General features: G+C 63.0%; 216 protein-coding genes, 3 tRNA genes, 2 pseudogenes and 1 riboswitch (1 of these 222 running past the window's edge). Of the genes and pseudogenes, 100 read left to right on the top strand and 121 right to left on the bottom strand.

Annotated elements, in window-relative coordinates:
• Nucleotides 1-26: 26 nt before the first annotated feature.
• Nucleotides 27-1,997 (top strand): M23 family metallopeptidase, encoded by a 1,971-nt coding sequence (locus NLY43_RS22650; protein WP_023686664.1) that lies wholly within the window; start codon nt 27-29, stop codon nt 1,995-1,997.
• Nucleotides 1,998-2,170: 173 nt separating this feature from the next.
• On the opposite strand, the gene NLY43_RS22645 is transcribed toward NLY43_RS22650, so the two are convergent.
• The 9 genes from NLY43_RS22645 to NLY43_RS22605 all read right to left on the bottom strand — a co-directional run bounded on the left by NLY43_RS22645 (nt 2,171) and on the right by NLY43_RS22605 (nt 15,735).
• A complete protein-coding gene (locus NLY43_RS22645) occupies nt 2,171-3,730 on the bottom strand; it encodes an MFS transporter (RefSeq protein WP_023712838.1) in 1,560 nt (519 codons plus the stop codon).
• Between the two features lie 100 nt (nt 3,731-3,830).
• On the bottom strand, nt 3,831-5,348 hold the full coding sequence (locus NLY43_RS22640; RefSeq protein WP_023712839.1) for a L,D-transpeptidase family protein: 1,518 nt from the start codon (nt 5,346-5,348) through the stop codon (nt 3,831-3,833).
• Nucleotides 5,349-5,640: 292 nt separating this feature from the next.
• Complete coding sequence (locus NLY43_RS22635; protein ID WP_023685771.1) at nt 5,641-5,997, bottom strand: MmcQ/YjbR family DNA-binding protein; 357 nt, start codon at nt 5,995-5,997, stop codon at nt 5,641-5,643.
• A gap of 71 nt (nt 5,998-6,068) precedes the next feature.
• Nucleotides 6,069-8,675 (bottom strand): ATP-dependent chaperone ClpB, encoded by a 2,607-nt coding sequence (gene clpB, locus NLY43_RS22630; RefSeq protein ID WP_023712840.1) that lies wholly within the window; start codon nt 8,673-8,675, stop codon nt 6,069-6,071.
• 208 nt (nt 8,676-8,883) lie between these two features.
• Nucleotides 8,884-9,864, bottom strand: a complete 981-nt coding sequence (locus NLY43_RS22625) for a DUF4167 domain-containing protein (protein ID WP_023698975.1) — start codon at nt 9,862-9,864, stop codon at nt 8,884-8,886.
• Nucleotides 9,865-10,168: 304 nt separating this feature from the next.
• A complete protein-coding gene (gene prmC / locus NLY43_RS22620) occupies nt 10,169-11,047 on the bottom strand; it encodes a peptide chain release factor N(5)-glutamine methyltransferase (protein ID WP_023712841.1) in 879 nt (292 codons plus the stop codon).
• Complete coding sequence (prfA, locus tag NLY43_RS22615; RefSeq protein WP_023712842.1) at nt 11,040-12,119, bottom strand: peptide chain release factor 1; 1,080 nt, start codon at nt 12,117-12,119, stop codon at nt 11,040-11,042. The genes prmC and prfA overlap by 8 nt, the downstream gene beginning before the upstream one ends.
• A gap of 8 nt (nt 12,120-12,127) precedes the next feature.
• Nucleotides 12,128-14,398: a phosphoenolpyruvate--protein phosphotransferase gene (ptsP, locus tag NLY43_RS22610; protein ID WP_023693992.1), complete on the bottom strand. Its 2,271-nt coding sequence runs from the start codon at nt 14,396-14,398 to the stop codon at nt 12,128-12,130.
• An 83-nt stretch (nt 14,399-14,481) separates the two neighbouring features.
• Nucleotides 14,482-15,735, bottom strand: a complete 1,254-nt coding sequence (locus tag NLY43_RS22605; RefSeq protein ID WP_023685777.1) for an aspartate kinase — start codon at nt 15,733-15,735, stop codon at nt 14,482-14,484.
• Nucleotides 15,736-15,980: 245 nt separating this feature from the next.
• Here NLY43_RS22605 and NLY43_RS22600 point away from each other — a divergent pair, with 245 nt between their 5' ends.
• From NLY43_RS22600 to NLY43_RS22585, 4 genes are all read left to right on the top strand, one after another.
• On the top strand, nt 15,981-17,822 hold the full coding sequence (locus tag NLY43_RS22600; protein WP_023712843.1) for a CHASE3 domain-containing protein: 1,842 nt from the start codon (nt 15,981-15,983) through the stop codon (nt 17,820-17,822).
• Entirely contained in the window at nt 17,819-18,118 is a 300-nt protein-coding gene (locus NLY43_RS22595) for an antibiotic biosynthesis monooxygenase (protein ID WP_023685779.1), read from the top strand. The genes NLY43_RS22600 and NLY43_RS22595 overlap by 4 nt, the downstream gene beginning before the upstream one ends.
• A gap of 84 nt (nt 18,119-18,202) precedes the next feature.
• Nucleotides 18,203-18,952: a bifunctional 2-polyprenyl-6-hydroxyphenol methylase/3-demethylubiquinol 3-O-methyltransferase UbiG gene (gene ubiG, locus NLY43_RS22590; protein ID WP_023672976.1), complete on the top strand. Its 750-nt coding sequence runs from the start codon at nt 18,203-18,205 to the stop codon at nt 18,950-18,952.
• Between the two features lie 25 nt (nt 18,953-18,977).
• Nucleotides 18,978-19,310, top strand: coding sequence for an MmcQ/YjbR family DNA-binding protein (locus NLY43_RS22585; protein ID WP_023712844.1), 333 nt, complete (start codon nt 18,978-18,980; stop codon nt 19,308-19,310).
• Nucleotides 19,311-19,397: 87 nt separating this feature from the next.
• On the opposite strand, the gene NLY43_RS22580 is transcribed toward NLY43_RS22585, so the two are convergent.
• Nucleotides 19,398-20,288, bottom strand: a complete 891-nt coding sequence (locus NLY43_RS22580; protein WP_023701432.1) for a DMT family transporter — start codon at nt 20,286-20,288, stop codon at nt 19,398-19,400.
• Between the two features lie 101 nt (nt 20,289-20,389).
• Between NLY43_RS22580 and NLY43_RS22575 the strand changes: the two genes are divergently transcribed.
• Nucleotides 20,390-20,875, top strand: a complete 486-nt coding sequence (locus NLY43_RS22575) for a MarR family winged helix-turn-helix transcriptional regulator (protein WP_023701431.1) — start codon at nt 20,390-20,392, stop codon at nt 20,873-20,875.
• 4 nt (nt 20,876-20,879) lie between these two features.
• Here the strand turns inward: NLY43_RS22575 and NLY43_RS22570 are convergent, their stop codons facing one another.
• The 4 genes from NLY43_RS22570 to NLY43_RS22555 form a co-directional block, all read right to left on the bottom strand.
• Nucleotides 20,880-21,305: a DUF1178 family protein gene (locus NLY43_RS22570; RefSeq protein WP_023672980.1), complete on the bottom strand. Its 426-nt coding sequence runs from the start codon at nt 21,303-21,305 to the stop codon at nt 20,880-20,882.
• Nucleotides 21,302-22,168 (bottom strand): carbon-nitrogen hydrolase family protein, encoded by an 867-nt coding sequence (locus NLY43_RS22565; protein WP_023698969.1) that lies wholly within the window; start codon nt 22,166-22,168, stop codon nt 21,302-21,304. The genes NLY43_RS22570 and NLY43_RS22565 overlap by 4 nt, the downstream gene beginning before the upstream one ends.
• An 86-nt stretch (nt 22,169-22,254) precedes the next feature.
• Nucleotides 22,255-22,536: a glutaredoxin 3 gene (grxC, locus tag NLY43_RS22560; RefSeq protein ID WP_023672982.1), complete on the bottom strand. Its 282-nt coding sequence runs from the start codon at nt 22,534-22,536 to the stop codon at nt 22,255-22,257.
• 22 nt (nt 22,537-22,558) lie between these two features.
• Nucleotides 22,559-23,344, bottom strand: coding sequence for a ComF family protein (locus NLY43_RS22555; RefSeq protein ID WP_198025494.1), 786 nt, complete (start codon nt 23,342-23,344; stop codon nt 22,559-22,561).
• Nucleotides 23,345-23,416: 72 nt separating this feature from the next.
• Between NLY43_RS22555 and NLY43_RS22550 the strand changes: the two genes are divergently transcribed.
• Nucleotides 23,417-24,289 (top strand): methyltransferase domain-containing protein, encoded by an 873-nt coding sequence (locus tag NLY43_RS22550; protein WP_023693999.1) that lies wholly within the window; start codon nt 23,417-23,419, stop codon nt 24,287-24,289.
• A gap of 12 nt (nt 24,290-24,301) precedes the next feature.
• On the opposite strand, the gene NLY43_RS22545 is transcribed toward NLY43_RS22550, so the two are convergent.
• The 5 genes from NLY43_RS22545 to argJ form a co-directional block, all read right to left on the bottom strand.
• Nucleotides 24,302-24,484 (bottom strand): Flp family type IVb pilin, encoded by a 183-nt coding sequence (locus NLY43_RS22545; protein WP_023672984.1) that lies wholly within the window; start codon nt 24,482-24,484, stop codon nt 24,302-24,304.
• Between the two features lie 127 nt (nt 24,485-24,611).
• Nucleotides 24,612-24,920: a hypothetical protein gene (locus tag NLY43_RS22540; protein WP_023694000.1), complete on the bottom strand. Its 309-nt coding sequence runs from the start codon at nt 24,918-24,920 to the stop codon at nt 24,612-24,614.
• Nucleotides 24,921-25,017: 97 nt separating this feature from the next.
• Nucleotides 25,018-25,434, bottom strand: coding sequence for an 8-oxo-dGTP diphosphatase MutT (mutT, locus tag NLY43_RS22535; RefSeq protein WP_023685791.1), 417 nt, complete (start codon nt 25,432-25,434; stop codon nt 25,018-25,020).
• Nucleotides 25,431-26,180 (bottom strand): GNAT family N-acetyltransferase, encoded by a 750-nt coding sequence (locus NLY43_RS22530; protein WP_023713717.1) that lies wholly within the window; start codon nt 26,178-26,180, stop codon nt 25,431-25,433. The genes mutT and NLY43_RS22530 overlap by 4 nt, the downstream gene beginning before the upstream one ends.
• A 28-nt stretch (nt 26,181-26,208) precedes the next feature.
• On the bottom strand, nt 26,209-27,450 hold the full coding sequence (gene argJ / locus NLY43_RS22525; protein WP_023672988.1) for a bifunctional glutamate N-acetyltransferase/amino-acid acetyltransferase ArgJ: 1,242 nt from the start codon (nt 27,448-27,450) through the stop codon (nt 26,209-26,211).
• A gap of 115 nt (nt 27,451-27,565) precedes the next feature.
• On the opposite strand from argJ, the gene NLY43_RS22520 reads away from it, so the two are divergent.
• Together NLY43_RS22520 and NLY43_RS22515 are read left to right on the top strand one after the other, a co-directional pair.
• Nucleotides 27,566-28,846, top strand: coding sequence for a caspase family protein (locus tag NLY43_RS22520; protein ID WP_245264077.1), 1,281 nt, complete (start codon nt 27,566-27,568; stop codon nt 28,844-28,846).
• A gap of 112 nt (nt 28,847-28,958) precedes the next feature.
• On the top strand, nt 28,959-29,546 hold the full coding sequence (locus NLY43_RS22515) for a TetR/AcrR family transcriptional regulator (RefSeq protein WP_023712847.1): 588 nt from the start codon (nt 28,959-28,961) through the stop codon (nt 29,544-29,546).
• Nucleotides 29,547-29,592: 46 nt separating this feature from the next.
• Here the strand turns inward: NLY43_RS22515 and NLY43_RS22510 are convergent, their stop codons facing one another.
• A complete protein-coding gene (locus tag NLY43_RS22510) occupies nt 29,593-30,513 on the bottom strand; it encodes a peptidylprolyl isomerase (RefSeq protein ID WP_023686683.1) in 921 nt (306 codons plus the stop codon).
• A gap of 244 nt (nt 30,514-30,757) precedes the next feature.
• Here NLY43_RS22510 and secA point away from each other — a divergent pair, with 244 nt between their 5' ends.
• Nucleotides 30,758-33,490, top strand: a complete 2,733-nt coding sequence (gene secA / locus NLY43_RS22505; RefSeq protein WP_023712848.1) for a preprotein translocase subunit SecA — start codon at nt 30,758-30,760, stop codon at nt 33,488-33,490.
• 223 nt (nt 33,491-33,713) lie between these two features.
• On the opposite strand, the gene NLY43_RS22500 is transcribed toward secA, so the two are convergent.
• A complete protein-coding gene (locus NLY43_RS22500) occupies nt 33,714-36,302 on the bottom strand; it encodes an ATP-binding protein (protein WP_031202152.1) in 2,589 nt (862 codons plus the stop codon).
• 244 nt (nt 36,303-36,546) lie between these two features.
• On the opposite strand from NLY43_RS22500, the gene NLY43_RS22495 reads away from it, so the two are divergent.
• The 6 genes from NLY43_RS22495 to NLY43_RS22470 all read left to right on the top strand — a co-directional run bounded on the left by NLY43_RS22495 (nt 36,547) and on the right by NLY43_RS22470 (nt 40,295).
• Nucleotides 36,547-36,819, top strand: coding sequence for a DUF4242 domain-containing protein (locus NLY43_RS22495; RefSeq protein WP_023673765.1), 273 nt, complete (start codon nt 36,547-36,549; stop codon nt 36,817-36,819).
• Nucleotides 36,797-37,102 (top strand): hypothetical protein, encoded by a 306-nt coding sequence (locus tag NLY43_RS22490; protein ID WP_084023795.1) that lies wholly within the window; start codon nt 36,797-36,799, stop codon nt 37,100-37,102. Before NLY43_RS22495 ends, NLY43_RS22490 begins: the two co-directional genes overlap by 23 nt.
• A gap of 158 nt (nt 37,103-37,260) precedes the next feature.
• Nucleotides 37,261-37,764, top strand: coding sequence for a hypothetical protein (locus tag NLY43_RS22485; protein ID WP_023711756.1), 504 nt, complete (start codon nt 37,261-37,263; stop codon nt 37,762-37,764).
• Between the two features lie 446 nt (nt 37,765-38,210).
• Nucleotides 38,211-39,161, top strand: a complete 951-nt coding sequence (locus tag NLY43_RS22480) for an IS1595 family transposase (RefSeq protein WP_023711755.1) — start codon at nt 38,211-38,213, stop codon at nt 39,159-39,161.
• Nucleotides 39,146-39,844, top strand: a complete 699-nt coding sequence (locus tag NLY43_RS22475; protein ID WP_023711754.1) for a DUF433 domain-containing protein — start codon at nt 39,146-39,148, stop codon at nt 39,842-39,844. The genes NLY43_RS22480 and NLY43_RS22475 overlap by 16 nt, the downstream gene beginning before the upstream one ends.
• Nucleotides 39,845-39,848: 4 nt before the next feature.
• Entirely contained in the window at nt 39,849-40,295 is a 447-nt protein-coding gene (locus tag NLY43_RS22470; protein ID WP_023711753.1) for a DUF5615 family PIN-like protein, read from the top strand.
• A gap of 359 nt (nt 40,296-40,654) precedes the next feature.
• Here the strand turns inward: NLY43_RS22470 and NLY43_RS22465 are convergent, their stop codons facing one another.
• On the bottom strand, nt 40,655-40,999 hold the full coding sequence (locus NLY43_RS22465; RefSeq protein ID WP_023711751.1) for a hypothetical protein: 345 nt from the start codon (nt 40,997-40,999) through the stop codon (nt 40,655-40,657).
• Nucleotides 41,000-41,523: 524 nt separating this feature from the next.
• Between NLY43_RS22465 and NLY43_RS22460 the strand changes: the two genes are divergently transcribed.
• Nucleotides 41,524-42,867, top strand: coding sequence for a lipopolysaccharide biosynthesis protein (locus NLY43_RS22460; protein WP_245263972.1), 1,344 nt, complete (start codon nt 41,524-41,526; stop codon nt 42,865-42,867).
• Entirely contained in the window at nt 42,867-44,147 is a 1,281-nt protein-coding gene (locus NLY43_RS22455; protein WP_023711749.1) for a GNAT family N-acetyltransferase, read from the top strand. The genes NLY43_RS22460 and NLY43_RS22455 overlap by 1 nt, the downstream gene beginning before the upstream one ends.
• Nucleotides 44,148-44,167: 20 nt before the next feature.
• Here NLY43_RS22455 and NLY43_RS22450 read toward each other — a convergent pair whose 3' ends face one another.
• Nucleotides 44,168-44,782, bottom strand: a complete 615-nt coding sequence (locus tag NLY43_RS22450) for a hypothetical protein (protein ID WP_050589749.1) — start codon at nt 44,780-44,782, stop codon at nt 44,168-44,170.
• A gap of 63 nt (nt 44,783-44,845) precedes the next feature.
• The gene (locus tag NLY43_RS22445) at nt 44,846-45,760 is read right to left on the bottom strand and encodes a hypothetical protein (protein ID WP_023711747.1); all 915 of its coding nucleotides are present in this window, start codon (nt 45,758-45,760) and stop codon (nt 44,846-44,848) included.
• Nucleotides 45,761-46,366: 606 nt separating this feature from the next.
• Here NLY43_RS22445 and NLY43_RS22440 point away from each other — a divergent pair.
• Together NLY43_RS22440 and NLY43_RS22435 are read left to right on the top strand one after the other, a co-directional pair.
• Entirely contained in the window at nt 46,367-47,518 is a 1,152-nt protein-coding gene (locus tag NLY43_RS22440) for a YncE family protein (protein WP_023694009.1), read from the top strand.
• A 139-nt stretch (nt 47,519-47,657) separates the two neighbouring features.
• Complete coding sequence (locus NLY43_RS22435; RefSeq protein WP_023704303.1) at nt 47,658-48,233, top strand: cation efflux transmembrane domain-containing protein; 576 nt, start codon at nt 47,658-47,660, stop codon at nt 48,231-48,233.
• Between the two features lie 516 nt (nt 48,234-48,749).
• Here the strand turns inward: NLY43_RS22435 and NLY43_RS22430 are convergent.
• The 4 genes from NLY43_RS22430 to NLY43_RS22415 form a co-directional block, all read right to left on the bottom strand.
• A complete protein-coding gene (locus NLY43_RS22430) occupies nt 48,750-49,511 on the bottom strand; it encodes a ParB N-terminal domain-containing protein (protein WP_023711746.1) in 762 nt (253 codons plus the stop codon).
• A 13-nt stretch (nt 49,512-49,524) separates the two neighbouring features.
• Entirely contained in the window at nt 49,525-50,157 is a 633-nt protein-coding gene (locus NLY43_RS22425; RefSeq protein ID WP_050589751.1) for a hypothetical protein, read from the bottom strand.
• A 191-nt stretch (nt 50,158-50,348) separates the two neighbouring features.
• Nucleotides 50,349-50,984 (bottom strand): recombinase family protein, encoded by a 636-nt coding sequence (locus NLY43_RS22420; RefSeq protein ID WP_023711744.1) that lies wholly within the window; start codon nt 50,982-50,984, stop codon nt 50,349-50,351.
• A 131-nt stretch (nt 50,985-51,115) separates the two neighbouring features.
• Nucleotides 51,116-51,754: a hypothetical protein gene (locus NLY43_RS22415; protein WP_156935530.1), complete on the bottom strand. Its 639-nt coding sequence runs from the start codon at nt 51,752-51,754 to the stop codon at nt 51,116-51,118.
• A gap of 322 nt (nt 51,755-52,076) precedes the next feature.
• Here NLY43_RS22415 and NLY43_RS22410 point away from each other — a divergent pair, with 322 nt between their 5' ends.
• A complete protein-coding gene (locus NLY43_RS22410) occupies nt 52,077-52,325 on the top strand; it encodes a DUF982 domain-containing protein (protein ID WP_023711742.1) in 249 nt (82 codons plus the stop codon).
• Nucleotides 52,326-52,350: 25 nt separating this feature from the next.
• On the opposite strand, the gene NLY43_RS22405 is transcribed toward NLY43_RS22410, so the two are convergent.
• The 4 genes from NLY43_RS22405 to NLY43_RS22390 form a co-directional block, all read right to left on the bottom strand.
• On the bottom strand, nt 52,351-53,061 hold the full coding sequence (locus NLY43_RS22405) for a HoxN/HupN/NixA family nickel/cobalt transporter (protein WP_023711741.1): 711 nt from the start codon (nt 53,059-53,061) through the stop codon (nt 52,351-52,353).
• A gap of 57 nt (nt 53,062-53,118) precedes the next feature.
• On the bottom strand, nt 53,119-54,402 hold the full coding sequence (locus tag NLY43_RS22400; RefSeq protein WP_023713284.1) for an MFS transporter: 1,284 nt from the start codon (nt 54,400-54,402) through the stop codon (nt 53,119-53,121).
• Nucleotides 54,403-54,510: 108 nt separating this feature from the next.
• The gene (locus NLY43_RS22395) at nt 54,511-55,584 is read right to left on the bottom strand and encodes a cation diffusion facilitator family transporter (protein WP_084561154.1); all 1,074 of its coding nucleotides are present in this window, start codon (nt 55,582-55,584) and stop codon (nt 54,511-54,513) included.
• Nucleotides 55,581-55,850: a metal-sensing transcriptional repressor gene (locus NLY43_RS22390; RefSeq protein ID WP_023711738.1), complete on the bottom strand. Its 270-nt coding sequence runs from the start codon at nt 55,848-55,850 to the stop codon at nt 55,581-55,583. Before NLY43_RS22390 ends, NLY43_RS22395 begins: the two co-directional genes overlap by 4 nt.
• A 101-nt stretch (nt 55,851-55,951) precedes the next feature.
• Between NLY43_RS22390 and NLY43_RS22385 the strand changes: the two genes are divergently transcribed.
• Nucleotides 55,952-57,067 (top strand): hypothetical protein, encoded by a 1,116-nt coding sequence (locus tag NLY43_RS22385; RefSeq protein ID WP_156935531.1) that lies wholly within the window; start codon nt 55,952-55,954, stop codon nt 57,065-57,067.
• A gap of 151 nt (nt 57,068-57,218) precedes the next feature.
• Here NLY43_RS22385 and NLY43_RS22380 read toward each other — a convergent pair whose 3' ends face one another.
• Both NLY43_RS22380 and NLY43_RS22375 read right to left on the bottom strand, forming a co-directional pair.
• Entirely contained in the window at nt 57,219-58,691 is a 1,473-nt protein-coding gene (locus NLY43_RS22380; protein WP_023711736.1) for a tyrosine-type recombinase/integrase, read from the bottom strand.
• A gap of 92 nt (nt 58,692-58,783) precedes the next feature.
• Nucleotides 58,784-58,868: transfer RNA gene (locus NLY43_RS22375), tRNA-Leu, on the bottom strand.
• A gap of 204 nt (nt 58,869-59,072) precedes the next feature.
• On the opposite strand from NLY43_RS22375, the gene NLY43_RS22370 reads away from it, so the two are divergent.
• Both NLY43_RS22370 and NLY43_RS22365 read left to right on the top strand, forming a co-directional pair.
• Nucleotides 59,073-59,657: a YqaA family protein gene (locus NLY43_RS22370; protein ID WP_023685316.1), complete on the top strand. Its 585-nt coding sequence runs from the start codon at nt 59,073-59,075 to the stop codon at nt 59,655-59,657.
• Between the two features lie 63 nt (nt 59,658-59,720).
• Nucleotides 59,721-60,239 carry a disulfide bond formation protein B gene (locus NLY43_RS22365; protein ID WP_023686688.1) on the top strand — a complete coding sequence of 173 codons (519 nt, stop codon included), beginning with the start codon at nt 59,721-59,723 and terminating at the stop codon, nt 60,237-60,239.
• Nucleotides 60,240-60,505: 266 nt separating this feature from the next.
• On the opposite strand, the gene NLY43_RS22360 is transcribed toward NLY43_RS22365, so the two are convergent.
• Together NLY43_RS22360 and NLY43_RS22355 are read right to left on the bottom strand one after the other, a co-directional pair.
• Nucleotides 60,506-61,063 (bottom strand): HNH endonuclease, encoded by a 558-nt coding sequence (locus NLY43_RS22360; protein WP_008874122.1) that lies wholly within the window; start codon nt 61,061-61,063, stop codon nt 60,506-60,508.
• 128 nt (nt 61,064-61,191) lie between these two features.
• A complete protein-coding gene (locus tag NLY43_RS22355; protein ID WP_023711735.1) occupies nt 61,192-61,833 on the bottom strand; it encodes a DNA-3-methyladenine glycosylase family protein in 642 nt (213 codons plus the stop codon).
• A gap of 74 nt (nt 61,834-61,907) precedes the next feature.
• Between NLY43_RS22355 and gluQRS the strand changes: the two genes are divergently transcribed.
• Nucleotides 61,908-62,783 (top strand): tRNA glutamyl-Q(34) synthetase GluQRS, encoded by an 876-nt coding sequence (gluQRS, locus tag NLY43_RS22350; protein WP_023711734.1) that lies wholly within the window; start codon nt 61,908-61,910, stop codon nt 62,781-62,783.
• On the opposite strand, the gene NLY43_RS22345 is transcribed toward gluQRS, so the two are convergent.
• Nucleotides 62,784-63,071, bottom strand: coding sequence for a hypothetical protein (locus NLY43_RS22345; protein WP_023671677.1), 288 nt, complete (start codon nt 63,069-63,071; stop codon nt 62,784-62,786).
• A 218-nt stretch (nt 63,072-63,289) separates the two neighbouring features.
• Between NLY43_RS22345 and NLY43_RS22340 the strand changes: the two genes are divergently transcribed.
• Nucleotides 63,290-64,165, top strand: coding sequence for a DMT family transporter (locus tag NLY43_RS22340; protein ID WP_031199403.1), 876 nt, complete (start codon nt 63,290-63,292; stop codon nt 64,163-64,165).
• On the opposite strand, the gene NLY43_RS22335 is transcribed toward NLY43_RS22340, so the two are convergent.
• Nucleotides 64,162-65,013: a YihY/virulence factor BrkB family protein gene (locus NLY43_RS22335; RefSeq protein ID WP_031199402.1), complete on the bottom strand. Its 852-nt coding sequence runs from the start codon at nt 65,011-65,013 to the stop codon at nt 64,162-64,164. The two genes, NLY43_RS22340 and NLY43_RS22335, sit on opposite strands and share 4 nt — an antisense overlap.
• Nucleotides 65,014-65,073: 60 nt before the next feature.
• Here NLY43_RS22335 and NLY43_RS22330 point away from each other — a divergent pair, with 60 nt between their 5' ends.
• The 7 genes from NLY43_RS22330 (at nt 65,074) to NLY43_RS22300 (ending at nt 70,503) form a co-directional block, all read left to right on the top strand.
• Nucleotides 65,074-65,940, top strand: coding sequence for an SDR family oxidoreductase (locus NLY43_RS22330; RefSeq protein ID WP_084561153.1), 867 nt, complete (start codon nt 65,074-65,076; stop codon nt 65,938-65,940).
• 24 nt (nt 65,941-65,964) lie between these two features.
• Nucleotides 65,965-66,156 carry a twin transmembrane helix small protein gene (locus NLY43_RS22325; RefSeq protein ID WP_023671673.1) on the top strand — a complete coding sequence of 64 codons (192 nt, stop codon included), beginning with the start codon at nt 65,965-65,967 and terminating at the stop codon, nt 66,154-66,156.
• A gap of 19 nt (nt 66,157-66,175) precedes the next feature.
• Nucleotides 66,176-66,757 (top strand): cob(I)yrinic acid a,c-diamide adenosyltransferase, encoded by a 582-nt coding sequence (locus tag NLY43_RS22320; RefSeq protein ID WP_023671672.1) that lies wholly within the window; start codon nt 66,176-66,178, stop codon nt 66,755-66,757.
• Between the two features lie 31 nt (nt 66,758-66,788).
• Nucleotides 66,789-67,589 (top strand): rhomboid family intramembrane serine protease, encoded by an 801-nt coding sequence (locus NLY43_RS22315; RefSeq protein ID WP_023698701.1) that lies wholly within the window; start codon nt 66,789-66,791, stop codon nt 67,587-67,589.
• 215 nt (nt 67,590-67,804) lie between these two features.
• Nucleotides 67,805-68,554, top strand: coding sequence for an electron transfer flavoprotein subunit beta/FixA family protein (locus NLY43_RS22310; RefSeq protein ID WP_023685322.1), 750 nt, complete (start codon nt 67,805-67,807; stop codon nt 68,552-68,554).
• Between the two features lie 20 nt (nt 68,555-68,574).
• Nucleotides 68,575-69,504, top strand: coding sequence for an electron transfer flavoprotein subunit alpha/FixB family protein (locus tag NLY43_RS22305; protein WP_023685323.1), 930 nt, complete (start codon nt 68,575-68,577; stop codon nt 69,502-69,504).
• Between the two features lie 120 nt (nt 69,505-69,624).
• Nucleotides 69,625-70,503, top strand: a complete 879-nt coding sequence (locus NLY43_RS22300) for a 3-hydroxybutyryl-CoA dehydrogenase (protein ID WP_023671668.1) — start codon at nt 69,625-69,627, stop codon at nt 70,501-70,503.
• Between the two features lie 27 nt (nt 70,504-70,530).
• Here NLY43_RS22300 and NLY43_RS22295 read toward each other — a convergent pair whose 3' ends face one another.
• The 3 genes from NLY43_RS22295 to NLY43_RS22285 form a co-directional block, all read right to left on the bottom strand.
• Nucleotides 70,531-72,465 (bottom strand): PAS domain S-box protein, encoded by a 1,935-nt coding sequence (locus NLY43_RS22295; protein WP_050589748.1) that lies wholly within the window; start codon nt 72,463-72,465, stop codon nt 70,531-70,533.
• A 202-nt stretch (nt 72,466-72,667) separates the two neighbouring features.
• Complete coding sequence (locus tag NLY43_RS22290; protein WP_023711731.1) at nt 72,668-73,306, bottom strand: NrsF family protein; 639 nt, start codon at nt 73,304-73,306, stop codon at nt 72,668-72,670.
• 1 nt (nt 73,307) lies between these two features.
• Nucleotides 73,308-73,859 (bottom strand): sigma-70 family RNA polymerase sigma factor, encoded by a 552-nt coding sequence (locus NLY43_RS22285; RefSeq protein ID WP_023671665.1) that lies wholly within the window; start codon nt 73,857-73,859, stop codon nt 73,308-73,310.
• A 204-nt stretch (nt 73,860-74,063) separates the two neighbouring features.
• Here NLY43_RS22285 and NLY43_RS22280 point away from each other — a divergent pair, with 204 nt between their 5' ends.
• The 3 genes from NLY43_RS22280 (at nt 74,064) to NLY43_RS22270 (ending at nt 77,876) form a co-directional block, all read left to right on the top strand.
• On the top strand, nt 74,064-75,071 hold the full coding sequence (locus NLY43_RS22280; RefSeq protein WP_023711730.1) for an iron ABC transporter substrate-binding protein: 1,008 nt from the start codon (nt 74,064-74,066) through the stop codon (nt 75,069-75,071).
• A 154-nt stretch (nt 75,072-75,225) separates the two neighbouring features.
• Complete coding sequence (locus tag NLY43_RS22275; protein WP_023711729.1) at nt 75,226-76,797, top strand: ABC transporter permease; 1,572 nt, start codon at nt 75,226-75,228, stop codon at nt 76,795-76,797.
• On the top strand, nt 76,794-77,876 hold the full coding sequence (locus NLY43_RS22270) for an ABC transporter ATP-binding protein (RefSeq protein ID WP_023701410.1): 1,083 nt from the start codon (nt 76,794-76,796) through the stop codon (nt 77,874-77,876). The genes NLY43_RS22275 and NLY43_RS22270 overlap by 4 nt, the downstream gene beginning before the upstream one ends.
• Nucleotides 77,877-77,911: 35 nt before the next feature.
• On the opposite strand, the gene NLY43_RS22265 is transcribed toward NLY43_RS22270, so the two are convergent.
• The 4 genes from NLY43_RS22265 to ugpB form a co-directional block, all read right to left on the bottom strand.
• Nucleotides 77,912-78,973, bottom strand: coding sequence for a sn-glycerol-3-phosphate import ATP-binding protein UgpC (locus NLY43_RS22265; RefSeq protein ID WP_023694017.1), 1,062 nt, complete (start codon nt 78,971-78,973; stop codon nt 77,912-77,914).
• A 7-nt stretch (nt 78,974-78,980) separates the two neighbouring features.
• On the bottom strand, nt 78,981-79,829 hold the full coding sequence (gene ugpE / locus NLY43_RS22260; RefSeq protein WP_023711728.1) for a sn-glycerol-3-phosphate ABC transporter permease UgpE: 849 nt from the start codon (nt 79,827-79,829) through the stop codon (nt 78,981-78,983).
• A gap of 9 nt (nt 79,830-79,838) precedes the next feature.
• A complete protein-coding gene (ugpA, locus tag NLY43_RS22255; RefSeq protein ID WP_023694019.1) occupies nt 79,839-80,723 on the bottom strand; it encodes a sn-glycerol-3-phosphate ABC transporter permease UgpA in 885 nt (294 codons plus the stop codon).
• A gap of 71 nt (nt 80,724-80,794) precedes the next feature.
• On the bottom strand, nt 80,795-82,105 hold the full coding sequence (ugpB, locus tag NLY43_RS22250) for a sn-glycerol-3-phosphate ABC transporter substrate-binding protein UgpB (protein ID WP_023711727.1): 1,311 nt from the start codon (nt 82,103-82,105) through the stop codon (nt 80,795-80,797).
• Nucleotides 82,106-82,579: 474 nt separating this feature from the next.
• On the opposite strand from ugpB, the gene NLY43_RS22245 reads away from it, so the two are divergent.
• The gene (locus tag NLY43_RS22245) at nt 82,580-85,027 is read left to right on the top strand and encodes a bifunctional diguanylate cyclase/phosphodiesterase (protein WP_023711726.1); all 2,448 of its coding nucleotides are present in this window, start codon (nt 82,580-82,582) and stop codon (nt 85,025-85,027) included.
• A 99-nt stretch (nt 85,028-85,126) separates the two neighbouring features.
• On the opposite strand, the gene tlpA is transcribed toward NLY43_RS22245, so the two are convergent.
• Nucleotides 85,127-85,819 carry a thiol:disulfide interchange protein TlpA gene (gene tlpA / locus NLY43_RS22240; protein ID WP_023711725.1) on the bottom strand — a complete coding sequence of 231 codons (693 nt, stop codon included), beginning with the start codon at nt 85,817-85,819 and terminating at the stop codon, nt 85,127-85,129.
• Between the two features lie 34 nt (nt 85,820-85,853).
• Between tlpA and argH the strand changes: the two genes are divergently transcribed.
• The 3 genes from argH to lysA all read left to right on the top strand — a co-directional run bounded on the left by argH (nt 85,854) and on the right by lysA (nt 88,862).
• Nucleotides 85,854-87,254 carry an argininosuccinate lyase gene (gene argH / locus NLY43_RS22235; protein ID WP_023711724.1) on the top strand — a complete coding sequence of 467 codons (1,401 nt, stop codon included), beginning with the start codon at nt 85,854-85,856 and terminating at the stop codon, nt 87,252-87,254.
• Between the two features lie 68 nt (nt 87,255-87,322).
• Nucleotides 87,323-87,529: a hypothetical protein gene (locus NLY43_RS22230; RefSeq protein WP_023673325.1), complete on the top strand. Its 207-nt coding sequence runs from the start codon at nt 87,323-87,325 to the stop codon at nt 87,527-87,529.
• Nucleotides 87,530-87,593: 64 nt separating this feature from the next.
• Nucleotides 87,594-88,862 (top strand): diaminopimelate decarboxylase, encoded by a 1,269-nt coding sequence (gene lysA / locus NLY43_RS22225; protein ID WP_023711723.1) that lies wholly within the window; start codon nt 87,594-87,596, stop codon nt 88,860-88,862.
• Nucleotides 88,863-88,882: 20 nt separating this feature from the next.
• On the opposite strand, the gene NLY43_RS22220 is transcribed toward lysA, so the two are convergent.
• The gene (locus NLY43_RS22220; RefSeq protein WP_023673323.1) at nt 88,883-89,185 is read right to left on the bottom strand and encodes an ArsR/SmtB family transcription factor; all 303 of its coding nucleotides are present in this window, start codon (nt 89,183-89,185) and stop codon (nt 88,883-88,885) included.
• A 50-nt stretch (nt 89,186-89,235) separates the two neighbouring features.
• Between NLY43_RS22220 and NLY43_RS22215 the strand changes: the two genes are divergently transcribed.
• From NLY43_RS22215 to NLY43_RS22205, 3 genes are all read left to right on the top strand, one after another.
• Nucleotides 89,236-90,177 carry a threonine/serine dehydratase gene (locus NLY43_RS22215; protein ID WP_023711722.1) on the top strand — a complete coding sequence of 314 codons (942 nt, stop codon included), beginning with the start codon at nt 89,236-89,238 and terminating at the stop codon, nt 90,175-90,177.
• Between the two features lie 136 nt (nt 90,178-90,313).
• Complete coding sequence (locus NLY43_RS22210) at nt 90,314-92,902, top strand: TIGR02302 family protein (RefSeq protein ID WP_023711721.1); 2,589 nt, start codon at nt 90,314-90,316, stop codon at nt 92,900-92,902.
• A 41-nt stretch (nt 92,903-92,943) separates the two neighbouring features.
• Complete coding sequence (locus NLY43_RS22205) at nt 92,944-93,315, top strand: glyoxalase superfamily protein (protein WP_023698712.1); 372 nt, start codon at nt 92,944-92,946, stop codon at nt 93,313-93,315.
• Here NLY43_RS22205 and NLY43_RS22200 read toward each other — a convergent pair.
• Nucleotides 93,312-94,175, bottom strand: a complete 864-nt coding sequence (locus NLY43_RS22200) for a LysR family transcriptional regulator (protein ID WP_023686706.1) — start codon at nt 94,173-94,175, stop codon at nt 93,312-93,314. The genes NLY43_RS22205 and NLY43_RS22200 overlap by 4 nt on opposite strands.
• A 226-nt stretch (nt 94,176-94,401) precedes the next feature.
• Here NLY43_RS22200 and NLY43_RS22195 point away from each other — a divergent pair, with 226 nt between their 5' ends.
• Nucleotides 94,402-95,352, top strand: a complete 951-nt coding sequence (locus tag NLY43_RS22195; protein ID WP_023694029.1) for a DMT family transporter — start codon at nt 94,402-94,404, stop codon at nt 95,350-95,352.
• Nucleotides 95,353-95,358: 6 nt separating this feature from the next.
• Here the strand turns inward: NLY43_RS22195 and NLY43_RS22190 are convergent, their stop codons facing one another.
• From NLY43_RS22190 to NLY43_RS22180, 3 genes are all read right to left on the bottom strand, one after another.
• Complete coding sequence (locus NLY43_RS22190; RefSeq protein ID WP_023673316.1) at nt 95,359-95,730, bottom strand: response regulator; 372 nt, start codon at nt 95,728-95,730, stop codon at nt 95,359-95,361.
• 64 nt (nt 95,731-95,794) lie between these two features.
• On the bottom strand, nt 95,795-96,337 hold the full coding sequence (gene hpt / locus NLY43_RS22185) for a hypoxanthine phosphoribosyltransferase (protein WP_023673315.1): 543 nt from the start codon (nt 96,335-96,337) through the stop codon (nt 95,795-95,797).
• 23 nt (nt 96,338-96,360) lie between these two features.
• Nucleotides 96,361-96,996, bottom strand: a complete 636-nt coding sequence (locus tag NLY43_RS22180; RefSeq protein ID WP_023711720.1) for a hypothetical protein — start codon at nt 96,994-96,996, stop codon at nt 96,361-96,363.
• Nucleotides 96,997-97,176: 180 nt separating this feature from the next.
• On the opposite strand from NLY43_RS22180, the gene ftsE reads away from it, so the two are divergent.
• The 3 genes from ftsE (at nt 97,177) to NLY43_RS22165 (ending at nt 99,671) form a co-directional block, all read left to right on the top strand.
• Nucleotides 97,177-97,836: a cell division ATP-binding protein FtsE gene (ftsE, locus tag NLY43_RS22175; RefSeq protein WP_023685344.1), complete on the top strand. Its 660-nt coding sequence runs from the start codon at nt 97,177-97,179 to the stop codon at nt 97,834-97,836.
• Complete coding sequence (locus NLY43_RS22170) at nt 97,829-98,818, top strand: cell division protein FtsX (RefSeq protein WP_023673312.1); 990 nt, start codon at nt 97,829-97,831, stop codon at nt 98,816-98,818. Before ftsE ends, NLY43_RS22170 begins: the two co-directional genes overlap by 8 nt.
• Nucleotides 98,819-98,951: 133 nt before the next feature.
• Nucleotides 98,952-99,671 (top strand): YdcF family protein, encoded by a 720-nt coding sequence (locus NLY43_RS22165; protein ID WP_023673311.1) that lies wholly within the window; start codon nt 98,952-98,954, stop codon nt 99,669-99,671.
• Between the two features lie 98 nt (nt 99,672-99,769).
• Here NLY43_RS22165 and NLY43_RS22160 read toward each other — a convergent pair whose 3' ends face one another.
• On the bottom strand, nt 99,770-100,402 hold the full coding sequence (locus tag NLY43_RS22160; RefSeq protein ID WP_023711719.1) for a pyridoxamine 5'-phosphate oxidase family protein: 633 nt from the start codon (nt 100,400-100,402) through the stop codon (nt 99,770-99,772).
• Nucleotides 100,403-100,516: 114 nt separating this feature from the next.
• Between NLY43_RS22160 and NLY43_RS22155 the strand changes: the two genes are divergently transcribed.
• Together NLY43_RS22155 and NLY43_RS22150 are read left to right on the top strand one after the other, a co-directional pair.
• A complete protein-coding gene (locus NLY43_RS22155) occupies nt 100,517-101,422 on the top strand; it encodes a LysR family transcriptional regulator (RefSeq protein WP_023711718.1) in 906 nt (301 codons plus the stop codon).
• Nucleotides 101,423-101,537: 115 nt separating this feature from the next.
• Nucleotides 101,538-102,347: a lysophospholipid acyltransferase family protein gene (locus NLY43_RS22150; RefSeq protein WP_023673308.1), complete on the top strand. Its 810-nt coding sequence runs from the start codon at nt 101,538-101,540 to the stop codon at nt 102,345-102,347.
• Nucleotides 102,348-102,416: 69 nt separating this feature from the next.
• Here the strand turns inward: NLY43_RS22150 and NLY43_RS22145 are convergent, their stop codons facing one another.
• The 3 genes from NLY43_RS22145 to NLY43_RS22135 all read right to left on the bottom strand — a co-directional run bounded on the left by NLY43_RS22145 (nt 102,417) and on the right by NLY43_RS22135 (nt 104,771).
• Nucleotides 102,417-103,043 carry a LysE family translocator gene (locus tag NLY43_RS22145; RefSeq protein WP_023698717.1) on the bottom strand — a complete coding sequence of 209 codons (627 nt, stop codon included), beginning with the start codon at nt 103,041-103,043 and terminating at the stop codon, nt 102,417-102,419.
• Nucleotides 103,044-103,125: 82 nt separating this feature from the next.
• Nucleotides 103,126-104,073: an aldo/keto reductase gene (locus NLY43_RS22140; protein WP_023711717.1), complete on the bottom strand. Its 948-nt coding sequence runs from the start codon at nt 104,071-104,073 to the stop codon at nt 103,126-103,128.
• 164 nt (nt 104,074-104,237) lie between these two features.
• On the bottom strand, nt 104,238-104,771 hold the full coding sequence (locus tag NLY43_RS22135) for a gamma-glutamylcyclotransferase (protein WP_023711716.1): 534 nt from the start codon (nt 104,769-104,771) through the stop codon (nt 104,238-104,240).
• Between the two features lie 124 nt (nt 104,772-104,895).
• On the opposite strand from NLY43_RS22135, the gene NLY43_RS22130 reads away from it, so the two are divergent.
• Both NLY43_RS22130 and NLY43_RS22125 read left to right on the top strand, forming a co-directional pair.
• Complete coding sequence (locus NLY43_RS22130) at nt 104,896-105,894, top strand: DUF2125 domain-containing protein (protein ID WP_023694036.1); 999 nt, start codon at nt 104,896-104,898, stop codon at nt 105,892-105,894.
• 124 nt (nt 105,895-106,018) lie between these two features.
• Entirely contained in the window at nt 106,019-106,942 is a 924-nt protein-coding gene (locus tag NLY43_RS22125) for a sugar kinase (protein ID WP_023711715.1), read from the top strand.
• A 7-nt stretch (nt 106,943-106,949) separates the two neighbouring features.
• Here the strand turns inward: NLY43_RS22125 and NLY43_RS22120 are convergent, their stop codons facing one another.
• Nucleotides 106,950-107,885 (bottom strand): prephenate/arogenate dehydrogenase family protein, encoded by a 936-nt coding sequence (locus NLY43_RS22120; RefSeq protein ID WP_023711714.1) that lies wholly within the window; start codon nt 107,883-107,885, stop codon nt 106,950-106,952.
• Nucleotides 107,886-107,889: 4 nt separating this feature from the next.
• A complete protein-coding gene (gene hisC, locus NLY43_RS22115; RefSeq protein WP_023704330.1) occupies nt 107,890-108,999 on the bottom strand; it encodes a histidinol-phosphate transaminase in 1,110 nt (369 codons plus the stop codon).
• A 126-nt stretch (nt 109,000-109,125) separates the two neighbouring features.
• Nucleotides 109,126-109,203, top strand: a riboswitch (SAM riboswitch).
• 60 nt (nt 109,204-109,263) lie between these two features.
• Between hisC and metX the strand changes: the two genes are divergently transcribed.
• Both metX and metW read left to right on the top strand, forming a co-directional pair.
• Nucleotides 109,264-110,433 carry a homoserine O-acetyltransferase MetX gene (metX, locus tag NLY43_RS22110; RefSeq protein ID WP_023685352.1) on the top strand — a complete coding sequence of 390 codons (1,170 nt, stop codon included), beginning with the start codon at nt 109,264-109,266 and terminating at the stop codon, nt 110,431-110,433.
• Nucleotides 110,430-111,044: a methionine biosynthesis protein MetW gene (gene metW, locus NLY43_RS22105; protein WP_023685353.1), complete on the top strand. Its 615-nt coding sequence runs from the start codon at nt 110,430-110,432 to the stop codon at nt 111,042-111,044. Before metX ends, metW begins: the two co-directional genes overlap by 4 nt.
• Nucleotides 111,045-111,051: 7 nt before the next feature.
• Here the strand turns inward: metW and NLY43_RS22100 are convergent.
• Nucleotides 111,052-111,371 (bottom strand): annotated as a pseudogene (locus NLY43_RS22100) (DUF1330 domain-containing protein).
• Nucleotides 111,372-111,619: 248 nt separating this feature from the next.
• Between NLY43_RS22100 and NLY43_RS22095 the strand changes: the two are divergent.
• Nucleotides 111,620-112,555, top strand: coding sequence for a glycosyltransferase family 2 protein (locus NLY43_RS22095; protein ID WP_023711712.1), 936 nt, complete (start codon nt 111,620-111,622; stop codon nt 112,553-112,555).
• Nucleotides 112,556-112,606: 51 nt separating this feature from the next.
• Here the strand turns inward: NLY43_RS22095 and NLY43_RS22090 are convergent, their stop codons facing one another.
• From NLY43_RS22090 to NLY43_RS22080, 3 genes are all read right to left on the bottom strand, one after another.
• Nucleotides 112,607-113,395 (bottom strand): DUF1194 domain-containing protein, encoded by a 789-nt coding sequence (locus NLY43_RS22090; protein ID WP_023711711.1) that lies wholly within the window; start codon nt 113,393-113,395, stop codon nt 112,607-112,609.
• A 64-nt stretch (nt 113,396-113,459) separates the two neighbouring features.
• Complete coding sequence (locus tag NLY43_RS22085) at nt 113,460-115,280, bottom strand: ABC transporter ATP-binding protein/permease (RefSeq protein ID WP_023711710.1); 1,821 nt, start codon at nt 115,278-115,280, stop codon at nt 113,460-113,462.
• Between the two features lie 136 nt (nt 115,281-115,416).
• Complete coding sequence (locus NLY43_RS22080; RefSeq protein ID WP_023670688.1) at nt 115,417-116,199, bottom strand: class I SAM-dependent methyltransferase; 783 nt, start codon at nt 116,197-116,199, stop codon at nt 115,417-115,419.
• Nucleotides 116,200-116,316: 117 nt separating this feature from the next.
• Here NLY43_RS22080 and gloB point away from each other — a divergent pair, with 117 nt between their 5' ends.
• Together gloB and NLY43_RS22070 are read left to right on the top strand one after the other, a co-directional pair.
• On the top strand, nt 116,317-117,084 hold the full coding sequence (gloB, locus tag NLY43_RS22075; protein WP_023706326.1) for a hydroxyacylglutathione hydrolase: 768 nt from the start codon (nt 116,317-116,319) through the stop codon (nt 117,082-117,084).
• Between the two features lie 20 nt (nt 117,085-117,104).
• Nucleotides 117,105-117,530: a cupin domain-containing protein gene (locus NLY43_RS22070; RefSeq protein ID WP_023706325.1), complete on the top strand. Its 426-nt coding sequence runs from the start codon at nt 117,105-117,107 to the stop codon at nt 117,528-117,530.
• On the opposite strand, the gene NLY43_RS22065 is transcribed toward NLY43_RS22070, so the two are convergent.
• Genes NLY43_RS22065 through NLY43_RS22055 form a run of 3 tightly spaced genes read right to left on the bottom strand, consistent with a single transcriptional unit; the run spans nt 117,527 to nt 119,931 of the window.
• The gene (locus NLY43_RS22065; protein WP_023711709.1) at nt 117,527-118,201 is read right to left on the bottom strand and encodes a lysoplasmalogenase family protein; all 675 of its coding nucleotides are present in this window, start codon (nt 118,199-118,201) and stop codon (nt 117,527-117,529) included. The two genes, NLY43_RS22070 and NLY43_RS22065, sit on opposite strands and share 4 nt — an antisense overlap.
• Nucleotides 118,198-119,085, bottom strand: a complete 888-nt coding sequence (gene yddG / locus NLY43_RS22060; protein ID WP_023670684.1) for an aromatic amino acid exporter YddG — start codon at nt 119,083-119,085, stop codon at nt 118,198-118,200. Before yddG ends, NLY43_RS22065 begins: the two co-directional genes overlap by 4 nt.
• A gap of 45 nt (nt 119,086-119,130) precedes the next feature.
• Nucleotides 119,131-119,931, bottom strand: a complete 801-nt coding sequence (locus NLY43_RS22055) for a DUF3108 domain-containing protein (protein WP_023711708.1) — start codon at nt 119,929-119,931, stop codon at nt 119,131-119,133.
• Nucleotides 119,932-120,190: 259 nt separating this feature from the next.
• Between NLY43_RS22055 and rpmB the strand changes: the two genes are divergently transcribed.
• The 3 genes from rpmB (at nt 120,191) to NLY43_RS22040 (ending at nt 122,005) form a co-directional block, all read left to right on the top strand.
• Complete coding sequence (rpmB, locus tag NLY43_RS22050; protein WP_023670682.1) at nt 120,191-120,487, top strand: 50S ribosomal protein L28; 297 nt, start codon at nt 120,191-120,193, stop codon at nt 120,485-120,487.
• Between the two features lie 162 nt (nt 120,488-120,649).
• Complete coding sequence (locus NLY43_RS22045; protein WP_023711707.1) at nt 120,650-121,330, top strand: queuosine precursor transporter; 681 nt, start codon at nt 120,650-120,652, stop codon at nt 121,328-121,330.
• A 3-nt stretch (nt 121,331-121,333) separates the two neighbouring features.
• Nucleotides 121,334-122,005, top strand: a complete 672-nt coding sequence (locus tag NLY43_RS22040) for a polyamine aminopropyltransferase (protein WP_023711706.1) — start codon at nt 121,334-121,336, stop codon at nt 122,003-122,005.
• A 5-nt stretch (nt 122,006-122,010) separates the two neighbouring features.
• Here NLY43_RS22040 and NLY43_RS22035 read toward each other — a convergent pair whose 3' ends face one another.
• The 4 genes from NLY43_RS22035 to NLY43_RS22020 all read right to left on the bottom strand — a co-directional run bounded on the left by NLY43_RS22035 (nt 122,011) and on the right by NLY43_RS22020 (nt 126,682).
• A complete protein-coding gene (locus NLY43_RS22035) occupies nt 122,011-123,036 on the bottom strand; it encodes an esterase-like activity of phytase family protein (RefSeq protein ID WP_023711705.1) in 1,026 nt (341 codons plus the stop codon).
• Nucleotides 123,033-124,931, bottom strand: coding sequence for a cobaltochelatase subunit CobT (gene cobT, locus NLY43_RS22030; RefSeq protein WP_023706318.1), 1,899 nt, complete (start codon nt 124,929-124,931; stop codon nt 123,033-123,035). Before cobT ends, NLY43_RS22035 begins: the two co-directional genes overlap by 4 nt.
• A gap of 11 nt (nt 124,932-124,942) precedes the next feature.
• Nucleotides 124,943-125,929, bottom strand: a complete 987-nt coding sequence (gene cobS / locus NLY43_RS22025) for a cobaltochelatase subunit CobS (RefSeq protein WP_023670677.1) — start codon at nt 125,927-125,929, stop codon at nt 124,943-124,945.
• Nucleotides 125,930-126,052: 123 nt separating this feature from the next.
• A complete protein-coding gene (locus NLY43_RS22020) occupies nt 126,053-126,682 on the bottom strand; it encodes a J domain-containing protein (protein ID WP_032887126.1) in 630 nt (209 codons plus the stop codon).
• Nucleotides 126,683-126,852: 170 nt separating this feature from the next.
• Between NLY43_RS22020 and NLY43_RS22015 the strand changes: the two genes are divergently transcribed.
• On the top strand, nt 126,853-127,155 hold the full coding sequence (locus NLY43_RS22015) for a BolA family protein (RefSeq protein WP_023711704.1): 303 nt from the start codon (nt 126,853-126,855) through the stop codon (nt 127,153-127,155).
• 11 nt (nt 127,156-127,166) lie between these two features.
• Here NLY43_RS22015 and NLY43_RS22010 read toward each other — a convergent pair whose 3' ends face one another.
• Together NLY43_RS22010 and NLY43_RS22005 are read right to left on the bottom strand one after the other, a co-directional pair.
• On the bottom strand, nt 127,167-128,720 hold the full coding sequence (locus NLY43_RS22010) for an acetolactate synthase large subunit (protein ID WP_023711703.1): 1,554 nt from the start codon (nt 128,718-128,720) through the stop codon (nt 127,167-127,169).
• Nucleotides 128,677-129,105 (bottom strand): hypothetical protein, encoded by a 429-nt coding sequence (locus NLY43_RS22005; RefSeq protein ID WP_245263971.1) that lies wholly within the window; start codon nt 129,103-129,105, stop codon nt 128,677-128,679. Before NLY43_RS22005 ends, NLY43_RS22010 begins: the two co-directional genes overlap by 44 nt.
• Before the next feature lie 133 nt (nt 129,106-129,238).
• On the opposite strand from NLY43_RS22005, the gene NLY43_RS22000 reads away from it, so the two are divergent.
• From NLY43_RS22000 to NLY43_RS21990, 3 genes are read left to right on the top strand one after another with little or no spacing between them, the layout of a single operon-like run.
• Entirely contained in the window at nt 129,239-131,188 is a 1,950-nt protein-coding gene (locus NLY43_RS22000) for a PrkA family serine protein kinase (RefSeq protein WP_023686732.1), read from the top strand.
• Nucleotides 131,189-131,205: 17 nt separating this feature from the next.
• Entirely contained in the window at nt 131,206-132,513 is a 1,308-nt protein-coding gene (locus tag NLY43_RS21995) for a YeaH/YhbH family protein (RefSeq protein ID WP_023686733.1), read from the top strand.
• A gap of 9 nt (nt 132,514-132,522) precedes the next feature.
• Nucleotides 132,523-134,073: a SpoVR family protein gene (locus NLY43_RS21990; protein WP_023711702.1), complete on the top strand. Its 1,551-nt coding sequence runs from the start codon at nt 132,523-132,525 to the stop codon at nt 134,071-134,073.
• Nucleotides 134,074-134,113: 40 nt separating this feature from the next.
• Here the strand turns inward: NLY43_RS21990 and NLY43_RS21985 are convergent, their stop codons facing one another.
• Genes NLY43_RS21985 through NLY43_RS21975 form a run of 3 tightly spaced genes read right to left on the bottom strand, consistent with a single transcriptional unit; the run spans nt 134,114 to nt 136,748 of the window.
• Nucleotides 134,114-135,010, bottom strand: a complete 897-nt coding sequence (locus tag NLY43_RS21985; RefSeq protein ID WP_023711701.1) for an HlyC/CorC family transporter — start codon at nt 135,008-135,010, stop codon at nt 134,114-134,116.
• Nucleotides 135,007-136,140 (bottom strand): 3-dehydroquinate synthase, encoded by a 1,134-nt coding sequence (aroB, locus tag NLY43_RS21980; protein ID WP_023711700.1) that lies wholly within the window; start codon nt 136,138-136,140, stop codon nt 135,007-135,009. The genes NLY43_RS21985 and aroB overlap by 4 nt, the downstream gene beginning before the upstream one ends.
• On the bottom strand, nt 136,137-136,748 hold the full coding sequence (locus NLY43_RS21975) for a shikimate kinase (RefSeq protein WP_023711699.1): 612 nt from the start codon (nt 136,746-136,748) through the stop codon (nt 136,137-136,139). Before NLY43_RS21975 ends, aroB begins: the two co-directional genes overlap by 4 nt.
• Nucleotides 136,749-136,920: 172 nt before the next feature.
• Here NLY43_RS21975 and NLY43_RS21970 point away from each other — a divergent pair, with 172 nt between their 5' ends.
• The 5 genes from NLY43_RS21970 to NLY43_RS21950 all read left to right on the top strand — a co-directional run bounded on the left by NLY43_RS21970 (nt 136,921) and on the right by NLY43_RS21950 (nt 140,882).
• A complete protein-coding gene (locus NLY43_RS21970) occupies nt 136,921-137,073 on the top strand; it encodes a hypothetical protein (RefSeq protein WP_023670666.1) in 153 nt (50 codons plus the stop codon).
• 21 nt (nt 137,074-137,094) lie between these two features.
• Nucleotides 137,095-138,006 carry a site-specific tyrosine recombinase XerD gene (locus NLY43_RS21965; RefSeq protein WP_286458628.1) on the top strand — a complete coding sequence of 304 codons (912 nt, stop codon included), beginning with the start codon at nt 137,095-137,097 and terminating at the stop codon, nt 138,004-138,006.
• 88 nt (nt 138,007-138,094) lie between these two features.
• Nucleotides 138,095-139,045 (top strand): acetyl-CoA carboxylase carboxyltransferase subunit alpha, encoded by a 951-nt coding sequence (locus NLY43_RS21960; RefSeq protein ID WP_023685389.1) that lies wholly within the window; start codon nt 138,095-138,097, stop codon nt 139,043-139,045.
• Between the two features lie 233 nt (nt 139,046-139,278).
• Nucleotides 139,279-140,574 (top strand): L,D-transpeptidase family protein, encoded by a 1,296-nt coding sequence (locus NLY43_RS21955; protein ID WP_023711697.1) that lies wholly within the window; start codon nt 139,279-139,281, stop codon nt 140,572-140,574.
• A gap of 59 nt (nt 140,575-140,633) precedes the next feature.
• Nucleotides 140,634-140,882 (top strand): sulfurtransferase TusA family protein, encoded by a 249-nt coding sequence (locus NLY43_RS21950; protein ID WP_027050749.1) that lies wholly within the window; start codon nt 140,634-140,636, stop codon nt 140,880-140,882.
• 12 nt (nt 140,883-140,894) lie between these two features.
• Here NLY43_RS21950 and NLY43_RS21945 read toward each other — a convergent pair whose 3' ends face one another.
• Nucleotides 140,895-141,998: a CobW family GTP-binding protein gene (locus NLY43_RS21945; RefSeq protein ID WP_023686739.1), complete on the bottom strand. Its 1,104-nt coding sequence runs from the start codon at nt 141,996-141,998 to the stop codon at nt 140,895-140,897.
• 3 nt (nt 141,999-142,001) lie between these two features.
• Nucleotides 142,002-143,180 (bottom strand): D-alanyl-D-alanine carboxypeptidase family protein, encoded by a 1,179-nt coding sequence (locus tag NLY43_RS21940; RefSeq protein ID WP_023711696.1) that lies wholly within the window; start codon nt 143,178-143,180, stop codon nt 142,002-142,004.
• Between the two features lie 233 nt (nt 143,181-143,413).
• Here NLY43_RS21940 and NLY43_RS21935 point away from each other — a divergent pair, with 233 nt between their 5' ends.
• Both NLY43_RS21935 and NLY43_RS21930 read left to right on the top strand, forming a co-directional pair.
• On the top strand, nt 143,414-144,577 hold the full coding sequence (locus NLY43_RS21935; protein WP_023699100.1) for a M20 aminoacylase family protein: 1,164 nt from the start codon (nt 143,414-143,416) through the stop codon (nt 144,575-144,577).
• A gap of 106 nt (nt 144,578-144,683) precedes the next feature.
• A tRNA-Arg gene (locus NLY43_RS21930) sits at nt 144,684-144,760 on the top strand.
• Between the two features lie 277 nt (nt 144,761-145,037).
• On the opposite strand, the gene NLY43_RS21925 is transcribed toward NLY43_RS21930, so the two are convergent.
• From NLY43_RS21925 to NLY43_RS21890, 8 genes are all read right to left on the bottom strand, one after another.
• A complete protein-coding gene (locus tag NLY43_RS21925) occupies nt 145,038-145,448 on the bottom strand; it encodes a TadE/TadG family type IV pilus assembly protein (RefSeq protein ID WP_023708223.1) in 411 nt (136 codons plus the stop codon).
• The gene (locus tag NLY43_RS21920) at nt 145,438-145,878 is read right to left on the bottom strand and encodes a TadE/TadG family type IV pilus assembly protein (protein WP_031199391.1); all 441 of its coding nucleotides are present in this window, start codon (nt 145,876-145,878) and stop codon (nt 145,438-145,440) included. The genes NLY43_RS21925 and NLY43_RS21920 overlap by 11 nt, the downstream gene beginning before the upstream one ends.
• 4 nt (nt 145,879-145,882) lie before the next feature.
• Entirely contained in the window at nt 145,883-147,088 is a 1,206-nt protein-coding gene (locus tag NLY43_RS21915; protein ID WP_502882146.1) for a pilus assembly protein TadG-related protein, read from the bottom strand.
• Between the two features lie 378 nt (nt 147,089-147,466).
• The gene (locus NLY43_RS21910) at nt 147,467-148,453 is read right to left on the bottom strand and encodes a methyltransferase (RefSeq protein ID WP_023711693.1); all 987 of its coding nucleotides are present in this window, start codon (nt 148,451-148,453) and stop codon (nt 147,467-147,469) included.
• Nucleotides 148,454-148,689: 236 nt separating this feature from the next.
• Entirely contained in the window at nt 148,690-150,081 is a 1,392-nt protein-coding gene (chrA, locus tag NLY43_RS21905; RefSeq protein ID WP_023711692.1) for a chromate efflux transporter, read from the bottom strand.
• On the bottom strand, nt 150,078-150,896 hold the full coding sequence (locus NLY43_RS21900; RefSeq protein WP_023670055.1) for a chromate resistance protein ChrB domain-containing protein: 819 nt from the start codon (nt 150,894-150,896) through the stop codon (nt 150,078-150,080). The genes chrA and NLY43_RS21900 overlap by 4 nt, the downstream gene beginning before the upstream one ends.
• Nucleotides 150,897-151,036: 140 nt before the next feature.
• Nucleotides 151,037-151,825, bottom strand: coding sequence for a 3-hydroxybutyrate dehydrogenase (locus NLY43_RS21895; RefSeq protein ID WP_023711691.1), 789 nt, complete (start codon nt 151,823-151,825; stop codon nt 151,037-151,039).
• Nucleotides 151,826-152,158: 333 nt separating this feature from the next.
• Entirely contained in the window at nt 152,159-152,695 is a 537-nt protein-coding gene (locus NLY43_RS21890; RefSeq protein WP_023693712.1) for a TetR/AcrR family transcriptional regulator, read from the bottom strand.
• 149 nt (nt 152,696-152,844) lie between these two features.
• Here NLY43_RS21890 and NLY43_RS21885 point away from each other — a divergent pair, with 149 nt between their 5' ends.
• Nucleotides 152,845-154,149, top strand: coding sequence for an efflux RND transporter periplasmic adaptor subunit (locus NLY43_RS21885; RefSeq protein ID WP_023711690.1), 1,305 nt, complete (start codon nt 152,845-152,847; stop codon nt 154,147-154,149).
• Entirely contained in the window at nt 154,146-157,229 is a 3,084-nt protein-coding gene (locus NLY43_RS21880; protein ID WP_023696405.1) for an efflux RND transporter permease subunit, read from the top strand. Before NLY43_RS21885 ends, NLY43_RS21880 begins: the two co-directional genes overlap by 4 nt.
• 164 nt (nt 157,230-157,393) lie before the next feature.
• Here the strand turns inward: NLY43_RS21880 and NLY43_RS21875 are convergent, their stop codons facing one another.
• Nucleotides 157,394-157,855 carry a L,D-transpeptidase gene (locus NLY43_RS21875; protein ID WP_023711689.1) on the bottom strand — a complete coding sequence of 154 codons (462 nt, stop codon included), beginning with the start codon at nt 157,853-157,855 and terminating at the stop codon, nt 157,394-157,396.
• Nucleotides 157,856-158,188: 333 nt separating this feature from the next.
• Here NLY43_RS21875 and NLY43_RS21870 point away from each other — a divergent pair, with 333 nt between their 5' ends.
• Entirely contained in the window at nt 158,189-158,521 is a 333-nt protein-coding gene (locus NLY43_RS21870; protein ID WP_023713277.1) for a hypothetical protein, read from the top strand.
• Between the two features lie 33 nt (nt 158,522-158,554).
• The gene (locus NLY43_RS21865) at nt 158,555-158,725 is read left to right on the top strand and encodes a hypothetical protein (RefSeq protein WP_023670062.1); all 171 of its coding nucleotides are present in this window, start codon (nt 158,555-158,557) and stop codon (nt 158,723-158,725) included.
• A gap of 71 nt (nt 158,726-158,796) precedes the next feature.
• Here the strand turns inward: NLY43_RS21865 and NLY43_RS21860 are convergent, their stop codons facing one another.
• Nucleotides 158,797-159,501 carry a response regulator transcription factor gene (locus NLY43_RS21860; RefSeq protein WP_023670063.1) on the bottom strand — a complete coding sequence of 235 codons (705 nt, stop codon included), beginning with the start codon at nt 159,499-159,501 and terminating at the stop codon, nt 158,797-158,799.
• Nucleotides 159,502-159,595: 94 nt separating this feature from the next.
• Here NLY43_RS21860 and NLY43_RS21855 point away from each other — a divergent pair, with 94 nt between their 5' ends.
• Both NLY43_RS21855 and NLY43_RS21850 read left to right on the top strand, forming a co-directional pair.
• A complete protein-coding gene (locus NLY43_RS21855; RefSeq protein ID WP_023711688.1) occupies nt 159,596-160,324 on the top strand; it encodes a response regulator in 729 nt (242 codons plus the stop codon).
• 225 nt (nt 160,325-160,549) lie between these two features.
• Nucleotides 160,550-162,640: a hybrid sensor histidine kinase/response regulator gene (locus tag NLY43_RS21850; protein ID WP_023711687.1), complete on the top strand. Its 2,091-nt coding sequence runs from the start codon at nt 160,550-160,552 to the stop codon at nt 162,638-162,640.
• Between the two features lie 234 nt (nt 162,641-162,874).
• Here the strand turns inward: NLY43_RS21850 and NLY43_RS21845 are convergent, their stop codons facing one another.
• A complete protein-coding gene (locus NLY43_RS21845; protein ID WP_023701367.1) occupies nt 162,875-163,255 on the bottom strand; it encodes a hypothetical protein in 381 nt (126 codons plus the stop codon).
• 504 nt (nt 163,256-163,759) lie between these two features.
• Between NLY43_RS21845 and NLY43_RS21840 the strand changes: the two genes are divergently transcribed.
• The gene (locus tag NLY43_RS21840) at nt 163,760-164,962 is read left to right on the top strand and encodes an aromatic ring-hydroxylating oxygenase subunit alpha (RefSeq protein ID WP_023711686.1); all 1,203 of its coding nucleotides are present in this window, start codon (nt 163,760-163,762) and stop codon (nt 164,960-164,962) included.
• A 15-nt stretch (nt 164,963-164,977) separates the two neighbouring features.
• Here the strand turns inward: NLY43_RS21840 and NLY43_RS21835 are convergent, their stop codons facing one another.
• The gene (locus NLY43_RS21835; RefSeq protein WP_023701365.1) at nt 164,978-166,390 is read right to left on the bottom strand and encodes an aminotransferase; all 1,413 of its coding nucleotides are present in this window, start codon (nt 166,388-166,390) and stop codon (nt 164,978-164,980) included.
• Nucleotides 166,391-166,537: 147 nt separating this feature from the next.
• On the opposite strand from NLY43_RS21835, the gene NLY43_RS21830 reads away from it, so the two are divergent.
• From NLY43_RS21830 to NLY43_RS21815, 4 genes are all read left to right on the top strand, one after another.
• Nucleotides 166,538-166,687: a hypothetical protein gene (locus tag NLY43_RS21830; RefSeq protein WP_023711685.1), complete on the top strand. Its 150-nt coding sequence runs from the start codon at nt 166,538-166,540 to the stop codon at nt 166,685-166,687.
• A complete protein-coding gene (locus tag NLY43_RS21825) occupies nt 166,684-167,601 on the top strand; it encodes an ABC transporter permease (protein WP_023701363.1) in 918 nt (305 codons plus the stop codon). Before NLY43_RS21830 ends, NLY43_RS21825 begins: the two co-directional genes overlap by 4 nt.
• Nucleotides 167,598-168,422 carry an ABC transporter permease gene (locus tag NLY43_RS21820; RefSeq protein ID WP_023711684.1) on the top strand — a complete coding sequence of 275 codons (825 nt, stop codon included), beginning with the start codon at nt 167,598-167,600 and terminating at the stop codon, nt 168,420-168,422. Before NLY43_RS21825 ends, NLY43_RS21820 begins: the two co-directional genes overlap by 4 nt.
• A 91-nt stretch (nt 168,423-168,513) precedes the next feature.
• On the top strand, nt 168,514-169,587 hold the full coding sequence (locus NLY43_RS21815) for an ABC transporter ATP-binding protein (RefSeq protein WP_023690124.1): 1,074 nt from the start codon (nt 168,514-168,516) through the stop codon (nt 169,585-169,587).
• 40 nt (nt 169,588-169,627) lie between these two features.
• Here the strand turns inward: NLY43_RS21815 and NLY43_RS21810 are convergent, their stop codons facing one another.
• The 5 genes from NLY43_RS21810 to NLY43_RS21790 all read right to left on the bottom strand — a co-directional run bounded on the left by NLY43_RS21810 (nt 169,628) and on the right by NLY43_RS21790 (nt 174,739).
• Complete coding sequence (locus NLY43_RS21810) at nt 169,628-170,923, bottom strand: flavin monoamine oxidase family protein (RefSeq protein ID WP_023711683.1); 1,296 nt, start codon at nt 170,921-170,923, stop codon at nt 169,628-169,630.
• Nucleotides 170,920-171,996 carry an extracellular solute-binding protein gene (locus tag NLY43_RS21805; RefSeq protein WP_023670074.1) on the bottom strand — a complete coding sequence of 359 codons (1,077 nt, stop codon included), beginning with the start codon at nt 171,994-171,996 and terminating at the stop codon, nt 170,920-170,922. Before NLY43_RS21805 ends, NLY43_RS21810 begins: the two co-directional genes overlap by 4 nt.
• Nucleotides 171,997-172,112: 116 nt before the next feature.
• Nucleotides 172,113-173,195, bottom strand: a complete 1,083-nt coding sequence (locus tag NLY43_RS21800) for an ABC transporter substrate-binding protein (RefSeq protein WP_023711682.1) — start codon at nt 173,193-173,195, stop codon at nt 172,113-172,115.
• A 53-nt stretch (nt 173,196-173,248) separates the two neighbouring features.
• Nucleotides 173,249-173,911 carry a transcriptional regulator BetI gene (gene betI, locus NLY43_RS21795; RefSeq protein ID WP_023711681.1) on the bottom strand — a complete coding sequence of 221 codons (663 nt, stop codon included), beginning with the start codon at nt 173,909-173,911 and terminating at the stop codon, nt 173,249-173,251.
• Between the two features lie 27 nt (nt 173,912-173,938).
• Nucleotides 173,939-174,739 carry a class I SAM-dependent methyltransferase gene (locus NLY43_RS21790; RefSeq protein ID WP_023711680.1) on the bottom strand — a complete coding sequence of 267 codons (801 nt, stop codon included), beginning with the start codon at nt 174,737-174,739 and terminating at the stop codon, nt 173,939-173,941.
• A 202-nt stretch (nt 174,740-174,941) separates the two neighbouring features.
• On the opposite strand from NLY43_RS21790, the gene NLY43_RS21785 reads away from it, so the two are divergent.
• The 4 genes and pseudogenes from NLY43_RS21785 (at nt 174,942) to NLY43_RS21765 (ending at nt 179,628) form a co-directional block, all read left to right on the top strand.
• Nucleotides 174,942-176,561 (top strand): phytoene desaturase family protein, encoded by a 1,620-nt coding sequence (locus NLY43_RS21785; RefSeq protein WP_023711679.1) that lies wholly within the window; start codon nt 174,942-174,944, stop codon nt 176,559-176,561.
• Nucleotides 176,548-178,102, top strand: a pseudogene (locus NLY43_RS32610) (phytoene desaturase family protein). Before NLY43_RS21785 ends, NLY43_RS32610 begins: the two are co-directional and overlap by 14 nt.
• A gap of 51 nt (nt 178,103-178,153) precedes the next feature.
• Nucleotides 178,154-179,380, top strand: coding sequence for an aminomethyl transferase family protein (locus NLY43_RS21770; protein WP_023711678.1), 1,227 nt, complete (start codon nt 178,154-178,156; stop codon nt 179,378-179,380).
• 2 nt (nt 179,381-179,382) lie between these two features.
• Complete coding sequence (locus NLY43_RS21765) at nt 179,383-179,628, top strand: hypothetical protein (RefSeq protein WP_023711677.1); 246 nt, start codon at nt 179,383-179,385, stop codon at nt 179,626-179,628.
• A 3-nt stretch (nt 179,629-179,631) separates the two neighbouring features.
• Here the strand turns inward: NLY43_RS21765 and NLY43_RS21760 are convergent, their stop codons facing one another.
• The 4 genes from NLY43_RS21760 to NLY43_RS21745 form a co-directional block, all read right to left on the bottom strand.
• A complete protein-coding gene (locus NLY43_RS21760) occupies nt 179,632-180,690 on the bottom strand; it encodes a dipeptidase (protein ID WP_023696417.1) in 1,059 nt (352 codons plus the stop codon).
• A gap of 249 nt (nt 180,691-180,939) precedes the next feature.
• Nucleotides 180,940-181,239, bottom strand: a complete 300-nt coding sequence (locus tag NLY43_RS21755) for a GNAT family N-acetyltransferase (protein WP_023696418.1) — start codon at nt 181,237-181,239, stop codon at nt 180,940-180,942.
• On the bottom strand, nt 181,232-181,864 hold the full coding sequence (locus NLY43_RS21750) for an alpha/beta hydrolase (protein ID WP_023696419.1): 633 nt from the start codon (nt 181,862-181,864) through the stop codon (nt 181,232-181,234). Before NLY43_RS21750 ends, NLY43_RS21755 begins: the two co-directional genes overlap by 8 nt.
• 4 nt (nt 181,865-181,868) lie before the next feature.
• Nucleotides 181,869-182,801: a VOC family protein gene (locus NLY43_RS21745; protein WP_023696420.1), complete on the bottom strand. Its 933-nt coding sequence runs from the start codon at nt 182,799-182,801 to the stop codon at nt 181,869-181,871.
• A 217-nt stretch (nt 182,802-183,018) separates the two neighbouring features.
• On the opposite strand from NLY43_RS21745, the gene NLY43_RS21740 reads away from it, so the two are divergent.
• Nucleotides 183,019-184,566 (top strand): alkaline phosphatase family protein, encoded by a 1,548-nt coding sequence (locus tag NLY43_RS21740; RefSeq protein ID WP_023696421.1) that lies wholly within the window; start codon nt 183,019-183,021, stop codon nt 184,564-184,566.
• A 92-nt stretch (nt 184,567-184,658) separates the two neighbouring features.
• On the opposite strand, the gene NLY43_RS21735 is transcribed toward NLY43_RS21740, so the two are convergent.
• Nucleotides 184,659-185,963 (bottom strand): PRC-barrel domain-containing protein, encoded by a 1,305-nt coding sequence (locus tag NLY43_RS21735; protein WP_023711676.1) that lies wholly within the window; start codon nt 185,961-185,963, stop codon nt 184,659-184,661.
• A gap of 259 nt (nt 185,964-186,222) precedes the next feature.
• Here NLY43_RS21735 and NLY43_RS21730 point away from each other — a divergent pair, with 259 nt between their 5' ends.
• Nucleotides 186,223-187,143, top strand: a complete 921-nt coding sequence (locus tag NLY43_RS21730; RefSeq protein ID WP_023711675.1) for a diacylglycerol/lipid kinase family protein — start codon at nt 186,223-186,225, stop codon at nt 187,141-187,143.
• Nucleotides 187,144-187,169: 26 nt separating this feature from the next.
• Here NLY43_RS21730 and NLY43_RS21725 read toward each other — a convergent pair whose 3' ends face one another.
• Nucleotides 187,170-187,397, bottom strand: a complete 228-nt coding sequence (locus NLY43_RS21725; RefSeq protein WP_023683960.1) for a hypothetical protein — start codon at nt 187,395-187,397, stop codon at nt 187,170-187,172.
• 166 nt (nt 187,398-187,563) lie between these two features.
• Between NLY43_RS21725 and NLY43_RS21720 the strand changes: the two genes are divergently transcribed.
• Nucleotides 187,564-189,084, top strand: coding sequence for a sensor histidine kinase (locus NLY43_RS21720; RefSeq protein ID WP_502882145.1), 1,521 nt, complete (start codon nt 187,564-187,566; stop codon nt 189,082-189,084).
• A gap of 163 nt (nt 189,085-189,247) precedes the next feature.
• Here the strand turns inward: NLY43_RS21720 and NLY43_RS21715 are convergent, their stop codons facing one another.
• The 3 genes from NLY43_RS21715 to NLY43_RS21705 all read right to left on the bottom strand — a co-directional run bounded on the left by NLY43_RS21715 (nt 189,248) and on the right by NLY43_RS21705 (nt 190,933).
• Nucleotides 189,248-189,709, bottom strand: a complete 462-nt coding sequence (locus tag NLY43_RS21715; RefSeq protein WP_023683962.1) for a hypothetical protein — start codon at nt 189,707-189,709, stop codon at nt 189,248-189,250.
• An 11-nt stretch (nt 189,710-189,720) separates the two neighbouring features.
• Nucleotides 189,721-190,047 (bottom strand): ElaB/YgaM/YqjD family protein, encoded by a 327-nt coding sequence (locus NLY43_RS21710; protein WP_023670092.1) that lies wholly within the window; start codon nt 190,045-190,047, stop codon nt 189,721-189,723.
• Between the two features lie 124 nt (nt 190,048-190,171).
• Nucleotides 190,172-190,933 (bottom strand): Crp/Fnr family transcriptional regulator, encoded by a 762-nt coding sequence (locus tag NLY43_RS21705; protein WP_023670093.1) that lies wholly within the window; start codon nt 190,931-190,933, stop codon nt 190,172-190,174.
• A gap of 339 nt (nt 190,934-191,272) precedes the next feature.
• Here NLY43_RS21705 and NLY43_RS21700 point away from each other — a divergent pair, with 339 nt between their 5' ends.
• A complete protein-coding gene (locus tag NLY43_RS21700) occupies nt 191,273-191,590 on the top strand; it encodes a response regulator (RefSeq protein WP_050485906.1) in 318 nt (105 codons plus the stop codon).
• A gap of 56 nt (nt 191,591-191,646) precedes the next feature.
• On the opposite strand, the gene NLY43_RS21695 is transcribed toward NLY43_RS21700, so the two are convergent.
• Together NLY43_RS21695 and NLY43_RS21690 are read right to left on the bottom strand one after the other, a co-directional pair.
• Nucleotides 191,647-192,198, bottom strand: coding sequence for a sigma-70 family RNA polymerase sigma factor (locus tag NLY43_RS21695; RefSeq protein ID WP_023670095.1), 552 nt, complete (start codon nt 192,196-192,198; stop codon nt 191,647-191,649).
• Between the two features lie 3 nt (nt 192,199-192,201).
• Nucleotides 192,202-192,405: a NepR family anti-sigma factor gene (locus NLY43_RS21690; protein ID WP_023670096.1), complete on the bottom strand. Its 204-nt coding sequence runs from the start codon at nt 192,403-192,405 to the stop codon at nt 192,202-192,204.
• A gap of 212 nt (nt 192,406-192,617) precedes the next feature.
• Between NLY43_RS21690 and NLY43_RS21685 the strand changes: the two genes are divergently transcribed.
• The 6 genes from NLY43_RS21685 to NLY43_RS21660 all read left to right on the top strand — a co-directional run bounded on the left by NLY43_RS21685 (nt 192,618) and on the right by NLY43_RS21660 (nt 196,096).
• Nucleotides 192,618-193,412, top strand: coding sequence for a response regulator (locus NLY43_RS21685; protein WP_023670097.1), 795 nt, complete (start codon nt 192,618-192,620; stop codon nt 193,410-193,412).
• Nucleotides 193,413-193,632: 220 nt separating this feature from the next.
• Complete coding sequence (locus tag NLY43_RS21680) at nt 193,633-193,800, top strand: DUF1328 domain-containing protein (protein ID WP_023670098.1); 168 nt, start codon at nt 193,633-193,635, stop codon at nt 193,798-193,800.
• Nucleotides 193,801-193,960: 160 nt separating this feature from the next.
• Nucleotides 193,961-194,995 carry a sensor histidine kinase gene (locus tag NLY43_RS21675; protein WP_023711673.1) on the top strand — a complete coding sequence of 345 codons (1,035 nt, stop codon included), beginning with the start codon at nt 193,961-193,963 and terminating at the stop codon, nt 194,993-194,995.
• Between the two features lie 129 nt (nt 194,996-195,124).
• The gene (locus NLY43_RS21670) at nt 195,125-195,301 is read left to right on the top strand and encodes a hypothetical protein (protein ID WP_023683964.1); all 177 of its coding nucleotides are present in this window, start codon (nt 195,125-195,127) and stop codon (nt 195,299-195,301) included.
• A gap of 142 nt (nt 195,302-195,443) precedes the next feature.
• Nucleotides 195,444-195,770, top strand: a complete 327-nt coding sequence (locus NLY43_RS21665) for a hypothetical protein (protein ID WP_023670101.1) — start codon at nt 195,444-195,446, stop codon at nt 195,768-195,770.
• A gap of 83 nt (nt 195,771-195,853) precedes the next feature.
• The gene (locus NLY43_RS21660; RefSeq protein ID WP_023670102.1) at nt 195,854-196,096 is read left to right on the top strand and encodes a YMGG-like glycine zipper-containing protein; all 243 of its coding nucleotides are present in this window, start codon (nt 195,854-195,856) and stop codon (nt 196,094-196,096) included.
• A gap of 39 nt (nt 196,097-196,135) precedes the next feature.
• Here NLY43_RS21660 and NLY43_RS21655 read toward each other — a convergent pair whose 3' ends face one another.
• From NLY43_RS21655 to xylF, 4 genes are all read right to left on the bottom strand, one after another.
• Nucleotides 196,136-197,782, bottom strand: a complete 1,647-nt coding sequence (locus NLY43_RS21655; RefSeq protein WP_023711672.1) for a CHASE domain-containing protein — start codon at nt 197,780-197,782, stop codon at nt 196,136-196,138.
• 155 nt (nt 197,783-197,937) lie between these two features.
• Nucleotides 197,938-198,735, bottom strand: coding sequence for an ATP-binding cassette domain-containing protein (locus NLY43_RS21650; protein ID WP_023683966.1), 798 nt, complete (start codon nt 198,733-198,735; stop codon nt 197,938-197,940).
• Nucleotides 198,736-198,747: 12 nt separating this feature from the next.
• A complete protein-coding gene (locus NLY43_RS21645) occupies nt 198,748-200,064 on the bottom strand; it encodes a sugar ABC transporter permease (protein ID WP_023711671.1) in 1,317 nt (438 codons plus the stop codon).
• Nucleotides 200,065-200,208: 144 nt separating this feature from the next.
• A complete protein-coding gene (gene xylF / locus NLY43_RS21640) occupies nt 200,209-201,249 on the bottom strand; it encodes a D-xylose ABC transporter substrate-binding protein (RefSeq protein WP_023683968.1) in 1,041 nt (346 codons plus the stop codon).
• Nucleotides 201,250-201,514: 265 nt separating this feature from the next.
• Here xylF and NLY43_RS21635 point away from each other — a divergent pair, with 265 nt between their 5' ends.
• On the top strand, nt 201,515-202,750 hold the full coding sequence (locus tag NLY43_RS21635; protein ID WP_023706295.1) for an ROK family protein: 1,236 nt from the start codon (nt 201,515-201,517) through the stop codon (nt 202,748-202,750).
• 30 nt (nt 202,751-202,780) lie between these two features.
• Here the strand turns inward: NLY43_RS21635 and phoB are convergent, their stop codons facing one another.
• The 7 genes from phoB to NLY43_RS21600 form a co-directional block, all read right to left on the bottom strand.
• On the bottom strand, nt 202,781-203,470 hold the full coding sequence (phoB, locus tag NLY43_RS21630; protein ID WP_023822590.1) for a phosphate regulon transcriptional regulator PhoB: 690 nt from the start codon (nt 203,468-203,470) through the stop codon (nt 202,781-202,783).
• 16 nt (nt 203,471-203,486) lie between these two features.
• Nucleotides 203,487-204,191 (bottom strand): phosphate signaling complex protein PhoU, encoded by a 705-nt coding sequence (gene phoU / locus NLY43_RS21625; RefSeq protein WP_023670109.1) that lies wholly within the window; start codon nt 204,189-204,191, stop codon nt 203,487-203,489.
• A gap of 40 nt (nt 204,192-204,231) precedes the next feature.
• Entirely contained in the window at nt 204,232-205,056 is an 825-nt protein-coding gene (pstB, locus tag NLY43_RS21620) for a phosphate ABC transporter ATP-binding protein PstB (protein ID WP_023670110.1), read from the bottom strand.
• Between the two features lie 17 nt (nt 205,057-205,073).
• Entirely contained in the window at nt 205,074-206,390 is a 1,317-nt protein-coding gene (gene pstA / locus NLY43_RS21615) for a phosphate ABC transporter permease PstA (RefSeq protein WP_023683971.1), read from the bottom strand.
• Nucleotides 206,387-207,847 carry a phosphate ABC transporter permease subunit PstC gene (pstC, locus tag NLY43_RS21610; protein WP_023701343.1) on the bottom strand — a complete coding sequence of 487 codons (1,461 nt, stop codon included), beginning with the start codon at nt 207,845-207,847 and terminating at the stop codon, nt 206,387-206,389. Before pstC ends, pstA begins: the two co-directional genes overlap by 4 nt.
• Before the next feature lie 96 nt (nt 207,848-207,943).
• Nucleotides 207,944-208,972 (bottom strand): substrate-binding domain-containing protein, encoded by a 1,029-nt coding sequence (locus tag NLY43_RS21605; protein ID WP_023670113.1) that lies wholly within the window; start codon nt 208,970-208,972, stop codon nt 207,944-207,946.
• A 497-nt stretch (nt 208,973-209,469) separates the two neighbouring features.
• On the bottom strand, nt 209,470-214,032 hold the full coding sequence (locus NLY43_RS21600; RefSeq protein WP_198025491.1) for a PAS domain-containing hybrid sensor histidine kinase/response regulator: 4,563 nt from the start codon (nt 214,030-214,032) through the stop codon (nt 209,470-209,472).
• A 188-nt stretch (nt 214,033-214,220) separates the two neighbouring features.
• On the opposite strand from NLY43_RS21600, the gene NLY43_RS21595 reads away from it, so the two are divergent.
• On the top strand, nt 214,221-214,577 hold the full coding sequence (locus NLY43_RS21595; protein ID WP_023696429.1) for a hypothetical protein: 357 nt from the start codon (nt 214,221-214,223) through the stop codon (nt 214,575-214,577).
• A 118-nt stretch (nt 214,578-214,695) separates the two neighbouring features.
• Here the strand turns inward: NLY43_RS21595 and NLY43_RS21590 are convergent, their stop codons facing one another.
• Nucleotides 214,696-215,607: a DUF2865 domain-containing protein gene (locus NLY43_RS21590; RefSeq protein WP_023711669.1), complete on the bottom strand. Its 912-nt coding sequence runs from the start codon at nt 215,605-215,607 to the stop codon at nt 214,696-214,698.
• A 291-nt stretch (nt 215,608-215,898) separates the two neighbouring features.
• On the opposite strand from NLY43_RS21590, the gene NLY43_RS21585 reads away from it, so the two are divergent.
• Complete coding sequence (locus NLY43_RS21585) at nt 215,899-216,114, top strand: hypothetical protein (RefSeq protein ID WP_023670117.1); 216 nt, start codon at nt 215,899-215,901, stop codon at nt 216,112-216,114.
• Between the two features lie 109 nt (nt 216,115-216,223).
• On the opposite strand, the gene tolA is transcribed toward NLY43_RS21585, so the two are convergent.
• The 6 genes from tolA to NLY43_RS21555 all read right to left on the bottom strand — a co-directional run bounded on the left by tolA (nt 216,224) and on the right by NLY43_RS21555 (nt 219,860).
• Nucleotides 216,224-216,592 (bottom strand): cell envelope integrity protein TolA, encoded by a 369-nt coding sequence (gene tolA, locus NLY43_RS21580; RefSeq protein WP_023711668.1) that lies wholly within the window; start codon nt 216,590-216,592, stop codon nt 216,224-216,226.
• Nucleotides 216,593-216,811: 219 nt separating this feature from the next.
• The gene (locus tag NLY43_RS21575) at nt 216,812-217,690 is read right to left on the bottom strand and encodes a glutathione S-transferase family protein (protein ID WP_023711667.1); all 879 of its coding nucleotides are present in this window, start codon (nt 217,688-217,690) and stop codon (nt 216,812-216,814) included.
• Between the two features lie 25 nt (nt 217,691-217,715).
• The gene (locus NLY43_RS21570; protein ID WP_023711666.1) at nt 217,716-218,297 is read right to left on the bottom strand and encodes a VOC family protein; all 582 of its coding nucleotides are present in this window, start codon (nt 218,295-218,297) and stop codon (nt 217,716-217,718) included.
• 595 nt (nt 218,298-218,892) lie between these two features.
• A tRNA-Glu gene (locus NLY43_RS21565) sits at nt 218,893-218,967 on the bottom strand.
• A gap of 91 nt (nt 218,968-219,058) precedes the next feature.
• Entirely contained in the window at nt 219,059-219,466 is a 408-nt protein-coding gene (locus tag NLY43_RS21560) for a VOC family protein (protein WP_023670121.1), read from the bottom strand.
• A gap of 13 nt (nt 219,467-219,479) precedes the next feature.
• Complete coding sequence (locus tag NLY43_RS21555; protein ID WP_023670122.1) at nt 219,480-219,860, bottom strand: hypothetical protein; 381 nt, start codon at nt 219,858-219,860, stop codon at nt 219,480-219,482.
• Between the two features lie 25 nt (nt 219,861-219,885).
• On the opposite strand from NLY43_RS21555, the gene NLY43_RS21550 reads away from it, so the two are divergent.
• Complete coding sequence (locus NLY43_RS21550; protein WP_023711665.1) at nt 219,886-220,944, top strand: RluA family pseudouridine synthase; 1,059 nt, start codon at nt 219,886-219,888, stop codon at nt 220,942-220,944.
• A 244-nt stretch (nt 220,945-221,188) separates the two neighbouring features.
• On the top strand, nt 221,189-221,738 hold the 5' portion of the coding sequence (rpoH, locus tag NLY43_RS21545; protein WP_023670124.1) for an RNA polymerase sigma factor RpoH. It continues 362 nt past the right edge of the window; only the first 550 of its 912 coding nucleotides appear in the window; it begins with the start codon at nt 221,189-221,191; its stop codon lies off the right edge, out of view.

The following is a 221,738-nucleotide window of genomic DNA, read 5'->3' as shown; positions in this document are numbered from 1 at the left end:
GCCCGGGGAAGAAGCAGCCTTTCTGGATGCCAGACACGGAAGATGTCATAGCCGAACTCGGCAATGAGCCGCCGCTGATCGCGGATGGCCGCAGCGGCCCGCCCGACCGGCGCGAGGTTTCGGCGCGCTGGCTGTCGGGCACCTTTCTTACCGGCGTGACCTCGAGTGTGCTGATGGGCGTGGCGTTGTTTGCCGCCCTTGACGGCCGCCAGCAGTTGGCAACCCCGCCCGAAATCGCCGAACTGGCCCAGCTCGAAAGCGGCGGCGATTCCGGCGAGGTCGCCAAGACCACCAGGCTGGTGGCGCCGCGCCAGATCGCCAAGGCCAAGGACCGCCGGCGCATGGAAGTGTCGATGGTGACCAAGGTCGGTGACCGCGACGTTATCCACACCATGCCGTTCGTGCAGATCAAGATGGCGCTGGCCGCCGGCCACACCACCAACCGCGCCTATCCGCCTTTCGACCCGATGCAGGTGTTCGGCGACGATGGCGACTCGACGCCGGCGCAGCCGGCGACGGCCTCCGCGGTTGGCGGCCAGATCTACGGCGCCAAGGTCGAAAGCGAGATGAGCCTCAAGACGGTCGATTTCCCGGTCGAGACGGCCTCCTTCGACGAAAAAAGCGACCTGTCCGCCGACGAGGTGGAAAAAGTGGTGCGCGAAGCCGGCACCGACCTCAGCGACGGCGCCGTGCAGGTCGCCTCGCTGCATTATGTCGACCCGCAGCGATTCGGCGATGCCTTCGCCGAATCGATGGCCGGCTCCTACGACGTCAAGATCGTGCCGGAAAACGTCTCGGTGGCGCCGCGCGTCGCGCTCGACGACCAGACCCCGGCTTTCGCCGAGGAAATCATTCCCTTCACCAGGGACCGCGACATTGCCGAGGCTTTCGCTGATTCGGGCTATACGGGCGATGACGCCACCGGCATGGCGGAGGCGATCGGTAAGCTGCTCAACGCACCGGCGCTGAAGGCCGGAACCGTGCTGCGGGTCGGGCTCGAGGTACATGGCGACGCCGCCAAGGTCGTTCGCACCAGCGTCTATGACAAGACAACGCACATCGTCACCATCGCGCTCGACGATCGAGGCCAGTACGTGCCGGCGCAGGAACCGGAGCCGAACCCCGAATTGCTGACGGCGTTCGACGATTCGTCGGCACCGGTGGTGGTGCGCGGCAATCTGCCGAACGTCTATGACGGCATCTACCGCGCCGCCTATTCCTATGGCATGTCGAAGAAGCTGACCCAGCAATTGGTCAAGCTCCTGGCCTCCGGCGTCGACTTCCAGTCCAGGCTCAATCCGTCGGACCGCATCGACGTCCTGTTCTCGCAGCCGGACGGCGACGACCAGGCCTCCGACGAATCGGAACTGCTCTATGTCTCGTCGACCTTCGGCGGCCAGACGCGCAATTTCTACCGATTCCAGATGCAGGACGGCTCGACCGACTATTTCGACGAGGACGGATCTAGCGCCGAGCAGTTCCTGTTGCGCAACCCCCTGCCCGCCGGGAAATTCCGCTCCGGCTTCGGCGCCCGCCGACATCCGATCCTCGGTTATGTCCGCATGCATACCGGCGTCGACTGGGCGGCGCCGATCGGAACGCCGATCATCGCCGCCGGCAACGGCACCATCGAAAAGGCCGGCTGGGCCGGCGGCTACGGCAAACAGATCATCATCCGCCATGCCAATGGCTACGAGACCTCCTACAATCACCAGAGCGCCTTTGCCAAAGGCATCGAACCCGGCGTTCATGTCCGCCAGGGCCAGACCATCGGCTTCCTCGGTCAGACCGGCCTCTCCACCGGTCCGCATCTTCACTACGAGCTGATCGTCAACGGCACCAAGGTCGACCCGATGCGCGTGCGCCTGCCGGTCGGCAAGGTGCTGAAGGGCGACGACCTGGTCGCTTTCAAGCGCGAGCGCGAGCGCATCGATGAACTGCTCAAGCAGGAAGACAGCAATCCGCTGAAGGTCGCGAGCGCCAAGATCGAAGGCTAGTGCATGTCGCCCAGAAGTGTGCCGCGGCTCTGGGACAAGGACATGTGTCAAAACAAAGACTTAAAGCGCGTCGTATGAATCCGTTTCAGCGCGACGCGCTTTAAGCCGTCACACTCGACGCCAGCGAATCATAATCGCCCCATCAGAGCATTCCGAATCGGGTCGGCTCCGAATCAGGTCGACTGCTCCTCTTCGGCTCGTGACCAAGGCAGCTTTTGCCCCGAAACGGTGGCCCAGGCGATAACAGCGGCAAGGAGGCAAAGCACGGCCGTCACTGTCGACACGGCCGCGAACGCCGCATCGCTGGCGGCGAGCCGTGTTGCATCAAGGTCTGGCGCCAGGCCGGCCAATGCCGGTTCGCCGAATCCCGGAATGCCCGGCCTGACGCTGGTATCGAGCATCGTCGAATAGACCCAGGCCGCGAGCGAGCCCATCGCCGCCACAGCAATCAGCCCGCCAATGCGCGAAACCGCATTGTTGATGCCGGAAGCGGCGCCGGTATCCTTGTCCTCGACCGCGGTCATGACCGCCGTCGACAGCGGCGACACCACCAGCGCCATGCCGAGCCCCATCACGGCCATCAGCGGAAAGATACCGGTCCAGAAATTGTGCATGCCGGCATGAGTGAGCAAAGCCAGCCCGGCAAAGGCGATGGCAACTACCAGGCAGCCGCTGGCGATCGGAAAACGCGGACCGATGCGATCCGACCACTGGCCGACGAGACCCGACAGCAGCGCGATCGACGCCGACAGCGGCAGGAAGATGAAACCGACCTCTTTGGTGCTCAGCCCCCATCCGGCGATCAACAGCATCGGCAGGTAGAACAGATTGGCCGACAGGGCGAAATACAGGAAGAAGGTGGCGAGGTTGGCGCCGGCAAAGGCGCCGATCCGAAACAGCTTGAGATCGATCATCGGCTCGCGCTGCCGAAGCTCGAAGACGATGAAGATGATAAGCAGCACGGCGCCTGCGGCGATGCTCGGCCCCGACATCAGCCCGCTGCCTTCGGCGCTCATCGAGGTCAGTCCGTAGGCAAGCGCCCCGAAGGCAAGCGTGGCGAGAGCGGCGCCGCCGAGATCGAGGCTTCGCTTCTCCGTCGGCGCGTCGGCGGGAATCTTGGCCAGCAGGAGATAGATCGAGATCAGCCCGAGCGGCAGGTTGACGGCGAAGATCGCCCGCCAGATACCGCCGCCAAAGGCCGACAGGACGAAGCCGCCGAGCACTGGACCGAGCGCCGTCGTCAGCGCCGAGGCGGCGGCCCAGATGCCGATCGCCCGGCCGCGCTCCTTCTTCGGATAGGCCTTGGCGATGATGGCGAGGCTGCCCGGCACCATGATCGCCGCACCAATGCCCTGAATGGCGCGAAAGGCGATGAGCACCAGCGCATTCGGCGCCACCGCGCAGGCCAGCGAAGCGACGATGAACAGCGCAATGCCGGCAACGAAGGCGCGCCTGAGGCCAAACCGGTCGCCGGCGGCGCCGCCGGCCAGAATCAGCGCCGACAGCGTCAGCGCATAGGCGTTGGAAATCCACTGGACCTCGGCCAGGCTGGCGCCTAGGTCGACGCGCATTGCCGGCATGGCAATGGCCAGGATCGACCCGTCGATGAAGCCGAGCGCTGACGCCAGGATCGCCGCTACCAGCACGAACTTGCGCTGCGACTGCGGGCAAAATGTACCGTTGGAAAGCGACCTGGTCAGGGGAACGGCTGCGGCTCCGCTCGGAGACTTCATGAGCGTCTGCTTAGACTTGTTGCGGGCCGGCAACAACCAGCCAGCACCCTGCGCTCATGAATCCAGCTTTGGATCGGCCTGCCTTGTGGGCAGGCCGATATCACTGCGCTGGAGCGCTCACTTGCTCCGCAACATCATCGGCCGAGGGACCGCCGACGAACTCGACGGTGACGCCCGGCGACACCAGCTTGGCCAGTTCACGCGCATCCCAATTTGTCAGGCGCACGCAGCCATGGCTTTCGGTCTTGCCGATCTTGGAGGGATCGGGCGTGCCGTGAATGCCATAGGTCGGCTTGTCCAGCGCGATCCACACCGAGCCGACCGGGCCGTTCGGACCCGGCGGGATGGTCAGGATCTTGTCGTTCTGGCCCTGCTTGAAATTGATGCTGGGGTTGTAGGTGTAGTTCGGATCGAGCGCGACGCGCGACACCGTATGGGTGCCGGTCGGCGAGGGCGTGTCGGCTGAACCGATGGTGGCCGGATAGGCCGCGACCAGCTTGCCACCGGCGTCATAGGCGAACACCTGCTTCTTGTCCTTGTCGGCGACGATGCGAGCGACCGGCGTCGCCACCAGCCTGCCGAAATTGGCGACCTTGATGATGGTGCCGGGACGGCTGAAGTCTGCCTCGGGATTGAGCCCCTTCAGGTAGTTCTCATCCATGTGGAAGCGTTCGGCCAAGGCTTCGGTGACGGAGGTGTAAGCCATGCGGTCGAGTTGCGCCTTCTGGCTGTAATCTTCCGGTATCGAGGCGACATAAGGCCCGGCCGCGTCTTCGGGCGTGATCGTATAATTGGCGAAAGCATCGCCACCGGTTTGCGCCAGCGCAGCCTGGATGCCGACCGCGTCGGTCGAGCGCAGATTGCTGCCGGTGATCTGGTTGTAGGCGGCAAGCGCCTTGTCGACATTGGAGCCGAAGCGCCCGTCGACGACGCCGGGTGAAGCGCCGGCGCGGTCGAGCAGCACCTGCAAGGCGGCTACATCCTGGCGTGCGCCGAGTGAAAGCGAGGGATCGACCACGGTCTTGCCACCGGCTTTCGGCGGCAGCGCGCCCTGGTCGGCGGGCGCCGCCGGTTCGGCGGGATCGATAGAGGCTTCGTTCAGCGGCTTGCGCTTGACGGGCCGCGGTTCAGCGGATTTCGGCGCTTCCGGATAGGTGTCGCTGTCATTGGCATCATCCTGCGGAGCGGCCCCCAGGAATCTGTCGCTTTCAGGATCGTATTCATCAACCGGCGGGCCGGGGATTCGTCCCTGATCGTCCAGTTGCCTGCGGCGGAAACGCGCCATGTCTTCGGGATCGTCGAGATAGTAGCGGTCGTCGTCTTCGACCGGTGCGCGTCCAAGCTCACGTGCCCGCATTTCCCGGCGCAGCGCGCGGCGGTCGAGCCTGGTCTGCGGCGGCTGGATGGCGATGACCTTGCCGGTCTCGGCATCGACGATGACGCGGTTGCCCCTGGCGTCGTAATAGATGTCGAGATTGCCGTCCTGGGCAAGCACAATGCCGCCGCTATCGGCGGCGCGGACGGCCGGCAGTGCGTTGTCCATAGTCGGCGATGCCATGGCGCTGGACGTGAGCAGCCCGGCGGCGAGCACCGAAAAGGCAAGGATCGTGCGGAACATGGTGGTCAAACTCTCCGGTACTTACAGCGCAGCGCGTCCGTTTGGACGCGCAAAGGACGCTGTAACACTTCATGTCTGCGCATGATCCTTTCCGAAAATCGAATTTCGATTTTCGGGGTCATGCGTAATTTCCGCCGCCCGGCAGTGTTCCCATCAGAACGTTCTCGCCACCGTTTGGATGCGCAAGGAACGCCCTGGTCGTCAAAAGCCTGCAGGCAAACCCCTTCGCCAGCAAACCACAACATAAGCTTTCCAACATGAACCGGGCATGAAGATGGCGGATTACTGGTTGCTACAGGCCCAATTCCTTGCGCGTCTGCTTCGTCAGCTTGAGGACGACGAGGCGGTGGCTTTCGCCGAGATAGTCCTTCAGCGCATCATCATCCATGCTCTGGCTTGTCTGACGCTGGATCCATTTCATGCCGCGCGAGGCGAGATAGGGCGCCGGCCGGCAGCCGGGCTGATCCTTCAGCACGTCATAAGCCATTTCAGAGCATTTGAAGGTGACGAAGACGCCACCCTCCCGGTCATGGCCGGCGATGGTGAAGACCTTGCCACCGACTTTCCAGACATCGGCCCCGCCCCACTGCACGACATGCGTCGTCTGCGGCAGCGAGGCGCAGAAGCTGTTGTAGTCGTCCAGCGTCATCTGCACCCCCGTCAAAGGATTGTTGTTTCATAAGAAAATGCCGCGCGTCCGGTCGGACGCGCGGCGTTGGATCAGGCTGCCGCGTCGGTCGGCACCACAGTGGGCCTGGACCGGAAATTCAACCGGTCGGAGCCGGCGGTGACCTTGACGGTCGAGCCGTCGAGGATCTCGCCAAGCAGGATTTTTTCCGCCAGCGGATCTTGCAGGTCCTTCTGCATCACCCGCTTCAGCGGCCGAGCGCCATAGGCCGGGTCGTAGCCCTTCGCCGCCAGCCAGTCGATCGATTCCTGGTCGAGCGACAGTGTGATCTTGCGGTCGACGAGCAGATTTTCCAGCCGCTTGAGCTGGATCTCGACGATGCGACCCATATCCTGCCGGCGCAGCCGGTGGAACAGGATCACCTCGTCGACGCGGTTGAGGAACTCCGGCCTGAACGAGGCTCTCACCACGCTCATAACCTCGTCGCGCACGGCATCGACATCCTGCTCTTCGCCGAGATTGACCAGATATTCGGCGCCGAGGTTCGACGTCATGACGATCAGCGTGTTGCGAAAGTCGACCGTGCGGCCCTGCCCGTCGGTCAGCCGCCCGTCGTCGAGCACCTGCAACAGGACGTTGAAGACATCCGGATGCGCCTTCTCGATCTCGTCGAACAGCACGACCTGATAGGGCCGGCGCCGCACCGCTTCGGTCAGCGCACCGCCTTCCTCATAGCCGACATAACCGGGAGGCGCTCCGATCAGCCGGGCGACCGAGTGCTTCTCCATGTATTCCGACATGTCGATGCGCACCATAGCGCTCTCGTCGTCGAACAGGAAATTGGCCAGCGCCTTAGTCAGTTCGGTCTTGCCGACGCCGGTCGGTCCGAGGAACATGAACGAGCCGATCGGCCGGTTCGGATCCTGCAGCCCGGCCCGGGCACGACGCACGGCCTTGGACACCGCCTGCACCGCTTCGCCCTGGCCGACGACTCGCTTGCCGATCTCGTCTTCCATGCGCAGCAGCTTGTCGCGCTCGCCCTGCAGCATCTTGTCGACCGGAATGCCGGTCCAGCGCGACACGATATGGGCGACGTGGTCGGGCGTGACCACCTCTTCGACCATGCCGGCCTTGCCGTCCTGGGCTTCGGCTTCCTTCAGCTTCTTTTCCAGTTCCGGGATCTTGCCATAGGCAAGCTCGCCGGCGCGCTGGAATTCACCCTTGCGCTGGGCAATGGCGAGGTCGTTGCGGGCCGCGTCGAGCTGCTTCTTGAGGTCAGCGGCGAGGCCAAGCTTCTGCTTCTCCGACTGCCATTTGGCGGTGATCTCGGTCGATTCCTCCTCGAGGCCGACGAGTTCCTTTTCGAGACGCGCGAGCCGGTCCTTTGACGCCTCGTCCTTCTCGACCTTCAGTGCCTCGCGCTCGATCTTGAGCTGCATGATGCGGCGATCGATTTCGTCCAGCGCCTCGGGCTTGGAATCGACCTGCATCCTCAGCCGCGACGCGGCTTCGTCGACAAGGTCGATCGCCTTGTCCGGCAGGAAACGGTCGGCGATGTAGCGGTTGGACAAGGTCGCCGCCGCGACCAGCGCCGAATCCGAGATGCGCACCTTGTGGTGCTGCTCGTACTTCTCCTTCAGGCCACGCAGGATCGACACGGTATCTTCCACCGACGGCTCGTTGACGAAGACCGGCTGGAACCGGCGGGCAAGGGCCGCGTCCTTCTCGACATGCTTCCTGTATTCATCGAGCGTGGTCGCGCCGACGCAGTGCAGTTCGCCGCGCGCCAGTGCCGGCTTCAACAGGTTCGAAGCGTCCATGGCGCCATCGGCCTTGCCGGCGCCGACCAGCGTGTGCATCTCGTCGATGAACAGGATGATGCCGCCGGCCGCCGAGGTGACTTCGTTGAGCACGGCCTTCAGCCGCTCCTCGAACTCGCCGCGATATTTGGCGCCGGCAATCAGCGCGCCCATGTCGAGCGCCATCAACTGCTTGTCCTTCAGCGATTCGGGCACGTCGCCATTGACGATGCGCAGCGCCAGACCTTCGGCGATCGCCGTTTTGCCGACGCCCGGCTCGCCGATCAGCACCGGGTTGTTCTTGGTACGCCGCGACAGCACCTGGATGGTGCGGCGGATCTCGTCGTCACGGCCAATCACAGGGTCGAGCTTGCCGGCGCGGGCATCGGCGGTGAGGTCGCGCGCGTATTTCTTCAGCGCGTCATAGCCCTGCTCGGCGCTCGCCGAATCGGCGGTACGGCCCTTGCGGACGTCGTTGATCACCTGGTTCAGCGCCTGCGCTGTGACGCCGGCCTTGGACAGGATATCAGCCGTCTTGGCCGACTTCTCCATCGCCAGCGCCTGCAGCAGCCGCTCGACCGTGACAAAACTGTCGCCGGTTTTCTTGGCCAATTCCTCGGCGGTCGAAAACACCTTGGCCAGCGGCTGCGCCAGATAAAGCTGGCCGTTGCCGCCTTCCACCTTGGGCATGGCCTCAAGGGCGGTCTCGACGCCAAGCTTGACGTCGCGCACGTTGCCGCCGGCGCGCTCTATCAGCGAGGCGGCCAGCCCCTCGTCGTCATCGACGAGGACCTTCAGCATATGTTCGGGAGTGAATTGCTGGTGATTGCGCGAGAGCGCCATGGTCTGGGCGGACTGAATGAATCCGCGGACGCGCTCGGAGTATTTCTCGAGGTTCATATCTGTCTCCTTCCATCACCGGCCCGCTTTGCGGCACCGGATCAGATTGCGGTGACGGACCCGCTCATCCGAGCCGGGTCCAGTTCACGCCAGATATGGGGCGCAAGCCATTGCCGCTCAAGACGTCCGGCTGATGATATTGCATGGCCGAGCAAACGAAAACGGCGGAGATTTCTCTCCGCCGTTTCATCGACTTATGTCTTGTGGGTCAGTTGTTGGCGTCGACGGCGAACGGGTCGCCGGCAGAGCTTTCGGCCGGCGCCGCATCAACCACGTCAACAGCGGCAGCGGTCTCGCCGGCGCCATCCACCACCTGGCCACCACCAGACTGTTCGTCACCGACCTGATCGGCATTGTTGCGCGGGCGGCGCGGACGCCGCGGGCGACGGGCAGCGCCGCTCTCGGCGGCTGCCTCATTGAGTTCGGCCCGGGCGGCAAGAGCCGCCGGCGACAGGTTTTCGTACAGCGGCGCCGGCTCGGAGAAACCACTCTCGGCTTCGGGCTCAACCGCGGAAACGGTTTCCGCCTGTGCCGGGGTTTCGGTGAAGCGCTGCTGGTCGCCGCGCTGGCCGTTCTGCTCGCCACGCTGGGCAAAGTCGCCACGCTGGTCGTTCTGGCCATAGCCGCCATTGGGGCGGCGGTCACGGTTGCGGCCATTGTTGTCGCGGCCGTTATTGTTGCGGCCATTATTGTCACGGCCACTGTTGTTCTCGCGGCCGTTTTCCTGGCCGTATGCGAGTTCGGCCGGCGTGCCCTCAATCGTCGGCTGCGGACCGTTGCCGTGGTTGGCCATCGGCGCTTGCGTCTCGCCGCCATTGCCGCTGCCGGCATTGTCAAAATCGTCGCGATCTTCATCGTCGTCGAATTCGTCGCGGTTCTGCGGGGCATTCTGGATCGGCATCTGCGCCTGTGCGGCGGCAATGATGCGGTTGTAGTGCTCGGCGTGCTGGAGGTAATTCTCCGCCATAACCCGGTCGCCGGAGCTTTGCGCGTCACGGGCCAGAGTGGCGTATTTTTCGGCGATCTGCTGAGCCGATCCACGGATTTTCACGTCCGGGCCGTTGCTCTCGTAGTTGCGCGTCAGGGGATTTGGGCCCTTGCGGTTGTTGTTATTGTTATTGTTGTTGCCACCGCCGCCGCCATTGTTGTTGCGACCGCGCATGCGCCTGTTCTGCTGTTGTGGCCTCATAAGACTCTCTTCATTTTGAAATTTTCGAAAAACGTTTCACGAACGGAGGCGCTCATGCAGCCAGCCGTTTCGTTTCTTCACCGGCGTTCGCCCGCATCAATTGCGTTGGCGCCACGTGTCATCCTGTTCCGGTTACATCACTTGCCGGACGATTCCCGCACGAAGCTTGGGCGTCGTTTGCGCAAGAAGGCAGCTATTTCCAAGGAAAACCGAATCGCTAAGAGCACTGCCTGCTTCGTCCCATCCGGTTAGGGCGGACCCTAGCCGCATTCCCCGGCATTGCCAAGCGCTTTTTTGCACTGCGTCAAGGCTTTCCCTGTTCAAACATAAGAACCCTGTCGTTTCCGCCAAGATCGACAAATGCCCCGGCCAGCCTGTAGCCGGCTGCCGCGAATATGTCTTTGACCTCATTGCGCTGCGTGTGGCCGATCTCGACCGCTATCTTGCCTTCTGCTTCCAGAAACTTTGCCGCCTCGGCGGCGATGATCCTGTAGGGGCCAAGACCGTCCACACCGCCATCAAGGGCTCTGTGCGGATCGAAATCGCGGACCTCGTCCTGCAGATTTCCAATGTCTCCAGACGATATATAGGGAGGGTTTGCGGCAATTACATGGTATCGGCCCGAAACTTTTTCGAACCAGTCGGACTGCAGCCCCACGAACCGGCCGGCGAGTCCGAGTTGCTCGGCATTGCGTATCGCGGTTGCTAGCGCGTCTTGTGAAATATCGACCCCGGTGGCGGTCGCGGCCGGAACCGCGCTGAGCAGCGCCAGCGCAATCGCGCCGGTACCGGTGCCGAGATCGAGGATACGGCATTCCCCCAGCCTTTTGGCCGTCGCGCCGGCAAAAGGCAGGATCGCCTCGACCAGCGTTTCGGTGTCCGGCCGCGGCTCCAGCGTTTCCGGCGACAGCGACAGCCGCAGGCCGTAAAACTCGCGAAACCCGAGGATGCGGTGCACCGGTTCGCCGGCCATGCGGCGCTGCAGAGCAGCGCCGATTGCGGCAACCGCACCCGCATCGACCGTCCGTTGCGGGTCGGCGATCGCCTGCGTACGGTCCGTGCCGGAAAAATGTTCGACGATCAGCCTGGCATCCAGCGCCGGGTCGGAAAGGCCGGCCGCGGCAAGCCGCTCCCGCGCCGCCCGCAACAACGGCCCGAGCGCGCCGGGCAACATGTCAGCCATCGAGGCCGATATCGGCGAGCAGCTTCGACTGATGGTCGGCGATCAGCGCATTGATGACCTCGTCGAGCTCGCCCATCATCACCCGGTCGAGCTTGTAGAGCGTCAGGTTGATACGATGGTCGGTAAGGCGGCCCTGCGGGAAATTGTAGGTGCGGATGCGCTCCGAACGGTCGCCCGAACCAACCTGCGATTTGCGTGACTCCGAGCGCTCCTCGTCTGCCTTGCTGCGCTCGAGGTCGTAAAGCCGCGCACGCAGGATCTGCATGGCTTTCGCCCGGTTCTGATGCTGCGACTTCTCCGCCTGCACCACCATGATACCGGTCGGCAAATGGGTGATGCGCACCGCAGAATCGGTGGTGTTGACGTGCTGGCCGCCCGAACCCGAGGCGCGCATCGTGTCGATCCGGATGTCTTCGGCGCGAATGTCGATGTCGACCTCTTCGGCCTCCGGCAGTACGGCCACCGTCGCCGCCGAAGTGTGGATGCGCCCGCTGGCCTCGGTCGCCGGCACGCGCTGCACGCGGTGCACGCCGGATTCGAATTTCAGATGCGCAAAGACGCCCCTGCCGGAAATGGTGGCGATGATTTCCTTGAAGCCGCCGGCATCGCCGTCGCTGGCCGACACCGTCTCGAAGCGCCAGCCGCGTTCGGCGGCATAGCGCTCATACATGCGAAAAAGGTCGCCGGCAAACAATGCCGCCTCGTCGCCGCCGGTGCCGGCGCGGATTTCAAGGATGGCGTTCTTGTCGTCGGCCGCATCCTTAGGCAACAGCAGGATCTGGATGTCCTTTTGCAGCTGTTCGATACGCGCTTCGACGCCCGGCAGATCTGCCTCCGCCAGGGCCCGCATCTCGGCATCGGTGCCCTTGTCGGCAAGCATCGCCTCGAGGTCGGCTTGCTCGCGCTCGACTGAGCGCAGTTCCCTGACCTTGGCCACCATGTCCTGCAGCTCGGCATATTCCGAGGCCATCTTCACATAGGCATCGGCCGCCGGGCCGGCCGACATCTGCGCTTCGAGCATCTCGAAACGCTTGACGACCTGATCCATACGCTCGCGGGGAAGATTGACCATGGCTAATGCTATAGCGGGATGGAGCGGTCGTCGGCGAAGGCCTGCAGCAGCGCCCGCATCGGCAGCCCTTGAGCTGGCGCCATCAGATTGTCGGCAAAGAAAGCCTCCAATTCCTCCAGTGGCAGTTCGGTCAACATCGCCTTGACCGGGCCGATCGAGGCTGGAGACATCGAGATCGAGCGGTAGCCGAGGCCGATCAGCGCCATGGCGGAAATGGGTTTTCCGGCAAGCTCGCCGCACAGCGTCACCGGCGTGTGGTTGCGAACCCCGGCGTCGGCGATCTGCTTCAGAACCCGCAGGAACGGCGTCGACAGCGTGTCGAAGCGGTCGGAGAGCTGCGTGTTCCCCCGATCGACCGCCATGACGAACTGGAACAGGTCGTTGGAGCCGACCGAGACGAAATCGACCGCCTTCATCAACTCGTCGAGCTGGAACAGCAGCGACGGCACTTCCAGCATGGCGCCCACCTTGAGGCTGGTCGGCAGATGGTGGGCAAAGCGGGAGAGATGCCGCACTTCGCGGTCGATGATCTCGCGCGCCTGGGCGATTTCGCCGAGTTCGGTAACCATCGGCAGCATCAGCTTCAGTTCGCGCCCGCCGCAGGCCTTCAGCAGAGCGCGGATCTGGGTCCTGAGCAGACCCGGCCGGTCGAGCGTCAGCCGGATCGCGCGCCAGCCGAGCGCAGGGTTTTCTTCCTGGATGGCGCCCTTGAAGTAGGGCAGCACCTTGTCGCCGCCGATGTCGATGGTGCGGAAGGTGACCGGCTTGCCGCGCGCCGCGTCCAGCACGTCGCGGTAGAGCCGCTCCTGCGCCTCGGCACGCGGGAATGTCGAGGCGACCATGAACTGCAATTCGGTGCGGAACAGGCCGATGCCGGCGGCACCCGCCTCGGCCAGCTGCGGCAGGTCGACGGCCAGGCCCGCATTCATCAGCAGGTCGACCTGGACGCCGTCCTTGGTCACCGACGGCTTCTTGCGCAGTTCCCGGTAGACTTCCTGCCGGCGCGCCCGGAAGCGCACTTTTTCGGCATAGGCAGCTTCGAGGTCGGGCTGCGGCCGCAGATGGATGGTGCCTTCCTCGCCGTCGACGATGATGGCATCGCCGTTTTCCGCCATGGAAACGGCGCCCTTCATCTGGCCGGCGACCGGAATGCCCATGGCGCGCGCTACGATGACGACATGGCTGGTGGCAGCGCCGTCTTCCAGCACCACGCCGCGCAGCTTGTCCCTGGGATAATCAAGCAGTTCGGCCGCGCCCATCGAGCGCGCGACCAGGATGGCATCCTTCGGCAGTGACGCCGCGACGTCGTCAGGCCCGCGCCCCATCAGCTGGCGCAGCAGCCGGTTGGCGAGATCGTCGAAGTCGCTCATCCTCTCGCGCAAATAAGGATCGGTCATGTGCAGCATGCGGGCGCGCATGTCGCTTTGGACCTTTTCCACCGCCGCTTCCGCTGTCAGGCCGTTGCGGATCGCCTCTTCCAGCCGGCGCACCCAGCCGCGGTCGTTGGCAAACATGCGATACGCTTCGAGCACCTCGCGATGTTCGCCCTCGAAGGCGACATCGCGCCGCTCCAGCATGTCGTCGATAGAAAGCCTGAGCGAACCGAGCGACGTCTCCAGCCGGCGCACCTCTTCCTCACTGTCCTCGTTGAACAGATTGGTGACGACGATGCGTGGCTCATGCAGCACGACATGGCCGAGGCCGACGCCCTCGTTGAAGGACAGGCCGGTAAAGCTGACGGGACGGCGCAGATCGAGTTCGAGGCCGGGCCGGGTCAGGCGAGCGAGATCGCCGGTGGCGATCATCTCGGCGATCACCATGGCGGTCGTTTCCAGCGCCTCGACCTCGTCGTCGCGGTAGTGGCGCATGGTCTTGTTCTGCACCACCAGCACGCCCAGCGTGCGCCCTGCCCTTAGTACCGGCACGCCGAGGAAGGAATTGTAGATCTCTTCGCCCGTCTCCGGCAGGTAGGCGAAGGCCGGATGTTCCTGTGCATTGGAGAGGTTGAGCGGCCGCGCGCTCGCGGCAATGGTGCCGACGAGGCCCTGCCCCAGCCGCAGTTGCGCCAAATGGACGGCGTTCGGGTTCAGACCTTCGGTGGCATAGAGTTCGAGCACCGAATCGGCGCGCAGCACATAGAGCGAGCAGACCTCGGCGACCATGTTGGAGGCGATGTCGCGCACGATCCGGTCGAGCCGCTCCTGCGGCTCCAGCGGCTCCTGCATGAGCTCGCGGAGCCGTTTCAGCAGAACGCGCGGGCCGCTGGCCGTATCACGCATCGCGGCTTCTTCTCCAATGGGCATTTTGCCCGCCGCAGTTTCCACTGCGACCGGCGCACACGCAACAACTCAAATCGCTCTCGCTACTGCTTATCCAGACCGTACACGGAATGCAAAGTACGAACCGCGAGTTCCGTGTAGGGACCGTCAATCAGTATCGAAATCTTGATCTCGGAGGTAGTGATGGCGCGGATGTTGATCGCCTTGTCGGCCAGCGCCTTGAAAGCGGTGGCGGCCACACCGGCATGGCTGCGCATGCCGATGCCGATGACCGAAACCTTCGACATGCCGGCTTCCGACTGCACCACGTCATAGCCGATCGAAGCCTTCAGACGCTCCAGCACGGCCAGCGCCTTGTCCACGTCGCCGGACGGCACGGTGAAGGTCATGTCGGTGAACTTGCCGTCCTCGGAGATGTTCTGGACGATCATGTCGACATTGATGTTGGCCTCGGCCAGCGGGCCGAAAATGCCGGCGGCAACGCCCGGGCGGTCGCCGACGCGGCGCAGAGAAATCTGCGCTTCGTCCTTGGCGTAGGCAATTCCGGTGACGACCTGCTGTTCCACGATCTCTTCCTCGTCGCAAATGAGCGTTCCCGGAGGATTGAGCAAATCCCCCATTCCGGGCGCATCGGGATCGTCGAAGGACGACCGCACGAACGTACGCACCCTGTGCACCATGGCAAGCTCGACCGAGCGCACCTGCAAGACCTTGGCGCCGAGCGAGGCCATTTCGAGCATTTCCTCGAACGAAATCTTGTTGAGCCGCCGCGCCTTCGGCTCGATGCGCGGATCGGTGGTGTAGACGCCGTCGACATCGGTGTAGATGTCGCAGCGATCGGCCTTGACCGCCGCGGCAATGGCCACCGCGCTTGTGTCGGAGCCGCCGCGGCCGAGCGTGGCGATGCGGTTGTCCGGGCCGATGCCCTGGAAGCCGGCGACGACAGCCACCTGGCCCTCGCCGAAGCGCTTGATCAGGAACGCGCCGTCAATGTCGAGGATGCGCGCCGCGCCATGCGCGTTGTCGGTCTTGATCGGGATCTGCCAGCCCTGCCATGAGCGGGCGTGCACGCCCATATTCTGCAGTGTGATCGCCAGCAGGCCGGCAGTCACCTGCTCGCCCGAGGCGACCACGGCGTCATACTCGCGCGCGTCGTGCATGGGCGAGGCTTCGCGCGTCCAGCCAACCAGTTCATTGGTCTTGCCCGCCATCGCCGAAACCACGACAGCGACCTCATGGCCGGCATCGACCTCGCGTTTGACGTGACGCGCCACATTGCGGATGCGGGCGATGTCGGCGACGGAGGTTCCGCCGAATTTCATCACGATGCGCGCCATGGAAGCGAAATGCCTTTGACTGAAGCCGGCCCAGGACCGAAAGGGGAAGTAAGCGCTCGACAGAAGCCGGCCGCTGAATGCGCGCCTCCTTAGCCAAATGATCACGGTTTCGCAAGGCTGGCGGCGGATGCCGGCTTCAGGATCGCGGCATATTGCGTTCGGCCCCGCCGCCGCTTACCAAATGCTGCCCGCGGGAAACTCCTTTTGGTCCGGCATATCGAATGATTGTTCGCCTTCGACGCGCCATGCGGTGGCAATCGCTGCCGCTGTTCATCGGCTTCGCCGTGCTGGCGTTGATCGTCGGCACACGCGCCGTGCTGGTCGAGACCCAGAGAGCCAATCGTGAGGCCGCGCGCGAGGCGGTCGAGTATCAGGAATTGCTTTCCGGTTTGCTTGCGATGGCTCAGGAGGCCGAGACCAGCCAGCGCGGCTATCTCCTGACCGGCGAGAAATCCTACCTCCAGCCTTATCGGCAGGCGGTCGACGCCATTCCGGGCCAGCTTGCCCGCATCGACGGCATGACCGCGCCGGACGACGAACTCGTGCAGCAGATCAACCACGTCAAGGACGCGCTTTCACAAAACCAGGCCGAATTGGCTGAGACGATTGCACTCTACGATCGCGGCGATGCGGCAAAAGCTCTGGAACTGGTCCGCAGCGGCCAGGGCAAGGCCGCCATGGACCAGATCCGGGCCAGCATGGACACGATCCGGCGCATTGGCGGCGCAGCCATCGCCGCGCGCGACGCTCATACCGACCGGGTCGAAAACTGGCTGCGAATCGGCTCGATAGCGGCGCTGCTGGCGATCTTCCTGCTTGGCGCCTACACGGTTCGCCTTTCGCGCCGCCGGTTCCGCGCAGTGGCCATCGCCCAGGAAGAGCTGATGCGCAAGAACATCGAGCTCGGCAACGAAATTCAGACGCGTGAAAAGGCCGAATCGCAGATCCGCCAGATGCAGAAGATGGAGGCTGTGGGCCAGCTGACCGGCGGTATCGCCCACGATTTCAACAACATGCTGGCGGTGATCATCAGCGCCATGAACCTCGCCCAGCGCAAGCTGGCGCGGGGCGAGCACGACATCATGAAATTCATCGAAGCGGCGACCGATGCGGCGACCCGGGCCGCAAACTTGACGTCACGGCTGCTTGCCTTCTCGCGCCAGCAGCCGCTCGCGCCTCAGGTTGTAGACGCCAATCGTCTGGTCGCCGGCATGTCGGACCTGCTTCGGCGGGCGCTCGGCGAAACCATCCGCATCGAAACCGTGCTGGCTGGCGGCCTGTGGAAGACCCATGCCGATCCGAGCCAGCTCGAAAATGCCATTCTCAATCTGGCGGTCAATGCGCGCGACGCCATGAGCGAGGACGGCAAGATGACCATCGAGACCGCCAACAGCCACCTCGACGAGAGCTACGCCGCCACCCATGCCGAGGTCAAAGACGGCCAGTATGTGATGATCGCGGTCAGCGACACCGGCGCCGGCATGCCGGCGGACGTCATGGAGCGGGCTTTCGAGCCATTTTTCACCACCAAGCCGGTCGACAAGGGCACCGGCCTCGGGCTGAGCCAAGTGTTCGGCTTCGTCAAACAGTCCGGCGGACACGTCAAGATCTACTCGGAACCCGGCCAAGGCACCACGATCAGGATCTACCTGCCGCGCTTCTTCGGCCCGGAAGAGGCCGCCATATCTTCGGAACGAGCCGGAAATCCTGCCGTGCCGGTCACCGAAACCATCCTTGTCGTGGAGGACGATCCACGCGTGCGGGCTTCCACCACCGATGCCATGCGCGAACTCGGCTACACCGTCATTCATGCCGCAAGCGGCCAGGAAGCGCTGGAAAAGCTGGGCGACAACCCTGGTGTGGCGCTCATGTTCACCGATATCGTCATGCCGGTGATGAATGGGCGCAAGCTCGCCGAGGAGGCGCTGGCGCGCATGCCGAAGCTGAAGGTGATCTTCACCACCGGCTTCACCAGGAACGCCGTCGTCCACAATGGCGTGCTCGACCATGACGTGCATTTCCTGGCCAAGCCCTTCACCATCGAGCAGCTGGCGGCGAAATTGCGCGACGTGCTGGACGCAAGATGACCGAGACCCTGGAAATCGTCACCTTTCGCCTCAAGCCTGGAGCGGAAGCGGCCTTTGCCGCCGCCAACAACCTGGTCGCCGACTGGCTGGCGCGGCAACCTGGTTTCGTAAACCGCTGCCTGGCGCGGCGGGACGATGGCGGATGGGTCGATGTGGTGCGCTGGCGAAGTCGCGAGCAGGCTCTCGCCGCCGCGGGCCGCATCATGGCCGAGATCGGCGATTGCGAAGCGATGCGGGCCATCGATCCCGCAAGTGTTGCGATGGAACATTCGGCAATTGTGATCTCGAGGCCATAGGTCGACTAGCCAGCAGTCGCAAAAACCGTCCTTGACTTTCTTGCCCCGGCACCCGACTTCCTAGCGTCCGAGGAGACCCGCCCCATGCCAGAGGCCCGACGATCGACAATCGATGCCGGAGAAGTGGAACGCTTTTCCGCGCTTGCCGCCGAATGGTGGAACCCGAACGGCAAATTCCGTCCGCTGCACAAATTCAACCCGGTCCGGCTTGCCTATATCCGGGACCAGGTGGCGGCGCGCTTCGGCCGCGATCCGCGGGCGGCGCGGCCGTTCGAAGGCCTGCGTTTCCTCGATATCGGCTGCGGCGGTGGGTTGTTGTGCGAGCCGATGGCAAGGCTTGGCGCCGAAGTGGTCGGCGCCGACGCCTCGGCAACCAACATCGAGGTGGCGAAGCTGCACGCGGCCGAAGGCGGCGTGACGGTGGATTATCGCGCTACGACCGCTGAGGATTTGGCCGATTCCGGCGAGAAATTCGACGTCGTCCTCAACATGGAAGTCGTCGAGCATGTTGCCGATGTCGACCTGTTCATCGGCAAGTGCGGCGAGATGGTCAAGCCCGGCGGCATCATGTTCGTGGCCACCATCAACCGCACGCTGAAGGCACTGGGCCTGGCCATCATCGGCGCCGAATATGTGCTGCGCTGGCTGCCGCGCGGCACCCACCAGTTCGGCAAGCTGGTGCGGCCCGAAGAGCTTGAAAAGGCGCTCGGCAGCGCCGCCATGACCATCATCGACCGCACCGGCGTGACCTACAATCCTCTCGCCGACCGCTGGGCACGCTCCAAGGACATGGACGTCAACTATATGGTGCTGGCGGAAAAACGATCGGTCTGAACGAAAGGGGGCGGCCGTGGACACTATGAGGGCCCGAGAGCTGGCGCTCGATCTTCCCGAAACGGTCGAGCAATCGCATTTCGGCAAGGCTGACTTCCGCGTCCGCAACCGTATCTTCGTCTCGCTGCCCGAAGCCGACCGTGCTGTCGTCAAGCTCGACCGCGACCAGCAAGAGATGATGGCCGCGGCTGAGCCATCGGTTTTCAGGCCCGTGACAGGCGGCTGGGGCCAAAAGGGATGGACGTCGATCATGCTCGAAGCCTGCGACGAACAGACATTCCGCAGCGTCGTTCGGACGGCCTGGCGAAACGTCGCCCCGCCGGCGCTACGGAAGCGCCTCGACGCGAGCCAAATTTAAGCTTGAGCAGTTCGAGCAAAGTGTGAAGCGGTTTTCCCGGGAAAAGCGCATAGCGCTTTGCCTAGGGAATTGCGTAAACCAAAGACCCTATGCCTTCTGGCTCTGCGCCTTGGTGGTGATGATCACGCCGATGGTGATGATCACCGCGCCGGCCCAGGTCAGCAACTGGTAGTGCTCGCCGAGGAAGATGGTTCCGGCAAACAGGCCGACGGCCGCCGCCACATAGCCGATCTGGCTGAGATAGACCGGACCGCCCACGGCCTGCAGCCGGAAGAAGAAGGCAAACATCGCCGAGGCCGAAGCGACCTGCGCCACGACAACCAGCGGCACGGCGCCAAGCGGGGCGAAGGCACTGAGGCCGAACAGCGCGAGAATGCCGATCAGCAGCAGCGTCGCCGAGGCCAGGTGGCTGCCGACGGCCAGTTCGATCGGACCGGTGCCTTCGGGCCAGTCGACGGTGCGATAGATATTGCCGGCGGCAAGGCTGACCGGGATCAAAAGTCCGGCCAGCACCCAGTAGACATCGGCCGGCTGGCCGGCCTCGCCGCGCGTCACCGCCACCATGACGGCGCCGATGAAGCCGACGGCGATACCGATACTGCCGAGCGTATTTGGCCGTCGAACGCCGAGCAGGATCGAAAACACCAGTGTGATGACCGGCGACAGCGTGAACATGATGCCGGTATAGCCGGCGCCGAGATGCGGGATAGCCGAAAACATCAGCAGATTGGGCACGGCGTAGGACACGGCGGCGGTGATGAAGAAATAGCGCAGTCTGTGCGAGGTGAGCCGCATGCGCTCGCCGTTCGCGAGCAACGCGCACAGCAGCACGCCCCCGGCGCCGAACGAGATGACGAAGGCCCAGACCATGGCCGGAACGCCGGCAGCCGTCGCCAGCTTGCCGAACGGCAGGGTCAGGCCGAGCAGGCCGCCGGTGACGACCAGCAGGCCAAGCGCCGATTCCCAGAGAAATTTCATCGGATGGTCCCGTCACTCACTTGCGGCACTGGGTCGAAACTGTATCTTGAGGTAGCATACCACAAATATTCTTAACGTCAAGATACTTAGCGGTGAGACAGATGGATCGCGCAGCAAAGGCGGTGGAGCAATGGAAGCGGGAACGGCCGGACCTGGAGGTGTCGCCAATGCTGGTGCTTGGGCGGCTGAACGAAGCCTCGTCGCTAATCGCCCGCGAGCGCCTCGCCCCGCTGTTTGCCCGTTTCGGACTGCAGGCCGGCGAATTCGATGTGCTGGCGACGCTGCGCCGCTCCGGCCAGCCTTACGCGCTGACACCGACCGCTCTCTACGAGGCGACGATGGTGACCTCCGGCGCCATGACCAACCGGCTCGACCGGCTTGAGAAGGCCGGACTGATCCTGCGCGGCCCGCACCCCAACGACCGGCGCGGCATTGTCGTGCAACTGACCGAAAAAGGTCTCGCCTTGATCGATGAGGCCGTGACCGCCCACGTCGCCAACGAGCATGAAATCCTCGCCGGGCTCACCGGCACGGAGCGGGGGGCACTGGCTCAGTTGCTTGGCAAATTGATCGATAGCGCCAGCTGATCGCTCAGTTGCGCTCCTCGGGAAAGCTCGGGATCGGCATGAAATCGATGCCATCCTCGGCCAAGCTCTTGGCTTCGTCCAACGTCGCCTCGCCATAGATGCCGCGCGCATCGCTCTCGCCGAAATGGATCTTGCGCGCTTCTTCGGCAAACTTGTCGCCGACATAGTCGGCATTCTCGCGCACCTTCTCGGCCATCGCCTTCAGCTGCGCCAAAGCCTGCTTCTGGGTTTCGCCCATGGCCAGCGCAATTGTTTCCTGCTTCCGCGCGGTGGAGACGGCTGGCGCCATCAGCGCCTTTTGCACCTTGTGCGAGCCGCAGCTCGGGCAATCGACGAAGCCGCGCTTCTTCTGCGTGTCGAAATCGTCATTGCTGCGAAACCAGCCCTCGAATTCGTGCTCGTGCTCGCAGATCAGGGCAAAGCGGATCACGAAGCCGCGCCCCTGAGCCGCGGCGCTTCCACTGCGCCGGCATTGACGGCAAAATCACGCGCGTTCTTGAGATTGGGGATTTTCTTACGCGCGGCCGACGACTGCGCCGTGTCGATCTCGGCGATGATCACCTCCGGATCGTCATGGTCGGCCTCGGCGAGAATTCGACCCCATGGGTCGACGATCAGCGAATGGCCATAGGTTTCGCGGCCATCCTCATGCAGGCCACCTTGTGCTGCAGCAACCACATAGGCGCCGTTCTCGATGGCACGGGCTCGCAGCAGCACATGCCAGTGCGCTTCGCCGGTCTGGCGAGTGAAGGCGGCAGGCACCGACAAGAGGTCGGCGCCGGCCATCGCCTCGGCGCGGAACAGCTGTGGAAAGCGTAGATCGTAGCAGACGGCAAAGCCCAGCCTGGCGCCGTCGATCTCGGTGACGACCGCTTCGGTGCCCGGCTCATAGGCGGCGGATTCGCGCCAGCTTTCGCCATTGTCGAGATCGACGTCGAACATGTGGATCTTGTCGTAGGTGGCGAGCGTCGCGCCGTCCGGCCCAAACAGCAGCGCCCGGTTGGCGAGCTTGCCGTCGGCGCGCAGGATGGCGGTAGAGCCAATATGCAAGAAGACGCCGAGTTCGCTGGCGAGCTTGCGCGCGGTCGCCACGACGATGTCCTTGTCTTCCGAGGTGAAGGAAGCAGCCCTGGCTTCCTTGTCGCGGATCAGCGCACCGGTCATTTCCGGGGTCTGGATGTAGGTTGCACCGAGGCCTGCCGCCTCGCGCACCAGCCGTTCGAGATCGATCGCGTTGCGCTCAGGGCTCTCGCCCGAACGCATCTGGATCGCCGCCGCCTTGAAAACACCCATCGTCACGTCCTCTTTGAGCAATTCCAGGAAAAGTGTGTAACGGTTTTCCGTCCGGAATTGCGTAAAAACAAAGACATAGAGCGGCGCTACGAACCGCTCTTTGTCGTCGAGCCGTTGGCAAGCAGCCTATCCAGCTGCCCCCGTGCCTCCAATTCGTGGAGGTCGTCGGAGCCGCCGACATGCGTGTCGCCGATGAAAATCTGCGGAAAGGTCGAGCGGCCATGCGCCCGCGAAATCATTTCCTGGCGCAATTCCGGCGAAAACGAAGCGTCATGCTCGGTGTAGGCGACGCCCTTGCGGTCGAGCAACCGCTTGGCCGCCGCGCAATAGCCGCACATCATACGGGTGTAAATCGTCACATCGAGCATCGGTCCGTGCCTTTCCTTGACCTTATATAGTCGCGGACTCGTCGGCCCGAAAGTCCCCCGGCAGGACACGCGCAAAGGTCAGCACATCGACCGCTCCGGCGCCGCCCTTCTTCAGCGCCTTGGCGACCGAGCGCACGGTAGCGCCGGTGGTGTAGACATCGTCGACCAGAAGCACGCGGCGCCCAGTGATCTCGATTTCGGCTTCCGCAGGCACACGGAAGGCGGCGCGCACATTGTCCTCTCGCTCCTGCCGCTCCAGCCCGACCTGCTGGCGCGTGAGCTTGACGCGCCGGACCGCCGAGGGCGAGAAAGGCAGCCCGCTAAGCTGCGAAACCGCCCTTGCCAACTCCGCCGACTGGTTGAACTGCCGTCGAAAGAAGCGCCGCCAGTGCAGCGGCACCGGCACGACGACATCGGCGTCTGCAACTAGCTCGGCCCCGGCGCGGAGCATCCAGCGCGCCATCCATGGCGCCAGATCGGTGCGGTCCTGGTATTTCAGCCCTTGCACCATCTGGCGGGCGACACCGGAATAGGCCACAGCCGCCCGCTCCCGCTCGAACGGCGGCGGATCGGCGATCGCCTCGGCCGACAGGAACCCCTCGCCCATATCGTGGGTGAATGGCGTGCCCATCACCGCGCACCATGGCCGCTCCAGCAGCCTCAGCTTCGGCCAGCAGGCACCGCACAAAACGCCGGGTTGCGAGACGTGCCTGCGACAGCCGGCACAGACCGGCGGGAACAGCATCCGCGCCGGCCAGTCCAACATGGCCAGTTTCAACATGATTTGAGCGAGGCTCTTGATCTCCATCACCGGATCGGCCACGTGGTTTTGTCGTCCGCGCCAGGATATCACTAGACAGACAAACAGGGATGTCTACCGTTGCAGCCGATCATCGATACTGAACTTTGGCTGGTGCGCAAGCGCAGGGCGCTGGCCCACCCCGTAGCCGGCGCGGATTTTCTGATGCGGCGGGCGGCGGAAGACCTTGCCGACCGGCTCGGCGCGGTCGAGCGGAAATTCGGCAAGGCCGCGGTGCTGTTTTGCCAGACGCCGGACGCAACGGACGTGGTCGCTGCAAGCGGCAAGGCAGCGGAGATCGTGCGCGTCGAGGCAGATCCAGCGTTTCTGGACGGCCGGCCAGGGCTGATAGCACCGCTGGAAACAGTGCCGTTCCAGCCGGAAAGCCTCGACCTCGTCGTTTCACTTCTGTCGTTGCAGGCGATGAACGACATTCCCGGCATGCTGGTGCAGATCCGCCGCGCTCTGCGGCCCGACGGGCTTTTCCTCGGCGCCTTTGCCGGCGCCGGCACGCTTTCCGAATTGCGCGAAAGCCTGCTCGCCGCCGAGACCGAACTCTATGGCGGCGCCAGCCCGCGTGTCATCCCCTTCACCGATGTTCGCGACGCCGGCGCACTGCTGCAGCGCGCCGGACTGGCGCTGCCGGTGGCCGACGTCGAAACGGTGACCGTCCGCTACGATACCCTCTTCGACCTCATTGCCGATCTCAGGGCGATGGGCGAAACCAGCGCGCTGACCGATCGCAGCCGGCGACCGGGAGCGCGAAAGCATTTTACCCGTGCCGCCGAAATCTATGCCGAACGCTTTTCGGACGCTGATGGCCGCATCAGGGCAAGCTTTTCCATCGTCTGGATGTCGGGCTGGGCGCCCGATGCCTCGCAGCAAAAGCCCTTGAAACCGGGTTCGGCGAAGGTCTCGCTGAAGACGATACTGGAAAACCCCGGCGGGCGGTGACGGCGCTCCGGATCAGTGCTCGGCGAAGGCGTTTGCGAGCCTGCTGTTGTTGTCGCTGAACAGAAACTGGATCGCATTGCTGGCCTTGCCGACACCCCCGACGATGGCAAGCGACAGCACCGCAACGATCAGGCCATATTCAATGGCCGTGGCGCCTGTTTCGTCCTGCAAAAATCGGCGCAGCAATGGCTTCATGATCGTCGATCCCTCTCATCCCCGACCATATCGCCGACCTGTTAAGAAAGGTTAACGGCACAAGCTTAACAGGCTGTGAAATGGGCCTGCGTTGAGGAAGTTCTCAAGCTGGTGTCGACCTTGTTGGTCAGCAGTCGCCGCTGCGTTGGCCGTCGGCGCGGATGATGCAGACTGAGCTCGGTGAGGGCTGCAGCACGCTTCTGCGCAGCGTATAGGTGGCCCGCGAGCCGATCGAACCCGTGCTCATCGGGTCGAGACCGCCTGCAAGAGCATCGCGGCTGGATGATCGCGTCTGGTTGTCCAGCACGGGGACCGCGATCAGCGCCAGCGCCACTGCGGCCGAGCCGAACAACAGCGTGACGCGCAATAAGCCGACGCCGGCGGCGCGAAAGCTGCGATCTGGCCGGATCGAGTCCCATTCCCTGTCGAGGCTCATGCAATCGCTCCCCGCGAACCCGCTTTGCCGCAATTTTTCACGACGAGATAAATCTTCCATTAACGCTGGCTAGATCAGACCGCGAAATGGCTTTGTATCACAACAGGTCGATGAGGAACTGGATTAGCGGCGCGTCGGCCGGCGGCATGGGATAGTCGCGCATCTGCTTTGGCCGCACCCATTTCAACGCCTGCCCTTCCCTGGGCTGCGCGATGCCGCGGAAGCGGCGGCAGACGAACAGGGGCATCAGGAGATGGAAATCATCATAGGAATGGCTGGCGAAGGTGAGCGGCGCCAGGCAAGGAATGTCAGTCTCGATGCCGATTTCTTCCTGCAGTTCGCGGATCAGGCATTGTTCCGGCGTCTCGCCTGGCTCTACCTTGCCGCCGGGAAATTCCCACAGGCCGGCAAGCTGTTTGCCCTCGGGCCGCTGCGCCAGAAGCACCCGCCCATCGGTATCGACCAGCGCGCACGCGGCGACCAGCAGCAGGCGTTTGCCGGTGATCTCGCTCATGCGCCCGGCGGCCGGCGATAGTGGTAGCGATAGACTTCGTCGAAGCCCAGTGAGCGATAGAGCGCCAGCGCCGGCGCATTGCCGGCCTCGACCTGCAGCCAGGCTTCGCGAGCGCCACGCAGCCTCGCCCACTTCAGCGCCGACAGGATCAGGTTGCGGCCATGGCCCTGATTGCGCGCCGACTTGGCGGTGGCGATCTCGAACAGACCGGCAAGATCGCCGTCATGGACGCAGATCAGCACCGCCAGAGGGTCGGCCCCTTCCTCCAGCGCAAACAGCCCGACTTCGGGTTGGATAGCGCCGATGATTTCCGAAAGACCGGGCCGCAGCGATGCATCCGAGCCGCTGACCTTGAGCGACGCGCCGAGAAAGCGGCTGATATCCTTCAGCGGAATCTGGTCCATGGCCGGCGCCAGTTGCGCGTCCGCCAGCGGCAGCCGCATCACCAGGGATTCGTCGAATGTGCTCCAGCCCTCATTGTCGAGATGCTTGGCTAGGTCCGGCCCCGACAGCGGCGAGATGCGGAAGGTCAGCGGCCTGCCATAGGCGTCGAAGCGCCGGCTGGCGCGGCCGATGCGCTCGGCAATGTGCTGGGTGTCGCCGGGATCGAGCGGGTTGACCGAGTTCAGCCGCTTGGCCGGATGGCCGGCTGTCAGCCGCACCACCCAGGTGCCGTCATAATGCACGGCCGCCGCCGGCCAGGCGCGAAAACCCGCCGCCTCGTAGCGGCGCACGATGGCCAGCATGCTTGCCGGATGCCTGGAAGCCAACCCATCAACTCCGGTAATCGCCATTGATGGCGACATATTCCTTGGTGAGGTCGCAGGTCCACACCGTCGCCTTGCCGCGGCCGATACCGATATCGGCGCGGATGCGAATGTCGTCGCGCTTCATATAGGCCGAGGTCGCTTCCTCGGAGTAGCCCGGGTCGCGTTCGCCCTCATGCGCCAGACGGTTGTCGCCGAACCAGATCGACAGCCGGTCGCGATCGGCCGGCTCGCCGGCCTTGCCGACGGCCATGACGACGCGGCCCCAATTGGCGTCCTCGCCGGCAACCGCCGTCTTGACCAGCGGCGAATTGGCGATGGACAGCGCGATGCGCTTGGCCGAGCGCGCCGATTTGGCGCCGGTAACGGTGACTTCGACCTGCTTGCGGGCGCCCTCGCCGTCGCGCACCACTTGCAGCGCCAGCGATTTGAGCACCTTGCCCAGCGCCCGGCGGAAGGCGCCGAGACGGGCATCCTTGGGATCGCTGATGGCGGGCGCGCCGCGCTTGGCAGCGGCTCCGGTGGCGAACAACAGCAGCGTGTCGCTGGTCGAGGTGTCGCTGTCGACGGTGACGGCGTTGAAGGTCTTGGCCGTGCCGCGCGACAACAAGTCCTGCAGCACGGGGGCGGCGATCGGCGCATCGGTGGCGATGAAGGACAGCATAGTCGCCATATCGGGCGCGATCATGCCGGCGCCCTTGGAGATGCCATTGATGATGACGTCGGTGTCGCCGAGCTTGACCGTCGCTGTCGCCACTTTCGGATAGGTGTCGGTGGTCATGATGGCCTTTGCCGCCTCGGTCCACAGATCCGGCTTGCCGTCCTTGACCAGTCCGGCGAGCAAATGGCTGAATTTGGTGGTGTCGAGCGGCTCGCCGATTACCCCGGTGGAAGCGAGGAACACTTCGCCTGGCGTGCAGCCTGCGGCCTTGGCCGCGGCCTCGCCGGTCAGTTGGGTGGAGGCGCGGCCCTTCTTGCCGGTGAACGCGTTGGCGTTGCCGGAATTGACGACCAGCACCCGCGCCTTGCCGGCGCCAAGGTTCTCGCGGCAGAAGTCGACCGGTGCCGAGGGGCATTTCGACTTCGTGAACACGCCGGCAACCGCTGTGCCGGCATCGAAGACCATGGCCAAGAGGTCGGTACGGTTCTTGTACTTGATCCCGGCCTCGGCGGTGGCGATGCGCACGCCCTCGATGGCAGGCATTTTGGGATATTTCTTCGGCGCGAGCGGCGAAATCGTTGCGGACATTGGAGACCTCTGGCGAGGGAAAAACGCTGGGCGAAGGCCGGTTTGCCCGATAGCACGGCCCGGCGCAAGGGCGTTTTCTTGGCCGCCGCTGTCGGCAAGCCACCAGGGATTAAGCTTGCATTTCAAATCCGTTGGCGTCACCGGGGCCTCTGGCGTTATGATATCGGCCATGGGCAGGCTGGTGATCTTGGCGGTGGCGTATATGGGGCTTTTGCTCCTAAGCGCCGATGCGCAGCCGGAACGGCGCGTGGCGCTGGTCATCGGCAATGGCACCTATGCCGAAGCCGGCACGCTCACCAATCCGGTCAACGATGCCCTCGATATTGCCGGCAAGCTGCGCTCGATCGGCTTCGACGTCATCGAGGGCAACGATCTCGGCAAGCGCGAACTCGAGCGCAAGATCGGCGAATTTTCCGACGCGCTGGAAGGTGCGGGCGTCGGGCTTTTCTATTACGCCGGCCACGGCCTGCAGGTGGAAGGGCGCAACTACATCGTGCCGGTCGACGCCCGGCTCGACATGCCGGTCAAGCTGCAGCTCGAAGCCGTGCCGATCGACGAAGTCCTCGATATCATGGAGCAGCAGACCAAGGTCAGCCTGGTCTTCCTCGACGCCTGCCGCAACAATCCCTTTGCCCGCAGCCTGAGTCGCACCGCCACCACGCGCTCGGCAACGGCGCTTGCCGGTCTGGCGCAGTTCGATTCGACGCGCGGCTCCTTCATCGCCTTCTCGACGGCGCCAGGCGCTGTCGCCATGGACGGCACCGGGCGCAATTCGCCGTTCGCCGCCGCCCTGCTGCGGCACATGGCCGAGCCCGGCCAGAGCATCAACGACATGATGATCGCGGTGCGCCGCGACGTGGTTTCCGAAACCCGTGAGGGCCAGCGCCCATGGGAACAGGGCTCGCTGCTCGAACGGTTTGAGTTTGTGCCTGACGGTGTGGCTGCAGCGCCGCCGCCGGCCGTTGCGCCGGCGCAGTCCAGCCAGGTGGCAGCGCTCGAACGTTCCGTTGGCGACGACAAAACCGCGATCGAGAAATTTCTGCGCGACGCCTATCTTGCGCCCGATGCCGCGGCGATCGGCGAGACCGTCAAACGGCTCTATGCGCCTTCCGCCACCATCTTCGGCACGCGCTATGACAGCGACGCCGTCGTCAAGCTCAAGACGGACTGGTTCGCGCAATTTGCATCCTGGTCGTTCAATCTCGAGCCCGGCAGCCTCGAGGTGACGCCGCAGGGCGAGAACCGCGCCGAAGCCGTGTTCGCGATGAGCTATGACTATATGTCGAAAGACAAATCGGCGGCGCGCATGACCGGCAAGGCACGCGTCACGCTTGGGCTTGTGAAGAGCGACGGCCAATGGCGGATCGCCTCGGAAACCTCGCAAGCGATGAACTGAAATCCCCGCCAAGGGCGAATGTGAGACCTGTTTCTACACCGCTGGAAACGGGCCGTTTCGTTTGACTGCCAGCTAACCTATATTGTCTACGAAATTGCTGGCGAGGACAAATATGGGCGAGGATCCGGCGCGCAGATCGATTGGGGCGCGGCGCAATCCGGACAGCGCCGAGGCCATTCTCGAGGCCGCGGAGGCACTACTGGTCGAGGCCGGCTATGCCGGCTTCTCCATAGAGGCCGTGGCGCGGCGGGCGCGCGCCGGCAAACCCACGATCTATCGCTGGTGGCCGAGCAAGGCGGCCCTGCTGCTGGAGGTCTACAAGCGGCAAAAGCGTGTCGACGTCCCCGATACCGGCAGTCTCGAAGATGACCTCGTCGGTTTCCTGAGGAACCTCTTCGCGCATTGGCGCGACACATCCTCGGGCAGCGTATTCCGCTCGCTGATCGCCGAGGCCCAGTCGGACGAAGCGGCGGCCGCGGCCCTGACTGGCTATGCCGATGGGCGCGTGTCCCACACCGCTCGGATCATCGAGCGCGCCAAGGCGCGCGGCGAGGTTGCGGCCGATGTCGACGCAGCGCTGGTCGCCGACCTCATCGCTTCCTATGCCTGGAAACACCTTTTGACCAACCGGCTGGACGAAGATGAGGCGACAATCCGTGCCACTGTCCGCTATGTGATGTCAGGCATCTCCCACAATTGAAAAGGGCGCCGAACGGCGCCCTTTGCATGTTTTTTCGGTGCCGGCCTTACTTGCCGGCTTCCATCGTGTCGACGGCCTTCTTCAGATTGGCGTCGGGGATTTCGACCTTGGCGGCGCCGCGCAGCTGCTTGACCAGTGCGAAATACTTGTCGCGGATCACCGCCTGCTTGGCCTGGTCCTTGACGTCGTCGAAGGCCGGCGGCTGTTTGGTGCGCTTGTCCTCGAGCTTGATGACATGCCAGCCGAATTGCGTTTGCACCGGCTCCTTGGTGTATTTGCCGATTTCGAGCGCAACTGCCGCCTTGTCGAATTCCGGCACCATCTGCCCCGGGCCGAACCAGCCGAGATCACCGCCATTGGTCTTGCCCGAGGGATCGCTGGTATGCTCGTTGGCGAGCTTCTGGAAGTCTGCACCGCCATCGAGCTGCTTGATGATCGCCTCGGCCTCTTCCTTCGTCTTCACGAGGATGTGACGGGCATGAATCTCATTGACCGGCGGCGTGCTGGCGATTTCCTGGTCGTAGCGGGCGCGCACCTCGGCATCGGTAACCTTGTCGACGACGCCCTTCTCGACCATCTCGCCATGCAGCGCGCGCTGCTGCAGGAACGCCATGCGGCGCTGGAATTCGGGATCCTTGTCGAGCCCGGTAGCGACCGCCTGGGCGGCCATGACGCGGATTTCGATGGCCGCCGAAAGGGCGGCGGCGCGGCGCTGCTCGGGTGGCAACTGCGAGAACTGCTGCGACAGCTCGCCCTCGGCAAGCCCAAGGTCCGCCTCGGTCAGCTTCTGGCCATTGACGGTAGCGATAACGGCGTTCGGATCGACGGGGGCTGCCGCCGGCGCTGCTGCGGCATCGGCCGGGGCGGGAGCGGCTTCCTGGGCCATCAGCGGAGACAGCGACAGGGCCGACAGGCCGAAGGCCAGGCCAAGGCTGGCGAGCGACGCACGGCGAAACAGTAAGGACATCAAGATTAACTCCAAGGGGGGATTGGTAGGGCTTGCAGATCAGCCGGATTGTGGCGGAATTTGGCGCTGCCCATAGGGCTAACGCGGCGTTGACATCAGTTGAGCCCCCTCTTATCTGTCCAACGACTTTGCGTCCAGAACCGTTTTCCGGGCGCTTTTTGTGTTTGTCCGCGTTTCACGCGGAATTGATGGGGCCGGCCGGCGCTCATCTCAAAATTGAGAATTCTATCGAAAGGACCATCGGATGGTCAGTCTCGGCGGTCTCGCCCGTAAGGTTTTCGGTTCCTCCAACGATCGTCGCGTAAAATCGACCCGGCCGCGTGTCGAGGCGATCAACGCCATGGAAAACGAGATGCGGGCGCTGTCCGACGCCGAGCTTCAGGCCCGCACGGAAAAATTCCGCCAGGATATCGCCAACGGCGCCACGCTCGATGACCTGCTGGTGCCGGCCTTCGCCACCGTCCGCGAGGCATCCCGCCGCGTGCTCGGCATGCGCCCGTTCGACGTGCAGCTGATCGGCGGCATGGTGCTGCACAATGGCGGCATCGCCGAAATGCGTACCGGCGAGGGCAAGACCCTGGTCGCCACCCTGCCCGTTTATCTCAACGCGCTTGCCGGCAAGGGCGTCCATGTCGTCACCGTCAACGACTATCTCGCCACCCGCGACTCCGAATGGATGGGCCGCGTCTACAAATTCCTCGGCCTCTCGGTTGGCGTCATCGTCCATGGCCTGTCCGACGAGGAACGCCGCGTCGCCTACGCGTCCGACGTTACCTATGCCACCAACAATGAGCTCGGCTTCGACTATTTGCGCGACAACATGAAGTATGAGCGCGCGCAGATGGTGCAGCGCGGCCACAATTACGCGATCGTCGACGAAGTCGATTCCATCCTGGTCGACGAGGCGCGCACGCCGCTGATCATTTCCGGTCCGCTCGAGGACCGTTCGGAAATGTACAACACCATCGATGCCTTCATGCTGCAGCTCGGCCCGGCCGACTACGAGATCGACGAGAAGCAGAAGACCTCGATCTTCACCGAGGAAGGCACCGAGAAGCTGGAAAACCTGCTGCGCGCGGCCGGCCTGCTCAAGGGCGAGTCGCTCTATGACGTCGAGAACGTCGCCATCGTCCACCACGTCAACAACGCGCTGAAGGCGCACCGGCTGTTCCAGAAGGACAAGGACTACATCGTCCGCAACGACGAGATCGTCATCATCGACGAATTCACCGGCCGCATGATGCCGGGCCGCCGCTATTCGGAAGGCCTGCACCAGGCGCTCGAAGCCAAGGAGCATGTGGCGATCCAGCCGGAAAACCAGACGCTGGCATCCGTCACCTTCCAGAACTATTTCCGCCTCTACAAGAAGCTGTCCGGCATGACCGGCACGGCGCTGACCGAGGCCGAGGAGTTCGGCAACATTTACGGCCTCGAAGTCACCGAGATCCCGACCAATCTGCCGGTCATCCGCAAGGACGAGGACGACGAGGTCTACCGGACGGTCGAGGAGAAGTACAAGGCGATCGTCAAGGAGATCAAGGAAGCGCGCGCCAAGGGCCAGCCGACGCTGGTCGGCACCACCTCCATTGAAAAATCCGAGCAGCTGGCCGAGCGCCTGCGCAAGGAAGGGTTCAAGGATTTCGAGGTGCTGAACGCCCGCCATCACGAGCGCGAAGCGGCCATCGTCGCCCAGGCCGGCAAACCCGGCGCCATCACCATCGCCACCAACATGGCGGGACGCGGCACCGACATCAAGCTCGGCGGCAACGCCGAGATGCGCATCGAGGACGAACTGGGCGACATGCCTGCTGGTCCCGAGCGCGAGGCGCGCGAAAAGGAAATCATTGCCGATGTCGAGCGCCTGAGGGAAAAGGCGCTGGCCGCCGGCGGCCTCTACGTGCTGGCCACCGAGCGCCATGAATCGCGCCGCATCGACAACCAGCTCCGCGGCCGCTCCGGCCGCCAGGGCGACCCCGGCCGTTCGAAATTCTTCCTGTCGCTGCAGGACGATCTGATGCGCATCTTCGGCTCCGAGCGCATGGACGGCATGCTGCAGAAGCTTGGCCTCAAGGAAGACGAGGCCATCATCCATCCGTGGATCAACAAGGCGCTGGAAAAGGCGCAGAAGAAGGTCGAAGCGCGCAACTTCGACATCCGCAAGAACCTGTTGAAATACGACGACGTCTCGAACGACCAGCGCAAGGTGGTGTTCGAGCAGCGCATCGAATTGATGGACGGCGAAGGCCTGTCCGAGACGATCGCCGAGATGCGCGAAGGCGTCATCGAGGAGATCGTCACCAAGAACATCCCCGAAAACGCCTATGCCGAGCAGTGGAACGTCGCCGGCCTCAAGGCCGAGGTCGCCGAATTCCTCAATCTCGACCTGCCGGTCGAGGACTGGGTCAAGGAAGAAGGCATTGCCGAGGACGACATCCGCGAGCGCCTGACCAAGGCCGCCGACGCCGCCGCCAAGGAGCGCGCCGAGCGCTTCGGCCCAGACGTGATGAGCTATGTCGAACGCTCGGTGGTGTTGCAGACGCTCGATCATCTGTGGCGCGAGCACATCGTCAACCTCGACCATCTGCGTTCGGTCGTCGGCTTCCGCGGCTACGCCCAGCGCGACCCGCTGCAGGAATACAAGAGCGAGGCGTTCGAGCTGTTCCAGGCGCTGCTCGGCAATCTGCGCCAGGCCGTCACCGCGCAATTGATGCGCGTCGAACTGGTCCGCCAGGCCGCCGAAGCGCCGCCGCCCGAAGCGCCTGAAATGTTCGGCAGCCACATTGACGGCACCACGGGCGAGGACGATTTCGAGGGTGGCGAGACCGCACTTCTGGTCCGCCAGGAGAGCAACGCCATCGTCGCTCCCGAAGACCGCGATCCGAACAACCAGGCGACCTGGGGCAAGATCGGCCGCAACGAAGCCTGCCCCTGCGGCTCCGGCAAGAAATACAAACACTGCCACGGCGCGTTTGCCTGATTTCGAAGGCTAGGTCGGCGGGACAGCACCCCCCTCTGGCCTGCCGGCCATCTCCCCCTCAAGGGGGGAGATCAGCAGCTTCGGCGCCGTAACTTCTTTCAATTTCGACAATTGGCGAAAGCCACAGTGACAGCCAATCTCCCCCTTGAGGGGGAGATGTCCGGCAGGACCGAGGGGGCGCGAAGGATCGCGACCTCTCAGTCGAAATTTTAAAACAAGCTTCTCACAACAACCCCGAATCGCGCGCCGCCGCCGTCGCCTCGCCGCGCGACACCGCATCCAGCTTGCCCAGCACCGCCGAGACATGGTGATCGACCGTCTTTGGCGAAATCGTCAATTGCTCGGCGATCCGCTTGTTGGACAGGCCGCGTTCGATCAGCTGCAGCACCTGCATCTGGCGCAAGGTGAGGCCGGCGAGGTTGGCGCGCGTCGAGCGGCGCGGGCCGCGGGCGATGCCGCCAACGCCGTTCTTGCGCATGATATCGCGCAGGCGCTGGGCTGCCGGCCTTGCCCCCAGGCCGTCGAAAATATCCAATGCCAGCCGCTGCCCCTCGTCGTCGCCGAGGATGAGCGCCAGTCCGCGCTCGTATGGCGCATTCAATTCGGACCAGAGTGCCGAAGCCGAACGCCAGTCGCCGGTCAGGAGCAGCCGGTATGGTGTCGCCATCTCGGCGGTGTCGCCGGCCGGCATATCGGGAGAGAGCAATGTTCGCCACAGAGCCAGCTCACCGACATGGGCACGCGAGCGCACCGGCGTTTCGGCGCGGGTGATCAGCGCCAGCGCCTCTTGCCTGTCGGCCAGGCCCAGCCATGCCTGCTCCGCCATCAGCGCCGCGTAAGAGCTCAGCATCTGCAGGTCGCCGCCGCTTCCGACCAGACGCGCCATTTCGGCGAACAGCGGCTCGGCCGAGGGATCGCCGCGCCTCAGGCGCAGTTTCGCCAGTGCCAGCAGCGCCGGAAACCGGCCCACGGTGGTTGTCCGCTCATTGTCGATGACATCGCTTGCCGTCGCGGCGGCCTCATCCCATTGGCCCTGACGCAGCTGCACATCGGCCAGCATGCCCCTGAGATAGTCGCGCCAGGTGCCGAGGTCGTTCTCGGTGCAATAGTGGATGCCGCTCTCGAGCACCGGACGTACCGCGTCGTAGCTCATCTGGGTGATCTCGAAACAGGCGCGGTTGGTGAAGGCGCGCGCGGCATGCTCCTGGAAATTGCCCTGGAGCGCAATTTCAAGGCTTTGGTCGAGGCGCAGGCGTCCCGCATCCGGATTGAGCCACTGCTCGACGCAGCCGACATTGTTGAGGGCATGCGAGGCGATGTCGGGACGGTTCATGCGCGCAGCCAGCGCCGCTGCCTTCTCGCCATAGAACAGCGTGTCTTCCACCCTCTCCGACAGCATCGCCAGATGTGAGAGGTTCGAATAGGCCATGGCGAGTTCGGGACCGGCGGGAGCCGCTTCCAGCATCGCCACAGCCTCGGCGCCGAAGGCGGCCGCCGCCTCGCGGTCATCGCCCATTTCGCTCAGCCGGGAGAGCCATCTCAGGCTGTCGCCCTCCTTCAGCCTGTTGCCGTCTGCCTGATGCAACCGGCGCGCCTGTCCCTGCGCTGCAAGCGCATCATCGATCTTGCCGATGAGATGGCACTCGAAGGCATGACTTTCGTAGAGCGCGGCGCGCTCGATCACCGGCAGGCTGTCGGCCTGCTGCAAGGCGATCTCGTAATAGCCGGCGGCATCGCGATGGGCGCCGACGCGCGACGCCTCGCGCGCGGCGATTGGCGCAAGTTCGCGCACCGCCGCCAGATTGTGCGCCTCGACCGCATGATGCACCAGGCGGCCTGTGGAGACGTCGCCATTTTCGAGCAGTGCCGCCAGCGCACGCTGGTTGAACTGCCGCCTGTGCGACGTCGTCAGCATCATTTCGATGGCGCGTCGCGCGATGTCGTGGCGGAAGGCGTAGCCGTCGCCCAGATCGTCAAGCAGGCCGTTGGCGACACACTCGGCCAACTGGCCGGCGCTGGCGACGCCGCACAGGCCTTGCAAGGCCCAGGCGTCGGCGCGGCGCGGAAACACCGACACCGCGTCGAGCATGGCCCGGGCGCCAGCCGACAGCCGCTCGGCCCGCGCCAGCACCGCGTCGCGCACGCTTGCCGGCAGCGCCATTTCGTTTTCGGCGCACAACAATTCGGTGACGAAGAAGGCATTGCCTGCGGTCGCCCGGTAGATGGCGTCGCCATCGCGGCCGGCCGCATCGGCGAGCGACAGCACGGCCGCCTGGCTGAGCAGCGGCACGTCGATGCGCGCCACGCTGCCGGCCGGGATTTCGCCCAGGGCGCGGCGCACCCGCATCTGTCCCTCGCTGCGGTCGGTGCGCGCCGTGAGCAACAGCAGGATGTGGGTGTTGGCGATACGCCGGCCGAGGAAGCGCACGAAATCGAGCGTCGCATCGTCGGCCCAGTGCAGGTCTTCGATCACCAGCAGGCTCGGTCCCTTGGCCGCAAAGGCGTCGAGCGCATCGGAAAACAGCGGCAGTCTCTGCCCATGCCGGGCGTCGATTGCGCGCGGCAGCGCCCATTGCGCCTCACGGGCCAGATCGTAAAGCGGCCCCAGCGGATCGGGGATCGACAGATCCTCGCAAGCGCTGCGCAACATTGCCGCGCTCTCTCCGACACGGGCCGCGAACGCCTCGACAATCGCCGTCTTGCCGGCGCCGGCCTCCCCCGCCAGCACCGCGACTCGGCCATGGCCGCCTATTGCATCGCCAAGCAGTGTCTCCAGTTGCTGCAGCTGCGTCTGCCGTTCCAGAAGCATCATTGTCATCGTCTCACAGGATCGGAGTTTTCCCACCATGGCGGGCCGCTCACGATTAGCCCGTGAAGAAAGCGCCGCAATGTGACTTTGCACACATTGCCGTGCCTCTTTCCACAAAGAACGACGCCAATATAGGGAATCGTCCCGTCCAATATGGGGAATCGTTCCGATGCGCGGGCCGGGCCGGCGTGGTCAACGTCCAGCCGCGCTCCGATCGAGCGTGAACCAATGGAAAAGGAAGTCTTCCATGCCTCGCTACCTGATTGAACGCACATTTCCGGACGGCCTCAACATACCGATGACCGATATCGGCGCCAGCGCGGTGGGCGGCGTCGTCATGCGCAATGCCGAAAAGGGCGTCACCTGGATCCAGTCCTTCGTCACGCCCGACAAGAAGCACAGCTTCTGCATCTACGACGCGCCGACGCCCGAAGCGATCCGCAGCACGGCTCAGAAAAACTCGCTGCCGGTCGACAAGATCACGGAGGTGCGGGTTCTTGACCCTTACTTTTACCTCTGATCCTGCGTTCGGTCGCCACGACGATGAGCATCAAACGGTCCTTCGCGGCCATGGCGAACTGCCTGATGGCCTGCCGCTCGGCGGAATCGGGCCTGTCCTGGGAAAGACCGGCCGGCCAACCTCCGTGCTCGGCCGTCTATGGCGGTTCGCGTCCAAGCTGCCTGCGTATCTGTCTGAAAGGCGGCGCTTGCCCCCGGAAGGCGACTATCTGAGGCGCGACATCGGGCTATCGGAGCGGGACGTCCCGCAGGAATATTGGCAATATTACTTTTGGGATCGTTGATTTTGCACGGTTTTTAAGGGCTGCGGCCAAAGCCCGGCAACGGAAGCCGCATCGCATGAACCGGGACGGACAAACCAAATCCTAAACCAACGCCGCAGCGTTTCGGGCAGCCTGATCGGCCGCCGTCGCCTCGAGCGTCAACAAACGGACGGAAGACCATGACCATAACTCTTTGGACGACACGCTTCGCGGCTTTCGCCGCCATCTCGATCGCGGCGGGTGCGGCCGCCCAGGCGCACGACGCCAATCCGCTGGTCGAAAAGGTGCGCGCAGCCAACAGCCGCTTCGAAAATGTGGCAGCCGCCACCGCCGAAGGCTATGCCCCCATCCCTTGCGCCAGCGGCATCACCGGCGGCGCCATGGGCATCCACTATGTCAACGGCGCCTATCTCAAGGACGATGCCGTCGATGTCGCCAAGCCCGAAGCGGTGATGTACGAGCCGACGGCCGACGGCGGCCTGAAGCTAATAGCGGTCGAATACATCACCTCGAAAGGCCCGGCTTCGCTCGAAGGCCAGCTGTTCAACTTCAACAGCGCCCCCAACCGCTACGGCCTTGGCCCGTTCTACGAACTGCATGTCTGGGCCTGGAAACAGAACCCGACCGGCGCCTTCGCCGACATGAACCCGAACGTGTCGTGCGACGCGATGAAGGGGATGTAACCCCTTCCCCATGTGACACCTCCGGCACCGGACACCCGGTGCCTGGCCTTCCCCCTTGGCGGGGGAGGGGCGAGCGCAACGCCGACCGGCTCCCCAGTCTTCCCCGGCGTTCGCTCGCCTTTCGTTTTGCCACCGATGTCGCCAAGCCCTAGGCGCCCGACCCGATGGCTGACGGAACGATAGGAATATTTTCTTGACACGGTGACGACAGGTATGCTACATTTTTGTCCATGGTGCTGATTTGCGCCGACGACCCGCCGCCGAGGCGGGTTTTGTTTTCCTGGGCGATTCACTGCTGTTGCTTCACGACGCCTCTTTGGCCCCAGGCTGGCGTAAACAGAATTCGTGTTCAACAGCAACCGCGCATTGACGCTACGGTTGGCGATTATGTACTTTACAAACACGGCGTGTCGGTGTTAGTGTGAAACCACACTAGAGGCACGGTAATGAGCATCCTTTCCGAACCCCGCTTCCACAACGAAGAAGCTGCTTTCGAGCGGCTGGAAGCGATTGTGTGGCCGGAAGATCCGGTTTGCCCGAAGTGCGGCAACTGCGAACAGACGCGCATTACCCGTGTCACTGGCGCGACCGCTCGCACCGGCCTTCGCCGCTGCTTGGAGTGCAAGAAGCAGTTCACCGTGAAGGTCGGAACAGTGTTCGAAAGCAGCCATGTTCCGCTGCATAAGTGGTGGCAGGCTGCGCACCTGCTCGCGTCCAGCAAGAAGGGCATCAGCGCTCATCAACTGCACCGCACGTTGCAGGTCCAGTACAAGACCGCGTGGTTCATGTTCCATCGCTTGCGCGAGGCGATGCGCGATGGCGGCTTTTCCCCAATGGGCGGTTCCGGCAAGATCGCGGAAGCGGATGAAACCTACATTGGTCGATTGCAGGGTGTTCCGAAGCAGCGCGGCGGCGGCCACAAGAACACGGTTCTTACGCTGGTAGAGCGCAGCGGCATTGCCCGCTCTTTCCATATCGACACCGCTACCGTCGCTCGCGTTATTCCAATCGTTCGGGCGAACATCGCTAAGGAAAGTGCGTTGATGACGGACGAAGGTCCGCACTACACGCGCGTTGGCAAAGAGTTCGCGATGCACGGCACTGTCAACCATAGGAATGACGAGTACGGCAGGACCGAACGTGACGCCGCAGGCGAGAAGATCTCCGTCAGCACCAACACGGTTGAAGGCTTCTACAGCATCTTCAAACGTGGCATCAAGGGTGTCTATCAGCACTGCGGCGAACACCACCTGCACCGCTATCTCGCCGAATTCGACTTCCGTTACAGCAACCGCATCGCGCTTGGCGTCGATGACAACAACAGGACGGTTAAGGCTATGGCGGGCATCGTAGGAAAGCGTTTGAAATACCGGGACTCATCATGGGCGCTCGCGTAACCAAGGGAACGGACCCGCTTCTTGCAGGGTTCTTCACCCTGAAGGATGCCGCGCGCCTACTGCAGATCGACAACACCAACCGAATACGGGCATGGCTGACCGGCTGGAATAACAGCGGGTCCGGGCCTGTTATTGAACGCGATTTCGAAGGTCGAACAGTCAGCTTTTTAGATCTGATGGAAATACGGTTCGTAGACCATTTCCGAAGGCAGAAAGTGCCTATGCCGACCATCCGAAGAGCGGCGCAGCAGCTTAGGAATGACTGGAAAACCAAGCACCCGCTCGCATATTCGAATTCCGATAAGTACCTGACCGACCGCCGCAAGATATTTGCCCAAGCGGCAGAATCTGAAGGCGACAAAGCGACTTGGGACTTGGCTACCAATCAATACGAGATGTGGGTAGCCATTGAATCTATCGTTGCGAAGAACGTGGCGTTCAACCCGGCGACAGAAATAGCGCAAACCTGGCACCCGCTAGGAAACGAGTTTCCAAACGTCATCGTTGACCCGCGCCTGGCTTTTGGTCAGCCGGTCATAGGGAAGAGACCCACGCCGACAGCCACGCTGCTTAGGCAATGGAAGGCCGAAGGCGGCAATGTTGAACGGGTCGCGAAGTGGTTTCGCGTCGAACCAAAAGACGTGAACGAAGCAGTAGAGTTCGAATTGTCTCTGGCGGCATAGCGGATTGAAGATAAGGGCTGATGAACACGTTTCACCCGAGATCGTTGACGCGGTCCGCCGCATAATTTTGACTCCGGCATTTGCCTTCGACCATGTCTATGATGCCGGCCAAAAAGGCATGTCAGACGAGCATTGGATTACCAAATTTGCAAAGGCTGGCGGGAACGCAATCCTGACCGCTGATACAGATTTTATCCATAAGCATCCGCAGGTTTTGGCGGTGTTCAATACGGGCATGAAGGTCATCCATATGCCCAAGAAATGGGGAATGGCGGGTGGCTACCTACAGGCGTCACATATCCTCGCTTGGTGGCCTCGAATAGAAGCGAAGCTCGGCGAGATGAAGCAGCGCGAATGCTTCCAGCCTGAGTGGAATGTTAGCGGCGAAACGGGTCTGTTCAAAAAGGTGGATATCGACTTTGCCAAAGCCCATAAAAAAGCCAAAGCCTGACCAGTCGCAGGCATTTATCGATATGGCTCGCGAACTTGGCGCGGATGGGAAAGACTCGTCCGCTGAATTGTTGATGGGCAAGCTGGCGCACATGCCGCCCGACCCCAAGACGACAATGCTAGTTCGCAAGAGGGCTAAAAAAAAGCCGGCCAAATAGAACCCTCCGAAAGAATTCGTTTACGGAACGGGTTCACCGTGCGGGCGTTGAGGGGATGCTATGGCAGAAATCATTCAGTTCGTGCGCAAACGCCGCCCCGACGAATATCCGACCTTCACAAAGGTAGTGGATGGGGAGACCTTCGAATGCGTTGACGTGGACGCTCTGAGCCCACGTCAACGCGAGAAGTTTTTCGAGGGTCTCAAGCGACCTTCGTGATGTGGTCGCTGTTCGTCGGCAGGGCGGTCGCGGAACCTGTGCTGAACAATTTATCGCAATGCGTCAGCATCGATTCGATGAAACGCCCGTGGTAGACGCCGTAACCCGCCGCGGACGTGTTGACCTTGTTGTTGCCGATGAAGTTCATCGTCAAGCGTCCGGTGTAGATCACCGGGCGCAACCACGCCAGATGCTTCCACTGGTCCGGCGTGTGGGTAAAATCGCCGTCCTTGTCGTAGGACCAAGTGACGACATGCTTTTCGTCAATGGCCTTCCTGAAGGCGGCGAGGAGCTTATGTGGGTCAGTAGTCTCGAAGTTAATAGCCATTGGCTCTTTCCTAAATGCAGGGCAGAGCCACGCCCGGTCGAATGAAGTTCGAATGCGTCTGCGACGGCTCACCGTTCTGGTCGCGGACGTCGCGGGAGCTGGTCGGTTAGGACCGCTCCCGCAACTGATTCAAATATATATCAAAACTGGCGCAGAGTCGAGATGCGGCACTAGATGCAGTGACGTTTCCAAAACGTTCCGCGGAAACCACTACATGTAGCGGCTACAGCATTTAACCGGATAATGCGCGTGTTCGCAAAGTACGTAATCGCCCTATGGTTGTAAGAACACGCCTTGTTTGTTCACGACGCAAATTTCAGAATGGCAGCGTCGCATCATCCGCCTGCCGGCACCTTCTCCCCGTATAGTGACGGGGAGAAGGGAGCCTGCCTGCCCACCCTTTCTTAATGTGTCTCCGCTACACCAAAACCCAGAAAATATCCGGAAAACGGAGAGACATCGGGGTGCGCTTTTCCGCGGCGACGACGGCCGGGCGGTTCTTGCCGCAGCGCTTGGCGTTGCGCATGAGGCCGTTGCTTGGCCGCATCGATGCGGTGCTGTTCACCGCCGACGAACGCGGCGAAGCCGGCCGCATGTCGCTGATCGCCTTTGCCATCCGCATCGTCAGCGCCGTCATCGCCTTCATCAGCCAGGTGCTGATGGCGCGCTGGATGGGCTCGTTCGAATACGGCATCTTCGTCCTCGTCTGGGTGACGATGGTCATCGTCGGCAACCTCGCCTGCCTCGGCTTCCACACCTCGGTCATCCGCTTCATCCCCGAATATCGCGAACGCAACATGCTGGCCGAGCTGCGCGGCATCGTGGTCGCCAGCCGCCTGTTCGTGCTGATTGCCTCAACCGCGATCGCCGGACTAGGCGCACTGGGCGTCTGGCTGTGCGCGAACTGGATCGAGAGCTACTATGTCATGCCCTTCATCCTCGGCCTGTTCTGCCTGCCGATGATCGCCATGGGCGATCTGCTGCAAGGCCAGTCACGCGCCAATTCCTGGGCGTTGTTTGCATTGTCGCCGACCTATCTGGTGCGGCCGGTGCTGATCCTGGCGCTGATGGCGCTGATGCTGGCAATGGGCTATGCGCCCGACGCCAGGACAGCCATCTTCGCTTCGATCGCCGCCACCTACGCCACCACGCTCGGCCAGCTCATCGGCGTGACCACGCGCATGGGCAGGAATATCCCGGCCGGGCCGATGAAGGTGCATTTCGCCGAGTGGTTCATCGTCTCGCTGCCGATCTTCCTGGTCGAGAGCTTCTTCTTCCTGCTCACCAACGCCGACGTGCTGATGGTCGGCGCCTATCTTCAGCCCAACGACGTCGCCGTCTATTTCGCCACCGTCAAGACGCTGGCGCTGGTGCATTTCGTCTATTTCTCCGTCAAGGCCGGCGTTGCCCAGCGCTATGCGCAGTTCACCCATGGCGAGCCGGAAAAGCTCGCCGCCTTCGCCCGCGAGACCGTGTCGTGGACGTTCTGGCCGTCGCTGCTGATGGCGCTGCTGGTGCTGGCGCTCGGCGAACCGATGCTGGTGCTGTTCGGCCCCGAATTCACCGCCGGCTATCCGCTGCTGTTCCTGCTGGTGTTCGGCGTCGTGGCGCGCGCCGCCGTCGGCCCGTGCGAAAGCCTGTTGACGATGAGCGGCAACCAGAACATCTGCGCCGCCGTCTATGCCATGACGCTGGCCTTCAACATCGGCCTCAACGTGGTGCTGATCCCGCTCTTCGGCCTGTGGGGGGCGGCGATCGCCACCAGCCTCGCCATGGTCTTCGAGGCCAGCGCCCTGTCCTTCACCGTCTGGCGCAAGCTCGGCATCGTCATGCTGATCTTCGTGCCCGCTGCCGAGGGAGCCGCCTGATGGCCGCCATCCCGCTGATCGAGGAAACCAGCGGCGGTCCGGCCGGCGCAATGGTGTCGGGCCTTGCCGGCCTAGCGCGCGACGCCGATCCGGCGCATCTCGAGATCCTCGCCAACAACCGGCCGCTGCGCAAGCTGGCGATCTATCCGGCTTCGGCCGGCTTCGAACTGGTCGAGGAACTCGACTATCTGTGCACCCGCACGATCGAGCCCAACGTCTTCTTCAACCCGCGCTTTCTGGCGCCGGCCATGCCCCGGCTGGAAGATCGCGAGGTCAAGCTGGCGGTGATCCGCGACGGCGACGAATACCGCAACCGGCTGCGCCTGCTGGTGCCGTTCTCGGTCGAAAGGCCGGCCGTGCCGCTCGGCGTTCCGGTGATGCGCACTTGGTCGAGCCCGTTCGGCCCGATCGGCACGCCGCTGGTCGACCATGACGACCCGATCGGCGTCGTCGAGGATTTCTTCGGCATGCTGTCGCGGCCGCATCTCAAGTTGCCGAAGGTCTTCGTGCTGCCCGACATGCGCCTCGACGGCCCGTTGGCCAGCGTGCTGGCCACCGTTGCCGAGACGCGCGGCCTGACAATGGTCACCACCGGCAAGGCGGACCGGCCGGTGCTCGAAAGTACGCTCGACGGCGAGGCGTATCTGAAAGCATCGCTGCGCGCGCACCACTACCGCGAATTCCGCCGCCTGAAACGGCGTCTGGGGGATCTCGGCAGGTTGGAGCATGTCGTGGCGCGGGGACCGGACGAAATCCGCCACGCCATCGAAAGTTTCCTGACGCTGGAGGCGGCCGGCTGGAAGGGCCGCGAGCGCACCGCCATGGCCGTCGACCGCTACCGCGCCGCCTTTGCCCGCGAGGCCGTGCACCGGCTGGCCGAGCACGACATGTGTCGCATCCATTCGCTGACGCTGGACGGCCGCACCATCGCCTGCCTGGTGGTCTTCGTCGAGGCCGGCGTCGCCTACACCTGGAAGACCGCCTATGACGAGACGCTGGCGACCTATTCGCCGGGCACGCTGCTGATGATCGAGGTGACCAGGCAGCATCTCGACGACCCCAACATCATGATGACGGATTCCTGCGCCGTGCCCGACCACCCGGTGATGAGCCGGCTGTGGAGCGAGCGCAAGCCGATGGGCTCGCTGGTGATCGGACTGACGCCGGATGCCGACCGCCTCGCCCGCCAGGCCGCCTCGCAGCTGCACCTCTACCGCGAAACCCGCAACATGGCCCGCCTGCTGCGCAATCGCGTGAAGAGTTTGCTGGGACGGCGATAGAGCCGATGGCCTGCGCGTTGTTATAGTGGCGGAGCGCGACCGGGCTTCTTGATCTGAGACTTTGTAGTAATCGCGGCAGCTGGCGGTTCCGGTTTTTGGACCGGCGGGAGGGGGGCTGGAATTGGGGGGCTATCGGGCGCCTTGGGAGCGCTGGTGCCGACTTTGACCAACATGGCAGAAATCTTCCACTGCCGGTCGATAGGAGCGAAAACAAGTTCGAAGTTTAGCTGCATCGCGGCAGAGGGAAAAAACCCTGCCATATGCAGCATGCCGTTGGATTCGATTTGCGGCATCAACGTCAATTGCGGCTCGAGCACGGCTACACCGCTGAGATCAAGCCCTTCGTTGCGCTGCTTCGCGAAAATCTCACCCAGCCGAGCAGGGTTGTTGGCTTGAAAGTCCGGGGCGCCAAGCTCACGCAGCACGGAATAATTTCCGGTCCTGTTTGCATGGTCGAGTGCCAGCAATGTGGACCTGACCAAGATCAGGACGCCATTGTGGTCGATGTCCGCCGGTTTTGGGGCGTCGGACACCTTGGACGCCGAACGACCATCCTTCTTAGCCTGTGCGTGGGCGGGAAGCACTTGCAGGCAGCAGACGGCCATGACCAAGGCCAGCCACGTCAATCGGCGCATTTTTCACACCCTCCGGCCAAGGCCGCCGGCTCTTGCTCCATCCTCGGCGCTTGCAGGCAGGCGCTAAAACTCGCCGGCTAGACCGAGGCGGAAACCATGGCTGGTTCCACCGCCATAGGCATAACCCGCGGTGAACGCGAAAGGTTCATCGAAGTCGAGGCGATGAGCGAGCGAGCCACCGAACGCCGTTTCACCCTTGAAATAACCGACATTGCCGGCCCAGCTCGTGCCGCCCGGAACGGACGGCATTGGGGCAGTTGTCATTGCTATTGCCGCTGCGATGCCCTGACGGGCCTCGGTGCGATTCTCGGAAATCTCCGTCCCTAGTTCAGAGAAGCCGCTCTCCAGCGCGCCGACTCGTCCGTCGAGCGATGCGATATCGCTGGTGTTTGTCGTCACACGCGTATCGAGCGACGCGAGCATGGTGTCGTGTCCGGCAAGCCGGCCGTCTTGCTCCGTATCCTTCGCTTCCGTCTGCGTGATCCGCGTCTCGTGATTGGCGAGGGTGGTGTCCTGCTGGACGTTTTTGGTCTCGACGCCGGTGAGCCGAGTATCTTGCTGCGTGTTCTTGGCTTCGACATCGTCTAGTCGGCCATCCTGCTCAATGTTCTTTGCTGAAGCGTCGCCGACGACGCCGTCAACATAATCCTTGTTGGCCGCATCCGTTCCTGCCGTCGGGGTGCCGACGTTCGTTACGATGTTGCCACCCATATCAACCGCTCCACCGAAGGTCGCCGCACCCGTCGCCGCGTCGAAATTAATTTGGCTGCCGTTGGGGCCAATAGTGATACCCGGTGCGGGCACAAAATAATCGTCGGAGTCCGAACAATCGTCGTTTATTGTGGTGCCGATCACGCCGGCAAAGCTGCAGATCGTGTTCTCTGGATCTCCCGCGTCACCACCGAAGACGACCTGTGCCGAAGCTGGCGCTACCGAAGAAAGCATGAGAATGAGAAAAAACACTGACAGCGAGGCCACTACGCAGCCAAATCGGCTCTCGTGAGAAGCTTTGCAAGTTGAGTCCATCACGCCCTCCACCACCATTCCCTGCGTAAAGGTGATCGGCGGCCCAAGGTTGAGTCAATCGTCAATAGCGGTTTTCCTCCCGAATCCAGGCCCAGCTCGGCGACATGGCGTTCTCGATGTTGCTCCTGAGCAACAACTTATGCGGTCATTAGCAGGCAGTGTGTCAACCTGTGTGCAAGGTGGACGAGGAGATCCGAGGACGTTCGCAACGTGAGGTAATGATGGAAGCCATGCAATATTGCGAGCGAAATTGAGCGCTTCGGCGGCAGTCCGGACGTGGGCAATCTCAGTGCAGACGGCAGACAGCTTTGACTGTCCGGCCGCTTCGATGGCGGCGCTGTAGCGCGGTCAAGGCATCCGACGCGCCAAAGCAGGCTGATATTGACCGAAACGGATTTTGATCTTGGTTGCTATCGAGCCGCTTGTGCTCGCGATACAGGTCACCAATGACTGCGCCAACCGCGCGGGGAGCCTGAGAAAAGCCACTGGATCAACGGCAAGACACCAGCTATGGGTCGGCGCGGCAATTTCGGCCGGCCTTCACGACAAGCCATCCTGATGATCAGAACCTTTTTGCGTCACGCCGGTCCCCGTGCGGCCTTTTTGCTGCTTGCGCTGCTGCCTGTCCGCGCCTGGGCCGATAGCTGTCCCGAGGATTGCAGCGAGCCCGCGCCGTCCATCAACATCTACAGCCACACCGCCGCCAGCCATCTCAGCCCGGCCACGCTGGGTGCACTGCCGCGCGTCTATGTGCCGAACCGCTCCTCCAACAGCGTCACGGTGATCGACACCATGACACTCAAGGAAGTCGACAGGTTCCCGGTCGGCAGCAAACCGCAGCACGTCGTGCCGTCCTGGGACCTGAAGACGCTCTGGGTCGCCAACAATGGCACCGGCAAGAACGGCAGCCTGACGCCGATCGACCCGATGACCGGCAAGCCCGGCCCGCAGATCGCCGTGGACGATCCCTACAATTTGTATTTCATGCCGGGCGCGGCCATCGTCGTCGACGAAGCCCTGGAGCGGCTCGATTTCCGCGATCCTCACACCATGGCGCTAATGTCGAGCCTGCCGACGCCCACTTGCCCCGGCATCAACCACGCCGAATTCTCGGTCGACGGGGCCTACGCGATCTTCACCTGCGAATACGGCAATGGCGGATTGGCAAAGATCGACCTGAAGAACCAGAAGGTGCTTGGCCATCTCGACTTCTCGAAAATGGGCATGCCGCAGGACATCCGCCTCTCGCCCGACGGCAAGGTTTTTTACGTCGCCGACATGATGAATGACGGCGTGTTCCTCGTCGATGGCGACAGTTTCAAGGAGATCGGCTTCATCCCGACCGGCATCGGCGCCCATGGATTCGTCGTCAGCCGCGACGGCAAGCGGCTCTATGTCTCGAACCGGGGCTCGCACAAGATGGAGCAGGGCCAGGCAAAGGGACCGGGCAGCGTGACCGTGATCGACTTCGCCACCCGCGCGGTCGTCACGCAATGGCCGATCCCCGGCGGCGGCAGCCCCGACATGGGCAATGTCAGCGCCGACGGCAAACAACTATGGCTGTCCGGCCGCTTCGACAGTGCCGCCTACATGATCGACACGACATCGGGCGCGGTGACCAAGTTTCGGGTTGGCTCAGAGCCGCACGGCCTGACGGTGTGGCCGCAACCGGGACGGTATTCCCAAGGCCATACGGGGAATATGCGCTAAGTCCGTGTTCGAGTCGCGGCTCGAACGCAAAAGGTCGCAAGGGCAACCGCCCATCGGCCGGGACCCGGAACGAGCAGGGGCTTTCCTTGGAAACCGCGAAGCTGTAGCTCCACACACTGGTTTCGGATACTGCCAGAAGATGAACCTTCGCCGCATCGTCCTCATCGTCGCGCTTCTCAATCTTGCCTATTTCGGGATCGAGTTCGCTGTGGCGCTCGCCATTGGATCAGTGTCCCTGTTCGCCGACAGCATCGACTTTCTTGAAGATGCTTCCGTGAACCTCCTTATCCTGCTCGCACTTGGGTGGTCTGTGCGCTCCCGTGCGCGGGTGGGGATGGCATTGGCGCTCATCCTTCTCATGCCGGGTCTGGCAACGCTCTGGACGGCTTGGGAGAAGTTCAACGTGCCGGTGCCGCCGCAGCCCATCGCCTTGACCTTGGCGGGACTTGGCGCCCTCGCCGTCAACCTGTCCTGTGCCTACATGCTGGCCGCGCACCGGCATCGTGGCGGCAGCCTCACAAAGGCGGCCTTCCTGTCGGCCCGCAACGACGCCTTGGCCAACATCGCCATTATTGCCGCAGGGTTCGTCACGGCCTTGCTCTGGCATTCCGCGTGGCCCGATTTGGCGGTGGGATTGGGGATCGCGGTCATGAACGCCGACGCGGCCCGCGAAGTGTGGGAAGCTGCCCGTGAAGAACACCGTGCGGCGGCCTGAGAGCACGTAGAGCGGGGGCTACCGGCCGCCGCTGATTGGCGCTATCGCTGTCATTCGCAGCAGCCGCCGCTGGGTCTTTGTCGAGGCACTGTTCGAACCCGGAGGGTTCGCAAGGGCGACCGCCCGTCGGCCGGTCAGGCCGCCCCATCGGAGCCCGTGAGCGAAGCGAACTGGCGTGAGATCAAAAATGGTGCCCCTAGCCGGGGTCTCCACGCTGGATCGAACTATCGCTCCAGACCGGAATTTAGCCTCTTAATTCAATATCTTACGGGTCGATCGCCCCCCGAGGCGCGAATGCGTTGATGTACCTCAATGGGTATCAAATGCTGTACCTCAGCGTCAAGGCCTGCTTGCCCTTGCCCAAGCCACTTTACCGAGACGCGGCCGAGGCTTCTCCTTGTTCCGAGGTAAGTTCCGATTTCCCTAAGAGAAACAAGGCAATAGGTGAGCAAGTGCGCCCCCAGCATTGCGAACTTTCGCACTATGCCGGTTATGTGGTTGATTTTGCTCTATTCCTTAGAAGTCCTCGGGGATCACTGCTGGCAGTTCGCGCCCGCCCGTTGCCACCTTCGCGACATCCTGAGCGGCCCTTGTGATCTCGACCAACAGGGCTTGTTGCTGTTCCTTCGACCGTATAGCCGAGAAAGAGGCTTTGAATTGCACCAAGGCTGTGGTCGCCAATTCGGCATGGATCACGTCCCTGTCTTTCTTTCCGAAGTCCGAACCGGGGTTCTCCTCCAAGCCGCCTGCGCGCATCGCCCGGTAGACCTTCGGGAAATCCTGCAGCATCCACACGGGAATGCGGCGGTCACTGACGATGCCCTGCAAGTCACGCGCCATCTCCCGAGCCGACTTCACCCGTCGACCACGGTTCTCCATTCGGTGCCTTCCCGCTTGCACATAAGCCCTGAAGACTTCCCGCTTGTCCGCGTTGGTCAGCCTTAGGCCATGGCTTCGGTTGTTCTCAGCGGCGATCCACCGGTATTCATTCGGCATGACACCAGCGGCCACTACAGCGTTGATCGTCTCCCCGCCAAGGGCCTGCACAGCGGTCACGCGATGCCATCCGTCGATCAGCACAAATCCCTTATCAGGGTCCTTCGGATCGACAGGGGCGACCGTGATGGGAGGAAAGACCACACCGGTCCGCATGGCATCCCGATACTGCCTCACGGTCGCGGCGTTGGTTTCCTGTCTGATTTGTGTCGCAGGGTCCATGACCAAGCCGTCAAGGCGGATAGTCACGCGGTCGTCGGTCTGGGGGTTCATTGCGTCCATCGCTATCGCATCTTCATGGTTGGGTTGCAGTTGGAAAGCCGGCCCTGTGATGGTCGACAAGGAGGGCGCACGCTTCCTCCAGAGCCTCACCAACGTGCCTTAGGACGCGGCCACGGGACCTTGGGTAGACGTGGAGTTCCTTGGCGTTCGCCCCCTCGCCCCACCTCTTGTGCGTCCCTGAGGCCATCTTGTGGATCAGCTTCGCCGCCTGCACCTGCTTGAACTCGGCCTTGCGCTCGGCCTGCGGATCATCGCGAATGATCATCTCGATTGCGAGCCATGCCGCCACCACCCGGCGAGGGTCCACTGCAGCCTTCCGCAGCCTCGCCCAGGCGGCCTTTGCTCGATCCTGGGGCGACAGCCCGCGAAGCCTGAACGCCTCCACATGCGGCCCTGAGGTCTGCAGCAAGGTGGCCACACGGTCGACCGCATTACCGACATAAGTGTCAGCCTCTCGCGCCTCCAGCCATGCCAGCGCAGCGTCCCTGTATGGGGCGACCTCTCGTGCCTTGTAGGAGGGGCTGTAGGCGCTCCCGTGGCGTGCGTAGTGATCAGCGTGGGATCGACAGAACCTAGTGTCCAGCCCGTCTCCCGTGCCCGCTCTGGCCGGCTTACTGCACGCGACCACGCGGCAGTTCCTGAACATTTGGCTAGGCTCCTGAGCCCGGCCCTTCACCTCGGCTTTGCGTTCGCGCCTCGCCGTCCAATTCGTCAATGCGATATTCCTCAAGATAGCCACCCCGCATCGCAGGGGAGACAGGCGTGTAACAGCAGGGGATGGCGAACGACAGCGCCGAAGCCTACCCCCTCGGTGACCCAAGGGTAGGTCCTGCGTCGTCAGGTGGGCTGAAGCTCGGCCGCTGGCGCGAGGCGCTTTGCCAGCTTCGCAAGGGTTGAGCGCGAGCAGTTGGTGGCCTTTACGATGGTGTTCCAGCTCTGCTTCTTGCGCAGCATGTCCATGATCGCCTCATTGCGTTCGGCGTCCTCAGGCCGGCCCTTCATGCGCCCCTCAGCCTTCGCCTTGGCGATGCCCTGAGCCTGCCTGCGGCGGCGGTCGTCATAGTCCTTGCGGGCGATAGCGGCGAGCATGTCGAGCAGCATCCCGTTGATGGCGTCGAACATGCGCCCGGTGAAGGCGTCCTCGGTCTTCATCATCATGTGCGAGGTCGGCAAGTCCAGCGCCACGACCTTGACCTCTCGGTCCTTGATCTCACGCTTGAGCTGGTCCCAGTCCTTGTCCGAAAGTCGGCTGAGGCGGTCGACCTGTTCGGTGAGCAGGATGTCGCCGGGCTTGCTATCCCTGAGCAGCCGGAACAGCTCTGGCCTGTGCAGCGAAGCCCCGCTCTCGTTCTCCTCGTAGGTGGCGGCGATGGTTAGGCCACGTTCCTTGCAAAACGCCTCAAGGTCCCCACGGGCACGCCCCGCGTCCTGTTCCTTGGTCGAGGCCCTGAGGTAGGCTCGGATAAATGGCATTGCGAGGCTCCAGTTCGGTTTGACTGGTTCGCTAATATTTGGTTCGGTTTGACTGGTCAAGGGGAATTTATCGAACCAGCCTTAGTCCGGTTCGGAAAGGGCACACCTTAGGAGACCGGGCGACTGGCGGCTTAGGTGGTGAAGGAATAGGGCGGGAGGAACGGTTGGCCGTACTGGCCGGGCCAGGAGCCCAAGAACTTGACGGAATAGCCTTGGAGGAACCCCGGTCGCCGTACGAGGTGATGAGGCGGGTTGCGGAGGTGGGCCATGCTTTGGGATACAAAGGCCATAATCGCGAACGACTGCCGGAACGTGGCCCAGTATCCCGTCACCCCAAGCTCTTCGCCTTTGACGAACCTGAATGTGAACTGATCCTCCACGTTCTTCCGGCCCTGCGTCATCGTGTAGTCGGCCCCGAGAATTTCCAAGAAATCTTGGGGAAGCCGGCCTTTGAACCGCTCATAGTTCGAGAACCATCGTGCAAACACGCCACCATTTGGGCCGACGATTTCTCCAGTGACCCAATGATGAAGAGCGAACCCCATGCGAGCGGCGAACGTCGTCATCACGGAAGACATGATGGGTCCGCTGGCCACCAGCACTCCCGCGCCTTCAACGTAACGGCTGTCCGACTTGGGCCTGCCCAGTTCGGCGATTAGGTTGGGGTAGTTTCGGAACACCGATTTGATAGATCGCTTGACCTCCTCGTGCTGTTCCTCAGTCGTGGGGTTGGGAAGGAAGCGACTTGCGAACGCCGCGACATCGTCCATCTGTCGCGTCCCCTCATGGCATTCCTTGCAGGTAGTCACTTCCCCGCCCTTCGGTCGCCACTTGCCATCGAACAGACCCCTCGGCGGCACGTGGTCGATGTCGACGCCCCGAGCCGATCCGGCACAGTAGATGCAGAATGGCTGTTGGCTTCGTAGCTTCTGGCTCAGGCTCACTGCGTGGCTCCAGCTCTAATGGCCAATGTTACGGCCTTGCCTAAAGGAAACGAAGGGGGGCACGGGGGAACCAAGCGTGTGCCAGCTATCCGATCCTCCCTCTCAGAAATCTCTACAAAATATTCCTGACCCCCATTAGGTTTCCCTAATGTCTCTCCATTGGTTCAACCCCCCAGTCCCTGTCAGCGGCGCCCGTGCCGGCATGACCTATAATGTCAGCAATGTTGAGGCGGCCTCCGACCATCTCCTACAGTGGACCAAGCGTGGCCCCAAATGGAACCTTGCGGTGCGCGTCTGCATGGCTGCTCTGGCCGACCAAGCGACAGCCCAGGAGGCTCGTAGGGCGTTCCGAGCCGCCGCCAAAGAGGAGGGTTCGTTGCGGCTCGAAGCGTCATAGTTGGCCTTAGACGGACAACCCACCCTCAGGCAGCGATTTGCCACACCGCTACGCCCGCGAGGAGCAGTCCAGCCAACCCCTCTACCCCGCGTGAGATCGCGTCGAAGACCCGAGGGCTCCTGTCGAAGAAGTGCAGCAGCCGCTGACGGAACAACACCGAAAGGATCGCGACACAGGATAGAGTTAGCGCGACCCCCAACATCATCGTTATGGCGAACAGAATGCCCGCTCCGGGAACGCCACGAGAGATGGCGAAGGTCATCACGAACAGGGTAAGCGGGCACGGGATCAGTCCGGCCATTACGCCCACAACCTCGCCTTCATGATGATGGTGACGGCCATGGCGAACCGCCCGCCATAGCATCCAGACGCCGATAAGGCCAAGCAGTCCCCGGCTGATGTCTTCGAGCAGCGGTGCACGGCCAACGCTCCCCAGCGCAATGGACACAAGGGGCAAGGAGAGAACCGCGATCAGAACCGCGATTGTGATGTGTGTGAACGACAGCGTGAGCGACACCAATAGGCCCCGAGACACCGTAGCGTCTGACCCGGCAAGGTAAGTGGCAAGGACCGCCTTGCTATGTCCCGGTGTCAATGCGTGAGCCGCCCCAAACACGATCCCCATGGGCAGGAAGGCCATAAATGCGAGCCAGTCGCCTCCCGTCTGGAGCAGCTTTATCTGATCAGCCAGGGCCAGATAAATCGTTCGCTGGAACTCTAAGAGCGTTTGGAACATGGATGGATCATTTCGCCTGCCGATGAGTGTCTGACAACGCTATTACGCCCGCTACTGCTAACCGTCCCGACGTTCCTCGGGCGGGCGAACCTTGCGGAACATCGTAAGAAGAAGGATGTCGTAGATGATCTTCAACGCGCCCGCGATAAGCAGCGGCCAACCGAAACCGGAAATGGCGAGTAGCGAGCCGGCAATGACCGGACTGGCGGCTGCAGCGAGGCTGCGCGGAACGGCGGTAACACTCGCGGCTGCTGCCCGCTCACCGGGCGTCACGACTGCCATGACGTAAGAGGTGCGGGTCGGGACATCCATCTGCGACAACGCACTCCTGATGAGCAGAAGTACGATGACCGGACCGAGCGTCGGCATGAACGGGATGAGAAGAAGGCAAAGGCTCGACGGCAGATGTGTAAACACCATGGTGTTAACGAGCCCGATGCGTTTTGAGATTTGCACAGCCACAAGATACGAGATGGCCGAAAGAACGCCCGTGCAGAAGAAGATCGCGCCAGTAGTGGCAAGAGACAGGCCAAACCGTTGGTAAAGCCACAGGGCCAACAACGACTGGACCACGAAGCCACCCGCGAAGGCGTCAACGCTGAAGAGCGCGGCGAGCGTTAGAACTATCGCTCGGGACTTGCGCAATGGCTCTGCCGGTGCCCCCCTCTCATCGAGCGGCTCGACTGGCAACCGCCAATAGATGAGCAGCGCTCCTAGTCCGAGAAAGGCATAGAGCAGGAAGGCAATCTGGAGGACCTGCTTGATCTCAAGGCCAAGTAGCTGTCGAAGGAGGTCGGGCGCGCCTGCGGCCAGAGCACCGACAGCCCCAACAAGTGAACCGACAAGGCTGTATCGGGCAAAGAGCGCTGTGCGGTCGCGATCCGTAACGCTGTGGGCCAGTTGCGCGTGTTCCAACGGGAGAAACACACTCACGTCGCCCGAGGATGGGTTCAACGTTCCGACGAGAGCGACCACGAGCAGCGGCCAGAAATCTGTGACCAGCGCAAAGGCAATCCCCGTTCCGACCATGAGGACCGAAGCTGCAATCAGTAGCGAGCGGCGGGAGAAATGGTGCGCCACGAGCCCGACGGACAGCGTGAGCGCCGCTGACCCCGCCAACGTTGCGGTGGCGACGCCTCCTATCTCAAGCGCGTTGAAGCCGAGCGTCGCTAAATAAGCGGGAAGCAGCAGGCTGACGAGCCCGTCGCCAAAAGCCCGCAACCCTCTTGAAGCCAGCAGATAGGCGGCCGCTGGACCGGCCCCGGACGGCAGGAGCGCAAATCTTGCCTTCCGATCAGACAAAGCATCTGTCGGTCTTTGAGCTGCGAAGGATGACGGCATGGCGTCCACCTCAAAACAGAGAGCTTGGACGCGAACATTGGGCTGACGCCTCACGGGGTCGTCGCGGTTAACCCCACGCACCGATGCTGGATCGATCCTTGGTGTCTGTCAAGAATTGCCCGGCTCCTCGTGAATGTGACCGCGCAGGTATCCGTGGCCATGGTCATGGGGATGTGGATGCGGATGCGGATGGTCGTGCTTTCCATGTTCGGTCGCGAACCGCACGTTTGCCACCGCTAAGGCCGGCATGTGCTCGAACAGTTCGTCTTCGAGCGCAGCCGTGATCCTGTTTGCGTCAGAGAGGGGTAGGGCCTCATCCACGGTAATGCTAATGTCGGCGTGGAGTTTATGGCCTATCCATCGCGCTTTCGCCTCCACGATCTCGGCTCCCGGAACGTGGGCGGCCGCATGATGGATTTCCTCGATTACGCTGGGCTCAATGCCGTCGAGCATCCGGGTGAGGACAGAGCGGGCCGACTGCCAAACAATTCCCAAGATTGCGACCGTGATCAACAGCCCGATGATCGGGTCGGCGAGCGGGAAGCCCAGCCACACACCAAGTGCGCCGGCCACAACGGCAAGGCTCGTCAGTCCGTCCGTACGCGCATGGTAGCCGTCTGCGATGAGTGCCGCGCTATTGATCTCGCGGCCCACCCTGATGCGGAACACCGCCACAATCTCGTTTCCAAGAAAGCCGACGATACCGGCTGCAGCCAGCCAACCAAGGTGCGTCACAGTTTGAGCATGGATTAGGCGGTCGATAGCCTGATACCCGGCGACAATCGCGCTGAAGAGTATGATCAGGACGATGATGATGCCCGCGAGGTCTTCGACCCGACCGAGGCCATAGGTGAACGTCTTGGTGGGCTTACGGCGTGCCAGCATGAACGCGATCCAGAGCGGTATCGCGGTCGTGGCATCGCCGACGTTGTGGATTGTATCTGCAAGCAGCGCCACGCTGCCCGACAGCACCACGACGCCGATCTGCAAAAGGGCGGTGACCGCAAGTATGACGAACGACCACTTGATCGCCCAAATGCCGCGATCAGTTGTGGCGATGGTTGCGTCAATGACGCCGTGGGTGTGGCCGTGCGAGGAATGGTCGTGCCCGTGCTCGTGGCCGCTGCGATCATGAGCACCAAAGCCAAACCAGTCGAGAATGCGTGCGCCGATGCCACTCATAGGTATTTGGCCAGTTGCTTGAGTTCGGCAAGGCTGTCGTGGGCACTGCCGGGTTCAGCCGTATCGTCCAGGCAATGTTCGATGTGGTCGTGGATCAGCTCACGCTTTGCACTGCTGATCGCGCTCTCGACGGCGTGCAACTGCTGGGCAAGGTCAACACAGGAACGCTGCGCCTCAAACATAGACAGCACTGCGGAGAGGTGCCCTTGGGCGCGCTTAAGGCGCTTCACGATGGCGGGGTGAGAGGTATGTAAGCTGTCAGACATGGCGCCACCCGTATCCCCCCTGGGAGGATATGGTCAAGGGATTTCTACACCGTGTCAGGCACCTCGCCAGAACCCCTCGGCACGGAAACGGCAGAGCACTCGTGCTGGGACATATCGAAATAGAGACGGTGCGTCGTGTGGTGGGTGGCGGGATGAGGATTGATGATCGTTTTGACCCCGACACCACAATGGTCGTAGATTTTGATGGGCAGGAGCGGCGTTGTGGAATGACCACCAGTTCGGATGGCGAGAATGCGAGAGACTTTCTCGATAGCTTACGACGGGGCGACCTGTCCGCGCTGCTGGTTCCTGCGCGCACGGACTACGGAATAGGCCCCAACAACCGCGCCGTCGTCGTTGTTCGCGCTCCTCATCCGTTCGCTGAGGCCTTGTCAGGTTTACCTGAGCAGGATCGCAAGCGCATTGCGGAGGCCATTCTGAGCAGGCGGCCTGATTTACCCGCGCCCGACGACATTATCGTTAAGCAGACCGGCGACCCTCTGCACGGCCCCATTACGCTGCTTCCGGACCTCCTAATCCACCGAGAAATGATGATCGCCGTGGCGACCGGGGCGAGGCCCATCCAAGAGGTAGAGGATTACTACGGAGCACGTCAGGCACGGCTCATCCAGGCATGCGCTGCAGCAGGGATACCGTACGAGAACCCGCATGAGGGGCTATGGGATTGGTACCGGTTCTGGAAGGACAGCAACTTGGCGACCTATGCCGAGCGCAGGGGTTACGTGCGGAAGCTCTTCGCAGGACCTATTGCGTCCGCTGCAGGCCGAGTGAACAATCCCGGTCCTGTTGTCGAGCGCGAGCCGACTGGTTGGGAAAGAGTAGACCGCTCGCTGGGCAGAGCCCGCACTGGCTTCTCTGGTGCCTCAGTCGAAGAGGACTGGCAAGCCGTTGGTCTGGTATGCCGCGAAGTGCTGATCTCACTCGGCCAAGCGGTCTACGTCGATGGCGTGCATGAGCCCGAGGACAAAGTGAAGCCGAGCCCTACCGACGCGAAACGTATGCTGGAGGCGTACGTGAGGCACACGCTGCCGGGGGATGGTTACAAAGAGGTCAGAACCCATGCTCGGGCAGCAGTTGACCTAGCCGTGCATCTACAACACCGCCGGACGGCTACGCGGCAGATGGCAGCGCTCTGCCTAGAGGCGACTTCGTCGGCTGTTGCAGTCGTGGCGATCATCGCGGGTCAGAAGGTCTAAGTCAGCGCCTTAGGCTGGCTGATCTTACGCCAACGGCCGTCCAGCTTCGATTGCAGTACGTCAGCAGACGGTCGGTTCGACGGTTCACTCTCGCTGGTGGCTCGTTACCGGAGTGGCTTGTGTCACCGACGCGAGGTCCGGATCGCCTCCCTCAAGGCACCTGCGTCCCATCATCGGAGCCCTCAGGCTTCCCTAAGATCGCCATTCGCATCGCCCGCGTTGCGTCCTCAAGCCTCGCCTCGGGTCCCCCATAGCTTTCCCCGTCGCCACCCAGGGTGTGACCGAGGATGAGGTTTTGCTTGTCCCGGTCGACATCGCCCCGGCGCAGCGTGTCCTTCATATTATGCCGCAGCGAGTGCACCACCTTCTTGCGGTCATCAGTTACGGTGCGTACATGCTTCATCAGAGCTGCCGAGGCGCTTGTGTTGCCGCCTGCCCGTCCGTAGCGGGGGAACAACATCGCCCCATCAGTCAGCTTCAGGGCCCCCTTGGCCGCACTTAACGCATCCCCTATGAGTGGCACCCGACGTCTTGAAGGTGTCGTCTTGATCCGCCTCTCATCGTGCCACTCGACCTCAACATACGGCATGGCCGTGTCCGCAACCACGTCGGCAACCCGAAGGCCGGTGACCTCAGCAAGACGGCAGCCAGTCCCTACCAGCATCCGCCAAATCAGCTTCAGGTCTTCTTGCTCCGCGTGAGCATCGATCCGCTGCCTGATCTTCAGAAGCTCATCCTTGGTGAACGGCTGGCGCTTGTCCCGTTCAGGTGTCTCGCCGCCACGTCCTGACCCCAGCACCGGCAATCTCGTGAAGTGATTGGTCAACCCGTGAAGCTCCGTCACCTCGGAAATGGCGTGATTGACGATGGCTCGGATGTCGTTCAGATACCGGTCAACGGTCGCCTTGCTTCGCACCCTGCCCCGGATGAAGTCCTGCACCTTCCGGGCCTGTTCGCGGGTGATACTCGCCACCGTGATCTTGTCGGGTGTCGTTGTTAGTGCCTTGGCGATGTAGCCTACAGCCCGCGCTGCCCTCTGCTCGTCTTTCTTCCGCTCCAGCGGCTTGGGCTCATCCAGCGCAAAACGGTCCTTGAGGTAGAGCTTCTTAGCATCCTCAAGGGTCGACGCAGGGACCTTGGGGCTCGAGGTGTAGAGCATTCGCACAAGCCGCGTGTCTTCAGGGCTCACGCCTATCGGGTAGTCGGTCTCTGGGTCAGTTGGGTACTTGGCCGCAATGCCTTCGGCCACAACGCTACGCTCGATCCAGTCTTGCACCCCGTCGTCGTCCTCGTCCTCGTCAAGAGCGGTCGGCTCATGATACGGGTTGAACCCCAGCGCCTTCATCCTCTCAACGGTCTCTTGGAACAAATCTCTGGCAGTTTTGGGCTTCTTGATGCCCCGCAACTCGTCCCACGCTGCCGCGAATGACTGCTCCACCCGGCGATGCACCTCCCGATAGGTCGCCAGCGCCTCGACCTTCACCTTCCCCAACGCGATGGTGATTTCGCCCTTGTCCAAGATGGGTCTTAGCTCACGTTCAACGACGCGCCGGTAGCGATAGGTGGTGCTACCCAGCTTCTTGCTCTTACGCTCCTGCCAATAGTCCACAGTCACCTTACCCATACGTTGGACCCCACGATGTACCTCGATGATGTACCTCGGGGGACGACTAAGCCCTTGAAAGCCTTGAATTACCGAGCCTGACGGGTTGTCAGTGGTGCCCCTAGCCGGAATCGAACCAGCACTCCTTGCGGAACTCGATTTTGAGTCGAGCGCGTCTACCAATTCCGCCATAGGGGCTCAGGCCCAAAGGCCTGGATGGGCGCGGACTATACGGTTGGAGGCGTGTTCGTCAACTGGCCAAATGCGCCGCCGTGCCCTGCTTGCGGCAAAAGCCCCCTTTCTGTTTCGTGAAGCTCCTGCCATTGTGCGGCGCGGAAAATCTTTCTAGACAGACGCGCATCAAAGCGCGTTGCGTGTGGCAACCTGCATCCAGGAGAGCCGATGCTTCGCGGACTTTACGACTGGACCTTGTCGCTGGCCGCCCGCAAATCCGCCGAATGGTGGCTGGCCTTCATCGCCTTCGTCGAAAGCTCGGTGTTTTTCATACCTGCCGACGTCTTGTACCTGCCCATGGCGTTGGCGCGGCCCGAACGCGCCTATCGCTATGCGCTGACCGCCACTGTCGCGTCGGTGCTGGGCGGCATTGCCGGCTGGCTGATCGGTTACTATGCCTACGACACGATAGCACGGCCGATGCTGGAGCACTTTGGCGGCCTTGACGCGTTCGAGAGGTGGCAGTCGGCCGGCACCGGGCTGATGCTGGTGCTGCTTGTCACATCGGGTGCCGCCCACTTGCCGCCGATCAAGGTGGTCACCATTCTGGCAGGCGCCCTCCACGTCAATCTTGTCGTCTTCATCGTCTCCGCCATCCTGGCGCGTGGCGCTCGTTTCCTGCTTCTTGCCTGGCTGCTGCGCCGCTATGGCGAAGAGATCAAGGAATTCATCGAGAAGCGTTTGGGATTGATCGTCGGCGCCGGCGCCGCCGCCCTGATTTTGCTCTATATCGTCGTCAAATACGCCTTCTGACCGCCCAAGGCGGGCGGTGGTTTCAGGACTATGCCGGCGGACGGCGAATTCAACGGACGAAACATGACAGCCACGATGACAGCCGATACCGGACGCCAGCGCACGCGCACCGCTTTGTTTCTCGCCGTCGCCATGGCCGCCACGGTCGGCTCCGCGCTCGCCTTCCAGCACATAGGCGGCTACATCCCCTGCCATCTCTGCCTGGAGCAGCGCACGCCCTATTATATCGGCGCCCCGCTGATGCTGCTGGCGGTGATCGCCTCGATGTTCAGCGCACCCGCATGGCTGACGCGCGGCCTGCTTGCCGTCGGCGGCCTGCTGATGCTCTACGGGCTCTATCTCGGCGTCTATCATTCGGGCGTCGAATGGGCCTGGTGGCAGGGCCCGGCCGATTGCACGGCCGGCGCCGGCCCGGTCGATACCGGCGGCAAAGGCGTGCTCGACGCGCTCGACAAATTCGTGCCGCCATCCTGCGACAAGGCAGCCCTTCGTATCCTCGGCCTGTCGCTGGCCGGGTGGAACGCCATCGCCAGCTTCATCCTCGCCGCCGTCGCCTTTCGCGGCGCGCTGGCCCGCGATTAATCAAGTGCGAGGTCGCGCCATGCGGCCAGTCTCTAAATGTTGGCACCGCCCCTCATTGCCCTGCCGGGCATTTCTCCCCGTATAGTGACGGGGAGAAAGACGCAGTCATCAATGGTTTCGCCAATCCCGAACGCTGAAAGAAGGGCGCCAAATTTGCAGCCAATTCCCTTCTCCCCGTCACTATACGGGGAGAAGGTGGCGGCAGCCGGATGAGGGGCAGCACCTGACATCGGCGATTGCCCTGGCAAGGCCGATCGGGCCAATCCCTACGGCTCCAACTCCACATCCCAGTAGAGATAATCCATCCAGCTTTCATGCAGATGGTTGGGCGGGAACAGCCGGCCATTGTTGTGCAGGTCGTGCACGGTCGGCTGGTAGGGCTTCTGCAGCGGCCACATCTTGGCGTGCGCCGGCATCATGCCGCCCTTCCTCAGATTGCAGGGTGAACAGGCGGCCACGACATTCTCCCACGTCGTCGCCCCGCCGCGATGGCGCGGGATGACGTGGTCAAAGGTCAGATCCTCGGGCGTGCCGCAATACTGGCACTGGAAGCGGTCGCGCAAGAACACGTTGAAGCGGGTGAATGCCGGGTGCCTCGACGGCTTCACATAGGCCTTCAGGCTGACGACGCTGGGCAGCTTCATCGAAAAGGTCGGCGAAGACACTGCATGCTCGTATTCGGCGACGATGTTGACCCGGTCGAGGAACACCGCCTTGATGGCATCCTGCCAGGACCAGAGCGACAAGGGGTAATAGCTGAGCGGACGGTAATCCGCATTCAGCACCAGCGCAGGAAGCCCATCCGGAGATACGGCAACCGTCACCTTGTTGACCTCCTCATTCTAGAACCGATCGGCGCGGATACTGTAAGCCCGACATGACAGGGATGTGAAGCGGATTGTCACTCGTCAAAAGCGGCAAAAATGCAGGATTTTAACGCTTTTTTGCCGATTCAGGCGGGGGGTGCTGCGTCCCTGCCCCTGGTTTCGCGATAATAGGACCAGAAAAGCCGCGATGCGACGCCTCGCCACGGGCTCCATGATTCGGCCAGGGCGATCAGCGTTTTCTCCGGCGGACGCGGCTCTATGCCGAGCGCGTGGCCAACCGCGCTCTGCAGCGCGACGTCGCGCGCGGGGAAAATATCGGGGTGGCCGGCGGCAAACAGGAGATAGACTTCCGCCGTCCACGGGCCGATGCCCGGCACCGCGATCATAGCCGCGATCGCCTCTTCGGCGTCGAGCGAACAGAGGTGATGCAGGTCGAGCCCCTCAACCACGGCCTGCGCAACCGCGATCAGACCGCGCTGCTTCGGCCGCGACAGCCCAGCCTCACGAAACATGTCCTCGCCGGCGGCAAGGATCGCCTGCGGCGTTAGCGGATCGACCAGTTTCACCAGCCGGCCGAAAATGGAATCGGCGCTCGCACGGGATACTTGTTGCGAAACGATAATGGAGGCCAGGCTTCGAAAGCCGGGCTCCGACAGCCGCAGCGGCACCTCGCCGGCCATGCCGCGCACCTTTTCCAGGCGCGGATCGATTGCGCAAAGCGCATCCAGCCCGCGCGCAATATCGTCCAGTGTCGCGATGCGTTGCATGTTTTCTTGTTCCTGAACCGACCTCACGGTAGCAATTGGCAAAACCGCTGCACAACCCGATTGCCGCTTGTGAGATGACGCTCCTGACATTCCGCTTCGCGCCGAGCCCGAATGGCGAACTGCATCTCGGCCATGCCTATTCGGCACTGCTCAACCAGCAACTGGCGCGTGCGGCCGGCGGCCGCCTGCTGCTGCGCATCGAGGACATCGACACGATCCGCTGCACGCCTGAATTCGAGGCCGGCATCTTTCGCGACCTCGAATGGTTAGGTCTCGAATGGGAACAGCCGGTGCGGCGCCAGGCCGAGCATTTCACCGACTATCAGGCCGTGCTCGACCGGCTGGTCCGCGAAGAACTCGTCTACCCTGCCTTTATGAGCCGTGGCGAGATCAGGGCCTTCATCGCCGACAGCGAAAAGCGCGGCCGCGACTGGCCGCGCGACCCGGACGGCGTGCCGCTTTATCCCGGCGCCGACAAGGCGCTGCCGATCAGCGAACGCAACCGCCGCATCGCCGAAAATGCGCCCTTCGCCTGGCGCCTCGACATTGATGCAGCGCTGGCGCGCGTCGGCACGGATTTGTCCTGGCGCGAATTCACCAACGAGACGCTTTCGGCGACGCAGCGAGTCGAGGCGCGTCCGCAGGACTGGGGCGACGTCATTCTGGCGCGCCGCGACATCCCGACCAGCTATCACTTGGCCGTCGTCGTCGACGACGCTCTGCAAGGCGTCAGCCATGTCGTGCGTGGCCGCGACCTTTATTCCGCGACCGGCATCCAGCGCCTGCTGCAGGAACTGCTCGGCCTCGGCCAGCCGCAGTATTTCCACCACCGTCTCATACTCGGACCGGATGGGCGCAAACTGTCGAAGAGTTTCGCTGATACCGGCCTTGCCGCGCTGAGGCAGGCAGGCATGTTGCCGGACGATGTCAGGCGGCTGGTCGGGCTCTGACTAAAGCCGGGCCAGCCCCGCCTTGAGCAGCGCCAACGCGCCTATAAACGCGAAGGCGCCGCCCAGTCCCCAGGCAACCGCGAGCTTCAGATCTCTCAGGACGATGCCATGTTCGTTCGCGGCCATGACCGCGGCGAAAAAGCCGAGCGTGAACAGCAATGTGTTGCCGGTCGACCCAAAACCGTCCTCCTGCATGATGGCGTCGAGCGCTGAACCGAAGAAGAAGCCAAACACGGCCACACTGGCCACCGTCATCAAAAGCCAGCTTGTATCGAGATGCAACAGCATGCGCGCTCCCTGTCGAAGCCAAAACGCCATGTCGCCGGATCGATCGACAGAAGTCGATTGCCCTGACGCCGCCCTTTGAATTCGGCCACCTCCTACATCAGGATGAGCTTATGTACCAATTGTTTCACTTTGCTTGCCGGATTGAACCGCATTAGAGCAATTGCCGTATTTGTCTCTTCACCGAATCGGACCTCTCCACCGGAAACGGCTTCCCCGAAATGCACAGTCTCAAGCGGTTCATCCCCGCCTCGTTTGTCGTCCTGTGGGCGACAGGTTTCATCGGCGCGCGCTACGCCATGCCCTGGGCGGAGCCCTTCACCTTTCTGGCGGCCCGCTTTGTCATCGCCGCCTTGCTGCTCGCCGGCCTGATGCTCGTGCTTGGCTCGAAGCGAGCCACAAGGGCAGAAGCGCTTCACGCCACGGTCGCCGGCATCCTCATGCATGGCATCTATCTCGGCGCGGTGTTCTGGGCGATCCACAGGGGCATGCCCGCCGGGCTTTCGGCGCTGATCGTCGGCCTGCAGCCACTGATCACCGCCGTGCTTGCCGGCCGATTCCTCGGCGAGGCCATCCTGCCGCGCCACTGGGCCGGCCTTGCCGTCGGCCTTGTGGGGGTGATCATCGTGCTGTGGCCGAAGCTCGGCGCTCTCGGCGGCGGCGTTACGCCCGAAACCCTGTCGGCGTCGCTGGTCTCGGTGCTGGGCATGAGCGCCGGGACCATCTGGCAGAAGCGCTATGCCTCGGGTGGCGACCTGGTGGCGGCGACGATGTGGCAATATATCGGCGGCGGCTCGCTGATGATCCTGGCTTCGCTGGCACTGGAGACCCACACGGTGATCATCAACGGCGAACTGATCTTCGCCATGGCCTGGCTGGTCCTGGTGCTGTCGATCGGCGCCATCTTCCTGCTGATGGTGATGATCCGCGACGGCGAGATGTCGAAGGTCGCGTCGCTGTTCTACCTGGTGCCGGCCGTCACCGCTGTCATCGCCTGGGCGCTGTTCGGCGAACAGCTCAGCCTCGTGCAGATCGTCGGCATGGCAATCGCGACGCTCGGCGTCGGGCTGGCCACGGCTCGGCCAGCCAAAACCTAGCTGCCGACACGTGCGCGCGCTTCGAGAAAGCGGCTGATCGCCGCATTGATTTCGCCGCCGAGGATGAAGATCGCCGACAGCATATAGAGGAAAACCACGGCGATCATGATCGAGGCGAGGCCGGCATAGGTCGTCACATAGGACGAGAAATGGTCGAGGTAGGTCGCGAACATCGTCGAGCCGACAAGCCACGCAGCCAGAGTGAAGATGATGCCAGGCACCAGCGAGACAAAGCGGCGCTTGCCCGCCGGCAGCCAATAGTGAACGGCAAACAAGCCACCAATGATGACGGTTGAGGCGATGACGTAACGCCACAGCGTGATCGTGCCCGTATAGGGTTTGATCCACTCGAAATGAGCTTCCGCCAGCCGCGCCAGCAAGGGCGCAAAGACCAGGAGCACGCTGATCGCCAGGAAACCGGCCGTCGCGATCAGCACGAAGAAAATGCTCTGCACCCGGCGGTAGATGATGCCGCGCGTTTCGGCGACGCGGTAGGCGCGGTTGAGCGAGGTGCGCAGCGCCTCGATGCCGTTGGAGGCGAAATAGGCCGCCAGCAGCACGCCGTAGGTCAAAAGATCGGTGCGCCGCACGGTCAGCACATTGAGCACCTCGCGCGCGATCGGCTTGGCGATCTGTTCGGGCCAGGTGTCGAAGACCAGGTGCACGGCAGTATCGGCGAACGCCTGCGCGCCGAGGAAGCTCGCCAGCGTGGTGGCGAAGATCAGGAACGGGAACAGCGCCATCAGCGAAGTGATCGCCAGATGGCTGGCCATGGCCCAGCCGTCATCGGTGTTGAAATGGCCAAGCGCGTCATAGAGCACGCGGCGCAGCACGACGATATTCCGCATCAAGAGCCGCGTTCCCTTCGATTGTCTCGACGCCGCGAATATGGGAAGGGATTGTGGCAAATGGCAACCCTTGCTCAAACCACGACGCCGCCTGCCAAAGAGTTGCGCACCATCATCGTCACCGGCGCCTCGTCCGGGATAGGCGCCTACTGCGCCCGTGCGCTGAAGGCGGATGGCTGGCGCGTGTTTGCAACGGCGCGCAAGCCTGAAGACATCGCCGCACTCGAAGCGGACGGCATCAAGGCGTTTTACCTCGATTACCGTGAGCCGGACTCTATCGAAGCCCTTGTGGGCTCGGTGCTGGAGCGGACAGGCGGACGCCTCGACGCCCTGTTCAACAACGGCGCCCATGCACAGCCCGGCGCCGTGGAAGACCTGCCGGTTGCGGCATTGCGCGAGCAGTTCGAGGCCAATTTCTTCGGCTGGCACGACCTCACCCGACGCATCGTACCGGTAATGCGTCGCCAGGGACATGGCCGCCTCGTTCATTGTTCCTCGATCCTTGGGCTAGCGCCGGTGCCTTTCCGCGGCGCCTACTCAGCCTCCAAGCACGCGCTCGAAGGCCTGATGCTGTGCATGCAGCAGGAACTCAGGGGCAGCGGCATCCATGTCTCGCTGATCGAACCGGGGCCGGTGACCTCGAAAATCGCCAGCAACGGGCTGTTCTGGTTCCTGAAAAACATCGACCACGAGAATTCCGTCCACCACGTCGCCTATGCCGCGCAGCTGGCGCGGCTTCGGGCCGGCGGCAGCTCATCACGGCTGAAAAAGGGGCCGGAGGTGGTCTATGCGGCCTTGCGCCATGCACTTCTGTCGCGGCGCCCGCGCCCGCACTATGTGGTAACAGTGCCGGCCAGGATTGGCGTGATGCTCAAGCGCATCCTGCCGGCATCGATGCTCTACCGCGTTCTGGCCGGACGCGCCTGATCGCAACAGAACTGGGAACAGATCATGGCAACCGTCATCAAAGTCCTCCTCGTCCTCGTCATGGTCGCCGTGGTGATCGTGCTTGTCCGCGGCCTCATCAACATGATGCGCGGCGGCTCCGGTGTGAGCTCGAACAAGCTGATGCAGGCACGCGTGCTGCTGCAGGCGCTGGCGTTGGCACTGATCCTGCTGGTGGTGTATTTCACCCGCAAGTGACGGCCGTTCGGGAGGCGACGTGGTCAAGCTCAACAAGATCTACACCCGCACCGGCGATGACGGCACCACTGGCCTCGGCACCGGTGAACGCAGGCTGAAATCCGACCTGCGCGTCGATGCCTACGGCACCGTCGATGAAGCCAATGCCTGCATCGGCATCGCCCGCCTGCACACAGCGGCAAGTTATCCCGCCATCGACGCCATGCTGTCCCGCATCCAGAACGATTTGTTCGACCTCGGCGCCGATCTCGCCGTGCCCGACGACGGCAAGCCGCTGGGCTACGAGCCGCTGCGCATCATCGCCTCGCAGACCGACCGCGTCGAAAAGGATATCGACCTTCTCAACAAGGATCTGCAGCCGCTCAAATCCTTCGTGCTCAATGGCGGCACGCCGGCGGCGGCAGCACTTCATCTTGCCCGCACCGTGGCGCGACGGGCCGAGCGGATCATGGTGGCGCTGGCGCAGGACCCGGCCGAACATGTCAATCGCGAGGGGCTGAAATACATAAACCGCGTCTCCGACTTTCTGTTTGTCGCCGCCCGTGCGGTCAATGACAACGGAAATGCCGACGTGTTATGGGTGCCCGGCAAGAACCGCTGAATTTTCTCGAAGGCGGGAAAGGGCTTGGGGCATGTTCATCCCGCTTTACGACTCCAACAGGTTGCGCCACATCCGGCTGCAATATGTGACGATCGGCCTGATCGCGGCCAACGCGTTGGTCTTTCTCATCACCACGATCGGCGGCGAAAATTTCAACAACGCCGCCGTGCTCGGCCTCGGCTTCATCCCTTCGGTTGTCCACGACACGGCAGAACTCTCGCCCCAATTCGTCGTCATTCCGGAGAGCCTGAGTTACCTCACCTATGCCTTCCTGCATGCCGATATCATTCATCTCGGCGGCAACATGCTGTTCCTGTGGGTGTTCGGCGATAATGTCGAGGACGCACTCGGCCACATCCGCTACCTTATCTTCTACCTGCTTTGCGCCATCGCCGGCGCCTTCTTCCAAGGGCTCGTCGCCTGGAGTTCGGAGGTGCCGCTGATCGGCGCCTCCGGCGCCATTGCCGGCGTCGTCGCCGCCTATCTGGTCCTCTACCCCCGGGTGAAAGTGTGGGTGCTGGTCTTTGCCCGCATTCCGCTGCGTATCCCGGCCTTCATCCCGCTGATCCTGTGGATCGGCTTCCAAGTGGTGATGTTTGCCGCCGGCGGCGAAAACCAGATATCCTGGGCCTGCCATATTGGCGGCATCATTGCCGGTGGCGTGCTGGTGCTCATCATGCGCAGCCGCGGCGTGCCGCTGCTCGCCGGTGACGACGGCGAGCCGGAACCCGCCGATCAGCCAGCCGCTTCTACTGGGCCGGCGCCAGCCGGTCCCGCTCCCGTGCAACCTGAGACGCGTTGGGGCCGGGGTGGCGCTTCCGGTCACAACTGAACCGATTTGAGCGGTTTGGCCGCTGCCGTGGCATATTGACGTGTTGCGTCGCCACAACTACGGAGAGCGCCACCGCTAGGCGGCAAAAGACCAGAATTCGTCCGGCCAGGATTCCGTTTGGCCGCAATTCAGTCAGGAATGTCGGCTTTCGACAACTCTGCGGAGGCGCACGCTGCTATAGCGCGCCCGGATATCTCAGGAGAGGTGACAGGCAAATGAAGATCCTTGTGCCCGTGAAGCGGGTTGTGGATGCGAACGTCAAGGTTCGCGTCAAGGCTGATGGTTCGGCGGTTGAACTCGCCAATGTCAAGATGGCGATGAACCCGTTCGACGAGATCGCGGTGGAAGAGGCGCTCCGGCTGAAGGAAGCCGGCAAGGCCGAAGAGATCATCGTCGTTTCGGTCGGCCCGCAGCAGGCGCAGGAAACGCTCCGCACCGCGCTCGCCATGGGCGCCGACCGCGCCATCCTGGTCAAGACCGACGAGCAGACCGAGCCGCTCGGCGTCGCCAAGGTGCTGAAGGGCGTCGTTGACGCGGAACAGCCCGGTCTCGTGATCCTCGGCAAGCAGGCGATCGATGATGACTCGAACCAGACCGGCCAGATGCTGGCCGCCCTGCTCGGCTGGGCACAGGGCACTTTCGCCTCCAAGGTCGTGATCGACGGCGACAAGGCCAAGGTGACGCGCGAAGTCGACGGCGGCCTGCAGACGGTGGAACTGAAGATGCCGGCGATCATCACCGCCGATCTTCGCCTCAACCAGCCGCGCTATGCCTCGCTGCCCAACATCATGAAGGCCAAGAAGAAGCCGCTCGACGAAAAGAGCCCGGCCGATTACGGCGCCGACGTCAAGCCGCGCCTGAAGGTGCTCAAGACCGAGGAGCCCAGCGGCCGCAAGGCGGGCGTGAAGGTCAACAGTGTCGCCGAACTGGTCGACAAGCTCAAGAACGAAGCCGGCGTGCTCTGAGACTGGAAGGAACAGATAAAATGACCATTCTCCTCATCGCAGAACACGACAACGCCAGCCTTTCCGACCAGACCGCGAAGGCGCTCTCGGCGGCGCTGCAGATCGGTTCGGACGTGCATGTGCTGGTCGCCGGCAAAGGCGCCAAGGGCGCGGCCGACGCCGCTGCCAAGCTCGAGGGCGTGAGCAAGGTGCTGCTGGCCGAGGCCGACGAACTGGCCGAGCGCCTCGCCGAACCGCTCGCCGCACTCGTTGTCTCGCTGGCCGGCGCCTACGACACCATAATCGCGCCGGCGACCTCGTCGGGCAAGAATGTCGCGCCGCGCGTGGCGGCCCTGCTCGATGTCGCGCAAGTCTCCGAGATCATCGAAGTGGTTTCACCAGACACGTTCAAACGGCCGATCTATGCCGGCAACGCCATCCAGACGGTGCAGTCGAGCGACGCCAAGAAGGTCATCACTGTGCGCACCGCCTCCTTCCAGGCTGCCCCGGAGGGCGGCTCGGCAGCTGTCGAGACGGTCAAGGCCGCGGCCAATCCCGGCCTCTCCACTTTCGTCGAGAACAAACTCTCGGAAACCGACCGTCCGGAGCTGACCTCGGCCAAGATCATCATTTCGGGCGGCCGCGCGCTCGGTTCCTCGGAAAAGTTCCAGGAAGTCATCCTGCCGGTCGCCGACAAGCTCGGTGCAGCCGTCGGCGCCTCGCGCGCTGCCGTCGACGCCGGCTACGCCCCGAATGACTGGCAGGTCGGCCAGACCGGCAAGGTCGTGGCGCCTGACCTCTATATTGCCGTCGGCATTTCCGGCGCCATCCAGCACCTTGCCGGCATGAAGGATTCGAAGGTCATCGTCGCCATCAACAAGGACGAAGAGGCGCCGATCTTCCAGGTTGCCGATTATGGCCTGGTCGGCGACCTGTTCGTCATCCTGCCGGAACTGCAAAAGGCGCTTTGACGCTTTCTGCCAAAGCGTATTAAATTGTGAAAGGGTGGGGTAGACGAAGCTGCCCCACCCTTTTAGTTTGCACTGCACAAAAAGCAGGCCGCAAAGGCCTTTTCGACGGGATCGCTGCAAATGGCCAAGATCGAGACGATCGGCATCATCGGCGCCGGCCAGATGGGCGGCGGCATCGCGCATGTATCAGCACTTTCGGGTTTCAAGGTGCTGATCTACGACGTCTCGCCCGACCGTATCGAGAAGGGCATTGCCACGGTCAGCGGCAACATGGCCCGCCAGGTCGGCTCCGGCAAGCTTGAGGAAAAGCTGCGTAACGAAGCGATGGCGCGCATTTCCGCAGCCCCCACCATGGCTGATCTCGCCGGTGCCGATCTGGTTATCGAGGCGGCGACCGAGGACGAGACGGTCAAGCGCAAGATTTACGCGCAGCTCTGTCCCCAGCTCAACCCGGAAGCCATTCTGGCGACCAACACCTCGTCGATTTCGATCACCCGGCTTGCCGCGCAGACCGACCGTCCCGAGCGTTTCATCGGCATACATTTCATGAACCCCGTGCCGCTGATGAAGCTGGTCGAACTGGTGCGCGGCATCGCTACCGAGGATCAGACCTTCGAGGCGGCCAAGGCCTATGTGAAACAGCTCGACAAGACCATCACCGTCTCTGAAGATTTTCCGGCCTTCATCGTCAACCGCATTCTGTTGCCGATGATCAACGAGGCGATCTACACGCTCTACGAGGGGGTCGGCTCGGTCGATGCCATCGACACCGCCATGCGGCTCGGCGCCAACCATCCGATGGGACCGCTGCAGCTCGCCGATTTCATCGGCCTCGACACCTGCCTGTCGATTATGCAGGTGCTGCATGACGGCCTGTCGGATTCGAAATATCGCCCCTGCCCGCTGCTGGTGAAATATGTCGAGGCCGGCTGGCTCGGCCGCAAGACCGGGCGCGGCTTCTACGACTATCGCGGCGAGCATCCGGTTCCGACGCGCTAACCACCAGAACGAAAGTTCCGTGCTCCCTCAGGACGCCGCTGCAAGCGGCGGCTCTGCTTGGCCTCTTGACCCGGTATCGTCAGGCGCCACGGAAACACAGCCGCGGCCGGCGGCCTTGGCCGCATAGCAGGCAGCATCGGCCCGGGCGATGATCTCGTCGACTTCACCGCTGTTGCTGTGGATTGGCGCCAGCCCGATGCTGGCATCGATCGCATGCGGCCGGCCGTCCCAGCTGAACTGCAGGCCGCGGATGGCGTCGATGACCGAGCGCGCGGCAATCCTGGCGCCGGCGCTCGGCCCGGCTTTCAGGATGACCGCGAATTCGTCGCCGCCGAGGCGGGCCACGATATCCTCCGGCCCAAGCGCACCGCGAATGGCCTCGGCAACCCGCTTCAGCAAGGCGTCGCCGGCGGCGTGCCCGCCAGTGTCGTTGACCAGCTTGAAATGGTCTAGATCGATGAACATGAAATGATGTTCGCCCGCCGGCCTGGCTGTGCCGGCCTTGCGGCTCCGGTCGACCAGTTCCTCCATGGTGCGGATAAAGCTCGAACGGTTGGCAAGGCCAGTCAGCGCATCATGCGCGGCGGCATAGGCGAGCTGGCGCTGCAAGGCGCGCGCATCGGTGAAGTCCTGGAAGACAATGACAAGACCGCAGAACTCCTGGCGGTCGTTCATGATCGGCGACACCACCTGGCGGATGCTGCAGCGCGTGTCGTCGCGACGGATGAGGACGGCGCGACTGTTCTGGTCGGCAGGGCTGGCGCTGCCGAGCGCCGGCCGCGTCATGCCGATCCTTTGCCCGGTTTCTTCGTCCACCGCCCAGTAGACATGGCCAAGCGTCTTGCCGAGCGCCTCTGCGCCAACAACGCCGGTGAGCTTTTCGGCGACAGGGTTCATGAAGGTGATGCGGTTTGCGGCATCGGTGCAGATGACGGCGTCGCCGATCGACTGCAGCGTCACCCTCAGCCGCTCCTTCTCGTCGGCCAGCATTGCCGCCGATACGATGAGGCTTTCCTCGGTTTGCTTGCGCTGGGTGATGTCGGTCAGGCTGCCGATGGCCCTGACCAACCTTCCGTCCTTGTCGCGTTCGAGCGTCTTGCCGCGATCAAGGATCCAGACCCAGTGGCCATCCTTGTGGCGCATCCGGAACTCGGCTTCGAAGAACGGTGTCCTGCCCTCCAGATGGGCACGATCGGCTTCGGCCACGTTTTCGCGATCGTCGGGGTGGATCATCGCCAGCCAGCGGTCGGGGTCGCCGTCCAGCTCGCCATCGGCATAGCCCAGCATCTTCACCCAGGTGGCGGAGTAGGTGGTGCCGCCCTTGCGCATGTCGAGGTCCCAGACGCCTTGTCCGGCGCTGGCCAGGGCAAAATTCCAGCGCGTTTCGGCCTCGGCTATGCGCGCCTCGGATTGCTTGCGCGCGTCGATATCCTCGATCTGCGAGACCAGGTAGAGCGGGCGGCCGCTCTTCTCGTCACGAATGACGGAGCCCGCAAGATGGGCCCATACCGGCGTGCCGTCCTTCCTGAGGTAGCGCTTTTCGAAGTGGAAAGCGTTGACGGTGCCCGCCCGCATGCCGTCCATCGTCTCACGGCCGATCTGCACATCGTCGGGATGGGTGATCTGAAAGAAGGTCAGCGCCTCGATCTCCTGCTTGCTGTAGCCGAGCATGGCGGCGAAGGCCGGGTTGGTTTCGTGGATGCGGCCGTCGAGGCCGACAATGGCGATGCCGATCGCCGAATCCTCCATGGCGCGGCGGAAACGCTGCTCGCTTTCGGCGATCTGCCGGCGGTCGTCCAGTATCCGGTAAATGAACAGGGCGGCGAGAATCAGCGCAACGGCGGCGACCGGCACCGATATCTGCAGGCAGAGTTTCAGCACTTCGGCGCTGACATCGAGCCGCGACAGCAGGAGCGCGACCACGGCAGCGCAAAGCCCTCCGGCCGCAAGCACCAAAGCCACGTGACTGTCAGCCCGCAGGCTTTTTCGCTCTCGTCGCATCACTGTGCATGCCACCCCATGCGCAACACATTTCTGCAAAAAACACTGGATGATCGATTTTAAGGAAAGGTTGCGCCGGAGCCACCGGCAACACGGTGAACCCGCAAAGAATTGCCGGCATGATTAAGGATCGGTGATTATTGGGCGATCTTGAACCGCCCGGTCACCAGCGCACGAAGAACCGTCCCCCGAGCGCGCCCAGACCGGCGAGGACGGCGATGGCGAGCGTGTACCAGGTGGCGACGAAAAGCGGAGAATCGTCGAAGCAGTGCGCGGCGTAGAAGGTCGCCGCCAGGCCGCCGGCGAGCAGTCCCGCGACCGCCCCGGCCAACACCGGCCGCGTCGGCGCTCCATAGCTCAGCATCCACAGGAAGACGGCAAGCGGGCCGATTCCGATCAGCGGGATGAAGCCCATGCAGATCATCATGTTGGAGCCGACCATGCGCGTGCTCCACATCGGCTCCGGCACCATGAACAGTTCGAGAGCCACCGCCACGGCCACCAGCAGCGGCGCCGCCAGCATCCAGGCCGCGGCTCTTGCCGTCGAAGCGCCCGGCGTCGACAACGCCCGGACCAGGCCAAAGGCGGTGACGGCGAGCACGATGGTGAACACGAACTTCGCCAGGAACCGCATCGTGTGCATGGCGGTCATGATGTCGGGACGCGGGCCGATGGTGAGAAAGAAGACCAGAGCCGCGATCACCGCCGCGGCTGCCGCCGCCATCAACCAGGCCGAGCGCAGCGGCATCGCCTTGCTGCTTGTGTCGGCGTCGAGTGCCTTGATGAGATCCCCCGTCCTCATGTCACTGCCGCCCGAAGCGCCCCTGCCCAAATCGCTTGGCGATCGCGGCAAGCCCGCGATGCAGCGACACCCGCACCGCCGTCTCGCTGACGCCGAGCCTGGCCGCCGTCTCGCCGATGGAGCGGCCGTCGACCGAGATCGAAGAAACGACGGAACGCTGCGCAGCCGGCAGTCCGTCCAGCGCCCGGTTGATGTCGCGTTCGCTGACGGTCTCGGTTTCCGGCTCGGCAAAGGTCTCGGCGATCTCGTCGATCTCGATTTCGATGCGCCGTCCGCGCCGCCGGAAAGCATCGATCAGCTTGAAGCGGGCTATCGCATAGATCCATGGCAACACCGGCGCGTCCTGGCGCCAGGTATGCCGTTTCACATGAATGGCCAGCAAGGTTTCCTGCACGACATCCTCGGGATCGACCCCGCCCTGTACGATCTTGCGCCTCGCAAAGCCGCGAACCAGCGCGGCGATCCGGTGCAAAAAGTCGGCGTAGGCCCTTTCATCTCCCGCGATCGCGGCCCGCATCAGCCGGGAAAGCTCGGCCTCATCCTTGCCGCTCACAAGAGTTCACTCCCCGATCTTCGCGCCTCGGCACCGATTTGTTACGTGTCCGGCGAAATGATGTCCAAGCCAAAGTGCCGCAAAATCACGAAAGTTTGCGGGAGCGGCGACCGATTGAAGCAGCCGAGCAATGTTGACTACTGCTGTCAGGTATCGATAGGTGCAGCCTGCGAAACCAGAACCACCGAGACTGAGGATGACGCCATGAGATACACGCTCTCCACCCTAGCGGGGGCCACAGCGCTGGCCGTGAGCATGATCGCCGGGCCGGCGATGGCCGCGGATGCCGGCATCATCGTCTACAACGCCCAGCATGAGAGCCTGGCCAAGGAATGGGTCGAAGGTTTCACCAAGGAAACCGGCATCAAGGTCACGCTGCGCAATGGCGGCGACAGCGATTTCTCCAACCAGATCGTCGCCGAGGGCGCTTCTTCGCCGGCCGACGTGTTCCTGACCGAAAACTCGCCGGCGATGACCCTGGTCGAAGCGGCGGGCCTTTTCGCGCCGGTCGACGCCGACACGCTGGCGCAAGTCCCGGCCGAATTCCAGCCGAGCAGCGGCAGATGGGTGGGTGTCGCGGCGCGCAGCACCGTCTTTGCCTACAACAAAACCAAGCTCACGGCCGAAAAGCTGCCCAAATCGATGCTTGATCTCGCCGATCCGAGCTGGAAAGGCCGCTGGGCAGCCTCGCCTTCCGGCGCCGATTTTCAGGCCATCGTCAGCGCGTTGCTCGAGCTCAAGGGCGAAGCCGCAACCGCCGACTGGCTGAAGGCCATGAAGGAGAATTTCACCGCCTACAAGGGCAACGGCACGGTGATGAAGGCGGTCAATGCCGGCGAGATCGAAGGCGGAATCATCTACCACTATTACTATTTCGGCGATCAGGCAAAGACCGGCGAAAACAGCAAGAACGTCGAACTGCATTATTTCAAGAACCAGGATCCCGGCGCTTTCGTCTCGATCTCCGGCGGCGGCGTGCTCGCCTCGAGCAAACACCCGAAGGAAGCCCAGGCGTTCCTCAAATGGGTGACCGGGAAAGGCGGCCAGGACGTGCTGAAGACCGGCACGTCCTTCGAATACGCTATCGGCAAGGACGCGCAGTCCAATCCCAGGCTGGTGCCGCTGGCCGACCTGCAGGCGCCGAAGGTCGATCCGGCGACACTGAACTCCAAAAAGGTGACGGACCTGATGACGGCAGCCGGCTTGCTTTAGGCTGGGTTCGTCCTAAAAGGGCAACGATTGCGCTCCTGCCGGACTTTCCGCAGGAGCGCTCTGTTATCGAGATGGCATTGTCCATGACAACACATTGCGTTTCCGGCCGCGCCTGCGGCGCCCCCGCCCCGGCGGCAGTGGCGCGGTCGAGCTGATGCAAACTGCGGTCGATCTCGAACGTTCAGGCCAGAGAGTCGGGCGGTCCCGCCGGAAGCCCATGTCCTGGATCGCGCTTGCCGCCATAATTGTCTCGCTGCTGTCGCTGCTGCCGCTGGCGTTCATCATCTGGATCGGTGTGCAGATCGGCTGGGACACTGCTTCGGCCCTGGTCTTCCGGCCGCGCGTCGGCGAACTTCTGGTCAACACCGTGCTTCTGGTGGCGCTCACCGTGCCGATCGCCACCGTGCTGTCGGTGACGCTGGCATGGCTGACCGAGCGCAGCGACCTGCCCGGCGCCGGCTTGTGGGCTTGGCTGTCGGTGGCGCCGCTCGCCATCCCCGCCTTCGTGCATTCCTACGCCTGGATCACCATGGTGCCGACCTTGCACGGCCTGTGGGCCGGCGTGCTGGTCTCGGTTCTCGCCTATTTCCCGTTCCTCTATCTGCCGCTGGCGGCGGCTCTGCGCCGGCTCGATCCTGCTTTGGAGGACGCAGCCGCAGCACTCGGCCTTGGACCATTGCGGGTGTTTTGGCGTGTCGTGCTGCCGCAGCTGAGACTGGCCATTTGCGGCGGCGCGCTGCTGGTCGGCCTGCATCTGCTGGCCGAATACGGCCTCTACGTCTTCATCCGCTTCGACACTTTCACCACGGCGATCGTCGACCAGTTCCAGTCGACCTTCAACGGTCCCGCCGCCAACATGCTGGCCGGCGTCCTGGTGACTTGCTGCTTCGTGCTGCTCGCGCTGGAGGTGCTGGTGCGCGGCGAGGAACGCTATGCCCGCGTAGGCTCGGGTGCCGCGCGCCGCCAGCAGCGCACCAGGCTCGGTCGCGCCACCCTGCCCTGCCTGGCTCTGCCTGCCATCGCCACGCTTCTCGCCATCGGCGTGCCCTTCGTCACCATCGGCCGCTGGCTGGTCGCCGGCGGCGCCGATGTCTGGCGTTTGGACGAGATCGGCCTGGCGCTTGGCCAGACGCTGTTCCTGGCGCTGGCCGGCGCCTTGCTTGCGACCATCGCCGCCATGCCGATGGCCTGGATCTCGATCCGCGCGCCGGGACCGCTGCAGCGGCTGCTCGAAGGCTGCAACTACATTGTCGGTTCGCTGCCCGGCGTGGTCATCGCGCTGGCCTTGGTCACCATTACCGTGCGCATCGCCATGCCGCTCTACCAGACGCTGTTCACAATCCTGGTCGCCTATGCCCTGATGTTCCTGCCGCGCGCCTTGATCAGCCTCAGAGCCTCGATCGCACAGGCGCCGGTCGAGCTCGAACGCGCCGCCGCCAGCCTTGGCCGGCCGCCGCTGAAGGCGCTTTGGTCGACAACGATTCGCCTGTCGGCGCCGGGGGCTGCGGCCGGCATGGCGCTGGTCGCGCTCGGCATCATGAACGAGCTGACCGCCACCCAGATGCTGGCGCCCAACGGCACGCGCACGCTGGCCATGGCGTTCTGGTCCTATAGCGGCGAGATCGACTATGCCTCCGCCGCCCCTTACGCCTTCATCATGGTGGCGATGTCGCTGCCGCTGACCTGGCTGCTCTATGTCCAGTCGAAACGGATGGCCGGGCGATGAGCTTTCTCGAAATCAATGGCCTCACCAAGCACTACGGCCCGGTCGCAGCCCTTGCCGGCATCGAGCTCAGCGCCGCAAGCGGCAGTCGCACCGCGATCGTCGGCCCGTCCGGCTGCGGCAAGACGACGTTGCTGCGGCTGATCGCCGGCTTCGAGGCGCCCGACCAGGGCCGCGTCGTGCTCGACGGCGAGGTGCTGGCCAATGGCGGCCATGCGGTGCCGGCGCACCGCCGCGGCATTGGCCTGGTGGCGCAGGACGGCGCCCTGTTCCCGCATCTCAGCATCGGCGACAATATCGGCTTTGGCATGGCCCGCGGCGAGGACCAGCGCGCCGAGCGCATCGCCGAGCTCGCCTATACCGTCGGGCTGGACAAGGCGATCCTCAAGCGCCGCCCGCACCAGCTCTCCGGCGGCCAGCAGCAGCGCGTGGCGCTGGCCCGCGCCATGGCGATGAAGCCCAGGCTGATGCTTCTCGACGAACCGTTCTCGGCGCTCGACACCGGTCTGCGCGCCTCGATGCGCAAGGCGGTCGCCGAACTACTCGAAGCCGCCGGCATCACCACCATCCTGGTCACCCACGACCAGGCCGAGGCGCTGTCCTTCGCCAGCCAGGTGGCGGTCATGCGCGACGGAAAGTTCTCTCAGATCGGCACACCGCGAGAACTCTATCTGCAGCCGAAAGACCGCATGGTTGCCGAGTTTCTTGGCGACGCCATCATCTTGCCGGCAAAGATTTCAGGCGGCTTCGCCACCTCCTCGCTTGGTCGCATAGCCGTCGACTCGAAGGAGCGGCGCGACATCGCCCGCATCATGCTGCGACCGGAGCAGGTGCAGGTAAAGCGCACGTCGCGCGAAGGCATGTCGGGTCCTGCGGGCACGATATTCGCCGAGGTGACGGACTCGGAATTCGCAGGCTCGATGTGCACCATTGCGGTGCGTTTGTTGAACAACCCCGATCCGCCCGACGCCGCGGCAATAGGCAGCACGCCGCTGATCCTGCGCAAACCGGGTATCGACGCGCCTTCCGTCGGCGAGATCGTGCGCCTGACAGTTTCCGGCAAGGCGCATGTCTTCGCCTGAACTGCCGATGCGTCGGATTGGCGCGAGCGGCTGCGTCAATCGACTCGTTTCCCAGCATTGTCGAACCAATGCAGCTTCTCGGCCCTGGCCACGACGCGCAGTTGATCGCCGGGTTTGGCCGTGGCGCGGCCGGCCACACGCACGACGATGCGGTTGCCGCCGGCGGCACAGTGAAGAAAGCTTTCGGCTCCCACAGGTTCGACCGCCTCGACCGCCGCAGGCAGAATAAGCGCGCCGGATGATGCCTCGGCACTGAAGGTGACGTCGGCATCCTCAGGGCGGAAGCCAAGCGTGGCGGCGTTCGTAGGCGCGAAGTCAACCGTCTTGCCGTCGGTCAGCGCCGGACCAGCCGGTCCTTGCGAAAGAGGCAGAAGGTTCATCGGCGGCGCTCCGATGAAGCAGGCGACGAAGGTCGATGCCGGCTTCTCGTAGATGTCGAGCGGCGCGCCCGTCTGCTCGACCAACCCGCCATTCATGACGACGAGAATATCGGCCAGCGTCATCGCCTCAAGCTGGTCGTGGGTGACGTAGACCGAGGTGACACCGAGCGAGCGCTGCAAATTCTTGATTTCGACCCGCATCTGGCCGCGCAGTTTGGCGTCGAGGTTGGAAAGCGGTTCGTCGAACAGGAAGACTTTTGGATTGCGCACGATTGCGCGACCCATGGCCACGCGCTGGCGCTGGCCGCCGGAAAGCTCGCGCGGGCGCCGGTCGAGCAGCGCCGTGAGCTCCAGCACCTTGGCGGTCGAGCGAACCCTGCTGTCGATCTCGTCCTTGGGAGTACCCCGGTTGCGCAACCCGTAGGCCATGTTGTCGTAGACCTTCATATGTGGATAGAGCGCATAGTTCTGGAACACCATGGCGATGTCGCGCTCGGTCGGACCGATCGTGTTGACGATCTTGCCGTCGATGGCGACGATGCCGGAAGAAATGGTCTCAAGCCCGGCGATCATCCGCAGCAGCGTGGACTTGCCGCAGCCGGACGGCCCAACCAGAACGCAAAGCTCCTTGTCGGGAATGGCGATCGAGACACCCCTCACCGCCTCGACGCCGCCGGGATAGACTTTCTTCACATCCTTCAGATCGACGGTCGCCATCAGCTTCTCACTTTTCGGTATCGACCAGTCCGCGCACGAACCAGCGTTGCATCAGCACCACGATCAGGATCGGCGGCAGGATGGCCAGCATCGCGGTGACCATGACCAGATGCCATTGGGTATCGGCATCGGCGAAGGAGACCATCTTTCTAAGTGCGATGACGATGGTGTTCATGTCATTGCTGTTGGTGACGAGCAGCGGCCACAGGTACTGCGTCCAGCCATAAATGAAGAGGATGACGAACAGCGCCGCGATGTTGGTGCGCGACAGCGGCAGCAGGATGTCGAAAAAGAAGCGCCATGGTCCGGCGCCGTCGACACGCGCCGCTTCCACCAACTCACCTGGGATGGTCATGAAGAACTGGCGAAACAGAAGCGTGGCGGTGGCCGAGGCGATCAGCGGAATGATCAGGCCGGCATAGGTGTCGATCATGCCGAGATCGACCATCACCTTGTAGGTCGGCAGGATGCGCACCTCGACGGGAAGCATCAGCGTGATGAAGATCAGCCAGAAGAAGACCATCCGAAGCGGAAAACGGAAGAACACGATCGCATAGGCCGAAAGGATCGAGATGAAAATCTTCCCCACCGCGATGCCGAGCGCCATGATCGTGGTGTTGAGCAGCAATCGGCCGACACTGACGCCGCCGATGCGGCCGACACCGCCGAACAGCGCCTCGCTGTAATTTTTCCAGACCTGGTCGCCGGGCAAAAGAGGCAATGGCGGCTTGAGGATGGTCTGCAGCGTCTGCGTGGAGGCAACGAAGGTGTAGTAGATCGGGAAAGCGACGATCAGGATGCCCAGGATGAGCACGGCGTGGGCGATGAGGGCGCGAAGCGGGGACTGACCAATCATCGCTCGCGCTCAACCGTAGTGGACTTTGCGTTCCACATAGCGGAACTGGATGGCCGTGAGTGAGATGACGATGACCATCAGGATGACCGACTGCGCGGCCGAATCGCCGAGGATCAAATTGACGAAACCGTCATTGTAGACCTTGTAGACCAGCGTCTCGGTGGCCTTGCCTGGCCCGCCGCCGGTGACGGCATGAACGATACCGAAAGTGTCGAACAGCGCATAGACAGTGTTGACGACCAGCAGGAAGAAGGTCGTCGGTGCGAGCAGCGGGAAGACGATGGTCCAGAAGCGCTTCGTCTCCCCGGCGCCGTCCATGGCCGCCGCCTCTATCAACGTCTTCGGCACCGCCTGCAGCCCGGCGACGAAGAACAGGAAATTGTAGCTGATCTGCTTCCAGGCAGCCGCAGACACCAGCAGGATCATGGCTTGGTTTCCGTTAAGCAAGGGATCCCAGGCGATGCCGAGACCTCTCAAGGCGTAGGCCAGCGAACCGATCGAGGGGTTGAACAGAAACAGCCACAACATGCCGGCAATCGCCGGCGCCACCGCATACGGCCAGATCAGCAGCGTGCGATAAAGGCCTTTGCCGCGCACCACCCTCTCGGCCATGACGGCAAGCAACAGGGCCACACCCATGGCGACCATCGCGGTCGCCAGAGAGAACACCAGCGTAACTTTGATCGAGTTGAGGTAGGCCGGGTCGGCCAGCACCTTGCGAAAATTGGCGAGCCCGACGAACTTGCTCTTCAGCCCGAACGGGTCTTCCCTAAGCATCGACTGGTAGAGCGCCTGCCCCGTCGGCCAGTAGAAAAAGATCAGCGTAATGGCGAGTTGCGGCGCCACCAGCAGGTAAGGCAGGGTCTTGTTGGGAAAGACGACGCGTGGAGACAGTGTGGTTCCCTCGCTGTTCAGGAAGTCGTCCACGCGGGTCCGCGTGGACGAGGTTCAACTGACAAATCGCTTCAATTTCCGATCGCTTCCTGAATCGCCTTGTTGCCGCGTGCGACCGCGTTGTCGAGCGCCTGCTGCGCAGTCTGCTGGCCGGCCAGCATCTTCTCGAACTCCTCATTCTCGATGTCGCGCACCTGCGGCAGGTTGACGAGGCGCACGCCCTTCGAGTTCTCGGTCGGCGCCTTGCCCAGCATCTGCAGGATCGGCGTCTCACGGCCCGGATTCTTGTCATAGAAGCCGGACTTCTTGGTCGCCTCATAGGCAGCGAGCGTCACCGGCAGATAACCCGACTTCTGGTGCAGATACTCCTGCACTTCGGTCTTGGACAGGTAGGAGAAGAACGCCGCGACGCCCTTGTATTCCTCGTCCGATTTGTTGCCGAACACCCACAGGCTGGCGCCGCCCGGCGTGGTGTTCTGGGGCGCGCCCTTGGCGTCACTATCATAGGGAAGCTGGCCGATGCCGTAGTTCATGCCCGACTTGACGATGTCACCGAGACCCCCCGACGATTCGGTGAAGATGCCGCATTCTCCGGCAAGGAAGATCTGCTTGGCTTCGGATGTACGGCCGCCATATTTGAAGGTGCCGTCCTTGGCCAGGTCGGCGAGGGCCTGGAAATGATTGACGAAGATCGGCGCATTGATCTTGAGCTCGACGTCGGTTCCGGCAAGTCCGTTCTGGTTGGTGCCATAGGAAACGTCGTTCCAGGCAGCGAAGGCCTCAAGGTGGATCCAGGTCAACCAGGTCGAGGTATAGCCGCAGGAAGCGGCGCCGCTCGCCTTGATCTTCTTGGCGGCTTCCCACACCTCGTTCCAGGTCTTTGGCGGATTGTTCACATCAAGCCCGGCCTTCTGGAAGATATCCTTGTTGTAGTAGAGGATGGGCGACGAGGAATTATAGGGGAAGGACAGCATGGTCCCGTCCGGCTTCGAATAGTAGCCGACGATGCCGGGCAAATACTGGCTCTTGTCGAAGGTCACGCCGGCGCTGGTCAGCACATCGGCCACCGGCTTGATCGCACCTTCGGCGGCCATCATGACGCCGGTACCCACGTCGAACACCTGGATGATATCGGGCGCTTGCCCCGCACGAAAGGCAGCGATGCCGGCATTCAGCGTTTCGGGATAGGTGCCCTTGAAAACAGGGAGAATTTCATAGTCGCTCTGGCTGGCATTGAAATCGTTGGCGATCTTGTCGACCACCTCGGCATTGGCGCCGGTCATTGCATGCCACCAACTGATCTGGGTGGCGGCGAAGGCGGAGGTGGTGGAAAGCAGGGTCAAGGTGGCGGCAACACCGGCCGCAAAGCCGAACAACTTCATGTTTCATCTCCCGTTTGTCATTGGCGAAAGGGGCACTCCCGCAAAGGCAATATGTGTCGCTGATGACAATCGGACAACGGATTTGTTGCTGTTTCGTGAATTTCATACCCGGCTAACTTCGCGCCCCCTCGCTCTGCAACGAGGACAGAGAGAAATGCCAAGCCGGCTCAGCGATACATGGGCGCGGTGGGCCTGCGACGATCGCCGACCGCCGGCGATGCATGAAGGGCCCCCGTGACAGCGCCACGCACCTGTACCATGCGGCCGCCATACCGGCGCTCGGCCAGATCGAGATCGGTAGAGCGGCATCGCGCCAAGCGCTGCTGTGACCCTGTCTGGAATGAGACAGGATCGCCGCAAGGTACAACCCGAAAAACCCGCTGTAGTTGTAGTTCGCATAACCGATTCTTCGTCAAGCGCGACATACTAATCAAGTGGACGGCTTGATTGCTGTGGGAGAGCAGGTGGGGCGAGATGCTGACGGTCTATAATTGTATCGTGCATGAGCACGATCTGAGACTGGTCGCACTGGCAGCGCTCATTTGCGGTATTTCTTCCTTCTCGGCGGTCAACCTGCTTCGCCATGTCGACCGCTCGAGCGAGCGCAACCGCTATACCTGGCTGATGATAGCAGCCACTTCCACCGGCTTCGGTATCTGGGCGACGCATTTCATCGCAATGCTTGCCTTTTCTCCCGGAATCCCCAACGCCTACAATGCGGAAATGTCGGCGCTTTCGCTCGCCGGTTCCGTCGCCCTGACCGCCGCGGGCATGTGGATCGCCACCTTGCGCCGGGGCATCGACTACCCTCTGGTCGGCGGCGCCGTCCTCGGCGCCGGTATCGCCGCCATGCACTATATCGGCATGGCCGCCTTCGAGGTCGAAGGGCGCATCGTCTGGAACCCGCTGCTGGTCGGCGTCTCGGTGCTGACAGGCGTCACCCTCGCCGCGCTGGCGCTGCTGGTCGTGTTGCGACGGCCGTCCATGCAGGCCACAATCGCCGCCGCCATCCTGTTGACGCTGGCGATCTGCAGCCTGCACTTCATCGCGATGGGCGCGGTGTCGATCTTCCCGGACTCCTCCATCGAGATATCGCAGTTCACGGTCGAACCGATGTCGCAGGCCTTCGCCGCCGCTGCTGTCAGCCTGGCTATCCTGGTGCTTTCAGCCGCAGCATTGTGGATCGACCTGCGCTTCCGTCGTCACAAGATCGAGGCCGAGCGCATGCACGGCCTCGCCAACGCCGCCGTCGAGGGCCTGATCGTATGCGACGGCGCCCGCATCGTCAGCGCCAATGACAGCATCGCCGCGCTAACCGGCATTGCGCCGGAAGTGCTGAACGCGATGCTGCTTGGCGACCTCTTCGGCGAACGCACCGCGGCCGGCATGTCCGACTGCAGCGGACAGGCACAGGAAGCGGAGCTCAGAGCCCATGACGGCGCCACCATCCCCGTCGAACTTATCGCCAGGAGCATCGACTATTGCGGCAAGCGGCACAGCGTGGTCGCCGTGCGCGACATCCGCGAACGCAGGAAGGCCGAGCAGGAGATACTGCGCCTCGCCCATTTCGACCCGCTGACCGGGCTCCCCAACCGCCGCAGTTTCTCCGGCCGGCTCGAGGCCGAAATTGCCGCAATGGACCGCGGCGGCAAGGGCGGGCATCTTGCGCTGCTGCTGCTCGACCTCGACCGCTTCAAGGAAGTGAACGACCTGTTCGGGCATGGCGCCGGCGATGCCATGCTGCAGAAGGTGGCGCTATGCGCCTCCGCCGTGCTCCGCCACGGACAGATGCTGGCGCGTCTCGGCGGCGACGAGTTCGCCATCATCGCTCCAAACCTTCCCGATCCGCAGGCGGCCGGCCGCATCGCCGAGGCGGTGCTGGCGGCCATGCGCGAGGAAAACCGGCTGTCGGTCGGTGGCGGGCTGGTGTCGGCCAGCATCGGCATTGCACTTTATCCGCTCGACGCCGATGAGCCGACACTCCTGGTCAGCCACGCCGACACCGCGCTCTACCGCGCCAAGGCCGAGGGCAAGGACACCTACCGTTACTTCGAGGCCTCGATGGGCGCCGAGGCGCGAGACCGGCGCGTGATGGAGCACGAACTGCGCCAGGCCATGGCGCGCGATGAGTTTCGCCTCGTCTACCAGCCACAAAAGGAGATCAGCAGCGGGCGGATGGTCGGGTTCGAAGCGCTGATCCGCTGGCGCCATCCGCAGCGCGGCGACGTGTCGCCGGCGACCTTCATCCCGGTGGCCGAAGACAGCGGCGTCATCATCCAGATCGGCGAATGGGTGCTGGCGACGGCCTGCGCCGAGGCAGCGCGCTGGAAGAACCCTCTCACCGTCGCGGTCAATGTCTCGGCGGTGCAGCTCCACAATCCGAATTTCAGCCGCAAGGTGCATGAAGTCCTGCTCGGCTCCGGCCTGACGCCCGGCAGGCTCGAACTCGAGATCACCGAAACGGCGCTGGTCAAGGACATGCCGCGCGCGCTGGCGACCTTGCGCCAGGTGAAGGCGCTTGGCGTGCGTGTGGCGATGGACGATTTCGGCACCGGCTACTCCTCGCTGTCCAATCTCCGCGCCTTCCCCTTCGACAAGATCAAGATCGACGGCTCATTCATCAAATCAGTCGACAGCAACGGCCAGGTGGCAGCCATCGTGCGCGCCGTTCTGGGGCTTGGCCGCGGTCTCGGCCTGCCGGTTCTGGCCGAGGGCGTCGAGACGCTGGGCGAGCTGAAATTCCTCGACGCCGAGGCCTGCGAGATCGGCCAGGGCTACTATCTAGGCCGGCCGAGCCCGATCGAGGCGTTCAGCGAACTTACCGGCGTCGCGGCGCCGGCGGCACAAGACGACGCCAGCGTCAAACAATGCGGCGGCAGCATCTTGATGCTGCCGCCGGCGGCGGCCCTGCGCTCAGCCTAGAGCAATTTCAGGAAAAGTGTGAAACGGTTTTCCGTCCGAAATTGCGTCGAAACAAAAAAGTTAGCGCGGGTAGCCGTTTCGACGAAACGGTGAACCGCTCTAAGGGGCGAGTGCGGCCTCGACCAGGCGCTTGGCATCCGGTCCCGACCATTCGGCCGGTCCGTTCATATGCGCGACCAGGCAGCCTTCGCCATCGATCAGCATGGTGACGGGGAGGCCTAGCGCCAAGCCGCGCGTCTGGACGTCGTTGAACAGCGCCAGCGTCGAATCGCGGTAGTAGCCGAGCGACCCGATGCCGATATCGGCGAGGAACTTCTTCGGCTTCACATCGTCGCCGGCATCGACATTGACCGCGACCACTTCGAAGGCATCGCTGCCCTTTTCCTTCTGCAAGGCGTCGAGCGCCGGCATTTCGGCGCGGCAGGGCGCGCACCACGTTGCCCACAAATTGAGCAGCACGGTCTTGCCGGCATGATCGGCGATCGTCATCGGCTTGCCGTCGGGACCGTTGAAGGCGAGACTTTTCAGCGATTGCGGCGGATCGGCGGGCAGCAATGCCGCCACCTGGCCGGTGGCCGCGGCGGCAACCTTTTTGGCGCGGTCGCTCTTGGCGGCGCAGGCGACATCGTTCTTGCTGTTGCCCGCGCCGGCCGCAGGTGCGCTGCCGGTGGCTGCGTTGTTGCCAGACCCGCTCTCGCTGACATATACCGCGACCGCGCCGGCCAGCACGCCCGCCAGCAAAGCGGCGAGGATCAGGCGCGGGGCCGGGAAGTATCTGTTACCGTCTGCCATTTTCTAAGACTGCTCCGGAGCACGGGTTATAGCGATGAGCGACAAGAAGGCCAGCAACCAGATGTGGGGCGGACGTTTTGCCTCGGGTCCGGCCGCGATCATGGAAGCGATCAACGCGTCGATTTCGTTCGACCGCAAACTCTATGCCCAAGACATAAGAGGTTCGATCGCCCACAGCGAGATGTTGGCTGAAACGGGCATTATTTCGGCGGCCGATCAAGAAAAAATCGCTCACGGGCTGAACACGATCCTGAAAGAGATCGAGGCCGGCACGTTCGAGTTCTCGACCCGGCTGGAAGACATTCACATGAACATCGAGGCCCGCCTTGCCGACCTGATCGGCCCGGCCGCCGGCCGCCTGCACACGGCGCGGTCACGCAACGACCAGGTGGCGGTGGATCTCCGGCTCTGGGTCAAGGACGAGTGCTTTCGCGTCGCCGAGGCGCTGAAGGGGCTGATCTCAGCCCTGCTCGACCGCGCCGAGGAGCATGCGGCGACCGTGATGCCCGGCTTCACCCACATGCAGGCGGCGCAGCCGGTGACCTTCGGCCACCATTGCATGGCCTATGTCGAGATGTTTTCGCGCGACCTGTCGCGCGTCCGCGACGCCATCGATCGGATGGATGAAAGCCCGCTCGGCGCGGCAGCGCTTGCCGGCACCAGTTTTCCGATCGATCGCCACAAGACCGCCAAGGCGCTCGGCTTCCGCGAGCCGATGCGCAATTCCCTGGACAGCGTCTCCGACCGCGATTTCGCGCTGGAGTTTTTGAGCCTGGTGGCGATCTCCGCCACGCATCTGTCGCGGCTCGCCGAAGAAATCATCATCTGGTCGACGCCGCAATTCGGCTTTGTCAGACTGTCGGACAGTTTCTCCACCGGCTCCTCAATCATGCCGCAGAAGAAGAACCCGGACGCCGCCGAACTGGTGCGCGGCAAGACCGGCCGCGTCACCGGCCATCTCGTCGGGCTGCTGACGGTGATGAAGGGCATGCCGCTGACCTATGGCAAGGACATGCAGGAAGACAAGGAATCGGTCTTCGACGCCGCCGAGACGCTCGATCTGATGCTGGCGGCGATGACCGGCATGGTGCGCGACATGACGGTCAATGCCGCCGCCATGAAGAAGGCCGCCAGCTCGGGCCACGCGACCGCGACCGACCTCGCCGACTGGCTGGTGCGAACGCTGGGCCTGCCCTTCCGTGAGGCACACCATGTCACCGGCCGCGCGGTGGCGGTGGCCGAAGAGAAGAAGGTGAGCCTTGAAAAGCTGTCGCTGGAAGATCTGCAGTCGATCAACCCCGGCATCACGGCAGACATCTTCTCGGTTCTGGCGGTGCAGAATTCGGTGAAGAGCCGCACCAGTTTCGGCGGCACGGCGCCGTCGGAGGTCAGGAAGCAGATCCGCAGCTGGAAAAAGCGCATCGCCAAGGCATGATGCCGGGGTGCAATGCGCCTAAAACTCGGTTAAAAGCGCAGCACATAAAGTTTCGGACGGATGGATCGATGACCGCAAGCAGGATTTTGGTGACGCTGACGCTGCTGACGGCGATGGCTGCCGTGACCGCTTGCGGCCGTAAGGCCGGTCTCGACACGCCCTATGAAGCGGCCGTCCAGGCCCGCAAGGACGCCGAGCGCGCCAAACAGCCGGTGCCGCCGGAGCCGGAAAAACCGGTCGTGGACAAGAAGTTCATCCTCGACCCGCTGATCTAGAGCCGATGAGACCGGCTTGGTCTTTCTGGCCAGGTCTCGTGCTCCAACTTCCGGAAACACTCTCGTGAACCATTTCGATTACCGCGACGGCGTGCTCCATGCCGAGAACGTGGCGATACCAGACATCGCCGCAAGCGTCGGCACGCCGTTCTATTGTTATTCGACGGCAACCTTGACGAGGCACTACCGGGTGTTCGCCGGGGCCTTTGCCGGGCTCGACACGCTGGTCTGTTACGCCTTGAAGGCGAATTCCAACCAGGCGGTGCTGCGAACGCTGGCAAAGCTCGGCGCCGGCGCCGACACCGTCTCGGAAGGCGAAATGCGCCGCGCGCTCGCCGCCGGCATCCCGGCCAGCAAGATCGTATTCTCGGGCGTCGGCAAGACCGCGCGCGAGATGGATTTTGCGCTCGAGGCCGGCATTCTCTGCTTCAATGTCGAATCCGAGCCGGAGCTGGAGTTGCTGTCGGCCCGCGCCACCGCGCTCGGCAAGGTGGCGCCGGTCTCGCTGCGCATCAACCCGGATGTCGACGCCAGGACGCACAGGAAGATCTCCACCGGAAAGGCCGAGAACAAGTTCGGCATTCCATGGCAAAGGGCGCGCCAGGTCTATGCCCGCGCGGCCGGTTTGCCGGGCACCAAGCCCATCGGCATCGATACCCATATCGGCAGCCAGATCACCGAGTTGCAGCCCTTTGACGATGCTTTCGCGCTTCTGGCGGAACTGGTCGGCGCGCTGCGCGCCGATGGCCACGCCGTCGAGCATGTCGATCTCGGCGGCGGCCTCGGCATCCCCTACCGCACCGACAACAGCCCGCCGCCTCTGCCCGATGCCTATGCCGAGATCGTCAGGAAGCACCTGACAAAGCTTGGAGTGAAGGTGATGTTCGAGCCGGGCCGGCTGATCGTCGGCAATGCCGGCATCCTGGTCTCGGAAGTGATCTTCGTGAAGGAAGGCGACGCCAAGAACTTCCTCGTCGTCGACGCCGCCATGAACGATCTGATCCGGCCGACGCTCTACGATGCCTTCCACGACATCAAGCCGGTGGTGCAGCCGCCGGCCGACACGCCGCGCATGGCGGTCGACGTCGTCGGCCCGGTCTGCGAGACCGGCGACTATCTCGGCCTCGACCGTGACCTGCCCCGGCTCAAGTCTGGCGACCTCATTGCCGTCACCACCGCCGGCGCCTATGGCGCGGTGCAATCCGGCACCTACAACACAAGGCTGCTGGTGCCTGAGGTTCTGGTCGACGGCGACCGTTTCCATGTCGTACGCCGGCGCCAGACCTATGACGAGCTGATCGGCCTGGATTCGGTGCCCGACTGGCTTGCATAGGAGCCGCCACGGCGGCTGCGCTACAGCCGGTTTTGGATGAGCATCCTTGTGTCGGCGATCCTGTCCTCGTCGCGGCGGTAGAACGTCCATTGCTTGATGCGCTTGGGGCGCAGCAGGCCCGCCTGGGTAAGCACGCGCATATGTTCGGAGAGCGTCGCCTGAGTAATGCCGAGCTTCTCCGCGATCAGCAGCGCGCAAACGCCGTCCTCGACCAGATCGCCGTCTGCCTGGGCCGGGAAATGCGCCTGCGGATCCTTCAGCCAGTCGAGGATCTGCAGCCTGCGTTCATTGGCGATCGCCTTGAAGATTTCAACCTCTTGCATTTAGCCATTTTGCCAAGTTACTAATTGCTGTCAATCCCAAGGAGATGGTCATGACGAACGGCAACACCGTCACGCGCGAACGCATCGCCGCGATGGAACCGCGCATCCGCCCCTATATCAGGCACACGCCGGTGCTGCGCGTCGACATGGCCGATTTCGACCGGCCGCCGCTGGCGGTCGACCTCAAGCTCGAATGCCTGCAGCATTCCGGCTCGTTCAAGGCGCGCGGCGCCTTCACCAATCTGCTCGAACGGCCGGTGCCTGCGGCCGGCGTCGTCGCCGCATCGGGCGGCAATCATGGCGCCGCGGTCGCCTATGCCGCCATGCGGCTTGGCCACAAGGCGACGATCTTCGTTCCCGAAGTCAGCCCACCGGCCAAGCTGCAGCGCATCCGCGGCTACGGCGCCGAACTGATCGTCGGCGGCGCCCGCTATGCCGAGGCGCTGGCCGCCAGCGAGGCTTTTGCCGAAAAGACCGGGGCGCTGCAAATCCATGCCTTCAACCAGGAGGAAACATTGGTCGGCCAGGGCACGCTTGGCCTCGAAATCGAAAACGATCTGCCCGACATCGACACGCTGCTGGTCGCTGTCGGCGGCGGCGGCCTGATCGGCGGCATCGCCGCCTGGTTTGCCGGCCGCATCAGGATCATCGCCATCGAGCCCGAAGGCGCGCCGACGCTGCATCACGCCTTCGAAGCCGGCCACCCCGTCGATGCGCCGGCCGAAGGCGTTGCCGCCGATTCGCTGGCGCCCAAGCGCGTCGGCGAGATGATGTTCCCGATCGCCGAGGCTTTTGTCGAGCGCTCCATTCTGGTCACCGACGACGCCATCATTGCCGCGCAGAAGGCGCTGTGGGAGCGGGTGCGTATCATCGCCGAGCCGGGTGGGGCCGCTGCCTTTGCGGCTCTCTTGTCCGGCCGCTACACCCCGGCGCCGGGCAAACGGATCGCGGTCCTGGTATGCGGCTCGAACACCGATCCCACGAAATTCTAAACCTTGCTGCGACTGAAGTGGGACGCAAACCCGCCAAAGCTTTTCAAGTTTTCCGGAACCGCCTCGCCTTTGCCGTGTTTGCTGGTAAACTTCTGCTTGTTGAGTCCGGGCTATCCCGCCCGGGCAGGAAGGGCCAATGACGGAACGCCCCATTTCCAGTGGCGATCGCAGCCTGGCCGGGCGGCTTGCCCTGAGCCGGCTGGCGACACGGGTCTCGATGACGGTCGAGCGCGGCTGGCCGCTGCTTCTGCCGCTGCTCATCATCGCCAGCCTGTTTCTCAGCCTCTCCTGGCTCGGCCTTTTCCCCCGGCTGCCTGACATTGCGCGCATTATCCTGGTCACTGCGTTCGGTATTGCCACGCTGGCGGCGCTCTATCCGCTGCGTTTCTTCAAGCTTCCATCCGCCGCTGAAATCGACCGCCGTATCGAGGCCGCCAACCAGCTGCAGCACAGCCCGGTGCTGGTGCAGACCGACCGTCCCAGCGGCAAGGAAAGCATCTTTTCCCAGGCGTTGTGGCGCGAACACCAAAAGCGCATGGCCGACAAGCTCGGCAGCCTTGGCGCCGACCTGCCGCGTACCCGCGTGCCGGAGCGCGATCCGTGGGCATTGCGTGCCGTGGCGGCGCTGCTGTTGGTCACCGCTTTTGCCTTTTCCTTCGGACCGTCCGGCGGCAGGCTGTCCGATGGTTTCAGTGCCCATGCGGCGCGCGACATCGTACCGCCGCGCATCGATGCCTGGGTGACCCCGCCGGCCTACACCGGCAAGCCGCCCATCTTCTTGACCGCGCCAGTCATCGATGGCAACGCCAAGCAGGCGGTTGCCACCTTCACCGTGCCGCAAGGCAGCGACGTCTCGCTGCGCGTGACCGGCGGCTCCGGCGAGGAAACGCTAAGCTTTGCCGACAAGGGCGGCAATGCTCGCGCCATCGACCCGTCGGGACCACAGGTGGCGGCCGTCAAGGCAGCGGCGGTCAACCCCGCGACCCCCAAGCTGCGCCAGTTCACCGGCAAGCTGACCGCCGACGGCACGCTGACGCTGAAGTCGGGCGAAGCCGATCTCGGTCGCTGGGCCTTCGCGGTGATCCCCGACAAGCCGCCGACGATCCGCTTCGTCGGCGAGCCCAAGCGCGCCGTCAACGGCGCCTTCGAGCTCAACTACCAGATCGACGACGACTATGGCGCGGCCACCGCCAAGGCGGTTTTCGCGCTGGCCGATCCGGCGGCGCCCGATGCGCATCCGCTCTACGGTCCGCCTGACCTGCCGCTGGCGCTGCCGCGCCGCGGCGGCAAGGCGAACGCCGCCAAGACCACCAAGGACCTCACCGAGCACGTCTGGGCCGGCGCCAGCATCAAGCTGTCGCTTGTCGCCACCGACGATGCCGGACACACCGCGACCAGCGAGACCAAGACTATTGTGATGCCGGAGCGGCCCTTCGCCAACCCGCTGGCGCGGGCGGTGGTCGAGCAGCGCCGCCTGCTGGCGCTCGACGCCAATGCCAAGCCGCGCGTGCTCGACCTGATGGACGCCATCACGCTGCGGCCCGAGGACACGTTCGACAACATGTCGCATTACCTCGCCATCATGAGCGCCCGCAGCCGGCTGAAGATGTCGGACAGCGACGATCAGTTGCGCAACGAGGTTGCCTATCTCTGGGAAATCGCGCTCGGCATCGAGGAAGGCAATCTCTCGTCCGCCGAAAAGCGGCTCCGCCAGGCCCAGCAGGCGCTGCAGGACGCCATCAAGCGCGGCGCCAGCGACGAAGAGATCGAAAAGGCGATGAAGGAACTGCGCGAGGCGATGAACGAATTCCTGCAGGAATTCGCCGAGCGCGCCAAGCAGAACCCGAACGCGCCGCAGATGCAGCAGAATGGTCGCGAGCTGCGGCAGAGTGATATCGACCGCATGATGGACCAGATCGAGAACCTGGCGAAGTCGGGCGACCGCGACAAGGCGCAGGAGCTGCTGTCGCAGCTGGAAAACATGATGAACAACCTGCAGGCCGGCCGTCAGCAGCAGGGCGGCGAGCAGGACAGCGAGATGCGCCAGCAGATGGACAAGCTGGGCGAGATCATGCGCCGCCAGCAGGAGATGATGAACGACACCTACCGCATGGACCAGATGCAGCGCGGAGATAATCAGCAGCCCGGCGAAGGCAATGGCGACGACCCGGACCAGCCGGGCGTCGGCAAGGATCGCGATCCTCTCGCCCGGCCGAAGTCGATGACACCGCAGGAATTCGCCGATGCGATGAAGCAGCTGCAGGAAGGCCAGGGCCAGTTGCAGAGCGAACTCGACAAGCTGAAGAAGGGCCTGGAAGGCATGGGCATGCAGCCCAATGAGGGGTTTGGCGACGCTGGCAAATCCATGGGCAACGCCGAAAAGTCGCTTGGCGAAGGCGAAGGCGACCAGGCAGTCGGCCACCAGGGTCGCGCGCTGGAAGCGCTGCGCAAGGGCGCCAAGGAGATGATGAAGCAGCTGCAGGCGATGCAGGGCGACCAGGGCGGCAGCCAGGAAGGCGGCCGCCAACAGGACGCCGGCCGCGATCCGCTGGGCCGACCGCGCGCCAGCCGCGGACCCGATTTCGGCGATTCGGTGAAGGTGCCCGACGAGATCGACGTGCAGCGCGCCCGCCAGATTCTCGAGGCGATTCGCAAGCGGCTCGGCAACGCGCTCAGCCCCGACATCGAGCGCAGCTACCTCGAGCGGCTGCTGGAGCTGAAGTAGCCTCCAAGGCAACATCCGTCGAACTGAATGGTATCAGCGCCATGCCGAAACTCGGTGCCGTCACGCCCATCCTGCGCATCTTCGACATCGCCAAGGCACGCGAATTCTATGTCGACTTTCTCGGCTTCAAGGTCGAGTTCGAGCACCGCTTCGACGACAATGCGCCGCTCTACATGGGTGTAATCCGCGACGGCTGTGTCCTGCATCTGAGCGAACATCATGGCGACGGCGCGCCGGGTATAGCCATGCGCATCAAGGTCGAGGACATCGCGGCATTGCACCGCGAACTGATCGGCAAGAGATACCGCTACGCCCGGCCGGGCCTCGAAACCACGTCGTGGCAGACCCGTGAAGTGTCGGTCGGCGACCCCTTCGGCAATCGGCTGCATTTCTACGAGGATGCGGCAGGCTAAGCCGGCCGGTTGACGAACGCCTCGCGTATTGCTTCCTGCATGCCGTCGATCGCCTCGCCTGAGGCATTGGGGTTGCGATGCATCACCACATTCGAGGAATCGATGTGGCCGAACCCGTCCGCGGCGGTGAGCTCGCGGCAGCCATCCGGAATATTGCTGTGCGAGATCGGCGCGATCGCCAGGCCAGAGGTGACGGCGAGCTTCAGGCCGCCGGTGGTGTCGCTGGTATAGGCGACACGGTAGGCCAGCCCACGCTGCTCAAGCGATTTGATGGCAAAGTCCTTGCACCAGCCGGCCCGGTTGTAGAGCGCGATCGGCACCGGCCGCTCCTCATGCATGTGATGCAGGCTCGATGTCACCCACACGGTCGGATCGTGCATCAGCACCTCGCCGCCGGAAGGATCCTGCCATTCGAACACCACGGCGAGGTCGAGTTCACCGGCCGCCAACGCTGCCAGCTGGGCGCCCGAATGTGCATAGCGCACGGTGACCTCGACCTTGGTGTGACGCTTCGAGAAGGCGCCGAGCGCGCGCGACAGGATGGCGTGACCATATTCCTCGGGAATGCCGATGCGCACAGGCCCGCCAAGCGGTGCCGCCGCCATCGATGCCGCCGTCTCGTCGAGCAGAGAGACGATGCGGCGGGCATTGACGATCAGCTCGCCGCCACGGCGCGTCAGCGCCACGCCGCGCGAGCCGCGTTCGAACAGGCTGTCGCCGACCAGCTCCTCGAGCTTCTTCATCTGCATCGACACCGCCGACTGGGTGCGCCCGGCCTGCTCCGCCGCCCGGGTGAAATTGCCCGCTTCGGCAATGGCGACGAAGGTGCGCAGGAGATCGCTGTCGAGGGGTGGCCGCATCGAATCCGTCATAAGCAAATTTGATCGCTGGTATCATTCCAATTCGTTTGCAACATGTCAAACGCCGCAGCATAGTCCGCTCGCCCATTGGATATGCCGCCGCGAAATCGGCTGCGGACCAATCAAAGAGTCCTCACTCATACCCGCTGCCCGAAACGGTAGCGGGTTCTTTTTACCCCATGGCCGGGCGGCTGCGGGCAGTTAAGGCAAGGGCCGGCAGAACAACATGCGCAACCGGATCGTTCTCGGCATCATCAGCCTGTGCCTTGGCGTGCTGGTGTTCTCGCTCCAGGACCCGCTGGTCAAGGCGGTGTCGGCCGGCTATCCCGTGACCGAGGTGATGTGGATCCGCTCGATCGTCGCTTTGCCGATCCTGATCTTTCTCGTTCGCGCCGACGTCGGCCTGCGGGCCATCGCCTCGAAGCGGTTCGGCCTGCTGACGATACGCGCCTTCATCCAGTTCTCCTCCTATACGGTTTACTATCTGGCGATCGCTGCCTTGCCGCTCGCCGACGCGGTGGCGCTCTATTTCATGGCGCCCCTGTTCATCATGGCGATAGCCGGGCCCTATCTCGGCGAGCGGGTATCCTGGCAGGCTCTCGCCACCGTGCTGATCGGCATGCTGGGCGTGGTCGTGATGCTGCGCCCGGGCGCCGGCCTGTTCGACTGGGCGGCGCTGCTTTCGTTGGGCTCGGCTTTGCTCTACGGCTTTTCACAGCTGATGGCGCGCAAGATCGGCGACACCGAATCCTCCACCGTCATGGCCTTCTACCAGAACGGCGCCTATCTGGTCGGCGCCGCTGCGGTTGCCGGCACATTCTGGCTTGCCGGCATAACCCATGCTGTCCACCCCAGCCTCGAATTCCTGGTGCGGCCGTGGGTCTGGCCGACGACCCCGGATTTCCTCAAGATGGCGGCCTGCGGCTTCGTCGCTTCGGCCGGCATGATTCTGCTGTCGCAGGCCTACAGGCTGGCGCCCGCCAACCGCGTCGCCACCTTCGAATACACCGGGATTATCTGGTCGCCGCTGTGGGGCTTCCTGTTCTTCGACGAGGTGCCGCGCTCGACCACCGCCATCGGTGCGGCGCTGATCATCGGCGCCGGTCTGCTGGCGCTCAACACCGAACGGCGCCGGAGCGCTGCGCCTGTCCTCGCCGCGTCTCAGGATGCCGCCTGAAGCGTGTCAGGCGAAGCAGGCGAGCGCCTGGTCGACCCGCGAGCGGATTTCGGCCAGCGTGAAAGGCTTTTGCACGACGTCGATAATGATGCCGTTCAATTCCTCGGCGCGCTCGCGCTGGTCGGCATAGCCGGTCATCAGCAGGATCTTCATGTCAGGGAAAAGCCTGGCTGCGGCGATCGCCATCTCGATGCCATCCATTTCCGGCATGCGGATATCGGAGACGACGAGGTCGTAACCGCCGCCTGCAGCACTGACCATCGCCAGCCCCTGCGCGCCGTCGGCGGCGATATCGATCGAGTGCCCGGCGCGTTCGAGCGCGCGGGCGGCGAGGGTGCGGACGGACTCATCGTCCTCGACGATCAGAAGCTTTGCCATGGGCCGGAATTTGGCGGGCAAAAGTTGACTTTTTCTGAAAATTTGAAGCGTCGGGGGCCTTTTCTCAGGCATCGCCTTTGACGACACCGACAAACGGCAGTTCGCGAAAAGCGTGAGCGACGTCCATGCCGTAGCCGACGACGAAGTAATCGGGACAGTCGAAGCCGACATAGTCGGCGTTCAGCTCGGTCTGGCGGCGCATGCGCTTGTCCAACAGCACCGCGATGGCGCAGCTTTTGGCGCCGCGCGACAGCATCAGGTTGCGGGTGAAGGAGAGCGTCTTGCCCGACTCCAGGATATCGTCGATCAGCAGCACGTCGCGACCGGCGACCTCATTGTCGATGTCGCGCAGCACCCTCACCTCGCCGCTGGTGGTGCCGGCGCCATAGCTGGAAATGAAGATGAACTCGACCTCGGGCGACAGCCCGACATCGTGCATGGCGCGGATCAAATCGGCGGCGAAGATGAACGAGCCCTTCAGCACCGAAATCACCAGCAGGTCGTGATAGTCGTGCTCGGCGATCTCCTTGGCGAGTTCGAGATTGCGCCGCGCGATCGCGGACGCCGAAAACAGGACCTCGATGTCCTTGCCGCGCACAACTGGCATCAACAACCTTTCCAGAGAACCGACTAGCCGGCGAAGGTGACCGCCACGGCCTTGACGCCGTTTCTAGGCACATCGAGGCGGCTGGAAAAGCCGAATCTTTCGCCGGGCGCCAGAGAACGGTTGGATGTCCCCAGAGTATAACGGGTGATGCGGCTGTCATTGCCGGTGACACGTATCTCCAGCGGCGGCAATTGTCCCGCCTTCAAACCGTCATTGACGGCCTCGCCATCCACGAACAGCACCGGGGCGGGTCCTGAGGCGTCGACACGCGACGTGACGCCGGCAATGCTGAGTACGGCGCCCTCCGGCTGTTCGACTGACCAGAACGGCGTCTGGCGCACCAGCGCATGGCCACCCGAGACCCAGAAGGCGGCAAGCGCCGCACCGATGCCGGCAATCCAGAAGATCGGCCCGCCACGCGATGCCGGCCCCCCGGCTGACGCATCTGATTTGCGCAGCATCTCCATGCCTTCCATCGACGGCGTCGCGACGTCGCGCGCCGGCGTCGGCATGGCTTCTATCAGTGGGATCAGCTGCGGCAGCACCTCATAATCCGCATCGACGATGTCGGTCGCCACAGGACGCGATTCCGGTGCGACACTTGTCCCGGTCATGATTTCGCCGGAAACCGGGCGCGCGGTTCGTTGCTCAGCCATCATGGCCCCGCTGTTGCCTCTTCGTTTCTTTTGCGTAAATGGAAATGGTTAACGCTTCCCCACCGGAACCCTTGTGACGCATTCAACAACAGCGAAAATTAACCGACGGTTAACCATGGCGGCCGATGGTCGTTGGACAGAAAGGGTTGGCACGCCGCCGCCACACACCTCAGGTCGTCGCACGTGATCCGCTTCGAAAATGTCGGCCTTCGCTATGGCATGGGTCCGGAAATCCTCCGCGACATCTCCCTGCACATTCCGGAGAGCTCCTTCCAGTTCCTGAGCGGGCCCTCGGGCGCCGGCAAGACGACGCTGCTGCGCCTTCTGTTCATGTCGCTGAAGCCGACACGCGGGCTGATCACCATCTTCGGCAAGGACCGCTCGCGCATCTCGCGCGCTGAACTGCCGCATCTCAGGCGCCGCATCGGCGTGGTGTTCCAGGATTTCCGCCTGCTCGACCACATGACCACCTATGAGAATGTCGCTCTGCCGCTGCGCGTGCGCGGCCGCGAGGAAGCGAGCTACCGCACCGACGTCACCGAACTTTTGAAATGGGTCGGCCTGGGCGAGCGCATGCATGTGCTGCCGCCGGTCCTTTCGGGCGGCGAAAAGCAGCGCGCGGCAATCGCTCGGGCCTTGATCGAACAGCCCGAAATCCTGCTTGCCGACGAGCCGACCGGCAATGTCGACCCGCCGCTGGCGCGCCGGTTGCTCAGGCTGTTCATTGAGCTCAACCGGCTCGGCACCGCGGTGGTGATCGCCACTCACGATCTCGGCCTGATGGAGCAGGTCGACGCGCGCCGCATGATCCTGGCCGGCGGAAGGCTGGATATTTATGACTGAGCTATCGGCCGAACAGCTGCATGAAGACGCCGCCGAGCCCGCAACGACGACGCAGCGCGTCCAGCGCCGCATGGCGCCGATCGTGCCGGCGCAGAATATTGCCGGCCGCGCCTTGGTGCTGGTCATCGCCATCATGACCTTCCTGTCCTGCCTGACTTTCGGCGCCGTCACGCTGGTGCGCGACACTGCCTCGGTCTGGGAAAACCAGATCTCGCGCGAGGCGACGATTCAGATCAAGCCGGTCGACGGCCTCGACATGGAGGCAGCCCTTGCCCAGGCCTCGCAGATCGTCGGCGAATTCCCCGGCGTGAAGGAAACCCGGATCATCGATCGCGACGCCACCGCGCGCCTTTTGGAGCCATGGCTGGGCTCGGGCCTGAATATCGACGAATTGCCGGTGCCGCGCCTGATCATCGTCACCATCGACGAGACCAGCCCGCCCGACTTCAGCGCCATCCGTGCGGCGCTCACGCCCAAGCTGCCGAGTGCTTCGCTCGACGATCACCGTACATGGGTCGACCGGCTGGTCGCCATGGCCCGCACCACGGTCACCATCGGCATCGCCGTGCTGGTCCTGATGCTGTCGGCGACGGTGCTGACCGTAGTGTTTGCGACGCGCGGCGCCATGGCGGGTAACGGCCATATCATCGAAGTGCTGCATTTCGTCGGCGCCGAGGCGCGCTTCATCGCGCGCGAATTCCGCTGGCATTTCCTGGTCACCGGGATGAAGGGCGCGGCCGCCGGCGGCGCAGCCGCGATCCTGGTTTTCATCGTCTTTTCCTGGTGGTCGTCGCGCAACATGGCAACGCCGCAGGCCGACCAGGCCACCGCTTTGTTCGGCAATTTCGCCATCGGATCGGCAGGCTATCTCGGCGTCGGCCTGATGGTGCTGGTGATCGGCGGACTGACGGCGGCGACCTCGCACGCCACCGTCGTCGCCTATCTCAGCGACATCGATGTCCGCCAGCCGGATGCGGGGTGACCCGTGAGGGCAGAAGCGAAAACAGTTCGGGGGCAAGGACAGGAATGGAAGGGACGATCACGGATCGAAAACCGACGTAACGCAATGTGCGCTTTTTTCCTTACCAAAAAGGCATTTCAGGATTAACCATAGGATGATGAACGCGCGGGAGTCGACCGGAACGGCTGGACAGATGCCAGTGGTGCGTTTGCGTGTGCGTACCGGGCTGGGCCGTTTGCGCACCGCCCTGCGTCTCGCCTCCCTCTGTCTACTGCTGCTGGTGGCCCTGTTTGCCGGTGGCTTCGGCTGGTTCGCCAGCAAGGTCAGCCACATGACGACCCCGACCAACCCGGCCAAGGCCGATGCGATCATCGTCTTGACCGGCGGTCAGGCCCGCCTCGACGCAGCACTCGATCTGCTTGCCTCCGGCAAGGGCGAGCGGCTGCTGATCTCAGGCGTGCATCCCTCTGCCAGCCGCCGCCAATTGCAGGCTGCTACCGGCGGCGACAAGGCGCTGTTTTCCTGCTGTGTCGACATCGACCGCGCCGCGCTCGACACGATCGGCAATGCCGAGGAAAGCGCTAAATGGGTGGAGAGCCACGCCTATGGCAGCGTCATCCTCGTCACCAACAATTACCACATGCCGCGCAGCCTGCTCGAGATGGGCCGCCTGCTGCATGGCGCCAGGCTTGAACCCTATCCGGTGGTCAACACCAATCTGGACAATGGCGACTGGCTGACCAAGCCGGAAGCGCTACGCGTGCTTCTGACCGAATACAGCAAATACCTGCTGGCGCTTGCGCGCGGCGTCGTCCCGGTCCGCCAGACCGCCGACAGCGTCGCACTGGCCGAGGTTTCGACCGCCAAGGACTAAAGCAATTCCAGGAAAAGTGTGTAGCGGTTTTCCCGGGAAAAGCACGTACGCTTTCCCTTGGGAATTGCGTCCAGACAGACGACTCTGACGGCGCTCGATTACCCCTTGGCCGTGCCGTCTTCCGCGCCACGCAGCCGCGCAATCTCCTGTTCGAGGCTTTCAATCCGCTTGTCGCGTTCGGCGAGTGCGGCCGCGACATCGGCGGCCTCGAATCGCTGCGGAATGTGTTGCGGGCAATTGGCATCCCAGGCCGAGACGGTGAACAAGATGACCTGCTCGGGGCGCGCCTTGTAGTCCTGCGGCATCAGCCTTGCCAGAAGATCGGCATCGTCCTCGACGACGCGCGCCGTGCCCCAGATCTTGACGCGCTGGCGATGCGCATAGTCGATCAGGAACAGGAATGCCTGGTTGTTGTCGGCGAGATTCCCTTGCGTGATGAACTGCCTGTTCCCGGAGAAATCGGCGAAGCCGATGGTCTTTTCGTCCAGCACCTTGAGGAAGCCGGCTGGCCCGCCGCGATGCTGGATATAGGGCTGACCCTCGCCATTTGCGGTCGACAGGAAGACGCTGGTCTGCGCCGCGATGAAGTCGGCGAGGTCGGGCGTGATATGGGCGCGCCATCCGCCGCGCTCCTCGGCGCTGGCATAGCCCTTGCGCGAACCTTTGCGGGTCTGGATCGCCTTGACGGTCGGCGTGAAGGCGACATCGCTGGTGAAAGTATGAGCATTCATGGAAGCCTCCGCGAGGCCGAAACACGGCCATTGTACGCGAAGAGGTAGATCCTTCCATGTTTTGGATGTAGATGGCATAGTTGCAAGCTATCCTTCCAATTTCCGGAAGAAAGTATGGATCGTCTCGAAGCCATGTCGCTGTTCGTCGCCGCGGTGGAAGCGGGCAGCCTTTCCGCTGCCGGCCGCCATTTCGGCATTCCACTGGCAACGGTCAGCCGCAAGGTTTCCGACCTCGAAAAGCACCTTCAGGCGCGCCTGCTGAACCGTTCGACCCGGCAGCTCACGCTGACCGATGCCGGCCAGGTCTATCTCGCCGCCTGCCGCCGCATCCTCGGCGAGGTCGGCGAAGCCGAACGCACCGCTGCCGGCGAATACAGCACGCCGACCGGCGACCTGTTCATCACCGCGCCGGTCGTCTTTGGTCGCCTGCACGTGCTGCCTGTCGTCACCGAATTCCTGGCGGCTTATCCTCAAGTCAACATTCGCCTGACGCTGGCTGACCGGATAACCCAACTGGCGGAGGAACATCTCGACCTTGCCATCCGCATCGGCGAGCTTGCGCCTTCGAGCCTCATTGCCATCCGCGTCGGCGCGATCCGTCGCGTCGTGTGCGCCAGCCCCGCCTATATCGCCGCGCATGGCATGCCGCGGACGCCGGACGATCTGGCCGCGCATGAATGCATCAGTTTCGAAGGGCCTGCAGCGCTCGCCAGCTGGAGCTTTGCCGGCGACAAGGGCGAACTGATCGTGCCGATCCGCTCACGGCTGCGCGTCAACACGGCGGAAGCTGCAATCGATGCCGCGATTGCAGGCGCCGGGATGACGCGGGTGCTCTCCTACCAGATCGCGGACGCAGTACGTTCCGGCGTGCTCGTCCCGGTCTTGCGACCCTTCGAGCCGCAGCCGTGGCCGGTGAGCCTCGTCCATGCCGGCCAAGGCCTGCTGGCGGTGAAACTCAGGGCGTTCCTCGATTTCGCCGCTCCGCGGCTGAAGCAGCGGCTATTGCAGGCGACGTGGTGAGTTGAGACTGGCTTGAGTCAGTGGCGAGCCGGCCTATGTCAGGCCATTGCGGCGTTTCCTTTTTGCCCGCGCTTGGTGTAACCAACGCACACCTCCTCAACGGGCCCTTCCCCGCATGCTCTATATCCGCTCGCTGGCGTTCAACTTCGTCTTCTATGTCAATCTGATCGTCCAGATGGTCCTCTGGACCCCTTACTACTTCCTCTCGCCACGCCATCGCGCCTGGTTCGTGCCGAAATTCTGGTCGCGCACCAGCCTGTGGCTCTACGACAAGATCGCCGGCACCAGGAGCGACATCACCGGCGTCGAGAACCTGCCGGAGGGCTCTTTCATCCTGGCGCCGAAACACCAGTCGTTTTGGGACGCGATCGCTTTCTTTCCCTTCCTCCACGATCCGCTTTATATCCTGAAGCGCGAGCTGACCTGGATCCCCTTCTTCGGCTGGTACATCCTGAAGATGCGGATGATCCCGGTTCACCGCGGTAGCCGCTCCAAGGCGTTGAAGCAGGTCGTTGCATCGACAAAGCAGGAGATGGGGCGCAATCCGCGCCAGCTGATTATCTACCCCGAAGGCACGCGCCGAGCGCCAGGCGACGAGCCGGCTTACAAATACGGCATTGTCGAGCTCTATACGCAGCTTGGCGTCCCGGTGGTACCGGTCGCCCATGTCGCCGGCCTCTATTGGCCTCGCCGCAAATTCTTGCGCTTTCCCGGCACCATCAAGGCCCGCTTCCTGCCGCCGATTCCGCCCGGGCTCGGCAAAGACGAATTCATGGACCGGCTGATCGGCGATACGGAAGCCGCCTGCGACCAGCTGCTGATCGAGGCATCGCAGGCTCCTAACCCGCCGCAAATGCCGCCGACGGCGGTCAAGCGGCTGGCCGAACTCGCCGCGGCCGCCAAAGCAATTCCAGGAAAAGTGTGAGCGGTTTTTTCCGTCCTGAATCGCGCCAAAACAAAAAAGACCAAAGCTTGATCTCTTCTGCGGGCCGGCTCAAGGCCACGCCGCCAGCGCCGTTGTCAGCACCAGCGTCGCCGCGAAGGCCAGATTGATGATCCGCGACGCCAGCGGCTGGCGCAGGGTGCGGGCGAAGGCCGCGCCGGCCAGCAGCCACAGCACATGGATGGCTACGATCATCAGGGTGAGAACCGCCAGCCTGGCCGGGATGCCGAGAGCATCGGCGCCGGCTGCGGTCGCGGAGCCAGCAAGGACCGCAGCAATCGCCACATAGGCTTTCGGGTTGGCAACGGCGAGCAGGAAGCCGCCGAGGAAGGTCGGCAGAACCGCGCTGCTGTCACGCGCGGCCAGCGGCGGCGCTGTCGCTATTCTGTAGGCGAGGTAGAGAATATAGGCGGCGGAAGCGACCGCCAGCACTGGCGCTACGCCCGGCATCGAGGTGAGGATAGCCTTGATGCCGGTGGCCACCACCAGCAGCACCGCGACCGTGCCTAAAATGATCCCCGATGTGTAGTGAAGCGAATTGCGCAGGCCGAAGGCGGCCCCTATCGCCGTGACGCTGATCGTCGCCGGGCCAGGACTGCCCATTACGACGGTTGCCGCCAGCACCAGCGCCAGCAATTGCTGCCAGGGCTGCGCCTGCGAAAGAATGTCTGCGGCCATGCTGCCTCTTCTCCCAATAATGGAGAACAGTGTGGCAAGGCGGACAGCCGTCGTCTTGGACGATCGTGCCGAACCTGCGCGGCTAGGCGCTGGCCTTGTCCAGCGCCACGAGATCCTCCGCGCTGAGCTTCAGCGATGCGGCGCGCACCAGGCTGTCGACCTGGTCCAGCGTCGTGGCGCTGGCGATCGGCGCGGTGATGCCGGGCTGCGCCATCACCCAGGCGAGTGCTACTTCCGCCTGCTTGGCCGAATGGCGCGCCGCCACAGTGTCGAGTGCGGCCAGAATGCGCATGCCGCGCGCATTGAGATAAGCCTTCACGCCGCCGCCGCGTTCACTTTTGCCGAGATCGGCCTCGCTACGGTATTTGCCGCTCAAAAACCCCTTGGCGAGGCTGAAATAGGTGATGACGCCGATATCCTCGGCCACGCACAGATCATGCAGCGGCCCGTCGAAGGATGAGCGGTCGTAGAGATTGTATTCCGGCTGCAGCACGCTGTAGCGCGGCAGCCCGCGCAGGCTGGCAACATCGAGCGCGGCGCGCAGCTGGCCGGCGTCAAGATTCGAGGCGCCGATATGGCGGACCTTGCCGGCAGCGAGCAGCTTCTGGTAGGCGCCGAGCGTCTCTTCGTACGGCGTGGTCGGGTCCGGCCAGTGCGACAAATAGAGGTCGATCACATCGGTCTGCAGCCGCTCAAGCGACGCCTCGACCGCCCTTTCGATATGGGCAGCGGACAGATCCTTCTTGCCTTGTCCCATATCCGAGCCGACTTTGGTGATGACGATGATCTTGTCACGGTTGCCGCGGCTTTTCATCCATTTGCCGATGATGGCCTCGGACTCGCCGCCCGCGTGGCCCGGCACCCAGCGCGAATAGGCATCGGCCGTATCGATAGCGTTGAGGCCGGCGTCGCCGAACCGGTCGAGCAGGTCGAAGGAGGTCTTCTCGTCCGCGGTCCAGCCGAAGACATTGCCGCCCAGGACCAGCGGCGCGATGGAAAGGTCGGTTTGGCCGAGACGGCGTTTTTGCAAGACGGGGCTCCGTGGACTGGCGGCGGGCGACCCGAATGCTTCGGGCCGCAGCTAAGCTAGGTCTCGCCGCGCCGAGGTCAAAGGCCTCAGCCAATTTTTCCAGCGGGCCAGCGCTTCACAAAGGCGCGAGCGCTTCGCCTGCAGGCTCGCCGTGGTCTACCGGCTCACGAGGCGATCCGCTTCGCCACCTCTTCCAGCCAGTGGTCGCTGATACCCAGCGCCGCGAGATGCTGCAGCGTGTTGAGCACATAGTCCTCGTTGTTTCCGGACTGGCCGACGGCGCCACGGATAACACCTGCCGCATGCGCGGCATCGAGCCCGCCGGCATACTGCTCATGCTGGCGGTCGACGATATAGGCGACCGCTTTCACTCTCTCTCCCGCGGCCGCCCCATTCCCGTCGAGGCTGATATCGAGCACACGCTCGAGGTAGACGCTGGTCACCAATTCGCGCTCGCGCAGATAGGTCAGCACCTCATCGCGCAGCTCGCCGGGCACGCGAAACGCCAGCCCGATGCAGGAGCCGCCACGGTCGAGGCCTAGCACCAGGCCCGGCCGCTGGCGCGTGCCGCGATGCACGAAGGAATAGACGCACAGCGACCGGCGGTAGCCGTAAAGCCGCGCGCGCCGTGTCTCGACATGGGCGAATCCCGGTCGCCAGATCAGCGAGCCGTAGCCAAAAACCCAAAAATCGCCCATATCGCCAAGCCTGATTGCACGAGAGTGACGCCGCCGCATCGGAATCGGTGCTCTTCTGTTCTTTTTGCTTGTTGCGTAAGCCACAGTCCACCCGCAACACGCCCGCGTTAATGAAAGCCGCAGCATGACGTCAAGTGACGAGCGTCCGTCGAAGTTTCGCCGCCGGCTGATGTGGCTCGCTGCCTTGGTCGTTATGCTGTTCGGCGTCTACAGCGCGGTCTGGTTCTATGTCGCCGGTCGCGTCAGCAGCGAAGCCGACAAGGCGGTGGCCTCGCTCAAGGACAAAGGCATCGAGGCCGGCTGCGCCAACCTCACCGTCAGCGGCTACCCCCTGAGTTTTGCCATCTCCTGTGACAATCTGGCTTACGAGGACGACGCCAGGAACGTTGCCGCCTCGGCAGGCAGCTTCAACTTCGTTGCAGAGCTCATCCGGCCTTTGTCGCCTGCCGCCGAGTTGCGTGGGCCGCTGCGCACCTCGGTGCCGGGGATGGCGCCGCTATGGATCGACTGGGACAATCTGCAGGCCAATGCCAAGCTCTCCTGGCCCTTGCCACGCAGCATTTCGCTGCAGGCCGAGAGCTTGTCCGGCCAGACCGATCCGGCCGACGACACCGACCCGGTTTCACTGTTCAGCGCCGGAACCGCGGCGGGCGAGTTGCGACCCGACGGCCAGGACATCGGCTACGTCGGCAGCTTCACCGATCTTGAGATCGACGCCGACGCGATCGGCGGGCGCGTGCTGCCGCCGCTCGACGGCAGCGGCGACGCGACGCTGAAGAACGGCGTCGCGCTGATGAAGACGCAGGCCAGGAGCCTGCGCGGCCAGGCGGTCGGCATCCACAAGCTCGATCTGTCGTCGGGAACCGCGCGCATCACCGTCTCCGGCCCGGTGTCGGTCGACGCCAACGGCCAGGTCAATGCCGACCTGACGATCAAGCTGCAGGATCCCAAAGCCGTGGCGGCAATCCTCGCCACCGCAATCCCCGAGCAGAAGAGCCAGATCGAGCAAGGCTTTGCCGGTCTGGCGCTGCTCGGCAACGAACCGTCGATGCCGCTCAAGGTGGTGAAGGGCAAGGTCTCGCTCGGCTTCATTCCGCTGGGCAAGATCAAGCCGCTCGATTAGAGCAATTCCAGGAAAAGTGTGAGCGGTTTTCCGTCCGGAATTGCGTTAAAACAAAGAGATAGAGCATGATCGCAAAGAGCGGGAATGGCTTTTGGGGAGAGATCATGTTCGAGCAAGCCGACGCATGAACCGACCGGTGAAACTGCTGAGCGTTGGCGCGCTGACGCTGGATACCATCCTGCGCGTCGAAACCCTGCCCACGCATCAGGGCAAGTTCATCGCCTCGGACGGCATCCAGATCGCCTCGGGCATGGCGACAAGTGCTGCCTGCGCCGCCCGCCGTCTCGGCGCCGAGGTGTTCCTGTGGGCAAGTGCAGGTGACGATGCCGTCGGCGACCAATTGCTGGCCGGCATCGAGGCCGAGGGCGTCGATTGCGACTTTGTCCGCCGCGTCGAAGGCGCCCGCTCGGCGCTGGCCGCGATCCTGGTCGACGCTCATGGCGAGCGCATCATCGTGCCCTTCTACGACCCAAAGGCGCAGGCCGACCCCGAGGCGGTGCCTGTCGCCGATCTTTCCGGCTTCGATGCCGTGCTGGTCGATGTGCGCTGGCCGGGCGCCGCCGCTCTTGCCTTGACCGCCGCGCGCAGCGCCGGCCGTCCCGCCATCCTCGACGCCGACACGGCGCCGGTTGAGGTGCTGGAGCGCCTGCTGCCGCTGGCATCGCACATCGTCGCTTCGGAGACGGCGGCACGCATCGTCTGCGGCCATGCGCTGGACCCCGGAACCGCCTGTGCCGACCTCGCCAGCCGCACCGATGCCTTCGTGGCGGTGACCGGCGGCGCCGCGGGAAGCTGGTGGCATGACCGGTCCGCCGGATGCGTGCGCCACATCGCGGCGCCGAAGATCAAGGCGGTTGACACGCTTGCCGCCGGCGACGTCTTCCACGGCGCCTTTGCTGTCGGGTTGGCGGAAACCATGCCGATCGAGCAGGCGTTGCGCTTTGCCAGCGCGGCGGCCGCGCTCAAATGCCAGCGCTTCGGCGGCCGGCTGGGGGCGCCAAACAGGGACGAGGCAATGGCCATGGTCGCGGCGACCTGGCCCGTCTGAAACAGATTTAACTTTTCACCGGGTGCTCGACCGCCTGCCGGCCGAAATCCGGCACGTCGATATCCTGGCCGGCCTCGATGATCGAACGGCGAACGGCCCGGGTGCGGGTGAACAGGTCGAACAGCTTGTCGCCGTCGCCCCAGCGGATCGCCCGCTGCAGCGAGGCGAGGTCCTCCGAAAAGCGCGCCAGCATTTCCAGGATGGCATCCTTGTTGTGCAGGCATACGTCGCGCCACATGGTCGGGTCGGAGGCGGCCAGACGGGTGAAGTCGCGGAAACCGGAAGCCGAATATTTGATCACTTCCGACTTGGTCACCGATTCCAGATCGTCGGCCGTGCCGACGATGTTGTAGGCAATGATGTGCGGAAGATGCGAAACGATGGCCAGCGTCATGTCATGATGCTGCGGGTCCATCGTGTCGATGTTGGAGCCGCAGCGCCGCCAGAATTCCGACAGCTTTTCCAGCGCGGCCGGATCGGTTCCCGGCAGCGGCGTGAAGATGCACCAGCGGTTTTCGAACAGCTCGGCGAAACCCGCATCCGGGCCCGATTTCTCCGTACCTGCCAGCGGGTGCCCCGGAATAAAATGCACGCCTTCCGGCACATAGGGCTGCATTTGCGCAATGACGGAGGCCTTGGTCGAACCGACATCGGTGAGGATGGCGCCTTTTTTCAGCGCCGCTGCGATCTCTTGCGCCACCTCGCCCGACGATCCCACCGGCACCGAGACGATGATCAGTTCGGCGTCGCGGACCGCTTCCCTGGCGTCGGTGGTGTAGCTCTCGCCAAGACCGAGCTCCTTCGCCCGTGCCAGCGTGGTCGGGCTGCGCGTCGCGATGGCGACATGGCGGGCCAGGCCCTCGCGGCGGATGATGCGGGCCAGCGACGAGCCGATCAGGCCGATGCCGACCAGCGCGATCTTTTCAAACATCGGTGCTGTCATTGTTTCAGCTTTTCAGGAATGTCGTGAGGGCATCGATGACGCCGCGATTGGCTTCTTCGGTGCCGACGCTCATGCGAAGCGCATTGGGAAAGCCATAGCCGGTAACGCGCCGCAATATATAGCCGCGCTGGGTGAGGTAGTCGTCCGCCGCCTCAGCCGAATGCCTCTTGTCGTCGGGAAAGTGGATGAGGACGAAATTGCCGACGCTGGGCGTCACGCGCAGCCCAAGCTTCGTCAGCTCTTCATTCAGCCAGGTAAGCCAGGTCTCGTTGTGCAACGAACTGCGCTCGACATGGGCGCGGTCGCGGATGGCGGCAATGCCGGCCTCGATCGCTGTTGCGTTAACGTTGAAAGGGCCGCGGATGCGGTTGATGGCATCGACGATGTGCAGTGGGCCATACATCCAGCCGATGCGCGCGCCGCCAAGGCCAAGCTTGGAGAAGGTGCGGGTCATTACCACATTCTGTGCGCTGCCCGCCAGCTCGATGCCGGCCTCATAGTCATTGCGCCTGACATATTCGGCATAGGCCGCGTCGAGCACCAGAAGCACGTTGCCCGGGAGAGCGGAATGCAGGCGGCGGACCTCCTGGAACGGCAGATAGGTTCCGGTCGGATTGTTGGGATTGGCGAGGAAGATGATTTTGGTCCGCGGCGTCACCGCGGCCAGGATCGCGTCGACGTCGGCGCGTTCCTCGGTTTCCTTCACAGCAACCGGCTTGGCCCCCGCCGACTGAATGTAGATCTTGTAGACCATGAAGGCATGTTCGGTAAAAATCGCCTCATCGCCTGGCGCAAGATAGGTCTGCGCCAGCAGGCCCAAAATCTCGTCGGAACCGTTGGAGCAGATGATGTTCGCCGGGTTGAGGCCATGCACCTCGGCGATCGCCTCGCGCAGCCGGCGGGCGGTGCCGTCGGGATAGACATCGAGCTTGGCAGCCACTTCACGCGCGGCCTCGATCGCCTTCGGCGACGGGCCGAGCGGGTTCTCGTTCGACGACAATTTATGGACCTTGGCAACGCCGGCCGGGGCCGTGCTCTTGCCCGGCACATAGGCGTCGATGTCCATAATGCCCGCGCGGGGCGTCGGCCGTGCCTTGTCCGCTGTCTTGTCCATGTCGCAAATCCATCGAGAATGCCTCCGTCCGGAGGCCGCAGCGGAAATACAAGCCGTAGCCGCGAATGTCGAGAGGCGGGCAATAGCTGGCCGTTGACGCCGGGCCGCACGAGTTCTAGAAGAACGTAACAGTTCCGTGGTGATTTGGCCGGTCGGCTTGCAGCCACGTTAAACAACTCGCTAAAGGGCCGTTTGCGTGACGTAACCGGCTTTGCGATCGCATTGCCGGTTTTTTATTGCCTGACGGCGGGCAAGGAGAGTCACATGGCCGCGCTCCGCGCTACAAAAACCAACAACGAGGCAGACAACCCGTCGAGCCCTGTGTTGCGTTTTGGCCCTGACAAGCCGCTGAAGCTCGACGCCGGCACGCTTTTGTCGCCGTTCCAGATCGCCTACCAGACATATGGCGCCCTCAACGATGCCCGCACCAACGCCATCCTGGTCTGCCACGCGCTGACCGGCGACCAGCATGTCGCCAGCACCAATCCGGTGACCGGCAAACCCGGCTGGTGGGAAGTGCTGATCGGTCCCGGCAAGATCATCGACACCAACCGCTTCTTCGTCATTTGCTCCAACGTCATCGGCGGCTGCCTCGGCTCCACCGGTCCGGCCTCGACCAATCCCGCCACCGGCAAGCCCTACGGCCTCGACCTGCCAATCATCACCATCCGCGACATGGTGCGGGCGCAACTGATGCTGGTCGACCATTTCGGCATCGAAAAGCTGTTTTGCGTGCTCGGCGGCTCGATGGGCGGCATGCAGGTGCTGGAATGGGCGTCATGCTATTCCGAGCGCGTCTTCTCGGCCCTGCCGATCGCCACAGGCGCACGCCATTCCTCGCAGAACATCGCCTTCCACGAGGTCGGCCGCCAGGCTGTCATGGCTGATCCGGACTGGCATGGCGGCAAATATTTCGAGCACGGCAAGCGCCCGGAAAAGGGGCTCGCCGTGGCGCGCATGGCCGCCCACATCACCTATCTGTCGGAAGCCGCCCTGCATCGGAAATTCGGCCGCAATCTGCAGGACCGCGAAGCGCTGACCTTCGGTTTCGACGCAGATTTCCAGATCGAAAGCTATCTGCGCCACCAGGGCATGACATTCGTCGACCGCTTCGACGCCAACTCCTACCTCTACATGACCCGTTCGATGGATTATTTCGACCTCGCCGCCGACCATGGCGGCCGGTTGGCAGATGCCTTTGCCGGGACCAAGACCCGCTTCTGCCTGGTGTCCTTCACCTCGGACTGGCTGTTCCCGACCGAGGAGAGCCGCTCGATCGTGCATGCGCTCAACGCCGCCGGCGCCTCCGTCTCCTTCGTCGAGATCGACACCGACCGCGGCCATGATGCCTTCCTGCTCGATGAACCCGAACTGTTTGCCGCCATCAAGGGCTTCATCGGCTCGGCGGCCCGCGCAAGGGGGCTCGCCTCATGAGCGTCAATGGCAGCCAGCGCGTCGACCTCGAAGTCGTGGCCAACCTGATACCGCCGCAGTCGCGGGTGCTCGATGTCGGCTCCGGCGACGGCCTGCTGCTCGAACTCCTGCAGGAGACCAAGCAGGTCGACGGCCGCGGGCTGGAGCTGTCACAGCGAGGCGTCAATGAATGCGTTGCGCGCGGCCTCTCGGTCATCCAGGGCGATGCCGACACCGACCTCGAATTCTATCCGGACAAGGGTTTTGACTTCGTCGTCCTGTCACAGACGCTGCAGGCGACCCGCAACCCGAAGCTGGTGCTCGACGAGCTGCTACGAATCGGCAACCGCGCCATCGTCTCCTTCCCCAATTTCGGCCACTGGCGGGTGCGGCTGTCGCTGTTCGTCAAGGGCCGGATGCCGGTGACCGCGGACCTGCCCTATTCCTGGTACGACACGCCCAACATCCATTTCTGCACCATCCGCGACTTCGTCAATCTGGTCGAGGAACTCGGCGCCTCGGTCGAGAAAGCCACCGCGCTCGACGGCAACGGCCAGAAGATCGGCCTGTCGATGCCATGGTGGTTCTGGAATTTCTTCGGCCAGCAAGCGGTGTTCTTGCTGAAGCGGTAGTTTGCCCCTATTCCAGCACGTCCGTCGCCTTGTGCGGGTCTGAACGCCATCGGCGATGATCACATCGGCGTGGGAGTTGTCGGTGCGCAAGGCCAGAATCTCGCGATAGGCTGATGAATCGTACCAGCCCCACGCATGCGCCCTGTCCGGAAACTCGATGACGATCAGGTGCCCGGGCCATTCGTTTTCGACCACGTCCATGTCGCCGCCCTGGACAAGGAAGCGGCCGCCGAACGGCTCCAATGTGGCGTCGATCCTCTGCAGATACTCGACAATCTGCGGGCCCATTGTGACTTGACGCATATGGGCGACGGCGTAGGCGGCCATGGCTGAACTCCCTGTGAGATCGAAGCCCGACGACCGGCTTCGTTGGCGCAATCTGCAGACATGATGGCCATCGGTCGATTACGTCTGGGGTAATCGGCCGGCTTACCGGCGTCCTGGCTCAACAGTTTGTGATGACATTGCCGCTGGTTTTTTGTAGCGTCGAATCGAATGCCATCCCGGTGTAAGGCTTGGACGGCGACCATCAAAACCTCCGGCCTCCAGGCATTTGGGGGCACAATCGAAGCAACATGTCCAAGGCAACCGACCTCGCTCCGCTGATCTCGGTGATCACACCGACGCACAATCGCCGCAGCAAGGTGGTGCGCGCCGTGGAGAGCGTGCTGGCGCAGAATTTTCCCCGGTTCGAACACATTGTCGTCGATGACGGCTCGACCGACGGTACGGCAGCCGCACTTGCCGAAATCCGCGATCCACGGCTGATCTATGTTGGCTCGAAATGGCGCGGCGCCAATGCCGCCCGCAATGCCGGCATCGAGCGGGCGCAGGCGCCGGTGGTGACATTCCTCGATTCCGACGACGTCTATTTGCCGGATCGCCTGGCGCGGACGCTGGAGCAGTTCGACAAAAATCCCTCGCTCGAAGTGCTGATCAGTTCCTTCGTGTCGCTGAAGGGCAATCGCCGCACCAACTGCGTCAACCGCGAGGCGCTGCTGAGCCGCGACTCGCTGGAGCGGGCCCTTGTCGCGCAGACCATCTTCATTGCCGGGACGGCAATCACCGCCCGGCGCGAGTCGCTGCTGGCCATCGGCGGCTACGACAGTGACGTCACGCGCATGCAGGATCGCGAATTGTTGCTGCGCTTTGCCCGTCGCAGCGGCGCGCAGCTGTCCGAAGTGATCGACTGGAAAAAGTACAACTCGGAGAATTCGATCTCCGGTCGCCGGGACGGCTATGTCGAAGCCTATGCGAGCTTGATCGACAAGCACCCCTATATCGCCGACCGCTACCCCTACATTCCGCCTTACATGATCGCCCGGCAGCTCATCGCCGATGCACTCAAGGGCAGGGTTTCGCAGGCGTTCTCCGGCTATATGGCCAACCGGTCGTCGAAGGCGCTTGGCTATTCGCTGCCGCAGCTGTTGCGTGGCTATGTCGGCGGCCGGCGCTGGCGCCGCGATCTCTATGCCGAATTTCGCGACAAATACGGTGCACGGCCGGCCTGAAGTTTGCCGACAAGCCGCGCAGCGGCTTTCCCCTCCGAACTGCCTCAAACCTCATTTGTCGAGTTCCGGCAGATATGGGTCGGAATATAGCCGCCGGTCGCGTTCGCCCTGTAGGCAGTCCATGGGTGCAGCGGCATCGATCGGGACCATGGTCGCATCGGCGATGCCGCTCACCTCCAGGATCAGCTTGCGGCGTATGGCGGTGGCGAATTCCGAGGCCGCATAGATCGGCAACACGAAGGAGCCGGGCCCACCGGTGACGCAGTCGTCATAATACTGGTCGAGATGGCTGAAGGTCAGCGACGGGCTGATCAGGATCGGCAGGCCGTTGATGACGATGCCCTTGGCCACCGCCGCATCGCGTGTCGTGGCGACGGGCAGCCCGGTGTTGTTGGGACCGTCGCCGGAAATGTCGATGACGCTGCGTGGCGCATCGAACCCCGTGCCCTCGAACAGCCCGGCGCCGAAGGCAAGCGCACCGGAAATCGAGGTGCCGCGAAAGCTGCGGAACGGCCGCGCTTCTATTCTGTCGGCGAAGGCGTTGGCGCTCTCTGCGCTGTCGATCACCTGCCAGGCGATGACGCCATCCTCGCGCACGACGCCCGCCCATTCGAAATAGGCAAGCGCGATGCGCCCGGTGGTTCCCGAGCGCACGGCCTTGATGAAATCGGGATGCCTGAGCGCCTCGACATAGCCAGCGCGCTGCAGCGCGAACTCCCTCTCGTCCATCGACTGTGAGATGTCGACGGCCAGCACCAGTTCGACATCCACGGCAACGGCCGGGGCAGCCACGGGCGTGGTGCAGGCAAGGCAGGCAAGCAGGCTGAGCGCATCGAGCATGGCCGCACCACGGATGTTTCGACCCGTGAATCTTCGCCGCGATCGCGGCGAAATAAAGCCCCTTCTACTTCTTTCGCCGCACGGCCGCTTTCGGCGGCGGGTCGATGGCGCCGGTCCTGACTCGAGCGGGTTTCAGTGGCGCAGCACCCGTATCCTTCACGATGTTCAATGCGCGTGGAAAGAAATGACCATTGTGCAGTCCGCGCCCGATGTTGAGGATCGCGGTTTCCGGCAGGCGTTTCTCCAGCATGGACAGCACCCTTCGCAGCGAAGGACCATCGAACGCGTCCATCGCTTCGTCGATGATCACCCATTTCGGCTGCCGCAAGGCCAGCCTAGCGAAGGCCAGCGACCGCTGTTCGTCATCGTTGAGTTCACGCTCCCAGCGTGCGGAACGGTCGAGCGAGGATGACAGCCGCTCGAGGCCGACCTCGGCCAGCACCGCCCCAAAATCAGCATCGCCAGCCGGCGCCGAGCCATTCGGATGCAGCACTTCGCGTAACGTGCCGGCAGGAAAATACGGAACACGCGGCACGAAAATCGGCGTTTCTCCGGCCGGCAAGCCGATCCGCCCGCTGCCCCAGGGCCAAAGGCCGGCAATGGCGCGGAAGAACAATGTCTTGCCGGCGCCTGGGTCGCCGGTGATCATGACGCGCTCACCGGGATGGATCTCGACATGGCTGTCTGAAAGTTTGGTGCAGCCCTCCGGCGAGGCCACTTGGAGCTTCTCGAAGGTCAGGCTGCCATTGGCGTTATCGCCGAATTCGATGCGCTTTTCCTTGTCGTGCAGCACATCGGTTTCATCGAGCGCAATGCGGAAGTCGGCAACGCGCATCAGCGTGGCGCGCCAGTCGGCGATGCCGCCGATATTGTTGATGAACCAGCGCAGCGACGAGTGCACCTGGTTGAAGGCGCCGACCGCCATCATCAACCCGCCAAAGCTGATATCGCCTGAAAAATAGACCGGCGATGCCACAAGGATCGGCGCCACCACGGTGATCCAGCCATAGGTATCGGTCACCCAGGAAAGGTTGATCTGCGCTTTGTAGATGTTTCGCATCGCGCCCAGCACCGTGCCAAGGTCGATTTCGAGCCGTCTCTTGGCATCGGCTTCGCCGTGATAGAGCGCGATGGCGTCGACATTCTCGTTGACGCGCACCATCCCGGAACGCAGCTCGGCCTCGCGGGTGTAGCGGTCGCTGTTGAGGCGGATCAGCGGCCGCCCGACCAGCCAGCTCAGCCAGGAGGCGATGCCGGCATAGAGGAACGCGGCCCAGACCATGTAGCCCGGTATCGCCAGCGACCAGCCGTTGATGTGGAAGACGAAGCCCGACGAGAGTTGCCAAAGCACGCCGACGAACGACACCAGCAGGATGAAGGATTGCAGCAGGCCGACGCCGAGGTCCGTCGACAGATCGGACAGATGCGCGGCATCCTGCTGCATGCGCTGGTCGGGATTGACGCCGATGGCGCCGGCATTGGCGAGCCGGAAGGCCCGCGCCGGCCGCATCCATTGGTCGATCAGGTCGAGCGTCAGCGCCTCGCGCAGCTTCAGCCGGATCATCTGGTTGAGCCAGGTCTGAGCGATGTTGAGCAGGAGCAGCGTGCCGGCAATCACGGCAAAGATCATCAGCTGATGCAGGAAGGCCGCCATGTCGCGACGCGCCAGCGCATCGTAGAAAGGCTGGTTCCAGCGGTTGAGCAGAACCTGGCCGATCGACGTGGCGACGATGACCGCCATAATGCCGACCGACGTCCAGACCAGCCACTTGCGCACCGGTGAGCCTACCAGCGCCCGTTTGATCGTCGCCACCTGATCGCGCAGGCTGCTGGCTTCGACGGTTGCCGGCTGAGCGGTGGCGGACTTGTCCGGTTGATCAGCCATGCACGAGGTCCTTGCGTTCAGAAGCGTTGCTGAACCAGATGGAGAGACTTGAAGGCATCCGCCGCTCAAACGGACCGCGAATGCATCTGCGACAGATAGGTGGGAAAAACCCACGCAACACCAGTTTTCATGATGATCACGAAGGTGTCACCTGACGCGTCGTCGATGTCACCCCTTCCGCCCGGCGGCCAAGCCGCGTCGCACCGTGCGGTGACAGTACCGGCACGAAGACACGGCGCGAGGCGCGCTGCGCGACCGGCACGCCCTGATAGAGCCGCTTCTGCGCCTCGACCACGATGACGCCGGAAAAGATCGGCCAGAACCGCCGGCCGGCGCGCTCCAGCACATTGTGGAACCGCATCATGAAGCGCCGCGGCGATGGCGGGAAGAACAGCGCGTCGGACCAGGAAGCCGGTGTGAAATTCGCCTCGCGCAGCAATTCTGTCAGCTGGCCGCGCGAGAACGGCCGGCCATTGCCGAACGGCGTGTGCTCGAACCGCGCCCAGACACCGCGCCGGTTGGGCACGACGATGACGACGCGCCCTGCCGGCGACAGCACCCGCCAGATCTCGTTCAGCGTCTCGCGCGGGTTTTCGACATGTTCGAGCGAATGCACGAGCAGCATGCGGTCGATGCAGGAATCGACCAGCGGCAATTCCTCGTCGAAGACCAGCGCCGTAGCCGTCGGCCCGTTCGCCGGCCAGACGACGGCGCCTTGCGTAGCAGGCATGAAGGCAAACACCCGCTCGGCATCGGTGCCGAACCGCTCCAGCCACGGCAAGGTATAGCCGAGCCCGACCAGCCGCTCATTGGGCACTGTTGCCCATATTGAGGACAGCGCCATGGTGATCGAGCGTTCAGCCAGGCGGCCGAGCGTGGTCGAATAGAAGGAGCGGAGATCGACGATATCGGAATGCATGCGCGGGACGGTAGCTGCGATGCCGCCCAAGTTCAACAAAGCCGGCACGTTCTGCAAAGCTAGATGACATCAGCGGCCAAGCGCCCTATGTCTGCGCCAACAGATGGAGAGATGCCAATGCCCGTCGAAATCGAACAGTTCATGTGCCGCAGCGACAATTTCGGCGTGCTGGTGCATGACCCGAAAAGCGGCGAGACCGCCATTATCGACGCACCCGAAGAAGCGCCGATCATTGCCGCTATCGAGCGTACCGGCTGGAAGCCGACAATGATCCTGACCACCCACCACCATGTCGACCATGTCGAGGCCAATCTGGCGCTGAAGGAGCGCTTCAAGCTGCGCATCGTCGGACCGGAGGCGGAAAAGGAAAAGATCCCCGGCATCGACGAGACCGTCGGGCAAGGCTCGGTCGTCCATCTCGGCGGTGAGCGGATCGATGTCATCGCCACGCCCGGCCACACTGCGGGCCATGTCTCCTATCATTTTCCGGCCTCGAAAGTGGCGTTCACCGCCGACACTTTGTTCGCGCTCGGCTGCGGCCGGCTGTTCGAATGCAAGCCGCCGGTGATGTATGAGTCGCTGAAGAAGCTCGCCGCACTCCCGGCCGACACGGTCATCTATTGCGGCCATGAGTATACGCTTTCGAACGCCCGCTTTGCGTTGACCGTCGACCCGACCAATTCGGCGCTGAAAGAACGCGCCGCCAAGATCGAGACCCTGCGCGCCGACAACAAGGCGACGCTGCCGACCACGATCGGCGAGGAATTGTCGACCAATCCGTTCCTGCGCTGGCACGACCCGGCGATCCGCAAGCATCTCGGTATGGAGGCGGCCTCCGACGCCGAAGTGTTCGCGGAAATCCGCAAGCGCAAGGACAATTTCTGAGCATCATTCCGGGATCAGCCATGACCAGCGCCGCTGAAATCATCGCCACGCTCGGCCTCAAGCCACATCCGGAAGGCGGCTGGTATGCCGAGACCTTTCGCGACGGCGCCGGGCGCGGCCATTCGACGGCGATCTATTTCCTCCTTGAACAGGACCAGATTTCGGCCTGGCACCGGGTCAAGGACGCGGCCGAGGTCTGGCACTTCCATGCCGGAGCGCCGCTGGCGCTGTCGATGTGCGAGGAAGGTAGTCCAATGCTTAACCAGGTGATCGAGCAGGTGCTCGGCATTGAGCTTGCGGCGGGCGAGCGGCCGCAGATCGTCGTGCCGGCCGGCTGGTGGCAATCGGCGCGCAGCCTCGGCGAATGGACGTTGGTCGGCTGCACCGTGGCGCCGGGCTTCGACTTCGCCGCGTTTGAAATGGCCGAGCCGGGCTGGCAGCCTTAGGCCAGAAGAAAACCAAGAGTTATGCAGAGCTGGGCGGCATAGTAGAGCACCCAGACCGCATAACGGATGCCGGCGCGATAGGGTGCTATTGCCGGAACCAGGAATTTCTCCGTGGCAAGCAGCCCGTCCGATGCCATGAACATAACAGCGCCGCCGATGACCCACGGATTGGCGAGCGTCAACGCCGAGATGCCCATCGCCAGAATGGCCGCGATATAGATGGCGATCGGCACCCGCAGGCCGGGACTGACACGGCGCCAGAGCGCCGCCAGCATGACGACTGCGAAGGCCGCCATGGCAAGCGCGATGGCGCCGCGCCATGTCTCGGTGCTGAGCACATCCAGCCCGCCGCCGCCGAGCAGGAAGAGCGGCACATAGAGGACATGCGCCGCAAGGAAGCTGGCCAGCCCGCCGAGGAAGGCCTTTTCGCCGTCACGCGACAGGAAGGCATCGCCGACGGCGCTGAGCGCCAGCGCAGAGACGAGCAACAGCGGCCCACCTTGCATGAAGGCCAGCGCCGCAAGCATGGCCACGGCCAGCGTCTTTGCCGCCGAGTGGGCCAGCGTCGGCCGCATGTCCAGGGTGAAGGCGTAGATCACCGCCGCCACCAGCGAAAAAATCAATGTTGCATTTGCGTTGGCGTCGATGCCGCCGGCAAACGGCATCGTCATGCGCTTGCCCCGCCAGTTGCCGCCTTGCGCAGGAACAACGATTTCGCCGCCAGCGCCGCGCCGCCGGTGATCAGTACGCAGGCCGCCAGGATACGCAGCGACGGCTCGGCAACGCCCGCCGCGATCAGCACCAATGTCGACAGCAGTGGCGCCGCATAGCTTGCCGCGCCGAGCACCTGGATGTTGCCTCGTTTGACGCCGATATCCCAGGCGTAGAAGGCGGCACCCACCGGCATCAACCCCAAACCAACCACCGCCAGCCACTGGCCGGGGCCATCGGGCAGCACCGTCTTTTCCAGCAGAAGATGGCAGATGAGGGACAGGGCTGCCGTGGCGGCGCAGAACCAGGTGACGATTGAGGTCGGCACCGCCGGAAAGCGCCGCGACAGCAGCGAATAGGACGACCACAGCAGCGCACAGACGGCCGCCATCGCATAGCCGAAGGTGTAGCGAGCATCGAAGGCGAGGCCGCCACCCTTGGTGACGATCAGCACGGTCCCGGCGAGCCCGAGCAGCGCGCCGACGACATGGTTCCAGGCCAGCTTCTCGCCCGGCATCAGCGCTGATCCCAGCACGATCAGCAGCGGCCACAGATAGGCGATCAGGCTTGCCTCCACCGCCGGCGCGTTGCGCAGCGCGGTGAAATAGAAGAAATGGTAGCCGAACAGTCCGGCAATGCCGATCACCCAGACCTGGCGTGGGATCTTCAGGCTTTTATCGGTCGCCGGCATGAACAGCCGGGCAACCAGCCCGACCGCGGTGCCGATGGTGAAGGTGATGGCCGAGAGCAAGAATGGCGGCACGGCGCCCGACGCATCGGTGAGCAACGCCAGCAGCGCCCACATGGCGACCGCCGAGAAACCGATCAGTGTTGCGCGCCCCATGCCCGTCTCCGGCGACTCGCCCCATTTCTATTCGGGTGGGCGCGTCTATTCAGTAGCTTCGAACCGCCCCGCGCTGACAGTCAAGGTGCCGATCTGCGTCCCGACCGTGGCGTGGATCGGCGCATATATGCCGGTTTGGCCGAGCGGTGCAAACGTCACCATCATCTGGCTCTTCTTCTTCAGGTAATTCAGCGCCTTGCGGCCCTTGCGGTAGCCTGCCACCGGCTCGAAGCTCATCTTGCAGGTAACGGTGTCGCCCTTGTAGCCCTTGACCGAGATCGATCCTTTCGAGGCGTAGGTCAGCGTCAGGTCGGCGCGCATCTCGCCGTCATAGAATTTCACCTTGCGCCCGCAGACCTGGTCGAGGCTGTCGGCATGGATAACGGTAGCCGCCATGGGATCGAGCACAGATGCCAGATCGTTGCTGCCCAGCGGTATCCAGTTTTTGGGATTGCGCTTTTTCGGTTCGGGAATGACCTGGGTGGCGGTCACCGCGCCATTGGCAAAGCGGATATCGACCATGGAAGCCTTCTTACCGGACTTATAATCGGCGCGAAATACCTGCGGCTGCATCTGCTTGCCCAGAATCTTGCCCTTTGACGAGATCGTGCCGCTCGTGTCGTCGAACAAGGTGGCGAGACCCGCGCTGGAGACGGTGCCGTCTATGGAATAGCTATCGCCTTCGTAGTGGCTGGAAAATGTCGCCTTGGCCACGGAAAGGCCGAGGAACGACACCGTGTATTCGCCCTTGAAGGACTGTGCGGTGGCTGCGGGCGCGGCGGCAAGGGTTGATGTTGGCAAGGCGGCGACAAGTATGGCGACAACGGCATGTGACGGGCGAAGCATGGCGGGCTCGGTCCTTGATTTTTTTAACCGGAGGCGGGCGACTCCGGCTTGAGATGTCCCTGTCCGACCGCTTATAGGCTGAATTCCGGCCTTTATGTGAAACGCTCGTCACAGTCGTGGGCAAGCCGGAGCTTGACGCATTGGCGAAATGCAACTATGGAACGCCAACTTTTCCATAAGGCCGCCTGACTGAAACCGCGCGCCACCCGGCGCGGGCGAACAAGGTTTGGCAGGCTAGACAGAACTGAAGGTTAGAACCATGTCCCGCACCTGCGAACTCACTGCCAAGGCAGTCCAGACCGGCAACAATGTGAGCCACGCCAACAACAAGACCAAGCGCCGCTTCCTGCCGAACCTCGTCAATGTGACGCTGATTTCGGAAGCGCTGAACCAGAATGTGCGCCTGCGCATTTCGGCCAACGCGCTGCGTTCGGTCGAGCATCGCGGCGGCCTCGACGCCTTCCTGGCCAAGGCCGACGCCAAGGAATTGTCGCAGCGCGCGCGGCTGCTGAAGAAGCAGATCGCCAAGAAGCTGGCCGACCAGCCCGCCGCTTAACGATATCAAGGCGGGGGACGACCGCCCTGAGCATCGGAGCAATCCGATGCTCAAAACTTCTAAGGCAGCAGCATCGGAGCAATCCGATGCTCAAAACTTGCAAGGCAGCGCGATCCGGATTTCGGCTAGCGCCTGGCTGGTTCCATTACCCAGGATAAAAAAATGACTTCCTTCTCGCGATATCTGCCCTTTGTGGCCGCCATGGCGCTTGTCGTCGTGGTATCGAACATCCTCGTGCAGTTCCCGATGCAGGGTCAGGCCGGCGGTCTGTCGCTGGCCGACATCCTGACCTGGGGCGCCTTCACCTATCCCTTCTCCTTCCTGGTCACCGACCTTGCCAACCGCCGCTACGGCCCGACGGTGGCGCGCCGCATCGTCTTTGTCGGCTTCATGACCGCGGTGGTCTGCTCGATTCTCGTCCCGCCCTTCCTGTTTCGCCACGGCCTGATCGAGTTCGAGACATCAGCCGACCGGCTGGTGCGCATCGCCGCAGCTTCCGGCGCGGCCTTCCTTTGCGCGCAATTGCTCGACGTCACCGTGTTCAACCGGTTGCGCCGGCAGAGCTGGTGGCGCGCGCCGATCGTCGGCACGCTGGTCGGCTCGGTGTTCGACACCCTGGTGTTCTTCAGCATCGCCTTTTCGGCCGCCTTCGCTTTTGCCGGCCCGAACGACAGTTTTGCGCTGGAGACGGCGCCGCTGATGGGCGTGCTGCCGGTCGAGACCATGCGCTGGGTCTCCTGGGCGCTGGGCGACCTTTCGGTGAAGCTGATCATCGCTGTTGTGGCCCTGATCCCCTACCGGCTGCTCGCCGCCCACTGGAGCCAGCCGGCCGTGGCTGTCTAGGCCGTGATCCCTTGGGTCCAGCTCGGCTCGGCCAAAACGCCTGACGGCGGACAGGAACTGCGCCTTAAGCAGCGCGGCAGCGAATTCTCGATCATGCTCGGCACCAATGAGCTGATGAACAGCCGCCTCAGCGGCTCCGAAGAAGCGCTGGCCAAGCTCTCCTGTGAAAAGATCGGCGGCCGCGCCCAACCGAAAATCCTGATCGGCGGCCTCGGCATGGGTTTTACGCTGCGCGCTGCGCTTGCCCAATTGGGCGCCGACGCAGGCATCACCGTTGCCGAGCTTGTCCCCGCCGTCATCGCCTGGGCGCGCGGCCCCATGGAGGCGGTCTTCGCCGGCTGTCTCGACGATCCCCGTGTGACGGTTCGCGAAGCCGACGTCGGGCACATCATAAGATCCGACAAGGCAGCCTGGGACGCCATCCTGCTCGATGTCGACAATGGCCCCGAAGGCATCGTCTACAAGGGCAACGACGCCCTCTATGGCGCTGCCGGGCTCGGCGCGGCGCGTGCAGCGCTCAGGCCCGGGGGCGTGCTGGCTGTTTGGTCGCAAGGCCCCGATGCCGGCTTCACACTTAGGCTCAAGCAGGCGGGCTTTGTCGTGGACGAGGTGAAGACGCGCGCCAATGGCAAGCGCGGCGCGCGCCACGTCATCTGGATCGCCACCAAGCCTTAGGGCTCTCAATCCTGGTGCAGGATGAATTCCAGATAGAGGTTGCGCTGCAGGATCGAGTGGTTGTCGTCCGAGATCAGCGACACCATCAGCGCCCCGTCATCGCGGGTCCAGACGTCGAGTCCTTCCATATTGTCGATCTGGTAGCCCATGTCGGCTTCCATCAGCACCGGCCCGTCGGCAACCGCGCCCTTCTCGACGCTTTCGCCATAGATGCACCTTAGCCGCATCCTGACACCGCCGGCCATCGAGAAACTGCGCTCCAAAAGCAGCAGGTCGCCATCCGGCAGGAAGGCGCCGTCAGTGATGTCGAAATCACCGTTGCGCTTGACCGTGAAGACGCCCTTGTGCGGCCCTTCGATGATGGCGGCATAGATGTTGCCAGCCTTGTCCAAGCTCTTTTCCGAGACCACGACGAGGCCGCCCTCGTGCTGGCCGCTAGGATTGGTGTGGGTGACGGTCTCGAAACCGCGGTTCTGTCGCAGTTCGCGGGCTGGAATCAGAAAGTTCAGTTGCTTGAACGGCGCCGTCATGTTGCTGGGGTCGATCTTGAACTGGGCGACGCGGTGATCGCGCTCGAAGCCGACGGTGGCGATGCCGTCCTTGACTGCAAGGCCCTCGGCATCGACTTCCCATTTCCTGTCGATCGGCCGGCCCTTCTCATCGACCATCTGCTGCATGCGGAAATTCTGGATGCCGGACGGCCGCTTGTCGGCATCATGGGTGATCGAGCCGAAGAACCAGAAGCCCGTATCGGCGACGCCGATGAAATCGCTACCGGGTTTGACGAACCGAAATGCCGACAGCGCGCCGAAATCGCGCGTCGTCGAGTTCATCTCAAGACCGCCGACGAATTCCAGCGGCCCAAACTGCTTGTCGGCGCTGCCGATATGGAAGGTGGTGATCGGCCGCGCCGAGACTTCGACCGGCTCGACCGCGCTTGGGCCGGCGGCGATGGCCGGCGCAAACGCCATGCCGGACAAGGCAGTGACCGCGAAGAGCATCTGCCGAAACCCGCCGCGCAAAAAAATCATCCGGCGCGCCGGTAGCCGCCGCGGCGTGTATCGCGCACGTTTTCCTCGGCGAACAGCGAGGCCAGCTGCTCGGTCATGGCGCCGGCCAGTTCCTCGGCATCGACGATGGTGACGGCGCGCCTGTAATAGCGGGTGACGTCGTGGCCGATGCCGATGGCCAGAAGCTCGACCGGCGAGCGCGTCTCGATCAGCTCGATGACGGCGCGCAGGTGCCGCTCGAGATAGTTGCCAGGATTGACCGACAGCGTCGAATCGTCAACCGGCGCGCCGTCCGAGATCATCATCAGGATCTTGCGCTGTTCGGGCCGGGCGATCAGCCGGTTGTGCGCCCATAACAACGCCTCGCCGTCGATGTTTTCCTTGAGCAGGCCCTCGCGCATCATCAGGCCGAGATTGCGCCGGGCGCGACGCCACGGATGATCGGCGGATTTGTAGATGATGTGGCGCAGATCGTTGAGCCGGCCGGGGTTCGGCGGCTTGCCGTCCTTCAGCCACTTCTCGCGAGCCTGTCCGCCCTTCCACGCCCGCGTGGTGAAGCCGAGGATCTCGACCGAGACGCCGCAGCGCTCCAGCGTGCGCGCCAGAATGTCGGCACAGGTGGCGGCAACCGTGATCGGCCGACCGCGCATCGAGCCCGAATTGTCGAGCACCAGCGTCACCACCGTGTCGCGGAATTTGGTGTCGCGCTCCTGCTTGAACGACAACGGCTGCATCGGGTCGATGACGACACGAACCAGGCGTGCCGGATCGAGATAACCCTCTTCGAGGTCGAAATCCCAGGAACGGTTCTGCTGCGCCATCAGGCGGCGCTGCAGCCGGTTGGCGAGCCGTCCGACGACGCCGGAGAGATTGGCCAGTTGCTTGTCGAGGAAGGCGCGCAGCCGGTCGAGTTCTTCTTCCTCGCACAGCTCTTCCGCACCGACCGTCTCGTCGAAGGCGGTGGTGAAAACCTTGTAGTCGATCTCTTTCGGCAGGTTGGCGAAGGGGTTGTCGTTACGGCGCGCCTCGCCCGGCGTTTCGGCGTCTGCATCGTCATCGTCGGAAAGATCGTCGGCAGTGGCGTCGGAGGCCTCAGTCTCGGACGACTGTTCGTCGTCGGCCGAGGCCTCGGCATCCTCGGACTGCGACTGCTCGGAGCCGGAATCGTCTTCACCGCCCTCCTCGCTCTGCTCCTCGCCTTGCGGCTGGTTGTCGTCATTGTCCTCGGAGTCTTCGGTTTCCTGGTCGTCGCCGAGTTCCTCGGCCATCTCCATGGACGCAAGCATCTCGCGCACGACGCGGGCAAAGGCCTGCTGGTCGCCAAGCTTGGCCGACAGTCCGTCGAGATCGGCCTTGGCTTTTTCCTCGACCCAGGGCCGCCAGAGGTCGACCAGCCGTTCGCCGCTCTTCGGGATCGGCCGTCCGGTCAGCTTTTCGCGCACCATCAGCGCCAGCGCCTCCTCGATCGGCGCGTCGGCCTTGTCCTTGACGTCGACAAGGTTGGCCTTGGCGTATTTGTCCTCCAGCATCGAGCCGATATTGTCGGCGACGCCTTGCATGGCGCGGCTGCCGATCGCCTCGACGCGGGCCTGTTCCACGGCGTCATAGATCGAGCGCGCCAGCTTGCCTTCCGGCGCCAGTTTGGTGTGGATGCGCTGATCGTGGCAAGCGCGCTTCAGCGCCATGGAATCACCCAGGCCACGAGTAATCGCGATGTCTGTCTTGGACGCTTTCTTCGGCAGTTCGGGCAGTCGGGCGCGGCTGCCGGCGAGCGCCGGGCGGTCCTTGGCGAAACCGACTTCGAGCTCCTTGTCGCCGGCGATGGCGCGCATGCAGACGGTGACGGCACGCTTGAAGCTGTCGGCTTCAGACCCCGTCTTCGACTTGTTGCGCGTGTTGTCGCCCGGACCCGCCATCGAGGCTCTGCTCAGCCCAGCACCACGTTGGCGGCGCTCTCGGGCAGGTCCTCGCCGAAGGCGCGCTGGTAGAACTCGGCCACCACCGAACGCTCCAGCTCGTCGCACTTGTTGAGGAAGGTCAGCCGGAACGCCATGCCGATATTGCCGAAGATCTCGGCATTTTCGGCCCAGGTGATGACGGTACGCGGGCTCATCACGGTCGACAGATCGCCATTGATGAAGGCCGAGCGCGTCATGTCGGCGACCCGCACCATCTTGTTGACGATGTCCTTGCCCTTGCCGTCGCGATAGTGCTTGGCCTTGGCCAGCACTATGTTCACCTCATTGTCGTGCGGCAGGTAGTTCAGCGTGGTGACGATCGACCAGCGATCCATCTGCGCCTGGTTGATCTGCTGCGTGCCGTGATAGAGGCCGGTAGTGTCGCCGAGGCCGACCGTGTTGGCGGTCGAAAACAGCCGGAACGCCGGATGCGGGCGGATGACCCGGCTCTGGTCGAGCAGCGTCAGGCGGCCCGACGATTCCAGCACGCGCTGGATGACGAACATCACGTCCGGACGGCCTGCATCGTACTCGTCGAAGCAGAGCGCGACATTGTGCTGGTAGGCCCAGGGCAGGATGCCGTCGCGGAATTCGGTGATCTGCAGGCCATCCTTGACGACGATGGCGTCCTTGCCGACGAGGTCGATACGGCTGACGTGGCTGTCGAGGTTGACGCGCACGCAGGGCCAGTTAAGGCGGGCGGCGACCTGTTCGATATGGGTCGATTTGCCGGTGCCGTGATAGCCAGACACCATGACGCGGCGATTGTAGGCAAAGCCGGCAAGGATCGCCAGCGTCGTCGCCTTGTCGAACAGATAGTCCGGATCGATGTCCGGCACATGTTCCGAGGTCACCGAATAGGCCGGCACCACCATCTTGGACTCGAAGCCGAATTTGTCTTTCACCGACACCGTCGTGTCGGGCAAATTGGCGATGTCGCGATCGACCTTGTTCATCTCTATCCAAGTCTCCACGGGCGAAATGCCTGATTTCGCCGGCAATCGATTTTGTCCGGGGGCGGTCTTAGAGCCTTTTCCACCCTTATGAAAGTTGGAAAACGACACGAACCGTTAGGTTGCTCAGCACAAACCCGCCTGCTTGAGCACGCGATAGGCCTGCAGCACATCGCGGAACCGGTCTTCCGAACCTCTATCGCCGCCATTCGCATCCGGATGGTGGCGCTTCACAAGTTCCTTATAGCGCGCCTTGATGTCCTTGCCAGTCGCCTTTGTATCAAGGCCAAGCGTTTCCAGCGCCTTGGCCTCAAGCGGCTTGGCCTTGCGTTCGCGCGCCTCGCGCGGGTCCTTCGGCCCTTTGAACAGGTCGAAAGGATCGCGCATGCGGTTGTAATAGCCGGCGCGACCGGAACGCTGCTGGGCGAAATCGGGCGAGGAGCGCGTCGAGGCGCCGGCGACGCCCATCTTCCATGTCGGCCGGTGGCCGGTCATCGCTTCCTTCTGGAAGCGGGCTATCTCGGTGTCCGGCACGCCGGAGAAGTAGTTGAAACCCTTGTTGTATTCGCGCACATGATCGAAGCAGAACTGAAAATACTCGCCTTCCTTCATGCGTCCGACCGGCGCCCGGTGGGTACCGGCCTCCTTGCAGCCGTCCCACTGGCAGATCGGCGAGTGCGACTTCAGCTCCGCATCCTTGTCGGGACGGACCCGAATTTTCTCGAAATATTTGGGGTACGGTTTCATCTCACCCATTTATGGGCTGTTCGCACGTGCGAAACAAGAATTGACATTTTCGCGATCATCGCCCTAACCGCTGAATCGCGGCATAAAGCAGGGCGAAATGGCGATTTTTTGAGGCGGCCCGGCGGGATCGATCCCGATTTCCCGATCACGCCTTGCAGATATGGTGAAGGGAGATGGCGATGTCCATACAGGCGACTATGGAAGACAAGCTGAACAAGGCGTTTTCGCCGGAGCGCCTGGCGATCGTCAATGAAAGCCATCTCCATGCCGGTCATCACCACCACGGCTCCGACCATCACGCTGCCTATGACGGCACTGGCGAGACGCATTTTCGCGTCCGCATCGTCTCATCCGTCTTTGCCGGCATGAGCCGCATCGACCGCCACCGCGCCGTCAACGAATTGCTGGCAGCGGAGCTGCAAGCCGGCGTCCATGCGCTGGCAATCGAACCGGCTGCACCCGGCGAAAAGACCCGTTGGTAAGTCTCTCCGCCTCAGATCACCGCTTCGATGAGAAACGGTCCCGGACGCGACAGGGCACTGTCGAGCAGCGCGTCGAACCGCTCGCACGTGTCGGCGCGGGCCGCCTCGACGCCCATGCCTTTGGCCAGCGCAACCCAGTCCAGCGCCGGATGGTCGAGATCGAGCATGCGCCTGGCGTTCTCGCCGATCTCATTGACCCCGACATTCTTCATTTCGCCATGCAGGATGGCGTAGGTCCGGTTGGAAAAGATGATGGTCACGACGTCAAGCTTTTCCCTGGCCTGGGTCCACAGTCCCTGCACCGTGTACATGCCACTGCCGTCGGCTTCGAGATTGATCACCTTGCGGTCCGGGCAGGCGATCGCCGCGCCGGTAGCCATGGGAATGCCGCCGCCGATCGATCCGCCCGTACCCATCATGTAGTCGTGCGGCGCCGCAAAGGCGGATAGCGTGAAGAACCGTCTCGCCGAGGTGACTGCTTCGTCGCAGACGATGGCATTGGCCGGAAGTTTGCGCGCCACCGACAGCGCGATGGCATCGTCCGTCAGTCTGCCGCTCAGCGTCGGTTCGTCTGGAAAGGCGGTTGCGGCGGCGAATTGCTGCGTCGGCTTGATGCCGAGCTCGTCGGCCAGCGCCTCCAGCGCCGCTTTCAGATCCTGGCCATGCGCCGCCAGCGAAAGCACCTTGCAATCGTCCCGAACCAGCCGCCCGGGCTTGCCGGGATAAGCGAAGAAGGCAACCGGCTCCTTGGCGCCGACCAGCACCAGCAAATCGATATCCCGGAGCGTGGCCGTCGCCGCATCGACCGGATAGGGAATGCGGGTCGGGGCGAACCGCCCGCGGCCGCGCTGCATGCGGGCGATCAGAACCTCACTGAACAGCCTGACATCGCTTCCCGATGAGATTCTCCCTGCGATTTCAAGTCCATCGGCGCGCGCCGCCTGCCCACGCACCACCATGCCGACACGGCCCGGCGCGGCGCGGATTGCTTCGGCGATCGTGCGCACAACAGCCATGTCGACGGCGGGCGGCGGCTCCAGCTCCACCTTGCCAGGTGAAATCGCAGCAACTTCGCCCCAGGCGGCATCCGCAGGCAGGATCAGCGTCGTGACGCCAGGCGGCGTGAGTGAGGCGCGGAAAGCCGCCTCTGCGGCCGGCACAATATCGGCCGGCCCCTTGACGCGGCCAACCCAGTTCGACATCGGCGACGCCAGGCCTTCTATGTCGCTGGTCAGCGGGGCATCGAGCGGCAGATGGTAAGAAGCATGGTCGCCGACAATGTTGATCATCGGGCTGCGCGCACGCCTTGCGTTGTGCATGTTGGCCAAACCGTTGGCGAGACCCGGTCCGGTATGCAGCAACGTTGCTGCCGGGCGGTCGGTCATGCGCGCATAGCCGTCGGCGGCGCCGGTCACCACGCCCTCGAACAGGCCGAGCACGCAACGCATCTGAGGTTTGCGGTCCAGTGCGGCAACGAAATGCATTTCGGATGTGCCAGGATTGGCGAAGCAGACCGTGACGTCATTGGCCAGGAGCACGTCGCACAGCAGATCGGCGCCATTCATGATTTTCTTTCCCAATCGACAATTCAGGAACAATTGCACCTGTAGGCGCCGGGTCGGCAATGTCCCGCCGGGGCTTTTGGTCTGATCCAGGACGCCTCGCGGGGATCCGGCGATCAACCGACGGTCCATTCAGGAAGGCCAGCATCGCGGCGGTCAACGCGTCGCCGTCCTCGCCGAAGTCGTGATTGATCGACATATGCGTGTAGGCGTTGCCGTCGAACAGCGTCACTTCAGTGCCGATGGCGCGCAGGCATTTGGCAAAGCCTTCGATTGGTCGTCGCGGCCTTCGGCGCGCGAATAGGCGATGAAGGTCGGCGGATGCTTGTGTCCATCGAGATAGCTGGCCGGCGACAACGCCGCCCATCAGCGCCGCAGCACCGGGCAACCCGCCATTCCTCCCAAGCCTTCTACCCGGATTGCAGCCACTCTCCTTCATGTGAAGGGAACCAACAATGCTTTCCGACAGTTGAAGGTGATGAGGCGATTGGAATCCAGATCGGCTCCGAGGGCAGAACATCATGCGTGCAACCCAATCCGACGTCTTCGATCTTTTTTCGGAAATTTATGCCAATGCGGCGGACGAAGAGGTCAGCATCCAACAGTATCTTCTTGCCTGTCGGGAAGACAAATCGATGTACGCTTCGGCGCCCGAAAGGATGGTCGACGCAATCGGCGAACCAAAACTGGTTGACACCAGCAAAGACGAGCGCCTCGGCCGCATTTTCGCGAATCGGACCCTCAAGATCTACCCTCATTTTTCTGACTTCTATGGAATGGAGGATACGATCGAGCGCATAGCTGGATATTTCCGCTATGCCTCGCAGGGGCTCGAAGAACGCAAGCAGATCCTCTATCTCCTCGGCCCGGTCGGCGGCGGCAAATCCTCTCTGGCCGAGCGCCTGAAGAAACTGATGGAGCAGCGCCCGATCTACACGCTGAAGGTCGGCAACCAGATCAGCCCGGTTTTCGAGTCGCCGCTTGGGCTGTTCCATCCCGATCACATGGGTGATCTGCTAGAGGATAAATACGGCATAGCCCGGCGCCGGCTGAACGGATTGATTTCGCCATGGGCGGCCAAGCGCCTCGACGAATTGTCTGGCGACATTTCCAAATTCAGCGTCGTCAAGCTGATGCCTTCGCGGCTGCGCCAGATCGGCATTGCCAAGACCGAACCTGGCGATGAGAACAATCAGGATGTCTCGGCCCTGGTCGGCAAGGTCGACATCAGGCAATTGGAAAATTTTAGCCAGTCCGACCCCGATGCCTATTCCTATAGCGGTGGCCTGAACCGGACCACGCAAGGTCTGCTTGAATTCGTCGAGATGTTCAAGGCACCCATCAAGGTTCTGCATCCGCTGCTGACCGCGACACAGGAAGGCAGCTACAACGGCACTGAAAATTTCGGCGCCTTTCCCTACCAGGGGATCATCGTCGCCCATTCCAACGAGTCGGAATGGCAACAGTTCAAGAGCAACAAGAACAATGAGGCGTTTCTCGATCGCATCCTGGTGGTCAAGGTACCCTATTGCCTGCGGATCACCGAAGAGAGGCAGATCTATGAGAAATTGCTGCGTGAGAGCGAGTTGGCCGCCAGCCCCTGTGCCCCTGAAGTTTTGGACATCCTCAGCCGCTTTGCAGTTTCGACGCGCTTGGCCGAGCACGACAACTCGCCGCTCTACACCAAGATGCGCGCCTATGACGGCGAAAATCTGAAGGAAGTCGATCCCAGGGCAAAGTCGGTCCAAGAATATCGCGACGCCGCCGGCGTCGATGAAGGCATGACGGGCGTCAGCACGCGCTTTGCCTTTAAGATCCTTTCGCAGACATTCAACTTCGATAATGAGGAGGTGGCCGCCGATCCTGTGCATCTGATGTACATTCTGGAGGAGGCGATCAAGCGGGAGCAGTTCCCGAAGGAAACGGAAGCGGCCTATCTTGAATTCATCAAGTCGGAGCTTGCGGCGCGCTACGCCGAGTTCATCGGCCACGAAATCCAGAAGGCCTATCTGGAGTCCTATAGCGAATACGGCCAGAACCTCTTCGACCGCTACATCGCCTATGCGGATGCCTGGATTGAGGACCAGGACTACAAGGACCCCGACACCGGCCAGATCCTCAACCGGGAGATCCTGGACAACGAACTTTCGCAGGTCGAGAAACCGGCAGGCATCGCCAATCCCAAGGACTTCCGTAACGAGGTGGTGAAGTTCACTCTGCGCGCTCGCGCAAGAAACCACGGCCGCAACCCGTCATGGACCAGCTATGAAAAACTGCGCGAGGTCATCGAGAAGCGGATGTTCGGACAGGTCGAGGACCTCTTGCCGGTGATCAGCTTCGGCTCCAAGCAAGACAGCGTTACGGAAAAGCGCCACAACGAATTCGTGCAGCGCATGATCGAGCGTGGCTACACAGAACGGCAGGTACGCCGGCTGGTGGACTGGTACATGCGGGTGAACAAGGCGGGTTGACAGAGCCGGATGGTTCCATGCCGATCTTCATCGACCGTCGCCTGAACCCCAAGGACAAGAGCCTTGGCAATCGACAGCGCTTCCTCAGGCGTGCTCGCGAGGAGTTGAAGCGGAGCATTCGCGATCAAATCCGCACTGGCAGGATCGCCGACGTGGATACCGAGCACGCCGTGCCCATGCCTGAAAGGAAAACGGCCGAGCCGAGCTTCAACGATGACAGGGCCAGCGGACGGCGCCGACACATCCTTCCGGGCAACAGGCATTTTTCCCCTGGAGACCTGCTCCCGAAGCCGCATGGGGGCGGCGCGGCGTCGTCGCCAGGAAACACGGCGTCGGAAGACGATTTTCGTTTCGTGCTGTCACGCGAGGAGGTGCTCGAACTCTTTTTTGAGGATCTCGAACTGCCCGACCTGGTTAAGCTCAATCTCAAGGAAATCCTTGCCTTCAAGCCGCGCCGGGCCGGCTTCGCGGCAACCGGTTCCCCGACCAACATCAATGCCGGCCGCACCATGCGCAACAGCCTAGGCCGGCGCATTGCGCTGAGGCGCCCCACGCAGCAGGAACTGGAGGCGATCCTCCGGGAAATCGTCACGCTTGAGTCGGCCCCGGCCGGCGCGGCGGTGCGCCAGCGCATCGCGGAATTACGCGACGAGCTTGACCGGCTGGAGCGACGGCGCAGGCGAATTGCCTTTGTCGATCCGGTCGATATCCGATTCAACCGCTTCGACGCCCGGCCGGTGCCGAATGCCAATGCCGTCATGTTCTGCCTTATGGACGTGTCCGGATCGATGGGCCAACGCGAAAAGGACTTGGCCAAACGCTTCTTCGTGCTGCTGCACCTGTTCTTGAAACGGCGCTACGAACGCACGGAGATCGTCTTCATCCGCCATACCCATGAGGCGCACGAAGTGGATGAGGACACGTTCTTCTACAACACGCAGAGCGGCGGTACGATCGTCTCCACCGCGCTCGACGAAATGCACCGCATTATCGGCCAGCGCTATCCTGCCAGCGAGTGGAACATTTACGCCGCGCAGGCCTCTGACGGGGACAATTTCACCACCGATTCCGAGCGATGCATAGAACTCATGAACGGCAAGCTCATGCGCCTGTGCCAGTATTTCGCCTATGTCGAGATCATCGACGAACGCGAGAGCCACATATTCGGTGCTACCGAAAACGGGACGTCGCTTTGGCGCGCCTACAGTACGATCGAGCTGAAATGGCCCAACTTCCAGATGAGCCGCATCGCTGCTCCCGCGGATATTTACCCGGTCTTCCACCGGCTCTTCGCCAGGCAGCCGGCGGCCATCAAGAGCGCTTGAGAGAGAGAGATGGTCAGGCGAGCCAACGAAACGAATTTGTTGTTTTCCGGTTCTGACTGGAATTTCGAGAAATTATCGCGGGCTTTTGAAGAGATCGAGGCGATCGCGGTCGACGAGTTGCATCTCGATACTTACCCGGTCCAGATGGAGATAATCTCCTCCCAACAGATGCTCGACGCCTACTCATCTATCGGCATGCCACTGATGTATCGGCATTGGTCGTTCGGCAAACATTTCCTTCACCAGGAGCTTCTTTACCGTAAGGGTGGTCGGGGGCTGGCCTATGAACTGGTCATCAACTCCAATCCCTGCATCGTCTACCTCATGGAGGAAAACACCATGGCGTTGCAGGCCCTTGTGACGGCCCACGCGGCGCTTGGCCACAATCATTTCTTCAAGAACAATCATCTGTTTCAGCAATGGACCGACGCCGGGGCAATCCTGGGTTATCTGGACTTCGCCAAGGGCTACATCGCCCGGTGCGAGGAGCGGCACGGCCTTGCAGCAGTGGAGGCCATTCTCGATTCCGCCCATGCCCTGATGGAACAAGGGGTGTTCCGCTACCACCGGCCGCCAAAGCTCTCGTCGGAGCGACAGCGCGAAGGGCTTCGCGAGCGCCTCGAATACGAAGAGCGCTCCTACAACGATCTGTGGCGCACGCTGCCGCCGTCGCAGAACAAAAACAAGTCCGGCAATGAGGATCAAGGGATGGCGGAGCGCAAGAGATCGCTCAACCTTCCCGAGGAAAACCTCCTTTATTTCCTCGAGAAGAACAGCCTGATCCTGGAACCCTGGCAGCGCGAGATCATCAGGATCGTCCGCGTCATCGCGCAATATTTCTACCCGCAGCGACAGACTCAAGTCATGAATGAAGGCTGCGCCACCTTCGTGCATTATACGCTCATGAACATGCTATTCGATCGCGGCCGGATCGGCGAAGGTGCCATGCTCGAAATCCTGCGCAACCATTCGAACGTGATCTTCCAGCCGGCCTTTGACGATCCCCGGTTTTCAGGCATCAATCCCTATGCCCTCGGCATCGACATGATGCAGGACATACAGCGCATTTCGACCGAGCCGACGGCGGAGGACCGCGACTGGTTCCCGGACATTGCAGGACATGGCAACTGGCGCGAGGTCCTGCTTGAGGCCTGGGCCAACCACCGCGACGAATCCTTTATCCGCCAGTACCTCAGCCCGAGCTTGATCCGAAAATGGCGGTTCTTCGTGCTTGGCGATGGAGCCGACAAACCGCATTTCGAAGTCGCGTCGATCCACAACGAACGTGGCTATCACAAGATACGCGCCCAGCTAGCCCACAGTTACGACCTTGGAGCGAATCGGCCGGACATCCAGGTGATTGATGTCGACCTGCTCGGCGACCGGCAGTTGCGGCTGCAACACAGGGTAAAGGATGGTGTTGTGCTCGAAGGGGCCAGCCGTGACGCGACGCTCCGCCATGTCCGCAGCCTCTGGGGCTACGAGGTCAGCCTGGTCGCAGTTGACGCTCAAACCGGTGCGACAATCCACGAACGGTCTACGAGCCAGATCGCGGCATAAGCTCGGCAAAGAGCGTCCTGTTGCGGGCCTGCTCGTTACCTCAGGCTTCGCCCGCCGGCCTGATCCTGATCCTTGCGATCCGGTTCTTGTCGCGCTTCATCACCACGAAGCGCTTGCCGTGGAAGGTGAAAGCCTGCTTTTCCTCGGGGATCGACTGCGTCTCGTGGATGACCAGGCCGGCAATGGTGGTCGCTTCCTCGTCAGGCAGGTTCCAGTCGAGCGCCCGGTTGAGATCGCGGATCGGGACGGTGCCGTCGACGACCACGGAACCGTCCGCCTCCTGCTTGACGCCCTGAATGTCGACATCGTGCTCGTCGGCGATCTCGCCAACGATCTCCTCGATAATGTCCTCCAGCGTCACCAGCCCTTCGACCTCGCCATATTCGTCGACGACGATGGCGAAATGCGCCTTGGCGCGCAGGAAGGCGTTGAGCTGTTCCTGCAGCGTGGTGGTGTCGGGCACGAACCAAGGCTTCGAAGCGATCTTCATCACGTCGATCCGGGAAAAGTCGTTGCCGACCTCGTTCAGCGCTCGCAGCAGGTCCTTGGCGTGCAGCACGCCGACAATGTTGTCGAGCGAGCCTTTCCACAACGGCATGCGGGTGTGCGGGCTTTGCAGGATCTCGCGCACCACCGCTTCCGGCCCATTGTCGGCATTGACCGAGCGCATATTGGTGCGGTGGACCATGATGTCGGAGACTTCGAGCTCGGCGAGATCGAACAGCCCGCCGACGCGGTCGCGGTCCTCTCGCACCATCTGGCCGTCGCGGCGGAAATCGTCGACCGCGCCGCGCAACTCGTCCTGGGTCGAGCGCTGCGGCTCGATGCGCGACAACTCATAGCCGAACATGGCAAGCAGGCGCGTGCGCACGGCCAGGACCAGCAGGATGAGGATGGCAAGGAAGGCGACGACGGTCCAGCCAGGCTCGTTGATCATCGCGGCCGGCTTTCCTGGCCCGGGTGGTTTTCCCTGAGGAACGAAAGCACTTCCAACGCCGGTACATCCTTGGCAATAAAAGCCTGGCCAACGCCGCGCGTCAGGATGAAGGTCAGCGCGCCGCGCGACACTTTCTTGTCCTGGGTGATGAAGCCAAGCAGCGCCTCGGCATCGGGCAACTCACCAGGGATGTCGGCCATCCGCCAGGGTAGACCGACGGCGCGAAGATGCGCCTCGACCCGCGCCGCGTCGTCCGGGCTGGCCAGATTGAGCCTTGCGGAAAAGCGGTGCGCCAGCGCCATGCCGATGGCGACGCCTTCGCCATGGACGAGGCGGGCGCCATCATACTGTGTGGCGCCTTCCAGCGCATGGCCGAACGTGTGGCCAAGATTGAGCAGTGCGCGGTCGCCGGTTTCGAACTCGTCGCGGGCGACGACATCGGCCTTGGCGCGGCAGGCCTCGGCAATCGCCTCCGCCCGTTCCGCACCACCGGCGAACACCTTTTCCCAGTTCGCTTCCAGCCAGGCGAAAAACGCCGGTCGGTCGATCAACCCGTATTTGGCAAGCTCGGCATAGCCGGCGCGAAATTCGCGGATCGGCAGCGTGTCGAGCACTTCGGTGTCGGCCAGCACCAGCTTCGGCTGATGGAAGACGCCGACCAGATTCTTGCCGCGCGGGCTGTTGATGCCGGTCTTCCCACCGACCGAGGAATCGACCTGCGCCAGCAGCGAGGTTGGAATCTGGACGAAATTCATGCCGCGGCGCACGATGCCGGCGGCAAAGCCGGTGAGATCGCCGATGACGCCACCGCCGAGCGCAATGACGACATCGCCGCGCTCCAGCTTGGCGGCGAGCACGCCGTCGACCACCTCTTCGAGATGGGCAAAGCTCTTGGTCTTTTCGCCGGCCGGCAAAGTGATGACGGCAGGCTGGATGCCGCCTGTTTCCAGACCGGCCTTCAGCGCGTCGAGATGTGCCGCCGCGACATTGTCGTCGGTGACCACCGCCGCCCTCGTGCCGGGCAGGCGGCGCGAAATCTCGGCGCCGGCGCGCGCCAAAAGGCCAGGGCCGATCAGGATGTCATAGGCGCGCTCGCCAAGGCCGACCTCGACAGTGACCTGTTCGCTCACAGCCGCACCTCGCCCGGCGCAGTCGGAGCCGGAATGCCGAAATGCCCGCACAGCGCGTCGACAACCTCCGTCGCAATGACCTCCTTGCGGTCGTCGCGTGTCGGCACGGTGATGTTGGACGTGGCATAGACCGGGTAGCGCTCGCCCATCAGTCGCTCGAGCACGGCGCGCCGATCGGCGCTTTTGAGCAACGGCCGGTTCTGCTTCTTGGACACGCGCTCCATCAACAGGTCGATCTCGGCCTTCAGCCACACCGACACGCCATGCCCGGCGATCGCTTCCCGCGTCTGCGCATTCATGAACGCGCCGCCGCCGGTCGACAGCACCTGCGGCCCACTCTCCAGCACGCGCAGGATGACGCGCTGCTCCAATGCCCGGAATTCGGTCTCGCCATAGCGTTCGAACAGTTCCGGCACCGTCATGCGCGACACGGTTTCTATCTCCTGGTCGCTGTCTACGAAGGGCAGCGACAGCATCGTCGCCACCTTGCGGCCGATCGCCGTCTTGCCGGCGCCCATCAGGCCGACAAAGACGATCGAGCGGCTGCCCAGCCTGTCGAGCAGCGCGGCATGGCTATCGCCGGGAGGATTTGCTGGTAACGCGTTCATGAGACCATGCTGTTTCTAAGCCGTCTTTGCCGGCGTATCGACATCAAAAGCCCGTTTGCGTCAAGCATAGCGCCTTTCGCACGTAGAGCCCTTCGTCCTTGAATTGACGGAATTAGCGTCCCATAAGGACACAGGGCTTGGAATCGCAGAGCAAGAAGACGGGCGAAGATTGATGCCGACACTGTTCCGCTTTGTCGTGACGATGATGATTCTTGCCGGCATTGCCTATGGTACGATGGTGGCGTTGGCGATGTTCGTCGAGCCGAAAAAAGCCGAAATCACCGTGCGCATTCCACCGGAAAAGCTGAACCCCAAGAAAAACTGACCCAAAACTGACCCCTGGAACATGAACAGCGCGGCTCGCATCGAAGCCTTTCTCGAAATGATGAGCGCCGAACGCGGTGCCGCTGCAAACACGCTGTCTTCCTACCGCCGTGATCTCGAAGACGCTTCGCAGCAGATTGCCGGCGGGCTTGCCGCTGCCGCCGCAGTCGACATCCGCGCCTATCTCGACGACATCGCAGCGCGCGGCTTTGCGTCGACGTCGCAGGCGCGCAAACTGTCGGCGATCCGCCAGTTCTTCAAGTTCCTCTACGCCGAGGGCTTGCGCGGCGACGACCCGACCGGCACGCTGGACAGTCCGAAAAAGGGCCGGCCGCTGCCCAAGACGATGAGCGAGGCCGATACCGGTCGGCTGCTCGACCGTGCGGCGCTTGAGACAGGCGATGGCGTCAATGGCGACCGGGTGGCGGCACTGCGCCTGCACGCTTTGGTCGAGGTGCTCTATGCCACCGGCCTGCGCGTCTCCGAACTTGTCGGCCTGCCGGTGACCGTCGCCCAGCGCGACGACCGCTTCTTCATGGTGCGCGGCAAGGGCGACAAGGAGCGCATGGTGCCGCTGTCGGCCAAGGCCCGCATGGCGATGCGGGCATGGCTCACGGCCCGGGCGTCGGTGCCGGCTTTCGCCGACAGCCCGTTTCTGTTCCCGGCCGCCGGCGACAGCGGCTTTCTCTCCCGGCAGGTCTTTGCCCGCGACCTCAAAGGCCTTGCCGCGCGGGCCGGCATATCGGCGGCCAAAATTTCGCCGCATGTGCTGCGCCATGCTTTTGCCAGCCATCTCCTGCAGAACGGCGCTGATCTCAGGGCGGTGCAGCAGCTGCTCGGCCACGCCGATATCTCGACCACGCAGATTTACACGCATGTGCTGGAAGAGCGGTTGGTGCGGTTGGTCAACGATCATCATCCGCTTGCCGACTAGGCCTCATATCGCTATGTGAGGGCAACGTGCCCGCGCGGAGCCTACATCTGCGCGATGTTTGCCTTCCGACGCATCGGTCCGCTCAAGAATGTACAATTACCTCGATTTCGAAAAGCCGGTGCAGGACCTTGAACTCAAGATCCTCGAGCTGAAGAAGCTTGCCGAGAATGGCGAGGCGGTCGACGTCGGCGACGAAATCAGCCGGCTCGAGAAGCGCGTGCGCGACGCGCTGCGCGACATCTACAAGGCGCTGACGCCGTGGCAGAAGGTGCAGGTCGCGCGCCACACCGACAGGCCGCATTGCCTCGACTACATCAAGGGTCTGTTCAGCGATTTCACGCCGCTCGCCGGCGACCGCAATTTCGGCGAGGACCAGGCGATCATCGGCGGCTTCGCCCGCTTCCGCGGCGAACCGGTGGCCGTCATCGGCCAGGAAAAGGGCTCCGACACGGCGAGCCGGCTCAAGCACAATTTCGGCTCGGTGCGCCCTGAAGGCTACCGCAAGGCCGTGCGGCTGATGGAACTTGCCGACCGTTTCCAGATCCCACTTCTGACGCTGGTCGACACCGCCGGCGCCTACCCCGGCGTTGGCGCCGAGGAACGCGGCCAGGCTGAAGCCATCGCCCGCTCAACCTCGGCCTGCCTCGGCCTCAAAGTGCCATCGATTTCGGTCGTCATCGGCGAAGGCGGTTCGGGCGGCGCCATTGCGATCGCCACCGCCAACCGCGTCTACATGCTGGAACACGCCATCTATTCGGTGATCTCGCCGGAAGGCGCTGCCTCGATCCTGTGGCGCGACACGACGCGCTCGAAAGATGCGGCGACCAACATGAAGATCACCGCCCAGGACCTTCTGGAAATGAAGATCATCGACGCCATCATTGCCGAGCCGCTCGGCGGCGCCCAGCGCGCGCCCGAAACGGTGATCGCCGCCACCGGCGACCTCATCGCCAAGACGATGAAGGATTTTGCCGGCGCCAACACTGATTTTCGCGAACAGCGCCGCGAAAAATATCTGGCGATGGGCCGCAGCCTCTGATTTCGTCTGGCAGCGCACCGCAATGTGGCGTCAAGGAGCAATTTCGCCACAAAAATGCCGCCTCATTCGGCTCAATAAAAATCCGTGACACCGGGCGAATTGCCGTGGGGGGCGCCGTCCGACGCTTGCGGTAAGGAATTTTCAAGGTTAACGGGCTTAGGGTCCGTCAGTGTTCAGCATGCAGGCCCGGGCGCTATCCGGCCGTGCCGCGAGAAAAAGACATAGCCGTATCCATGTTTACCAAGCTTGCCCGCACTGGACTTCTGATCGCCGCGCTTGGCGTTGCCGGCTGCAACGATTCCTCGATGAAGAATTTTGCGCCGGAAGCCAGCAAGCCGCTGCCGGACAAGATCCTGGCCGACATGAAGGCCAAGGGCATGATCCGCACCTCGTCGGTGATGGCTCGCATCTTCAAGGAAGAAGGCAAGCTCGAAATCTGGAAGGCCAAGACCACCGGCCGCTACGAGATGGTCGCCAGCTACGACATCTGCAAATGGTCGGGCAAGCTCGGCCCGAAATACACCGAGGGCGACCGCCAGGCGCCGGAAGGTTTCTATACGGTCCGCCCGTCGCAGATGAATCCGCGCTCGAACTATCATCTGTCCTTCAACATCGGCTATCCCAACGCCTATGACCGTGCCAATGGCCGCACCGGCGCCAATCTGATGGTGCATGGCGCCTGCTCGTCGTCGGGCTGTTATTCGATGACCGACCCGCAGATCGAGCAGATCTACGCTTTTGGTCGCGATGCCTTCCAGGGCGGCCAGACCGAGTTCCAGATCCAGGCCTTCCCATTCCGCATGACCGCCGCCAACATGGCGCGTTACCGCAACGACCCGAACTATGAGTTCTGGAAGATGCTGAAGGTCGGTTACGACAACTTCGAGATCACCAAGGTGCCGCCGAAGGTCGATGTCTGCGACAAGCGCTATGTCTTCAACCAGGTGGCGCCTGAGGGCACGACATTCGATCCGACTGGCGCCTGCCCCGCGACCACGCAGCCGGATTCGCTGAAGAGCGCACTCAACGCCTATCAAAGCAGCTATGACGCGGCCTTCACCGGCGCGGTCAAGGCCAGTGTTCCGGCGCCCAAGCCGACCATTGCCGGCATCAAGGAAGCCAGCATCGTTTCCGACTGGTCGAAGCGCCGCGCCCGGGGCGAGCGCGTGCCGATCGAACCGCCGTCGCTGAATTCCGACGGCACGCTGACCGAGACGGCGCGCATGGGCCGCATCGATTCGCCGGCCGGCCGCAAAATGGCGGCGCTGGACGCAGAGAAGGAAGCCAAGCGCAAGGCCGAGGAACAGCGGGTTGCTGCCATTGAGGCAGCGAAGGCCGCCAAGGCCCAGGCACTGGCTGAAAAGCAAGCCGCAAAGGCCCAAGCGCTGGCCGAAAAGGAAGCAGCCAAGCAGGCCGCCCAGCAGCCGGTCGCCACTGCGAGCGTCGAGGCGGCGCCTGCGGAACCGCTGGCGGACGAAAGCCGGATGTCGAAGATCAAGAACAAGCTGCTAGGCATGTTCGGCGGCTGAGGTTTTCGCCTTGCCGATGCATGCCGCCCAAAAGTGCGCCGCGGTTTTGGGACAAAGACATGCATGAAGACAAACAAACAAATCACACCGCGATCTATGACCTCAAGGGCCTGAACTGCCCCCTGCCCGTTCTCAAGGCGAAAAAACGCTTGGCGGCAATGCAGCCGGGCAGCCGGCTTTGGCTGGAGACCACCGACCCGCTGGCGGTCATCGACATCCCCGCCTTTTGCGCCGACGCTGGCCACCAGCTTGTCGAAACGTCAGCCGTCAGCGGCGGCCACCGCTTCCTGGTCGAACGCGGCGCATAGCGAGCCTGACAATCAGCCCCCGGCTATCGCCAGCGGATTGCTCTCCAGCGCCGCGCGATCCGGCGTGTCGATCGACGGCCGGTTGGTGAAGGCGGAAAACAGCCGGCGCACATAATCTTCCGGCATATCGAGCGTGATCAGCACCAGCCTGGTGCCGCGTTGGCCGTCCGGCCAGGCCAGCAGCCGCGCCGGCGGATGCAGGATCTTCTGCACCCCGTGGACGACAAGCGGCCGCGACGGGTCCTCCGCAAGCTCGATGATGCCCTTCATCCGCAAAAGCTTGTCGCCATGCGCAGAACGCAGCAGGTCGAGGAACATCTCGATCGCCGAAAACGGCACCGGGCCGTCATGGACCAGCGAGTAGGAGCGCACGCGGGAATCGTGGCGGTGGTGGTGCTCATGCTCGCCGTGGTCATGATCATGATGATGGTGGTGCTCATGGGCGGCTTCTTCGCCGAGCCAGCGCCGGACATCGGCGGATTTGGTCGCCGGATTGTAGAGGCCGCAATCGAACAGCGCCGTGACGCCGGTTCGGCCGTCGCCGGCGTCCAGCACCACGGCGCCTGGATTGAGCTGATGGAGTCGCGTTCGCAAAGCATCGACGTCGCCGGGATCGCTGGCCAGATCGACCTTGGTCAGCACGATGCGATCGGCGACCGCCACCTGCTTGACCGCCTCGACATGGCCGTCGAGCGTCGCATTGCCGTTGACCGCGTCGACCAGCGTGATGACGCCATCAAGTCGGAAGGCCTGCACAAGGGCGGGATGCGCCATGATCGACTGCAGCACCGGCGCCGGATCGGCGAGCCCGGTGGTTTCGACAACGACGCGGGCAAGGCGGGCGATACGGCCGGTCTGCAGCCGGTCGACGAGGTCAGCCAGCGTATCGACCAGTTCGCCGCGCACCGTGCAGCACAGACAGCCGTCGGACAACTGGATGATGCCGTCCGAGGCCTGCTCGACCAGCAGGTGGTCGATCGCCACCTCACCGAATTCGTTGATGATGACGGCCGTGTCGACCAGTGCCGGATCTTTGAGCAGCCGGTTGAGCAATGTCGTCTTGCCGGCGCCGAGGAAGCCGGTGACCACCGTGACGGGTATCGGAAAGCCAGCCATCGCCTAGTTCGCGGCTTTGACCAGCTGGTCGCCCTGCACCGCGGTTGCCTGGCCCACCACGGCCGGTTCGGCGCCCTTTGGCGCCGGAATGTCTGGCCGCCAGCTCGGCAGCGGCACATCGGCGTATTCCTGGCCGCCCTGGTCGAGCATCGCCTTCGGCGCCGGCCCGGTGGCGCCGCCGAGGCCCACGGTAACCAGCGTCGGCACGTGGTCGAGCTTTTCCTGATAGGGCGATTTCGGCACGTCGGCACCCTTCGCGGCCACCGGCGGAGCCGCCTCGGACTGCTCGTGCGGCGCCTTCTTCCTGCAGATCTCATCATGCATGTCGTTGGGTGACATTGTATCGCCATAGGAAGGCATGGCCGCGACCGTGAGCCAGTTCGGGTCGGGCGTGGCAAAGCCCTGGTCGAGCAGCCTGGCGGCGGTCTCGGCACGGCTGATCGCCGATTTTTCGCCGAGCACGACCGCGACCAGCGTGCGGCCATTGCGTGTCGCCGAGCCGATCATGTTGAAGCCCGAGGGACAGACGAACCCGGTTTTCATGCCGTCGGCGCCGGGATAGCGCCCGATCAAGAGATTGTAGTTGGAGATCGCCTTCTTGCCGACGGCAAGGCCTTCGATCGAGAACCAGGGGGCGTATTGCGGGAATTCCTTGCGGATCGCCATCACCAGCAGGGCAAGATCGCGCGCCGTCGTATACTGCTCCGGCGAAAACAGTCCGTTCGGATTGACGAAATGCGTTCCGGTCATGCCGAGCCGCGCCGCCTCCGCATTCATGCGAACGGCGAATCCGACCTGCGAGCCGCCTATGTTTTCGCCGATGGCCATGGCGATATCGTTGGCCGATTTGACCAGCATCATCTTCAACGCATTGTCGAGCCGCATCACCGAGCCCGGCTTGAAGCCCATCTTGCTCGGCGGTTCGCCCGCCGAATGCTTGGTCACCTTGATCGGTGAATCGAGCTGGACCTCGCCGGCGGCAATCGCCCGGAAGGTGACATAGGCGGTCATCAGCTTGCTCAGCGAAGCGGGATACCAGCGCTTGAATGCGTCCTGGTGCTGCAGAACCTTGCCGCTGTTGAGGTCGAACAGGATCACCGGATTGGCCAAAGCTGGCCCAGCCAGCATGGGTAGCGCCAAGCCGCCCGTTAGCAGTAATTTGAGGATATGGCTGTGCCGCATCATGGAATCCGAAATCGCCTCTTGCCGTAGTCGCCCCTGGCTCCGTAAGATTTCGTTACGCGATGGCCAGCATGACCTGATCCGGCCCTCAATTTCCGGATCACATTGTCTGGGGTGCTATTTACCCTATGTGACGCCAAGATGGCAAAGTGCCAAGATGGCAACAAGCATGGCAATCACAATTGCAATCAAGCAGGCCAGATCGTCTGCTCCAACAGCGAGATGGAACCATTATGCCGATTCTCAACCGCGCCGCCGAGATGCAGGATGAAGTTGCCGGCTGGCGACGCCATCTGCACCAGACGCCAGAACTGAATTTCGATGTCTTCAAGACCGCCGCCTTCGTCACCGAGAAGCTGAAGGAATTCGGCTGCGACGACGTGGTGACGGGCCTCGGCAAGACCGGCGTCGTCGGCATCATCCATGGCCGCAAGGGGCAAGGCGCGACCATCGGCTTGCGCGCCGACATGGACGCGCTGCCGATCAACGAGATCACCGGCAAGCCCTATGCCTCGACCATTCCCGGCAAAATGCATGCCTGCGGCCATGACGGCCATACGGCGATGCTTTTGGGCGCCGCCAAATATCTGACCGAAACGCGCAATTTCGCCGGCTCGGTCGCGGTCATCTTCCAGCCGGCGGAAGAGGGCGGCGGCGGCGGCAACGAGATGGTCAAGGACGGCATGATGGAGCGTTTCGATATTTCGCGCGTCTTTGGCATGCACAACATGCCGGGCCTGCCGGTGGGCCAGTTCGCCATCCGGCCGGGCCCGATCATGGCGGCGACCGCCGAGTTCACCATCACCGTGAAGGGCCGCGGCGGCCATGCGGCGATGCCGCACGGCACGATCGACCCGATCGTCATCACCAGCCAATTGGTCGGCGCCCTTCAGACGGTCGCTTCGCGCAGCACCGATCCGGTCGAGGCGGTGGTGGTTTCGGTGACGAAGTTCCACGCCGGCGACGCCTACAACGTCATTCCCGAGACCGCCGAGATTGCCGGCACGGTGCGCACACTGAAGAAAGAGATCGCCAAGAAGTCGGAAGAGCGCATCCGCACCATCTGCGAAGGAATAGCCACCGCCTTCGGCGCGACGATCACTGTCGACTATGACGCCAACTATCCCGTGACCTTCAATCATCCGGAAGAAACGGTCTTTGCCGGCGATGTCGCGGCACATGTCGCCGGCGACACCCAGGTCCACCGCGCCATCCAGCCGGTGATGGGCGGCGAAGACTTCTCCTACATGCTGGAAGCCCGACCTGGCGCCTTCATCTTCATCGGCAATGGCGAGACCGCCGGCCTCCATCATCCGGCCTACGACTTCAACGACGAAGTCATACCGCACGGCATGAGCTACTGGGTGAAACTGGCCGAAACGGCGCTGGCAGCCTGACCTGCCCCGACGAAAGGCCGGCCGATTAGCCTTCGGCCGGCCTCTTCATTGCCTTCGGCGAGCCTCTTGGCGAAACGATCGGAAGCGGCTATGTGTCGGGCCGCGTGGTCCCGTAGCTCAGTAGGATAGAGCGGCAGATTCCTAATCTGTAGGTCACAGGTTCGATTCCTGTCGGGATCACCAGCAAGATCAAAGGCTTGGTGACTGAGATAGCCTGTCGGCATGTTGCAGCACTGATGGACTGGTTTTCGGTGATTTTCACGGACGCGACCAAGCAAGCAGCCTAACTTTAGTTCCATAGAAAAGTCCATCCCTGAGGTCTCAGGAGCGAGCTTTAAGCATCTACAGCCGCCAAGAGAATCGACCTCTTGCAAGTACAATTCCAGATCGAGCGATGGCTCCCAGTCAATCCGTTACGGTCTGAGTTCGGCGCCGCCAACTCAACCAAGCCGGCCGTATCCTAGCTGGCAACCAGGGGCACCGTGACGGTCGTGGCGTAATTTATCGGATACTGGTCGAAATACGGGAAAGCGATGACGAAGGCATAGCTGGCGGTCAGATGCGCCATCTTGAAACCGCCGCTGGCAGGGTCGGTCGCGATCGTCACAATGACGTTCTTCAGACCCAGGTTCACCAATTTCTGCGTGGCGATAGCCTGGATGTCGCTCTGCGAAAGCGTGTTGTTCAGCTGCAGCGCCCGAGAAGAGGTTTCCAGCGTATAGCGGACGGTCGACACGGCATTCATGGCCCAGCCGAAGGCGAAGATTCCGAACAAAAGCATCACCAGGAAAGGCGCGATCAAGGCGAATTCCAGCCCGGCTGCGCCGGAGCAGTCACGGCGCCACCTGGATCCGATCCTTTCAGCGGACACGGATCACCTCCTGATGGCTGATCGCGCGCGGGTCCGGGAAAACACCGAAGTTGAACGGGGGCACCCAGGTGCCCGTGGCCGTTATCTGGACGAAGACAGTCGGCAGCTTTGTTCCGCCGCAGATGGTGGTCTCATCCACGACCGTGGCGCCGCACAAATAGGAGCGGACCAGCACGACCGCGGCGTCCTCGGGCTTGTCGTTCCAGCTCGAAAGCGCGACCGCCTGCGTCCCGGTGTCATTGGACGCGCCGGCCATCACGAGATTGGCCGCGGTTTTAACGCCCGCGCGCATCTGCAGGTAACTCGTCACGTAGGACCAGCCGTCGGCGATGCCGAGGCAAACGAGGCACAGGACCGGCAGCAACATGGAAAACTCCACGGCAGCTATCCCGGATTTGTCCCGGACAATGCGCAAGGTCCGCCCACCCATCCGGCTACTCGACGAGCTGAACGGACTGCGTCGCCGGAATGTCTTCCATCCCTAGACTGGTGCAGTCCTGCTTGATGGTGGTACTGCCGGACCATTGGATGGTGTCGGCGACGACCTGAGTGCAGCCACCGTTCCCCGAGAAGTTGCCAAGGTAGTTGACCTGCTGCCTGGGAAAATAGATGGCGCCTGTCAAAAGCGAGTCCGCGGTGCCATTGAAGGTGCTCTGCGCCGCAGTCCCGGTCCTGTCGCCGTAGAACAGCACGCCGGAATAGGCTCCGGAGGTAGGCGCGCTCAGCGTCACCTTGGCGTTGCCGTTCATGCTGACGGTGTTGCTGCCTGCCATGAAGATGGTTACGCCGCTGCCCGCGACGACCGCGTTGGCGTTGACCTTCATACCGCCCTGCACGACGTAGACGCCGGGCTGCAGGGTGACGTTGCCGCTGAGGCTCATGCCGCTACAGTAGGTGCCAGGCTGGAGTGTTTGCGACGTCTTGTTGCCGTTGACATTCTTGCAAGGGTTGCCGGCTGTCGGCGTCGCCAAGCCGGAGAAAGGATCGGCTGCCGGCAAGGCTCGGGTGATGTTGGACTTGCAGACTGTGGTCGCTGGATTGTTCAGCACCATGCCGCCGACCGTGATCAGGCAGTCGGCCTTGAGCACCGCCGAGCCCTGCGTCTTTATGGCGTCCGAGGCAATCGAGTCCGACATGACCGAACAGCCGGTGAGGTTGACGGTGGTGTTGCCGGAAAAGAGCGCAGCCTGGGAGGCCGACGGACTGAGCGCCAGCACGCAAGCTTTGGAGGCGTCATTGATCAGCGCCACCGCCCTTGCCTGTTCGGCAACGGGCGCCTGGTTGAAAATCGCCGTGAAGTAGCGGTCGAGGTTCTGCTTGACGATGACCTCCACTGCCTTCTTCGCGGTGTTCGGGCCGGACAATGGCGGCGTGTTGACCTGGATCGTGCCCGGCGTGGCAAAATTGTTCGAGGTCGCGGACTGCGTGGCGGCGGCGATGATGGTCGGGTTATCGGAACCCGCGACTTTCTCGAGCGCGCCGGCATAGGCCGCGGCATCGGCAACGGCCTGCAGCTTAAGGCTGCTGTAATACCAGAAGGATGTCTCCACACCGAGGCCGGCGCCGCCAACCACGACCGGCAAGGTGAAGGCAAAGATGACGGCAACGTTACCGTTCGTGGCGCGCCTTAGGCGGCTCAAAGCAAACCAAATCCGGGTGAACGCGTTGGATGCCATATGTATTAGAAACCACGAATAGATAAACGAATGTCTAAAAACTCCATTCCGATTCGACGTAGTCAAACGGGCTAGCTAGGCGCAAGTTGCAGCGACCGCGCAACATCCTGTCGGAGGTTCCGCCCCAATCGACGAATGCGAAATATGCCGCTATCGCGAACTTTGTTGTCGACCAAGTGACATTTAAATGCCCCCTCTGCGAAGAAGCTATCGAGAAGACAGGGGACACCGCGCTGCCCGGTAAGGGGAAAGATCGGCTCACGCCGCCTCAGGAACTTTGTGCAATCCGTCCGGGGCTGGCTTTGAGGGCCACACGCCCGAAACCAACCACTCCAGCCACGATCAGTCCGTGAGGCGCCCACGAAACAACGTGGTGCCGTCGGTCAGCTGCGACCTGGAGATATCCCGGAACCCAGCCCCGGCCATCCACCCGCGATACTGACCTTCCGTGTACGATTCGCCCGCGCGGTAAAGGTTCAGGAAGGTGAGATTGAGAAAGACACCCTCAGGCGGGCCGAGACGGTCGTCATCGACGACACCCCACCCCGCAATTGCGATCTCGCCTCCTTGGGTGAGGCAACGCGCCGCGTTCAGGATCGAACTGCGCGCCTGGTCCGGCGGCAGGACCTGGACGACAGCCTTCAGGATTGCCAAGTCATGCCGGCCGGTCGATGGAGCGACCGTTATGTCGCCTTCTTCGACAACCACATCGCCGGCACCGTATTCCGACAGGATCGCTGGTGCGACCGCTGCGACCGTCGGGAGTTCCATCAAAGTCGCCGCAATATGCGGCCATCGCTCGCGAAGTCCGACCAGAATGGTCCCGGCGCCGCCGCCGATGTCGATCACCGAACGGACCGCCGAGAGGTCCAGCTCACGGGCCAGATTCCGGCCGAAAATCACCCCTCCCGGTGCGAGCATGCGGCTGAACGCCGCTGCGGATTCTGGCCCCGCTTCAGAAAAGTCATGCAGCGCGGCCGGCCGGTTCTGCCGCAGCGACTCTGCGGTCAAAAGGTCGGCTCCCCAGAGTTCGCGCAGCAGCACATGATCGCCGCCGCGATAGGTCGGCTTGGACGCGTCGAGAAACTTCGACGCTTCGGCTCCGTTGCGAAACCGACCATCCTTGACGTCGAGGAGACCGATGCTGGCGAGCGCGTAGAGGAGCCGCGACAGACGAGCGGGCTCGACTTTGAGCGCTGCCCCAAGGCTGTCGGCAGTCGCAGCATCGCCGCCGAGCCGGGTGAAGATGCCAAGGTCCAGCCCGGCACGAAGCGCCAAGGCAGGGGGCACCCCTGCGATCAGCTTGTCGATCCGATCGGAATCCACCATGTCATATCCCGTTGTGCGATCCAGGATCGACTTTGAACAGCTCGGCCAACCTCGTCAAATCAGTTCACCAGCGCGCCGCTCTCCGCGTCGAGCAGGTTCAGCTTGCGGTATCGGGTTCGACGTAAAGCGTATCTCCGGGGCCGGCGCTGATCCCACCAGCGCCCGCGACCGTTGTGCGCCGGCCCGGCATGCCTTGGAAGTCCGGCTGTGATGATGGCTGGCCGCGCCTTCGAACGCTACGCAGGCAAGGCCAGCAGCGCCAGTCCGGCCAGCGCCGAGCCGGCCAATGTCGGCAGCATGCCGATCCTCAGTTTCAGCATGGCGACCATAGCGGCTGCCGCCAGCAGCGCGGCACGCCAATCCAGCGACGACAGCACCGGCACCTCCATGCCCAGGCCAACGCGGTGCACCGCGCCGAAGACGACATGAAGTGCGAACCACAGCGCAAGGTTCATCACCACGCCGACGACAGCCGCTGTGATCGCACTCAGCGCCGCCGACAGTGCCTTGTTGCCGCGCAGCGCCTCGATGTAGGGGGCACCGAGAAAGATCCAGAAGAAGCACGGCACGAACGTCACCCAGAGCGTCAGCAATGCGCCGAGCGATCCGGCGACAAGCGGTCCCATCGCACCGGCGTGACGATAGGCGGCGACGAAGCCGACGAATTGCAGCACCAGGATCAATGGTCCCGGCGTCGTCTCGGCCAGGCCAAGCCCATCGACCATTTCACCCGGCGCCAGCCAGCCGAACGAGGTCACCGCTGCCTGCGCGACATAGGAGAGTGCGGCGTAGGCGCCGCCGAATGTGACCACCGCCATCAGGCTGAAGAAGCCGCCAAGCTGTGCCCAAACACTGGCAGGGCCGGTCAGCGCCAGGATCAGTACGACCGGCCCGAGCCAGATCGGCAGCCAGATCGCGATGGTGCGCGGCGCGTGCCATTTCGTCGGCTTGGTGTGAGCGAGTTCGCCGCGTTCGAACATGACGTCGACGGCGCCCCTGACATCGGGCAAATTGTCCTTGCCGCGTGCGGCTGCGGAAAAACGCGCCGGTGCCAAGCGGTTGCCGATCCAGCCGGTTAGCCCTGCAACCAGGATGATCAGCGGAAACGGCAGCCTGATGACATGAATGGCAAGGAACGCGGCCACCGCGATCGCCATCATCACCCGGTTCTTGAGCGCCCGTTTGCCGATGCGGAGGACCGCCTCGACGACGACGGCCAGCACCGCCGCCTTGATGCCGAAAAACAGCGCCTCGATGACGGGCGCATCATTGTAAAGCACGTAGAAGATGCTGAGGCCCAGCATGACAAACGCACCGGGCAGCACGAACAGGATGCCGGCAACGAGGCCGCCGGCGGTCCGGTGCAGCAGCCAGCCGATATAGATGGCGAGCTGCTGTGCCTCGGGGCCTGGCAGAAGCATGCAGTAGTTGAGCGCATGCAGGAACCGCTGCTCGCCGATCCAGCGGCGATCCTCGACCAATTCCTTGTGCATCAGCGCGATCTGTCCGGCCGGCCCGCCGAAGGAGAGCAGGCCGATCCTTGCCCACAGTTTCGCGGCTTGGCGGAAGGTCGGGACGATCGGAGCCTCGGTAGCCTGTGCATCGTCGTCCGCGGCGAGGGCGCTCATGGCGCTTTGCCCGCGCTGGGCCAATTGTGGGTTTCGTCAGTGGCATCGCGGCACCATCTGAAGAACGCATCGTAGAGCAGCATGCCGGCATCAAGCTGTTCGAGATCGTCGCGGAACATGCGCGACAGCCCGAGCGATGCAGCGAGGAACCCGGCCGCCTGCGGTACGAGATCGAGGCGCGCCGTATCGGCTGCACGCACGATCAGCGCAAGGCGATCGAGCGCTTCGGACCGCAACCCGAACTCTTCGATCATCGTGTCGAAGGTGCAGCGCTCGCCGCGATGGCTCCAGAACACGTCGTCGATGTCGAAGGCAACTGCCCCAAACCGATCGGCGGCCGCCAGCACTTCAGACGGCTCGACAAACAGGAACACCGCTGAGGGATCGACGAAGCGGCGGATCAGCCAGGGACAGGCGATGCGGTCGACCTTGGGGCGGGCACGCGTCACCCAGACCGTGCGGCCCTTGTCGTCGCGGGGCGGTATCTTGTCGGCCTTGACCAGAAGTCCCTTGGCCGCCTGCCACGCCTCGAAGCCGCCTTCAAGGGATTCGGCAGCAATGCCCTCATGGCGCAGCCATGCGGCAACGCCTTGCGAGAGCTTCAGCCCCTTCTGGCAGATGACGACAGCATGAGCCCCCGTGAACTCGGCCGCCCAGCTCGAAACAGACTTGAAGTCGCGCCGGCACGAGGCCGGAAGCAGGCGCGGATCGGCGTCGTAGTCTTCGTCGATGCGGACATCGACAAGAACAGGCGCGTCGGACAGACCGACAAGGCGGGAAAGCTGCGCTACGGTGATTGCGGTTGTTGACGGCATGGCGTCCACCTCCAGAGTGAGAGTTTGGACGCGATCATTGGGCTGACGCCTCACGGGGTCGTCGCGAAGGAACCCCTTGCCACAATGCTGGATTGATCCTTCGCCTTTGTCAAGGAAAGAGCGGCGCCGGGGGACCGCGCCTACTGCGCCGTCCAGCCGCCATCCATCGGCAAGGTGGTGCCGGTGATCTGTCTGGCTGCGTCAGAGCACAGGAACAGGGTCAGCGCGGCGAGCTCCTGGACGGTGACGAATTGCTTCGTCGGCTGCGCTGCCAGCAGCACGTCGTGCTTGACCTGTTCCTCGGTCATGCCGCGCGCCTTCATCGTGTCGGGGATCTGCTTTTCGACCAGTGACGTCCAGACATAGCCGGGCGCGATGGCGTTGACGGTGATGCCGTCCTGCGCGACTTCCAGCGCTACCGTCTTGGTCAGACCCGCTATGCCGTGCTTGGCCGAGACGTAAGCCGACTTGAACGGCGAGGCGACCAGTGCATGCGCCGACGCGGTATTGATGATGCGGCCCCATTTGCGCGCCTTCATGCCGGGCACCACGGCCTTGATCGCGTAAAAGGCGGCCAGCAGATTGATGCGGATGATGGCTTCCCACTTGTCATCGGGAAACTCCTCGATTGGCGCGACATGCTGTATCCCGGCATTGTTGACCAGAATGTCAAGGCTGCCCAAGGCCTGCTCGGCTTCGTGCACCATGGCGGTCACCGCTGCGCCGTCCATCATGTTGGCGCCGGAGTAGCGGCACTGGACGCCGAAATCCTTCTCGATGCCGGCGCGCTCCTGTTCGATCGCCGCGGCTTCGCCAAGGCCGTTGATCGTGACGTTGGCGCCCTCGGCGGCAAGGGCGCGCGCAATGGCCAGACCAATGCCGCTGGTCGATCCGGTGACGAGCGCATTCTTCGAAGACAGGGAACCCATGGAGATCTCGCGACTGTTGGGAGGACTACAAAGGCACATAGTTTGTGCGCCGCAACATGACAATGCCATAACCATATGTCGGCGCGATCACAGCCCTAAAACGCGCTTTGCCGGCCTCGCCGAGCGCCGTCTCAAGGCTGACACGGCAGTGTTATGGTGCGGCGCAACATAGTCGGCCGCGCATTCGCGCAGTCATTCCTGAACCATCAATCCAACGAATCAGGGGGCTGTAGCTTGAAATCGCCGATGTCGTGATGCGTGCCTATGCCATGCCGCTCACCAACCGTCCTTTCCGCCCGGCCCGTATCGCTTCTTCGACCGCGACGCCCTGAGCTATCCCGCAATCTCCAGCAGGGCCGATACCAGCAAGCGGCGTTCGTCGGCGGAAAGCACGTCGGAATCGAAGAGGTTCATGCTGCGCAGCCCTTCGATGGCCAGAAAGCAGACCAGCAGCGTCTTCAGGTCCGGCGTCTCGCTCTTCAGCCGCTGCAGCAGCTGCGACTTGAAGGCTTTTATCGGCGTCAGGAAATCCGGATCCTCGGCGATCGCCGAGAATATCCACGAAGCCGTCGGCTTCGGCTCCTCGCAATCATCCGCCGAGAGCCGGATATAGGTGGCGAGCAGGCTCTCGCCGCTGGCGCCGGCGACACGGCCCGATTCCAGCGCCAGCTCGAACGCGCGCAGGTAATTCTCCACCAGGCCCTGCATCAGTTTGGCCTTGGTCGGAAAGTTATATAACAGGCCGCCTTTCGACACGCCGGCGCGGCTGGCGACGGCGTCAAGCGACAGGCTGCCGGGACCGGTCTCGCGTGCGACATCGGCGGCGGCGGCGAGTATCTTGTCGCGCGAATTTGCCCTTTGGGTCTTCATCGATCCCTTCCCCCGCACCAGCCTAGGCGGAATTGACAAGACCGTCCAGACGGTACAGTAAGTTCGCCGTCATTTGTAATCGGGACCTGGCGTCGATAAGTGTCCCGCTATTCGGCTATTTTGCCGGACATCGGCCGAGGGGACAGTTCGTGAAGCGCTTCATCTCTATCACCGCAATTCTGCTTCTGCTCGGTCTGGTGTGCGTCGGCGTTGTCGGCTTCAACCTGTTCCGCGACAACGCTATCAAACAGTATTTCGCCACCATGAAGCCGCCGGCGACGACCGTATCGACGGTTGTCGTCAAGCCTTCCGACTGGACGCCGGGCGTCGAGGCGATCGGCACGGTACGCGCCGTGCGCGGTGTCGACCTTACCGTCGAGACCAGCGGCATCGTCAAGGACATCCTTTTCCATGCCAACCAGAAGGTGCCGGTCGATTCGGTCCTGCTGCAGCTCGACGATGCCGTCGAACGCGCGGATCTCGTCGCGGCCAAGGCGCAGTCCGTGTCCGACAAGACGGCACTCGAACGCGCGCTGGAACTGCAACGGCGCGGCGTCGGCACGGACGCCACGCTCGACACCGCTCAAGCCGCTGCATCGGCCTCCGCCGCGCAGGTCAACAAGCTGCAGGCCGTGCTCGATCAGAAGCAGCTGACGGCGCCGTTCGCCGGCACCGTGGGCATCCCCAAGATCGACCTCGGCCAATATCTCTCGCCCGGCAACGCAGTGGTGACCTTGCAGGATCTGGACACCATGCGGGTCGATTTCTCGGTACCCGAACAGCAGCTGCCGCTGCTCAAGATAGGCCAGGCGGTGCGGCTCGGCCTCGGCGGCACCGGCGGCGGCGCCGACATGCCGTTTGCCGGCTCCATTCGCGGCATCGATCCCAAGATCGACGCTTCAAGCCGCCTGGTGTCCGTCCGCGGCGAGGTCGCCAACCCTGACGGCAAGCTGACGCCCGGCCAGTTCGTCCAGGTTCGCGTCGAGCTGCCGCAGGAGAAAAACATTCTGTCCTTGCCGCAGACGGCATTGACGTCGAGCCTGTATGGCGACTTCGTCTTCGTCGTCGTTCCGGCGAAGCCGGCGGAAGGCGCCCCAGCCGCGAAACCCGAGGAAAAGCCTGCTGCAGGGGCCGACGCGACAAAGCCGGCGGCAGATGCAAAGCCGGCCGGCGCGAAACCGGCTGCCGAAGACGCCGCGGCGAAGCCCGCGGACAAGCCGGCTGTCGACCCCGCGAAGCCCGCGGCAGAACCGGAAAAGCCGGCGCTCGTGCTGTCGCAGGTGTTCGTGAAGCCCGGCCGCCGCAACGACGGCATGGTCGAGATCATCGAGGGCATCAAGGCCGGTGACGAGGTCGTCACCGCCGGTCAGAACCGTCTCTTCAACGGCATGTCCGTCGCTGTCGACAACACCATTGACCCCAGCAAGTCGGCTAACCAGCAGGCTCAGCAATGAACTTTTCCGACATCTTCATTCGCCGGCCGGTCCTCTCCACCGTCCTCGCCTGCATGATCCTGCTCCTGGGTTTCCAGGGCATCTTCAACCTGTCGATCCGGCAGTATCCCAAGGTTGACGAGACGGCGATCACCATCACCACCGCCTATCCCGGCGCCAGCGCCGACCTGATCCAGGGCTTTATCTCCGCCCCGATCGCGCGGGCCGTCGCCTCGACCGAGAACATCGACTACGTCACCTCGTCCAGCCGGCCGTCTTCGAGCACCGTGGTCGTCCAGATGAAGCTCGGCTCCAATCCGGATGTCGCGCTCACCGAGGTCCTGTCGAAGGTGCAGGGCGTACGCGGCACCTTGCCGGATGCATCCAAGGACCCGGTCATCGTCAAGGGCACCGGCCAAGAGTTCGCGATGATGTACATCTCGATGCAGAATCCGAACATGAGCAAGGAGCAGCTCACCGAATATATCGAGCGCGTCGTGCGGCCCCGCATGTCGACGGTCGAAGGTGTCGCCGACGTGCAGATCTTCGGCGCCGAGGAATATTCGATGCGGGTCTGGATCGACCCGGTCAAGCTTGCTGCGCGTGGCGTCACCGCCGCCGAAGTGCTGGCGGCGATCAACAACTCCAACTTCCTGTCGGCGCCCGGCAACACCGAGAACGAATATGTCGTCTCTTCGATCACGGTTCGCTCGACGCTGCAGACGCCTGAGGCCTTTGCCGAGCTTCCGCTGCGCTCGACGGACGGCCAGGTGGTGCGCTTGCGCGACGTGGCGCGAGTCGAGCTTGCCGCCGAGAGCACCGACACGAGGGTGAGCTTCAATGGCAAGCCCGGCACCTTCCTCGCCATCTTCCCGACGCCGGCCGCCAACCCGCTGACAACGGCGGAGGCGATCCACAAGATCGTGCCTTTGATTCAAGAGACGCTGCCGAAAGGCATGACCATCGAAATCGTCTACGATTCCACCGAACAGATCAGCGCCTCGATCGATGAAGTGTTCAAGACCATCGCCGAAGCCGTCGCCATCGTCGTCGTGGTCATCCTGTTGTTCCTCGGCTCATTCCGCTCGGTGATGATGCCGATCGTGACCATCCCGCTGTCGCTGGTCGGCGTCTGCTTCCTTTTGTTTGCGGTCGGCTATTCGATCAACCTTCTGTCGCTGCTGGCCATGGTGCTGGCCATCGGCCTTGTCGTCGACGACGCTATCGTGGTGGTGGAGAACATCCATCGCCACATGGAAGAGGACCACATGTCGCCGATGCAGGCGGCCTTCAACGGCATGCGCGAGATTTTCTCCGCCATCGTGGCCATGACCATCACGCTCGCCGCCGTGTTCGCGCCGCTGGCCTTCACCGGCGGCCTGACCGGCGCGCTGTTCCGCGAGTTCGCGGTGACGCTCGCCGGTTCGGTGGTGCTGTCCGGCCTCATAGCCGTCACCATCACGCCGATGATGGCGGCGCGTCTGCTCAAGGCGGGATCGCACAGTCGCTTCCAGCGCGTCGTCGACGGAACCTTCAGCCGTGTCGAGCATGTCTATGAGCGGGCGGTCACCGCCTCCTTGAGAAATCGACCGGTGACGCTGCTGATGGTCGTGGCGCTGGTTGCGCTCACCGGCTTCATGTTCACCAAGACCTCGAGCGAACTGGCGCCGGAAGAGGACCAGGGCTTCCTCTTGTCTATCGTGACGGCACCGCGCTACGCGACCTCGGACTACACCGAGACCTACGTCAACCAGATCCTCGGCCTGGTGAAGGACATTCCCGAAACCAGGGCGCAATTCTCCGCCGTTGCCTTTGGCGGCGCCACCAACGGCGCCTTTGTCGGCTTCGCCTTCAAGGATTGGGCCGAGCGCCAGCGCAACTCAAAGGAGCTTCAAGCCGATATCCAGGGACGCCTCGGCAAGGTGGCCGGCGTCGAGGCCTTCGTCTTCGCGCCGCCGACGCTGCCGGGCTCCGGCGGCGGCCTGCCGATCTCCATGGTGGTGCGCTCGACCGGTGGTTCCGCCGAGGTCTACGAGGCGGCCGAGCAGATTAAGAACAAGGCGCAGGCCTCCGGCCGCTTCATCGTCGTGCAAAACTCGATGTCCTTTGACGCTCCGCAGGTGACGGTGACCATCGACCGCGACCGCGCGGCGGCTCTCAACCTGCCGATCGCCGACATCGGCCAGACGCTGACGCTGCTGGTCGGCGGCGCCGAAGTGGCTCAGTTCGACCGCGACTCCAACAGCTACGACATCATCCCGCAGGTGCCGAAGGAATTCCGCGACAATCCCGAGAAGCTCGGCGAATATTTCGTGCGTAGCGTGACCGGCGAAATGGTGCCGCTTTCAGCGGTGGTGAAGATTTCGACCAACGCCGCGCCGGCCGCGATCGAGCAGTTCAACCAGCTGAACTCGGCGACGATATCAGCGCTGCCGCTTCCCGGCGTCACCACGGGCGACGGGCTGCAGACCCTGGAGAACCTTGCCAAGGAGAGCCTGCCCGATACCTTCTTCATCGATTATTCCGGCCAGTCCCGGCAGGAGAAGGAGCAGGGCAACACGATCCTTATCGCGTTCGCAGCCGCCGTAATCGTCATCTATCTGGTGCTGGCGGCGCAGTTCGAAAGCTTCCGCGACCCGCTGATCATCATGATGGCGGTGCCACTGTCGATCTTTGGCGCCATCGTGCCGCTCAATCTGGGGCTTGGAACGCTCAATATCTACACGCAGGTCGGCCTGATCACACTGATAGGTCTGATCACCAAGCATGGCATTCTTCTGGTCGAGTTCGCCAACCAGCAGCGCGAGCTGCATGGCATGAGGCGGCGCGATGCGATCGTCGCCTCGGCCAAGGTGCGCTTGCGGCCGATCCTGATGACGACAGCGGCGATGGCGCTCGGCGTCGTGCCGCTGATCGTGTCCAGTGGTGCTGGTGCGGCGGCGCGCTATTCGATGGGCCTCGTGATCTTCACCGGCATCCTGGTCGGAACCATGTTCACCCTGTTCGTGGTGCCGATGTTCTACACCTTCATCGCCAGCAAGGACCTGCCGCACCACGCCGAAAAGCCAGACCCGAAGCTGATGCCGGTGCACGCGGACTGAGCTGCGAACGGCGTTAGCGAACAAACGAAAAGAGGCCGGAAATTTCCGGCCTCTTTTTTGACTGGATTGATTTACCGCGAAGCTCTGATGGAGCTTCAGGCGGGAACTTGCGGTGCGGCATGACCTGGCCGGCTGCGCTGCACCATTGCTCCAAACGCAGTCTGCTACTTGACGATGACGATGCTGGTGTTGGTCGGGCCGAAGGTTTCGACCAACTGGTAGAAGTCGGCGGCATTGTCGGGATGCAGCCGCACGCAGCCATGCGACGCCGGCCGTCCCAGCCGCTTGATGGCGTTGGTCGCATGCACGGCGTAGCCGCCGCTGAAGAAGACCGAGTGCGGCATCGGCGCGTTGTCGTATTTCTTCGAATGCCACATCTCGTGCATGCGGGTCGGCTTGAACGAGCCGGTCGGCGTGACATGCGCACTGTCGCCGGTCGAGACCTTCCAGGCGAAAGTCGGCCGGCCATCGACCAGCACTTCCATGGTCTGCTGCGACAGCGAAACACGCGCGACGATCTGGTTTGCCGCGGCATGGGCGGTGCTGTTGGCGGCGCCAAGCAGAAGCGCGGCGCCGGCAGCGGCGGCGGTGACGCTGATGAGTTTGGCGGAAATGGCTTTGTACATGATGGCTCCCCTTTGCCGGCCCGGCCGGCGTCAATTCGATGGCCGTTTATCCCTGCGTCATGTTTCAAGCTGATTTCGGTTGACGCTCGTTTGTGTTTCGAATCTGTTTCCTCGGATTAACAAGCAAGGTGGACAACAAGGAGCGTGCTCCCGTCTTCGCTGCGCACTCCCGATCACCCACCGCGCCCACAAACGAAAGTGCTGATGTCCTTATATGAAAGAAGATTGGCTTCGCTCGAAACCGACTTGCAACAAAGCGCGGCCTGGGCGGCATGATCTGGTTACAGGCTCGCGGCACAGTCATCCCAACGAGAACAGCCGGCGCCAACGAAAATGAGCATCAAATCGACCACCCTGTCCTGGTACTTCAGGATAAGCATCGCCGCATTTGTCGTCGGCGGCATCGGCACAGTAGCCGGCACCCCGATGACGAAACTGGCGGTGATGAATTCGGGTGAGATTTCGACGCTGCATGCCGCGCTGTTCATAGCCTTGGTCTGGATTGTCTCCAGTCTGCGCATCAACCGTCTCAGGGCCCTCTGGCGGGTCGGCCTCGGGTTGAAGTGGATGCGCGGCCCCTCCGGCAACTTGCTGCCGAGAGGACCGAAGGCCCGCGTCGCAACGGGGGGCTCCGTGGGCGACGCGGGCACTTCGGGTTTATCCTGAAGCACCCGCGGTTCTGATTTTTGGGGACAACCGATGAAGACGAAATCTGCAGCCTCCGTGCTTTCGGTACTGCTCTATGCACAAGGCCTGCTCGGCTTTGCCGGTCTCGCCACGGTTCTTCTGAAGGACCGCGCGCATGCCGCCAGCGAAATCGTAGTCGCCAGCGAATTGCCGTCGGGACCATCGCTTCTGGTGGTGCGCTGACGCCTATGCGTGGCGCCCAAGATTGCGCAGCTTTTTCGGGCGAGCCGAGGAACAATCCAGCCTCCCAACCCTCAGTCGGCGCGCTGCGTCGGCGGGTCGAACCGGTAGCCTGCGCCGCGTATAGTTGTGATGGTTTCGGTGTCGAGCTTGCGGCGCAGCCGCACGATGCGCGAATCGATCGAGCGGTCGAAGGCATCGGCATTTTCGGCGGGCGCCGCCGCAATGATGTCGTCGCGCGTCAGCACCTTGCGCGGGCTGGCCAGAAACAGCCTGAGCAGCGCCACCTGGCCCGGGGACAGCTGTTCTTCCGTACCCGAACGGTGCATGACGATGGCCGACCGCAAATCGACGGTGGCATTTTCCAGCACGATCAGTTCCTGGGCGGACCTGCCGCGCCGCGTCAGCAGGCCGCCGATGCGCGCGGCAAGCTCCCTGACATTGAGCGGACTTTCGACGACATCTGCGGCGCCAAGCTCGAGCGCCAGCACCTTGTCGACCAGATCGGCCGGCCGGCAGATCAGGATGAAATCCGGCCCCGCCTTCCCGTCCGCGCTCTGGCCGCCGCCATAACGCCTGAGCAGGTCCCGCCCCTCCGCCTGGCTGAGGCTGTCGCCGACGATGACGATATCGATGCCTCCGGCCGAAAGCAGGGATTCAGCTTCCCAGGGCTGCCGCGCCTCGCGCACGTCATGGCCGCGCCGGTCGAGATGATCGGCAAGATCGCCGGCCACCACATCGGCGACGGAAACCAGCGCGATGACGGATCGTGCAGCCATGTTTTTCTTCCCGTTCCCCCGCAACCGGATATGAGTGCTGGACATCATGTTTATACCCAATCTACTTTCCGCTGAAAGCGGGAGCGAGGCCATAGTGCGGGCACGGATTGTCGTCGTCGAGGACGAGCCCGATCTCCGGGACGCGGTCGCCGAGTATCTCGGCGCCAACGGCTACGATGTGACCCAGGCCGGAAGCGCGGCCGAGGCGCGCGCCTTGCTGGAGACGGAACCGTTTCATTTGGCCATTCTCGACATCGCCATGCCGGGCGAGGACGGACTGTCGCTCGGCCGCTGGCTGCGCTCGAAAATACCGGTCGGCATCATCTATGCCACGGCTGCCGGCACCGCACTCGACCGCATTGTCGGGCTGGAGCTTGGCGCCGACGACTACATCGTCAAGCCCTACGAGTTGCGTGAGGTGCTGGCTCGTGTGCGCAGCGTGCTGCGCCGCGTTCCGCAGCCGAGCCCGCCCCAGGCGGCGAAGACACAAGCCGATGGCGGCCGCCGCCTGACCTTCGGCCCGTTCCAGGCCGACCTCGACGGCAGGCTTGTCACCGGCGCCAACGGCGCCGTCATCGACATGGCCAAGAGCGAGTTCGATGTGCTGGAGGTTTTCCTGACCCGCGCCAACCGGCTGTTGACGCGATCGGCGATCTCCGAGGCGATTGGTTTTGTTGAGGATCCTGAATCGTCGCGCGCCGTCGACATTCGCATCATGCGGCTGCGCAAGAAGATCGAAACCGATCCGGCCAATCCGAAATTTTTGCGCACAGTGCGCGGCGAAGGCTATATCTTCTCGCTGCCGACCGGTGACGGGCACTAGAGCAATTACAGGAAAAGTGTACGCGGTTTTTCCGCCCGGAATTGCGTAAAAACAAAGAGATAGAGCGCTTCTCCGTTTCCGTGAAACGGTGAAACGCTCTAGCAATTCCAGGAACAGTACGTAGCGATTTTCCGTTCGGGATTGCATTGAAACATGGAGCGTTTCACCTTTTTCGTGAAATGCTCCATAGCTGCCTAATCCGACGGCCCTTTACTGATGGCTGACATGACCGCTGAACCAGCACCACGCATGGACCCGCAAGGCGCTCGCCAGAGCGCCGCGATGACGGCTGTGCGAGTCGTCCGCCGGTTGCGCGATGCCGGCGACTGGCAGCGCGAGATGGAAACCATCCTCGAAACGCTCTGCAGCGCCATGAATTGCCAGCGCGGCATCCTGTTCAGGCTGCGCGAATTGCCCGGCCAGGGCTTCGCCCAATCGGTCGCCGCCTACTGGATCGATCCTCGCTTCGGCGGCGAACTGGCTTCGCCGACGGTGATCATGCAGTCGATCGTCGATACCGATCCGCTGCTGGAGCGGATTGGAGAGGACGAGCGGCAAGGCAAAATCTTCGCCGGCCATACGCGCGATCTCGACGGGTTCCTCAGGGCCGATTTCGAAAAGCAGCACATCAAGTCGTTCCTGTCGGTATCGGTGTTCGCGCACGGTCATCTGTGGGGCACGTTCGCGGTCAATGACTGCCTAAACGAGCGCGAATGGACCGAAGAGGAAGAGGCGACGATGCACATCATCGCGCTCGCCATCGGCGACGCCATCGAGCACTCGCCGTCCGACGCCCATGCCAGCGAAGTCATCCGCCGCACCATGCTGCAGGCGTCGCTCGACGCCATCATCGTCATCGACGAGACCGGCTCGATCATCGAATTCAATCCGGCCGCCGAAAAGATGTTCGGCTATCAGCGCAGCGACATCCTCGGCAAGGACCTGCTCGATACCGTGGTGCCGGAATATTACCGCAAGGGCTATGTCTCGGGCGCCGAATACATGTCTGGCCGCGGCGCGCCGATGGTTGGCCAGCGGCTTGAGACCGTGACACAGAATGCGGCCGGCGAGGTGTTTCCCATCGAATTGACGGCGACCGAGATGCGGGTGGCCGACCGTCAGCTCATCTTCGGTTCGATCCGCGATCTGCGCGATAAGCTGCGCGCCGAAGAAGAGATCAACCGCCAGCGCGAAAAACTGCACCAGAACGAGAAGATGGCGGCGATGGGTTCGCTGCTGGCCGGTGTTTCGCACGAGCTCAACAATCCGCTCGCCGTGGTCGTTGCTCAGTCGACGCTGCTGCATGAATTCGCCACCGACCCGCAGACCAAGGTTCGCGCCGAGAAAGTGCGCGCCGCTGCCGAGCGCTGCGGCCGCATCGTCAAAAGCTTCCTGTCGATGGTGCGCCTGCATCCGGCGGCGCAGGCCGAGACCGATCTCAACCAGGTGATCCGCGCGGCACTCGAAGTGACCGCCTATGGCGCACGCTCGAGCGGCATCATCATCGACACCGATTTCGCGCCCGGCCCGCTGCTGGCGATGGCCGATGCCGACCACGTCACGCAGGTGGCCGCCAATTTCCTGATCAACAGCCAACACGCTCTGGCCGGTATCGGCGGCGACCGCCTGATCAAGGTGCGGACATTCCGCAGCGATCGCGGCAACCCCGGGTTTTCGGTCGAGGACAACGGACCGGGCATTCCCGAGGCGATCCGCAGCCGCATCTTCGAATCCTATTTCACCACCAAGCCGGTCGGCGTCGGCACCGGCATCGGCCTGTCGATCTCGAAATCGATCGTCGAGCGCCACAACGGCAATATCTGGTTCGAGGAGGTGCTGCCGCGCGGCGCGCGCTTCGTCGTCCAGCTGCCGGTAATCACCGGCGGCGCGGCAGCAGCCGGCGACAGCCCGGCTCGTTCCAGCGGCTTGCGCTATGCGCTGATCATCGACGACGAACCCGACGTCGCCGGCTCCCTCTCCGACATCCTGGAACTGATGGGTATCAAGTCGCGGGTTGTGCCGGCCTGGACGTCGGCGGCGGCGACCTTGACCGGCCACATGCCGCCAGACATCGTCTTTTCCGACTTGCGCATGCCCGGCACCAGCGGCATTGCCATCTACCGCGAATTGCTCGCCGACAACCTGGCGCTGACCAAACGCTTCGTGCTGGTCACCGGCGACCTGATCGGCGCCAAGGCCGAGATCGAAGCCTTGCCGGCGCCGCAGCGCCCGCAAATCCTGGAAAAGCCGTTCTCGACGCTGGACGTCCGCGGCGTACTCTCGGCAATAGCCGACCAGGTCGCCGCCGCCGGCTAAGTTTTCGAAGCACCCACGTAGGGTCTATCGAGATTCGGGTCAGGCCGAGTCGAGAATGGTGGTTCCCGAGAACCGGAGCGGAGCGTACTTGAAGTACGCGAGCACCGGAAGCGCAGGGAACCTCCATGCGCAGGCCGGCCTCACCCGAATCTCGATAGACCCTAAAAAAGAGGCTCCCGACCGAGGGAAGCGGCGGGAGCCAAGAACGAGCGCGGGAGGAAGCGCTCGGGAGGTTCAGAAAACGTTGGGTGTCGTGGTCAGCGGCGCTGCGTTGGCGATCATGCGGACGGCACGCGCCTTGTGCACGCCGGACTGGGCGGCGATGACGCGCAGGCACTCCGCGCTCTCGGCGCCCCAGGCCTGGCCCTGGCAGGCAAAATCGATTTCCGGCTCCGGCAGCCGGGCGGTCTTGATGGTGGTCAGCGCGCCCTGGACGACATTGGCCGGCGGGTTGAGCGAAGCGAAGGCCGGACCGGAAGCCGGTGTCAGGAACATGACGGCCAGAGCGCAGGCGCCCAGCATGGAGAACATCGCAACCGGATGGTCGCTGGCGCGCTGACGCAGTGCCGGTTTGGCGCGCCGTTCGTTGCTGGTGATCTCGATTTTCGTATGCATTGCTGCTCCCCTTCGTTTTCTTATGAAACGAACCTAAGCGCGCCTGGTAACGGGCGAATGATGCGCTTGGCTTGCCCGCGTAACAGGTTTGAAACAAGAAATTCGGGCATATCCGGACAGATCCGGTCATGTGCCGACGGCAAGATGCATTTGCGAAGCTGTTTCATGCGCGCAATCAAATGTTGACGACAGGCGGGCCGCGAACGCACCAAGCCCGCTTCCTGTCGGCCGCACTATGAACAAGCTCACACTGCGGATCGAATTTGCGGACGCCAGGTATTTTTCGTCTCGGAGCGGGCCGTGTTTGCAAGCTCGGCACGGCCAAATCCGCATGCCGGACAGCTATTTCACGACCCCGGTTAACGCCCGGATATTCCGGGATTTTCTGGCTTTCAGCCGGCCCTGTTGTGCCGACTTGAAAAGTTGAGATTTCTACAAGCCATTGCATTTCAACGCAAAATATGGTTTTATTGAATGAGTATTCAATAAAAGAAGAGCTTTTTTATGAACCCGCATCTCCGTGACGTGGCGATCCCCAATGATTGGGACCGGCGGGGTCTGCCGGGCTGGAGTTATCACTCCGACGCGCTTCTCGAACTTGAGAAGGAATACGTCTTCCGCAACCATTGGCAGATCGCCGGCCATGTCTGCGACGTGCCGAATGCCGGCGACTATCTGACTATGGACGTGGTCGGCGAGCGGGCGCTCATCGTGCGCGGCAAGGACGGCGTCTTGCGCGCCTTCAACAACATGTGCCGGCATCGCGGCAGCCGCGTCGTCGCCGACAGCCAGGGCACCTGCAAGAACGCGCTAGTCTGCCCGTTCCATGGCTGGGTCTACAATCTCGACGGCACGCTGCGCGGCGCCGCCCGGCCGCGCTCCTTCCCCGAGCTCGACAAGACCGAATTCGGCCTGATGCCGCTCGACCTTGAGATATGGATGGGCTTCATCTTTGTCCGCTTTCGCAAGGGGGGCCCGCAGCCTTCGGTGGCCGAACTGTTGAAGCCGATCGAGGCCGAGATGGCCCACTACAATGCGGCCGAGATGGTGCCGTCCTGGGGCATCTGGACACAGAAAACGCCGGTCAACTGGAAGTCGGTGCGCGACGTCGACAATGAAGGCTACCACGTCGCCATGGCGCATCCGGCGCTGCAGGATCTCTACGGCTCGACCTATTTCGATGAGCCGTTCATCAACGGCGTGTCGCGCTCGTTTGCCACCTACAATCCGCATGCCGGCCGGCGCTGGAGCGTGCGCGAATACATCAAGCTCACGCCCGATGCCTCACACCTGCCGGAGCATCTGCGCAGGGCCTGGATCTATTACGGCATCTTCCCCAACAACGCGCTGTCGATCATGCCGGAATCGGTGCAGTTCTATCAGGAGTTCCCGCTGTCGACCGGCGAGACGCTGCTGCGCGGCGCCATCTACCGCTACCCCGACGAGACCCGGGAACAGGCGGCCGCCCGCTATCTCGCCTACCGCATCGACCGCGATACCATGAACGAGGACGTGCAGCTTTCCGTCTGGTCAAACGAGTCCATGATCTCGGAGGCCTTCGAGGGTTTTTATCTCTCCGACCTCGAATACGGTGTGCGCACCCACCACGACCATCTGCGCAAGCAGATCCCGGTGCTGGGCCTGGAGACGGCGCCGGAGGAGAAGGACATGTGGAACCTCAATGAGGCTATGCGCTCGCAGGTGTAGGGGCGGAACTGCCAGTCACCCCTGCCACACGCCCTCTTTGCGCAGATCGTCCATGGTCCGCGAAATGCCTTCGCGCAGGATCGCCACCATGTCGTCGATCTGCTCTCGCGTGATGATCAGCGGCGGCGACATCACGCACATGTTGATCAGCGGCCGGACCAGGAGGCCGAGTTCGTGGCAATGCGCGTCGATGCGCTTGCCGACATCCTTGTCGAGCTGCAGCGGATCCTTGCTTTCGCGGTCGGCTACGCACTCGACGCAGCCCATCAGGCCCATGCCGCGGACTTCGCCAACCAGCGGCAGTTCCTCCAGCGTCTTCAACTGCGCCTGGAAATAGGGCGCGACATCGCGCGTGTGGGCCAGCACGCTGTCTTCCAGGATATCGAGGTTCTTCAGCGCCACCGCGCAGCCGATGGGATGACTGGTATAGGTCAGGCCATGGCCGAACATCGCATCGGGATGGTTGGAACGGCGCATTTCCTGAAGCAGCCGCTCCGAGATGATGACGCCGCCAAGCGGGAAATAGCCTGATGTAACGCCCTTGGCGAAGGTGATCATGTCGGGGTCGATGCCGAAGCCATCGCCGGAGGCAAAGACATGGCCGAGCCGCCCGAAGCCGGTCACCACCTCATCGGAGATATAGAGGATATCGTTGTCCCTGCAGATTTCGCGAATGCGCTTGAGATAGCCATCCGGCGGCACGACGACGCCGCCGGATGCCTGCACCGGTTCGCCGACGAAAGCACCGATCTTCTCTGCGCCGACGCGGGCGACCGCATCGCGAAACTGATCGACCAGGAAATCGCAGAAGGCGGCGATGTCAATGCCTTTCGGCCGCCGGAACGGGTCTGGCGAGGACAGTTTGACGACCAGATCGTCGGCGCCGTCCATCCAGTCGCGGTCGCGCGGCCGGCCGTTGAGCGAGGCCGACAGATAGGTCGAGCCGTGATAGGCGCCGCCGCGGCTGAGGATCAGCTTCTTTTCCGGCCGCCCGCGCACATTGTTGTAGAACTGCATGAAGCGCAGTGCCGTCTCGACAGCCGACGATCCGCCGGTGGTGAAGAAGGTATGGCTGAGATCGCCCGGCGCATGATCGGCGAGGCGCTTGGCGAGCTCGGCCGACGGCGCATTCATCGTATACCAGGGCGTGTTGTAGGACAGCATCATCGCCTGGTCGTACATCACCCTGGCCAGCTCCTCGCGGCGGTGGCCGACATTGATGCACCACATGCCGGCCGGCCCGTCGATCAGTCGCTTGCCTGTTACATCGGTGATGTAGATGCCATCGCCCTCGCCAATCAGCGCACGCGCTTCATTGCCGACCGAGCCGGCATAAGGCCAGGGCTGGATGAGATGGCGCTTGGCCAGCTCGACCGCATCGCCACCGTCAGCCATTTCCATCGCTCTTAGGTCTCTTGCAGCCGCCATCATTGCCTCGCATCGTCTGAGCGTAATTTCACCGGACAGAAAGCGAAGCGCCAAGGGCAGGAAAGCCGGCATTCTTCACTTCATTTTGAATGTCCGTTCAATCAATATTACAGAAATAGCGCTTGATTTCAATGCACGGATGCGCTCATGATGAAAGAAAGCAGGCAAGCTTGGAGCGCGCACCAGCAAAGCGCGCTCCGCAAAAATTGGGAACAGGCAGCCGGCCCGGTCAATGGGAGCATCATGGCGGAACAGTTCGAGCCAGCAACCGAGATCACGCCCGGGTCGCTGCAATGACGGTAGCTGCCGAAGGGGTGCCCACGCGACGCATGACGCGAGCAAGGCGAAACGCCCTTCTGCAGTCCGAATCCGTCCAGGGCCTTGCCCTGATCAGCCCGACCTTGGTCTACGCTTTGATCCTGCTGCTGGTGCCGATCCTGGTGGTCTTCGCCCACTCCTTCTGGACGCAGAACTACCTCACCATCGACCATACATTCACGCTGGAGAATTATCGCATCGCGCTGACCGAGCCGATCTACCGCGATCTTCTGTGGCGCTCGCTCTACATTTCCCTGACGGTGAGCTTTTTCACCGTCATCCTCGCCTATCCGATCGCCTATTTCATCTCGTTCCATGGCGGTCGCCACAAGAGCCTGTGGCTGTTCCTGATTACCATCCCGTTCTGGACCAGCTATCTCCTGCGCGTGATGTCATGGAAAGTCATCCTCGGCTATAATGGCGTGCTGAATTCCGGCCTGATGGGCCTCGGCATCATCGACGAACCATCGACCGCGCTACTCTACAATTCCAGCGCCGTCATCATCACGCTCACACACGCCTGGGCGGCCTTCGCCATCCTGCCGATCTTCGTTTCGCTCGAGAAGGTCGACCGCACCTTGGTCGAGGCTGCCACCGATCTCGGCGACGGCCCGCTGCGCTCCTTCCTGCGCGTGACGCTGCCGCTGTCGGCGCCGGGCGTCATCTCGGCCGCTCTCATCGTCATGATCCCCACCGTCGGCGACTACGTCACCCCAAGGCTGGTCGGCGGCAAGGATGGCGTGATGATCGCCAATGCCATCGAGTCGCAGTTCCATAAGGCCTCCAACTGGCCACTCGGCGCGGCACTGTCCGTGACCACCATGCTGGTCGTGACGCTGATGGCGGGCGCCACCGTGCTCATCATCCGCGCGCTGCAGAGGCTGGCGCGATGACAGCGAGGCGGCGCCTTTTTCCCGGCGGCTGGCTGTCCGCCTACGCCTTCCTCTACGTCGTCTTTCTCTATCTGCCGGTGATCTTCCTGCCGATCTTCTCGATCAACACCGCGCCGACGCCAAAATTTCCTCTCACCGGCTATACGCTGAAATGGTACCAAGACCTGCCGAAGACGCCAGCGCTGCTTGACGCCGCCTGGAACAGCCTGATCGTCGGTATCTCGGCATCGGTGCTGTCGACGCTGCTCGGCATCCTCGCCGCCCGCTCGATCACCCGCTACCGCTATCCCGGCCGCCGCACAATCAATGGCCTGATCATGGCGCCGCTGGTGCTGCCGGAAATCATCCTCGCCATCTCCATGCTGCTGGTCATGCTGCAGTTAGGCCTGAGCCTGTCGCTGTTCACCGTCGTGCTCGGCCATGTCCTGATCTGCATTCCCTATTCGATGACGGTGCTGACCGCCGGTTTCGAGGGCTTCGACCGCAGCCTCGAAGAAGCCTCCGCCGATCTCGGCGAGAGTGCCTTCGGCACCTTCCGGCGGGTGACGCTGCCGATGGTAGCGCCGGCGATCATTTCCAGCCTCCTGGTCTGCTTCACCATCTCGCTCGACGAGTTCGTCATCGCTTTCTTCCTGACCGGCACCGAGACGACGCTGCCGATCTATATCTGGGGCCAGTTGCGCTTTGCCGCCAAGCTGCCGGGTGTGTTGGCGCTGGGCACGCTGCTGCTGGTTGCCTCTTTCGTTTTGATGACCGTTGCCGAGATCCTGCGCCGCCATGCGGCCAGACGCACCCAGAGCGAGGGAGGCCTCTATGCCTGAGCAGTCCCGGGCCGAACGGCCTCAGGATGAGCCATCCAAGCAAGATAAGTCCGAGCGGGCCCAATCTGATCGACCCCAAACCGACCGAGCAATGATCGAAATCCGCAGCGTTACCCGCAGCTATGGGGCGTTCAAGGCGCTCGACGACGCCTCGCTGACCATCAAGGAGGGCGAGTTCTTTTCGCTGCTCGGCCCTTCCGGCTGCGGCAAGACCACGCTGCTGCGCATGATTGCCGGTTTCGACAACCCGACCAGCGGCTCGATCTCGGTCGGCGGCCAGTCGATGGAAGGCATCCCGGCCAACCGCCGGCCGACCAACATGGTATTCCAGAGTTATGCCATCTTCCCGCATCTCAATGTCGAGCAGAATGTCGCCTATGGGCTGAAACGGCTCAGGCTGGGAGGAACGGAAGAAAAGCGCCGCGTCGAGGAAGCGCTGGCGCAGGTGTCGCTCACCGGCCTCGGCAAACGCCTCGCCACCGAGCTTTCCGGCGGCCAGCGCCAGCGCGTGGCGCTCGCCCGCGCCTTGGTGATGCGGCCCAAGGTGCTGCTGCTCGACGAGCCGCTGTCGGCTCTCGACAAGAAATTGCGCGAGCAGATGCAGGTCGAACTGCGCCGCCTGCAGCAGGCGGTCGGCATCACCTTCGTGCTGGTCACCCATGACCAGTATGAGGCGCTCGCTATGTCCGACCGCATCGCCGTAATGTTCGGCGGCAAGATCGCCCAGGTCGCCTCGCCCAAGGAAATCTACCAGCGGCCGGTCAACCGCCAAGTCGCCGATTTCCTCGGCGGCATGAATTTCGTAAAAGCGCAGATCATAGAGGAGAATGCCGCCTCGCTGGTCGTCGACACGCTGGGCTTCGGCCGCGTCAGGACCGATAAGCCGAAGGCCTTCATGCGCAATGGCGGCGGCGCCACTCTGGGCATCAGGCCGGAGCGATTGCGCGTGCTGTGGGACAATGCGACGGCGAAATTCGAAGTGGCCGGCAAGGTGGTCGAACGCCACTATTTTGGCGAGATCACCCACCTGATCGTCGAGATACCCGGATTGGAAAAGCCACTGTCGGTCACCGAGACCAACGACTTCGGCGCCGACGATATCCCCGTCGGCACGTCGGTCCGCCTCGGCTACGATCCCGAGGCCCTGGTGGCGATGGCGGACTGAGCATGATCCCGAAAATTGGGAACCGATTTTCGGAATAAGATCATGCTCCATTAAGAATTTTAAGTTCCGTCGCGATCTGTTTGGCTGCGATCCGCCCCATCACGATGGCGCCTTCGACATAGCCCGGGAATGACGGCGACAGTTCCGACGATGCGAAATGAACAGGATCTGCGCCGGCACGGATCGTGCGCTCGGCATCCCGTGCCGTCACATCGACAATAAGGTCGCTGTAGGCGCCGCCGCTCCAGCGGTCATCGATCCAGTCGCGCTGGCTGAAATCGACACAGTCGGCCGCCTCCGGGCCAAGAGCATCCACAAGCCTTGCCGCGACCTCCGCACGCAGCGCCGCGTCCCCAAGCGGACGCCAACGCAGCGCCAGTGGTCCGCCGACGAAGACGACCAGCGCCGCATGTTGCGCATCCTTGCTGGCGTCACAGGCAAACAGACCTGGAAAGTCGCGCCACATCACCATGCCGCACAGGTCGCGCTCGCGCCAGAACGGCGTGGGATAGCGCACCAGGATCTTGATCACCGCGCCGCTTTCCCAGACGCCAAGCGCCTTTGCGAGAGCTGGCGGCAGAGCTGGTGCGAAATCGAGCTTCGCGGTCGTTACCGGCGGCAGCGCGACCAGCACCTTTCGCGCTTCGATGGCGCTGCTTGCCGCGATGACACGAACCCCTTGCGGCCCATGCTCGATGCGCGTCACCGGTTGGTTCAGCCAAACCCTGTCGCCGAGATCTCCCGCCATGTCCTCGGCCAGCGACTGCATGGTTTCGCGCAGCGAATATTGCAGCTCCGGCACCTCGTTGGTGATACGCCGGTCATTGTCGATCAGGTACCACAGCGGCACCTTGTCCATCGCCAGGCACCACAGTCCTTCGATCATCGACCGGAAAGCCGTCTTGGCGTCAGTGGGATCAGGCTGGCGTTCGAGCCAGGCGGCAACACTCATGCCGGCGATCGAGGGATCGTCCGGCTCGATCGCATTCATGCGCTCTCGGATGGCCATCGCGCCATGATAGGTCCGTTCGGCCTGTTCGACCGACAGCGATGGATGGGTGATGAAATCGCCATTCACATAGGTTTCGACGAAGGCCTTGCCACGGGACGCGGCCAGCGCCGTCACCTCCGGCATGTCTTCGCAGAAAAACTGGCCGCCGCTGTCGATGCGCTCGCCAAGCCCGTTGCGAATAGCCTCGACCCTGCCGCCGACGCGGTCGCGTGCCTCGAGCAGCACGACATTGATGCCGGCCTTTCTCAGCTCAAGCGCAGCCGACAGGCCGGTGAAACCGGCGCCGACGATGACGACATCGGTTCTTTCAGTCCTGTCGCTCAATAGCCGGCCTTGATCTTCTCGAATTCCGTGACCATGCGCTGCTTGAGCTCAGGCGGCACCGGCTGCTGGAACAGCGTCTTGTCCAAGAACTTGTCGAGATTGTCGAAGCCACGGTCGCTCAGCACCTGATGGTCGATCGCGGCCATCCCGGCGCTGTTGCCGTGGCCGTAGCCGAAGGTCTTGACCAAGTAATCGGACACGGCATGCGCGTTGACCGCACTGAGGAAATCATAGGCCTGATCGAGCTTGCCCGGCGCGTCCTTCATCAGCACATAGCCGCACACCCAGGTGGATATGCCTTCCCTGGTGTCGCGGTTCATGGCGATCGGCATGCCTTGGCCCTTGAGCGTCACGAAGGTCTCATTCCAGCCCCAGACGAGGTCGACCTCATTGCCGGTAAAGGCCTGGTTGAGGTCGGTGTCGTCGGTCCAGTAAAAGCGGATGTTCTTGTGGACGTCACGCAGGAAGGCGGACGCCTCCTGGAACTGCGCGTCGGTCATCTTGGTCCAGTCCTTGAGGCCGATGACCAGGCTGGCCAGCGCATAGGCGTCATCGACATTGTCGCCGATGGTGACGCGGCCCTTGAATTTGGGATCGGCGAAAATCTTCAGCGACTGCGCTTCCTCCGCCGTGACCTTGTCGGTGCGGTAGAGCAGCGAAGTGTTGCCCCAGTCGAACGGCATGAACCAGGCCTTGCCGTCGGCGGTGACGGCGAGATCCTTCATCGCCATGATGCCGGGATTGAGATCCTTCCAGCCGGCGATCCGGGAGGTGTCGAGCGGTTGCAGAATGCCGGCCGCGCGCCACTTGGTCACGCTTTGCGAGCAGGGGTGGGCGATGTCGGCCTTGAAGCCGGCGCGCATCTTCTGGAACGCTTCCTCCTCGTCGCCGAAGAAAGCAAAGGTCGGCTCGGCGCCGTATTTGGCGGTGTAGTCGGGGTGCAGCAACGGATCTTCATAGCCTGACCAGTCGAACACGACGAGGTCGCCGCCGCCTTCGGCATAAGCAAGCACGGCGCCGGCGCCTACTGTAAGAGCAGCGGCAAGGGCGAGGCGGCGAAGCATGGAATTCATGGCGCGAAACTCCTCATCGCGAAAAGCGGCCGGGCGACGTTACGGAATTTCAGCGGCCTTGGCGAGACCGTCTGCCCGGCGCACTGACAGGCAGACGGAGGAGGCCGGACAGAGCTTTAGTAGCCTGCCTTGATCTTCTCGAATTCGGCGATCATCTTGAGCTTGAGCGACGACGGCACGGGCGATTGGAACAGGGTCTTGTCGACGAATTTCTGCACGTCGTCATAGCCCTTTTCTTTCAGGATCGCCGGGTCGACGCCGGCCATGCCCTTGGCGTTGGCCTGGCCATAATCCCAGTCCTTGACCAGCACCTTGGCGGTCTCGGGATCGTTGATCGCGTTGAGGTAGTCATAGGCCTTGTCGACATTGCCGGGTGCGTCCTTGAACAGCACGTAGCCGCAGACCCAGGTCGAGATGCCTTCGTCCGTATCCTTCTTGGACTTGATCGGCACACCGGCAGCGACGGATTGTACCGTGGCATCGTTCCATGCCCAGGCGAGATCGACCTCGCCGCCGCTCAGCAACTGCACGACGTCGGTGGTATCGGTCCAGTAGGAGCGGACATTTTTGTGCACCTGACGCAGGAAGTCGGAAGCCTGCTTGAACTGGTTGTCCGTCATCTTGGTCCAGTCCTTAAGCCCGATGGCAAGGCTGGCCAGCGCATAGGCGTCGTCGACATTGTCGCCGATTGAGACCCGCCCCTTGAACTTGGGATCGGCGAAGGCCTTCAGCGACTGCACATCCTTCGCGTCGATCTTGTCGGAGTTGTAGGTGAGCTGGGTGTTGCCCCAGTCCCACGGCATGAACCAGGCCTTGCCGTCCGAAGTGGTGGCCAGATCCTTCATCGCCATGATGCCGGGATTGAGATCCTTCCAGCCGGTGATCTTCGAGGTGTCGAGCGGCTGCAGCAGCCCCGCCTCACGCCACTTTGTCACGCTCTGCGAGCAGGGATGGCCAAGATCGGCCTTGAAACCGGAGCGCACTTTCTCGAAGGCTTCGTCCTCGTCGCCGAAGAAGGCGAAGGTCGGCGAGTCGCCGTTCTTCTCGACATATTTGGGGTGGAAGCTCGGGTCCTCATAGCCGGACCAGTCGAACACGATCAGGTCCTTGTCGGCGGCGACCGCAATCGCCGCGGCCGAACCAGCCAGCGTCGCCGTCAGCGCCAATGTCAGTGTCAGGCGTCGGGTTATTCTTTTCATGCTGTTCCATCCTCTTTGTCATTGCATTGCCGACTCGACTGGCCGGCTTCTGGTTATCCGTAGTGCTTGGGAAAGGCGGCTGCGAGGAACGCGTTGGCCGCTTGCAGCGCGGTTTCGCGCGTGGTGTCTTCGGTTCCCATCATCAACCGCAGCCACAGGCCTTCCAACATGGCTGACAGCGCCAGCGCCATCACCTGCGGCTCATAGGCATAGCCGCCGCTCTGCTTGAGCGTCGCGCAGAGGTCGATGAAGACCTGCTGGTAATATGCGTCGCGGGAACTGCTCAGCGCCTGATAGACCGGCCGCGACTTGGCCTCGCCCCAGAAAGCGAGCCAAGCGGCGAGCTTGCGCTTGTTGCAGATCGAGCGGTCGAAGTCGGCCCAAACCAGAATCTGCAATTGGCGGGCTGGGTCATCACCGGCTTTCCGCAGGGCAGCACGCCAATGTGCCGAATACTCGTCATACATATACTGCAGGGTGGCGATCAGCAGCTTCTCTTTGCTCTCGAAATGAAAGTTGACGATGCCGCGCGACAGGCCGGCGCCATCGGCGACATCGGCCATCGTCGTCTCCGCGTAGCCGCGCTTGGCCAGCGAATCGATGGTCGCTTCGATCAGCTGCTGTTGCCTGACCTCCTTCGACGCCTTGCGGCCGCGTTTTTCCGGTTCGGTTTCTCCAGACGTGTCGGAGGATCGCTCTTCGCGCGCAGCTTTCATCGGTGCCGTCATGCTCCACATTGCCGGCTATCCCACGACAGCCGGCTTCCACCCGCGAAGATGAGTGGGACGGTGCTCGCCACTGTCAAGCACCTTCTTCATGGCCTCCCAGGTCTTGATGTTCTTGTCGATATAGGCCGCTCCGACCGCGGCTGCCGCCGTCTCGTAGAGCGGGCCTTTCAGCCTTTCCAGCTCGCCGCGCGCGACCTTGCGATACCAAGAATTGCGGTCTCTGACGGCGACATCGGCAAAGCCGGCGCTGCGCATCGCTTGCGCATAGCGTGCCGGCGAGGCCATGGCGAAGGACAGGCCTTCGGCCGCGACATAGGCCTTCATCTCAGATGACGGCTCGCCGTCATGGCCGATCAGCCAGTCGGAGGCGGCAAAGACGCCGCCCGGTTTCAGCACGCGGAAGAATTCGGCAAACAGCGCGTCCTTGTCGGGCACATGCAAAAGCGCGTCCTTGGAGAACACAACATCGAAGGCGCCATCGGTGAAAGGCAGCGCTCCGGGCGGCGCCTGGACGAAGCTGGCGCGGTCTGAAAGCCCTCGTACAGCAGCCCGCTTTCTGGCCGCCTCGATCACCGGCCGCTCGATGTCGAAGCCGGTGGCATGAGCGGCACCGTGGCGCTCGACCAGATGCAGCGCGATGCCGCCGGAGCCGCAGCCGATGTCGAGGATCGTCTTGCCCCTGAGCGACAGCCCTTCGACCACCCGGTCGACCTCGTCTGGTCCGCCCGGCGACAGATAACCCTCGCCCCACAGCGCCTCGAGGAAGCGGATCGCGGCGTCGTCATATTCCGGCTCGCCATCTGCCGTTTCGATCATCAGACCTTAAGTCCCATCAGCCGAATTGCGCAGGTTCGAATGCCGGCAAAGCGTAGCGTATTAACAGGAAAACGCAATATCATTTGTTGAACATTCATTCAGAACGGCTGGACAGAATAGCCGCTGCCGTGCCAAATTCCGCGCATTCGGCGACAAATCACGCGAAAAATGAAGGGTCGAGCACCATGAAGGCTGGGCGCGAATGAAAGCTTGGGATGCGATCGTCATCGGCGGCGGACACAACGGCCTGGTCAACGCCAGCTATTTGCAACGCGCCGGGCTCGACGTGCTGGTGGTGGAAAAGAACGACTGGGTCGGCGGCGCCGCTACCAGCCGCGAGCTGACGCCGGGCTTCCTCTACTCCAACTGCTCCTATGTCTGCTCGCTGTTTCGCCCCGAAATCATGCGCGACCTCGAACTGCCGCGCTTCGGCTTGCAGGTGATTTCCTATGAGGGCGGCGCCGTGTTCACGCGCGATGGCGACTACCTCGCCAACTACCGCGATCACGATGCGCACCGGCGCGAATTTGCCCGCTTCTCCAGGCGCGACGCCGAGGCCTATGACCGTTATTCGCGCGACGTGACGCGGCAGTGCCGCTTCATCCAGCCGCTGCTGATGCGCACCGCACCGGACCCGACCAGTCTCAAGCCGCGTGACCTCGGAGAGCTTCTCTATCTCGGCAAGAAATTCGCCGGCCTGTCATCAGAAGAAATGGCGCTGACGCTGCGCTTCTGGACCATGTCGATCTCGGAATTCCTCGACGAATATTTTGAGACCGATGTCATCAAGGCGAACTTCGCTTTGTCCGGCATCATCGGTACCGCGCTCGGGCCGATGTCGCCCGGCACAGCCTACGTGCTGCTGCACCATTATATGGGTGAGGTCGACGGCTCGGTCGGCGCCTGGGGCTATGCGCGCGGCGGCATGGGCGCCGTCACCAAGGCGCTCGCCGCTTCCTTCAAGGCGTCCGGCGGCACCATCCGTACCGGCGCCGAGGTCGACCATGTGCTGGTGAGCCGAGGCAAGGCCAAGGGCGTGGTGCTGGCTGGCGGCGAGGAGATTTACGGCAAGCTCGTCGTCTCCAACGCCGACGTCAAACGCACATTCCTGAAACTGGTCGAGGAGAAGGAACTGCCCGACATTTTCCTGCGGCGGGTCAGGAACTTCAAGATCCGCGGCTCCTCCGGCAAGGTCAACATCGCGTTGGATTCTCTGCCGGAATTCCCGGCACTGCCGAAGGATTCACCCGTTTATCGCGGCGACATGCATTTCACCGATTCCATGGAGCGCATGGAGCGCGCCTATGACGACTGGAAGGCCGGTCGCTGGTCGGCCGACCCATTCCTCGACATGGTCATCCCAACGACGCTCGACCCGACCATGGCGCCGCCGGGCAAGCATTTTATGAGCTGCTTCGTGCAGTACGCGCCGCCCAAGGTGAATGGCCAGGACTGGACCGATGCCGACCGCGACGGTTTCGCTGAAAGCGTGGTTGCGCAGATCGCGGAATACTCGCCAGGCTTCCGCGACCGCATCGTCCATATGGAGGTGCGCACGCCACGCGAGATCGAGGCCGAGGTTGGGCTGACCGAAGGCAATATTTTCCAGGGCGAGCTGACCTTCGACCAGCTGCTGTTCAACCGGCCGGTGCCGGGCTACGCACAATACCGCTCGCCGGTCGGCGGGCTCTATATGTGCGGCTCCTCGACACATCCCGGCGGCGGCGTCATGGGCGCACCCGGCCGCAATGCGGCAGCCGAGATCCTGCGCGACCTCGCCAAATCGACCTCCCATATGAGCCCGGCCCATGACGTCATTTGATGCCATTATCATTGGCGGTGGCCACAACGGCCTTGTCGCTGCCGCCACGCTGGCCAAGGCCGGCCGCAAGGTGCTGGTGCTGGAAGCCGCTGGCGATGTCGGCGGCGCGGCCCGCACCGAAGAGTTTGCGCCGGGTTTTCGGGTCTCCTCGATCGCGCATGTGCTGAACCGCCTGCACCCCGACGTGGTGAAGACATTGGAGCTGGAGAAACACGGGGTGCAGGTCACCCGTACAGACTTCATGCCGTCGGTCGCCTTGGCGAAGGACGGCCCGCCGCTTGTCCTGCATGGCGCCTATGGCGAAGTGCTGACCGGCTCCACTCCGTCCGAGCAGTCCGCCTGGAAGGAATTGCGCGCCCAACTCATGCGCTATGCCGGCATCCTGAAACCGTTCCTGTCGCGGCGCCCGCCCGATCTCGGTGGCATGTCGCTGCTTGAAACCGCAGCGCTCGGCCAGACGGTCGTGGCGCTGAAAAAGCTCGGCAAGGAAGACATGCGCGACTTCCTGCGCGTTCTCCTGATGAACGTCGCCGACCTGCTCGACGAGCAGCTTGCCGATATCAGGCTGAAGGTTCGACGCCACGCTTGGTAGCCATCTCGGCCCGCGTTCGCCGACCTCCCTGCTCGGCCTCTACTATCGGCTGGCCGGCGAGACCGGCGGTGCGGCAGGGGCACAGATGCTGCCGAAAGGTGGCATGGGTGCGGTCGTCGCCGCGATCCGCGCGGCCGCGGAGCAAGCCGGCGTCACCATCCGCACGGCAGCGCCCGTGGCCAGGATAGTCGTCGAGAAAGGCCGCGCCGTCGGCGTGACCCTCGACAGCGGCGAGGTGCTGCAAGCCAGAACCATCATCTCCGCCATCAACCCGGCGACCACCATGCTCGGCCTGGTCGGGTCACGCGAGATCGGCACCGGCTTCGTGCGCAAGGTGAAGAACATTCGCATGAAGGGCGATGCGGCCAAGCTCCATCTGGCGCTCGACCGGCCGCCGCACTTCGCCGGCGTCGACGCCGCCAGCCACAAGGGCCGTCTGGTCATCGCGCCCTCGGCCAACCATGTCGAGCGCGCCTTCAACCCGTCAAAATATGGCGAGTTCTCAGCCGAACCGGTGATGGAGATCACACTGCCGTCGCTCTCCGACCCGTCGCTCGCGCCAAGCGGCGCCTACGTGCTGTCGGCGATCGTGCAATACGCGCCTTATGCGCTGAAAGAGGGTTGGGATGCCGGCAAGCCGAAATTCCTCAAGGCTGTTATGGCGCAGCTCGAAGCGTACGCCCCCGGTATCGGCAAGTCCGTGCTGCATGCCGAGCTTTTGACGCCAGCCGATATCGAAGCCAATTGCCGCATGCCGGGCGGCCATTGGCACCACGGCGAATTGCGGGCCGACCAGATGTTGATGTCGCGGCCCGTCTCCGGCTGGTCGGGCTACGACACGCCGATCGAGGGGCTGTTCCTGGCCGGCGCCGGTTCGCATCCGGGCGGCGGCGTTTCGGGTGCTGCCGGTTTGAATGCGGCGCGGCGCATCATCGCGATGAAGGGATGATCTGATGTTTCAGCCAGTCAACGCCGCACTTTACGGCGAAGGAATGCCGTCATGACGAGTCCGATCAACAACGCCGCCCGCACCACAGCGCAGTCGCATTTCCGCACACTGCGTCTCGGCACGCCGTTCCAGCCGCGCATCGATGCGCTGGCCAAAACTCAGGACTGGTACAATTGGGCCGGCTATCGCGCGCCGCGTTCGCTGTGGGACGAGGAACTCGAATATTTCGCCATCCGCAGCCAGGCGGCTTTGTTCGACATCTCGCCGATGACCAAATACCGCATCGAGGGGCCGGATGCCGAAGCCTTCCTCGATCGCGTCACGCTGCGCGATGTCACCAAGCTGAAACCGGGCCGCGTCCACTACACCGCATGGTGCGACGACGAAGGTTTTGTCCTCGATGACGGCACGCTGTTCCGGCTGTCGCCGACCCGCTTCCGCCTGTGTTCGCAGGAGCGGCACCTGCCCTGGCTGCTCGACAGCGCCATCGGTTTCGAAGTGACCGTCGAAGAAGAGACTGAAAGCGTCGCTGGTCTCGCTCTGCAAGGCCCAACCTCCTTCGCCGTGCTGCGCGAGGCCGGCTTTGCCGGCGTTGAAAAACTCAAAGTGTTCGATCTCGCCGAGTTCCCGCACGATGGCGGCACTATCACCATCTCGCGCACCGGCTTCACCGGCGATCTCGGCTACGAACTGTTCGTGCCGGCCGAAAAAGCGCTCAGCCTCTGGGACCGCCTGATGACGGCAGGCGAACTGCGCGGCATCCGCGCCATCGGCTACGCCGCCCTCAACCGCGCCCGGCTGGAAGCCGGCCTCATCGTCGCCAATGCCGACTTCACCACCGCCGAGCATGCCATTCGCGCCGACCGTCTGCGCATGCCGGACGAGATCGGTCTCGGCTTTATGGTCGATTTGGGAAAAGGCCATTTCAATGGAAGCCGCGCCATGCTCGAAGCGCGCGCCAAACGCAAGCTGCGCCATGTGCTGGTCGGGCTGGAGATCGAAGGCAACATCCCGGCCGAACACGCCATCGTCTATCACAAGAAGCATCAGGAGGTCGGGCTGGTCAGCGCCGCCATGTGGTCGCCGATGGCCAAGCGCAATATCGCCATCGCCTCGCTGACGCGTCCCTATGGTGATAGGATGGTCGAAGACCTCTGGGTCGAGATCTACGCAATGCGCGAGTTGCAGTACCAGAAGCTAATGAAGCGGGCCAAGGTGGTGGCCCGTCCCTTCATCAAGCTCGACCGCCGCACCGCCAATCCGCCGGCGGATTTCTGATCATGGCCGACGAACCGGATGATGAGGCGGAAGCCGCCGAACAGTGGCAGCTGGTCAACACGCCGCTCGGCGAAAAATGGTCGGGTCGCGCCCGCTATGCCGCCGCCATGTACTTCTACAAGCGCGGCGAAATGAGCGCCGAGACGCTCGAAGTCTACCGCATCTGCGCGCGGCTCGACTGGGAGAACCCGCTGCCGATGATCAGGGATCGCGGCGGCCAGGATTGGCTGAAGCGCATGGGCGCTTAAGCCTCAGCCTATGGTTCTTTCGAGAACGCTCAGCCAGTTGCGATAGGCTATCTTCTCGATCAACGCGCGTCCGAAACCGCGCGCGGCCAGCGCATCTATCAGCTTCGGCAGACCGGCAACGTCGCCGATGACGGCCGGAATCATCGCCCCGTCGAAATCCGAGCCGAGACCGACGCCGTCCTCGCCCAGCGCCTGCAGCAGCGAGTCGACATGGCGCACCATGATGTCGAGGCTGGTGTCCGAATTCATCCGTCCGTCTTCACGCAGGAAGCCGGTGGCGAAGTTGAGCCCGACCATGCCGCCGGTCTCGCGGATAGCGCCGAGCTGCCAGTCCGTCAGGTTGCGCGAATGGGTGCACAGCGCATGCACGTTGGAATGAGTGGCGACCAGCGGCGCATCGCTGAGCGCGGCGACATCGCGAAAGCCCTTTTCGTTGAGATGTGACAGGTCGACCATGATCTTGAGCTGATTGCAGGCCTTGACCAGCGCCTTGCCGGCATCGGTCAGCCCCGGTCCGGTATCGGGCGACGACGGAAAGCGGAACGGGACGCCATGGCCGAAGGCGTTGGGTCGGCTCCAGACAATGCCGAGCGAGCGCAGGCCGGCTTCGTAGAGCACGTCGAGCAAGGTAAGTTCGGGATCGATCGCCTCGACGCCTTCGATGTGAAACACCGCTGCGATCGAACCTTTCGCCATCGCCTCGCGAATGTCACCGGCACTGCGGCAGACGGTCAGCGCCCCCGCTCGCTCCAGCCGAAACAGGATCGAGGCCATGCCGATGGTGGAATTGAGCGCATCAGCGCGTGGCAGTTCCGGCGGCAATGGCTCATTGTCGCTCGGCGCCGGCGGCACCGCAGAGCGTTTGCTCTTCTCGACCGGCGGTGGAAAGATCGCGAACATGCCGCCGGCAAAGCCGCCCTTCTTGGCGCGCGGCAGATCTATATGACCGCCCTGCGTCCCCTCGATGAACAGCTTTTCGACGTCTGTGTCTTTCGACTGGTAAAGTCGCAGCAGCGTGTCGTTGTGGCCGTCGAAGACGGGGACGAGATCGGGTTCGGTCATTAGGAAGCCATTCGGTCAATTGGCAGGAGCGGACGAACCGCGGCGAACTGTGTACTTAGGCAAGAAGGCCGAACTGCGCAAATGCCAGAGAGGTGTTCGCTCTTGTGGCTGAGCGACTCCGACCACCTGCCGGGTCCCCGCTGCTTCGCAGCGTCCCGGCGTTCGCCGGCCTTTCATCGTGCCACCGGCACGATGAATTCGCCTTCGGCGACCGACAACTCACCCCACAAGGGAAGAAGGGAAAAAGGTCTATTGCTTCAGCACATCCGCCCATTCCGGATGGCGGCGGAACTGGGCGTTGGCGAAGGGGCAGAGCGGGATGATCTTCTTGCCCACTGCCCGCGCATCCTCGACGGCGCGGGTGACGAGCCGAAGGCCGGCGCCCTGGCCGCGAAACACGTCCGGCACTTCGGTGTGATCGATGATGATCTGGTGCTCGCCGACCTTGGTAAAGGTCATCTCCGCCTCGGCGCCGCCGGGTCCGCGCAGCACATAACGTCCCTTCGAGCCGCGGTCCTCGAGTTCGATCTTAGGCAATTCGTCAGGCATCGCTTGCTCCTTCAACCGGCACGGCAGCGAAAAGCCGCCTTGCCGCTTCGATCTCGTTTGGCCGAATTTCGTGGCCGCCATCGTGCCACTCCACTGTGACATCGGCGCTATCGGCACGCAAATAGGCTTCCAGCCGCGACGTCAGATTGGGCGGGCAAATCGGATCGCGTTTGCCGGCGGTGACCAGGATGCGGCGTCCGGCAAGGCTGCCCTGCACCTGCGGTTCGAACGGGATCAGCGGGTGCAACAGCACCGCCGCATCGAACAGCTCGGGCGCGGCGAACACTACGGACGCCAGGATGTTGGCGCCGTTGGAATAGCCGAGACCCAAGACCGAAGATGGCCTTGCCGCTGCCACCTGCGCCTTGATGAAACCGGCCATCTTGCCGGTCGCCCGCGCGAGGTCGTCCATGTCGTAGACGCCCTCGCCGGTGCGGCGGAAGAAACGCGCCGCACCATGCTCGGAAACATCGCCGCGCGGCGATACGATCGTCGCCTGTGGCGCGAGGTCGCGCCCGAGCGACAGCAGCTGGCTCTCGTCCGCGCCGGTGCCGTGAAAGACGAAGAGCAGCGGGCCGCCGGGCGAACCCGGCAGCGCCTTATGGATGTAAGCTTCCTTGCTCATCGTCTCAGCCTTCCAGCTTCTGCAGATGCTCTTCAAGATAGGGCCGCAGATGCTGGTGCTGCGTCGGCAGTTTCAGGGCTTCGCCGAGATGGGCGGTGTCCTCGTCGCGGTCGAAGCCCGGCTCATTGGTGGCGACTTCGAACAGCACGCCGCCCGGCGTGCGGAAATAGATCGCCCAGAAATAGTCGCGGTCGATCACCGGCGTTACGCCATAACCCGTATCGATCAGCGCCTTGCGCACTTGGAGTTGCTGGGCGCGGTTCTCCACCGCGAAGGCGACATGGTGGACCGAGCCGGCGCCGAGATTGGCAAAGCCCGCGGTAGGCAGCGATTCGATATCGACGACATCAGCGCCGTTGCCGTTCTTGATGGCGAGCCGGCTGACACTGCCGGACTTGTCCACTTGCTCATAGCCCATGAACTTCAACAGCTCTTCCGTGGCGCCGCCATCCTTCAATCTGAGCGAGACCGAGTGGAAGCCGCGTATCGCCTCATCAGCGGGAATGCCGCCTTTCAACCATGGCGCGCGGCTGTCCGCTTTGTCTTCGACCAGCGCGAAACCGTCGCCGTCGGGACCGGCGAAGGCCAGCCGCTTCTCGCCGAACGTCTCTTCGCGGGAGACACCCGCAACGCCTTCATCGGCGAAGCGCTTTTCCCAATAGCCGAGCGTGCCGGCCGGCACCGAATAGGCCGTGGTACCCACCTCGCCGACGCCGTGGCGGCCCCTGGCAATGTCGGGGAACGGAAAATAGGTCATCACCGAGCCGGGCGTACCGTGCTCGTCGCCATAATAGAGGTGATAGACATCTGGCGCGTCGAAGTTGACGGTCTTCTTGACCCGGCGCAGGCCGAGCTTGTGCGTGAAGAAATCATTGTTCTGGCGCGCATCGCCGGCCATCGACGTCACGTGATGCAGGCCCTTGATCTGGTCGAGCATTGTCTTGCTCCTTCCCTTCGGTTTGCGGCCCTTGCCGCTGTCCACGCCTATATGAGGGGCCGCCCGGCAATGGCAAAGGCGGCAAACTCAGAATGGACTGTATCCTAATAGTGAACAGCAGGAAATTTTCGTTCACCATTTAAGCAAGACCGACAGGCTTGCGCCGCAGCCAAATTCCGGTTCATTGAACGTCTTCCCGACGTGACAGGATAGAGCATTGGCCGCGAAAAGCAGACGCCCAAACATCCTATTGATCTCCTGCGACCAATGGCGGGGCGATTGCCTGTCGGCTGCCGGCCATCCCGTGGTGAAGACGCCGAATGCCGATGCGCTCGCCGCCGAAGGCGTCCTTTTCAAGCGGCATTACGGCGGCGCGGCGCCCTGCTCGCCGGCCCGTGCGTGCCTCTACACCGGCCTCTACCAGATGAACAATCGCGTTTGCCGCAACGGCACGCCGCTCGACGCCCGCCACGGCAACATCGCGCTTTCGGCCCGCGCCCTCGGCTATGATCCGACTTTGTTCGGCTACACCGACGTCTCGCCCGATCCGCGCACGATGGCGCCGGGCGATCCCCGGCTGAAAAGCTATGAGGGCGTGCTGCCCGGCTTCAGCGTGCGCCAGTTCCTGCCTGAGCATCAGAAACCATGGCTGTCATGGCTGAAGGCACGTGGCGTCGACACCAGCGCGGGCTCTCCCGGCATTCACCGTCCCATGGGCGGGGAAGCGGGCGACGCCGTGACCAGCGCGCCGCCCGTCTATTCCAGGGACGAGACGCCGACCGCTTTTCTTGCCGGCGAATTCATTCGCTGGCTGGACGAACAGGATTCGCCATGGTTCGCGCATGTCTCCTTCATCAGCCCGCATCCGCCCTTTGTCGTACCGCAGCCCTACAACACGCTGTATGATCCGGCGGACGGACCGCCCTTCCGCCATGTCGAGACTTGGCAGGCCGAGGCGCAAAGGCATCCCTATCTGGCTTACGACCTTGGTCGCCAGAAGCGGAGAAGCTTCCGCCCCGGCACCGACGGCCACGTGCGCGACTGGGGCGACGACAACATCCGGGCCATCCGCGCGATCTATTACGGCATGATCTCGGAGGTCGACGCGCAGCTTGGCCGCATCTGGCAAGCGATCAAGACGGCGAATGCATGGGATGACACCATCATCGTGCTGACTTCGGACCACGCCGAGATGATGGGCGACCATTTCATGCTGGGCAAAGGCGGCTTCTTCGACGGCAGCTATCACATCCCATTGATCGTGCGCGACCCACGACGCGGCAATGCAGCCGGCTCGATCGTCAACCACTTCACCGAGGCAGTCGACATCTTTCCGACTTTGCTCGATCTGCTTGACGCCGACGCCCAGCTGCATCTCGACGGCCGCTCGCTAAAACCGTTCCTGCAAGATGAACCGCCTAAGGATTGGCGCGACGCGGCGCATTGGGAGTTCGACTTCCGCTCGAGTGCCAGCGGTGAGGCCGAACGGCATTTCGGCATCGGCTCGCGCCAGTGCAACCTCGCCGTCATCCGTACGGAAAAATTCAAATACGTGCATTTCGGCGGCGGCCTGCCGCCGCTGCTCTTCGACATGGAGAAGGATCCGGGCGAACTGGCCAACGTTGCCGCCGACCCGGCCTATCTCAGCGTGCGGCTTGAATTTGCCGAGCGGCTGCTTGCCTGGCGCGCCGAGCATCTCGACCAGTCGCTGGCGCTTGCAGAGCTGACGGGCCAGGGGGTGGTGGGGTATGTGGGCAGGCAGTAGGCAGCAGGCAGCAGGCAGCAGAATGTTTCCGGCGGCCTGATGCCTAGTCGCTTGGTTTTTCGCCTACTGCCTAATCCCTACTGCCTATTCCCTTACTGTACCACCATCCGCTGCTGGTCGCGCTTCTCAGCATAGCTGCCCTTGTCATAGGCGGCCTGCGCCTGCAGCTGCTCCTTGGTGAAGTTGGTGTAGAGATATTTGTTGCCGTCCTTGTCGGTCATGAATTTGAGCTTGTCCATGCCGACCGCGACCTCCTTGGCGCCGACGCCTAGAAAGCCGCCGACATCGATGATGACGGCATCCGGCTTGCTGTCGGGCGTGAGCACGACGTCGCCGATCTCGCCGACCTTGGCGTCGTTGGCGCCATAGACGGTGGTGCCCTTCAGGTCGTCGCCTCTGATGTTACCGACCGGCATTTCGGTCAATGTGGACTTGTCGATCGCTGCCGTTTGCGTCGGATCGGTAGCCTTTGTCCCGGCCGGAGCTTCCGCGGTCTTGTCCGCTGGCTGAGCATTGTCAGCCGGTGCAACGGCCGTCGGGGCAGCCGGAGCAGTCGGCTGCGTCGCGTCGGAGGTTGTCGTCACGGGCGCCGGATCATAGGGCTTCCGGTCGAAATCAGGCTGCGCCTGCAGTTCCTCCTTGGTCGTCTGCGCCACCAGCCAGCGATCGCCGTTCTTTTCGGCCCACCGCGCCTTGGCGAAATCATAGGTGACGTTCTTTTCACCCATGCCGAGGAAGCCGCCGACGCCGATCACCAGCGACTGCGCCTTGCCATCCTTGGTCAGCACGATGTCGTTGACGTCGCCGATATTCTGGGCATCGTCGCCAGTGCCATTGTAGACATTCTCGCCGATGATGTTGGTTGCGAGATTGCCGTCAGCGCGTTTCACCGCCGGTTCTGACGGCGCGGCGTTGAGATCAACCGGCTTCTGCGGGTCGTTCTGCGCCGTGGAAGCAGGCGCCGAGGCCGGATCGTAGGGCTTACGGTCGAAGTCGGGCAGCGCCGTCAACGCTTCTTTCGTCGTCTCGGCGACGAGCCAGCGGTCACCATTCCTCTCGACCCATTGCAACTTGCCGTAGTCGAAGGCGACGTTCTTGCTGCCTATGCCGAGGAAGCCGCCAACGCCGATAATGGCGGATTTCGCCTGGCCGTTTTCATCGAGGACGACGTCGCTGACGTCACCGATCTTCTGCGCATCGTCGCCGGTGCCATTGTACACCGACTCGCCGATGATATTGGTCACCAGCGCGCCGTCGGCCTGTTGCGGCGCCGGCGCGATGGTAGCAGGGGCTTCAGCCGGCGCTGGGGTCGTCGCCGGGGCCGTCGTTGACTGCGCGAACGCACCGGTAGCGATCAGCGTTGCCAGTGCGGTCGTCGCGAACAGTGTGCGGATCATGATTAAGTCTCCTCTTGCGTGATCTCATGCGCGCCGCAATCGGCAAACCACTTGCCGGGAGACCGAAGGCGGCGCCTCCAATGGGATCACAACGTTGTGACAAGGCGCTTGTTCCGAAAAAACGGGAGCATCGAAATACCCTGGGCAAGTCCGCGGAATCGCCCGACATTCCCGCCCGGCCGATGGAACCTTTGCCAAGCTTGCCCGTTTCAGCCTGCGGCTGGCATTCCGGCCTTTAAAAAAGAATAAGGAGCGGGGCATGCGATTTGCAGCGGTGCTGAACCGGGACGGCGGCACCTTGCGGACCACCGATCTTTCCGCGCTAACGGACCGCATGCGCCAGACGCTCGAGGCGGCTGGTCACTCCATCGATATCGACATCGTCGCCGGCAAAGAGATTGTCGCGGCGCTCGACAAGGTCGCCGCGCGGCGCGACATCGACGTCGTGCTGGCCGGTGGCGGCGACGGCACCATTTCGGCCGCCGCGGGGCGGCTGATGAATGACAAGAAGGCGCTGGCCGTCCTGCCTGCAGGAACCATGAACCTGTTCGCCCGCGGCCTTGGAATTCCGCAGACCATCGATGGCGCGCTGAAGTCCTTTGCCGACGGCGAGATCATGGCGGTCGATATCGCGAGCGCGAATGGCCGGCCGTTCGTGCATCAGTTCTCCATCGGCCTGCACGCCAGGATGGTGAAGCTGCGCGACAATATGGAATTCGCCTCGCGCCTGGGAAAGATTCGCGCCTCGGCCAAGGCCGCTTGGACGACGATCAACAATCCTCCAGCCATGAAGGTGACATTGACGGTCGGCGAAGCCGAAATCGTGACCCGCATCAGCGGCATCGGCATTTCCAACAATCTGTTTGGCGAAGGCCATCTGCCTTATGCCGACAATCTTGCCGGCGGCGTGCTCGGCATCTATGTAACCGTGGCGCGGCAGCGTGGCGAGCTGGTCAGGGCGCTCTTCGACATGGCTCGAGGCAGGTGGCGCGACAGCGATCATGTCGAAACTCATCAGGCCGACAAGGCAATCGTGAAGATCCATACCGGGAGCAAGAAATTCGGCGCCGTCATCGACGGCGAACTGGTCAAGCTGGAGCGCGAAACGACAATCCAGATCCACCCTGGCGCACTGAACGTCCTGGTTCCGGCGCAAGCCGCCCAGGCGAAGGCCGCCTGATGCGATTACGAATGACGCGGAAAACCCTAGCCGCCCGACTGCCCCTCGCCGGCTGGCGCGCTCTGGTTGGCCGGCGCGCTCTGGCCGGTGGGCTGCCCCTGGCTTTCAGGGGTATCTGGATCGATCTTTTGGCCATAAATCTCGGCCGCTCCCCAAGCAATGAAAGCCAGGAGCAGCGCGGCGACCAATATGCGCAGGCCGTGCCAACCCCAGCGCCCCTGACGGGCTTTGTTTTCAGGGGCGATCTTGGTCATTGGCGGCGTTCCTGTCGTGCAACCGGGATGGTGGATAAAACCATCGCCGGTGAAACATGGTGGGGTAACGATTGCTTGCTACAAAAGTTCCGGCGCGCGACGGCCGCGCACGGTGCGCGCCACCGCGGGTGGGGCCTGCAAGCGAGGGGGCTTGGTGGATAGCAAGGTGGCGAAGCAGGCTGGTTTGCCGGTTGAGGTCCGCCGCGCCGTGGCGTCGCCGGAGCGGCTTGCCGTACTGCACGGGCTTGACGCGATCGACACCGACTCCGATCCCGACTTCGATCGCATCACCGGCCTTGCCGCCGCCGTGATGCGGGCGCCGATCGCGCTCGTCACGCTGCTCGACACCGAACGACAGTGGTTCAAATCCTGTGTCGGCTTCAACGAGACCGAAACCGCGACCGACATATCGTTCTGCGCCCATACCATTGCCGCCGGCGACGAGCCGATGGTGGTGCCGGATGCCAGCATCGACCCTCGCTTCTCCCGCAATCCGCTGGTCACCGGCGAACACCATGTCCGCTTTTATGTCGGCGCGCCGATGGTGGTCGCCGGCGCGCGCGTCGGCACGGTGTGCGTACTCGACCGGGAGCCGCATGAATTTCCGTCCGCTGCCGCGCTCGATCATTTGAAATCGCTGGCCAGCCTCGCCGCCAGCCTGTTTACCCTGAAGGACGCCACCCGCAGCGGCGCCATTGCCACGGCTGCTTTGGCGCAGGAGGAAAAGCGCCGAGCCATAGCGCTCGATGCCGCCTCGCTCGCCAGTTGGGCCTGGGATATCCGCACCGACATGATCGAATGCGACGTGCGTTTGTCGGAGCTGTTCAACCTGCCGCGTTCGAACCGGCTGCGGGCGCGCGACATTTTGGCCGCCATCGACCCGCGCGACGTCTACCAGACCGAGACGCGCTTTCGCGATGCCCTGACCGGCAGCGACGACTATTTCGGCGAATACCGGGTCAAAGGCTTCGATCCGCCGCGCTGGATAGTCACCCGCGGCCGCGTCATCGAGCGCGACGGCGAAGGCAAGCCGACGCTTATCTTTGGCGTCAACTACGACATCTCGGAACGCAAGCTCGGCGAGGACCGGCAAAGGCTGCTGCTGCGTGAGCTCAACCATCGGGTCAAGAACACGCTGGCCACGGTGCAGGCGCTGGCGACGCAGACCGTTCGCCACGCTCGCCGCCCAAGCGAATTCCTGGAAGCCTTCGGCGCCAGGCTGCAGGCGCTGGGCGCTGCCCATAACCTGCTGTCGGATCGCGAATGGCGCGGCATCGGTATTCGCGAACTGATGCAGATCGAGGTCAAGCCGTTCGATTCGGCAGAACGGCCGCGCATCGTGATCTCCGGTCCGGAGCTGCTGCTTTCGCCTGACCAGGCGGTGGGGCTCGGCCTGATCATGCACGAACTGGCCAGCAACGCGCTGCAATACGGATCGCTGTCGGTTGGCTCGGGGAAGGTCGATGTCGACTGGAAGGCGGCGGGCAAGAAAGGCGCGCGCCGCCTTGTGCTGACCTGGAGCGAAAGCGGCGGGCCGAAAGTCGACCCGCCGGAACGCCAGGGCTTCGGCTCTATCCTGATCCGCCGCAGCCTCGCCAAGGTTTTAGCGAGCGAAGTGACCCACGAATTCCGCAGCGAAGGCGTGTTCGCCGAAATATCGATGCCGCTTGAAGATCTGCCGGCTTAAAGCGCGTCACGCTGAAACGGATTCATACGACGCGCTTTAAGTCTTTGTTTTGATGCATGTCGTTGTCCCAGAACCGCGGCACACTTCTGGGCGACATGCATTAAAAGCGATTCCAGAAGTGCGAAGCGGTTTTCCCGGGAACAGCGTATCAGCGCGACGCGCTTTAGTCGGCTTCGCTGTCTGGATCGCCCGGATCCGGCTTGACGTTCTCACGGTAGATGGCATAGGCCGCGAGCGCGATCATCGGGCCGAGAATGACGCCCTTCCCGCCTTTCCCCTTGAGCAAGGCCGGCAGCACGGCAAGCGCCGCGGTGATACCGAGCGCCTTCAGGTCGGCATTGCGCCTTCGCGCACGTCGGCGTGCACGCGTTCCAGCCGCAAGTTGATGAATGAGCACGATAAGCCCGGCCAGTACCAGGAAACCAGCGGCGAAGCCAAGACAGGCGGCCATCGAGCCATAACGGTCAGCCGCCCAGATGTAGGCCGCCCCCAGGAGAAACCCGAGGCCGCACAGGGCAGCCACGGCGGCGAGCCCGTAGACAATTGCCGCCGTGCGCGCGCGGCGCATGGCGGCAATGGCTTCACCCGAGGCCAAGGCCGAGATAAGCGGTGCCAGCATGCCCATCTCTGTCGAAACTAGCGCCGGGCAAGAAGCGCAAACAGGAAGCCGACGCCGGCCGCGATCGCCAGTGAAGTGACCGGCTTCTCGCGCACATTGGCCGTGATCTGGGCCTCAAGATCCTTGGCGTTGCCACGCAGGCTGTCGAAGACGGCTTCGCCCTGCGCGCGCAACTGGTCGACGCCTTCGGCAGCAGCGCGCCGCGCCGTGCCGTAACCATGTTCGCCGGTCTTGGCCAATTGCTTGGTCAACTTTTCGATATCCGCCTTCAACTGCCGAATGTCGGCTTCCAGGTCGGCGTTCGTCTGACTTTCGTTGGCGGTTTTTCCTGCGGCAGTTGCCATTCTAAACTCCTTGCGTTTGCTTGGCTTCAAACGCCCGACACACGTCATGGTTCCGAAATCGGAGACCGTATCCATGAAAGGGTGTTTGCAAGTGCGAGTCCAGCCCCAGATGGAGGCCTGCCTGTCAGATCAGTGGCCGACGGCCTTCGCTTAGGCCCTCCCAGCGCGCGAGATCCTTCAGCCCCTCCCCGTCGATCACTTCGCAACCGCCGTCGCGCCAGGCGATCAGCTTGCGATCGATGAGCTTGCGGATGGTCTTGTTGGTGTGGACCAGCGACAGGCCGAGCGTATCGGCGACATGCTGCTGGGTAATCGGGATTTGCACCGGCGCCTTGCCGTTGAGCCCGACTGCCGCCGCGCGGCTGGCGATGAAGGCAATGAGATAGGCGGTGCGCTCGACCGCCGTGCGCCGACCGACGCTGAGCAGGTTCTCGTCCAGCATGCGCTCCTCGCGCGACGCCAGCCAGGTAATGTCGTAAGCAAGGCCCGGATGGTTGCGGTAGAGCTCGTGCAGGTTTTCACGCTCGAAGACGCACAACAGCATGGGCGACAGCGCCTCGACCGAGTGCTGCATTTCGCCCATCAGGCTGCCCTGCAGCCCGATAAGATCGCCGGGCATGGAGTAGTTCAGGATCTGGCGCCTGCCGTCCGACAATAGTTTGTAGCGGAAGGCCCAGCCCGAAAGCACGGTGTAGAGATGAGCACTTTGGCTGCCTTCGACCAGCACTGTGGCGCCCTTGTCGACGGCCAGTTCGCCCTTCTTGAACATGCTGACATAGGCAAGCTCCTGCTTCTCGAATTCCCGGAACACCGGCAATGGCCGAAGCGGGCAGATCTCGCATGGGTACTGACGGCTGGAAAACGAACGACCATTCTGGCCAGACATTTCGATCCCTCTTTCGAAAGTCTCTTGCCAGAGACTGAGTGCTACGCCTTTGCAAGGCCGCGGTTCCGCTGCCGATGGCATGTCTTTTTTAAATGACAGGATGGCAAATAGCGATCATGACTCGCTACACTCCACTGAGGCGAATTCGAAGCTCGCTTGTGGAGTAGAGCCGGTGGGCGAACTTTTCGGATTAAGGCCTGACCGATCCCCCAAGGTCCGCGATGCGGTTGACTGGAGTCACTGTACCCGATGCTGCAAGAATTGAGGAGAGATTGCCAAGTGCCGCCATTGCTTGAGGGATTGCGAATTCTTGTCTTGGAGGATGAATTCCTGATCGCCATGGATGTCGAGCAGCTTTGCCGCGACCATGGCGCGAACGACGTAGTGATTGCCCGCGCTCTGGCCGAGATCGATGAGCAGAAGGTCGTTGGCGAGTTCGACGCCGCTATCGTGGACCTCATGCTGGGCGGAACGTCCACACTCGATTTCGCCGCGCGGCTGCGCCAATCGGGCCTGCCGTTTGTCTTTGCCTCCGGCTATTCGGACCCCGATGAGATCAAAGGGTCTTTTCCCGGCATCCGCCTGGTCACCAAGCCTTATTCGGGGACCGATCTCGTCGAGGCTCTGGCGGCGGCCTGCGGCCGCGCGCCAGTCTGAGATATCTTCGATGCGTATGTGTAAAGAGCCCAGGCCCGCAAACGGGGCCTCCGCCGTCAGGCAGCGTTTGAACCCGTCACCTGGGACGAGATCGCGTCCGGCCCGTATTCGTCTTCGCCGGAGATTTTGAGGATCTCCTGCAACCGCGTGCGGGCCCGGCTGACCCGGCTCTTGATCGTTCCGACCGCACAGCCGCAGATTTCGGCGGCCTCTTCATAGGAAAAGCCTGAAGCGCCGATGAGGATGATGGCTTCGCGCTGGTCCTCGGGGAGTTGCTCGAGCGCGCCGCGGAAATCCTTGAGGTCAAGCTGGCCGTGCTGAGCCGGATGAACGGCAAGCCTGGCCGTCATGATGCCGTCGCTGTCCTGCACCTCGCGGCCGCGCTTGCGCATCTGGGAATAGAACTCGTTGCGCAGGATGGTGAACAGCCATGCCTTGAGATTGGTGCCGGGCTGAAAGCTCTCATGCTTGTCCCAAGCCTTGACCAGCGTCTCCTGCACCAGATCGTCGGCCTTGTCGGCATTCTGCGTCAGCGACACGGCAAAGGCCCGCAGGCTCGGGATCGAGCCGAGCAGGTCGGTCTTGAACCCTTGTGAGACAGCTGCCATGCCTCAGTCCTTCTTCTGTGCAGGTTCGGCCTTTTCCAATTGGCTGAGCAACTGGGCAAAGCGATCCGGCACATTGTCCGAGACCAGCTCGTCATAATATTGTTTGAGTTTGCGGCCGATTTCCGAATTCGCCCCGAGCGGGTCGCCGGAATTGGCCCGGCGCCTGTCAGCGGCGCCAGCCAGCGTTTCTTTATTCATGTCCTTCATTTCGCCCTTAAATCCAGCGCCCCGAGCCGCCCCATTACACAACGCAAAGCGGCCCCCTCGTCTGGTTGCCCATCGCACCACAAACGTCGCCCGTACGGTTTCGTTCCACAAGTCTCGGAACTTTTTCGCAAAACCCGCGTTTGGGTGTTGGGGCTTGCAATCAGCTTGACCTGCAATCTATGCAATCACGTCATCTGAGGGAGACGTCTACCATGAGCCTTTCCGCAACCATCGCTCCGCACCTGCCGTTCCTGCGCCGCTTTTCACGCGCCGTATCCGGATCGCAGGAGAGTGGCGATGCGCTGGTCGCCGCGATGCTCGAAGCCATCATCGCCGACGTCGACATCTTCCCGCAAGCGTCAAGCGACCGCATCGCGCTCTACAAGGTATTCGCCAAACTGTTCACCTCCATTGCCATCCGCGTTCCGCAGGAGCAGGCACAATCGGCATGGGAGCAGCGCGCCGCCGCCAATCTGAACGCCATTGCGCCACGGCCACGCCAGGCTTTCCTGCTGGTCGCGGTCGAAGGCTTCGGTGAAGACGAGGCAGCTGAAATTCTCGATGTCGACGCCAAGGAATTCTCCGAACTGCTTGCCCAGGCGAGCAACGAGATCTCTCGCCAGGTGGCGACCGATGTGCTGATCATCGAAGACGAGCCGCTGATCGCCATGGACATCGAGGAAATGGTCGAGAGCCTCGGCCACCACGTGGTCGGAACCGCGCGCACCCATACCGAGGCGGTGGCGATGTTCGGCAAGACAAGGCCGAAGATGGTGCTGGCCGACATTCAGCTTGCCGATGGCAGCTCGGGTATCGATGCGGTCAACGAAATCCTGTCGTCGACTTCGGTGCCGGTAATCTTCATCACCGCCTTCCCCGAACGTCTGCTGACCGGCGAGCGGCCTGAACCGGCCTTCCTCGTCACCAAGCCGTTCAATCCCGACATGGTCAAGGCGCTGATCAGCCAAGCGCTGTTCTTCGACCGGCAGGCCAAGGCCGCCGCGTGAAGTAGGGCCTTCAATCTCCAACTTTTCGCCGCCTCGCAGCGTTGCCGGCACTGGCGATCGCCTAGCCCGGCGATCGGCGGCTGCCCGTCGCTCCGTATGGGGCGCACGCGCGTGAATCAATTCGCATCCGGGCCACTTCCAAAGACCTTCTTTTTCGGCAAATGGTGGAACAAACAGCAATCACTCACGTTCTTGATTCAGTATCGGAAGGAGACAGATCATGCTCTACTGGGCGCTCGTATTTCTCGTCGTGGCGATCATCGCCGGCGCGCTTGGTTTCGGCGGCATCGCCGGTACCTCGGCCGGTATCGCGCAAATATTGTTCTTCATCTTTCTCGCCTTCCTCGTCATCTCGCTTCTGGCCGGCCTGTTCAGACGGGCATCGTAGGAGCGGGCGAACACTGGAAGCCGCACCCCTCAAACGGTTTCCAGCCACCGCCGGGCGATGTCCTCCAACGGGACATCGTCCGGCGGACCTTTTCTGGGGACCTACTCAGGAACTGAGTCCAAGTGAATCGTTCGGTCCTGATCAGGTGGACAGGTGATTGATGCGTTCCATTGGCGGAGGCGAGAGCGGACAGGGCGACGAGGTGATCGCACTGCACCCGGCTGAAAGCGGAATGCAGCTTGGCCGGGCCTTGCTTCACGCTCTGCACAATGCCGGCATTTCCGTCCTCTATCAGGATCGTGAATTGAAGACTGTATGGGCCCGCAACATGCGTGCGCCGTGGGTCTCCGACACAGCCGACAGCAACGGCGCGTTGCCACCGGCGCAAGCTGAGCAAATCGCCGCCGCCAAAAGCAATGTGATCGCTTCCGGCAATCCGGAACGCCTTGAACTGAGTGTTCCCACCGGTGATGGCATGCGCTGGTTCCAGGTATGGGTCGATGCCGATCGGGGCAATCGCGGCGACGTGCAGGGCGTCGTCACCACGATGGTGGAAACCACCGAGCAGAAACGCCGCGAACAGACGCTGAAGACGCTGTTGCGCGAAGTCAGCCACCGCTCCAAGAACCTGTTGGCCATCATCCAGAGTATTGCCACCCAGACCGGCCGCTATTCCGAGACACCCGACGATTTCCTGAAGCGCTTTCGCGGCCGCCTGCAGTCACTGGCTTCCTCCCAGGATCTGGTAACGTCGTCGAACTGGCGGGGTGCAGCACTTCGCGAGCTTATCCGCGGCCAGGTCGTTCGCTACGGCGCCGATCCCGCGCAGAGCCTGCGCTTCAATGGCGTCAACCCCTACCTCAATCCCAACGCGGCCATTCATATTGGACTGGCAATGCACGAACTCGCCGTCAATTCATTCAGCTACGGCGCCCTGGCGCGGCCGGACGGCTTTGTCGAGGTAACCGCCGATCTGTCGAACGTCGCAGAGGCCGCAGACAAGCCGGCTTTGTCGCTGACCTGGGTCGAGGCCATTGTCGCCAATGATAACAGGCGCACCGAGAAACGCTTCGGCAGCGTTGCCCTCGAACGTGTCGTGCCGGCATCGCTGAACGGCACGGCGACGCTGGAGATCACCAGTGACCGCCTCGAATATCGCCTCGTCGTTCCGCACGGCAATTTCGAAACCGAATGAGCGGCGGGATTCCTTAACCGGCTGTTCACCATAAAATCCGATGCTGTGGTTCCCAGAGATTGCTGGATCTTGACCGATTCAACCGATGTTTCGGCCGCAGCCTGCAACGCGAGTATGGGAGGAATGATCATGACGGTTGCCGATATGAACAGGCTGGAGCAGGCCGCCCGGGTGTCGATGAGCGGCTTTCAGGATCCTGACGCTTCAGCCTCGCCTTTGCAGCACGCCTGGCATCCCTTGCTTCGCGTCGCCGCTGTCGCGCTCGTCGCCGCTGTTGTGCTGATCGTGGCGTCGCAATTGGTCTGAGCCAGATGCTCAGGTTCACGCTGCTCCCAAGCAGCCTGGCTCAGAAACTGTCCAGCTCGTAGCCGACCAATTATTAACGCCCCTTTCGACACAGGAACTTTGACGGCTGTGGACCGTTCTTATGGCGAGAGGACGTGTCGCCGTGGAACACATCGCCGCTTTGCTTTTGGTAATTGGCTGTTCGAACAACATGACCGAATGCCGTGAACTGCCGGTGCCGGTCAGTGTTTTCGAAACCGCCGAAGCATGCACGGCAGAACGTCCATTCGCTGCCGGCGACGTGCAGGGTCAGGCCGAGCACGTCGTTGCCAAATGTCTTACGGTCGACCCCGCGCTGGAAGATGATTACGACCAGATCGTCTGGAACGTGCGCCCGGACGGCACCCTCGACGCGTCTTTGCAGATTTCCAGTGTCGTGGTCGCGTCGAACGCCACGCGCCGCGAAAAAGACTCTCTTAGCCAACAATAAGATCGAGCGGGCAAAGGCTGCTGTTTTGTGCTAAATAGCGGCTGGAGCTTACTAAAGTGAGGACAAAAGTGAGGAGAGATTCTATGCGGAAATTGATTATTGCCATGGTTGCGGTGGTCGCCGTCAGCGGCTGCAGCACGACCGAGCAGGATGTCGGTGTCGGCGCCGGTGTCGGTGCTTTGGCCGGCGGACTGATCGGCGGCGGCAAGGGTGCGCTGATCGGCGCAGCCGTTGGCGCCGGTTCCGGCCTGCTGGTGCGCAACCTGCGCAACGGCTATTGCCAGTATCGCGACAATCGCGGCCGGCTCTACACCGCTCGCTGCTGATTCGCTTCAAAAGCGTCAGACAATCGCGACGGAGACCGGTCAGCCGGTCTCCGTTTGTTTGCCTGCATGAGGCGGCGGGATCCTGATTTCCACCGTAAGCCCATCGACGCGAAAATCTCGGGCAATCGTGCCGCGCAATTCCTGCGTGACATTGAGGTCGATCAGCTTGGTGCCGAAGCCGGTCTTCGCCGGCGCTTCGAGTTCCTTCTGCCCGGCCTCGCGCCAGTTCAGAACCAGCATCCGCTCGGACCCGCGCCCCTCGAACGACCAGTTGACCTTCAGCGCACCCACGGAATTGCCGGCCTCGCCATATTTCAGCGCATTCGTCGCCAGCTCGTGAAAGGTCAGGCCAAGCGCCTGCGTCGTCCTCTCGTCGAGAAGCACCTGAGGCCCTGACAATATCCCTTCCGGAAGCTCCTTGCCGAACACCTGGCCGAGCTCGATGCGCAGCAGGTCGCCAAGATCGGCCTTCTGCCAGCGCGAACGCGTCAGCATATCCTGGGAAGCCGCCATTGCCTGGAGGCGGGCCGAGAAGGAAGTTGAGAACTCCTTCACGTCGGTGGCTTGCGCTGCCGTCTGGCGCGCAATCGCCAGCACCCGCGTGATCGAATTCTTGATCCGATGCTTCATCTCCTGCAGCATCAAATCCTTTTCGAGCAGGCTTTTTTCCGTCGTTTCATGCAGCAGCGACTTGGCGTCGTAGGCGCGCTCCTGGTAGCGGGCCACCAACGCGATGGCGCCGGCCAGAAGCAGGCCGAACAGCCCGAGCATGACCGGAATGGCGCGCGAGGACGGTTGCGAAAATGCACTTGTCGGCCGAAACAGCACCGTCCACGGCCGACCGGCGACGATGATCTTGCGCGTCACCAACAGCCTGTCGCCAAAGCTCGCGGCCGGCGGCGTTTCGGACTGGAACAGAAGATTGTCGGCGTCCGCCGTGCCGTCATAGACCGCGGTGTTGACCGGCAGCAAAGGCGTGCGGCTGAGCGCGGTCTGGAACAGGTCGCGGGCGCGGAAGGCCGCGTAGAGAAGGCCTGATGTCGATGATCTGGACGCATTGATACCATCCGGCGCGGTTTCTACATTGAGCCTGACGAAGACCAGGAAGCCGGTAAAGGTCTGCGCCGCGCCAGTATCCTGGCCGAGCTGGACCAGACCGCTTGCGTGCTGTGCGTCATCGGCCAGCGCTTTTTCGATCGCCTCGCGCCGCACCGGCTCGGTGAACATGTCGTAGCCGATGGTGGATTCGTTGGCAGGGTCGAGCGGCTCGAACAGCACGACGGGCGTGCGCCATGGCTGTGTCGTGTCCGGATAGACCGTGTGGGCGGCGCCGCGGTCGCGCAACATGTCGCGCTCGACCGCCGCTTCGTCACCGGTCTTGGCCAGCCTGAGATAGCCGATGCCGCGCAGGCCGGCGAAATTGTTATCGACATTGAGGGCGCTGAAGAAGGCCTTGAATTCGCTACCTGAAATCTCGCCATTGCGGGCGTCGAACAGCGCCTGCGTCGAGCGCAGCAGTGACAGATGCAGATCGATACGGCTTTCGATGCGGTTGAGCGCGTCGTCGGCCGTCGCCTCGAACTTGATGCGCGCCGCTTCCTGGGTGGCGAAATAGGCGAAGCCCGCCATCGTCAGGCTGATCAGTGCAACGGCAATGAAGGCAAGGATCGGGAAAAACTTCTTCAACGCAGGCCCACGGACGGTTCGGGAACCTTTATGGGCAAGTCGCGGCGGCAAGACAATGGCGCGGCCAAGCCATAATGACGGCTGGCATATCACGTATATTTAGCCGGCTTATCGGTCGAACATCGGTGAAGATGAGAGCCGATGATATCGTGGTCTCAGGCCGCGATCTTCAGCGCACCCGGACCGGGAATGGCGCCGGGCGGACACTTTCCCAGGATGATCATGCCGAGCACTTCGTCCTGCGTCACATCGGTGGTGAGCGCGGTGCCGACGACCTGGCCGTTCTTCATTACGCAGACTCGGTCGGCAAGCTCGAACACGTCGTGAATGTCGTGGCTGATCAGGAAAATGCCGATGCCGTCGGCCTTGAGCTGCTTTACCAGTTCGCCGACCTGCGCCGTCTCCTGCGGCCCAAGCGCGGCCGTCGGTTCGTCCATGATCAGGATGCGGGCGTTGAACAGGATGGCGCGTGCGATCGCCACCGACTGGCGCTGGCCGCCCGATAGCTTGATCACGGGCTCCTTGAAGCGCTGGAAGCGCGGATTGAGCCGGCCCATCACCTTGCGCGCCTCGGCCTCCATGGCGACATCGTCGAGTGTCCCCCACGCGGTCATCAGTTCGCGGCCGAGGAAGAGGTTGGCGGCAGCGTCGACATTGTCGGCCAGCGCAAGCGTCTGGTAGATCGTTTCGATGCCGTATTTCTTGGCGTCGCGCGGATTGGAGATCGAGGCCTCCTGGCCGTTGACCAAGATCTGGCCGGCATCGCGCTTGTAGGCGCCCGACAGGATCTTGATCAGCGTCGACTTACCGGCGCCGTTGTGGCCAAGCAGCGCCACCACTTCGCCCGGGAAAAGATCGATGGACGCATCGTCGACGGCGCGAATGCCACCGAACGCGATCGAGATGTTGCGCATGTCGATCAGTGGCGTACCGGTGGGAGCAGTTTTTTCCATAATCGTTCCTCCCTAGACGCGCTTGCGGTAGACGGTGTCGAGCCAGACGGCGATGACCAGGACAGCGCCAACGACAATGCTCTGCAGCGGCGAGTCGATGCCGAGCAGCACCATGCCGGATTGCAGCGACTGCATCAGAAGCGCGCCGAGCATGGCGCCCATCACCGTTCCGGCGCCGCCCGCGAGCGACGTGCCGCCGATGACAGCGGCTGCGATCACCAAAAGCTCGTCCAGCGTGCCCAGCGCATTGGTCGACGCATTGAGACGGGCCGACGAGATCGCCGCGCTGATTGTAGCCAGCACACCCATGATCATGAACACCTTCATGGTCACCCAGCGCGTGTTGATGCCGGCGAGTTCCGCTGCCTCCGGATTGCCGCCGATGGCGAAGACATAGCGGCCGAAACGCGTGCGCTTGGTGATGAACGTCATGATGATGCCGACAATCACCGCCATCAGCACCGGTATGGCGATGCCATGCGCGATGAACAGCCCGCCTTCGGGAACGGTGATGCCGTTCTGCTGTGCGTACTGGCGCACGATGCCGATCGGCCATGGATAGGAATTGGCGATCCACACGGCGCCGAGGATGGCCGCGCAAGCGACCACGCCAAGCAAGGTCTCGGCCCAGACGGGGCGCAGTGGAAAGCTGAAGCGCTTGCGCTGCGAGCGACCGTTGAGCAGCGCGAAGGCGACCGCCGCGCAGGCGACAATGCCGACGATCCAGCTGGCAGCGGCGCCAATCGAGCCGCGTGGTCCGCCGCCCATCAGCTGGAAGGTGGCGTCGAGTGGCGCGACCGTGCGCCCGCTGGTGATGAGCCATGCCATGCCGCGCCAGACCAGCAGGCCACCAAGCGTCACGATAAAGGCCGGAACCTGCATATAGGCGATGATGAAGCCCTGGAACGCGCCGATCAGCAGACCAAGCACCACGCCGGCGGCAAGCGCGACGATCCAGAGCCAGGGGTTTCCAAGCTGGAAGCCGATGACGCGAATCAGGAATTCGGCCTGTGCCACGCCCATGATCATGCCGATCACGCCTTCGACGGAGCCCACCGAAAGGTCGATGTTGCGCATCACGATGACCAATACCATGCCGGTCGCCATGATCGCGACCGAGGACGTCTGCACCGACAGGTTCCAAAGATTGCGCGGCGTCAGGAAAAGCCCACCCGACAGGATATGTATGCCGACCCAGATGACCAGCAGCGCGCCGACCATGCCGAGCATGCGCGTGTCGAGCTCGGTCGCTTTCAGGAACCGGGCGACCGCGCCGAGTTCAGACGCTCGTGCCGTATCGGCCTGCGGATTTGAGGTCGTGTCGGTCATGATGTCCTCCAGCGGCTTGCCGTCTGGCGCGGATGCCGGACCACAGCCTAGAAGTTTGCCGCCGATGGCGGAAACACACAATTCTCGTAGAGAAAACGCCGCGGCTTGACAGCCGCGGCGCCTCATTTCTTCAAGTCGTCGAGATCAGTTGCAAGCCGCGACGCTGCCGGCGGCGACGCCCGTGCAGACTTCGTCCTTCTTGATCCAGCCGGCGTCGATGACGACGTTGAGGTTGTCCTTGGTGATCGCGACGGGGGTCAGGAACAGCGACTTGACGGTGTTGCCGCCAGGCGTGGTGAAGTCCTTGGCGCCGGCAATGTCGCCCGTCTTCTTGCCATCGGCAAGCTGCGAGGCGATCTCGGCGGCGTTCTTGCCGAGTTCGCGCGCGTCCTTCCACACCGACACCGTCTGCGTGCCGAGCGCGATGCGGTTCAGAGCGGCATGGTCGCCGTCCTGGCCGGAGACCGGAACCGTTCCGGCAAGGCCCTGCGCCGTCAGCGCGGCGACAACGCCGCCGGCGGTGCCGTCATTGGCCGCAACCACGGCATCGACCTTGTTGTCATTGGCGGTCAGGAACTGTTCCATGTTCTTCTGGGCATTGGCCGGCAGCCAGCCATCGGTATAGGCCTCGCCGACATTCTTGATCTTGCCCGAGTCGATGGCTTCCTTGAGCACTTCCATCGAGCCCGAGAACAGGAAATCGGCATTCGGATCCGAGCCCGAGCCCTTGATGAAGACATAGTTGCCTTCGGGCTTCGCCTTGAACACTTCGCGGGCCTGCATGCGGCCGACTTCCTTGTTATCGAAGGTCAGGTAGAAGACGTCCTTGTTCTCGATCAGGCGGTCATAGCCGACGACCGGAATGCCTTCGTCCAGCGCCTTCTGCACCGCCGGGCCGATGGCCGAGGCGTCCTGCGCCAGGATGATCAGCGAGTTGGCGCCCTGCGAGATCAGGCTTTCGACGTCGGTCAGCTGCTTGCCGGGATTGGACTGCGCGTCGGCCGAAATGTACTTGTCGCCGGCAGCCTCGATCGCCGTTTTCATCGCCGCCTCGTCGGTCTTCCAGCGCTCTTCCTGGAAGTTCGACCACGACACGCCGATGACCTTGTCCTTCGCCTGCGCGACCGACATCAGCGCCAGCGACATGGCGACACCCGCCAGCATGGCGGCTGCAAATCTGTTCATCATAATCCTCCCTGCGCCGCGTGCGGCGCGACAAAACTGGCCCGAGGGCCGGCACACAGAGGCCCTATTTTTTCGAGCCTCGAAAAAATACTGGTTCAATGATAAGGCGCTGTCAACATCGATTCTGATGGATTCTGATGGCCTTGCCGAATTTTTTCGAGGTCCGCAATAAACAATGACAGGGCTGCCGGCGTCTGCCAATATTTGGCTGGTGCCGTCGAACGCCTTCACTATCATGAGGCGCGAGGAGGCCGGGAGGAAACAAATGTCGGTTGGAATCCGCCACGACGATCTGCGCCGTCGCAACCGTGCCATGGTGATTTCGGCCGTGCGCCGGGCCGGCCAGCCGTCGCGGACCGAGATTGCGGCGACCACCGGCCTCAGCCACTCGACCATATCGGCAATCTCGTCTGATCTGATTCAAGAAGGCGTCCTGATTGAAGGCAAACCTGGCGAGACAGGCGCACTGAAACGCGGCCGGCCGCAGGTCGGCCTTGGCCTCAACCCGGAAGCGGCGGCGGTGATGACCGTCGTGCTGTCGCTCAATTTCCTGTCCGTCACCGTCATCGACTATGCCGGCCACGTCGTCGCCGAGGAACAGCGCCGGCTGGACACGCTGACCAAGCCGCGCGACGAGCTGATTGGCGAATGCGTAGCAATCGTCCGGCGGCGGCTTGAGGATCCCGACCTCGATGTCCAGAGCATCGCCCGCATTGCCATGGGCATCCAGGGCATCACCGATTCGCAGGCGCGCGCCATGCTGTGGTCGCCAATCACGCCACTGACCGACATTGCCTTCGCCGACATGTTGGAAGTGGAATTCGGCATTCCGGCCACCATGGAGAACGACTGCAATATGATGGCGGTGGCGCTGCAATGGCGCCAGCCCGAGCGCTACCGCGACAACTTTATCGCCATCCTCTTGTCGCACGGCATCGGCATGGGACTGGTGCTGAAAGGCGAACTGTTCACCGGCACCCATTCCTCGGGCGGCGAGTTCGGCCACATGATCCACCGTCCGGGCGGCGCGCTCTGCCGCTGCGGGCGGCGCGGCTGCGTCGAGGCCTATGCCGGAAACTACGCCATCTGGCGCAGCGCCAAAATGATGGGCGAGGATGCCGAGCCGGTCGATATCGGCGACGCTGATATGCGCGCACTCGCCGCGCGCGCCCGCGAAACCGATGGCCCGGAGCGCGAAGCCTATCGCAGGGCCGGTGAGGCGCTCGGCTTCGGCCTCGGCAGCCTGTTTGCTCTGATCGATCCGGCACCCGTCGCCATGGTCGGCGTCAGCGCCGCCGCCTTCGACCTGATCGAGCCGGCATTGCGCGAAGCGATCGCCCAGACCGCCGGCGGCCAGCACTCGAAATCGATCTCCTTCGACACCGAGCCCAACGAGCTGCCGCTGATCCGCGAAGGCTGCGCCATGCGCGCGCTCGGCTTCGTCGACCAGGAGATTTTCGCGCCGGGCATTCAGGCGAAATCCGGCAAGCATGTCGCCTGAATGGCCGGCAACGGCGCGACGCGCAGCATCCTAGTCTTCCCTAATAGCGTAGCCGGCGCCGCGAATGGTACGGATGACATCCGGCATGCGGCCGTTGTTGACGGCCTTGCGCAGCCGCCCGACATGCACGTCGACGGTTCGCTCGTCTATATAGATCGTCTCGCCCCAGACATTGTCGAGCAGTTGGCTGCGCGAGAACACGCGGCCGGGATGGCGCATCATGAATTCGAGCAGCCGGAACTCGGTCGGTCCGAGCCTGATCTCGCTCTTCTTGCGGTAGACCCGGTGCGATTCTCGATCGAGCACGATGTCGCCGACCTTGAGCACGCTCGACAGCACTTCCGGCTTGGCGCGGCGCAGCAGCGCTTTCACGCGCGCCATGAACTCCGGCGTCGAGAATGGCTTGACCAGATAGTCGTCGGCACCGGTGGACAGGCCGCGCACGCGGTCGCTTTCCTCACCGCGCGCGGTCAGCATGATGATCGGCAGCCGCTCGGTTTCGGGCCGCACTCTAAGCCGCCGGCAGAGCTCGATGCCGGAAACAGCCGGCACCATCCAGTCGAGCACCAGGAGATCGGGCACGTTTTCCTGCAGGCGGATCTCGGCCTCGTCGCCGCGTGTCACCACCTCGACCTGATAGCCTTCGGATTCGAGGTTGTAGCGGAGGAGCACGCCTAGTGGCTCCTCGTCCTCCACGACCATGATGCGTGGCGCGATCATAGGCAGTTCACCCTCATCAGGCCGGCGTGGCCATCGCCGTCTCGTCCTGCTTCGGACGATTGGCGGGCAATTGCTGGCCGGTCAGCACATAATACGCATTTTCGGCGATGTTGGTGACATGATCGCCGATGCGCTCAAGATTCTTGGCGCAGAACAAGAGATGCGTGCAGGCGGTGATGTTGCGAGGGTCTTCCATCATGTAGGTCAAGAGCTCACGAAACACGGACGTGTATTTGACGTCGATGCGCTCGTCGTCATTCCTGAGTTTTGCAAGAGCTGCCGCATCGGTGGCGGCATATTCCTCGACGACGCCTTGCACCTGGATCAGCACCAGTTGCGCCATGGCATCGATGGAGTGCGAGAGGTCGCGCGGCGTGACGCTCAAGCCCACGGTGCCGACGCGTTTGGCGATGTTCTTGGCGAGATCGCCGATGCGCTCGAGGTCGCCGGCCATGCGGATCGAGCCGACCACGGCGCGCAGATCGTTGGCCATCGGCTGGCGCTTGGCGATCAGCGTGATGGCGCGGTCGTCCAGTTCGCGCTGGCGCGCATCCATGATGGCGTCGTCGGAAACGACACGCTGTGCCAGCGCATTGTCCGAATTGAGCAGCGCCCTGGTCGAGCCGCTGACCATCGAGCCTGCCAGATCGCCCATGTCGCGGATCAGCTTGCTGATCTGCCCGAGCTCTTCATCGAAGGAGGCGACGGTATGTTCACCCATGATCTTGGTCCTCGTGCCTGAAATTCACCCGCCGGAAGGTTCAGCCGAAGCGGCCGGTAATGTAATCTTGGGTGCGCTTGTCGTCGGGGTTGGTGAACATCTTGTCGGTTGCGCCCTCCTCGACGAGATAGCCGAGATGGAACATCGCCGTGCGCTGCGACACGCGCGCCGCCTGCTGCATCGAATGGGTGACGATGACGATCGTGTAGTTCTGGCGCAGTTCGTCGATCAGCTCCTCGACACGGGCGGTGGCGATCGGATCAAGCGCCGAGCAGGGCTCATCCATCAGGATCACTTCCGGCGACACGGCGATGGCGCGCGCGATGCACAGGCGCTGCTGCTGGCCGCCGGACAGGCCGGTGCCGGGCTCCTGCAGGCGGTCCTTGACCTCGTTCCAGATCGCCGCCTTCTTCAGGCTCTGCTCGACGATCTGGTCCATGTCGGACTTGCGCTTGGCCAGCCCATGGATGCGCGGGCCGTAGGCGACGTTCTCGTAGATCGACTTCGGGAACGGATTGGGTTTCTGGAACACCATGCCGACGCGTGCGCGCAGTTCGACGACATCGATGTTCTTGTCGTAGATGTCGTCTTCATCGAGCGTGATCTTGCCGGTCACCCGCGCCGAATCGATGGTGTCGTTCATGCGGTTGAGGCAGCGCAGGAAGGTCGACTTGCCGCAGCCGGACGGGCCGATCAGCGCCGTCACCTGGTTCTGGCGGACGTCGAGATTGACGTCGAACAACGCCTGCTTCTCGCCGTAGAAGACGCCGACCTTGTCGCCGCGCATCTTGATGACTTCGTTCGACTTGGCGTTCATTTTGTCGCCCACTGCATTTTCAAGGGACTGTTCGGTCATGATGTTCATACCAAATTGCCTTTTTTCTACCAGCGCCGCTCGAACCGGCGCCGAAGCACGATCGCGGTGATGTTCATGGCCATGAGGAAGACGAGCAGGATGATGATGGCGCCGGACATGCGCTCGACAAAAGCGCGCTCAGCCTCGTTTGCCCACATATAGATCTGCACCGGCAGCGCGGTCGCCGGATCGAAAGGCGTCGTCGGATAATCGGCGACGAAAGCGACCATGCCGATCAAGAGCAGCGGTGCTGTCTCGCCGAGCGCACGCGCCAGGCCGATGATGGTGCCGGTAAGGATGCCCGGAGCGGCAAGCGGCAGGATGTGGTGGAACACCATCTGCATCTTGGAGGCGCCGAGGCCGAGCGCCGCCGAGCGGATCGACGGCGGCACCGCGGCAAGGGCGGCGCGCGTGGCGATGATGATGGTCGGCAGCGTCATCAGCGTCAGCACCAGGCCGCCGACGAAGGAAGCCGAGCGCGGCATGCCGAGGAAGTTGATGAACACGGCAAGGCCGAGCAGGCCGAAGACGATCGACGGCACCGCCGCGAGATTGTTGATGTTGACCTCGATCAGGTCGGTGAAGCGGTTCTTCTTGGCGAATTCCTCGAGATAGATCGAGGCGGCGACGCCGATCGGCAGCGCCAGCAACAGCACGATCACCATCATGTAGAACGAGCCGATGATCGCCACGCCCATGCCCGACGTTTCGGGCCGGCTGGAGGCGCCATAGGTGAACAGGCCGGTGTTGAAATGCTCGGCCATCACGCCGTCGGCTTTAAGCTTGTTCATCCAGTCGATCTGCTGGTTGGACACCTTGCGGCGCGCTTCATCGACGCCGAGGTCGATCTGACCCTTGAAGGCCGAGTCGAGGTTCGCGGCAGCCAGGATGTCGACGTCACGCGTCCTGCCGATCACCGACGGATCGGCGGAGACGATGTCGCGCAGCTGGACGCGGGCGCCTTCCGACAGGAAGCCCTTGAGCTTCAGCATCATCGGCTTGTTGGCCGGATCGATGCCGAGCTTGGCCACCAGCGCGTTTTCGGCGAGCTTGGGATAGTTCGCCTTGATCAGCACGGTAGGGTCGGTGGCGCGCTTGCCGGAGGGATCGATCACCTTCTCGTCGAAGGTCACCGGCAGCGTCACGGTCGTCTGCCAGAAGGCGGTGTAGCCTTTCGAGACGATGGTGATCAGCATGATGGCCAGGAACGCCAGGCCCACCGAGATCGCAATCACGCCATAGATGCGGAACCGGCGTTCGGCGGCATAGCGCGCCTTCAGCCCGATGTCGCGGCGCGGACGCGCGACGGCACCCGCCATCGTGTCCAGGGGGATGTCGGTCATTCGTACTGCTCCCGGTACTTGCGCACGATGTAGAGGGCGACGATGTTCATCACCAGCGTCAGCGCGAACAGCGTCAGGCCGAGCGCGAAGGCGACCAGCGTCTGCGGTGAGTTGAACTCGAGATCGCCGGTCAGCTGGTTGACAATCTTGACGGTGATGGTCGTCATCGCCTCGAACGGATTGGCCGTCAGATTGGCGGCGACGCCCGCCGCCAGCACGACGATCATCGTCTCGCCGATGGCGCGCGACGCCGTCAACAGGATGGCGCCGACGATGCCGGGCAGTGCCGCCGGCAGGATCACCCGCTTGATCGTCTCGGAGCGCGTGGCACCGAGGCCGAGCGAGCCGTCACGCATTGCGCGCGGCACCGCGGTGATGATGTCGTCGGACAAAGAGGACACGACCGGGATCAGCATGACGCCCATCACCAGGCCGGCGGTGAAGATGCTCTGGCCCTGGATGAAGGGAGAGCCGCCGGTGAGGGCTGCCGAGAGGTCGCGCAGGAACGGTCCGAGCGTGACCACGGCGAAGATGCCGTAGACGATGGTCGGGATGCCGGCCAGCAGTTCAAGCGCGGGCTTGACCACCGACCGGACGCTGCGCGAGGCGTATTCGGACATGTAGACCGCCGACATCAGCCCGACCGGCACTGCGACCAGAAGCGCAACGGCGGCGATGTAGAGCGTGCCGGCCAGTAGCGGGATCAGGCCGAACTGACCCTGGCTGCCGCCGGAACCGGCGGCGGCGAAACGCGGATCCCACACCGTTCCGAAGAAGAAGCTCATCGGCGACACGCTCTCGAAGAAGGTGATGGTCTGGAACAGCATCGACAGCACGATGCCGACCGTGGTCAGGATGGCGATGGTCGAGGCCGCAAGCAGCCCCCACAGCATCAGCTTCTCGACGTTGTTGCGCGCCCTGGCGCGCGGCGCGATCTGCCTCAGCGCATAGAAGGCGCCGGCGACCGACAGCGCGAAGGTCAGCACGGCGCTGAACAGGCCGAGCCGGTCCTGGACCTGGTTCGCCTCGACCGCGATCGGAATCATATAGTCCTGGGTGTCGCTGGCCAGTGCCACGCCCTTGGCGGCGAGCAGCGGCTGCAATTCGGCGAAAGTAGCGGGAAGTGCGGTATCGCCATCGAGCCGGCGCAGGCCCTTGGCCAGGCTCTTCACCAGGCTGGCGTCGAGCGCTTCGCTGGCCACCTTTGTGTCGGCGGTGCGCTCGGGCAAAGCGGCATGGATATGCCGGTCGAGATAGAAGGAAGAGCCGATATCCCAGACGGCGAGCAAAAGGACGGCAGGCAGGACCGCGATCAGAAAGGCCCACCAGCCATGATAATGCGCGCGCGAATGCGGCTTGACCTTGCCGGTATCCTGCGCCGCGGCGCGCTGGCGGCCGATCACAAAAGCGACCACGCCTATGGCAATGACTATGGCGAGTACGAGCAAGGACGACATCACCCACCCCAGGGAAAATTCAGATCGCCGCCGCCGTTGCGGCAAGCGGCGAAATCAGGGCGCGGATTTGGTCCGCGCCCTGATCCGGTCGGTTGATTACATTGTCTTTCCGGCGGCGAAGGCGTCGCGCTGGCCCTGACGTTCGGCGTCGGGAGCGGAAACCAGGCCGTACTGGGCGAGCGGGCTTTCCGGGCCGATCATCTGGTCATCAAGGAAGAACTCGACATATTCCTTGAGGCCGGGAACGACGCCCAGATGCGCCTTCTTGACGTAGAAGAACAACGGCCGCGACACGGGGTACGTGCCATCGGCGATGGTCTGCGTCGAAGGCACGATGCCTTCCACGGTAGCGACCTTCAGCTTGTCGGCATTGTTCTCGTAGAAGGCGAGGCCGAACACGCCAACGCCGGTCTTGTTGGAGTCGATGCGGGCCAGCGTCTCGGTGTAGTCGCCATCGATGTCGACAGCCTTGCCGTCCTTGCGGATGGCGATGCAGGTCTTGCCGATTTCCTTGTCGTCGGCGATGCCGGCAGCCTTCAAAGCGGCCTTGTCGCAGCCGGCGTCGAGCAGCTTGGTCTCGAACACTTCACGGGTGCCGTGCTTCTCACCCGGGATATAGGCGGCGATATCCCAGTCGGGCAGCTTCGGATTGACCTGGTTCCACTTGGTGTTCGGGTTGTCGACCAGCTTGCCGTCGACCACCAGCTTGGCGGCGAGCGCCTTGTAGATGTCGGCGGGAACCAGCGCCCAGTCCGGACCCTTGATGTCGGTGGCAAAGACGATGCCGTCATAGCCGATGCGGACTTCCTGGACGTCCTTGACGCCGGCGTCGGCGCAGGACTTCAGCTCGTCCTTCTTGATCGGGCGCGAGGAGTTGGCGATGTCGATCGTGTCTTCGCCGACGCCCTTGCAGAACTCCTTGATGCCGGCGCCGCTGCCGCCGGACTCGACCACCGGGGTCTTGAAGTTGGTGAAGGTTTCGCCGAACTGCTCGGCGACGATCTTGGCGTAAGGCAGCACGGTCGACGAACCGGCGACCTGGATCTGGTCACGCGCAGCGGCGACACCGGACGATGCGGCGAACGCTACCGCCACGGCCGATGCCGTAACGAGGAATTTCTTCATGTGGCCTGCTCCTGTTCGGAAGATGGTCTCTTGGCGCCCTCTTCAAACCGGCGCCCGCTGAGGCCAATAGCCTTCGATTATTACAGTCGCATGACAGTTTCGTGTCAGCCCGGTAACGTCGCACAGACGCCTCGTGAGCCGCAGCCTTTAAGCCGGTTTGTGGGGATGGAAGTTGCCGCTGGAATCAGACGCTTGCGCGATTCGTGCTGGCATCAAGTCCCGGCAGATCGCAGGCCGCGATGCCGAGAAAGAAAAATCGGACGGGAGCGCGTTGCCCGTGGCCAGAGCGAATTTTGGCCGAGCCATCGCCAAAAACAGGTCCGTTGGGGTAGATTCGACGCTGTTTCTTGTCGGCGGTCGCTTGCTCCCGCCCGTAACTGAATGAGCGGTTTCGTTGCGACCATTGTCCTGACTGGGCGCCAGCTTTGATATGGTGCGATCGCACCATAGCCTTGGCTGTTGCGGCGCGGCCGAATCCCGGCCGGCGCCGCAGGTTGCTATCCAGCGTCTCGTTGGGCTTCGCCTGATATGCCGACCCAGCGCTCGACCTTTTCGAGCAGCGCCCTGGGGCTGATCGGCTTGGGCAGATAGTCGTCCATGCCGGCTTCCAGGCAGCGCTCACGGTCGCCCTTCAAGGCATGCGCGGTGACGCCGACGATCGGGATATGCATACCCGTATGTTCTTCCAGCCGGCGAATTGCGGCGGTGGCCTCGAGCCCGTTCATCTCCGGCATCGAGACGTCCATCAGGATCATGCGCGGATTAAGCCGGCCGAAGGCATCAAGCGCCTTGCGGCCGTTGCCGACGATTTCGAAACTGTAGCCGGTTTCGCCGATTATCTGGGTGAACACCATCTGGTTCACTTCATTGTCCTCCGCAACGAGGATGTCGAGCCGACGTTCATCCCCGGCGGCCCGGGCGCGGGCACGAACCGGCGGCGGTTGCAGCAGGGCGCGTTCCGAGGCAGCGAGCGGCGGCTTTGCCGGCGACGGTTCGTTCCTGCCGCCGCCGGAACCGCTGCTTGCCGCCGGCAGCACACGGCCGTCTGTGATATTGTGATGGTGCCGCTGGATGGTGGCGACCAGCGTTTCCAGAAGCACCGAGGAACGCGCCGGCTTGATTAGCTGGGCGTCGATGCCGAGATCGCGATAGCTGGTGTTGGCGAGCGACTGGTCGACCGAAGTCAGCATGATGATCGGCGTGTCGGCCAGCCCTGCGGTGCTGCGCACGACGCGCGCCATCTCGGCGCCGCTCATCCCCGGCATCTGATAATCGAGCACGACGCAATCGACCGGCACGCCGTAGGCAGCCGCGGCGACCAGCACCTTGAGCCCTTCGGGTCCGCTTTCGGCGGCGCAGGAATCGAAGGTCCATGACGCCATCTGCTCGCTCAGGATCGATCGGTTGACGGCATTGTCGTCGACGATCAGCACCCGTGAGCCGGTCACGTCGACCGGCATGATCCGCCGTCCGGTCTGTTCCTCGGCCCTGGGCAATGTCACGGTGAACCAGAAGGTCGAGCCCTTGCCTTCGGCGCTCTCGACACCGATCTCGCCGCCCATCAACTCGACCAGCCGCGAGGTGATGGCGAGCCCGAGCCCCGTGCCTTCGTGGCGTCTGGTCGACGAGGTGTCGGCCTGACTGAATTTTTCGAAGACGAGCTTCAGTTTCTGCTGCGGAATGCCGATGCCGGTGTCGGTGACCGAAACGGTAAGCTTTGTCCCCGTCGGCCCCCTTTGTCCGGTCACGTCGACCAGCACGTGGCCTTCGTCGGTAAACTTCACCGCGTTGCCGACCAGATTGGTGACGATCTGCCTCATGCGACCGACATCGCCGACGAACAGGCTTTCCAGGCCCGGCTCGACGCGCACGATGAGCTCGAGGTCCTTCTCCTTGGCGCGCGTCGATATCAGCGTCGCCACATCCTCGATCGCTTCGGGCAGGTTGAAGGGCGCAGGGTCGAGCACCAGCTGTCCGGCATCGATCTTGGAGAAGTCCAGTATGTCGTTGATGATGGTCAAGAGCGCGTTACCCGATTTGACGATGATGTCGGTGAACGTCTTCTGCTTGGGATCGAGGTCGGATTTGGCCAGCAACTCGGCCATGCCGAGTACGCCGTTCATCGGCGTGCGGATCTCGTGGCTCATATTGGCCAGGAATTCCGACTTGGCGCGGTCGGCCAGTACGGCGCGCTGGCGCGCCTCGCGCAGTTCGGCCTCGCGCAGCTTCAGTTCGGTGATGTCGGTGGTCGACCCAATCAGATAGAGCGAACCATCGGACGCGATCATCGCGCCCTTGCGGGCGAACTGGTGGCGCACGCTGCCGTCGGCAAGCGTCACCGTTTCCTCGATCTCCTGTGTATCGCCTGTGCGCAGCACGGCGAGATCGCTGTTGACGAAGGCTTCGCCGTCCTCGCCGAAAATCTCGATGTCCGTCTTGCCGATCGCGTCTTCCCTGCGGAGGCCGGTGAGGTCGCACCAGCCCTTGTTGACGTAGAACTGCCTGAGGTCGGAGCGCTTGGCGTAGATCGACACCGGCACGTTGTCGATGAGATTGCGGAACACCTCGTTCTCGCGCATGCTCTCTTCCAACGCCTGCTCGCGCGCCTTGACGTCGGTGATGTCGGTGCTGGACCCGACCAGGTGCACCGACCCATCGAGCGCCACCAGCCGGCTCTTGCGCGTCATCAATTGCCGCACCGTGCCGTCGCGATGGGTAACGGGCTCCTCGATCTCGCGGCCGCGGCCGGTGACGACGACCTGGGTGTCGTCATGGGTGTAGGTTTCGGCGTCGTCTATGCCGAAAAGCTGGAGATCGGTTCGGCCGATGACCTCCTCCTTGGGGATGCCGGTCAGCGCGCACCAGGCCTTGTTGACGAATTCCATGCTCAGATCCTGCGCCTTGATGAAGGCGGCGACCGGCAGTTCGTCCATGACGTGGCGGAACAGGTCGATCTGGCGCATGCTTTCCTGCAGCGCCTTTTCGCGGCTCTTGATCTCCGAGATGTCGACGCGCACGCCGATGAAGGTGCCGTCCTCGGTGCGCATATCGTAGACCTGATACCAGCGGCCGTCGGGATTGCTCCGTTCGTAGGAGGAGTTCGGCAGGCGGTAGCGGGCGAGAATGGCATCCAGCCAGATGTCTCGATCGCCGTCATAGAGCTTGTCGGTCTCCGGATCGCCACTGAAGCGGAAATATCCCACGGAATGTCCAAGTTCCAACGCCTCGCGGAAGGTGCGGCCGGGCTGCCATGCCGGTTTCAGCGCCGGCAGCGTGTCCTGCAGCTTGCGATTGGCAAAGATGAACTTGTCGTCGCGGTCATAGATGATGACGGCCGCCGGCAGCGACTCCAGCACCGTGGCGAGGTTCTTGCGCGCGTCCTCGGCCTCGGTCTCGCGGCGCTTCATGTCGGAAATGTCGAACAGGAAACCGGCGACATAGTTGCGGCCACTGGGCATGCCGACGCGGTTCTTGCGCACGATGCGCGAGCGGCTGGCGCCCTCGGCGTCGAAAGTCTCCTCGACCTCGTAGGGCGTGCCGGTCGCCAGCACGGCGCGTTCGCTGTCTTCGAATTGCGCGGCGTCCTTTTGCTTGAGGAAGTCGCCGCCGGGCCTGCCCAGCATCGCTTGCGGGCTCTGTCCGAACAGTGCCGAAAACGCCTCATTGACGAAGACGAAACGCAGATTGTCGTCCTTTACGAAGATCGGGTCCTTGACGCCGTTGATCACCGCCTCGGCCAGCCGCGATTTCTCCAGCGCTTGGGCGAGTTCAGCCTCGCGATCCTTCATGTTGGTGACGTCGACATAGGAGATCAGCCTTTTGCCGCCGGCGAGCGGCGCCAGCGAGGCAATCAGCGTACGGCCGTCATTGCGTGGCAGTTGCCTGGAGCCCACCAGGCCGGCCGAGATTTCTGCTTCGCGCTCGGCGATGTGGTCCTGCCATTCCGCATCGTCAGCACCGTACGGGTCCATATCGCGGCTGGCCTGCATCAGTTCGCGGAAGCCGCAGCCGATGCCGGCGCGCCGGGGATCGATTTCCCAGAAATCATAGAAGGCGCGGTTGATCACCTCCGCGCGCATGTCGGCATCGAGGACGAGCACGCCGATCGGCATCTGGTCGACCATCGTGCGAAGATTGGCGAAGGTCTCGGTGATCTTGGCGTTGGCACTCTCGATCTCGGCGTCGCGACGCTTGAGCTCGGAGACGTCGTAGTAGGTCAACAGCCGCTTGCCGCCGGACAACGCCGTCACGGAGAACATCATCGTCCTGCCATTGGCATGGAGAAATTCGCGTGGCGCAACCGAGCCGGCGCTGATCTCCTCGATGCGGGTGGCGAGGTAGTGCTGCCACTGCTGTCCATCGAGATCGCCGTAGATGCCGTTGCGGCGGTTGAGTTCCATCAACAGGCTGAACGGCGCGCCGACCGTGACGGCGCCGTCGGGGATCCTGGAGAGCTCGCGATAGGCCTTGTTGACGATGAGCGTGTCGAACTTCGCGTCAAGCACCACGACGCCCATATGCATGGCATCCATTGTCCGCTCGAGATCGGCGAGGTGCTGCGTAGCCTCGCCGGCCGGCGGATCGCTCTCGTCCTGCCGCAGTTCGTCCAGCGCACCGGCCAGTGCCGTGACGTTGCGGCCGATGCCGCGATAGCCGATGAATTCGCCTTCGCCGTCGAACCGCGGGGAACCGGTGATCGAAACCCAGCGGCAGCCGGGACGGCCGCCCTTCAACTCATAAACAAAGTCGCGAAACGGCCGATGCGCCTGCAGATCCTCCAGATGCGCGGCGGCGTGTCGATTGCCGTGCACCATCTGCTTGAGGAAATCGAAGCGGAAACGGCCAAGAATGCTGGCGGGATCGATGCCGGTGGCGGCCTGGTAGTTCTCCGAAAGCCAGGAAAAGCGCAGCTCGGCGTCGGTCTCCCAGACCCAGTCGGCGCCGGCCCCGACCAGTTCGCGCAGCGCTTCGGGCGAACCCCCGACGGACGTATCCTCGCCGTTCACCACCCCTTTTAGGGAACCGCGTCCGCCACGTGTTCCAACAGTCCCGTCAGCCATCCCGTTCCCACCCCGAAAGCCAAGGCCGAACCCCCTCAGCGGTTCGCCGGCGGAATGTGCCCGAGAAGCATTAATGATCCGCTAACCATAACCAATCCAGACTGCGGCCAGAGCCACATTGCCCTGCGGTATTCCGCCGGTTGTCGGCGGAACCCCGGCCGGGCTATAAGTCAGCGGGGGTGTTGCTGATGACCGGTTGGATCGTGCCTTGTTTCCTGTGCCTGGCGCTGCTTGCGGGCAGCGGCTGCGCACGCAGCTATGACGGCACGGTGGTGATCCCGAAGCCGCTCGATATCAGGCGGGTCTGGGATCGCGATCCGTCGCAGACTGAGGCCAGCCAGATGCAGGCGGCAGCCGGTGTGTTTCCGACGCCACCGCCGCAGGAGCCCTACCGGCCCGCGGCACGCAGGCACACGACACAAATAGCTGCGCCAAGGCGGCACGTCAGGTCCAGCCCGCCCAGCATGGCTTCCGAACCGGCCAATCCGCTCACCTGCAAGAATGTCAGCGAACCCGGCAAACGCTACAGGATGGTTTGCGAATAGCTGATACTAGAGCAATTCCAGGAAAAGTGTGAAACGGTTTTCCGTCCGGAATTGCGTAAAACAAAGACATAGAGCGGTTCGCCGTTTCGGTGAAACGGTGAAACGCTCTAGGCGCAGGTTACTCCGCCGGGAAGAAAGCCGGCCCGACCACCCTGACCGGCCGCGAGCCGGCCAATGGCTCGACCGACTGTCGCTGGGCGGCGCCCCTGGCCTCTGCAGCGTCTGCGCCAGGCTGGAGAAGTTGCGCCACGGTGCCAAGATCCGGCTTCGCTGACGGCAAAGGAATGATCGCGTTGGCCATATTGGCTGGCGTCACCGTGCGCGCTCTCAGCTCGGCAACGCGCCGGTGATAGCGCTTGAGGTCGCAGGCCCTGAAGTTCGCATCATTGCGATATTTGAAGGCCGTCGGCAGGTCCTTGTAGGATGTGCGCGTATCGAGCGCGACCATCTCTTCGGTTTCAAGGCTTGGGTCACTGAGCGTGTATAGGTCGACGCCGGCATCGTCGCAGATGTAGCGGCACTGATCGACCATCTCCTTGGCATCGCCGCCTTGCACGAACTGCGATTTCGGCGCCGGGAAGAAATAGCCGTCCGAGAGACGAACGCAAAACAGCATCGAATTGCTGCCGATCATGGCGCCAGCCGGACGCTGTCTTTGTTGCCCGGCGGCGGGCGTGCAGCCGAGCGCGACGAGCCTGGCCTGCAGTCCGGACGCATCCCGGCGCGAAATCGCGGCGCCGGCGATCTGGCGTTGCACCTGTGTGCGGCTTTTGGCGAGGTCGGCGCAAGCATTGAAGAAGCCCCCCACCGCACTTTGCGCCGTGCACCGGCGTTGCCTCTCCAGCCCCTGGATCGCCGCAAGCTGGCGACGTAGCTGCGCAAGCTCGGAGCTGATCCCGCCGCTGGGGCCGGACGGTGCCAGCTGGCTCCTGAGCGCGGCGCATGGATCGGCAAGGGAAGCCGAAATGCCGAGGACGCTTGCCGCTACCGACACCAGTGCAAAGGTCACGACAAGCCACAAATGCATCATCGGCGACACCTGGTCCTTGTACCCCTGTGGAGCCGATCGCCGGCCCAGCCGATTGAGCCTCAATGCGTGAGGCAAGTCTAATTGAAGAGACGCAAGAACCGCCAGGTATTTTATGCCGAGTGTATTATGCCGGTTCCTGTAAATTCGCTATTACACTTTTGTTTCAAGATTGAGACGTAGCCAGGCTCCGGCGAGCCCAGGCCGCCGCAATCATCGATCCCGCGTTATCGGCCCTTGCGGATGAAACCTTTCTCCGGTGTCTCGCGTTGTGTCGGGCAAAGGAGACCGAAGATGTCTATTCACTTCACTGTCTCTGGCCTGACCAGGAACCTGTTCCACTCGCTGGGGCTGGACCATGAGCGGGCGCCGAGAGCGCTCGATCCCGAACAGAGCCTGTTGCTGGAATGCTATCTCGCCGGACAGATTCCGGAATCCGCCTGGGCCGACTACGTCTTCGAGGCGCCGGAACTGCAGCGGCATGTGGATATCAGGCGCCCGCACAACTGATCAGAGCAATTCCAGGAAAAGTGCGAGCGGTTTCCGTCCGGAATTGCGTCAAGACAACGAGAGAGGGGGTCGCCGTTTCTGTGAAACGGTGAAACGCTCGCCCGCTCGCCTACTGCTTGGGCGAAGCGAATTGCAAGTTGAAGACATTGCCCGCGACGCCTTGCGCCAGCGTCGGCGAGAAGCTCAACGGCAAGCACTTTTGCAGAGCAGTGGTTGCGGCGTCGACGAACGACTTCCTGGTATCCGCATCGCCATCGACCTTGATCGCCGTCGGCCGCGGCGGACCAATCAGCGTGCCGTCGCGCTTGAAGCTGAAGCTCAAGGTGACGCTGGCATTTCCAACACCCGCCGGCGGCGTCCAGCACGCCTGGATGGCATCGCCGACCTCCGCCATCGTGTCGAGCGGCGCGGCATTGCACGGGTAGCCTCCGGCCAACACAACACCGGCAATCGCAAACACTCTCGCTACGCCCTTCATCGCAAAGCTCCTCGTGTGTCGTCCGCCGACCATGATGGTAGGGTCGAAGCAGACGATGGCAATATGCCTGATGTCTTACAGCATGAGACGCGCCTGATGGCGCATCGGCGAAAAGCAAAAGGCCGGCATTGCGCCGACCTTTCCCTTCACCCTTGCGCCAGTACATCCGTGGTCGCGCGGTGCCTTCAATAGACAGCGTTCTGGTTAATGAATCCTTAGCTACGCGCTGGCCTGCGACTTCACATAGGCGATGTAGCCGCGCACGTCGCCGGCCGGCTCGGCATAGGCCTTACCGAGTTTCTTCTCCATCGCCGCGACATACTCCTTGGCCCATTTTGGTAGCGCATAGTCGATGACGGCCAGGAACTCCAGCGTCGATGCCAGGCGTATGTCGGCGATCGACGGGTGCTTGCCGCCGATGAACGGCTTGCCGTCCCTGAAGAAGGAGTGAAACACCTCCAGCGGCTCGGCAATCGCCGCCATGGCGGCCTTCTGCGCCTCGGACTTCTTCTCCGGATGAGCGTCGCTATGGCCGACCTCGCCGGCATAGTGCGGGAAACCCAGCGCCGGATAGGTGGCGCGCGCCACATACGGGTAGAGCGTGCCGATCAGGTAGAACATGGCGCTGTCGACCATCGCCCGCTTGGCCGGCGCCTTGGGATAGAATTTCTCCAGTCCGTGCTTGTTGGCGAGATACTGCATGATGGCACAGCTCTCCCAGAGCACGCCGCGCGGCAGCCCCTTGTCCTCGATCATCGGCGTCAGATGCGCCGGATTGCGCGCCATATATTCGGGCGAGCGCGTGTGGCCCCAAGCGTCGGTCTCGGCGGCGTCGAACCCAGCCGCACGGGCAAACACCCGGACGGTCATGTTGTTGACGCTCGGCTTCAGCATCGAGAGCTTCAGCGCCGGTTTTTTCGCCGCCTTGACCTTCGGCGCGGATTTCTTGGCAGCCGGCTTTGTCGCGGCTTTCGCGGCCGGTTTTGCGGCTGCCTTCGGCGCGGCCTTTACGGCCGCTTTTGCCGCCGGCTTCGCAGCCGCTTTCGCCGCAGGCTTGGCCGCTGATTTCCCAGCGCTCTTGATCACTGTCTTTGCCATTATGGTCCTCCCCCTTTGCTGGCCGTCAGTATGGATTCTTCGGCGTCCGGTCGTCCGACAAGGTCGCGCGCGACCGTTCGACCAGCGTCTGGATCGCGTCGGCAAGGTGCACTTCGGCGATGTTGTAGTCGCCGCGCGCAACGCGCAGCTTGTGCGCCTGCATCAAGACGTCGGCGTGGGTGAAGCCGGCCGGCGGCTCGAAGCGGTAGGACGCCAGCTCGATCAAAAGGCCGAGCGGATCCTCGAAATAGATCGAATCCATGAAGCCGCGGTCCTTGACGCCGCTGTGCTTGATGGCGCGCTCGTCGAGCCGGGCGACCGCCTGCAGGAAGGTCACGCGCGACACCGAGAACGCAATATGATGGACGCAGCCCGGTTCGGTGGGCGTGCGCCGCTTGACAGGCGTGCGGCTCTCGTCGGTGAAGACGGTGATCAGCCTGCCGTCGCCGGGATCGAAATAAAGATGGCTTTCGCTTGGCTTGTCGAGATTGGGTTGCTCGAAAATGAACGGCATGCCGAGCACGCCCTCCCAGAAATCGATCGAGGTCTGGCGGCCGGCGCCGACGAGCGTGATGTGATGGACGCCCTGCGACTGCAGTTTCTGCATCGGTCTCCTCCTCGCCGACCCTCGCCTATGTTCCCCGGCGTCTTGCGCGCCGCAAAGAGCCCTTTGGCTAGGCTTCGTACAGTGATGCTAGTGCAATTGGCAGCGCCGCGCCAGAAGCTCGCGGAGACTGCCGGCGCTGGATGGTGAAAGAGGCTTAAGGTTGCATGACCTGAGGCTACGCAACGGCTCTGAGTTCGGCCTCCGCCAGGGTACCCAGGCCCGCGCATTCGGCACATGCCATGGTCTGCCCGGGACAGCCGGCCCGATGCGTGCCTTGCGGGCAGCAATGCCCTTTCGACTCACGCCATTTCAAGCAATCGAAAACCTGCCCGCTGCCGTGACAGCACGGGCATATCATTTTTGCCGAATTCATGCCTGCTATGCCCAACCAAATCCGCGTTGCCGCAGATGCTATCCCCGCACCGCAAGTAACAGAGATCGCTACGCTTTCAAGCGTCGCGGCCTGACTTAAATTGGGTGTATTCGGGTGCGCGGACTTGCCGAATTTCGCTGATGCCGCCGACCCTCGCGGTCACACGCGATCCGCGCGGCTGCTGCCCGAAATTTTCGATGATGCGGAAGGAAAGTCGTTGCTTGGTACGCCCAAGGGGAATCGAACCCCTGTTCCCGCCGTGAGAGGGCGGTGTCCTGACCGCTAGACGATGGGCGCGTTCAAGAACCGGCGATATAGGCTGACGGTTTGGAAAAAGCAACTGGCTTCGAACGGCCGGACCGCTTCTGTGCAATGTCGGTTCGTGGACCTAGCGTTTCGGCTCGATCAGGTCCCACAGATTGCCATAGAGGTCGGCGAAAACCGCCACGGTGCCGTAAGGCTCATGGCGTGGCGTTTCGTGGAACTCGACGCCGTTCTCCAGCATCGTCGCATGGTCCGTGGCAAAATCATCGGTTTCGAGAAACAAAACCACGCGGCCTCCGGTCTGGTCGCCGACGCGGCTCTTCTGCACATCGTCCAACGCCTCCGCCAGAAGCAGCCGGGGCCCTTGCCCGACCGCCGGCGTTACCGTCACCCAGCGCTTGCCGTCGCCGAGCTCGATGTCGTCGCAGAGGACAAAGCCAAGCTTGCCGACATACCAGGCGATCGCCTCGTCATAGTCGGCGACGACGAGCGTGATGGTTGCGATGCGGCGATGTTCGGCAAACCCGGTCATTGTTTCGGCCCGGCTATTTGTTGCGGATGGCGAAGCGGCCGATGATACGGCGCTCGGCGATGTCGTAGACAAAGATGGTGCGGCTGCCGTCGCTGAGCTCGGCGTCGATCGAAATGCGATTGCCCGACAGAGCCTGGCTAATCACCTTGGCTCCGACCGGGAGCACTATGTCGGCCGCGAGCGGCTCGCCGGGCGGAACTGGAATGTCGTTGGCGAGCGGCGGGTTCGCGGGCGGCGCCCTGCGCGATTTGTAGACAATGGCCGCGATCACCACCATAAGGGCCAGCAAAAGCAGGCCGAGATTGATGGCCATGAAGCGGATGAGCCTGCCGCGCACCTTTTCGATCTCGGGATCGAGCGGCTTTTCTTCTTCATCGGCAACGGGCCGGGCCATGGCAGAACTTTCCGGAACTTTTTCGATGAGCGCTCATAACGAAGAGACCCCTGAATTGATAGAGGCTGTACAATTCATAGAGGCGGCGCCGACCGTGCTCGAAGCCGGCGCGGAAGCGGCCGGCCAGCGCCTCGACCAATGGCTGGCGAGCGCCCTCGGGCCTGACATGTCGCGCAGCCGGGTGCAGATGCTGATCCGGCAAGGTGCCGTTTCGATCGACGGCAAGCCGGTCGACGAGACCAAGCGCAAGATGAGTGCCGGCGAGCGCGTATCGGTCGTCAGGCCCGAGCCGGAACCGGCCGAACCGCAAGGCGAGGCCATCGCGCTCGACGTGCTTTATGAGGACGACGAGTTGATCGTCATCAACAAGCCGGCCGGCCTCGTCGTCCATCCCGGCGCCGGCAACTGGACCGGCACGCTGGTCAATGCCCTGATCCACCACTGCGGCGACAGTCTCTCAGGCATTGGCGGCGTCAGGCGGCCGGGCATCGTCCATCGGCTGGACAAGGAAACCAGCGGCGTCATGGTGGTGGCCAAGACCGACCGCGCCCACAAGGCGCTGTCGGAGGCCTTTGCCGACCACGGCCGCACCGGCGACCTCGAACGTGCTTATCTGGCGCTGGTCTGGGGAATCCCGTCGCGGCCGACCGGAACGGTCGACGCGCCGCTTGGCCGTGCCGCCGACCGCGTGCGCCGCGCCGTCGTGCCGGAAGGCCGTGACGACGCCCGCCACGCCGTCACGCATTTCACCGTCAAGGAGCGTTTCGGCGAAAACCAGCAGCCGTTCGCCGCCGCCAGCCTGGTCGAATGCCGGCTGGAAACCGGCCGCACCCACCAGATCCGCGTCCACATGGCTCATATCGGCCACCCCGTCATCGGCGACCCGGATTACGGCCAGGCCTTCCGCACCAAGGCCAACCGGCTGCCCGAGCCGCTGAAAACCCAGGTCAAGGCATTTTCCAGGCAAGCTTTGCATGCCTGGCTCCTTGCATTTCGGCACCCGGCTACCCATTTATCGATGAGGTTCGAGGCGCCGATACCGGGGGACATGGAGGAACTCGTCGGCGGCTTCCGCAAGCTCTGAACCCGAGCAATTCCAGGAAAAGTGTGAAACGGTTTTCCGTCCGGAATTGCGTCTAAACGAGCCAGCTAAAACCTGAGCGGCATTGTTCACTTCAGCGTGACACACTGTTTCGTGTTGAACAAATGCCTGTCTTTTCTGGTTTTGTTCCTATATGAATCAGTTGTCGCGGGCGAGCCTTTTGGTGCTCGCGTCACATGCCCGCCGCGTTTCGGGGGCATCACTCCAATAGAGAGGGGGCGCAATCATGGCCCAGTCACTACCCAGTATTGTTTCCGGCGAAGGCGGCCTCAGCCGCTACCTGGAAGAAATCCGCCGCTTTCCGATGCTTCAGCCGCAGGAAGAGTACATGCTCGCCAAGCGCTACGCCGAGCATGAAGACACTTCCGCTGCGCACAAGCTCGTCACCAGCCATCTTCGGCTTGTTGCCAAGATCGCCATGGGCTATCGCGGCTACGGCCTGCCGATCGGCGAAGTGATCTCGGAAGGCAATGTCGGCCTGATGCAGGCCGTCAAGAAATTCGAACCCGAGCGTGGCTTCCGCCTCGCGACCTACGCCATGTGGTGGATCAAGGCCTCGATCCAGGAGTACATCCTGCGCTCGTGGAGCCTGGTCAAGATGGGCACGACCGCCAATCAGAAGCGCCTGTTCTTCAACCTGCGCAAGGTGAAGGGCAAGATCCAGGCGCTGGACGATGGCGACCTCAAGCCCGACCAGATCACCGAGATCGCCACCAGGCTGAACGTGTCGGAAGCCGAAGTCGTGTCGATGAACCGCCGCCTGTCGGGCGACGCGT

This window comes from Mesorhizobium sp. C416B, assembly GCF_030323165.1.
GTDB lineage: Bacteria > Pseudomonadota > Alphaproteobacteria > Rhizobiales > Rhizobiaceae > Mesorhizobium.
The sequence above is the reverse complement of the archived record's forward strand: the minus strand, read 5'-3'. Positions and strand labels throughout refer to the sequence as shown.

Coding starts and splice junctions, on each gene's coding strand:
- grxC (WP_023672982.1), bottom strand. CDS start 22,536: ATGCTCGATGTGACGATTTACACCCGTATGATGTGCGGCTATTGCGCG.
- betI (WP_023711681.1), bottom strand. CDS start 173,911: ATGAAAGCTGCGCGCGAAGAGCGATCCTCCGACACGTCTGGAGAAACC.
- NLY43_RS22270 (WP_023701410.1), top strand. CDS start 76,794: ATGAGCTTTCTCGAAATCAATGGCCTCACCAAGCACTACGGCCCGGTC.
- NLY43_RS22215 (WP_023711722.1), top strand. CDS start 89,236: ATGACGAACGGCAACACCGTCACGCGCGAACGCATCGCCGCGATGGAA.
- NLY43_RS22085 (WP_023711710.1), bottom strand. CDS start 115,280: ATGGCTGATCAACCGGACAAGTCCGCCACCGCTCAGCCGGCAACCGTC.
- NLY43_RS22440 (WP_023694009.1), top strand. CDS start 46,367: ATGATCAGAACCTTTTTGCGTCACGCCGGTCCCCGTGCGGCCTTTTTG.
- hisC (WP_023704330.1), bottom strand. CDS start 108,999: ATGGACAAGACAGCGGACAAGGCACGGCCGACGCCCCGCGCGGGCATT.
- NLY43_RS21635 (WP_023706295.1), top strand. CDS start 201,515: ATGTCGGTTGGAATCCGCCACGACGATCTGCGCCGTCGCAACCGTGCC.
- xylF (WP_023683968.1), bottom strand. CDS start 201,249: ATGAACAGATTTGCAGCCGCCATGCTGGCGGGTGTCGCCATGTCGCTG.
- NLY43_RS22160 (WP_023711719.1), bottom strand. CDS start 100,402: ATGAATGCTCATACTTTCACCAGCGATGTCGCCTTCACGCCGACCGTC.
- mutT (WP_023685791.1), bottom strand. CDS start 25,434: ATGAGCGAGATCACCGGCAAACGCCTGCTGCTGGTCGCCGCGTGCGCG.
- hpt (WP_023673315.1), bottom strand. CDS start 96,337: ATGCCAGTTGTGCGCGGCAAGGACATCGAGGTCCTGTTTTCGGCGTCC.
- NLY43_RS22425 (WP_050589751.1), bottom strand. CDS start 50,157: ATGTTCAGGAACTGCCGCGTGGTCGCGTGCAGTAAGCCGGCCAGAGCG.
- tlpA (WP_023711725.1), bottom strand. CDS start 85,819: ATGGCAGACGGTAACAGATACTTCCCGGCCCCGCGCCTGATCCTCGCC.
- cobS (WP_023670677.1), bottom strand. CDS start 125,929: ATGAACAAGGTCGATCGCGACATCGCCAATTTGCCCGACACGACGGTG.
- NLY43_RS22515 (WP_023712847.1), top strand. CDS start 28,959: ATGGGCGAGGATCCGGCGCGCAGATCGATTGGGGCGCGGCGCAATCCG.
- NLY43_RS22530 (WP_023713717.1), bottom strand. CDS start 26,180: ATGCTGGCCATCGTGCGCCGCTACGAGGCGGCGGGTTTTCGCGCCTGG.
- NLY43_RS22415 (WP_156935530.1), bottom strand. CDS start 51,754: ATGGACGATGTCGCGGCGTTCGCAAGTCGCTTCCTTCCCAACCCCACG.
- NLY43_RS21585 (WP_023670117.1), top strand. CDS start 215,899: ATGTCTATTCACTTCACTGTCTCTGGCCTGACCAGGAACCTGTTCCAC.
- ugpE (WP_023711728.1), bottom strand. CDS start 79,829: ATGATTGGTCAGTCCCCGCTTCGCGCCCTCATCGCCCACGCCGTGCTC.
- NLY43_RS22230 (WP_023673325.1), top strand. CDS start 87,323: ATGACCGCAAGCAGGATTTTGGTGACGCTGACGCTGCTGACGGCGATG.
- NLY43_RS21825 (WP_023701363.1), top strand. CDS start 166,684: ATGACGGTAGCTGCCGAAGGGGTGCCCACGCGACGCATGACGCGAGCA.
- NLY43_RS22595 (WP_023685779.1), top strand. CDS start 17,819: ATGACCGAGACCCTGGAAATCGTCACCTTTCGCCTCAAGCCTGGAGCG.
- phoU (WP_023670109.1), bottom strand. CDS start 204,191: ATGGGTGAACATACCGTCGCCTCCTTCGATGAAGAGCTCGGGCAGATC.
- NLY43_RS21560 (WP_023670121.1), bottom strand. CDS start 219,466: ATGACCGGGTTTGCCGAACATCGCCGCATCGCAACCATCACGCTCGTC.
- NLY43_RS22205 (WP_023698712.1), top strand. CDS start 92,944: ATGCCGAAACTCGGTGCCGTCACGCCCATCCTGCGCATCTTCGACATC.
- NLY43_RS22045 (WP_023711707.1), top strand. CDS start 120,650: ATGACTTCCTTCTCGCGATATCTGCCCTTTGTGGCCGCCATGGCGCTT.
- NLY43_RS22135 (WP_023711716.1), bottom strand. CDS start 104,771: ATGGGCGATTTTTGGGTTTTTGGCTACGGCTCGCTGATCTGGCGACCG.
- NLY43_RS21945 (WP_023686739.1), bottom strand. CDS start 141,998: ATGGCTGGCTTTCCGATACCCGTCACGGTGGTCACCGGCTTCCTCGGC.
- NLY43_RS22430 (WP_023711746.1), bottom strand. CDS start 49,511: ATGGACGCAATGAACCCCCAGACCGACGACCGCGTGACTATCCGCCTT.
- NLY43_RS21860 (WP_023670063.1), bottom strand. CDS start 159,501: ATGGCTGCACGATCCGTCATCGCGCTGGTTTCCGTCGCCGATGTGGTG.
- NLY43_RS22400 (WP_023713284.1), bottom strand. CDS start 54,402: ATGCCGTCATCCTTCGCAGCTCAAAGACCGACAGATGCTTTGTCTGAT.
- NLY43_RS21730 (WP_023711675.1), top strand. CDS start 186,223: ATGCGATTTGCAGCGGTGCTGAACCGGGACGGCGGCACCTTGCGGACC.
- NLY43_RS21715 (WP_023683962.1), bottom strand. CDS start 189,709: ATGGGCATGCTGGCACCGCTTATCTCGGCCTTGGCCTCGGGTGAAGCC.
- argJ (WP_023672988.1), bottom strand. CDS start 27,450: ATGTCCGCAACGATTTCGCCGCTCGCGCCGAAGAAATATCCCAAAATG.
- NLY43_RS21570 (WP_023711666.1), bottom strand. CDS start 218,297: ATGCAGAAACTGCAGTCGCAGGGCGTCCATCACATCACGCTCGTCGGC.
- NLY43_RS21965 (WP_286458628.1), top strand. CDS start 137,095: ATGAACAGCGCGGCTCGCATCGAAGCCTTTCTCGAAATGATGAGCGCC.
- NLY43_RS22420 (WP_023711744.1), bottom strand. CDS start 50,984: ATGCCATTTATCCGAGCCTACCTCAGGGCCTCGACCAAGGAACAGGAC.
- secA (WP_023712848.1), top strand. CDS start 30,758: ATGGTCAGTCTCGGCGGTCTCGCCCGTAAGGTTTTCGGTTCCTCCAAC.
- ptsP (WP_023693992.1), bottom strand. CDS start 14,398: ATGCGTGATACGGCCAGCGGCCCGCGCGTTCTGCTGAAACGGCTCCGC.
- NLY43_RS22280 (WP_023711730.1), top strand. CDS start 74,064: ATGAGATACACGCTCTCCACCCTAGCGGGGGCCACAGCGCTGGCCGTG.
- NLY43_RS22545 (WP_023672984.1), bottom strand. CDS start 24,484: ATGAAGCCATTGCTGCGCCGATTTTTGCAGGACGAAACAGGCGCCACG.
- NLY43_RS22300 (WP_023671668.1), top strand. CDS start 69,625: ATGGCCAAGATCGAGACGATCGGCATCATCGGCGCCGGCCAGATGGGC.
- NLY43_RS21590 (WP_023711669.1), bottom strand. CDS start 215,607: ATGATGCATTTGTGGCTTGTCGTGACCTTTGCACTGGTGTCGGTAGCG.
- clpB (WP_023712840.1), bottom strand. CDS start 8,675: ATGAACCTCGAGAAATACTCCGAGCGCGTCCGCGGATTCATTCAGTCC.
- NLY43_RS22150 (WP_023673308.1), top strand. CDS start 101,538: ATGCTCTATATCCGCTCGCTGGCGTTCAACTTCGTCTTCTATGTCAAT.
- NLY43_RS21575 (WP_023711667.1), bottom strand. CDS start 217,690: ATGGCAAAGACAGTGATCAAGAGCGCTGGGAAATCAGCGGCCAAGCCT.
- NLY43_RS22145 (WP_023698717.1), bottom strand. CDS start 103,043: ATGGCCGCAGACATTCTTTCGCAGGCGCAGCCCTGGCAGCAATTGCTG.
- NLY43_RS22210 (WP_023711721.1), top strand. CDS start 90,314: ATGACGGAACGCCCCATTTCCAGTGGCGATCGCAGCCTGGCCGGGCGG.
- NLY43_RS22090 (WP_023711711.1), bottom strand. CDS start 113,395: ATGCTCGATGCGCTCAGCCTGCTTGCCTGCCTTGCCTGCACCACGCCC.
- yddG (WP_023670684.1), bottom strand. CDS start 119,085: ATGGGGCGCGCAACACTGATCGGTTTCTCGGCGGTCGCCATGTGGGCG.
- NLY43_RS22190 (WP_023673316.1), bottom strand. CDS start 95,730: ATGGCAAAGCTTCTGATCGTCGAGGACGATGAGTCCGTCCGCACCCTC.
- NLY43_RS22365 (WP_023686688.1), top strand. CDS start 59,721: ATGACAGCCACGATGACAGCCGATACCGGACGCCAGCGCACGCGCACC.
- NLY43_RS21895 (WP_023711691.1), bottom strand. CDS start 151,825: ATGGGTTCCCTGTCTTCGAAGAATGCGCTCGTCACCGGATCGACCAGC.
- rpmB (WP_023670682.1), top strand. CDS start 120,191: ATGTCCCGCACCTGCGAACTCACTGCCAAGGCAGTCCAGACCGGCAAC.
- pstA (WP_023683971.1), bottom strand. CDS start 206,390: ATGACCGACATCCCCCTGGACACGATGGCGGGTGCCGTCGCGCGTCCG.
- NLY43_RS22575 (WP_023701431.1), top strand. CDS start 20,390: ATGGATCGCGCAGCAAAGGCGGTGGAGCAATGGAAGCGGGAACGGCCG.
- NLY43_RS22355 (WP_023711735.1), bottom strand. CDS start 61,833: ATGCAACGCATCGCGACACTGGACGATATTGCGCGCGGGCTGGATGCG.
- NLY43_RS21815 (WP_023690124.1), top strand. CDS start 168,514: ATGATCGAAATCCGCAGCGTTACCCGCAGCTATGGGGCGTTCAAGGCG.
- phoB (WP_023822590.1), bottom strand. CDS start 203,470: ATGATCGCGCCACGCATCATGGTCGTGGAGGACGAGGAGCCACTAGGC.
- NLY43_RS22465 (WP_023711751.1), bottom strand. CDS start 40,999: ATGGCTATTAACTTCGAGACTACTGACCCACATAAGCTCCTCGCCGCC.
- NLY43_RS21840 (WP_023711686.1), top strand. CDS start 163,760: ATGAACCCGCATCTCCGTGACGTGGCGATCCCCAATGATTGGGACCGG.
- pstB (WP_023670110.1), bottom strand. CDS start 205,056: ATGAACATCATGACCGAACAGTCCCTTGAAAATGCAGTGGGCGACAAA.
- NLY43_RS21830 (WP_023711685.1), top strand. CDS start 166,538: ATGATGAAAGAAAGCAGGCAAGCTTGGAGCGCGCACCAGCAAAGCGCG.
- gluQRS (WP_023711734.1), top strand. CDS start 61,908: ATGACGCTCCTGACATTCCGCTTCGCGCCGAGCCCGAATGGCGAACTG.
- NLY43_RS21935 (WP_023699100.1), top strand. CDS start 143,414: ATGCCGATTCTCAACCGCGCCGCCGAGATGCAGGATGAAGTTGCCGGC.
- NLY43_RS21690 (WP_023670096.1), bottom strand. CDS start 192,405: ATGAAGGACATGAATAAAGAAACGCTGGCTGGCGCCGCTGACAGGCGC.
- NLY43_RS22325 (WP_023671673.1), top strand. CDS start 65,965: ATGGCAACCGTCATCAAAGTCCTCCTCGTCCTCGTCATGGTCGCCGTG.
- NLY43_RS21670 (WP_023683964.1), top strand. CDS start 195,125: ATGACGGTTGCCGATATGAACAGGCTGGAGCAGGCCGCCCGGGTGTCG.
- NLY43_RS22410 (WP_023711742.1), top strand. CDS start 52,077: ATGTCTCTCCATTGGTTCAACCCCCCAGTCCCTGTCAGCGGCGCCCGT.
- NLY43_RS22480 (WP_023711755.1), top strand. CDS start 38,211: ATGAGCATCCTTTCCGAACCCCGCTTCCACAACGAAGAAGCTGCTTTC.
- NLY43_RS22640 (WP_023712839.1), bottom strand. CDS start 5,348: ATGTTCCGCACGATCCTTGCCTTTTCGGTGCTCGCCGCCGGGCTGCTC.
- NLY43_RS21595 (WP_023696429.1), top strand. CDS start 214,221: ATGACCGGTTGGATCGTGCCTTGTTTCCTGTGCCTGGCGCTGCTTGCG.
- NLY43_RS21990 (WP_023711702.1), top strand. CDS start 132,523: ATGGTCAGGCGAGCCAACGAAACGAATTTGTTGTTTTCCGGTTCTGAC.
- NLY43_RS22220 (WP_023673323.1), bottom strand. CDS start 89,185: ATGCAAGAGGTTGAAATCTTCAAGGCGATCGCCAATGAACGCAGGCTG.
- NLY43_RS22540 (WP_023694000.1), bottom strand. CDS start 24,920: ATGAGCCTCGACAGGGAATGGGACTCGATCCGGCCAGATCGCAGCTTT.
- NLY43_RS21750 (WP_023696419.1), bottom strand. CDS start 181,864: ATGAGCAAGGAAGCTTACATCCATAAGGCGCTGCCGGGTTCGCCCGGC.
- metX (WP_023685352.1), top strand. CDS start 109,264: ATGGCCGCGCTCCGCGCTACAAAAACCAACAACGAGGCAGACAACCCG.
- NLY43_RS21970 (WP_023670666.1), top strand. CDS start 136,921: ATGCCGACACTGTTCCGCTTTGTCGTGACGATGATGATTCTTGCCGGC.
- NLY43_RS22605 (WP_023685777.1), bottom strand. CDS start 15,735: ATGGCGCGCATCGTGATGAAATTCGGCGGAACCTCCGTCGCCGACATC.
- NLY43_RS22130 (WP_023694036.1), top strand. CDS start 104,896: ATGACGTCAAGTGACGAGCGTCCGTCGAAGTTTCGCCGCCGGCTGATG.
- NLY43_RS22070 (WP_023706325.1), top strand. CDS start 117,105: ATGACCAGCGCCGCTGAAATCATCGCCACGCTCGGCCTCAAGCCACAT.
- NLY43_RS21725 (WP_023683960.1), bottom strand. CDS start 187,397: ATGACCAAGATCGCCCCTGAAAACAAAGCCCGTCAGGGGCGCTGGGGT.
- chrA (WP_023711692.1), bottom strand. CDS start 150,081: ATGAGCGCCCTCGCCGCGGACGACGATGCACAGGCTACCGAGGCTCCG.
- NLY43_RS21765 (WP_023711677.1), top strand. CDS start 179,383: ATGGCCGACGAACCGGATGATGAGGCGGAAGCCGCCGAACAGTGGCAG.
- NLY43_RS21735 (WP_023711676.1), bottom strand. CDS start 185,963: ATGATCCGCACACTGTTCGCGACGACCGCACTGGCAACGCTGATCGCT.
- NLY43_RS22475 (WP_023711754.1), top strand. CDS start 39,146: ATGGGCGCTCGCGTAACCAAGGGAACGGACCCGCTTCTTGCAGGGTTC.
- NLY43_RS22055 (WP_023711708.1), bottom strand. CDS start 119,931: ATGCTTCGCCCGTCACATGCCGTTGTCGCCATACTTGTCGCCGCCTTG.
- NLY43_RS22555 (WP_198025494.1), bottom strand. CDS start 23,344: ATGGAGATCAAGAGCCTCGCTCAAATCATGTTGAAACTGGCCATGTTG.
- NLY43_RS22645 (WP_023712838.1), bottom strand. CDS start 3,730: ATGAAGTCTCCGAGCGGAGCCGCAGCCGTTCCCCTGACCAGGTCGCTT.
- NLY43_RS21890 (WP_023693712.1), bottom strand. CDS start 152,695: ATGAAGACCCAAAGGGCAAATTCGCGCGACAAGATACTCGCCGCCGCC.
- NLY43_RS22450 (WP_050589749.1), bottom strand. CDS start 44,782: ATGCGCCGATTGACGTGGCTGGCCTTGGTCATGGCCGTCTGCTGCCTG.
- NLY43_RS22275 (WP_023711729.1), top strand. CDS start 75,226: ATGCAAACTGCGGTCGATCTCGAACGTTCAGGCCAGAGAGTCGGGCGG.
- tolA (WP_023711668.1), bottom strand. CDS start 216,592: ATGAAGGGCGTAGCGAGAGTGTTTGCGATTGCCGGTGTTGTGTTGGCC.
- NLY43_RS22170 (WP_023673312.1), top strand. CDS start 97,829: ATGACTGAGCTATCGGCCGAACAGCTGCATGAAGACGCCGCCGAGCCC.
- NLY43_RS21960 (WP_023685389.1), top strand. CDS start 138,095: ATGTACAATTACCTCGATTTCGAAAAGCCGGTGCAGGACCTTGAACTC.
- NLY43_RS21875 (WP_023711689.1), bottom strand. CDS start 157,855: ATGTACAAAGCCATTTCCGCCAAACTCATCAGCGTCACCGCCGCCGCT.
- NLY43_RS22460 (WP_245263972.1), top strand. CDS start 41,524: ATGAGGCCGTTGCTTGGCCGCATCGATGCGGTGCTGTTCACCGCCGAC.
- NLY43_RS22395 (WP_084561154.1), bottom strand. CDS start 55,584: ATGAGTGGCATCGGCGCACGCATTCTCGACTGGTTTGGCTTTGGTGCT.
- NLY43_RS21975 (WP_023711699.1), bottom strand. CDS start 136,748: ATGAACGCGTTACCAGCAAATCCTCCCGGCGATAGCCATGCCGCGCTG.
- NLY43_RS21770 (WP_023711678.1), top strand. CDS start 178,154: ATGACGAGTCCGATCAACAACGCCGCCCGCACCACAGCGCAGTCGCAT.
- NLY43_RS22455 (WP_023711749.1), top strand. CDS start 42,867: ATGGCCGCCATCCCGCTGATCGAGGAAACCAGCGGCGGTCCGGCCGGC.
- ugpB (WP_023711727.1), bottom strand. CDS start 82,105: ATGAAGTTGTTCGGCTTTGCGGCCGGTGTTGCCGCCACCTTGACCCTG.
- NLY43_RS22155 (WP_023711718.1), top strand. CDS start 100,517: ATGGATCGTCTCGAAGCCATGTCGCTGTTCGTCGCCGCGGTGGAAGCG.
- NLY43_RS22000 (WP_023686732.1), top strand. CDS start 129,239: ATGCGTGCAACCCAATCCGACGTCTTCGATCTTTTTTCGGAAATTTAT.
- NLY43_RS21600 (WP_198025491.1), bottom strand. CDS start 214,032: ATGGCTGACGGGACTGTTGGAACACGTGGCGGACGCGGTTCCCTAAAA.
- NLY43_RS22495 (WP_023673765.1), top strand. CDS start 36,547: ATGCCTCGCTACCTGATTGAACGCACATTTCCGGACGGCCTCAACATA.
- NLY43_RS21805 (WP_023670074.1), bottom strand. CDS start 171,996: ATGAATTCCATGCTTCGCCGCCTCGCCCTTGCCGCTGCTCTTACAGTA.
- NLY43_RS21660 (WP_023670102.1), top strand. CDS start 195,854: ATGCGGAAATTGATTATTGCCATGGTTGCGGTGGTCGCCGTCAGCGGC.
- NLY43_RS22335 (WP_031199402.1), bottom strand. CDS start 65,013: ATGCGGAATATCGTCGTGCTGCGCCGCGTGCTCTATGACGCGCTTGGC.
- NLY43_RS21940 (WP_023711696.1), bottom strand. CDS start 143,180: ATGCGGCACAGCCATATCCTCAAATTACTGCTAACGGGCGGCTTGGCG.
- NLY43_RS21555 (WP_023670122.1), bottom strand. CDS start 219,860: ATGGCCCGGCCCGTTGCCGATGAAGAAGAAAAGCCGCTCGATCCCGAG.
- NLY43_RS22010 (WP_023711703.1), bottom strand. CDS start 128,720: ATGAATGGCGCCGATCTGCTGTGCGACGTGCTCCTGGCCAATGACGTC.
- NLY43_RS22095 (WP_023711712.1), top strand. CDS start 111,620: ATGTCCAAGGCAACCGACCTCGCTCCGCTGATCTCGGTGATCACACCG.
- NLY43_RS21680 (WP_023670098.1), top strand. CDS start 193,633: ATGCTCTACTGGGCGCTCGTATTTCTCGTCGTGGCGATCATCGCCGGC.
- NLY43_RS21845 (WP_023701367.1), bottom strand. CDS start 163,255: ATGCATACGAAAATCGAGATCACCAGCAACGAACGGCGCGCCAAACCG.
- NLY43_RS22265 (WP_023694017.1), bottom strand. CDS start 78,973: ATGGCGACCGTCGATCTGAAGGATGTGAAGAAAGTCTATCCCGGCGGC.
- NLY43_RS22565 (WP_023698969.1), bottom strand. CDS start 22,168: ATGGGTGTTTTCAAGGCGGCGGCGATCCAGATGCGTTCGGGCGAGAGC.
- NLY43_RS22035 (WP_023711705.1), bottom strand. CDS start 123,036: ATGATTTTTTTGCGCGGCGGGTTTCGGCAGATGCTCTTCGCGGTCACT.
- NLY43_RS21700 (WP_050485906.1), top strand. CDS start 191,273: ATGGATGTCGAGCAGCTTTGCCGCGACCATGGCGCGAACGACGTAGTG.
- NLY43_RS21880 (WP_023696405.1), top strand. CDS start 154,146: ATGAACTTTTCCGACATCTTCATTCGCCGGCCGGTCCTCTCCACCGTC.
- NLY43_RS22370 (WP_023685316.1), top strand. CDS start 59,073: ATGCTTCGCGGACTTTACGACTGGACCTTGTCGCTGGCCGCCCGCAAA.
- NLY43_RS21605 (WP_023670113.1), bottom strand. CDS start 208,972: ATGAAGAAATTCCTCGTTACGGCATCGGCCGTGGCGGTAGCGTTCGCC.
- cobT (WP_023706318.1), bottom strand. CDS start 124,931: ATGGCGGGTCCGGGCGACAACACGCGCAACAAGTCGAAGACGGGGTCT.
- NLY43_RS21745 (WP_023696420.1), bottom strand. CDS start 182,801: ATGCTCGACCAGATCAAGGGCCTGCATCACGTGACGTCGATGGCCGGC.
- NLY43_RS21820 (WP_023711684.1), top strand. CDS start 167,598: ATGACAGCGAGGCGGCGCCTTTTTCCCGGCGGCTGGCTGTCCGCCTAC.
- NLY43_RS22125 (WP_023711715.1), top strand. CDS start 106,019: ATGAACCGACCGGTGAAACTGCTGAGCGTTGGCGCGCTGACGCTGGAT.
- NLY43_RS22180 (WP_023711720.1), bottom strand. CDS start 96,996: ATGATGGCTGAGCAACGAACCGCGCGCCCGGTTTCCGGCGAAATCATG.
- NLY43_RS22165 (WP_023673311.1), top strand. CDS start 98,952: ATGATGAACGCGCGGGAGTCGACCGGAACGGCTGGACAGATGCCAGTG.
- NLY43_RS21645 (WP_023711671.1), bottom strand. CDS start 200,064: ATGACCGACACGACCTCAAATCCGCAGGCCGATACGGCACGAGCGTCT.
- NLY43_RS21910 (WP_023711693.1), bottom strand. CDS start 148,453: ATGGTGGATTCCGATCGGATCGACAAGCTGATCGCAGGGGTGCCCCCT.
- NLY43_RS22650 (WP_023686664.1), top strand. CDS start 27: ATGCCAGACACGGAAGATGTCATAGCCGAACTCGGCAATGAGCCGCCG.
- NLY43_RS22625 (WP_023698975.1), bottom strand. CDS start 9,864: ATGAGGCCACAACAGCAGAACAGGCGCATGCGCGGTCGCAACAACAAT.
- NLY43_RS22635 (WP_023685771.1), bottom strand. CDS start 5,997: ATGACGCTGGACGACTACAACAGCTTCTGCGCCTCGCTGCCGCAGACG.
- NLY43_RS21685 (WP_023670097.1), top strand. CDS start 192,618: ATGAGCCTTTCCGCAACCATCGCTCCGCACCTGCCGTTCCTGCGCCGC.
- NLY43_RS22310 (WP_023685322.1), top strand. CDS start 67,805: ATGAAGATCCTTGTGCCCGTGAAGCGGGTTGTGGATGCGAACGTCAAG.
- prmC (WP_023712841.1), bottom strand. CDS start 11,047: ATGGCTGACATGTTGCCCGGCGCGCTCGGGCCGTTGTTGCGGGCGGCG.
- NLY43_RS21785 (WP_023711679.1), top strand. CDS start 174,942: ATGAAAGCTTGGGATGCGATCGTCATCGGCGGCGGACACAACGGCCTG.
- NLY43_RS21985 (WP_023711701.1), bottom strand. CDS start 135,010: ATGATCAACGAGCCTGGCTGGACCGTCGTCGCCTTCCTTGCCATCCTC.
- NLY43_RS22330 (WP_084561153.1), top strand. CDS start 65,074: ATGGCAACCCTTGCTCAAACCACGACGCCGCCTGCCAAAGAGTTGCGC.
- NLY43_RS22195 (WP_023694029.1), top strand. CDS start 94,402: ATGCGCAACCGGATCGTTCTCGGCATCATCAGCCTGTGCCTTGGCGTG.
- NLY43_RS22305 (WP_023685323.1), top strand. CDS start 68,575: ATGACCATTCTCCTCATCGCAGAACACGACAACGCCAGCCTTTCCGAC.
- NLY43_RS21710 (WP_023670092.1), bottom strand. CDS start 190,047: ATGGCAACTGCCGCAGGAAAAACCGCCAACGAAAGTCAGACGAACGCC.
- NLY43_RS22245 (WP_023711726.1), top strand. CDS start 82,580: ATGCTGACGGTCTATAATTGTATCGTGCATGAGCACGATCTGAGACTG.
- NLY43_RS22405 (WP_023711741.1), bottom strand. CDS start 53,061: ATGTTCCAAACGCTCTTAGAGTTCCAGCGAACGATTTATCTGGCCCTG.
- metW (WP_023685353.1), top strand. CDS start 110,430: ATGAGCGTCAATGGCAGCCAGCGCGTCGACCTCGAAGTCGTGGCCAAC.
- NLY43_RS22585 (WP_023712844.1), top strand. CDS start 18,978: ATGAGGGCCCGAGAGCTGGCGCTCGATCTTCCCGAAACGGTCGAGCAA.
- NLY43_RS22020 (WP_032887126.1), bottom strand. CDS start 126,682: ATGGGTGAGATGAAACCGTACCCCAAATATTTCGAGAAAATTCGGGTC.
- NLY43_RS21900 (WP_023670055.1), bottom strand. CDS start 150,896: ATGCCGTCAACAACCGCAATCACCGTAGCGCAGCTTTCCCGCCTTGTC.
- NLY43_RS22120 (WP_023711714.1), bottom strand. CDS start 107,885: ATGACAGCACCGATGTTTGAAAAGATCGCGCTGGTCGGCATCGGCCTG.
- argH (WP_023711724.1), top strand. CDS start 85,854: ATGAGCGACAAGAAGGCCAGCAACCAGATGTGGGGCGGACGTTTTGCC.
- NLY43_RS22435 (WP_023704303.1), top strand. CDS start 47,658: ATGAACCTTCGCCGCATCGTCCTCATCGTCGCGCTTCTCAATCTTGCC.
- NLY43_RS22500 (WP_031202152.1), bottom strand. CDS start 36,302: ATGATGCTTCTGGAACGGCAGACGCAGCTGCAGCAACTGGAGACACTG.
- NLY43_RS22065 (WP_023711709.1), bottom strand. CDS start 118,201: ATGACGATGCCGTTTGCCGGCGGCATCGACGCCAACGCAAATGCAACA.
- NLY43_RS22390 (WP_023711738.1), bottom strand. CDS start 55,850: ATGTCTGACAGCTTACATACCTCTCACCCCGCCATCGTGAAGCGCCTT.
- NLY43_RS21760 (WP_023696417.1), bottom strand. CDS start 180,690: ATGACCGAACCCGATCTCGTCCCCGTCTTCGACGGCCACAACGACACG.
- NLY43_RS21705 (WP_023670093.1), bottom strand. CDS start 190,933: ATGTCTGGCCAGAATGGTCGTTCGTTTTCCAGCCGTCAGTACCCATGC.
- NLY43_RS21835 (WP_023701365.1), bottom strand. CDS start 166,390: ATGGCGGCTGCAAGAGACCTAAGAGCGATGGAAATGGCTGACGGTGGC.
- NLY43_RS22290 (WP_023711731.1), bottom strand. CDS start 73,306: ATGAGGACGGGGGATCTCATCAAGGCACTCGACGCCGACACAAGCAGC.
- NLY43_RS22510 (WP_023686683.1), bottom strand. CDS start 30,513: ATGTCCTTACTGTTTCGCCGTGCGTCGCTCGCCAGCCTTGGCCTGGCC.
- NLY43_RS21755 (WP_023696418.1), bottom strand. CDS start 181,239: ATGCCTGACGAATTGCCTAAGATCGAACTCGAGGACCGCGGCTCGAAG.
- NLY43_RS22380 (WP_023711736.1), bottom strand. CDS start 58,691: ATGGGTAAGGTGACTGTGGACTATTGGCAGGAGCGTAAGAGCAAGAAG.
- NLY43_RS21800 (WP_023711682.1), bottom strand. CDS start 173,195: ATGAAAAGAATAACCCGACGCCTGACACTGACATTGGCGCTGACGGCG.
- NLY43_RS21950 (WP_027050749.1), top strand. CDS start 140,634: ATGCATGAAGACAAACAAACAAATCACACCGCGATCTATGACCTCAAG.
- pstC (WP_023701343.1), bottom strand. CDS start 207,847: ATGTCGTCCTTGCTCGTACTCGCCATAGTCATTGCCATAGGCGTGGTC.
- NLY43_RS21995 (WP_023686733.1), top strand. CDS start 131,206: ATGCCGATCTTCATCGACCGTCGCCTGAACCCCAAGGACAAGAGCCTT.
- ubiG (WP_023672976.1), top strand. CDS start 18,203: ATGCCAGAGGCCCGACGATCGACAATCGATGCCGGAGAAGTGGAACGC.
- NLY43_RS22340 (WP_031199403.1), top strand. CDS start 63,290: ATGCACAGTCTCAAGCGGTTCATCCCCGCCTCGTTTGTCGTCCTGTGG.
- NLY43_RS22015 (WP_023711704.1), top strand. CDS start 126,853: ATGTCCATACAGGCGACTATGGAAGACAAGCTGAACAAGGCGTTTTCG.
- NLY43_RS21650 (WP_023683966.1), bottom strand. CDS start 198,735: ATGGAAAAAACTGCTCCCACCGGTACGCCACTGATCGACATGCGCAAC.
- NLY43_RS22345 (WP_023671677.1), bottom strand. CDS start 63,071: ATGCTGTTGCATCTCGATACAAGCTGGCTTTTGATGACGGTGGCCAGT.
- NLY43_RS22580 (WP_023701432.1), bottom strand. CDS start 20,288: ATGAAATTTCTCTGGGAATCGGCGCTTGGCCTGCTGGTCGTCACCGGC.
- NLY43_RS22600 (WP_023712843.1), top strand. CDS start 15,981: ATGCGGTGGCAATCGCTGCCGCTGTTCATCGGCTTCGCCGTGCTGGCG.
- NLY43_RS22200 (WP_023686706.1), bottom strand. CDS start 94,175: ATGCGGCCACCCCTCGACAGCGATCTCCTGCGCACCTTCGTCGCCATT.
- NLY43_RS21870 (WP_023713277.1), top strand. CDS start 158,189: ATGAGCATCAAATCGACCACCCTGTCCTGGTACTTCAGGATAAGCATC.
- NLY43_RS21675 (WP_023711673.1), top strand. CDS start 193,961: ATGCGTTCCATTGGCGGAGGCGAGAGCGGACAGGGCGACGAGGTGATC.
- prfA (WP_023712842.1), bottom strand. CDS start 12,119: ATGGTCAATCTTCCCCGCGAGCGTATGGATCAGGTCGTCAAGCGTTTC.
- NLY43_RS21865 (WP_023670062.1), top strand. CDS start 158,555: ATGAAGACGAAATCTGCAGCCTCCGTGCTTTCGGTACTGCTCTATGCA.
- NLY43_RS21790 (WP_023711680.1), bottom strand. CDS start 174,739: ATGATCGAAACGGCAGATGGCGAGCCGGAATATGACGACGCCGCGATC.
- NLY43_RS21850 (WP_023711687.1), top strand. CDS start 160,550: ATGACCGCTGAACCAGCACCACGCATGGACCCGCAAGGCGCTCGCCAG.
- NLY43_RS21695 (WP_023670095.1), bottom strand. CDS start 192,198: ATGGCAGCTGTCTCACAAGGGTTCAAGACCGACCTGCTCGGCTCGATC.
- NLY43_RS21955 (WP_023711697.1), top strand. CDS start 139,279: ATGTTTACCAAGCTTGCCCGCACTGGACTTCTGATCGCCGCGCTTGGC.
- NLY43_RS21550 (WP_023711665.1), top strand. CDS start 219,886: ATGAGCGCTCATAACGAAGAGACCCCTGAATTGATAGAGGCTGTACAA.
- NLY43_RS22315 (WP_023698701.1), top strand. CDS start 66,789: ATGTTCATCCCGCTTTACGACTCCAACAGGTTGCGCCACATCCGGCTG.
- NLY43_RS21920 (WP_031199391.1), bottom strand. CDS start 145,878: ATGGGTGGGCGGACCTTGCGCATTGTCCGGGACAAATCCGGGATAGCT.
- NLY43_RS22485 (WP_023711756.1), top strand. CDS start 37,261: ATGACCATAACTCTTTGGACGACACGCTTCGCGGCTTTCGCCGCCATC.
- gloB (WP_023706326.1), top strand. CDS start 116,317: ATGCCCGTCGAAATCGAACAGTTCATGTGCCGCAGCGACAATTTCGGC.
- NLY43_RS22080 (WP_023670688.1), bottom strand. CDS start 116,199: ATGCATTCCGATATCGTCGATCTCCGCTCCTTCTATTCGACCACGCTC.